This is a genomic window from Bradyrhizobium sp. 76, assembly GCF_023073025.1.
Lineage (GTDB): Bacteria > Pseudomonadota > Alphaproteobacteria > Rhizobiales > Xanthobacteraceae > Bradyrhizobium.
On sequence record NZ_JADPIS010000059.1, the window covers coordinates 112,310 to 334,693 of the forward strand.

Genomic DNA, 222,384 nt, shown 5'->3' on the forward strand with positions numbered 1-222,384 from the left:
GCCTAACGAGGAAGCAAAGAAGGGTGACACATGGCCGACGGCATATCGCTTGCCGACAAACTCGCGACTTTTGGGGATTTCTGGTCTCCGCGCACGATCACGACCTTCAACGACTGCGACGTGATGGTGGTGAAGGTGAAGGGAGAGTTCACCTGGCACAAGCACGACGACACCGACGATTTCTTTCTCGTCCTGAAAGGCAGCCTGGACATCGAATTGCGGGATCGCACGGTGACGCTCGGTCCGGGCGAACTCTATGTCGTGCCCAAAGGTGTTGAGCATCGCCCGGTCGCGCGCGAGGAAGTTCATCTCCTGCTGATCGAGCCAACCGGCACGCCGAACACGGGCGACAAGGCCACCGCCGCGGCCCGCAAGCTCGCATAGAGAGCGACGCGCGGGCCCTAATCCCTGGTGGTCACCAGCCTGCCGAATCCGCCGGCCAGCCTGGCTCTGGCCCGCGCAACAGTGTCCCTCGCCGCGCGGCCCAAGGCGCGGACCGCGCGCCAGGCTTCGGTCGCCTGCAGCCATGCCCTTACCTCGGTGACCTTCCCATAGGCCCAGGCGAAGGCTGGAATCCTCATCAGCTTGTCACGGGTGAGATGGAACAGGCGCTCGACCAGCACCAGCTTGAGCAGCTCGCCGATGATGAACGTCACCGCCCCACTCACGACCTGGCCGGTCGCCGCGAGATAGGCCGCCACGGGCTTGACCGGCTCCAGGATAATGACGGGCACGGAAAACAGGGCGAGCGAGCAGTAAGGCGACAGCGATCTGATCCAGCCGCGCAATCGCTTCAACTGGAGGTGCCGCCCGATCCAGCGCGAGATTGGCCTCGCCACAGCCATGAAGACCGCATCCACCAGGAAGTAGATGGCGGCCAGGATGTAAGTGACGGGTTTCAGGATTCGCTTCACGATGAACTCTCCCGTGAACTGAAAGCCGAAACCCGGGCCTAAGTTTCACCCCGGCGTGAATAACTCGGGGATTTTCGATGGAACTTTTCGTGCACGGCCGCCCGCTCCCGGGGTTCAGATCTCCGCATAGACCTCCAAAAGATTGCCGTCGGGATCACGGAAGAACAGCGTCCGATGCCCGAACGACTGGTTCGTCGGCGGCGACAGCAGCGCCACGCCGTGGCGTGCAAGTTCGTCGGCACACGCATCGACTCCGGCCGCGCAGACCTTAAAAGCCAGTTGCAGCGAGGCACTGCCCGCCGGCGTCGGTGTGTCAGTCGCGGTCCGGCCCGGTGTAGCGAGAGCCAGCGTGTTGGGGCCCAACCCGTACTCGATCCAGTTCGCCGACAGCTCCCGCAGCAGCGGAAACGCGAGGACGTCTTCATAGAAGCGGCGCATCGCCGCCATGTCGCGCACGAAGACGACGGTGTAGTCGATCGCACGGATGGCGCGGAAGGGCGAGCGGGTGCGTTGGATCGGTTCGGTTGTCATCTCGTCCTTCATTCCAAACGCCGGCTCGTAGCCCGGATAGAGCGTAGCAGAATAGGAGGAGCCACAGGCGAGAATCCCGGATTACGCTGCGCTCCATCCGGGCTACAGGGCTCGCGAGACTTTATCGCAACAAACCGCCACTGTAACGGACCGCATAGAGCGGCACGCCATCCTGCCGCGCGATCGTCTCGACACCGTGGAAACGATCGAGCGCGCCCTCGACCTCGTTCCGATAAATCATGCCTGCCTGCTCGAACAGATGCGGGCCCCGAAACGGATACTCGACGCTGACGTCCAGCAACGCCTGGCGCAGGAATTTGTAGACCGCGAGGAAGGTGTCTCGATCCGTGATCTCCGCGCGGACGCCACCGCTGTAGCTCATCGACCAAATGACGCGCTCATCCCGAGACACGCTCTCCTGCCGACAAAGAACCCTATTCCGAAATAGATATCGCGATAGGCATAGGGTGCCGCGCGATGCTCGAGCTGCTTTGAGCCTCTGAGCGGCGGAGCGGCCACGGTGGCGTCGTCGTCGAGGCCCGCATAGGTCCGCCGCTTGGCTTCGACCAGAAACGCCGCGAGCTCGTGCGGAATCGATACCATCGCCTACTCCACCAGTTCCGGCCACGGCACGATCGTCGATTTCACCGTCTTCATCGCCATCGCGTCCCTCACCGCCTGCGCGACGCCGTCTTCCGTGAACGGATAGATCGTCTGCATCTTCAGCCAGGGATATTTGTCACGGGTGCGGTAGAGCATGTCGACGCCGAGCGGCAGATCGTTGCCGGTAAAACCCCAGGAGCCCAACACATTGAGATCCTTGGTGCAGATGCGGTGCCACGAGGTCTCGATCGAGCCGGCGTCGGTGAACTGGCCCATCTCGACATAGGTGCCGCCGTCGCGCAGCATCTCGATGCCTTCGGGGCCGGCTGAGGGGTGGCCCGAGCAATCCATCACCACATCGGCGCCGAAACCGCCGACGATCTCACGCACGCGCGCGATGCGTGCCTCGGGCGATTTGATCTCCTCGATGTTCACCGTCGCCTCCGCGCCGAACTCGCGCGCGAGCTTGAGCCGCGGCTCCTCCGGCGCACCGACGCAGATGACACGCCCTGCTCCCATCTCCTGCGCGGCGGCGACCGCGAGAATGCCGATCGGGCCCGAGCCCTGGATCACCACCGTGTCGCCCCAGCAAAAACCGCCGGCGCGGCTCGCGCGATTGAAGGCACGGATGCAGGAGGTCAGCGGCTCCGACAGCGCACCCAGACGCAGCGACATGTCGTCCGGCAATTTGTAGATCTTCGTGCCTGGCAGCATGTCGAGATCGACATAGACATATTCGGCCCAGCCGCCCCACATGTGAGGCGCCTTGTCGAAGCCGAGATAGCGGCCGTAATAGACCGGCGTCAGGCACTTGTTGGCGGTCAGGGGATAATGGATGCAGTAATAACAGCGGCCGCAGGGCATCAGCGGCGGGATCATCACTTTTGATCCGACCTTGAGCGGCTTGCCCATGAAGTCCTCGGTGAATTCGTCGCCGCATTCGACGATGATTCCGCCGAGCTCATGGCCGAGCGTGAAGGGCCATGGCAGCGGCCTCGGCCAATGTCCCTTCAGAATGTGCAGGTCGGTGCCGCAGACGCCGCACGCGCCGACCTTGATCAGGGCGGCCTTTTTGCCGACCTTCGGCCACGGCACGCTGCGGATGACGGGCTCGCTGCCCGGCCCTGCGTGGGTGCAGACGCGGATCTGGTCCATGGCTGTTTCCTCGCTGCCCATTTTTATGATGGCTGATTGGTGTGGGCTGACGAGCAGCGTATGTGAGGTGAGCGGCCGTGCCAAGCCGTGGGGGCGTAGCCCGTATGGAGCGTAGCGGAATACGGGGAGCCACAGGCGAGAATCCCGGATTACGCTTCGCTCCATCCAGCTACGGGACCGCTGTTCTCACACACCCAAGTGTCTTGAGCGCTCGACGGCGAACGTGTAGGCACGGCGCGAAAGTCCCACCCAGGTGCTCCCCCTTGAACCCCCTCCCCCAGAATCCCGTCGCGTCCGGATCGTTCGCGGCGATGAAGTCGGTGCCGTACCGGCTCCAGTTCATGGCTTACGTGCTGGCGATGATGGCCGACAATATCGAGCACGTGATCAGCTATTGGGTGGTGTTCCAGAAATTCCATTCGCCGGCGCTGGCAGGCTTTGCGGTGCTGTCGCACTGGCTGCCGTTCCTGCTGTTCTCGGTCGCGGTTGGAGGGCTGGCCGACCGGGTCGATCCGCGCCGCATCATTCAATGCGGCATGCTGCTGTTCATTGTTGCCTCGGCTGGATGGGGTTTCTTCTTCATCACCGACGCCATCGAGATGTGGCACGCCATGCTGCTGCTGGTGATCCATGGCTGCGCCGGCGTGTTGTGGCAGACGCCCAACCAGCTGCTGCTCTATGATCTCGTCGGTCCGGCCGATCTTCCGAGCGCAGTGCGGCTGAATGCGATGGCGCGCTATCTCGGCATTCTGGTCGGACCCGCCGTCGGCGGAATCATCATGCTCACGCTCGGCACCTCGCACGGCATCATCTTCAACACGCTATTCTATCTGCCGATGCTGCTGTGGCTGTTCTGGGCGCCGGTGCGGGACAAGAGTGTCGCGGTGCGGCGCTTCGCCGTGCGCGGCTTCGCCGACATCATACTGACCATCCGCGCCATCGGCACCCAGCCGGTGCTGACGGCGATGACTTGGCTTGCCGGCCTCACCTCGTTCATGATCGGCAACGCCTATCACGCCCAGATGCCGGGCTTTGCCGGCGATCTCGGCCATGGCGATCCCGGAATCTCCTACGGCGTGCTGCTCGCGGCTGATGCGGCCGGCGCGCTGCTCGCCGGCGTTGCGCTGGAATCCTGGGGACGGCTCAAGGGCACGCCGCGCACCGCGATCATGCTCGCGATGCTGTGGAGCGTGGCGCTGCTCGGCTTCGCCTCGGTGCGGATCTATCCGGTCGCGATCGTGCTGCTGTTCTTTGCAGGCTTCTTCGAGCTGTCGTTCAACACCATGGCGCAGGCGCTGGTGCAGTTGAACGCGCCGTCCGACATTCGCGGCCGCGTCGTCGGCCTCTACAACATGGCCGGGCTCGGGATGCGAGCCTTCAGCGGCATCACGGTCGGACTGTTCGGCGCGGCGATCGGCATTCACTGGTCGCTCGGGCTCTCGGCCGCGGTGCTGCTGGCGCTGCTATGTCTCCTCTATGGGCGCGCGACGAGGAAGACGGCCGGTTGACTCCGGCGTCTCCCCACCGCACGCTCGATGTAGGGTTTGGGGAGATGAAGCGTTGCGCAATCGCTGGGGCATACTTGCGATCCTGTTCGTCGTTCGCCTCACCATCGCGTTCCAGTTCCAGAGCGTGGCCGCGGTCGCGCCGCTGCTGCAGCAGAGCTTCGGCGTCGGACTCGCCGATATTGGCATCCTGATCGGACTCTATTTCACACCGGGCATCGTGCTGGCGCTGCCGGGCGGCGCGATCGGCCGCACCCTTGGTGACAAGCCCACCACGATCGTAGCGCTGCTGCTGATGACGGCGGGCAGTCTCGTCATGGCCACCACCGACGTCTGGGGCTGGCAGATGGCGGGCCGGCTCGCCTCGGGCGCCGGCGGCGTGCTGCTGACCGTGCAGCTCACCAAGATGGGCACCGACTGGTTTGCGGGGAAGGAGATCGCCACCGCGATGGCGATCTTCGTCAACTCCTGGCCGGCCGGCGTTGCAATCTCGCTGCTGGTGCTGCCGGCGATCGGCACGGCTTACGGCGCGGGCGCCGTGTTTCTCGTGGCCGGCGCGCTGACCGCGATCGGCATTGTGCTGATCATTTTCTACCAATCGCCGCCGGGAGCAACCGCCAGCGCGGCCGGCTCAGGGCGGCTTGATCCGCTCGCGCTTCTAGCGGTGATCGTCGCGGGCGCGATCTGGGGCCTCTATAATGTCGGCTTCGCCATGATCTTCTCGTTCGGCCCCTCGCTGCTCGCCGAGCGCGGCTGGAGCATTGCCGCGGCGGGATCGGCGATCAGCCTCGTGATGTGGCTGTCGGTGATCTCAGTGCCGGCAGGCGGCTATCTCGCTGATCGCTTCAAGCGGCCGTTCGTGCTGGCGATCGCGGCCAGCCTGGTGGTGGCCGCCCTGCTGGCCTGGCTGACCCGATCCGACGCCGTGATCACGATCCTCGTCCTGATCGGCCTGTTCGGGGGCCTTCCGGCCGGCCCGATCATGAGCCTCACCGCCCGCGTGCTTGCCCTTGAAACCAGGGCGATCGGGATGGGCGTGTTCTACACTCTCTTCTATGCCGCGATGATGCTGGGGCCGGCGGTGGCGGGCCGGCTCGCCAAATCGGCCGGCACTGCCGCGGTCGCGCTCGACCTCGGCGCGCTGACCGTGCTGGCCTGTCCGCCCCTGATGTGGCTTTTCGAACGCATTGTGTCTGTTCGTCATCGCCGCGCCCGATCCTAACGCGGCATTAACCCTGTGCACCTTAGGGTCGTCCTGGACTCCGCCAGGCGGGGGGTCGGGTTGTGAAAATGGCGTTGGCGCACAAAAAATTTCTTCCGGCCGCCGAGGAACGTCGGCGTTTCCAGCGGGTGAAGGTTCACCTGCTCGGCCGCTACATGCTGCCGGACCGCCGTGAATTCCCTTGCCAGGTGATCAACATGTCGCCGGGCGGGCTGGCACTGCTGGCCCCCGGCATCGGCAATGTCGGCGACCGCGTGGTCGCCTATCTCGACCATATCGGCCGCGTCGAGGGCAAGATCACCCGCATCATCGACAATGGCTTCGCCATGACGGTCGGTGCGACACCGCGAAAGCGCGACAAGCTCGCGGCACAGCTGACCTGGCTTGCCAACCGCGACATCCTCAATTTGCCGGAAGACCGCCGCCACGATCGTATCGTACCGCGCAACCCGATCGCGGTGCTGACGCTCGAGGACGGCACCAAGATGACCTGCCGCATCATCGACCTTTCGCTGTCGGGCGCCGCCATCGCCGCCGAGAACCGGCCGCCCCTGAAATCGACGGTTCTGCTCGGCCGGGTGCAGGGCCGCGTGGTCCGAAACCTCGAAGACGGCTTCGCGCTCGAGTTCATGCATTCGCAGCCAATTGAAACTCTCGAAGAGAGCGTTACCGCGCGGTAAAGCGCGAAGGCACCAAAACCCCTGCATTTCCAGTACTGAAGGCGGCCTCCGCGATGCGGACGCCGCCTTTTTCATGGGTCGTGACGGGCCTCGCGCGGGTTAACGCGGAGGCTGCGGGTGCGCGCAAACAACGGTTCCGCCAGCGTTTCCGCGTTAATCGATAAAATTTGAATCAATTGAAGTCATATCGAATTTTATTCAAGTTTGACTCAAGTATAGATCGAATTCGCCGCGTGTTTTACTTGTATTCGTCTCGACTTGACTTGACTGGCTTAGCGGCAACTCAAAAGCTGCCTGCGCAATGTGGTCCCAACAAGAAACGGGGGCCGCAATGTTTGATTTCAGGGGACAGGGGAAGGGAATGGCGCTGGCCGCCATGCTCTTCGGAATGAGCGCGGCAGCGCAGGCCGGCGAAGGCCGTCTGCTCTACGCAAGCCTCGGCGACACCACGCGTGCGCCGATCGGCTGGGTCGAGTTCTGTGCGGATAATGCCGCCCAGTGCCAGGGCGCACCGACGCAACCGCGCGACATCGTGATGTCGCAGGCTGCATGGCGCGACCTCGTCAAGGTCAATCGCTGGGTCAACGAGACCGTCAAGCCTTTGACCGACCAGGAGCACTGGGGCGTGATCGAAAAATGGTCGCTGCCGTCGGACGGTTACGGCGACTGTGAAGACTACGTGCTGTTGAAGCGCAAGATGCTGATCGATGCCGGATGGCCCCGCGAGGCCCTGCTCATCACCGTCGTGCGCGACAAGAAGGGCGAAGGACACGCGGTGCTGACGGTGAAAACCGACAAGGGCGAGTTCGTTCTCGACAATCAGAACGAGAACGTCGTTGCCTGGACGGAGACCGGCTACCGCTTCGTCAAGCGCCAGTCGCAGAGCGATCCAAACGTCTGGGTCTCGCTCGGCGACACCAAGCCGGCGGTCTCCACCGCCAGCGCGAGAGATCAGTAGAGACAAGCGAAAGAGATACGCGACCCGGTCACATCCCCACCCCTCCCCGTCCCAGACCGGTTCGCGCGCGGCCAGCCATCCCCCAATGGCTGGCCGCAACTTTTTTGGGGGATGTGCTTCGCTTAGTCCTGCGGCGTCTGCCGCGACCAGGGCACGCGCGCGGCGGTGAAATCGCGCCATGTGCTTTGCAGGGCGGGCTGCACCCCGACCGACGCGCGCGCCTGCCAGCCGGCGATCGCCGCCGCGGCGATGGCGCAGTCGGGCTCGGCATCAAGCCCGTCGAGCAATGATGCCGTGACCGCCATATCGTTGAAGGCGCCAAGCTGCTCCTGCAGGCCGGCCAGCCTGCGCGAGAATTTTCGCGCGGATTTGCGATCTGCGAACAGCGGCAGCAGAAACTCGCTGAGATAGCGCAGCCGCTTGGTCGCGAGCCGCAGGCGGTGCAGACCTTCGGCGGAAAGCGACTTGAAGCGGCGGCCGCGCCTGAGCACCTTCGCATATTGCTCCGACAGAATGCGCTGCGCGAAGGTGACGGCGGGCTCGGCAAGCTGGCCGAGATCCTGCGCGGCGACGTCGTTGCGCCAGCCCCTCGTCTCGATCCAGCCGCCGAGGCCGAGCAGGAACACGGCGCAGCCGCGATCTTCGAGCGCATCATGCGCCTTGCGATAGGCGTCCGACTGACGCCCGGCCGCAGCCCGGCCCAGCGCATCGAAGCCCGCTACCGACGGACAGGCTGTTGCGATCGTCGGCAAGGTGTCGAGCCGGAACACATCCCAGTCGCGCGCGGCGGAGAGGTCTTGCGCCAGCCATCTGGCTTCCGACCGCAGCGCATCGAGATTGCTGAGCGCGCCGACCGACCGCATCAGACCCAGCGCAGATCGAAGCCGGCGCAGCGAGACGCGCAGCTGATGGACGCCTTCCGGATTACGGCCGTCCTCGGCCGCCGGCAGCGACTGAAGCAAATGGAGGAAGCAGGAGCGCAGGATTGTCGCGAACGCCTCGTCCAATGTCACCGACGGATCGAGACGAAGTTTTCGCGGACGCCGCGCCGAGGGCGGCTTGTCGGCGGCAAGATCGAAGCCGCGCGCCGATTTGGTGCGGATCGACGGCATTACGTCGCCGTGCTCCGCGAGCCGCAGCGCGATCTCGTAGATCGCGCTCGCGCTGCCGCTCTTGAGCTCCAGCTCGATCTCGCTCACGGGCAGTGAACGATTGCCGGCCGTCAACTCGCCCCGGTCGAAGGCGATCTCGACCGTGCCCGACGGCAGGTCGATCATCCGCGCATGACGACGGACATCGGCGGTGACGACCGCTTCGAGCGGCTGCGCTTCCACTTGGCCACGAAGCTTCTCCGGAATGAAGGGCATCGCGAGAGCCAGATCGGGCGCAAGCGATGGTACCCCCGCCTCCCACTCGCCGCGGCGGAGCGGATCGTCCGCCGCATCGGTCTTCACGGTTTGGACGAAGCGCGCGCCGCTCTGACGAACGCGCAAGCTCAAGCCGTTGCGCCGCAACGTCCGCTCCGGCGTGTCGTAATAGACGGACTTGAGATGTTTGCGCGTGCCCTTGTTGCGCGCGTTCGCCGCGATGACGGGCGCAGCGTTGAAATACGCCATGCGATCGGCATCGACCAGAAGCTTGAGCTCGATCTCACCGGCATGCGCGGCAGCGCTCGACCGGAGTGGTTCCGCTGCCGGTTCCGCATCTTGCGATGGCGTCTGATCGATCACGGGCTCCGCGACGAGCTCGGCGGGTTCACGCTGCCTGAAGAAGCCGGCGACGACTTGCGTTCTCTTGTTGTCCTTCGCAACAGGATTCCCATCCCGCGCGCTCGGGTACTTGCGAACCGGCGTTGCGTCTGACTTGAGCATTTACAGGTACATGACAGTTCGATGACAGAGCGTCATCCTATAGCCGGTGCGCCTCGCGAGGACTAGTCACGTGACGTCGCAGCGCCCGACCATCCACACGCGTTGCGAGCGCACAATCCAGCTCGACCACAGGAACTAAATTGCCGCCGGGCGCAGCAAGCGATCGAATTGACTGCGAATTCCGCTCTACTCGAAACCGAAATGAACGCGTCAGCGGACTTGACTCATCATGGCCTTCCCGCAATCGGTGACGATGGCATCGAGCGCGCTGCCCTGTCCCCCGGCGGTTGCTTCATCGGCTAGCGGCACAGGCAATCACAAGGAGCTGCCATGACGTCGTTCCGTCCTGTCATCGCGTTGTCCAGGGGCCTCGAAGTCCTGCGGGTGATCAATCAGGAACGGCAGTCGACCGTCGGCTCGCTGCACAAGGCGACGGGGCTCAACAAGGCAACAATCGTCCGCATGCTCGAGACGCTGGAGCACGAAGGCTATGTGGTGCGCCGTACCGAGCCCACCAGCTACGCGCCGACGGGACGCGCGCTGCTGCTCAGCGCAGGCTATGACGAGCCGACCTGGATTGGCGGCATCGCCGAACCCATCCTCAACAAATTCCGCAAGCAGATCCACTGGCCGTCAGACATCGCGGTGCTCGATCAGGAGTCCATGGTCATCGCCCACACGACGCGCGTGGATGGCTCGCTGCTGTTCAGCCGCCCGCCGGGTTTTCGCTTTCCCGTCCTCGGCACCTCGATGGGACGCGCCTATCTCGCCTTCTGCGAGCCCGCCGAGCAGGAGCGCATTGCCGCGCGGCTTGCCCTCGGTCCCGAGCCCTGGAACGATCTGGCGCGCAATCCCGACAAGCTCACGAAGGCGCTGCGCACGATCCGCAAAGCCGGTTTCGCGGTGATGGACGACAGTTACAGCCGCAGTATCTTCGGCGGCGCGGTCTGGGCGCTTGGCGTTCCCGTCGCGCTTCAGAACCGGCTGTTCGGCAGCATGAACGTGATGATGCTCCGCGAAGCGGTCAGTCCGGAGGAAGGCATACGCCGCTTCGTACCTTCGATGAAGAAAGTCGCTTCCGCACTTGCGGAGGCGCTCGGGGCCAAGCTTGCCGCGCCGGGTTCTCATGCAGGTCGGCGATGATCATTTCACACAGTGAAACGATATTTTGATTTCTTGACCCTCCTCTTTGCCCGTGTGACACCTCGTTGCGGTGGCTGCCGGCTGCCCAATGACACAGGGAAAAGGGGGAGGCCGAAGTGCGGACATCCGCGAGAATTTGGGCTGCCGCGATTGCATGCCTGACGATAGCCGCTTCTGAAACGGCTTGGGCCGAAGCGTGGCCGACCCGGGCAATCAAGATCGTCGTCTCCACGCCGGCAGGCGGCATCACCGATGCCTTCGCCCGCGCGTATGGCGACTATATCTCGCAGAAGCTTGGCCAGCCGGTCATTGTCGAAAACAAGACCGGAGCCAGCGGCGCGCTGGCGGCACAGTCGGTGAAGGATTCCCCGGCCGACGGCTACACGCTGATGTACACGATCTCGTCCACCCTGCTCGGTAACCGGCTGCTGCTGAAATCGCTGGCCTATGATCCGGACAAGGATTTCACGATCGTCGCGGTGACGCCTTCGGGGCATCTACCGCTGGTGGTCCATTCCGCCACCAATGCAAAGACGATCGAAGAGTTCGTCGCGTACGCACGTGGCAACAAGGTCACGGCCGGCTCGTACGGGATCGGCTCGTTCGCGCATATTGCGATCGCCGAGCTCAACCGCCAATTCGGTCTCGACATTTCCATCGTGCATTACCGCGGCGAAGCGCCGATGTGGCAGGATTTGGCCGCCGGGGTGATCCAGGCGGCGGTCGGCAGCTATCAGGCTGCGCTTCCGGTGCTCGATACCGGCATCGGCCGCCCGATTGCTGTGCCGACACCGGTGCGCATGAAGAAGCTGCCCGAGACCAAGACATTTGCCGAGCAAGGGGTCACCGGCAATGTCTTCCAGCTCATCAGCTTTACCGCGCTGGTGGCGCCCGCTGCGATGCCGGCAGACCGGATCGACATGCTCGCCAAGTTGATGGCCGAAGGCGGCAAGACCGAGCGCGTGCAGAAGCTGCTCGATGCCTTCGGCGTCGATTCGCCGGCCATGGATCGCGCATCCTCGATTGCGCTCTACGAAAAGGAAGGACCGGTCTGGCTCGAGTCGATCAAGACTCTCGGATTGGAGCCGCAATAGCCGTCGCCGTGCCCACCCGGGTGCGGACGCGCCTCGTTGAGCTCAGAGCCCGAGCACGTCCGCGAGCCGCAACTCGTCGGCGGCGGGATCCTTCAGGAACAGCTCGGCCTCGATCTCGTTCAGATGCGACAACATCTGCGCGCGCGCGGCCTCCCTGTCGCATTTGCGGATCGCGGCGACGATCCCGGCGTGATGATCGGTGCCGCAGGCCGGCGTGTCGTGCCGGCGGTAGAGCAGGATGATCAGCGAGGAGCGCGCAATCAGCTCCTTGAGAAAACCGAGATAGATGCTGTGGCCACTCATCTCGGCGACGAGTCGATGGAAGTCACCGGAGAGGCGGACCGAAGCACGAGCATCGCCACGCAGCTCCGCCTCGCGTTCTTCGGCAAGATGCCGCTGGAGACGCCCGATCCAGGCCGGCGACACCGCGTCAACGGCGTGATCGACGATCGTCGGCTCGATCAGGCGGCGCGCCTCGAACACTTCGCGCGCGTCCGCAGGCGTCGGCCGCGCGACGAAGGCGCCGCGGTTCTTCTCGATGTTGACGATGCCGTCATGCGCGAGCTGTTGAAGCGCGGTGCGAACCAACGTTCGGCTTGCGCCGTAGATCTCGCCGATCTCGTCCTCGCCGAGTTTCGTGCCGGGCAGCAGGCGATGCTCGAGGATCGCCGCCGTCACGCCTTCCCGGATGCGGCTGACGCGATCGCTCGCATCTGGCGCGTCGGATTTCGGTCGGGACTTGGCGGCCATGGGGGTGAGGACTCGATCGTCGAAGATGGCGTCGAATCCTAATCGACCAGCTGTATCCAATCACAGGCGAAACTTTATACAATCTGCGCCTGTTTTGTGTGCACGCAACAGCGAAAGCGGCGAGCCGCCCACGCCCGTGGGATTCGATCTAACGATCTGACTCCGCTGCACTGTTTTGGAATTCGGCCGGCCGAGAACGATTCAAGGGCGATTGGCATGGACCTTGCGGAGAGAGGCGCAGCATCGCCCTCGCCCCGGACACGCCATGGCCACTCCTGCCGCCCTCGAACTGGTCGCCGTCACCAAGCGCTACGACACGACGCTGGCGGTCGACACCGTCAATTTGAAGATCCCGGCCGGCACCTATTGCTGCCTGCTCGGCCCCTCCGGCTGCGGCAAAACCTCGACCTTGCGCATGATCGCCGGCCACGAGGCGGTCAGTGAAGGCGACATCATCCTGGGTCCGCAGAACGTCACCGATCTCGAACCCGCCAAGCGCGGCACGGCGATGATGTTCCAGTCCTACGCGCTGTTTCCGCACCTCACCGTGATCGACAACGTGGCGTTTGCCCTGAAAATGCGCGGCATCGACCGGGCGACGCGGCACAAGCGCGCCGGCGAGTTGCTCGAACTGGTCGCGATGACGCCCTACGCGGCCCGCCTCCCCGCACAGCTCTCCGGCGGCCAGCAGCAGCGCGTCGCGCTCGCCCGCGCGCTGATCACCGAGCCGCAGATCCTGTTGCTCGACGAGCCGCTCTCTGCGCTCGATCCGTTCCTGCGGGTCAAGATGCGGGGCGAACTGAAGCGGCTGCAGCGCGAGCTTGGCATCAGCTTCGTTCAGGTCACGCACGGCCAGGAAGAGGCGATGGCGCTCGCCGACCACATCGTGGTGATGAACCAGGGCAGGATCGAACAGCAGGGAAGCGCCCGCGACATCTTCCATCATCCCCGCACCGAATTCGTGGCGCGCTTCATCGGCGGCCACAACGTTCTCAGCGACGCAGGCAAACTCATCGCCGTGCGCGCCGATCAGCTCGGCATCGCGCCGTTCACTGACGGTGCCTTCGGCGCGCCGGCGCTGCTGACCCAGACCGAGTACCAGGGCTCTTACATCGCCGTCTCGCTCACGCTGGAAGACGGGACCGCCCTGTTCTCGCACCTTCCCGAGGCCGCCTTCGACGTCCACCAGTTCCGGCCGGGCGATCGCGTGGTGGCCATTTGGGATCCCGCCAAGGCGCAACGTCTGCAATAGCGCCGATCAATCACCGGAATGCGCAACAGAGGAGTGAGTGATATGACCGAAACGACCAGGAACAAGGGCCTTAGCCGCCGCACGCTACTGAAGAGCACCGCGGGGCTCGCCGGCCTCGCCGCCGGCTCCGGCGCGATCACCGGCTTCCCCTACGTGATGTCCGCCGAGCCGAAGGTGCTGCGCTATCTCGGCACCGCCGTGAACGAGGGCGACGAGATCTCCAAGCAGTGCCTGAAGGACACCGGCATCAAGATCGAATACATCACCGCGACCACCGACGACGTCACCAAGCGCGTGATGACCCAGCCGAATTCCTTCGACGTGCTGGACACCGAATATTTCGCGCTGAAGAAGATCGTGCCCTCGGGCAACATCCTTGCCCTCGACGCCAGGAAGATCAAGGAATTCGACAACATCACGCCCGTCTTCACCAAGGGCCAGACGCCCGGCGGCAAGAAGATCGGCGGCCAGGGTACCGCGCCTTGGAAGGTGCTCTATCTCGAAGGCAAAGACTCCAAGAAGTTCGCGACGTCCGCGACCGAATTCGTCACCCTGATCCCGACCGTCTACAATGCCGACACGCTCGGCATCCGTCCTGATATCATCAAGCGTCCGATCAGCTCGTGGGCCGAGCTGCTCAATCCCGAATTCAAGGGCAAGGCCTCGATCCTCAACATCCCCTCGATCGGCATCATGGATGCCGCGATGGTCGTGGAAGCCACCGGCAAGTACAAATATGCCGACAAGGGCAACATGACCAAGGAAGAGATCGATCTCACCATGAAGGTGATGACCGAGGCCAAGAAGGCCGGTCAGTTCCGCGCCTTCTGGAAAGACTTCAACGAGAGCGTCAACCTGATGGCCTCTGGCGAGACCGTCATCCAGTCGATGTGGTCGCCGGCGGTGACGAAGGTCCGCTCGATGGGGATTGCCTGCACCTTCCAGCCGCTCAAGGAAGGCTATCGCTCCTGGGCCTCGGGCTTCTGCGTTTCCAAGGGCGTCTCGGGTGCGAAGCTCGAATGGGCCTATGAGTTCGTCAACTGGTTCCTGTCCGGCTACGCCGGCGCCTATCTCAACCGCCAGGGCTACTACTCCGCCGTGCTCTCCACCGCGAAGGCTCATATGGAGCCCTACGAGTGGGCCTATTGGATGGAAGGCAAGGCGGCCGAAAAGGACATCAAGGCGCCCGACGGCTCGCTGCTCGAAAAGGCCGGCGCCGTGCGCGACGGCGGCTCCTACGAGGACCGCATGGGTGGCGTCGCATGCTGGAACGCTGTGATGGACGAAAACGACTACATGGTCCGCAAGTGGAACGAGTTCATCGCGGCGTAATCTGATGGACACGTCGGAGGACATTTTGCAACAGGCATCCCCGGACCTGGTCCGGGGATCGGAGACGGCGCGCCGCAGCAAAGCGGTGCGGCTGTCGCCCTCCTTCATCTCCTGGCTTCAGGCCGGGCCGATGATGCTGGTGTTCCTCGCCTTCTTCCTGATCCCGCTCGTCTTCGTCGTCATCGTCTCGTTCTGGGACTACAACGAATATCAGTTGCTGCCGGCTTTCTCGGGCCGCGGCTACACCGACACGTTCGAGGGCTGCATTGCGCAGCTCCCCGATCTCTGCACGATCGCCAAGACTTATCTGAAGACGCTGAAGCTCTGTTTCCTCGTGTGGGTCATCACCCTCTTCATCGGCTTCTGGGTCGCCTACTTCCTCGCCTTCCACGTCAAGTCAAAGACCTGGCAGATGGGACTGTCGCTACTCTGTACGATCCCGTTCTGGACCTCCAACGTGATCCGCATGATCGCCTGGATCCCGCTGCTCGGGCGCAATGGCCTTGTCAACTCAGGCTTGGTGAAGACGGGGCTGATCAACCATCCCGTTGAATGGCTGCTGTTCTCCGAATTTTCCGTGGTGCTGGCGCTGGTTCACCTCTTCACCTTCTTCATGGTGGTGCCGATCTTCAACTCGATGGTGCGCATCGACAAATCGCTGATCGAGGCCGCCTATGACGCCGGCGCGACCGGCTTCCAGACGCTCGTCAACGTCATCATCCCGCTCGCCAAGCCCGGCATCGTGATCGGCTCGATCTTCGTCATCACCATCGTGATGGGCGACTTCATCACCATCGGCGTGATGGGCGGCCAGCAGATCGCGGCCGCCGGCAAGATCATCGAGACGCGGGTGAACGCGCTGCAATTCCCGGCCGCCGCCGCGAACGCCGTGATCCTGCTCGTCATCACGTTCCTGATCATCACCATGATGTCGCGCATCGTCGACATCAAGAAGGAGCTCTAGAGCATGAAGGAAGGACGCCCGCGCTCTTTCTACGTGCTTGCGATCTTCTTCGCAGCCTACACGCTGTTTCTCTACGGCCCGATGATCGCGATCTACGTGCTGTCGTTCCAGGGGCCGCAGGGTGGCCTCACCTTCCCGATGAACGGTGTGTCGACTTTCTGGATCGCAAAACTGTTCCAGGGCACCGGCATCGTCGATCTCGGCGCGGCGTTTCGCCGTTCGCTGCTGCTCGGCATTATCGTGATGATCGTCACCGTCGTGCTGTCGGTCGCGGCGGGCATGGCGTTTCGCCGCAAGTTCAAGGCGCAGAGCATTTTATTTTATTCGGCGATCGCGAGCCTGATCGTGCCCTCGATCATCACCTCGCTCGGCATCTCGCTCGAATTCCGCATCATCGACGACCTGATCAAGGCGCATTGGAACGAGAATTTCGAGACCTCGATGGGCCTGCTCACCTCGGGCCTCGGTGCACATTTGACCTGGACGCTGCCGTTCGGCCTGCTCATCATGTTCGCGATCTTCAACCGCTTCGATCCCAGGCTCGAGGAAGCCGCGCGCGATCTCGGTGCGACGCCGTGGCAGGCGTTCCGTCATGTCGTGCTGCCGATCATCCTGCCTTCGGTGATCGGTATCGGCCTGTTCGGCTTCACCCTCTCCTGGGACGAGCTCGCACGCTCCAGCCAGGCGATCGGTGCGGTGAACACGCTGCCTCTCGATCTCCAGGGCCTCACCACCACCGTGACCAACCCCGACATCTATGCGCTCGGCACCGTGATCTCCGCCGTCTCGTTCACGGTGATCAGCCTTGCACTCGGCACCATCCACGTGTTGAACAGGCGGCAGGCGGCCAAAGGCTCGGACGCCGGCAAAGGGCTTGTCTGATCTGATGCGACTCCACGTCGTCAACCCCAACACCACGGCGTCGATGACGGCGAAGATTGCCGCCGCGGCGCGCAGCATCGCCCTGCCCGACACATTGATCGACGCGCGCCAGCCGGCGATGGGTCCGGTTTCGATCGAAGGATTTTACGACGAGGCCTTCGCCGTCCCCGGCATGCTCGGCTGCATCCGCGAGGCCGATCGCGACGGCGCGGACGCGCATATCATCGCCTGCTTCGACGACACCGGTCTCGACGCCGCGCGCGCCGCGGCAAAGGCACCCGTGATCGGCATTGGCGAGGCGGGCTTTCACATGGCGAGCCTGATCGCCGCGCGCTTCGCCGTGGTGACGACGCTCGGTGTCTCCGTCGTGCCGATCGAGCATAATTTGCGAAAATACGGCCTTGCCGAACGCTGCGCCCGCGTCCGCGCCGCCGAGGTGCCGGTGCTCGCGTTGGAGGAGCGCAACACCGACGCGCTCGCAAAAATCTCCATGGAAATCACAGCCACAATCCGCGACGACCGCGCGGAGGCCATCGTGCTCGGTTGCGCCGGCATGGCCGATCTCGCCAATGAACTCGCCGCCACGCACGGCCTGCCCGTGATCGACGGCGTCGCCGCCGCGGTGACCTTGGCAGAATCACTGGTCCGACTGGGACTGAAGACCTCCCGGTTCGGGCCCTATGCGGCGCCGCGCCCGAAGACCTATTCAGGTCCGTTTTCGCCGTTTCAGCCCTGATCTCTGCCCTGACGGGCGTTCGGAGGTCTCAAGGCCTCATGATTGTTGGTTTTTTTGCTCTTAGCCTCTTTTTGGTCCCACTCCTTGCCGAAACGTAACGCTTTCGGGACACCCGGCGGCCTCAGGGTTGCCGGTCTTCGCCACTCACCAAGTTTCAATTTGGGTTTTGTCAGCGATGATCGATCTCGCAGAGGACGCACCGTCCAACCCGCTTCTTCGCCTCGGCGCCCAGCCCATCGCGCTGACCGCCGCCGCCCTCCTCCTGCTGATCGCCGGTGTGACCTCGATCGCGATCTGGCGCGCCTATACCGGCTCAGCCCCCGAGACCGACCGGGTGGTGGCATCGCGGCAGCTTCAGGCACGTACCGCACAGGCGTCCGAGCAGCTGGTCGAGAAGACAAAGGGGCTGGAAGCAACCCAGCAGGAATCGATTGACCAGCTTCAGGTCGTGCAGGACCAGCTTCAGAGTGTGAAGCGCTTGCTCGCATTCCAGCAGGCCGACACCAAGCGTCTGTCCGAGCAGGTCACGACACTGAACGAATCCATCGACGGCCTGCGGCAATCCTTTGCCAGCGCCCGGGCGAGTGAGGCGGAGACTCCCTCGGTTACCCGCAGGAAACCTGCACGGCATCGTGTCCATGCCAGTGCACGCAAGCGCTCGCGCGGCTGAGCAGCCGGCGCCGCATAAATTTTTGGACTTGTGAACTGGATCACATTCGCCCGTGTGATTCCAAGCGATGCTCGCCATTACCGGATGGCGTGAGCCGATTTCAATGTCCGGGGCTGGCAAGGTCGTTGACGGTATATTGCGTCAGCGACCTTGTTTTTTGACGGGTACCGCCGCCTATTCGCAGACATCTACGGGGCGGATGCGCCAGCCCGACGGCGTCATGACGCGCTTGCGCACGACGTAGCAGCTGCCATAGCCACCATCGTCGTAGCCGGTACCATAGTAATAGGGATCGCCGTAATACGGCTGGCCATAGCCGTAATAGCTGCCGTAATAACCCGCGCCAGCGATACCCGCCCCGATGGCGACTCCCGGCCAGAAGCCGCCGCCGCGCCAGCCGCCTCCGTGGCCCCAGCCTCCGCCATGGCCCCAACCGCCGCCACCGTGGCCGAAACCGCCCCGCGCCTGGGCCGCCTGTGGGGCCGACAGCGCGACTGCCGCGACGGCGAGCGCCGCCATCATCATCTTGCGTAACATCACTCGATCCTCCGCGTGGAGACGCTCCACGCTTCAAAGCAGGACCAAGCTAATCGGCTTGAGGCGTTCCTGACAGCTTCACTGTCTCACTTCCGCGCGAGCATCAGCAGCCGCGGCAGATGCTCTTCAGCTTCTTGTCGAGCAGCCGGTTCTCCGCGTTGACGGCGGCGTCGGTGGATCCGCCTGCACCGGTGGTGGTTCCGGAGGAGGCATTCGCTCCCGATGACTGCGCCGTACCCAGACTGTTGGTGCCAGGCGCGGGAGCCGGAGAATTGGCGACACCTCCGGCCGATCCTGCGGAGCCGCCGGTGGCTTGCGCAAACGATACGGCCGGCATCGCGGCGAGGGCGAAGATCACGATCACGGTCTTGATTGAACGGGCTGTAGGCAAGCTGGCCATCGAAATTCTCCTTCGCCCGTCAACCGCCGCAGCCAACACCGGTTCCGGAACAAATGCCGTCGCATCAGCTTGAAACCGGGAAGGCGGGCACGATCACGCTCAAGCCGATCTTCTGCTCCAGAAACAGAAAGGCGCAGTCACGATGAACGATCGCGATGCTTTTGCAGAAGGCGAACGCGCGGCGCGTCAAAACATTCCGGCGGAAGCCAATCCGTACCAGGACGGCAGCGACGAGCATGCTCTATGGTCCGCGGGGCACGAGAAGGTCGCAAGCGCACTAGAAGCGCGCGAGTCCGAAGGAAGCTGAGCTCACCCGATCCGCTTGAGGCCCTTCGTGAAGCGCGGGCCGTTGGCGACGTAGAACTTCGCCGCGCTGCCCATCTTTTGCACCTGGGCGTCGTCGAGCGTGCGGATGACCCGCGCCGGCGAGCCGATGATCAGGGACCGTTCGGGGAATTCCTTGCCCTCGGTGATGACGGAGCCGGCGCCAACGATGCTGTTGCGGCCGATCCTGGCGCCGTTCATCACGATGGAGCCCATGCCGACGAGTGCGCCCTCCTCGATGGTGCAGCCGTGCAGGATGACGTTATGGCCGACCGTACAGTTCCTGCCGATGTGAAGCGGAAAACCGAGATCGGTGTGGCAGGTCGAGCCGTCCTGCACGTTGGCGCCCTCGCCAACCTCGATCCACTCATTGTCGCCGCGCAGCACTGCGCCGAACCAAACACTCGCGCCCGGCTTCAGGCGCACGCGGCCGATGACGGTGGCGGTCTCCGCGATGAAGTAGTTGCCGTCGGCGGGAAGGTCGGGCGCCTGCCCGTCGAGCTCGTAGATCGCCATGAGGGTCTCCTGTCGGGTCAACCCCAGCCATAGCGAAACGGCAGCCTTGACGCAAAGGGCCGCCGCGCGGGCAGCCCTACAGCGCGCGCATCAGACCAGAACGCCGGCCGCGCGGAGCGTCATCAGGAAGAAGGTGCCGCTCATCATGCTCCAGAAGCCGGCGATGACGGTGGCCATCATCACGAATTCCACGCGACGGCTCTCCAGCTGCCTGCCGCGCAGGGTGTTGCGCATGATGATGAAAGGCGCCGCGAACACCAGAAACGGAACCGCCGCGAAGGTCTTCGGCGCCACGCCGTCCTGCAACAGACCGAAGCCGGCGGGCCGCTGTGCGACCGTCTGGTATCCGCTCACGAGCGCGCCTGCGAGCGCGAATCCGATGCCGATCGAGAAGAATGTATTGAGAGCTTCAGGTGTCATCGGAACGGTCCGCCCTTACGCAACGCCAGAGCCTTCCTGTGACAAAGAGTGCCGGTTAACGCTACATTATCCTTAAGGGAAGGTTAACGCCGCCAGCCGTCCCACGCAGGCCTCTCTCCCTTCCCTGCAGCCGGTGAACGCTCCGCGAAATCGCCACCACGTGGCATATTCGCCGCTGATTCGTCGGCCATCGGCCGACTTCCGGCTCATTCGCGCGGCTCATGACGGTGTTTTCGGCAACCTCCCCTCAGTCTCCCCGGGCGCGCACCCGGGGCCACGCGATCCCGATCGTGCTCGGCGGCATTGCCGCGGTGTGCGCAGTCGCGCTCGTCGCCTATTTGTTGTGGCCGACCTGGGGCTCGAGCGGCGCGAGCGCCCCGGACAAGCTGCCAGTGAGCGTCGGCGGCACGCTGTTCAACCTGCCGACCAACGCGATCCGCATGAAGATCCAGCGCCACTCCGGGCCGCAGGAGCGGATCGATCTCGACTTCCTGTACCCTTCGCTGGAGCCGCCGGGCGCGCCGAAGCACGTCACCGCCGACAGCGTGGATGCGGCGATGCAGCCGATCGACCGCATCTTCCTGTCGATCGCCGCGCATCGCGATGCGCTCTCGCCCGAGCAGCGCACCGCCACGATCTATCCGCGCTATCTCGACCAGGCCGCGGCAATGCCCCAGGACGGGCTGACGATGCGGATGTTCCGCGCCGATACGCCGTACGGCAGCGAGGATCTCTATTCTGCCGCAAGTCCGGCGCTGACCGCGCGCTGCACGCGCGATGGGGCGACGCCCGGCATGTGCCTCGCCGAACGCCGCGTCGGCGGCGCCGACCTCACCTTCCGCTTTCCGCGCAGCTGGCTATCGCAGTGGCGCGATGCGGCGGAAGCGATGGAAAAGCTGACGGCGCAGCTGCGGGGACCGAAGGGGTAAGCGGCCGCGCGGCCCCAAGCCTCCCAAACAAAAACTGCGAAAACAACCCCATGCACAGTAGCCAAGTGCCTGGCGTGACTTCGTATTTTCGAAGCCAGCCTGCGAAAATTCGCCCCCTCCGACAATTCGTCTTTTCGAAAAAATTCAAAGCCCCGGCCCATTCAAACGCCGATCACCTTGCGATCGCTCCAGCGATAAGTCGGCAGATCCAGCTTGTCGGCAAGGTCTCCGCCGATGGCGAATTTCGCCGCGCCCGGCAACGAGAACGCCTTCACGACCTGATTGCGAAACCACAATCCCCATGACGTCCGCGGCGCAAATGCCGCGGCGAAGCGCTCCGCTCCGCGCTGCTTGGCGCCGATATAGCTGCGAAGGCGGGTCTCATAGGCGCTGAATGCTTCCTCGTGGCGCCCGTCGGCGCGTACGAGCTCTCCCGCAAGCACATAGGCAGAGATCATGGCCAGAGCCGAGCCCTGCCCGGCGACGAGCGAGACGCAGAACGCAGCGTCTCCAATCAGCACGACCCGGCCCCGCGACCAGCCGTCCATCCTGATCTGGCTGACCCGGTCGCAATACAAATCATCGGTGCGCTCGAGTTCGTTCAGAATGTCTGGGCATTCCCAGCGGGCGTCGCGATAGAGATCACGCAGCTGTGCCTTCTGTGCGGCAGGCTCGCCTGCATCACCGCGAAACACGAAGAGGAACAAGGTGCGATCATCGCGCAGCGCGAAACGGCCAACCATACGCCCCGGCCGGTTGTGCATCAGGTACACATTCTCGTCGCGATGGCGATAGCCGCGGGTCTCGAATGCCGCGACGCCATAGCCGAGATTTCTTTCGAACGTCCCGATCGAGCCGAACGCAAGGCGGCGCACCTGCGAATGCAGGCCGTCAGCCCCGACGACGAGATCGAAACGTCGGCTCCCGCCCCGCCGCAACTGGACGTCGACCCCTTCAGGCTGCTGCTCCAGGCCAACGATCTCCTCATCGAAGATCGTTTCAACACCATCGCGGACCGTACCGTACAGCAGGCGCGACAGATCGCTTCGTGCCAGAGTGACGTAACGCCCGCCTGTGAGATCGTCGAGGACGTTCGTACCAAATCCGGCGACTCGCCGGCCGCGACCGTCGACGATCCGCATTTCCCTGACGCGGTAGCCGGCGCTTTCGATCGCCGGCAACAGCCCCATCCGTTCGGCGATGTCGTAGCCCAGTCCCCAGAAATCGATCACGTAGCCGCCATGACGAAGCGCGGGCGCGCGTTCAACCAGCGTCGGCTCGTAGCCTCCGGCACGCAGCCAATACGCGAGCGTAGGCCCGGCAATCCCCGCCCCGGAGATCAGCACTGTTCGCATGGACGGAATGTGGGAAAAGCGTCGGCCGATCGCACCGCCGCGTCAGACACTAAATGGTGAGGGCGAGAAGTTCCGTCTCACCAATCGGGTCGCATCACTCCTGATCGACGAGATCGTCCTCGAGGATCGCCATCTGGAACTGGAACGAGCGATCGTCGTCCTCATCATCGACGAAGAGCACACCGATGAATTCCTCGCCGATATAGACCTCGGCGGAATCATCCTTCTTCGGCCGCGGCACGACGCGGATCTTGGAATTGCCGAATACGCGCTTCAGGTACGCGTCGAGCTTCCTAACTTCCTTCACGTCCACGGCAAGTCTCCAATCGAAATCTGGGTTGGCGCGGGTTTTAGGACGAGACGCGACCAACCGCCAGCATGAATTGCCAAAGAATTTTGGGGCGAAGGGGGCGGAAAATCCGCCCCTTCCGACAAGCTCGACGTCCCCTCTCAAAGTCCCATCTCAAAGTCCCATGGCGTTGATCATCTGATCCATGGTGCGCGACGGCTCGGCGCAGCCGGCTTCGCCGACGACCTTGGCGGGCACGCCTGCGACCGTGACGTTGTGCGGCACGGGTTTGACCACGACCGAGCCCGCCGCGATGCGCGCGCAATGGCCGATCTCGATATTGCCGAGGATCTTCGCGCCGGCCCCGATCAGGACGCCGTGGCGGATCTTCGGATGGCGGTCCTCGTTCTCCTTGCCGGTGCCGCCGAGCGTGACGCCATGCAGGATCGAGACGTCGTCCTCGATAAGTGCCGTCTCACCGCAGACGAAACCGGTGGCGTGATCGAGGAAGATGCCGCGGCCGATGCGCGCGGCGGGGTTGATGTCGGTCTGGAATACCGCAGACGCCCGGCTCTGCAGATAATACGCAAAATCCTTGCGGCCCTTCAGATAGAGCCAATGCGCGAGGCGGTGGGTCTGAATGGCGTGGAAGCCCTTGAAATAGAGCAACGGGTCGATGAAGCGCGAGGTCGCGGGGTCACGGTCGTAGACGGCGACGAGATCGGCGCGGAACGCGTTGCCGAGATCGGGATCGTCGCGCAGCGCCTCGTCATAGGTCTGGCGCACGAGATCGCCCGACAGCGCGGAGTGATCGAGCCGATCGGCGACGCGATGGATCACCGCATCTTCCAGGCGACTGTGATGCAGCACCGTCGAATAGATGAAGGTCGCAAGCTCCGGCTCGCGATGGACGATGTCCTCCGCTTCGCCGCGGATCCGATCCCAGATCGGATCGAGCGTTGCGAGCTTTCCTCCCGGATTGACCTGATGCACTGCCATGAGATCTGCTCTTTCGAATTGGCTCGTTTCACTGGTTCTATAACACAGTCTAGGCGACAAAGTCCTGACGGGCTTGCCTGAGAGTGAACAGTGCGTTGCCCAGCGAGGCCATGCCAACGCGTTGAATCACAACAGTTTCTTCCGACGCCCCCGGCGGCAAGGTCGGCTCAAAATGGTCAGGGTTTCGCCAAATTCAAGCCGGGCGGCGTCAAACTATTGGTGAATTCCGCCTCAACCGTGATTGCGGGCATGGTCCGAGTGAGGACGGAGCGGATTTGACCATCACCACCGATCATGCGCGCGCGGGCGCCGCGGGCTCACTCTGGCTGCGGCTGGCTGCGATCGCCCTGCCGCTGCTGATGATCGCGCCGGCGTTCTGGAACGGCTATCCGCTGTTGCAATGGGATACCGGAGGCTATCTGGCGCGCTGGTACGAGGGCTATCTCGTCCCGAGCCGCTCCACCGTGTTCGGCATCTATCTGCACTACGGCGAGAGTTCTGGTTTCTGGATCAACCTCGCGGTCCAGTCGCTGGCGACGCTGTGGCTGTTGCAGCTCACCTTGCGCGTGCTCTCGATGATGCAAACGTTCCGCTTCGCCGCGATCAGCCTGCTCCTGATCCTGTCGACCGCGCTGCCCTGGCTTGCGAGCATGTTGCTCACCGATATTTTTGCAGGCCTGTCGGTGCTGTCGCTATTCCTGCTGGTCATCGGTGGGCCGCGGACCTCGGCGCTCGAAAAAATCTCGCTGTTCGTCTTCACCGCCTTTGCCGCCGCGACCCACAGCGCCACGCTCGGCGTGCTGCTCGGGCTCTGCGTCGCGGGCTGGATGACGCGGCCGTTGCTGGGGCCCCGGCTTCCGATCGCGGGATTGGCTCAGGCGAGCCTCACCATCATCACCGGCGGCCTGATGCTGGTGTCGGCGAACCACGCGCTGTCGGGCAAATGGACATGGACGCCCGGCGGCACCGGCGTCGCCTTCGGCCGCATGATGCAGGACGGCATTGTCGCGCGCTATCTCAATGACCATTGCCCTCGCGAAAAACTCAAACTCTGCCCCTATCGCGACCAATTGCCGGCGACCGCCGACGAATTCCTGTGGGGCAAGAGCATGTTCAACACGCTCGGCCGCTTCGAAGGCATGAACGACGAGATGGGCACCATCGTCGTGGGTTCGCTCGCCGACTATCCGGCGTGGCAGGCCGGCGCGGCCTTGCGCGCCATGGGCCAGCAATTGCTGCATGTAGCGACCGGCGAAGGTACCAATGGCTGGATCCCGCACACCCGCGGCATCATCGAACGCTATATCCCCTCACAGGCCGCGCCGATGCGCGCGGCGCGCCAGCAGAATTGGGCTCTCGACTTCGACTACGTCAACTGGCTGCATGTGCCCGTCGCGCTCGCCTCGATGCTGGGGCTGGTCGCGCTGCTCGGCCACGCGCTCAGGAGGCGCCGGCTCGACGATCTGAGGCTGCTGGCCGCAACCGTCGTGCTGGCGCTGCTCGGCAACGCCTTCATCTGCGGCGTGATTTCCGGACCACACGACCGCTATGGCGCGCGAATCGTGTGGGTTGCCACCTTCGTGGTGTTGATGGCGCTGTTTCGCTCGTTCGGCGACGAGGCCGCGGACGAAACCTCAGCCGCGGCGTGACAGGAAATCGAGCACGCCGGTCTTGTAGACCTTGTCGCCGACCGCCCGCATGTGATCGCGGTTCGGAATGTCGAGCACTTCCGAACCCGGGATGATGGCGCCGAGTGCGCTGGCCGAACCCGCGACGTCGTCGGTCGAGCCGACCGCAATCAGCACGGGCACGTCGATGCGCGCGGCTTCGTCCTTCGTCATGAGATCGCGCGTGCCGCGCAGGCAGGCGGCCAGCGCCTTGCGGTCGGAACGGGTCTGGTCTGCAAAAGCACGAAACGTGCGGCCGACGGGATCGGAGACGTCGTCGAGCGAGGGCGCTTCCAGCGCCTTCGCAACGTTCTCGCCGGGGCCGGTGCCCTCGATCAGGCCTCCTATGCCGATGCCGCCGAGGATTGCCGAACGCAGGCGCTGCGGCTCGTTGAGGGAGAGCCAGGCCGTCATCCGGCCGCCCATCGAATAGCCCATGAGATCGGCCTGCGGGATGGCGAGATGATCCATCAGTGCCAGCACGTCGCCGGCCATGGTCGGGATCGAGTACTGCGCGGGCTCGTAGAGCTTGGCGCTTTCGCCATGGCCGCGATTGTCGAGCGCAATGACGCGGCGGCCGTTCTTGCGCAGCTCCGAGACCCAGGTCGGATAGACCCAGTTCACGTTCTTGCTGGAGGCAAAGCCGTGCACCAGGATGATCGGATCGCCCTCGCCTTCGTCGAGATAGGCAATTTCAACGGCGCCGTTGTGAAAGCTCGGCATCATCAGTTCCGCAATCTTGAGGGGAAGAGGTATCTTAGGCCGTGACGGCAGCGCTTGCCAGAACGGCTTCGGCGGCGATCCGGGCCTGGCGAAGTCGCCGCGCCCGTCTGCGATCGCACCAGGCCTGGGTCAGGCGCTCCGTCGTCGCCTTGATCGAGGACAACAGGCCGAACAGCGTCAAGGCCGCACCGAACAGCCAGAGTGCGAGATTGAACGCCCCGCCGATCAGCAGCAGCGCGCCGCGGCCGAGCAGCTTCAGGATCGCGCGCGTCTTGCCGCCCTGCGCTTCCGCGAGCCGCGCCGCGCGTGCGACGTCCTTGGGGCCTTCGGCGATGCGCAAGCTATCCATCGCGCCGCGCGTGCCGGTCTTCTCGACGACGCGCGTGACATCCTTGCCGAGCCGAACCAGCGCGCCGGCCTTTTCCGCGCGGAACGCGGCCTTGATCGCGCTCAAGGTCTGGCCCGGCCGCAGCACCGAGCCGGAGGCAACCGCGTTCTGGAGCATCGGCGTATCGACGACCTCGCGCGCGGACCGGCCGGCCCATGCCGCCAGTCCCTCGCCGAGCCGGCCCACCTTACGCGCGTCCTTCACCAGCGTCAGCCCCGCGCGAACCGGCGCGGCACCGCCGACGGAGACGTAGGTCACGGCCGTAACCGCGAGACCCGCGGCCGCGAGGCCCAGCACCAGGCGATCGGTCTCCTCGCCCATCGCGAGGTGCTTGCCCTCCCGGACGACGTCCCGGATGTCGCCGATGACAAAGAGATCGCCGGCCACGGTCCCCGACAGGCTCGCAACATCGTCCGCGTTGCCGGTGACGAGACCGGTGGCAAACCGTTTTGCGAAATGCGAGGTGGAATTTTCGGCTTTGACCGCATCGCCGACACGGCTCAGGAGGTCGTCAGGCAGCGCGATGTTGCGGTCGCGCGCCAACGCGACAAAACTGTCGGCAAGATCGGCATCGCCCGATGCGAGCGCGATCTCGATGTTGTCCTGAATCAGGCGGTCGTTGTGCCGCAGCAGCGCGTCGAGCTTGATCTCGGAGAGCGCGGCGGGATCGTCCTGGGCGGCCAGAATCGCGCCGGCCTCGCGGGCATGGGGTGCTACCTGCGCGAGCATGAAGCCGCACGCCACGATACCGGTCAACGCTGTGCTGATTCGCAACCATTTCATGCGGAGAGCCTGGACGGTCCTGAGATCGTTGACGCCTGACGGTTCGTCTTTCGTCGCAATTACGCTCGTCCACAGACATAGTATGCCAAAATTGCGACACAACGTCCCCGACGAAAGAAGGGCTTCTCTCAGGCCGCAAGATTGTGTCGAATTTGCATGAGCAAATGAGCATGGGGCATTGCGGGGCTTTCGGTTCCGCTGGGCTAGCAATCATCCACACCCACCAGTATGGTCCGCGGCGCCTTAATAATGCCGCGTCAGTCGTGATTGTGTCTGCCGCCATTGCCACTCCAGGATGAGTACGATGTCCGACCATGTCGTCCCGCACTTCCACAACGATGCCGGTGTCCCCGTCATCGAAATCGGCTCGCAAGAGTTCATGTGCGTGGGCGCCAACCCTCCGTTCGATCATCCGCACGTCTTCCTCGACCTCGGCAACGACAACGAGATCATCTGCCCCTACTGCTCGACGCTGTACCGTTTCGCCGCCGACCTGAAGGCGGGCGAAGCCCGTCCGCCGGAATGCGTCCTGAAGGACAAGGTCGCCTGATCGCTTCCATCGGTCAGGGGTGGCGCTCTCCCGAACAATTGTCATCGCCGGTGCCGGCATAGGTGGACTGACGGCTGCGCTTGCGCTCGCGGCCCGCGGCTTCCGCATCGTCGTACTGGAAAAGGCCGAGCGGCTCGAGGAAGTCGGCGCCGGTCTGCAACTCTCTCCCAATGCCAGCCGCGTGCTGGTCGAGCTCGGCCTCACCGAGCGCCTCAAGCTGCGTGCCGTGATCCCGGAGGCGGTCTCGATCATGAGTGCGCGGGCCGGCGGCGAACTCTTGCGCATGCCGCTGGGAGAAGCCGCCGCCGCGCGCGCCGGCGCCCCGTATTGGGTGGTGCACCGCGCCGACCTGCAATCCGCACTCGCCGGCGCAGTCTCCGACCATCCCGATATCGATCTGAAACTCGGCGCGACCTTCGAAGACGTCGCGCCTCACGCCAAGGGGCTGACGGTCGTCCATCGCAGCGGCACGATCCGGCGCAGCGATCTCGCGAGTGCGCTGATCGGCGCGGACGGCATCTGGTCGACGGTGCGCCAGCATCTGTTTCCCGAGGTGCAGCCGCGCTTCTCCGGGCTGATTGCCTGGCGCGGCACGCTCGATGCCACGCAGCTGCCGAAGGACTACACCGCGCGCCGGGTCCAGCTCTGGATGGGCCCGAATGCCCATCTCGTCGCCTACCCGATCGCGGGCGGACGCCAGATCAACGTGGTCGCGGTGCTGCCGGGCACCTGGAACAGACCGGGCTGGAGCACGCCCGGCGATCCCCTCGAGGTGATGGACGCCTTCGCCGCGCCACGCTGGCCGCCCGCGGCGCGCATGATGCTCGCCACGGTCGATAGCTGGCGGAAATGGGCGCTGTTCGACGTGCCCGACGACTGCCCCTGGAGCAAAGGCCCGGTCGCGCTGCTCGGCGACGCCGTGCATGCGATGCTGCCGTTTGCGGCGCAGGGCGCCGGCATGGCGATCGAGGACGCCGCGGTGCTCGCGCAGCATTTGAGCCTTGAGATCGCCGAGAGCACCGCGGGCATCACAGCTGCGCTGAGACAATACGGGCGTACGCGCCAGACGCGCGTGCGGCGGGTGCAGCGGACCGCGCGGCAGCAAGGCCGCATCTACCATTTCGGTGGGCCGCTCGCATACGCGCGCGATCTTGCGGTCCGCGCCCTCGGCCCGGAACGCATGCTGGCACGGCAGGACTGGATTTACGGCTGGCGCCCCTGATGCGAGGCGCTGGTTTCAGCGCACTGCTCTTGTCGATTTCGGGCCAGGCTTGATCGGGCCAGGATTGGCCGCGGGCGCCGGCGCAGCGGCCGGCTTCTCTTCGGGCGGCGTTTCCCGGCACTTGTTGCGGCGCCAAGCGTCCTCGGCCATCTGCGCCCGCCCGCGGACCGCGACGTAGTCGTTGCGATAGGCAAGCTCCGACACGACGGCGCCGCCCGCGCCGGTCTGTGCCTTGTCCATCAGCCTCTGCAACTCCATGGTGCGGCTAGCGAGCGACTTGCGCTCGCCTTCGAGCTGCTTGCAATCGTACAATTCGTACTTGCCGGGATCGGCAAACGCCGGAGCGACCGTCTCGCTCATGCCGGCGCAGCCGGACTGCGCGAAGCCGGCCGCGAGCAGCGCGGCGGCCACGCAGCACGTGCGCAGGCGATATTGGGTCAAAGCAGACATCGAATCAAAGCTGACATGTCGGATGAATAGTCCCCGTCGATTGAGAATGCCTAAAGCAACAACAGATGTCCGGATTGAGGCTTTGCCTTGTGCCGCCGGCTCGCCTAAGGAAGAACCGCCCCTCCGGCCTGCAAACGCCAATTCCAGACCGCCGGCAAGGGACTTAAGTGATTGATCTCGTTGGATCAAGCGGGCATGGCGGAATTGGTAGACGCAAGGGACTTAAAATCCCTCGGCGCGCAAGCGCTGTGCCGGTTCGACCCCGGCTGCCCGCACCACGAAAGCTGCGCGGAGGATCCCGCCGCGCGCCGCGACCGCGAGCACTGATACCTCGTCAATTCCTGTCTGCTCCTGCACCGCCTGCCAGCCATCTCGAATCATCGCTTGTGCAACGCAGCATCGGGGTTAGACAAGGGCCTCAAATCAGAGGTGAGCTACTTGTCCGACGTCAATGCCGACGATTGGGTGTCCTCGGGACACCGCCCCATGGGTTTTCCCGAATTCGTCATCGTGATCGCGTCGATCATGGCGCTGAATCCGCTTGCCATGGACATGATGCTCCCGGCGCTGCCCAATATCGGGGCGGCCTTCAATATCCCCGTCGCCAATCATCTTCAGCTGGTGCTGTCGATCTTCCTGATCGGCTTTGGCGCGGGCCAGTTCGTCATGGGACCGCTGTCGGATCGCTTCGGCCGCCGCCCGGTGCTGCTCGGCGGGATGGCGGTCTATGCGATGGCGAGCGTGCTGGCGATTGCCGCGCCGTCGTTCGAGACACTGCTGCTGGCGCGCGCACTGCAGGGCTTCGGCACCTCGGCGACGCGCGTGATCGCAACCTCGATCGTGCGCGACTGTTACGTCGGCCGCCGCATGGCGAGCGTGATGTCGCTTGCGATGATGATCTTCATCGCCGTCCCCGTAATCGCCCCCTCGTTCGGACAGGCGGTGCTGCTGGTGACGCAATGGCGCGGCATCTTCGTCGTGCTGATGCTCTATGGCCTGCTCGCGCTCGCATGGTCGGTGCTGCGGCTTCCGGAGACCCTGCCTGAGAGCGAACGCAGGTCGCTCGCGCCGGTCGACGTGCTCACGGCCTACTGGCAGACCGTGACCCATCGCCAAACTCTCGGCTACGCGCTCGCCGCCGGCAGCGTCATGGGTGCGCTGTTCGCTTACGTATTTTCGGCCCAGCAAGTGTTTGTCGGCATCTATCACCTCGGCCATTATTTTCCGCTCGCCTTCGCCGCGATCGCGGCCGGTACCGCCATTGCCGGCTTCCTCAACGCAAGATTCGTCGGAACCCTCGGCATGCGCGTGATCTCGCACGGCGCGCTGACGCTCTACACCGCCGTGGCGGGTGTGATGCTGCTGACGGAAAGCCTCGGCGCGTTGCCGCTTCCCCTGTTCATGGTGCTCTCGGCGCTGATGATGTTCTCGTTCGGCATGATGGTCGCCAATTTCACCGCACTTGCCATGGAGCCGCAGGGCCACATCGCCGGCACGGCGTCCTCGCTCTACGGCTCGATCACCACGCTGATCGGCATCGCCGTCGGCATGGCGATCGGACAAAGCTTCGACGGCACGCTGCTGCCGTTCTCGGTCGGCTTCTTCGTGTCGTCACTCGCCGCGCTCGCGATCGTGCTGGTGGTGGAGAGGGGACGGCTGTTCAAGCCGCATCAGCGCGCCATCGGGTGAGGAACTTCGCGGCGCTCACGATGTTGTACTGCAACAATTTGAAAAGGCGCTTCAATGGAACCGAAACACCGTAAAGACCACGACGCCGCGGAGCGGGCGAAAACGGAACGCACGCCGTCGAACGCCGAAACGACCGCCTTCACCGTGCCATTCGCGAGTGAAGGGCTCGAGCGGGTCCGCGACAGCCACTGTTGAGCAAGACGTCTATTCCGTTGCGCGCCTGCTGGCGCTGAAATCGTCCGCGACGCCCTCGGGTGCCGCGCCGCTTCCACGGGGCGGCACCATCAGCACAACCACTTCCCGCGTGAGACCGGGCCGGCCCCATAGCCGCGCCTGGACCATAAATTCCCGTTTGACGAAGTGCCCGGCACGCCCGGCCACCCCGTCCATCCACCGGCTGCAATCATCCTGATCGCGGAAGCAGAGCGCGGCCCAGCCGCGGTCCAGCGTCGTCTTGCCCGGCAAACCGCCGGGATATTGATCCACGAACGGCTGCACGTAGTGCGGGTGGTCCGGGCTGTAGAAGGCCAACGCGAAGGCCAGCGCATCGTCGCCGCTGACGGCGGCGAGCGGCTCGCCTGTCAGTTCGCGCCACTCGCGTGTCAATTCGCTGGCCGCCTCCGCATAGAAATTGCGCCCCTCCTCGTAACCGTGATCGTTGCGGTAGACGGCATGGATCGGCGCGGCGACGAGGACGGCCGTGAGCGCAACGCCGGCCACGATCAAGGTGAGGTTGACGGTGTAAAAGCGCTCGATCGGATGATTTGTGCCGCAGACCACGAGAATGGCGAACAGAAACAATCCCTGCAAAGCCCAGAGCGACGGCAGATCGGTGCCTATCGCGAGCGAGACCAGGACCGGCAGCGCGATCGTGCCGACGGCAACGTAAAAGAGGAGCCGCAGGCCCGGATTCATCGCCGCGAAATCGTCCGGAAACTGCTTCAGCCGCGTGCCAGCGATCAACATCCAGCTGACGGCTGACACACTGATGGCCGCCAACAGCCCCAGAAGGAAGTTCCTGGCCTCACCGAGCGAGCTCACCGCAGTGCCGTTGGCATGGTTCAGCGCGTAGGTAAAGGTCGGTGCCCCCGTCGTGGCGAGCCAATGAACATGCGGTGACAGCGCCGCAAGCCCGACGACGACCGAGATCCAGGGCGAGGCGGACGTGAAATAGGCGCGTCGCGCCGGATGCGCCAGCGCGGCAAACGTGAAGCTCGCGACAAGGAAGATCGAATAATATTTGCCGGCCATGGCCAGCGCCGTCGTGACTCCCACGGCGATCGCCCACGACGCCGAGCGGGTCTCGAATGCGCGCAGGAAGCACCACGTCGCCAGCGGCCAAACGGCTAGCAGCACCGCATTGGCATTGAAGCGCTGGGCATGGAATTGATAGGCCGGCGTCAGTATCAGGAGCAACAGCACCAGGACGCGCTTGTGCCCCGTCACGAATTGCCGCGCGATCCGGTCGACAAAGACCAGCGCAAGCCCGGCATTGGTCATCGCCATCAATTGCAGCGACCACTCGCTGAGCGGAAAGATGGCGCTCCAGCTCGCGGCAACCCAGCCGGTCAATGGCGGATGCTTGGGGTAGCCCCACGCGAAATGCCGCCCCAGCGTCCAGGCCTCCAGCGTATCGGGGTGCAGACCGCCGCCGGCATAGGCGACCGCCAGATAGAGTGTCCAGATCGCGACGAAGCAGGCGATGAGAAGCGGCACGGCCCAGCCCGTCTCGACGCCATCGAGCCAACGCAGGAATGGCCGGCGCCATCGCGCCGGCGCGCGATCGGACCGTTCGGCCATCGCCTGGAATGCAAAATCGATCGGCACTAGAATCAAATGGAGGAAGGAAGGTGATGCGCAAGAACGGCACATCTAGTTCAGTACGGAAACAAATAGCAATGATTGGAAACTGGAAAAGATTGAAAACGTCCGCCTTCTCAGCCGGCGCAAGGTCGACAAAAGACTAAGATCGACAAACGACAACGGCGCCGCTGATGACAGCGGCGCCGCATGATGATTCGGACGAAAGAAAGAGCCTTCGCCCTACTCCGACTTGTCGACGTTCCAGAACAGCGGGGTCGCGGGACCGTCGAGCACGCCGGTCAGCGATTTACGCCAGCCGCTCGGCAGGAGATACTGCCCCAGCGGGATGTAAATCACCTGCTCATAGGCTTCCTTCTGGATGTCAGCGGCGATCTTCTTCTGATCGTCGAGCGAGGCGGCGCGAACGAAGTCGTCCTTGAGCTTTTCGATCTTGGCGTTCTCGGCCCAGCCGAACCAGCCCTTCTTGCCCTGGCCGCCGATCGAGAGATTGGCGATCGGGTTGGAGACGTCGGCCGCGACCCAGTTGGTGAAGAACATGTTCCAGCCGCCCTCCTTCGGAGGCTTCTGGCTGGCGCGGCGGCTCACCACCGTCTGCCAATCGGTCGCTTGCAGGTCGACCTTGAAGCCCGCCTCGCGCAGCAACTGAGCCGCAACGATCGGCTGCGCCTTCAGCGTCGTGACATCGCCCGGCGCCATGATCACAACCGGGGTGCCGTCATAGCCGGACTCGGCGAGCGCCTTCTTGGCTTCTGCCATGCCGTTGCCCTTCACCAGGGTCTCGCCACCGACCTCGGTCGCGAATGGCGTATCGCACACGAAGAAGGCGCCGCAGATCTTCTGATATTTGGCGTTGCCGACCAGCGCGTCGAGAACGTCCTTCTGGTTTATCGCCAGAAAGGCCGCACGGCGCACTTTGACATTATCGAACGGCGGATAAAGGAAGTTCATCCGGCCGAGCGTCTGGAAGCCGAACGTGTTCGAGACCTCGATCGTGATCTCCTTGTTCGCCTCCAGCAGCGGCAGCATGTCGTAAGGCAGATTTTCCACGAAGTCGATGTCGCCCGACTGCAACGCGTTCACCGCGGTCTGCGAGTCCGGCATGGTGATCCACTCGACTCGGTCGACCTTCACCACCTTGCCGCCGGAGGTCCAGCTCGAAGGCTCCTTGCGCGGCACGTAATCGGTGTTCTTGACGTAGACCGCCTTCACGCCCGGCTGGAATTCCGATTGCACGAACTTAAAAGGACCCGAGCCGATCTGCTCGGGGATCTGCTTGTCCGGCGGCGTCTCGGCGAGGCGCTTCGGCATCATGAAGGCAACGCGGGAGGACGGCTTGCCGATCGAGTCGAGCACGAGGCCGTAGGGCTCCTTCAGCTTCAGCGTGATGGTCTTGGCATCGGTCGCCTCGATGCTCGCGGTGAAGTCGAGCAGTTTCTGGCCCATGCCGTCGACCGCGGCCCAGCGCTTGAGCGAGGCAACGCAGTCCTCCGCCGTCACCGGCGCACCGTCATGCCACTTCAGGCCGTCGCGCAGCGTGAACGTGTAGGTGAGCTTGTCGTCGGAGATCTTCCAGTCCGCCATCTGCGGCTGGATCTTGAAGTTCGAATCGGGCGCCAAGAGCGTGTCGTAGATCATGTAGCCATGATCGCGCGTGATGTAGGCGGTGGTGAAGATCGGATCGATGATGCGCAGATCCGAGTGCATCACCGCCGTGATGGTCTTGCCGGCCGCAAGCACCGGCGAGGCCAGTGCCGTCGAAAGCGCGACGACCGACAGCGCAAGTTTGGTGGCGAACGCGCGAGGCCCCCGGCGCATCAACTTAAACATAAAAGTTCTCCTGACGTGAAACTGTTCAAAGGCAGGTTATTGATTGAGCATCCGGTTCGTTCTTTAGGCGAACTAACCTCATGCAATGCCTTTATCTTTTCGAGAGTTGCAGACAGTGCCGAGCGCGTCAATCCGGTTTCGCTGCAAGCCCAAGCGGCGCGCGCACGGGCTCCACAACGATCGGTTTGGCTCTACAACGCTCTCCGCCTGTCCTGCCCCGCGCCGATGCAATGCGCGTTCCATGTTCCGAAGCCCAAGAGACATTCGAGAGACATTGAGATGAATCCAGCCAATCTTCCCTTCGATTCCGAAGCGATGCTCCAGGGCCTGCGCGGCTGGGTGGAATGCGAAAGCCCGACCTGGGACGCGAGCGCCGTGAACCGCATGCTCGATATCGCAGCGCGGGAGATGGCGATCATGGGTGCGACGATCGAGCGCATCGCCGGTCGCCAGGGTTTTGGCGGCGTGATCCGCGCACGCTTTCCGCATCCGAAGCAAGGCGAGCCGGGCATCCTGATTGCCGGACATATGGATACGGTCCACCCCACGGGCACCATCGAGAAGCTGAAATGGCGGCGCGAGGGCAGCAAGTGCTACGGACCCGGCATCTATGACATGAAGGGCGGCAATTATCTTTCGCTGGAAGCGATCCGCCAACTGGCCCGCGCCTCGTTCACGACGCCGCTGCCGATCACCGTGCTGTTCACGCCCGACGAGGAAGTCGGCACACCCTCCACGCGCGATATCATCGAGGCGGAAGCCGCGCGCAACAAATACGTGCTGGTGCCCGAGCCCGGCCGCGCTGACAATGGCGTCACTACCGGACGTTATGCCATCGCGCGTTTCAATCTCGAGGCGACCGGCCGGCCCAGCCACGCCGGCGCGACCTTGTCGGCGGGCCGCTCTGCTATCCGCGAGATGGCGCGGCAAATCCTCGCCATCGACGCGATGACGGGCGAGGACTGCACGTTCTCCGTCGGAGTCGTGCACGGGGGTCAATGGGTCAATTGCGTTGCCACGACCGCCACCGGCGAAGCGCTCTCGATGGCCAAGCGCCAGGCCGACCTCGATCGCGGCGTCGAGAGGATGCTGGCGCTCTCCGGTACAACCAATGACGTCACCTTCAAGGTGACGCGCGGCGTGACACGTCCGGTCTGGGAGCCCGATGCCGGCACCATGACCCTGTATGAAAAGGCGCGCGGGATCGCCAAGTCGCTCGGCGCAGAACTGCCGCATGCGAGCGCCGGCGGCGGCTCCGACGGCAATTTCACTGGCGCATTGGGCATCCCGACTCTCGACGGCCTGGGCGTGCGTGGCGGCAACGGCCACACGCTCGAAGAGTATATCGAGGTTGAAAGTCTGGTCGAACGCGGCCGGCTGATGGCGGGGCTGCTCGCGACTCTGGAGTAACGGCGCGAGCCACATCGCCAAAACCGGGCCAGATCACCGAAACAAGTTGACCGCACTGCAAAAACGGTGGCCCGGATGGCATGGGAATTGCTGAAATGTTAGGCTGGTGGCAGAACCCCAGGCTCCAGCCGCTGTCTCTGATTTGACTCTAATCTGACGGGATCCAACTTGCTCGGATATCTCCTTCGCCGAATTCTCGCCGCCGTGCCCGTGATGGGCGTGGTGGCGCTGTTCGTCTTCCTCCTGCTCCGCCTCACCCCGGGCGATCCCGCCGCGATTCTTGCCGGCGACAACGCCACGCCGGAGCGGCTCGAGCGGATCCGCGCCTCGCTCGGCCTCAACGAGCCGCTGATCGTGCAGTTTATCACCTGGCTGAACAAGCTGCTGCATGGCGATCTCGGAACTTCACTCATCTCCAACCTTCCGGTGATGAAGATGATCGGCCAGCGGGTCGAGCCGTCGATCTCGATTGCGCTGTCGACCATCATCCTTGCCGTCATCGTCGCTGTTCCCCTGGGCGTGATCGCGGCCTGGAAGCACGGCACCTGGATCGACCGCTTCGTGATGGGCCTGTCCGTGCTCGGCTTCTCGGTGCCGGTGTTCGTGGTCGGTTACATCCTGATCGAGGTCTTCGCGATCGACCTGCGCTGGGTGCCGGTGCAGGGCTTCCGCAGCATCTCGAACGGTTTTGGGCCGTTCTTCGAGCGCATCATCCTGCCCACCTGCGCACTGTCCTTTATCTACATCGCGTTGATCGCGCGCATGACGCGCGCGGCGATGCTCGACGTGCTCGGCGAGGACTACGTCCGCACCGCGCGCGCAAAAGGCATCAACGAAGTCGCCGTGATGATGCGCCATGCGCTGCGCAACGCCGCCGTGCCCGTGATCACCGTGATCGGGACCGGCTTTGCGCTTTTGATCTCCGGGGTCGTCGTCACCGAAAGCGTGTTCAACATCCCCGGCATCGGCCGCCTCACGGTGGATGCGGTGCTGGCGCGCGACTATCCGGTGATCCAGGCGATGATCTTGCTGACGTCGTTGATCTATGTCGTCGTCAATCTCCTGATCGACGTCGCCTACACGGTGCTCGATCCCCGGATCCGGTACTAGGGCTAAGGATAACAATAAGAATGTCTGTCGATACCCTTCCCCAGTCCTCCATCCCGATCACGTCGCCGCTGCGGCCGCGCTTCGGATTCCTGACCTCGACGCCGATCATCGCGGCAGCGACCATCTGCCTCGCGTTGGTTGTGCTGATCTCAATCCTGGCGCCGTTGATCGCGCCGTATGATCCGATCCAGCTTGCGCCCTCACAGCGGCTGAAGCCCTCTTCGGCGCAATTCCTGCTCGGCACCGACGCCTATGGCCGCGACCTGCTGTCGCGCGTCATGTATGGCGGACGCATTTCGCTTCTGATCGGCATCGGCTCGGCGATCATGTCGATCGTCATTGGGTTGGCGATCGGCCTCGTCTCCGGCTTCTTCAAGCTGGTCGATTCCGTCATGATGCGGATCATGGACGGCCTGATGGCAATGCCGAGCATCCTGCTGGCAATCGCCGTGGTGTCGCTGTCCGGCGCCAGCCTCTGGACCGTGCTGATCGCGATCACGATCCCCGAAGTTCCGCGCGTGGCACGCCTGGTGCGCTCGGTCGTGCTATCGGCGCGCGAAGAGCCCTATGTTGAAGCGGCGATCTCGGTCGGCACATCCCTGCCAAAGATCATGTGGCGGCATTTGATGCCGAACACGATCGCACCGCTGATCGTGCAGGGCAGTTACGTCTGCGCCTCCGCGATTCTCACCGAGGCCATCCTCTCCTTCCTCGGCGCCGGCATCTCGCCGGAAACGCCGACCTGGGGCAACATCATGGCCGAGGGCCGTCAGTACTTCCAGCTCAAGCCGACGCTGATCTTCTGGCCGGGCCTGCTGCTCTCGATCGCCATCCTCAGCATCAATTTGATCGGCGACGCCGCCCGCGACGCACTCGATCCGCGCATGAAGCAGCGGGAAGGCAAATGATGACCGATCAAGTGATGACCAGCCCGATCCTCGACATCAACAACCTCGTCGTCTCCGTCGGCAAGAAGCCGAATGCTGCAAACATCATCGAGGGCATCTCGATCCAGGTGCATGAGCGCGAGACGCTGTGCCTCGTCGGCGAAAGCGGCTCGGGCAAGTCCGTGACCTCGCTGACCACGATGGGTCTGCTGCCGAAGGGCACGCTGATTCCGACCGGCGGCAGCGTCAAGCTGGTCGGCGAGGAGATTCTCACCGCGACCGACCGCCGCCTGCGACAGCTCCGCGCGACGCGGATGGCGATGATCTTCCAGGAGCCGATGACGGCACTCAATCCGGTGATGCCGGTCGGTCGCCAGATCGACGAGGTTCTCCGCGCGCACACCAAACTCGATGCGAAGGCGCGCAAGAAGCGCATCCTCGACATGATGGAGCAGGTGCGCCTGCCCCAGGTCGAGCGTATCTTTGCCTCCTACCCTCACCGACTCTCCGGCGGTCAACGCCAGCGCATCATGATCGCGATGGCGCTCGTGCTCGAACCGAAGCTTCTCATCGCCGACGAGCCGACCACCGCGCTCGACGTCACAACGCAGAAGCAGATTTTGACACTGATCCGCGACCTCCAGCGCGATCACGGCACCGCCGTGCTCTTCATTACCCACGACATGGGCGTGGTCGCCGAAATCGCCGACCGCGTCGCGGTGATGCGGCAGGGCCGACTGGTCGAGACCGGAACGCTGGATTCCATCCTGCGCAATCCGACCATGGAGTACACCCGCAACCTGCTCTCGGCAGTGCCGAGCCTGGTGCCGCGCGCAGCGCGGCCCGAGACCAAGGAACCGGTGGTGCTGGAGGCCAACGAGCTCGGCAAGGTCTATCGCGAGCGCGCGTTCTTCGGTAAAGGCCGCGAAGTCGTCGCCGCCGACAAGGTCACGCTGACGCTGCGCAAGGGCCGCACGCTCGGCATCGTCGGCGAGAGCGGCTCAGGCAAATCGACCGTGGCGCGCTGCATCGTCCGCCTGATCGACCCGACCTCCGGCGGCGTCCGCCTCTCCGGCCGCGAGATCTCGGACATCTCGCGGCGGCTGTTGCAGCCGCATCGCAAGAAGATCCAGATCGTATTCCAGGACCCCTACCGCTCGCTCAATCCGCGCGTCACCATCGGCGAAAGCATTGCGGAAGGCCCGGTCAATTACGGCGTGTCGCATACCGACGCAATGAAGCGTGCCCGCGAATTGCTCGAGCTGGTCGGCCTGCCCGCCGATGCGGTGGCGCGCTATCCGCACCAGTTCTCCGGCGGCCAGCGTCAGCGCATTGCGATCGCCCGCGCGCTCGCGCTCGATCCCGACGTGCTGGTCGCGGACGAGGCGGTCTCCGCCCTCGACGTCTCCGTGCAGGCGCAGGTGCTGGAACTGTTCGACGAGATCCAGCAGCGGCTCGGCATCGCCATCCTGTTCATCACTCACGATCTGCGCGTCGCCGCGCAGATCTGCGACGAGGTCGTGGTGATGCAGCACGGCCGCGTCGTCGAGCAGGGCCCGGCCGCTGAAGTGCTGACGCATCCGAAGGAGGCGTACACCAGAGCTCTGCTCGAGGCAGCGCCGGGCCGCGGCTGGGATTTTGCGAACTTCCGGCCGGTGTCGGAGGGTGTGGCGGCAGGCGCCTAGTCTCTCTCCTCGTCATTGCGAGCGCAGCGAAGCAATCCAGAATCCCTCCGCGGGGACAACCTGGATTGCTTCGCCGCGTTCGCAATAACGGCGGTTGCGACAAGCATTCCCAAAACGGCTTGACGCCATGCATGGCGCGATTGCTTCCCGGCTTGCTCTCGCCGCAAGCACAGGGCTAACGTCGCGCACTTTCAATTGCTGGACTTGAGTTGATGACACGTATCGCCGTCGGCGGCTTCCTGCACGAGACCAACACCTTCGCTCCGACGAAGGCGACGTTCGCGGACTTCCAGCACGGCGGCGGCTGGCCGGCGATGACGCAAGGACCTGACGTGCTGAAGGTGATGCGCCGCATCAATGTCGGCCTCGCCGGTTTCGTCGACAGCGCCGAGGCCCTCGGCTGGGAACTCATCCCGACCATCGCTTGCGGCGCCAGCCCCTCGGCGCATGTCACCAGGGACGCCTTCGAGCGTATCGTCAAGACGATGGTCGACGGCATCGCAGCCGCCGGCCCGATCGACGCCGTCTATCTCGATCTGCACGGCGCGATGGTCACGGAACATCTCGACGACGGCGAAGGCGAGATTCTGGCCCGCGTGCGCCGCGTCATCGGCAAGGACATTCCGCTGGTCGCGAGCCTCGACCTGCACGCCAACGTCACGCCCGAGATGATGGAGCATGCGGACGCGCTGATCGCCTACCGCACCTATCCCCATGTCGACATGGCCGAGACCGGCCGTGCCTCCGCGCGACACCTCGCATTGCTTCTGAAGACAAAGCAGCGTTTCGCAAAGGCCTTCCGGCAATTGCCGTTCCTGATTCCGATCAGCTGGCAGTGCACCAACGACCAGCCGACCAAGGGCATCTACGAAAAGCTTGCCACGCTGGAGAGCGACGCGGTTCCGACGCTGTCCTTCGCGCCCGGCTTCCCCGCCGCCGATTTCCGTGATTGCGGGCCGAGCGTGTTCGCCTATGGCAAGACCCAAGCCGATGCCGACCGCGCGGCGGATGCGATCGTGAAGCTGATCGAAAGCCACGAGGACGATTTCGACGGCAAGATCTGGTCGCCCGACGACGGCGTCCGCCACGCCATGGAGCTTTCCAAGAGCGCGAGCAAGCCGATCATCATCGCCGACACCCAGGACAATCCCGGCGCCGGCGGCGATTCCGACACCACCGGCATGCTACGCGCGCTGGTACGCAACAAGGCGAGTGCTGCGACGGGCGCGATCTACGATCCGGCATCGGCGAAAGCCGCGCATGAAGCCGGCGTCGGCGCCACCGTGACGCTGTCGCTCGGCGGCAAGTCGGGCATTCCCGGCGACGAGCCCTATCGTGAGACCTTCGTCGTCGAAAAACTTTCCGACGGCCGCTTCATCGCGCCCGGGCCCTACTATGGCGGCCGCGAGATGGAGATGGGCCCGTCCGCCTGCCTTCGCATCGGCGACGTCCGAATCGTCGTGAGCTCACACAAGGCGCAGCTCGCCGACCAGGCCATGTACCGCTATGTCGGCATCGAGCCAACCGAACAGAAGATTTTGGTCAACAAGAGCTCGGTGCACTTCCGCGCCGACTTCGAGCCGATCGCGGAAAAGCTGATGATCTGCGCTGCCCCCGGCGCGATGCCCGCGGATACGGCTACGCTGCCGTGGACGCGCCTGCGGCCGGGCATCCGCATCAAGCCGAACGGCCCGATTTTCACTCCCTCCTCACGCTAACTGGACAGAACACATGCCCACGATCGACCGCATCGACGGCTATGCCGACGAACTCACAGCCATCAGGCGCGACCTCCACGCCCATCCGGAAATCGGCTTCGAGGAAGTGCGCACCTCCGGCATCGTTGCCGACAAGCTGAAGAGCTGGGGCATCGAGGTGCATCGCGGTCTCGGCGGCACCGGCGTGATCGGCGTCATCAAGGGCAAGGGTTCGAGCGGCAAGCGGATCGGGCTTCGCGCCGACATGGACGCGCTGCCGATGGAGGAGAACACCAATCTGAAATGGAGTTCGAAAATCCCGGGCCGCTTCCACGGCTGTGGCCATGACGGCCACACCACCATGCTGCTCGGCACCGCGCGCTACCTCGCCGAAACCAAGAACTTCGACGGCACAGTGCACCTGATCTTCCAGCCGGCAGAGGAAGGCCTCGGCGGCGCCCGCGCGATGATCAAGGACGGGCTGTTCGAGAAGTTTCCCTGCGACGAGCTCTACGGCCTGCACAACGCGCCCGACCTGAACCATGGCGAGATCGCGATCCTGCCCGGCCCCGCGATGGCCAGCGCCGACTTCTTCGATCTCCGCATCACTGGCTACGGCGCGCATGGCGCGATGCCCGAACGCTCCAAGGACGCTGTGATCATCGCGACCACGCTGGCGCAGGCGATCCAGACCATCGTCAGCCGCAACGTCGAGCCGCTGCAGGCCGCAGTCGTTTCGATCACGCAGATTCACGCCGGTTCCGCGTACAACGTCATCCCCGGCGAGGCGCATCTTTGCGGCACCATCCGCACTTTCTCGAAAGAAGTCCGCACCCTGATCAGCGAACGCATTCGCACGATCTGCGCTGGCATCGCGAGCGCCTATCAGTGCGTGATCGACGTCGACATCCGCGACACGTTCGATGTGCTGGTCAACCAGGTCGAGCAGTCCAAGGTGGTCGAAGACGTCGCGCGCACCATCGTCGACCCCGCCAACGTGATCACCCGTGCCCAGCCGAAGATGGGTAGCGAGGATTTCGCCGACATGCTGCAAACCATTCCGGGCGCCTATTTCTGGGTCGGCCACGACGGCTCGGTGCCCGTGCACAATCCCGGCTTCGTGCTCGACGACAAGATCCTGCCGATCGGTGCCAGCATGTTCGCCCGGATCATCGAGACCCGGATGCCGGTGGGTGCCCATGCATAAAAAGGGTGTCGAAGAAGAAGTCACCTCGCTGCACGATCTCTCCGCGGTCGATCTGATCGCGGGCTATCGCGCCAAGCAGTTCTCGCCGAGCGAGGTGCTGGAAGACGTGCTCGCGCACGTCGCCGCGTGGGAGCCGCACCTCAAGGCGCTCTATGCATGCGATCCCGACGGAGCGCGCGAGGCCGCGAAGGCCTCGACCGCACGCTGGTCCGGGGGCGAGCCGTCCGGAGCGCTCGACGGCCTGCCGGTGACTGTGAAGGACAACATCGCGACCAAAGGCGTGCCGGTGCCGCTGGGCGCGGCCAGCGTCAAGCTCGTGCCGGCCGAGAAGGACGCACCACCCGCGGCGCGCCTGCGCGAAGCCGGTGCGATCATCTTCGCCAAGACCACCATGCCCGACTACGGCATGCTGTCCTCGGGGCTGTCCTCTTTCCACGCGCTGGCGCGTAATCCCTGGGACCTCTCCAAAAATCCAGGCGGCTCCAGCGCCGGCGCGGGCGCCGCGGCCGCGGCCGGCTATGGCCCGCTGCATCTCGGGACTGATATCGGCGGCTCGGTCCGCCTGCCTGCGGGCTGGTGCGGCCTCGTCGGACTGAAGCCGAGCTTTGGACGCGTGCCGATCGATCCCGCCTATGTCGGCCGCGTCGCCGGTCCCATGACCCGCACCGTCGACGATTGCGCGCTGATGATGAGCGCGATCGCGAAACCCGACCGGCGCGACGGCACGAGCCTGCCCGCGGAGCCCCTCAACTGGAAGGGGCTGGAGAAATCCCCGCGCAAACTCCGCATCGGATTGATGCTCGATCCCGGCGTTGGCCTGGCGCTGGAGAAACCGGTGCGCGAGGTCGCTGTGAAGGCGGCGAAAGCGTTCGAATCCGCAGGGGCCGTCGTCACCGAAGTCGACGGCATCCTCACGCGCGAGATGCTCGACGGCCTCGACAACTTTTGGCGCGCACGGATGTGGGATGATCTGTCGAAGCTGACGCCCGCCGAACAGGCAAAGGTGCTGCCCTACATTTTCAAATGGGGCGAGTCCGGCGCGAAGCTCTCGGGCGTCGACGTCATCCGTGGTTTCAACCAGACCATGGCAATCCGCGCGGCGGCATCAAAGCTGTTCTGCGAGCTCGACTATGTGATCTCGCCGACCGCGCCGAACGTGAACTATCCGGCGGAGTGGGCCTCGCCGACCAACGATCCCATGAAGCCGTTCGAGCACATCGCCTATACCGTCCCGTGGAATATGTCGGAGAACCCGGCGATCTCCATCAACGGCGGCTTCGACGCCAAGGGTTTTCCCATCGGCGTGCAGATCGTCGGCCGCCGCTTCGACGATATCGGCGTGCTCGGCATGGCCAAGGCTTTTGAGAGCCTGCGCGGGCCACAGAAGCCCTGGCCTAGCCCGCCGGCGAAGTAGAGCCTGGCCACCAAACGCCCAGTCCGCACAAGACGGACGCTGGCGTTCATGCATGACGTCTCTTAGAGACAGAATTCAGGACAGGGAAGGAAACCACCATGGCGTATGAGATGATCAAATACGATGTCGCCGAGCAGATCCTCACCATCACGCTGAACCGGCCCGACAAGCTCAACGCCTTCAACGCGCAGATGCAAGGAGAGCTGATCGACGCGTTCGACGCAGCCGACAAGGACGACGACGTCCGCGCCATCATCGTCACAGGCGCCGGTCGCGGCTTTTGCGCGGGCGCAGACCTTTCGTCGGGCGCGGATACGTTCGATCGCGACGCCCGGCGCGGGCCAGTGAAGCGCTTTGCCGATGGCAAGGTCGACTACAGCGATTCCCAGGTGCGCGACGGTGGCGGCCAGGTGACATTGCGCATCTTCAAATGCCTCAAGCCTGTGATTGCCGCGGTAAACGGACCCGCGGTCGGCATCGGCGTCACCATGCAGCTCGCGATGGACATCCGCATCGCCTCCGACGCCGCGCGCTTCGGCTTCGTGTTCTCCCAGCGCGGCATCGTGCCGGAGGCCGCCTCGAGCTGGTTCCTGCCGCGCATCGTCGGCATCTCGCAGGCGCTGGAATGGTGCTATTCGGGCCGCGTCTTCCCGGCGCAGGAAGCCCTCGCCGGACGCCTCGTCAGCAAGGTCGTAGCTCCCGATGATCTGCTGCCGACCGCCCGCGCGCTCGCCAAGGAATTCGCGGCGAAGACGGCACCGGTGTCGGTGGCACTGATCCGCCAGATGATGTGGCGCATGATGGGCGCCGACGATCCGATGGAGGCCCACAAGGTTGACAGCCGTGGCATCTACGCCCGCGGCCGCTCGGACGATGTGAAGGAAGGCGTGGTGTCGTTCCTGGAGAAGCGCCCGGCTCAGTTCAAGAACAAGGTGTCGAGCGACATGCCGGATTATTTCCCGTGGTGGACGGAGCGAGAGTACAAGTAAGGCATCGTAGGGTGCGCAAAGCGAAGCGTGCCTACCATTCTTGTCACGGCTGCCGATAAATGGTGGGCACGGCGCTCACGCGCCTTTGCCCACCCTACGACACCGTCACTCCATCAACAACGCCACGCGCCCGATCGCCTTGCGGTCGAGCAACAGCCGCATCGCCTTCGCAACCTCCTGCAGCGGCAGGCGGTGCGAGACGTTAGGCCGGAGCTTGCCCTCTTCGGCCCATTGGAGCAACGCCTTCAGCCTGCTCTCGCCGAGCGCGGGATTTTTCCGTACCGCTTCGCCCGCTCGCACGCCGAGCACGCTGGCACCCTTGATCAGCAGGAGATTGGTTTTCGCCGAGCCGATGCCGCCGGTGAAGCCGATCACCAGCAGCCGTGCGCCCCAGGCGATGCAACGCATCGAATTCTCGAACACTTCGCCGCCGACGGGATCGAACACGACGTCGGCACCGCGACCGTCGGTGATCCGTTTGACGGCATCACGAAACGGCTCGCGGTCGTAGCGCACGAGATGATCGGCGCCCCGCATCTTGGCGATCGCGAGCTTTTCGTCGCTGGACGCCGTCGCGATCACGGTCGCACCCAGCATCTTGCCGATCTCGACGGCAGCAAGACCCACGCCCCCGCCGGCGCCATGCACCAGCAGCACCTCGCCCGGCTCGAGCCGGCCGCGGTCGATCAGCGCGTGATAGGCGGTGCCGTGCCCGGCGAGATAGGTCGCGGCTTCCGCATAGTCGAACGTCGATGGCATCGGCGTGAGCTGCGACGGGATCACCACGGCTTCATCCGTGAAAGCGCCGTGCCGCATCTTGACGATGACCTTGTCGCCGACGGCGACGCCGCTCGCGCCCGCGCCGACCTCGGTCACGTCGCCGGCTGCCTCCACGCCCGGCGTGAACGGCAGCTCCGGCTTGAGCTGGTATTCGCCGGCCGCCATCAGCACGTCGGGAAAATTCAGGCCGGCGGCACGGATCGCGACGCGGACTTCGTCCGGCTTCAGGTCGCGCGACGGAAACTCTTCAAGCTGCAATTTTTCGGGCGCGCCGAGCGCGCGGCAGACGACAGCCCGCACCATCAGGCCGCGCTCGCCTTGCCGCGCAGCAGCGCCTCGCGGATCAACGGCAGGCGGTCATTGCCGAAATACATGTCGGTCTTGCCGACGAAGATCGTCGGCGAGCCAAAGCCGCCGCGAGCGACGACTTCTTCGGTGTTGGCCTTGAGCTGATCCTTGATCCCCTGCCCCGAAATGCCCGCGAAGAATTTCTGCTCGTCGACGCCCACCTTCCTGCAGATCTCGGCGAGCACCGCGTCCTGCGAAATGTCCTTGTCCTCGCCCCAATAGGTCTCGAACACCGCCGTGGCGAAAGGCACCGAGTCCTGTCCGAGCCAGATGCAGCCGCGCATCGCTTTCACGCTGTTCACCGGAAATACCGTCGGCGGCATCTTGATCGCGAGACCGGCCGAGCGCGACCAGTCGGCAAGGTCCTTTTTCATGTAGCGCGCCTTCAACGGCACCGGTGTCTCACGCTGCGCATAGACACTTGGGTTGACCGTATTGAAGATGCCGCCCACCAGGATCGGCCGCCAGACGATCTCCGCGCCAACCTCCCTGGCCAGCGGCTGGATGTTGTGGAAGGCGAGATAGGTCCAGGGGCTGGAACAGTCGAAGAAGAATTCGATCATGGCGTTTCCGGTCCGGCGCCGCCGGTTTCAAGGCGACTTTTGTTGTTCTGTACCTCGACGTTAAGACATGGCAGGAAGGGGCGCAATCATAACCCGCCGTGAGGGCCGCCATGCTGTTTCCAACCACGATCGCCGGCTCCTTGCCGAAGCCGGAATGGCTCGCCGAGCCCAACATGCTCTGGGCGCCCTGGAAGTCGCAGGGCGAGGAGCTTGTCCGCGCCAAGCGCGATGCGACGATGCTTGCCGTCAAAGTCCAGGAGGATGCCGGCATCGACATCGTCACCGAGGGCGAGCAGGCCCGGCAGCATTTCGTCCACGGTTTCCTGGAGAAGATCGAGGGCATCGACTTCGCCCACAAGGTCGAAATGGGCATCCGCAAGGATCGCTACAAGGCGATGGTGCCGCAGGTCGTCGCCCCGCTCCGGCTGAAGAGCCGCGTCCACGCCGACGAGGCGCGCGTCGCCCGCGCGCACACGAGGAAGAAGCTCAAGTTCACCCTGCCCGGCCCGATGACCATCATCGACACCATTGCCGATCGCTACTATGGCGACCGCGTCAAGATGGCATTTGCGTTCGCCGAACTCCTGAACGAGGAAGCCAAGGCGCTGCAGGCCGACGGCGTCGATCTCGTGCAGTTCGACGAGCCCGCGTTCAACGTCTACATGGACGAGGTCAACGACTGGGGCATCAAGGCGCTGGAGCGCGCCGCGCAGGGCCTGACCTGCGCCACCGCCGTGCACATCTGCTACGGCTACGGCATCAAGGCCAACACCGACTGGAAGGAAACGCTCGGCGCGCAATGGCGGCAGTACGAGCAGATCTTTCCCGCGATCGACGCCAGCCCGATCCAGCAGGTCGCGATCGAGTGCCGCAACTCGAAGGTACCGCTCGGCCTGCTCGCGCTGCTCAAGTCCAAGATCGTGCAGGCCGGCGTGATCGACGTCGCCAGCGACACGGTCGAGACCGCCGAGGATGTCGTGCAGGTGATCGACGCAGTGTCGAAATTCGTGCCCAAGAGCAACATCATCGCCACCACCAACTGCGGCATGGCGCCGATGCGGCGCGAGATCGCCGAAGCCAAGCTGATGGCGCTCGGGGCCGGTGCCGCGCTGGCACGCGAGAAGCTGGGTTAAGGCTGTGACCGATCCGCTTTCGTTATTGCGACGCTTGCGGCGATCGCGCTGCCGGCGCGCGGTGAGGATCGCTCGGTGCTCCTCACCTGCGAGGCGATGGTGGAGCGGCCATCGAGGGATGCGAATGCCGCCAGCGAAGCCGAGCTGACACGCTGCCGCCAAGTGATCCACGAATGGGCGTTGCGCGATGCGCGGACAAGTGCGGATGAAGACGGCAAGCCGCTGCGCTAGCTGCGTGCGGTCGGATGCAGCACAGGCTGATATCCAGCGATGATCGCGCGCAAGGTGGAAGGCGGCGTCAGCAACAGCGGGTGATCGAGGGCGCTGCTATGCGGGGCGTAGCCCGCGGGTGACCACAGCAGCGTCCTGCCCTGCGCGACGAGGAAGCAATCATCGCCCTGTTGGACCATCGCGCCGTCCGGCAATTCCACGAGCGGCCTCGGCAGCGCATGCAGCCGTTTCTTGCCGCGATCGAGCCGTTCCCGATGCAGTACGGCATCCATCGCCTTGGCGCTGATGCCGCTTGCACTGTTGCCCGTCTCCCATGCAACGCGAAAGCGCTTGGCATCATCGCGGCGGCAGAAGAAGCAGGGACGGTGGCCTGCGGCAAAGGCCGTGGCTTCGTCAAGAAAGAACAGCTCGGTCCAGCTCCGTCGCGCCATAACCGGCCGCCGCCAGCCGCGGAATTCACACAGGCAAACGATCCAAGCCGGCGACGACCAGCGCTTTTTCAATAGCGTCTTGGTCGCGGGATCATGGATGATGCCGCGGTTACCGGTGAACAGGCCGCGGTGCGGCATCGCGATGATCTCGCCGGTCGGCGTGACGCGGTTTTGCAGGGGCATGGTCGCCTCCGCCCGTCATTGCGAGGAGCGAAGCGACGAAGCAATCCAGACTGTTTCCGCGGACACATTTCTGGATTGCTTCGCTGCGCTCGCAATGACGGCGATAATCACGCCGCTCCGTCGCGAAGCGGCGGGTGATAGGACAGCGCGGTGTCCCAGGGGAAGAAGATCCAGGTGTCCTGCGAGACTTCCGTGATGAAGGTATCGACCAGGGGACGTCCCTTCGGCTTGGCGTAGACGGTGGCGAAATGCGCGTCGGGGAGCATCGCGCGCACCAGCTTGCCGGTCTTGCCGGTATCCACGAGGTCGTCGACGATCAAAAGCCCCTTGCCGGTGCCGCCGCCGAGCTTCATCACGTCTTCGGAAATGCCCTTCAGCACTTTGAGGTCGCCCTGCTTGTCGTGGTCGTAGCTGGCGATGCAGACCGTATCGATCACGCGCACGCCAAGCTCGCGGGCCACGATAGCGGCCGGCACAAGGCCGCCGCGGGTGATCGCGATCACCGCATGAAACGGACCAACCTCATTGAGCCGCCAGGTCAGTGCCCGGCAATCCCGGTGGAACTGGTCCCACGAGACCGGAAAGGGGCGGCCCGCCCGTTCCTCCGCACTTAATTCCGGTGCTTCACCAGCCATCGTCGTCTCCTGCTTCGTCTGCCGGCAGCTAGGTTGCTAGCGGGTGATGTTCAATCCCGCCAGCATTTCCTTCACCGCCGCCATTGCGGCTGCGAGCTTGTTCGCATCGCGCGAGCGCACCACCAGATTGGTGTTCGGCTTCTGCTCTTCATCCATGAAGGGATAGCTGCCGATGATGGTGTCGGGATGTTGGGCGGCAATCGCCCGCAGCGGGCTGCCGATGTCGCCTTCCCGCGCATTGGCGCGGACCGATTCGGAGAGCATGCGCACGCCCGATTTCAGCTTGGGCGAGACGATGTCCATCATCGCCTGCATGATCGAGGGCACGCCCGCCATCACGATGACATTGCCGATCTTGAACCCGGGGGCGAGGATGGTGGCGCTCTGGATCAGCTCGGCACCATCGGGAATGCGGGCCATGCGCAGGCGGGCCTCGTTGAGGTCCTGCTCGCTCCAGCGCTCGCGGAAACGGGCGACCACCTCCGGGTGATGGTCGATCCCGACGCCGAACGCCTTGGCGACACTATCAGCGGTGATGTCGTCATGGGTCGGCCCGATGCCGCCGGTGGTGAAGACATAGGTGTAGCGATGCCGCAGTGCATCCAACGCGGCAATGATGTCGGGCTCGTCGTCGGAGACAACCCGGACCTCCTTCAGGTCGATGCCGATATTGGTCAGGTATTCGGCGATGAAGCCGATGTTCTTGTCCTTGGTCCGGCCGGACAGGATTTCGTCCCCAATAACCAGAATACCCGCCGTGACGATCTCGCTCATACCTCAAGTCCCTCACCTGTCGGCCCGACTTTGCCGAGGTAACGCGTTGAAGTCACGCGCTTTTGCTGCCGAAATAAGCAGTCCTCAGCCATTTTTTCAGGCAAGCCGCCGGCCATCCCCGGCAAATGTCCTCTCCCCATGCTTATCGCGCTGGCCCGGCCCTTGCTACCGCATGAAAGTCATGCACTCTTGCCGCATGGCCAGGACGTTGCGGTCTTCACCAAGGCCTCGCGGCCTGTCGAATGGCGCAACGCCTTGCGGAGACAAGTCGGGATCTATGGCAGTCGCGTTTGATGAAATGAACATTCCCAGTGGGGACCTTCGCCCCGCCTATCAGGAGCTGGCGCGCTGGCTCAAGGAGACGCCTCCCGAGGCGCTCGAATATCGCCGCCAGGAGGCCGAGCTCCTGTTCCGCCGCATCGGCATTACCTTCGCGGTCTATGGGGACTCCGAGTCGACGGAGCGCCTGATCCCCTTCGACGTGATCCCGCGGATCATGTCCGGCAAGGAATGGTCGCTGCTGGAGAAGGGCCTGAAGCAGCGCGTGCGCGCGCTCAACATGTTCCTGCGCGACATCTATCACGGCCGCGACATCCTCCGCGCCGAGATCGTGCCCGACGACCTCATCTTTCAGAACCCGGTCTTCCGCCCGGAGATGAACGGTCAGCAGGTGCCGCACGACGTCTACGTGCACATCGCCGGCATCGACATCGTCCGGGTCGATGCCGAGGACTTCATCGTGCTGGAGGACAATGCACGCACGCCCTCCGGGGTGTCCTACATGCTGGAAAACCGCGAGATCATGATGCGGCTGTTTCCGGACCTGTTCGCCCGCCACAGGGTGGCGCCGGTCGAACGCTATCCGGACGAGCTGCTATCCGCCTTGCGCTCGGTGGCGCCGCAAAGCGCCTCCGGCGAACCGACCGTCGCATTGCTCACGCCGGGCGTCTACAACTCGGCCTATTACGAGCACTCCTTCCTCGCCGACAAGCTAGGTATCGAGCTGGTCGAGGGCCGCGACCTCATCGTCAAGAACAACGAAGTGTTCATGCGGACGACCGAGGGCGTGAAACGGGTCGACGTGATCTACCGCCGCGTCGACGACGACTACCTCGATCCCCTCACCTTCCGGCCCGACTCCGCGCTCGGGGTGCCCGGGCTGATGTCGGCCTATGCGGCCGGCAACATCACGCTTGCCAACGCCGTCGGCACCGGCATCGCCGACGACAAGGCGATCTACTCCTACATGCCGGACATCGTAAAATTCTATCTCGGCGAGGAGCCGATTCTGAAAAACGTGCAGACCTGGCGCTGCCGCGAGCCGAAGGATCTCGCCTATGTGCTGGACCATCTGAGCGAACTCGTCGTGAAGGAGGTGCACGGCTCCGGCGGCTACGGCATGCTGATTGGTCCTGCCGCGACCAAGGCGACGATCGAGGCTTTCCGCGAAAAGCTCAAGCGCGAGCCCGAGGGCTTCATTGCGCAGCCGACGCTGGCGCTCTCGACCTGCCCGACCTGCACGGCATCCGGCCTGGCGCCGCGCCACGTCGACCTGCGGCCGTTCGTGCTCACCGGCAGCAAGAGCACCACGATCGTGCCCGGCGGGTTGACACGCGTTGCCCTGAAGGAAGGCTCCCTGGTGGTGAATTCGAGCCAGGGCGGCGGTACCAAAGATACCTGGATCCTGGACGAGTAGAGAGATGCTGTCGCGTACCGCCGAAAACCTCTATTGGCTCGCCCGCTACGTCGAACGGGCCGAGTATCTCGCGCGCACCATCGATGCGACGCTGCGCGTCACCGCGCTTCCCGCCGCCTATATCGGCAAGACCAACGAATGGGACTCGGCGCTCTTGACCGCCGGCGTCGCCGCAAGCTTCTATCAGCAGTACGAAGAAGCCAACGAGCACAACGTCGTCGATTATCTCTCGTTCTCGGCGGACAATCCGTCGTCGATCAGGAATTGCATCGAGGCGGCGCGGCTGAATTCGCGCTCGGTGCGCACAGCGCTGACGAGCGAGATGTGGGACACCATCAACTCGGCCTGGATCGAATTGCAGGAGGTCTGGAGCAGAGGGACCTCAACGCGCGAGGATCTCGCAAAGTTCCTGCGCTTCGTGCAGGAAACCTCGCTGCGCTTCGACGGCTCGGCCTACCGGACCATGTTGCGCAACGACGCGTACTGGTTCTCGCGGATGGGCCTGCATCTCGAACGCGCCGACAACACCGCGCGCATTCTCGACGTGAAATACCATGTGCTGCTGCCCGAGGAGGAGCATGTCGGCGGCCCGCTCGATTTCTACCAGTGGACCTCGATCCTGCGCTCGGTTTCGGCACTGACGGCCTATCACTGGGTCTATCGCGAAACACTGAAACCCTGGCTGATCGCGGATTTGCTCATCCTCAACGATTCGCTGCCGCGTTCGCTCGCAAGCTGCTACGGCAATCTGGTGCGCAATCTCGATCAGATCGGGGTCGCCTATGGCCGCCAGGGCCCGGCCCAACGCCATGCCCGCGGCATCCGCAACCGGCTGGAACACAGCAATATGAACGACATTTTCCAGCATGGCGTGCATGAATTCATTCAGGAATTCATCTCGGACAATTCCAGACTGGGCGAAATCATCACGAAGCAGTATTTGATCTGATACTGCTGTCATTCCGGGGACGCCCGCAGGGCTAGCCCGGATCGATGACGCGACAACAACGGTCCACCATGCGCCTGCGAATCCTGCACACCACCACCTATCGCTACGAGCCGCAGGCCACGAGCGTGATCCAGATCCTGCGCATGACGCCCGGCAGCCATGACGGGCAATATGTTGCGGAGTGGCAGATCGACGTGTCGACCGACACCAAGCTCGACACCCACGAGGACGCGTTCGGCAACGTCACCCATGTCCTGTCCTGCGGACCGGTCGGCGACATCAAGATCACCGCCGAGGGCCTGATCGAGACCCACGACACCGGCGGCGTTCTCCGCGGCGCCGATGAGCGCTTTCCGGCCGGCATGTTCTTGCGCGCCACCGACCTCACCACAGTCAATCCGGCGATGCATGCGGTCGCGCGCCAGCTGCGCAGCGAGGCCGAGAGCGACACGCTCGGCTTCCTGCACACGCTGATGACGCAAATCAGCGATCACATGACGTTCGACGAGGACCCGACCAACAGCGGCACGTCGGCGGCGGAAGCGTTCACGCTCAAGCGCGGCGTCTGCCAGGACTACGCGCACATCTTCATCGCCTGCGCCCGCAGCGGCGGCGTGCCGGCGCGCTTCGTCTCCGGCCATTTTCTGCGCTCCGACGGCACGGTGCATCAGGACGCGGGCCATGCCTGGGCAGAGGCCTATGTCGACGGTCTCGGCTGGGTCGGCTTCGATCCCGCCAACAGCATCTGCGCCACCGACGCCCATGTCCGCGTCGCGATCGGGCTCGATTATCTCGGCGCAGCCCCCGTGCGCGGCACCCGCTATGGCGGCGGCGCGGAGACGCTGTCGGTGACGGTCAAGGTCGAGCAGGCCGGCCGCGGCGGCCAGTCGCAATCGCAGTCCCAGCGGCAGAGCTGAACCGCGCCAAGCAAGCCCCTCGCCCGCGCACAGCTCCACCCTGCCGCCCCTCGGCAATCGGGGGTTGGAGCGGCCCTTGAAATTGGCTAGTAATTCCGCGCAAACGCGTTCGGGGACTGGAAATGACCTATTGTTGCGGAATTCTGGTTCGGGACGGTCTGGTGATGATCGCCGACACCCGCACCAATGCCGGCCTCGACAACGTCTCGACCTTCCGCAAGCTCCACATCTTCTCCAAGCCCGGCGACCGCATCATGGCGATCGCCAGCGCCGGCAACCTCGCGATCAGCCAATCGGTGCTCTCGACGCTGACCGAGGGCCTCGAAGACCCCAACACGGGTGAGATCGAGACGCTGATGAACGCGCCGACCATGTTCCAGGCCGCCCAGCGCATCGGCCGGGCGATCCGGGCCGTGCACGCGACCGAAGGCCCGGCGCTCAAATCAGAGGACGTGTCGTTCGATGTGTCCTTCCTGTTCGGCGGCCAGATCAACGGCGCGCGCATGCGACTGTTCATGGTCTACACCGCCGGCAATTTCATCGAATGCACCACCGACACGCCCTATTTGCAGATCGGCGAGCACAAATACGGCAAGCCGGTGCTCGACCGCGCCATGCATTACGACGTCGAACTCTACGAGGCGCTGAAGACCGGGCTGATCTCGATGGATTCGACCATGCGATCGAATCTCGGCGTCGGCCTGCCGATCGACGTGCTGGTGGTGCGCGCCGACGCCTGCGAGGCCGATCTCAATCACCGCATCGAGGCGGGCGAACCCTATTTCCACGATTTGCGCTCGCGCTGGTCGGCGGCCTTGCGCGCCGCGCATCAGAACATTCCGCGGCCGCCCTACAAGAACGAAAAAGAATCCAAAACCTGACAGCTCAAGAGAAAAGGCAGGAAACGATGAGTGAAGCGAAAAAGATCGCAGTGGTGACGGGCGCCGGCACCGGAGTCGGGCGCGCGGCGTCGCTGGCCCTGATGAACACAGGCTTCACCGTGGTGCTGGTCGGGCGCCGGCCCGACATGCTCGAGGAGACGGCCAAGCTCGGCCCCGCGGGGAAAAGCCTCTGCGTCACCGCCGACATGACCAAGCCGGACTCGATTGCCGCGCTGTTTGACAAGGTCAAGGCCACCTACGGCCGGCTCGACGTGCTCTTCAACAATGCCGGCATGGGCGCGCCGCCGGTGAACTTCGAGGATCTCAGCCTCGAGCAGTGGCAGGCGGTGGTGAACACCAACCTCACCGGCCCGTTCCTGTGCACCCAGCACGCCTTCCGCATCATGAAGGACCAGACCCCCCGCGGCGGCCGCATCATCAACAACGGCTCGATCTCGGCGCATGCGCCGCGGCCGTTCTCGGCCGCCTACACCTCGACCAAGCACGCCATCACCGGCCTGACCAAGGCCTCCAACCTCGATGGCCGCATGTACGACATCGCGGTCGGCCAGGTTGACATCGGCAATGCCGCAACGCCCATGACCGACCGCATGGTCAACGGTCCCGGCGTGCTGCAGCCCGACGGCACGTCGAAGCAGGAGCCGCGCATGGACGCGAAAGCGGTGGGCGACGCCGTCGCCTACATGGCCGGCCTGCCGCTCGATGCCAACGTGCTGACCATGACCGTCATGGCAACCAAGATGCCGTTCGTGGGACGGGGCTGAATAAAAAACGCGAAAACAACCCCATGCACAGTAGGCGGCATGGGGTTGCGGCCTCGCTCCGCAAGCGGACGTGAAGTCGGCTAAATCTCCGCACTGCTTCAACAATCGTCATTGCGAGCGCAGCGAAGCAATCCAGACTACCACTGTGGCAAGATTCTGGATTGCTTCGTCGCACCAGCGCAAAATTGCTTCGCAATTTTGTCGCGGGCTCCTCGCAATGACGGGGAGAGAACGAGCGAGCTCCTACTCCAAGCTTTCCACCTGCCGCAGGCTCGGGAACAGCTTCATCCACAACAGCGCCACCGCGACCGTGCAGACGCCGCCCAGCACGGCTGCCGGCATGGCGCCAAACAATGCGGCGGCGACCCCGCTCTCGAACTGGCCGAGCTGGTTCGAGGCGTTGATGAAGAGGAAGTTCACCGCACCGACCCGACCGCGCATCTCGTCGGGGGTCGCGAGCTGCACCAGCGAGAAGCGGATCACGACGCTGATCGTATCGGCCGCGCCGAGAACGGCGAGCGCGAGCACCGACAGCCACATCCAGGACGACAAAGCGAACACGATTGTTGCGACGCCGAACACGATCACGGCCTGAAACATGCGCAGGCCCACGTGCCGCGAAATGGCGTGACGGGCCAGCACCATGGTCATCAGCAACGCGCCGACCGCAGGCGCGGCGCGCAGGATCCCGAGCCCCATCGGACCGGTCTGGAGGATGTCGCGGGCATAGATCGGCAGAAGCGCGGTGACGCCGCCGAACAGCACCGCGAACAGATCGAGCGAGATGGTGCCGAGGATCGCCGGATTGCTGCGGATGAAGCGGACGCCGGCGAAGATATTGTCGGCGCCCGCGATATCCTTGGCGATCGCCTGCGGGCGCGGCCGGATGAAGCCGGTCAGAATCATCCCGAAGATCCAGAACAGAACCATCACCGCGTAGGCGAGATGCGGCGCAACCGCGTAGGCAAAACCGCCGAGCGCCGGCCCCGTAATAGTCGCGACCTGCGCCGCTCCGCTGGAGACGGCGGTGGCGCGCTGGAGCGAGCCCTGCGGCGCGATCGCCGGCAGCAGCGCAGCAGTGGTCGGACTTTCGAAGGCCCCGGCAATGCCCAGCACGAAGGTCGCCACGAAAATCTGAACTTCGCTGACCAGGCCGAGATAGGTGATGACGCCGAGATAGAGCGCGGTCGCGGCTTCCACGAGCTGGCAGAGCTGGACCACGCGCTTGCGCTCGTAGCGGTCGGCGGCATGGCCGGCGACGAACACCAACAGCGCCGTGGGCAGGAATTGCACGAGGCCGACCATGCCGAGGTCGAAGGCCGAGCCGGTGAGATCGTAGATCTGCCAGCCGATCGCGACCGCCGCAATCTGGCTGGAGAAACGCGACAGGCTGCGCGAGAGCAGAAAGAACAGGAAGGCGCGATGGGAGAGGAGCGCGCGGGCACTGACCGGCGGGTTTCCCGATATTGGCTGGTCTGGCATCGCCTGTTCGGTCACCCTCGGACTATCCGGCTCCTGATGTCGACGTGCTCCGCGTGGCTGACGCGGACCTGCTTGTCAACAGCGGGACGCTCCGACAATCTCCCGGCATTGCGTTTGCAACGCAGGGGTGGCCATAATCATCGGGGTTTGGGGACATCATGCTGCGGCTGCAATCGGCACTCGGCGTTTTCGCATTGCTGTTGATCGCCTTGGTCCTGAGCGAGAACCGCCGCGCGGCCTCGCTGCGCCAGGCGGCGATCGGCCTCGTCGCCACCTTCGTCACCGCGATCGTTCTCCTGAAGGTGCCTGTCGTCGCGCGCGCCTTCGGTGCTATCAACGACGCCGTGGGCGCGATCTCGGCGGCCTCGCGCGCCGGCTCCTCTTTCGTGTTCGGCTATGTCGGCGGCGGTCCCCTGCCCTTCGATCTGAAAGCACCGGGTGCCGATTTCGTCCTAGCATTCCAGGCGCTGCCGATCGTGCTGGTCATGAGCGTGCTGACGACGCTCTTGTTCTATTGGCGCATGCTGCCGCCGGTCGTGCGCGGCATGGCCTGGCTGCTGGAGCGGACGCTCGGCGTCGGCGGCGCGGTCGGGCTCTCGACCGCCGCCAACATCTTTCTCGGCATGGTCGAGGCGCCGCTGTTCGTGCGGCCTTATCTCGCGCAGATGACCCGCAGCGAGTTGTTCCTGGTGATGACCGGCGGCATGGCCGGCATCGCCGGCACGGTGCTGGTGCTGTATGCGACGCTGCTTGCTCCCCTCATTCCCGACGCAGCCGCGCATTTCGTCATCGCGTCGGTGCTGGGCGCGCCGGCCGCGATCCTGGTTAGCCTCATCATGGTGCCCGAGACATCGGACAAGCACACCGGCGGCGCGCTGGAGGCTCCCGAGATGGAGGTCTCAGGCACGATGGATGCGATCGTGAAAGGGACCGGCGCCGGGATCGAGCTGCTGATCAACATCGTCGCCATGCTGCTGGTGCTGGTGGCGCTGGTCTATCTCGTCAATGCGATCCTCGGCCTGCTGCCGGATATCGGCGGCGCCGCGATCTCGTTGCAGCGCCTGCTCGGCCTCGTGATGGCGCCGGTATGCTGGCTGATGGGATTGCCGTGGGACCAGGCGATCACCGCCGGCAGCCTGATGGGCACGAAAACCGTCCTGAACGAGCTGATCGCCTATGTCGACTTCTCGAAGCTGCCGCCCGGCACGCTCGATCCGCGCTCGCGCCTGATCATGCTCTATGCGATGTGCGGCTTCGCCAATTTCGCCAGCCTCGGCATCATGATCGGCGGGCTCGGCGTGATGGCGCCGGAACGGCGCGAAGAAATCAACGCGCTCGGGCTGAAGTCGATCGTGTCGGGGACGCTGACAACGTGTCTGATGGGAGCGGTGGTGGGTGTGCTGGCCTAGGCTCTCTCCGCTCGTCATTGCTAGCGCAGCGAAGCAATCCAGAAATGCATCTTTGGAAACAGTCTGGATTGCTTCGTCGCAAGGGCTCCTCGCAATGACGGCGGAGAGAGTCGAGCGCCTAAGCCTTGGAATCTATAAACACGAAACATGAGCCTGGCTTCGCACGGTTGAGAAACCGCGTTCGGTTCGTTCACGCTGACGGATGCTCTAAGCCAAAGCTGCGGCCACGGTGCGAAATGCCATGACCGCGCGATCAATATCCGCATCATCGATATGGCGATGGGTCACGCAGCGCAATCGACGCCTGCCCCAGGGCCTCGCCCTCAGGCCCTCCCTCTCCAGAGCCCCCGACCACACGGCGCTGTCGCGCCCGGAGAGAGAGACATCAATCTGCACGATATTCGTCTGCGGGATTGTCGCGCTGATCTTTGGATGCATCCCGTTCAACGCATCACTCAGGACCCGCGCACGCCGGTGATCGTCCGCCAGACGCGTCCCCATGACCTGAACCGCCTCCAGGCCGGCCGCGGCCAGGACGCCGATCTGACGCTGCGTGCCTCCCAGCATGCGGCGAAACCTGCGGCTGCTGTCGATCACTGCGCGTGGCCCGGCGAGCACGGCACCGGCGGGTGCGCTCAGGCCCTTCGACAAACACAGAGAAACCGTGTCGCAATGTCTCGCAATTTCGGCCGGCGCCGTTTCAAGGGCGACGGCGGCGTTGAACAGCCGCGCACCGTCGAGATGCACCGGGACACCGCGGGCCGAGGCCATAGCGTGCACGGCCTGCATATGATCCAGCGGCAATACGGCGCCGCTCGCGTTGTTGTGCGAGGTTTCCATTGCGACAAGAGCGGTCCCGAGCTTGAGCCCCTCGCCCTGCAGGGCGTCCTCCAGCAAATTTAGATCCATTGCGCCGGCGGTGCCGGCAATGGCGAGGTAGAACTGCCCCGTAAACGTCGCCGCCCCTCGTTCCGAGGTGTACATATGGGCATTCGATTCCAGCACGATCTGTTCGCTGCGCTGCGACTGCGCCAGCGTCGCCAGCAGATTGGCCATTGTGCAGCTCGGCACAAACAGGCCGGCATCCTTGCCCAACGCCGCAGCCGCGACGGCCTCCAGCTCCTGCACCGTGGGGTCACCGTCCAGCCCGTCATCGCCGAGCGGCGCAGAGGCCATGCGGGCATACATCGCCTCGGTCGGCTTGGTGACGGTATCGCTGCGCAGGTCGATGGGTGGCAACCCGGCGCCCGCCGGACTCGTGTCGTGTTGATGTGCCATTGCGAGACCTCTAGAGCGCTTGTCGCGTCATTCGTAGACTGCCGGGTCGCCGGAATCGGTCGGGTTGGCCAGCGCCCGCTTGAGGGCGGCGCTCATCGGGAATTTCAGGTTGAGGCCATGCGGTGGAATCGGTGAATTGAAATATTTGTCGTAGAGCGCCGCAATCTGCCCGCTCTTCATCAGGTCGATCACGGCATCGTCGACCATCTTCTTGAAAGCAGGATCATCCTTGGGTTGGACGATACCATAGGGCGCCGTCTCGAGGCTCTTGCTACCGATCAGGAAGTCATCCGGCGTTCTGGACGAGGCAACCGTGGCATAGGCGAGACCGTCATCGTTGGCGGTGCCGGCCACCCGGCCCGTCGATACCAACAAGAAGGTCTCGGCGGTGTCCTTGGCCGGCACCACCGTGATGCTGAGATTGTTCTTGGCGTTGATCAGCGTAATCACCTTGAAAGTCTGGCCGCCGGCTTGGGCGGCGATGGCCTTGCCGCGAAACGAAGCCGGGTCGTTGACATCGACCCCGCCATCCTTGCGCGCGACGAGGACGACCTGCGCAACGAAGGTGGTGGGAGCAAAGGCAACGAGTTTATGCCGCTCGACATTATTGGTCGTGTTGCCGCATTCGAGATCGATCGTGCCGTTGGCGAGCAGCTGAATACGTGTCGCCGAGGTTATGGGGTTGTAGCGAACCTCGAGCTTGGGAAGCTTGAGGGCCGTCTTGATCGCCTGCACCACCTGTTCACAGATTTCCACGGTGTAACCGATCGGCTTCTGGTTGCCGTCGAGATAGGCGAAGGGCACCGAGGTCTCGGGGTACCCCAATGTGATCGAGCCGCTCTCACGGATCTTGTCCAGCCTGCCCGCACCCTGGGCCATGGCCTCGCTGGAAAGAAGAACACCAGCGACGGTCGCCGCGGCCAGTGCCTTGATCATCGTCGCTTTCATATGTCCCTCTCTTGTTGCGAATGCCGGTGACGCCGTCCACGGTGGGTGAGCAAACCCAGGACAGCTCCGTGCAAACAGCTCCGTGCTCTGGACTATCGTCCAAAAGCCCGATCTGATGAAATTCCAGTTTCATACTCTCCTATACGGATTTGATATGGCCAGCAGACGGATGGGCCTGAAGCATGTGGAGGCTTTTCGGGCGGTCTTCGTGACGGGATCGATGACGCAGGCGGCTCAGCGCATGCATACCTCGCAACCCCAGATCAGCCGCCTGATCGGACAGCTGGAGGCGATCACGCAGTTCCCGCTGTTCGACCGCAGCGGCGGCCGCCTCCGTCCCACCGTGGACGGATCGCGCTTTTTCCAGGAGGTCGAGAAGACTTTCATCGGCCTGGCGGGACTGGAGGCCAGCGCAGCCAGCATCCGCTCGTTCGGTATGGGTCGGTTAAGTGTTGCGGCGATGCCGCGCCTGGCCGGCGGCCTGCTGACACGCATCGCGGCACGCTTCAAGGTGGACTATCCGCATGTGATGATCTCGATCCGATCCGGCACGGCGAGCGCCGTGCACGACTGGGTCAGTTCCGGGCTTTGCGACACCGGATTGGCAATGCTCTACGGCGAGGTTGCGGGGGTGCATGTCGAGCCGGTGCTCAAGACGCGTTGCGTCGCGATCATGCCGAAGACGCATCGTCTTGCACAGAAGAAGACGCTGCGCCCTGCCGATTTCGCCGACGAGGCCTTCATTTCCTTCGCCACGGGGAGTCCACTCTACGATCGCATCGATACGATCTTCGCGCAGGCCGGCGTCACGCGCCGCATTGTTGCGGAGACCGATCTGGGCGCATCGGTCTGCGCCCTGGTCGCGGCGGGCCTTGGCATCAGCATTATCAACCCGATTGCCGCGCATGACGAAAGCTCTGGCGCGGCTCTGACCACGCGCCCCTTCAACCCGGCGGTCCCCGTTACGATCGCACTGCTCTATCCACCTTATGCCGCTCGCGCCCGGTTGATCGATGCCTTCAGCGAATATGCTCGCAAGGTCATGAGCACGGAATTGGGCTATCTCGAGCGGTAGCGGGTCAATCCGCGGCGAGGCTTGTGCGAGGCTGGCGCCCTCGTAGCTCCGATGGAGCGCAGCGCAATCGCGACAATCCTTCCATGTTAATCTCTTCAGGAGATTCGGGTGGAATTGATTCATGAGCGACAGCGTCGGCCAGCGTGCATTTCAAAATTCCCGGCTTCAGAAACGGCAAAAAGCCGACGTAGGGCCGTTGCTCGCGCGCGCCCTCCAGCTGCACAAAGCGGGACTTCTTCGCGAGGCAAAGAGGGCCTATCGCGAACTCCTGGAGCTCGCACCCAACCAATTCATCGCGCTGCATTTGCTGGGCGCTTTGGAGGCTGAAGCCAAAAACTATCAGCAAGCGCAAGTTCTGCTGAGCCGAGCGGTGGCCGTGGATCCGCGATCTGCCGAAGCTCATATGAGCCTGGGTGTCGCATTCAACGGGCTAAAACGTCACAATGAGGCCCGCGAGAGCTATCGAAAGGCCCTCGCCCTCCGCCCCAACTACGCCTTGGCCCTGTCCAATCTCGGTAACGCGAGCGCGGCCCTTGAACTTTACCAGGAAGCGCTCGAGAGCTACGACAAGGCGCTCGCAATCGACGGAAAACTTTCCGAAGCCCATAACGGCCGGGGTTGGGCGCTCTGCCGTCTGCGCGCCTATGACCAGGCTGTCGCAAGCTTAAACCGCGCGTTGTCGATCAAGCCTGACTATGCCTCGGCGCTGTCGAGCCGCGCCGTTGCCTTGCGGGAGCTTCAGCGATTCGACGAAGCCATGGCGGATTGCAATCGCGCAATCGCCCTGGCACCTGACGACGCGAATGGATGGCTCTGGCGGGCCAGCATCTTGCTCCTGACCCGGCAAGTTGCCGAAGCATTGTCCGATTGCGAGAAGGCTCTCGCGGCCGATCCCGGCTTCTCTCAGGCCCACAGCCTGCTCGGCCAATGTCTCGCGGCACTTGGCCGGGTCGACGAAGCCCTCGCCAGTTTCGACAGAGCTCTCGACATCGAGCCCGATCAGAGCACGATCTCCAGCAAGATATTCACCCTCGACTTTATGGCCGACGCCAGCGTTGCGCAGCATCAGCAAGCGCGACGTGTATGGTGGGAGCAGATCGGTGCGAAGATCGCCTCAGCAGCGGCGGGACCACATGACAACAGCCGCGATCCGGATCGCCGTCTGGTGCTGGGTTATGTCTCGTCGGATTTTCACGCACATTCGGCGGCGTTCATTTTCAAGCCGGTCCTGCAGCACCATGATCGGGCACAGTTCGAGATCGTGTGCTACGCTTGTTCACCGAAAACGGATGCGACGACCCGCGAATTTCAGGGGATCGCCGATCGCTGGCGCGATGCCTCGCAATGGTCCGACGATCGCCTCGCCGCCCAGATCCGCGCCGATGGTGTCGATATCCTGATCGATCTGTCCGGCCATACCAGCGGAAACCGCCTCGGTGTGTTTGCGCGCAAGCCGGCACCAGTTCAAGTGCATGGCTGGGGCCACGGCACCGGCACCGGGCTGCCAACGATCGATTATCTATTCTCGGACCCGGTCGCGATTCCTGCCGCGGTTCGGCATCTGTTTGCGGAGACCGTCGTCGACCTGCCGTGCTTTGTGACGCTGGCGCCGCTGCCAGCGGGCATTGCGCGGACGCCGACGCCGGCGATCGCGAACGGCTTCATCACATTCGGTGTCTTCAACCGCATCAGCAAGATTTCGAACGAGGCGGTGGACGTCTGGTCCAGGATTCTCGAGCGGGTGCCGGGTTCGCGACTGCTGATCAAGGATACTGCGCTGGACGCTCAGCTGGTCCGCGACAATCTGCTGGCGCGGTTTGCAGCTGGCCGGTTGCCTGCCGAACGCGTCGATCTGCTCGGAGCCACGTCGCGAGACGAACATCTGGCAGCGTTCAATCGCGTCGATATTGGCCTCGACCCATTCCCGCAGAATGGCGGCGTCAGCACGTGGGAAGCCTTGCAGATGGGCGTGCCGGTAGTGGCGAAGCTCGGTCACAGTCTGCCGAGCCGTGCTGCCGGCTCCATCCTCGCCGCGTTGGGCCTGCCGGACTGGGTCGCGGAAAGCGATGAGGTCTATGTCGAGATCGCAGCGAGCCGTGGGGCACAGATCGGCGACCTCGATAAGTTGCGCCGCGAACTGCCCGGACAGATCAGGGCTGCCGCCGCCGGCAACCCCGTCTCATACGCGCAAGCGGTGGACGATGCCTATCGCGCGATGTGGAAACGCTATTGCAACGACGGCGGCTGATCTCCGCCACGCCTACGCCTTCAACTCCACCGTCCTGAACTCGGCCGGCAGGATCACCTCCAGCAGTTCGACGTCGTCCGAATAGTCCAGGATCATGTGCTTGATCTTCGGCGGCTGGGTCCAGGCGCTGCCTTCTTTCATCAGCGTCTCGCCCTCTCCGTCCATATAGGTCTTTACCCAGCCCTTGAGCACGTACACCATCTGGAATTCGACGTCGTGGAAGTGCAGCTTCGACACCTCGTCCGGATTGCAGGGGCCTTGCAGCCGGATCACGTGCGCTTGCGCCAGCCCGTGGCTCGCAGCGGCGATGCCGAGATCGCGATACTTCGCGTAGGTGCGCAAACCGTCGGCCTTGAAGTCTTCCTCGCGATGATGGCTGATCGCGATGCGCTGCTTGGGCCGCGCCGGTTTCTTGACGGATGACTTGGCCGGAGTCGCGCGAGCTTTCGCCTTCACCGCCTTGCGCGCCGTCGATCGTGCGGCGGGTTTGGCCCCGCTTCGCTTCTTCACCGCCGCCTGCGATGCGCTACGCGATTTTGCTTTCTTGGCCATGGCGGTCTCCCCTGTTGTTATAGGGGAGAGGTTAGCACGGAATGCGAAATCGTAGGATGGGTTAGCGTCAGCGTAACCCACCCTACAGCACCACGCTCGCCTTCAATGCAGCCGGAATACGCCGTCGACCGCGCGCAGCTCGGCCGGCTTGATCAGCTTGGAATGCGCGACCGTGACCGAGAACAGCGGACCGTCAAGCTTCTTCTGCCAGAACGCCAGGAAATCCGTCAGCGCCGGAAATTTCGGAAACATGTCGTAGTTCTGCCAGACATAGGTCTGGAGCAACGAGCGATGATCCGGCATCCGGTAGAGAATTTCGGCTGTCGTCAACCCGTAACCCAGCACCTGTTTCCGGAAGTCGTCGGAAACAACCCCAACTCGCGAGACCATGCCAACCTCCTTTGCAGGAGCGCATATTCAAGGGGTGGCTTTCCGGTACGCCCTACGAGCCACCCGGTGGAGATGCGCTCACATGAGTGAAATGTGACGCAAACTGACAATCCATCTCAAGCCCAAAAGTTTAACAAGCTGTTGAAATTCAATGCGTTAGCAGCAGATGCGGCTCCGTGCTAATACGGGCGCGGAGCGCGATTAACGATGGAAAGAGATTTTGGCAGGCGGCGCTTCCGAGTGCTATTTTTCTGCTACAAGCCCTTGCTCCCGCCAAAATCCTGCCTTATCTCAGCTGTGCCTGTGCTAGCACTCGCGGGCGCAGACTGCTAACAACCCAAAATTCCCAACTTGTGCAAAAGCTTAGGAGAACTGCATGAAATTCCGTCCGCTTCACGACCGCGTCGTGGTCAAGCGCATCGACGCAGAAGAGAAGACCGCTGGCGGCATCATCATTCCCGACACGGCCAAGGAAAAGCCCTCGCAGGGCGAGATCGTCGCCGTGGGCCCGGGTGGCCGCGACGAAGCAGGCAAGCTGATCCCGATCGACCTGAAGGTCGGCGACCGCGTGCTGTTCGGCAAGTGGTCCGGCACTGAGGTCAAGATCGACAACGTCGATCTGCTGATCATGAAGGAAAGCGACATCATGGGCGTCCTCGACGTCCCCGCTTCCAAGAAGAAGGCGGCCTAAGAGCCCCTCTCTCCCCCAGCTAAACCTCTCAAGGAAAAATTCAGATGGCAGCTAAAGAAGTCAAATTCGGCGTCGATGCACGCGACAAGATGCTTCGCGGCGTCGACATCCTCGCCAACGCGGTGAAGGTCACGCTCGGTCCGAAGGGCCGCAACGTCGTCCTCGACAAGTCGTTCGGCGCTCCCCGCATCACCAAGGACGGCGTCACCGTCGCCAAGGAGATCGAGCTCGACGACAAGTTCGAGAACATGGGCGCGCAGATGGTGCGCGAAGTCGCCTCGAAGTCCGCTGACGCGGCCGGCGACGGCACCACCACCGCCACCGTGCTGGCCCAGGCGATCGTGCGCGAAGGCGCCAAGTCGGTTGCCGCCGGCATGAACCCGATGGACCTCAAGCGCGGTATCGACATGGCGGTGGAAGCCGTGGTCGCCGACCTCGTCAAGAACTCCAAGAAGGTCACCTCGAACGAGGAAATCGCCCAGGTCGGCACCATCTCCGCCAACGGCGACGCCGAAATCGGCAAGTTCCTCTCCGACGCCATGAAGAAGGTCGGCAACGAGGGCGTCATCACGGTCGAAGAAGCCAAGTCGCTCGAGACCGAACTCGACGTCGTCGAAGGCATGCAGTTCGACCGTGGCTACATCTCGCCCTACTTCGTCACCAACGCCGACAAGATGCGCGTTGAATTCGACGACGCCTACATCCTGATCAACGAGAAGAAGCTCTCCAACCTGAACGAACTGCTGCCGCTGCTCGAAGCCGTGGTGCAGACCGGCAAGCCGCTGGTCATCGTCGCCGAAGACGTCGAAGGCGAGGCTTTGGCCACGCTTGTCGTGAACCGTTTGCGCGGTGGTCTGAAGGTCGCGGCCGTCAAGGCTCCGGGCTTCGGCGATCGCCGCAAGGCCATGCTGCAGGACATCGCGGTTCTGACCGGTGGTCAGGCGATCTCTGAAGATCTCGGCATCAAGATGGAGAACGTCACGCTCGCCATGCTCGGTCGCGCCAAGAAGGTGATGATCGACAAGGAGAACACCACGATCGTCAATGGCGCCGGCAAGAAGGCCGACATCGAGGCGCGCGTGTCCCAGATCAAGGCCCAGATCGAGGAAACCACCTCGGACTACGACCGTGAGAAGCTCCAGGAGCGTCTTGCCAAGCTCGCGGGCGGCGTCGCGGTGATCCGCGTCGGCGGCGCGACCGAGGTCGAGGTGAAGGAGCGCAAGGATCGCGTCGATGACGCGATGCATGCGACCCGCGCCGCGGTCGAGGAAGGCATCGTCCCGGGCGGCGGCGTCGCCCTGCTCCGTGCCTCCGAGCAGCTCAAGGGCCTGCGCACCAAGAACGACGACCAGAAGACCGGCGTCGAGATCGTGCGCAAGGCGCTCTCCGCGCCGGCTCGGCAGATCGCGATCAACGCCGGTGAAGACGGCTCCGTGATCGTCGGCAAGATCCTCGAGAACAAGTCGTACGCTTACGGCTTCGACTCGCAGACCGGCGAATACGGCGATCTCGTCAAGAAGGGCATCATCGACCCGACCAAGGTGGTTCGCGCGGCGATCCAGAACGCGGCTTCGGTTGCGGCTCTCCTGATCACCACGGAAGCCATGGTCGCCGAGCTGCCCAAGAAGGGCGGCTCCGGTCCCGCGATGCCCCCGGGCGGCGGCATGGGCGGCATGGATTTCTGATCCAGCCACTCAGGCACAATACGAAATGCGAAACCCCGGCAGCGATGCCGGGGTTTTTGTTTTCTCCGCTCCTCATTCCGCAGCGGCGCGCAGCGCCGGGCCCGGAATGACGGGACGGCCTCACCACACCTTCCCCAGCCGCTCCATGTGTGGTTCGCCGTGCTGGTCGAGCGACCAGAATATCCGCGTCACCTTGCCGACCAGATTGTCCATCGGCACGAATCCGATCGACGACATCACGCGGCTGTCGCTCGAGTTGTCGCGATTGTCGCCGAGCACGAAGAAATGGCCCGGCGGCACGGTGTAGACGTCGGTGTTGTCGTAGTAGCCGTTGTCGACGCAGTCCTGCGTGACGTAGGAGGAGCCGTTCGGCAGCGTCTCGCGCCAGCGCTTGGCCTTTGCACTGTCATCCACGCCGCAGGTGGAGCCGGCAACCACCGCCTTCAGCGCAACGCGCGTCACCGGGCGATCGTTGAGGACGAGTTGGCCCTGCCGCATCTGGATGCGATCACCGGGCAGCCCGACGACGCGCTTGACATAGTCGACCGAGGTGTCCTTTGGCGTCCGGAACACGACGACGTCGCCATGCTCGGGCACGGCGGCCCGGACACGTCCAGAGATCCATGACGGCGCGAACGGAAAGGAATAGCGGCCATAGCCATAGGCATATTTTGCGGCAAAGACGTAGTCGCCGACGACCAGCGTCGGCGTCATCGAGCCGGACGGGATGTTGAACGGCTGGAACAGGAAGATGCGAAACAGGAACGGCGGCGACCACAGCACCGGGATCAGGAGGATCAGGATGACGATCGCCTTCCATTCCCGCACCTTGGCCTGCGGGTGGATGGTTTCCTGAAGAGTGGTCATGCGCCTGCCCTGATCAAGCCCGTGATCGTCGCGAGATTACGCAACCTTCGCGCGCGCGCAATCCCATTGCTTGGTCGCGCCGCGCGCGGATCGCGTTCACGGGTCGCAATCAGCCGCGCGCGAGATCGCTGAAGCAGCGGCGGATCCATTCGATGGTGAGCCGCGTCGCCGGATCTCGCTTGAGATGGTTCTGCACCAGCAACCAGACGTCGCGGCGCCCAGGCAGCAGTGTGGCGCGCAGGCGGCGATCGCCGAGCAAGTCCGCGCAGACATGCTCCGGCAACACGCCGGCGGCCTGATGCGCGCGGATCAGGTTACGGATGACGCGAACGTTGTCGGTGACGCAGCGCGCGTGGGCTTGCTTCATACGCAGGAATTGCATCTCGGGAATGGCACCGAGTTCGTCCGGATAGGCGCACAGCACCGGCTCGCCCTCGGTCGTAACAGGCTCGAAATAATAGAGCTTGACGTCACCGAGCCTGGAGATCGCGAAGTCGCCCTTGTCGGGCTTGCGCAGACGGATAGCGAGATCGGCTTCCCAGCGCGAGAACTTGACGTTCTCGCTCGAGGTGAGGAATTGCAGCGTCAGGCCGGGATTGGCGCGCAGGAAGTCGCTCGCGCGCGGCGACAGAACCTCCTCGGCGACCGTGTTGGTGGAGGCGATACGCAGGCGTCCCACCGGGCCCGCCAGACTCTCGCCGACGCGACCGATCTCGGCGGCATGTGCGGCCATCGCCTCGACATGCGCCAGCACCGCCTCGCAACTCCGCGTCGGCCGACGCTGGCCGTCCACCGCATCGAACAGCGGCACGCCGAGATCGCGCTGGATGCGTGCAAGCCTGCGGCCGACGGTGGTCTCGTCGATGCGCAGCCGTGCGCTGGCGCCAGCATAGGTGCCCTCGTCCCTGACCGCGGCGATGATGCGCAGATCGTCCCAGTTCATGCGATGAATCTATCAGGCACGACCGGCTCCTGCAAATTTGCAGCCATATGCTGCAGTAGTCCTGCACATTGGCAGGCCGCCGCCGCGCTACTGTCGCGCCATCCGATACCGCCAGGAAAGCCCAACCCGCATGACCGCCCCAAAAACCCTGCTTGAATTGTCCGGCGCAGATCTCAATCCGCCCAGGCTCGCCGATTCCTGCCTCGTGCTGATCGACATCCAGAATGAATATTGCGCCGGCCCGCTTTCCTTGCCGGATGCGGAGCCCGCGATCGCCGCCGCCGCGCGCCTGCTCGCCCGCGCGAGGGCGAGCGGCGCTGCAATCTTCCATATCGCGCACAAGGGACGTGCCGGCAGCCTGTTCGACCGCGAGGCCGCGCGCGGCGCGATCGTCAGGAACGTGGCGCCGCTCGCCAGCGAAGCCGTGATCGAAAAGGCGCTGCCGAATGCCTTTGCCGGCACCGACCTTCAGGTCCGGCTGGCCGCAACCGGACGCACGAACATCGTGTTGGCCGGTTTCATGACCCATATGTGCATCAGTTCGACCGCCCGCGCCGCGCTCGACCTCGGCCTGCGCACGACGATCGCAGCCGATGCCTGTGCAACACGCGATCTTCCCGACGGCCGCGGCGGAGCGCTCCCCGCAAGGACCATCCACGAAGTCGCCTTGGCCGAATTGTCGGACCGGTTTGCGATCATCGCGCAAACCGAGGCGCTGACCTGAAGGAGCGTGGGCGATGCTGCAACTCTATTTCTCTCCGATGGCCTGCTCGCTTGCGAGCCGCATTGCGCTGATGGAAGCGGGCCTCGAGGCCCGCTATCATCCGGTCCATCTCCAGACCAAGCAGGTCGTGGACGACGGCAGCGATTTCTTCGGCGTTTCGCCGAAGGGCGCGGTGCCGGTCCTGGTGCTGGAGAATGGCGAACGGCTGACCGAAAGCGCGGCGGTGCTGCAATACATCGCCGATTTGAAGCCCGAGACAGGCCTTGCACCCGCGTTCGGAGATCCCGACCGCTATCGGCTCCAGGAATGGCTCAGCTTCGTCGGGGCGGAGATCCACAAGGCGTTCCTGTTTCCAACCTTCTGGTACAAGGACGACGCCTCGCTCGCCAAGCCGCGTGCAAGGATCGCGCAGACATTGTCGATGCCTGCCACGCATCTGGCGGGCCGCGAATTCCTCGTCGGCAACAGCTTCACCGTCGCGGATGCCCACCTCACCTGGGCTTTGCTGCTGCTTCGTCCGGCAGGCGTCGACATCGCGCAATGGCCATCGTTGTCGGCCTATCTCGCGCGCATGCAGGCCCGACCGGCCGTGCGGGACGCGATTGCGACCGAAATGGCCGTGCGCAAGACGATGGCGGCGAGCCCGGCGTGACAGGATGTCACGGCCGGGAAATCCGCGCGTTTTCTCTGGCAGGGCATTGATGTCGGTGCGGCATGCGCTAATCTGGAGGGATATTTTTCGACATTTCATTGGAAGGCATTCATGCGTGCTCTTTCCAGGTTTTGCCCGGCCGGACTTTGCCTCGCCCTCCTCGCCTGCTGGCTTTCCGTCGCGCCGGCATCGGCGGAAACGCGGGTCGCGCTGGTGATCGGCAACGGCGCCTATGCCAGTACGGCGAAGCTTCCCAATCCGTCTCACGATGCCGAAGACGTCGCCGCCTCGCTCAAGCGCAGCGGCTTCGAAGTGCTCCAGGGCATCGACCTGCGCCAGGCCGACATGCAGGACCTGACCATCCGCTTCGCGCGCGCCGCGAGCAAAGCCGACGTCGCCATGTTCTACTACAGCGGCCATGCGATGCAGTACAACGGCGTGAACTATCTGATGCCTGTCGACGCCGTGCTGAGCGACGAAGCGGATCTGAAGCGCTTCGTGCGAGTCGACGATATCGTGAACGATCTGCAGCAGGCCAAGAACCTGCGCATCCTCATCCTCGATTCCTGCCGCGACAATCCGCTGGCCGAAACCTTGAAACGCTCCGCCGGCATGACGCGCGCTGCCTCGATCGGGCGGGGCTTGTCGAAAGTCGAAGCACCACGCGGCACGATCGTATCGTTCTCAACCCAGTCCGGGCAGACCGCGGCCGACGGCAGCGGCCGCAACAGCCCCTATACGACGGCGTTCCTGAAGCACATCGAGGAGCCCCAGGAGATCGGCGAGGTCTTTCGCGACATCAGCAGCGACGTCTACGATTCCAGCGGCAAGACCCAGCTCCCGGAGCTGTCGCTGTCGATCATTGGCAAGTTCTACCTGAACGGGCCGGTGTCGGTCACGATAGCGCCGGCGGCGCCGCAAGCCGCACCCCGGGCTGATCCCTGCGCGGCAGCAGAAGCGCACTGGAAGGCCGCGGACGGCATCGGCACGCTTGGCGCCTACGAGGACCATCTCACGAGATTCCCGAATTGCATCTTCGCCACGCTTGCCAAGGCCCGAATTGAAGGTCTGAAGCAGAAGGTGGCGCTCGCGCCGGCAAGCGGCAACGCCCGTACCGCGAAGGACTTCGACGGCAATTGGGACGTGACGTTGAACTGCCCGCCTACCGGCAAGGCGCAGGGCTTCACCCGGGCCCTGTCTGCCACGGTTGCGAACGGCGTCTTTCATGCCGACGCCCAGAGCCAGGGCGCCGTCAACCGCCTGGAGATCGATGGCCAGATCCCCGCGGACGGCAAGACGACTTTGAGCGCGCGCGGCACGACGGGGGCGAGCACCTACACTCTCAACAACCTCGCGCCCGGCTCGCCCTACGCCTTTACGGTGGATGCGCAGTTCGATCGCACCCGCGGCACCGGCAAGCGCAATGAGGCACGCGCCTGCGGCCTGGTCTTCGTCAAACGCTGATCGTGCATCTCCAGCGTTCACACGCCGGTCTGACTGATAAACTTGGTGTTGAAATAGCCCTCCATCGCCTCGGTGCCGCCTTCCGAGCCGTAGCCGGAATCCTTGATGCCGCCGAACGGCACTTCGGGCAGCGCGAGACCAAAACTGTTGATCGACATCATGCCGGCTTCGATCGCCGAACCGATCGCGGCCGCCGTCTTGGCCGAGCTGGTGAAGGCGTAGGACGCTAGCCCAAAAGGCAGCCGGTTGGCCTCCTCGACCACCTCGTCGAAGGATGAGAAGCGCGAAATCAGCGCGAGCGGGCCGAACGGCTCCTCGTTCATGGCGCGCGCATCCTTCGGCACGTCGCTCACCACGGTCGGCTCGAAGAAATGACCCTTGTTGCCGACGCGTTTGCCGCCGGTCTCGAGTTTTGCACCCTTGCCGACGGCATCCTGCACCATACCTTCGATGGCGGTGACGCGGCGGGGGTTGGCGAGCGAACCCATTTTGGAGTCGGGATCGAGGCCGTTGCCGACCTTGAATGTCTTGGCGCTGTCGACAAAGGTGTCGACGAATTCACGGAACACGTCATCCTGCACCAGCATCCGCGTCGGCGAGATGCAAACCTGACCGGCATTGCGATATTTTGCTGCCGCCAGAATCTTGGCCGCCGATGCGACGTCGGTGTCCTTGAAAACGATCGCCGGCGCATGACCGCCGAGCTCCATGGTGGCGCGCTTCATGTGCAAGCCGGCGAGCGCATTGAGCTGCTTGCCGACATGGGTCGAGCCCGTGAACGAGATCTTGCGGATCACCGGATGCGGAATGAGATATTCGGAGATCTCGGCAGGAACGCCGTAGACCAGGTTGATGACGCCATCGGGCACGCCGGCATCCGCAAATGCACGGATCAGTTGTGCGGGCGAGGCCGGCGTCTCCTCCGGGGCCTTGACGATGATCGAGCAGCCGGCGCCGAGTGCGGCGGAGAGCTTGCGCACGACCTGATTGATCGGAAAATTCCAGGGCGTGAACGCCGCGACCGGGCCGACCGGCTCCTTGATCGCGAGCTGGTAGATGCCCGGCCCCCGCGCGGGGATCAGCCGGCCATAGGCGCGTTTGGCTTCTTCCGCAAACCACTCGATCACGTCGGCGGCGGCCATCGCCTCCATTTTGGCTTCGCCGAGAGTCTTGCCTTGCTCCATCGTAAGCAACGGTGCGATCTCGTCATTGCGCTCGCGCATGATCGCGGCGGCCTTGCGCATGATCCGGCAGCGCTCGAAGGGAGCAACGTTTCGCCAGATCCTGAAGCCTGCGCTGGCTGCGGCGAGTGCCTCGTCGAGGTCGGACCGTCCGGCATGGGCGACGGTGCCGATCACCTCTTCGGTCGCGGGATTGCGCACCTCGATCACCTTGCCCGAATGGGCCGGTCGCCATTTGCCGCCAATGAAAAGCTGGGTGTTCGAATAGGCCAATGGATTCTCCTTTTAGGTCGTGCTGTGAATGGCACCGTGACAAATCGCGTCCGCCGCCCTTGTCATTTCCGGCCCGAGATAAGCGCGACAGCGCGGATCTGCGACGAGCGTGCCGAAATTCGCCATGGGTGTTACGCCGCCGCCGGCCACGAACAGGAATCGTCCGGCGATCTCGGCGAGGATCTCGAGGTGCCAGGCGGCCGTCGGGTGCATGCAGAGCACGACCAGCCGGCCCTCGTCGCGCAGCTTGCGGAAGAAATCGAGCATAAAGCCGATATAACCGTCCTGCAGGTTGAACTGCGGTTCGTCGAACAGGTGCACCAGCGGCGTCGGGGTCGGCGACGGCCCCAGGAAGGCGGACGGAATGCGCTTGCGAAAGCGCCTGACCTGATACGATTGGTGATAGTGGATCGCGAGCCGATCGCGCTCACGATATTTGACGCCATGGATATCGGTGCCCGCGACCAGCACGCGCCCCGAGGTCGGTGCGTTCGAGCCCGTCATCATCTCGAACAAGGTCGTCTTGCCGGCCCCATTCGGGCCGACGACACCGACGATGTCAGGTTCGTCCAGCGACAGGTTCGCCTGCAGCGCGAATGACGGTCGGCGGATCACGCGGCCCCGCGTATAGACCTTCCGAACGTCGTCGAGAACGAGCAGCGGTGCGGCCACTATTGTACTCCCAGCAAGCGCTGACGAAGCCCGCGATCATCCCGTAAGGCCGCGGCCTCCCCGGTCCAGACGATCCGGCCGCGGTCGATCACCGCGGCATGGTCTGCGACCGACAGCGCGATCTCGGCGTTCTGCTCCACGACCAGCGAGGCAATGCCCTCGTCCTTCATGCGCAGGATCGTCGCAAGCACGTCGCCGACGATTTTTGGCGCTAGTCCCTGGCTCGGCTCGTCGAACAGCACCAGTCCCGGCGAGCCGACCAGCGCGCGGGCGATCGCCACCATCTGCATTTCGCCGCCCGACAGGTTTTCGCAGTCGCGCTCCATGAGATATTCGAGGGGTGAGAAGATCGCAGCGGCCTCCTTGAGGCTCCAGTGGCGAAAGCGCGTGCGCTTTTGCGCGATCGACAGGTTGCGTGCGACCGTCAATGTCGGGCACAGCCGGCGGTCGTCGGGCACCCAGGCGACGCCGGCGCGCGCAATCTCGTGGGTTGGATCGCGCGTGACATCGTGACCGTCGAAACAAACGGAGCCGCGGCGTGGGCGCGTCAGCCCGAGAATCGAGCGGAGCATTGTCGTCTTGCCGGCGCCGTTGGGGCCGAGCAGCGCAAACACCTTGGCGTGCTCGATCGCGAGCGAGGCGCCGAACAGCGCCTGGGTCTCGCCGTAGAAGGTATCGACCGCGTCCACTTCGAGGATCATGCGAACTTCCCGAGATTGGAGCGCCGCACCCATTCGTTCTGCTGCAGTTCGTGTGGCGTTCCGCGCGCCACCACCTGGCCCCAATGGATGACCGAGATGCGGTCAGCCAACGAGAACAGGAACTCCATATCGTGCTCGATGGCGACGATGGTCAGCCGCCCCTTCAGGCGAGCAATCAGGGTTGCGAGCCGTTGCACCCCATCGGAGCCGAGACCGGAGGTCGGCTCGTCCAGGCACAGCACGCGGGGCGCCTGCGCCAGGGCGACCGCGATCTCCAGCGCGCGCCGCTCGCCATAGGACAGGTCCTTCGCTCGGATGCCGCCCTTGTCGGCAAGCCCGACCGCTGCGAGCGCTTCGGTAGACTTCGCCGCAAACCGGCTGTCGCCTGCCGCTGCGCGCGCGACATCGTGGCCACGGGCGCGAAACTCGGGCAATCCCATCATGACGTTGTCACGCGCTGAGAATTCGTCGAACAGCGTCATGATCTGGAACGAGCGGGCGATGCCCTTGGCGGCGATGCGGTGCGGGCTGAGGCCCGTGACATCCTCGCCGCCGAGCAGGACTCGGCCCCGGTTCGGCTTCACTCGGCCGGTGAGGACATTGAAGAATGTGGTCTTGCCGGCGCCGTTTGGACCCATCACACCGTGAAACTCGCCCTCCGCGACCGCGAGATCGACGCTCTCCAGCACGACGCGATCGCCGAAGCGGACATGAACGGCCGCGGCTTCGATCATGTTCATCGCCCGCTCCCGAACAGCAGCCGCATCGCCAAGGTACCGCGCTGCCGTAAGGCGCCGAGAGAGTGCTGCTGCACGGCAGCGGAGATCGCGCCGGCAATGCCTTCGGGGCGGAACAGCACGATCGCGATGAAAAGCAGACCAAAATAGAGCATCCAGGCATTGGTCAGCGCGCCGATCACGTCGCGGGCGGTGAGGAAGAGAAACACGCCGATCACCGGGCCCCAGAAGCTGACAAGCCCACCGCCGACGAGCGTCATCATCACGACGTAGCCGGATTGATGCAGGCTCATGACGTCAGGGAATGCGGCGAGCTGAGCCATAGCGAACAATCCGCCGGCAAAGCCCGATACGGCGGCCGACAGCGCAAAGACCGCGACCTTGTAGAGCCAGACATTATAGCCGAGATGGCTTGCACGAACTTCGCTCTGCCTGATCGCAGCGACCACGCGGCCATAGGGAGAGTGCACCAGCCGCCACAATGCAGCGGTGCCGACCGCAAAGACGGCGAGCACGAAATAGTAGAACGCGACATTGTCGGTGAGATCGAAAGACACCAGCCCGAAATCGGCCGGCAACCGTTTGATCTTGAGTAGGCCGTCTTCGCCGCCGGTGACCCGGTGCGATTTGATCGCCAGTGTCCAGAAGATCTGGCCAAAGGCAATCGTCATGAAGGCATAATAGATGCCGCGCCTGTGCGAGATGAACAGCGCCACCAGCACGCCGGCGAGGCCCGCGACCGCGGCCGCGGCCATCAGACATATCCAGAGATTTGCAACGATTTCGAGCTGGCAGAGACCGAACGCATAAGCGCCGATGCCGAAATAGGCGCCATGACCGAACGACGGAAGTCCGGCGGTGCCCAGCACCAGGTTGAACGCGAGCGCATAGAGCGACCAGATCAGGATTTCGATGCCGAGATAAGGATAGAGCCCGATCCGCGTGATCCAGAGCGGCACTGTTGCAAGCACGAGCCAGAGCACCAGCATCGTCGGCGTCACGAGGCGCGCGGCGTCCGGTGAAGATTTTGATTCCACAATCATTCCCTTTAGGCTTCGAGCACGCTCTTCTTGCCCCAGAGGCCACGCGCGCGGAACGTCACGACGGCAACGAGCAAGATGTACATCGACAACAGCGACCATTCGGACGCGTACGCACCGGCGAGGCCGACACACAGTCCGACCAAAAGACCCGCCACGACCGCACCCCAAAAACTACCGACGCCCCCGAGCACGATCACCAGGAATGCAGGAATGACGGCATCGACGCCCATATGCGGGCGAATGCCCCAGATCGGCGCGACGATGATGCCCGCGATCGCTGCCAGCATCGTGCCAAACACGAACACCAGCAGCCGCAATCGTGACAGGTTGATGCCGAGGGCGCGCACGATCTCACTGTCATGCGCGCCGGCCTTGACCGTCGCGCCGAAGGAGGTCTTTTCGATCAACAGCCAGACCAGGCCGATGACCCCGGCGGCGATACCCGCTGCGTAGAAGCGATAGGTCGACCAGATCAGGTCGCCGAACAGGAAGCCGCCATTGATGGCAGACGGCACCTGCAGCACGTAGTCGCGCGTGCCCCAGACCAGGCGGATCATCTCTTCGATCACCATCGCGGCGCCGAAGGTCAGGAGCAGCCCGTACAACGGATCCTTGCCGTAAGTGCGCCGCATGCAGAGCTCGATCAGCATGCCGACCAGACTCACGATCACGGGCGCGATGATCAACGTGGCGGCATAGCGCCAGCCAAGCGGCAGCGCGAGCCACGCTTTCGCAAGTTCCGTCGGCAATGGCGGACGCGGCCCCGTAAGCTGCATGGCGACATAAGCCCCGAGCGCGAACAGGGATCCGTGCGCGAGGTTGATCTGCTCCATCAGCCCGACGATGAGCATGAAGCCGAGCGCGATCAGCGCGAACAACAGCCCGAGCGTCAGGCCGTTGAGGAGATGCGGAAGAAGGTCGAACAAGGTTTTTGGCTCTCGCAACTGGCATGTGTCACCCGGGACGCTGATGGTCCCGGTGCGCGGCGCGCGAGATGCGCGCCGCTCGTTCTGCGACGTGACGCGCCGTCTTCAGGAGTCGACGGTCGGCACCTGCTCGTAGGGCGTGAGCTTGCACTTGCCGGCCGCCGCATCGTCAGCGGCGGATTTCGGCTCCGTCCAGCTGATGATCTCGAACAGATCGGTATTGTCGGCCGGCTTGGCATTGCGTCGCGCCAGGTAGATCGTCTGCTGCATCTGGTGCGTCATCGGATCCATATAGGCGTCGAAATGCTGCATGCGGTCGGTCGCCGAGACCTTCAGGTTCTCAAGCTCCTTGATGATCTTGACGTTGTTGGTCGACCCTGCCCGCTCGATCGCACGAAGCAGTTCGCGCGTGGACATATAGCCGTTGTAGGAGACATTGCCCGGCACCGGGATCGGGCCGTCCTTGTTGGCGGCCTGCCACTTCTTGACGAATTCGGCGACGCCGGGCAGCGGCAGCTTGTGATACCAGGTCGTGCCGAACACGCCGAACAGGCTGTCGGGCGCACCCCACACGTCGGGCCAATCCTGCTGGTTGTTGATCCAGGCCGGCTTGCCGTCGAGCTTGAGCTGCGCCACCTGCTCGCGCAATGCCTTGATGTCGTCGCCGCCAACCGCGGTCGCCACAACGTCGGGCTTGGCCTGCTGGATCTTCAGCAGATAGGCGGTGAAGTCGCGCGTGTTCTGCGGCACCAGCAGATTGTCGAGGATCTTGCCACCAGCGCTCTCGACCTGCGTTCTTGTCGCGGCAGACGTCGTGTGACCCCAGACATAGTCGTTGGTCAGCAGCATCCAGTTCTTGCCGATGGAGTCCACCGCATTCTTGACCGACGCCTTGGAAAAATTGGTGCCGTTGCCGTCCCAGACGAATTTCACGCGTGAGCAATTCTCCCCGGCTTCGCTCGGCGCCGAGGAATTGGTGTTCATGTAGATCACACCGTATTTGCTGGCGACCTGTGTGATGGCGTTGGCGACACCCGAATGCAGCGCGCCGATCAGGATGGTGCAGTCCTCGCGGGTGATGAAGCGTTCGGCGACGCGGCTGCCGGTGGCTGGCGTGGTCTCGGTGTCCGCGGTGATGAACGTGACCTGGCGCCCGAGTACGCCACCTTTGGCGTTGATCTCGTCAATCGCCATCTTGATGCCGCGGAAATCATCCTGGCCGCTGTTGCCGTATTGACCGCTGGCATCGCAGGTCAGGCCAAGCTTGATCGGTTTCGCGCCTTGCGCCCAGGCATGGTTCTCCCGCCACGGCCCAAAGAAGCTGCCGGTGCCGCCGATGACACTCGCCATCAAGCTGCCCTTCAGAACGCTTCGCCGTGAGATCTGACGCCCTCTCATCGTGTCCTCCCGTTTTCGAAGTCTTTTGCTTTTTTGTGAGATTAGAATATTCATTCCATCTATTATGTAAAGTAGAATATTTGATCCAAACGATGAAATGCCGTTAAACAGGCGACCGATCCGGAGATCCGACTCGATGAACAAGGCGGCTGGCGCCATGAGTTATGACGAACTGCGCGGCGCGATTGCGCAGCGGCACCGGGCGCTGTCCGGCCGGCTGCAGCAGATCGCGGAGTTCGTGCTCGATCACCCGACCGATGTCGCGCTCGGCACCGTGGCGGAGGTGGCGCAGCGCTCAGGGGTGCCGCCGTCGGCGATCGTTCGCTTCGCGCATGCGCTCGGGTTCGGCGGCTTCACCGAGATGCAGCAGGTGTTCCGCTCACGCCTCGTTGCCGGCGTCGCGCCAAGCTACAAGGCGCGCCTCGCCCGCATGAAGAGCCAGGAGAAGTCAGTGCTCGGCCGCCAGCCGGCCGCGGTATTGTCGCGTTTCGTGTCCGAAGCGCAATCATCGCTGGTCGCGCTCAGCCAATCCGTTCATGCGCGCGAACTCGACGCCGCAACCGCGATCCTTGCCAAGGCACGTGACATCTATCTGCTCGGCCTGGGCGGCTCGTTCCCGGTTGCGATCCACCTCGCCTACGTGCTGCGCAAGCTCGGACGGCGCGTCGTCCTGCTCGACGGCCTTGGCGGCAGCATCCACGAGCAGTCGCACGCGGCGACATCAGACGACGCGCTGGTCGCGATCAGCTTCCGAAATTACTATCCGGATACGGCGCGGTTGTTTCCTGAACTCGTCGCGCGGGGCGTGCCCACGATTTCCATCACCGACAGCCTTTTGAGCCCGATCGTCGAGGGCGCGAGCGTCGTGTTCGAGATCCAGGATATGCCTGAGCCCGCGCTGCGTACGCTTGTCGCACCGATGTGCCTCGTGCAGGCGTTGGCGATCGGCCTCGATCTCGCAGCAGACTGACGTTCACAACAGGAACAAGATCATGACATCGCATGACACCAACAAGCTTCTGGCAGGCAAAGTTGCGCTGGTGACCGGCGCGGGACGCGGGCTCGGCCGCGCTTTTGCAGAGAAGCTTGCCGCGCTCGGCGCCGACGTCGCCATCCACGGCATGCGCGAGAACGGGCCGGCCGAGTATGGCGAGGGCACCACCCTCACCGCGGTCGCCGCCGAGATCGGCCGCGAATTCGGCGTTCGCAGCCAGCGCGTGCTCGGCGATCTCACCAAGGGCGAGGACATCGCACGCGTCATCGCGGAGACCGAAGCGGCACTCGGCCCGATCGACATTCTCGTGCACAATGCCGGCGGCGATATCGCGGCCGGCGGCGGCAAGCCCGATCCGAACGATGCGGTGAATATCAAGGAGGCCGATGTGCGCGCGGTGCTGGAGCGCAATCTGCTCTCCACCATCCTGACATGCCAGGCGGTCGCGCGCGGCATGATTGAGCGCCGGCGCGGCCGCATCGTCACGCTTGGCTCCGTCGCCGCTTTCAAGGGACGTACCCAGGGCTCGATCTATGCGGTCTCGAAGGCCGGCGTGACCCACTACACGCGATGCCTGGCCGACCAGCTCCGCCCCTACGATGTCGCCGTCAACTGCATCGCGCCCGGCGATACCCGCACCGGCCGCTTCCTCGGAACGCGCGCAGTCGACCCCGACAGAATGGTCGAGACCGGCACGCTCGACCGGATCGCTACCGTCGACGAGGTCGCGCGCGTTGTCGAATTCTTCGCAGGGCCCATGGGCGCCTTCGTTTCCGGTCAGGTGCTGCGGATCGACGGCGGCGGGCAGTGCTGGCCGGGCTAAAACGCACGCGCGAAGCGAAACACAAAAGGGCCGCTGCAAGCGGCCCTTTTGCGTGATCTCGAATTGACCGAAGTTAGTCCACCCGCGCCAGCACCGCGAGCTTGCGGATGCCTTTATTGCGGTAGGCGTCGAGGAACGCGTAATAATCCTTGAACGACACGCAGCCGTTGGAATCGCCGTTGGGCCCGAGCATGAAGGTGTGCGCGAGCAGGCCGTCGCGGCCGTAGATCGCGCTCTCACCGCCAATCGGGGTCAGGCGCAGCGCAGGCACGCCGTGAAACAGTGCCTCGCGCGGCTTCAGCGTGTAGATGTGCGGCGGCGTCACGCCGCGCATGCGGACGCGCGAGGAGCGCGGGTCGTCGAGGTTGGAGCCGAGGCCGGAATGCGCCTCGAGCTTGGTGCCGTCGGGCAAGTAAACCGTTTTAGCGGAGATGTCGTAGACTGCGGTGTCACGCTCATAGGGCGCCGAACCGCCGAGCATGGGGTTCTGCTCCCTCGGCGCGATGGACGCGGTCACGCTGGCGTCGGCCGAGGCATAGGCGAGCAGCCCACCGGACGGCTCGCGCTTGCCCCAGAGCTTTTCCACCATCGACTGGCGCGGTCCGGTGATCGACATCACCGCAGCCTTTGCGCGATCGGCAATCGATTTTGGCTTCGCCTCAGGCGCCGGCACGATCTCGGCCGGATCTGCCGAGGCAAGCTGCACCGGCGCGTCAGCGCCGCGCTTGGACTTCGCAGGGTCAGCGATCTTGGCCGGACCCGGCTTCAGGACTTCCGCGACCCTCGCGATCACGCTCGGCTTCGGCGCGTCCTTGGCTTCGGCGACCTTGGTTGCGGGCGCGGCGCTGGCCGCATTCGATGTCACGCCTTGGGTCGCAGCCGCGGCAAAGCGATCGTTGAACATTTCGCGCGAGATCGGCGCTGCCACCTGCAATCGGTCGGGCAAGAGCGCAAAGGCGTCCTTGACGGCCTCCCCGGCCTCGCGCAGCGCGACCCTGGGCGCCCGCTTGATCACGGGCTCGTCGTAGCCGTTGCTGCCGACGGTCGGATAGACGCTGGCGGCAAAGATGTTGCTGTAGATGGTCCAGCCGGCGCCAAGCACGACGCAGCCGATCACGGCGGCGCCAAGCACGTTTTGGATGGTCATTTTCCGGGAAGGCTTCCGATAAGAAGTGCTCGAGAATCCTTTGGACTTTCGTGCCGCGATGCCTTGCGCAGCGATACTCGTACTCATTCGCCTTGCGTCCAGAACGGTGTCACTCAGTCCCCCTTTGAAGCGCCGCTGGTCACGATCCGGGAACAGCATCTCGCAGAGGGTCGGAGCGTCATTAAGGCCACTTTTAGTTAAATGCGGATTAAGTTCGGGCGGATGTGGGGCAACCCGTTCGGGTGTCCCATTTCGAGAAAAAAGCCCGCAGAATTACGGACTTAAGCGCGTCTGTTAACTATGATTCGGCGGGATTTAGCGCTGCCGGCGACCGTCTCCGGCCGCATCTCTAAGGCCATCCAACCAAGTCGTTTTCGTGGTCTTCAATACCCGGAAGATAACGGGGAAACGTTGCGCGAGGCTGGTGCGCACGGCCCCCTCTCGTCCGCAGCCGCGGCGCGGTTATCAGCAGCCACATCACAGACCGCGGGCGCGAGCCGGTGCCCTGACCGAAAGTTGATCGCACCGCACTGGAAAAGGCCGCGGCGAGAAAATAGCTACGGCAACCGGCACTTTTCAGCAGCCTCTGCGTGTGATACGGTACCGTATCAAGATCGCCTTGAACTGTGCCGAGCACGCAAACGGAGGCTGGCATGAGAGAGTTCGTGCGCGCAGGGTTTTTCGCTCTGGCGGGGTCGTTTCTGTTGATCGGACATGCGATTGCCCAGCCTGCCGCCAATGTGGGCTGCACGACGGCGCCGTCTGCTGCCGGTACGCAGACCTGGCGCTGCGACAACGGCATCACGATCGTTGCCGAAAGCGGTGCCAGATTTGAACTTAAGGACGCTAACCGCGACGGACATATAGACTCCGTGGAGTTGAGCAGCAAAGCGCTGCTGGTCGAGGTGCCCAAGAAGCCCGGCGGCAATCCCTTCAAGGTCCTGACGCCGCAGGCGATCGCCGCGGTGCGCGGCACGAAATGGGCGGTCGATGTCGCGGAGGCCAAGACGTCCGTCTTCGTGGCTGACGGCCGTGTCGGCGTAAGCCGCAGGAGCGGCGGGCGCGGCGTGGTATTGGGCCGCGGCCAAGGCGTCGACGTGGAAGCGACAGGCCCGTTGACGGTCAAGACATGGGGCCAGCCGCGCGTCGACGCATTGATGGCAAGACTTGGTCAATAGGGCCAGGCCAATAAGTTCGAGTCAGCTGGGCTCGGCAAACAGCATTTGGACGATAGAGAAATTGCAACACGACCACATGAGTAGCCGACGCGTTCAGATCCTGGTGGCACTCGTCCTCACCGCGCTGTGGGGCGCGGGCATCTATGCCGGCCATGCCAACGGTCATCTGCGCTTTCTCGACCGCCTCGAGGCGACGCTGACGGACTGGCGGACGCAGGTCCGTGGCGTGCGGGTTCCGCCCGATCTCATCACCATCGTCGCGATCGACGACACCGTCGTGAAGCGCGGCGGCAGCTACCCGCTGCCGCGCGCCGATCTCGCCCGCGTCGTCGACACCATCGTGCAGTTCAAGCCGAAGGTCGTCGCGATCGACCTGCTGCTGGTCGACCGCAGCGCTGCGATCGGCGACGCCACGCTGGCAAATACGCTGGCTACGGGTCCCATCGTTCTTGCCGCCGCGGCGATCTTCCCGTCCGCCAGCGAGACCGTGGAGACCAGCGGCCAAGGCCCCCTCGCCGCCCTGCCGCAGGCCGAGCGCTTCCTGCTGCCCTTGCCGGCGTTCGCCGATCATGCCGAGGTCGGCGTCGTCAATGTTGCGACCGGCCAGTCTGGCTCACCGCTCTCGGTCCCGATGCTGTTTCGGACCAGCGACAAGGTCGAGCTGTCCTTTCCGTTGCGGGTCGCGGCGCGTGCGCTCGACAAGTCGCTGACGATCGCGCCGGACCATCTGATGCTCGGCGACCGCGCGGTGCCCACCGATACCGACTTCGCGCTACCGATCACCTATTACGGCCCGCGCCGGACCATCCGCACCGTCAGCGCACAGAGCATCTTCGACGGCACGTTAAGTCGCGCGGCGATCGAGAACCGGATCGTCGTGATCGGGGCCTCGGTCGCCGGCGGCGGTGATTTTTACCCAACACCGTTCGATTCCCTGATGCCCGGCGTCGAAGTGGTCTCCACCGCGATCACCCATCTCGTCGCCGGCGACAGCATCGTGCGCGACCGCAAGGTCCACATCGCCGACGCGCTCATCGCGATCCTGTTGCCGATGCTGCTGGTAGGTCTGCTCGCCTGGCGGCGCAGCGCGCTTGGCATCGTCGCCGCGGCCGCGGTGATGATCGCCTGGGCCAGCTTCAATTTGTTCGCGTTCACACATGGCGTCTGGCTGAACGCCGCGACCACGCTCGCCGCAGCAGTGCCGCCGGTTGCGATCTTTGCCGGCGTGCAATTGTGGGCGGGAGGCCGCCGCACGCAATATTTCGCCGCCAAGAGCCGGTCGCTCGCGCAATTCCAGGCGCCGGCCGTGCAGGAGTGGCTGGCGCGCGATCCGAATTTCCTGTCAACACCCGTCCGGCAGGACGCAGCAATGGTCTTCATCGATCTCTCCGGCTTCACGGCGCTGAGCGAGCGGATCGATCCGGGCGAACTCCAGGACATTCTGAAGGCGTTTCACGCGCTGATCGAGAAGACCGCGGTCGATTGCGGTGGCATGATCAGCGGCTTTCTCGGCGACGGCGCCATGATCCTGTTCGGCCTGCCCGGCGCAATGCCCGACGACGCCGCACGCGCACTGAAATGCGCGATCGACTTGCATCGCGGCGTCGAACGCTGGATCGCGTCACTGCCGTCTGCGATCGGGCACCAGCTCGGCTTCAAGATCGGCGCGCATTTCGGCCCGATCGTCGCCTCGCGCCTCGGCGAGAGCCATCAGCACATCACGGCGACGGGCGACACCGTCAACGTCGCGAGCCGGTTGATGGAGGTTGCCGCCCAGAACGGCGCGCGGCTCGCGCTCAGCGATACGCTGCTGGATGCAGCCGACTTCCAGGGCGCTCCCGACGGCGTTCTGTCGGGCCCCCTGCTCACGCAGGTCCGCGGCCGCTCCGGCGTCGTGACCGTCTGGTTCTGGCGCGACCAGGACAGGCCGAACCAGGCCGCGACCAAGGCCGAGATGATCGACTGAACCTTCGCCATCATCTCGACGAAGAGCTACCGCGCTTCCGGCGGCGGCGAGCGATCCAGCACGTCGCCCTTGGCGCCTTCGAGCAGATCGATGCTGTAAGTCTCGATCACGAGCGGGCCGCGCTTGCGCTGCAATTGCGCGACCTGCGTCACCTTGGCAAAGAGGTCGTGGACCGCCGGATGGCCGTCAGCTCGCAGCTCGTCGACATATATCAGCTTGCCCGCAAGCAGCTTTGGATCCGGCTCAGGCATGTTGGCCCAGCGGATGCGCTGGTTCTGCTGCGCCACGCAGCTGCCGCGCGGCAGATAGAAGGCGAGCCAGCCCGTCGTGCCGTAGTCCGGGGCAAGTACGCAGGTCGCACCATTGCGGGCGCGCACCGCTTCGATTTCGGCAGCGAGCTCGCGCCAGCCGACGCCGACGCTGCGCACGGTCGCATCGCGGCGATAGCCGGACAGCCAGCCGGTATTGGCCTGCACGATCAACGCGGCAAACATCACGATGCCGGTGGGTGCGGCCCAGCGCAGGCAAAAATCCACCAAGCGGCGCTGGCGGGGCTTCCACTGCACGAGATTGGCGGCGGCGGCCGCCGCGATGACGAAAGGCGGATAGACCGGCGCGAACCAGTTGGCCTCGACGCGGGCATGCAGCGAATGCCAGACGAAATAGGCAACGATGGTCCAGAACATCGTCTCGATCAGCACGCGCGAGGCCAGCGCGCCGGCCCGACGCCAGGTCAGCGCGTGCAGCCCCATCGCGCCGAGGATGAACACCAGCGGGGTTGCGAACGCGATCTGGGTCGGGATCAGCTCGGCAATGAAGACCGGACGAAAATCCTCGATCCTGGCGCGCCCGAGCTGCTTTGCGAACGAGACCCATTGATGATCGGCATTCCAGAGGATCACCGGCGAGAACAGCGCGAGCGCAACGAAACCGCCGAGATACGGCCAGGGCGAGAGAAACCAGTGCCGCAGTTTCGGCACGGCCGCGATCCAGATCAGGATCGCCAGCCCAAAGAACATCGCGGTGTATTTCGACAGGAGCGCCGCGCCGACGGCTGCGCCGACCGCGAGCCACCAGACGCCGCGGCCGCTCTCCAGCACTTTGGCGAGAAAGAACAGCACGAAGCTGGAGGCAACCAGAAGTGGCGCATCGGGCGTGACGATCAGCGTGCCGACCGAGGCCAGCAGCGTCACGTTGAGCAGGATGGCGCTGGTCGCCGCCACCCGCGCGCCGCCGAACAGGATCGCGGCGGAGCGATAGATCGCGTAGCTCATCGGCAGCGCGAGCAGGATCGAGACCAGGCGGACGCCGAGTTCGGTGTCGCCGGCGATCAGGGTGCCGGCGCGGATGACGTAGGCAACCATCGGCGGGTGGTCGTAGTACCCCCCGGCGAGGTTCTGCGACCACATCCAGTAATAGGCTTCGTCGAAGGTGATCGGCGTGAAGGCGGCTGCGACGAGCCGCAAGCCGACCAGCGCAAGGATCACCAGCGCCGTATTGCGGACGATCCGCGCGTCAGCCCCGCCCATCGTGAGCTATTTCTTGCGCCAGACGAACAGTCCGGACATCGCGTAGTTCCACACCACGCCCATCAGCGCCCCGGCCGCACCCGCAAGCCACCAGATCGGCTCCTGGTCGTAGACCGAGAAGGCGACGCCGACATTGGCGAGCAGGCCGACGCTACACACGATGTAGAACGCGATCAGGCCGCGCAGCAGCGCAAAGCCCTTCAGCCGCTGGTCGCGATAGGTGAGGAAGTTGTTGAGGACGAAATTGCTGGTCATCGCGACGATGGCGCCGGAGGCCTGCGCTTCCGCGAACGGCTCCTTGAACAGCTCGAGCGATATGAACAGGGTGGTGAGATGCACCACGAGGCCGATCCCGCCGACCATCGCGAACAGCAGGAAGCGCAACGAGACGGCGTCGTTGGTGAACTTTGCCAGCACCAGGCCGAGAAAATCCAGCGCGACCATAGAATCGAGCTTGCTTTCGCCGTGCTGGCGCTCACCGAACGTGTAGGGAATTTCGATGGCGCGCAAGCTGCCGTTCGCGCTCGCGACGAGGTCGAGCAGGATCTTGAAGCCGTGCACGGAAAGTTTCGGCGCCAGCTGCTCGAAACGGTCGCGGCGAACCATGAAGAAGCCGCTCATGGGATCGGCGATCTCGACCCGCAGCGCTTTCCTGGCGAGTTCCGTTGCCAGCGCGCTGGCGCCGGCGCGCTGCTTGTTGAAGCCTTCGCTCTTGTAGCCCTCGATGTAGCGGCTGCCGACCACGAGCTCGGCCTGCCCGCTCGCGAGCAGCGACAGCATCTTCGGCAGTTGCGTCTCGTCGTGCTGAAGATCGGCGTCGATCACGGCCGCATAGGGCGCGCTGCAGGCCAGGATGCCCTCGATGCAGGCCCCCGACAGGCCGCGGCGGCCGATGCGGCGGACACAGCGCACGCGGCTGTCGCGCTGGGCCAGCGCGCGCACGACGTCCCAAGTGCCATCAGGCGAATTGTCGTCGACGAACACGACTTCCCAGGCGATGCCGGCCAGCGCGGCCTCCAGCCGCCGGTAAAGCACCGCGACATTGTCGCGTTCGTTGAAGGTCGGGACGACGACCGACAATTCCGGCGCCGGCGAAGCCGCCTTTTGAGTGTCGGAGCCCGGTCTGATCGCTTCATTCATGACGGCAGCGTATATCCGCCGCATCCCGTGCTGCCAAGAACTTGTGCTGCCAAGAACTTGTGCTGCCAAGAACTTGTGCTGCCAAGAACTTGCGCTCGCAAGCCGGGGTTTCTCTGGGGAGCGGCCCAAAAGGGGCCCAAAAATGCCAACGACCCCGGAACGGCGGGCCGCGCGTACATCCGGCGCAGCCTGTGCTATTCCAAGGTCGTTCCAGCGCCGGAGTTTTTCGCTCAACGTCGCCGTTATAAGCTAAATGGGAACGGCAACGCCGCTTTACAAGGGGCGAAAGAGGCCCTTTTCACGCCCTTATTGGTTCGGGACTTCCTTGATCACCGGCCCTCGCGGCACGGGCGCGGCAGGGGCCGCCGGCGCCGTAACGGCGGCCGGGTCGACTTTCGCGGGCCTGGGCGGCTTGCCGTATTGGCCGATCGGCCCGAAGACGACGGCCACCGCAAGCACGATCGCCGCGACGATCGCGCCCAAAATGCCCCCCACCGACTCAGACGACATGGAAACTCATCCCTGTTCCAGATGCGCTCAATAATACCATGGATGAGAGCGCCGCCGGAAGGGCTTGCCGGAGGCACCGGTCCATGGGCTATTTCTGCGGCGGCTTGTGCTTGACGAAGGCCGTCACGATGTCCTTTTGCGCCGCCTCCACCGCCCTGTTCGCGGTCGCGAGATGCGCGCCGACATCAATATCGGGATATTGCGTGGTGAGATAATCGAGCAGTGCCACCCGGTAGTATTGTCGCTCCGACGGACAGGCTCCGGCGACGGAGCGGCCAAAATCCTGTTCCGACAGGCCCTGATTGCCGTCGCGCAAATATTCCCGCGCCAGGCAATGCCAATAATCGTCGCGGCCCTGCATGGCGAGCTTCTGCGCACCCTTGGCATCGTCATCGTCGGCCATAACTGAAGATATCATGGCAGCAGATGTCATCATAACGAGCGCCGCTCCCACCATCAGCATCCGCATCTTGTTCTCCTTTTTTCGCAGATCCCGTCGCGAGCTTAGACGGGACGTCGCAACTGGCCAATCACAACTCGTTTGATTAGGATGGAGGCCCCTCCTCCCGTCATCCGAGATCCTCCCGTGGCCAAAGCAAAAACCGCGTCTAAAAAATCAGGCAACATCTTTATCGGCATCGGCGGCTGGACCTTCGAGCCTTGGCGCGGCGTGTTCTATCCGGAGAAGCTGACGCAAGCCAAGGAGCTATCCTACGCCGCCTCGAAACTGACCTCGATCGAGATCAACGGCACCTATTACGGCTCGCAGAAACCGGAGAGCTTTCGCAAATGGGCGAGCGAGGTGCCTGATGGTTTCGTGTTCTCGGTCAAGGGGCCGCGCTTCGCCACCAACCGGCGCGTGCTGGCCGAGGCTGGGGATTCCATCAAACGTTTCTATGATTCCGGCGTGCTGGAACTCGGCGATCATCTTGGGCCGGTGCTGTGGCAGTTCGCGCCGACCAAAAAATTCGACGGCGCCGATTTCGGCAAATTCCTCGAGCTGTTGCCGCGCAAGCTCGACGGACGCGCCCTGCGCCACGTCGTCGAGGTCCGTCACGACAGTTTCTGCGCGCCGGACTTCGTCGCGCTGATCCGCGAATTCGAGACGCCCGTCGTCTTCGCCGAGCACGGCAAATATCCCGCGATCGCCGACGTCGCCGGCGATTTCGTCTATGCCCGGCTGCAGAAGGGCAATGACGAGATCAAGACATGCTATCCGCCGAAGCAGCTCGATGCCTGGGCAAAGCGCTTTCAGCACTGGGCCGAGGGAAGTGAACCCGACGACCTGCCGAAGGTCGACAAGGCCAAGCCGAAGAAGGAGCCGCGCGACGTGTTCGCCTATGTCATCCACGAGGGCAAGGTGCGCGCGCCGGCCGGCGCCATGGAGCTGATCGCGCGGGTGAGCTGACGTGTTTCGCTAAAGGTGTCTCATGGCAAAGGCAAAAAAGCTCTTCACCATCGGCTATGAGCAGACGCCGCCCAAGGCAGTGCTCGACGAGCTGGAGCAATCCGGCGTCAAGCTCGTCGTCGACGTGCGCGCGGTGACGTCATCGCGCCGGCCCGGCTTTTCCAAGAGGCAGCTCGCCGCAGGCCTCGATGAACGCGGCATCGCCTATGTCCATCTGGCAGCGCTCGGCACGCCCAAGGAAGGCCGCCTCGCCGCCCGCAGTGGGCAATACGATGTGCTGGAGAAGGTTTTCTCAAAGCACCTGAAGACGCCGGAGGCCAGGGAGCAGATGGACGAGCTCTCGGCGCTGGTGAAGAAAGCAGGTCCCGTCTGTCTGCTTTGCTACGAGCGCGATCACACCCACTGCCACCGCCAGATGATCGCTGAAATCATCGAAGAGCGCGATGGAGTGGCAGTGAAGAATCTGGCGGGACGGCAGGCCTGAACGACTCTCTCCGTCATGGCCGGGAATAGAGAGCTACCCCTCCCCCGCGAGCCGGAACGTGCCTTCCATCATCTGCACACAGCTGCCGCCGACATGAGCGGAGACGATGTTGCCGTCCTGCTTGCGCACGCGCGTCAGCAAGAGGCTCGGCCGCCCCATGTCAAAACCCTGGCCGACCGTGAGCTTCAACTCGCCGTCGCGGATAGGATCGAGATCGGCGAACAGCGCGGCGGCCGCGACCGTTGCGCTGCCAGTGGCGGGATCCTCAGTGAGGCCGCTGGCGCCGCGCATGAACATCCGCGCCTGCCGCTCGCAAGGCGCCTCCGCCGCGGGCACATCGCGCGTATAGAACCATGCCGCGAACGCGCCGTCGCACGGAAATACCTTGCCGAAGGCCGCCGCGTCGGACCTCGCCCGTTTGAGCGCATCGCGCGAGTGCACCTCAATCACCAGAAACGGCGTTCCAACGCTGACGACCTGTGGAGCGTGACGGTCGACCCTAATGTCGTCTGCACTGAGTGAGATGCAGCTCGCGGCATCAGCGGCAGACAACTGCGACAGGCGGGTCAGAGGCTGCGGCGCGGTGAGCTCGGTGCTGATTACCCGCCCCTGCTCTCGCGAAATATCGACCGGCACCAGCCCCGCCTTCTCCTCGAACCGCAGACGCGGTTTCGGCTCCTTCGCGATCGAGGCCAGCACGAAGGCGGTGCCGACATTGGGATGGCCAGCGAAAGGAAGCTCCCTGACAGGCGTGAAGATGCGCACCTCGGCATCATTCGCCTTGTCACGCGGCGGCAACACGAAGGTCGTCTCGGAATAGTTGAACTCGGTCGCGATCGCCTGCATTTGCGTGGTCGACAACCCGCCGGCATCGAGCACCACGGCGAGCTGGTTGCCGCCGAAGGCGCGGTCGGTGAACACGTCGACGGTGATGTAGCGGCGCTGCATCTTCATTTCCCTTACGCAATCGCAGCCGCAATCGGCCGCGTCGCCGGCACTCTACAAGCCGGCGACATCGTCCGTCATTCCCCAAAATTGAGTGCAATCGGAGCAATCGCGGTGACGCGTTGGAGGCCGAGAAGCGGCTTCCACAATGCAAGATCCAAAAGCTAGCAGAGATACTTCATCACGCGCCTTCAACGAACCCGACCCGCTTCAGCGAAGCGCGACTCACATTTGAAAGCGCAGGAAGCGGCCCTCACCCCAGTTGAAACACCGCCACCTTCTGTTCGTAACCGCGCACCTCGACCTCCCCAAGCGAGACCGCATCGTCGCAGTCCTTGCCAAGCGCCTCGCGAACGGCCGCCGAGATCAAGAGCTGCGAGCCGAACTCCTTGTTCAGCGCCTCCAGCCGTGAGGCGAAGTTCACGGTGTCTCCGATGACGGTGTATTCCTTGCGCCGGGGCGAGCCGATATTGCCGGCGACGACCTCGCCGAAATGGATACCGATGCCGATCTTGAGCGGCCAGCTCGTCTGCGCGTTGATGCGCTCCATCGCGGTTAGCATCTCGCGGCCCGCGGCGACCGCGCGGTGCGCGGCGTCGGAAGTCTCCAGCGGCGCACCGAACAGGGCGAGAAAGCCGTCGCCCAAGAACTTGTTCACGATGCCACCCTCGCGGTCGAGAATGTCGACCAGGACGGCGAAGGCACCGTCGAGCCGGTCGACCACCTCCTGCGGGGTTCGCGACTGCGCGCCCGCGGTGAAGCCGCGAAAATCGACGAACATCACGGCAACGCGGCGGAGGTCGCCGGCGGCGCTCGTCCCCGCCGCCATCAGCCGCTCCACCACCTGCGGCGAAACGTGCTGGCCGAACAGGTTGGTCACCCGGTCGCGCGCGGTCGCTGCGGCAATGCTCGCGGCGAACTGGCGGCGGAGCTGCGCACCGACCGCGCCTGCAAGCACGCCGCAGATCAGGATGATGGTGCTTCGTACCGCGTGGAAATAGATCTGCGGCTCGCCGCTCCCGCTGGCGGGATCGAAGATCAGCGCCACAGTGAGCAACTCACCCGCAGCGACGAAGCCGGTGAAGGTGGACAGCCAGAAGTCCAGCCGCAGGGTCGAAAGGATGACGAAAATGAAATAGATCAGCGGCACGACGAAGCCGAGCGCCTGGCTCGCGCCCATGCTGCGAATCTGCAGGATCAGGATGACGGTCGGCAGCGAGGTCTCGATCAGCGCACCGATATGGCGCCGGAACACCGGCAGATCGCGGTCGAGCTTGAGGTTTCGCCTGATCTGGCTGTGGACCCAGACCTCGAACAGGATGAACCCGGTCAGGAGACCATAGACCTCGGCAAGCCCTTCGGTGCCCCGCCAGACCCGCTGCACCACGGAGGAATCGACAAGATAGATCGCGGTGAGGAACACGACGATGACGCAGCCCGTCGTGATCAGCGCCCTCACCCGCACGAGCTCGGTGCGCAGCACTTCGCGCGTCAGCTCGCGCTCGAAGTCTTCGGAGACCACGGCATGCTGCCGGGCCTTTCTGCTCGCAAAACTGACCATTCCGCCCCCTTGATTCCGGGGCATCTTGCCTCAATCCAGCGTGCGGCGGAAGCGCGTCACGGCGATGGTCATGGCGAGCAGCATCAGGACCGCCAGCGCCAGCGCGTCGAAATGCAAATTTTGCATGCTCGCGCCCTTCAGCATGATGGCGCGGACGATGCGCAAATAATGCGTCAGCGGCAAGCACTCGCCGACATATTGCGCCCAGGCCGGCATCCCGGCAAACGGGAACATGAAGCCGGACAGCAAGATGCTCGGCAGGAAGAACATCATCGACATCTGCATCGCCTGGAGCTGGTTCTGCACCAGCGTCGAGATCGTATACCCGATCGCCAGGTTGGTCGTGATGAACAGCGTCGAGAGCAGCGCCAGCAGGAACAGATTGCCGAGCACCGGCACGCCGAACAGGCCGACCCCGATGCCGATGATGAGGAACGCCTGCACGAACCCGACCAGCACGTAAGGGATGATCTTGCCGAACATCACCTCGACCGGCCTGATCGGCATCGACAGCAGGCTCTCCATCGTGCCGCGCTCGACCTCGCGCGTGACCGAGAGCGCGGTGAAGATCAGCATGGTCATGGTGAGGATGGTGCCGACGAGGCCCGGCACGATGTTGAGGCTCGACGCGGCGGCGGGGTTGTAGCGGGCATGCGCGCGGATCTCGAACGGCATCTCCGGGGGATCTCCGATGTAGAGATCGTGCTTGAGTGCGGTCTGCACGACCATGCCGAGCGAGCCGATCGCCGCGCTCGCCGCCACTGGATCGGTGGCGTCGGCCGCGACCAGCAGCGCCGGCTTATCGCCGCGCCGCACTGCCCGCTCGAAGCCGCGCGGGATCTCGACGCCGAATAGAACCTTGCCGGATTTCAGGAGATTGTCGAAATCCTCGACGTCGTGCACTTCGTAGAGAAAGCGGAAATAGGCGGTGTTCTCCAGTGCCTTCAGGATCGAGCGGGCGAGATCGGAGTCCTCCTGGAGCAGCACCGCGCTCGGCAGATTGTGCGGCGTAGTGTTGATGGCATAGCCGAACAGGAGCAGCTGCATCACCGGCAGCATCACGATCATTGCAAAGGACACCCGGTCGCGCCTGAGCTGGATGAACTCCTTGATCAGCATCGCATAGGAGCGCCTCCAGAAGCCGAAGCGCTCCCTGATCGCGTGCTGGGGTTCGGAACGATCGACCGCGCTCATTGGAAATTGTCCTTGGAACGACTCATCAATTCGATGAACACGTCTTCCAGTGACGGCGAGGATTTGTGCCAATGCAGTCCGCTTTTTTCGCGCCACGGCGCGATGCTGGCCTCGAGCGCGGCGACGTCGCGGCCGGAGACGTGCAGCGACGTGCCGAACGGCGCCACCATGTCGATCCCGGGCTTGCCGGTGAGCGCAGCCGTAAGCTCGTTCAGGTCCTCGCCCGTCACGGTGTAGGTCGTCAGCGCGGATTTCGCGATTACCTCGTCCACGGTGCCGTGCACGAGCAGATGGCCATAGGCGATATAAGCGATCTCGTGACAGCGCTCGGCCTCGTCCATGTAGTGTGTCGAGACCAGCACGGTGAGACCGTCGGCCGCCAGTGCATGAATCTCGTTCCAGAAATCGCGCCGCGCCTTCGGGTCGACGCCGGCGGTCGGCTCGTCCAGCAGCAGCAGTTTAGGACTGGGCAATGTGCAGGCGCCCAACGCCAGCCGCTGCTTCCAGCCGCCGGAGAGCTCGCCCGCGAGCTGCTCCTCGCGGCCCGAGAGGCCCAGCCGCCTGATCATGTCGCGCGCGGCGCCGCGTGCATCGCGAAGGCCGTATAGGCGCGCGACGAATTCGAGGTTTTCGCGGACTGACAGATCCTGATAGAGGCTGAAGCGCTGGGTCATGTAACCGACCTGACGCTTGATCTTTTCGGCATCGCGCCTGATGTCGTAGCCGAGGCAGGTGCCCTCGCCGCTGTCGGGCGTGAGCAGGCCGCAGAGGATGCGGATCGTCGTCGTCTTGCCCGAGCCGTTCGGGCCGAGGAAGCCGTAGATCGAACCCCGCTTCACCTGCATCGACAAATCGTGCACGACCTCGCGGCCGCCGAACGACTTGCTCAGGCCCTTGACGTCGATCGCAATGCCATTGCCGCCGTTCATCGCTTGTCCGCCACGGGGGTTTTTGGATTGAGATGGACGTCGATAGGTTGTCCGACACGCAGCGCATCGGGGCGCGACGGCCGCGCCTGGATCAGGTAGACGAGCTTGTTGCGCTCCTCGAGGCTGTAGATGACTGGCGGGGTGTATTCGGCCGAAGTCGCGATGAAGTAGATCTTTGCCGTGAGATCGGCGGCGCAATTGTCGCACGCGATCCGCACGGTGTCGCCGATCGCAAGCTTCGGCAGCTCGGTCTCCGGCACGAAGAAACGCAGCTTCATGTTGCCGGGAGGCATGATCGAGAGCACGGGCCGCTGCGCTGCCACCATCTCGCCCTCGCGAAAATAGATCTGCTGGATGGTACCGGCCACGGGCGCAAAGCCCTTGCGCCGCGCCATCCGCGTCTCCGAGGTCGCCACCCGCGCCTCGGCGACGCGCAAGGCAGAGACGGCCGAGTCGAGATTGGCCTGCGTGCCCGAGCCGGTCTTGCTCAGCGAGGCCGCGCGGTCATAGGTCTGCTGCGCGTTGGCAAGCGTCGCCTTGTTCTGGTTGAGATCGGCAAGCTGGAGATCGTCGTCGACTGAATAGAGGTGATCTCCGACCTTGACCTCGTCGCCCTCGCGGATGTTCAGCTTCGTCACGCGGCCCGCCTCGTCCGGGCTGACGAAGATCATGTCGGCCTCGACCCAGCCCTGGAAGCCGGGCTCACGCTTGTCCTTGCAGCCAGCAAGCCCGGTTGCGAGGACCGCGACTAATGCGAATATAAAAATTGCTCGCAACGACCTCATGTCGAGCTCCGTTCGCCAAAAATCAAATCGAGATGGACGCGCAGCATGTCCTGCGCGTTGAGCGGCGCGTGCCGCGCAAACAGGCTCTGCCAGATCACCGCGATCATCGCGGGTGCGACCAGGATCTGCGGGTAATGCGCCAGGTTCTGCTGGCGGATCTCGCCGCGGGCAATGCCGAGTTCGATCAGGGCGCGCATGGCGGCCATCCCGCGCGAGACGACCTCGCGGTAGTAGAAATCGGCCACGGACGGAAAGCGCGGTCCCTCGGCCACGATCAGGCGCACGAGATCACCGCGTCTGGTGCCGATCACCTCCTTGAGGAAGTTGCTGGCAAACGTCTCGACGAGATCACGCACCGAGCCCGCCGGCGGCGGCAATGCTGTCAACCGCGTCACCACAGGGACGATCACGGTCCGCACCAGTTCCTCGAACATGGATTCCTTGTCCTTGAAGTGCAGGTAGATGGTGCCCTTGGCGACACCCGCGCGCTTCGCGATGTCGTCGAGCCGCGTCGCGGCAAAGCCGCGCGCGATGAATTCCTCCATCGCGGCCTCCACGATCGCGGCACGCCGTTCCGCCGCGCGCGTGGCGCGGCTCGACGCGGGTGCCGCGTCGCTGGCGCGATCTGTGGACGGAGCGGCGGGTTTGGTCGGCTTCTTGGTCATCCCGATTACATGACTGACCGGTCAGTCATGGTCAAGGCAGGATTACAGACCCAACCAGGCCAATAAATTAGCCTTTACTAATTCATTAGTGGATGCTAATCTAGTTCCCATGATCGAAGCCGCCCCAAATCCCGTCACCACCGTGATGCGCGCCCTCGCCGATCCGACCCGGCGCGCGGTGTTCGAGCGCGTCTTCGAGAGCAAGGAGATCAGCGTCGCCGAGCTCACGCGCGGAAGCGGCGTGACGCAAGGCGCGATCTCGCAACACTTGAAGTCCCTCAAGCAGGCCGGCCTCGTCGCCGAGCGTGCCGAGGGCCGCAACGTCTATTACCGTGCCGCGCCGCAAGGCCTCGAACCGTTGGTCTCCTGGATGGACCATTACGGCGTGTTCTGGCGCGAGCGCTTCCAGAACCTGCGTGACCTCTTGAAGGAGATCGATCCGTGAGTGCTCTTGAATTGAAAGCCGAGACAAAAGACATCGTCCTCGACGAGGTGCTCCCTCACGCGCCGGAGACGATCTGGAAGGCGCTGACCAGCGCCCAGCTCATCGCGCGCTGGCTGATGCCGCCGACCGGTTTCGAGGCCGTCGAAGGCAACACTTTCACCTACCAGACCACGCCGGGCGGCGCCTGGGATGGCGTCATCCATTGTCGCGTCCTTGAAGTCATGCCGAACCGGCGCCTCGTCTACGCCTGGAAGGGCGGCGATGAGCGCAACACCGGCTACGGCGCGCCGCTCGACACTGTCGTGACGTGGTCCCTCACCCCGGTCGAGGCCGGCACGCGGATCCGTCTGGTTCATGCGGGCTTCGTCATACCCAGGAACCAGTCGGCCTACACGGGCATGAGCGGCGGCTGGAAGAAGGTCGTCCGCCAGCTCGACGAGATCAGCGGCGAAGACAAGTAAGGAGTTATCGCATGACCAAGCCCTTTACCGGCGGCTGCGCCTGCGGCGCGATCCGCTATTCGATCGCCAGTGAGCCCCTGTTCGCCAATCACTGCCAATGCCGGGACTGCCAGCGCGAAAGCGGCAGCGGGCACGGCTCCTACATAACCTTCGCGCGCGCCGGCGTCACGCTTACCGGCGAGGCGAAGCATTGGGACATGGTCGCCAACAGCGGCAACGTGAAGACGCGCGGTTTCTGCACGCAGTGCGGCGTGCCTGTTTACATGACCTTCGCGGCACAGCCCGACGTCTTTACGATCCGCGCCACAAGTCTCGACGAGCCCGCCCGCTACAAGCCGCAGGCGGTCACTTTCGCCGCGCGCGGACATGACTGGGATCGTCTTGACCCGGACCTGCCGAAATTCGCTGGCATGCCGCCGGGGTAAGGCATCGCAAGTGGAAGCGCGCGCAAGACCGCGCGCATTCACGTCAACTATGAAACTTCAGCCCATCAACGATCTTGTCGATCACCTTGCGCTCGGCGCGCATCGCAAGTCCAACGAGGTTGAGGTCAGGGCGCGCCACTGCCCTCACCGCCTCGCGATTGGCGGCATCATGCGTGGTCTTGAACATGTCCTCGGTGTAGACCGCCGGCTTGACGCTGCGCGTCAGGGCCCGATCGAGCGCGCGCGTCAATGCGGGACCGTCGGCGCCATAGATCAGGATCGGCTGTCCGATTAGCGCGTGATATTTCGTGCCCGACGCGTCCTCATAGGGCTCGCCGATGCAGTCGGGAAACGCAGCCGCGATGCCGCTGGTCAGGAACGAGGCAACGTTGAGCTTCTGCCAGGGCTGAAGATCAGTGCGGATCACAACGGCGATTTTAGTGTCGAATTGCATTGAATTCCCCAACTGTCATTCCGGACTCGATGCTACGCAACATCGGAATGACGGCAACAGGAATCAACCCTTTGCGTCGCAGGCCCAGGCGCGGATCACGCATTCCTTGCCGCCGTATTTGTAACATTCGCGCGTCGCGGCATTGAGCGTGGCCGAGATCTTCGGCTTGACGGCATAGCCATAGGCGCCGCAGGGATTGGACAGATCGACCGACATCGCGGCGCAAGCGCGCTTCATCGTCACGGTCGTGCAATCGCCCTTGCACTGCTTCTGCGCCGCCGCACGCGCTTCGTGCTCGGCGCCATAATCAAAGGCCTGACCATAGGCGCCGCACTTGCCGACCGCAAATGCACCGGCGGCGTGCGCATCCGTGATATGGCGAGCGCCCGCGACGCAAACGGACAGCGCAAAGAAAAACATCGCGCAACGGCGCGCGACGACGTTCGAAGCCATGGAAAAACCCCTCCCCCCAAGGCAGGTGGAGAGGACTGTAAGCGCCGGTCGTTTCCAGATGGTGAACGGGGCGTTGAAATTGAGGTGTGCCACCAATTTCAGATCCCAGTCTGGGGAAGGGTGGGCATGGCGCTACGCGCCTTTGCCCACCCTACCGCAGCGTCACCCGCGTCTTGCCGCTTCCAACGCCTGCGGCGTGTCGATGTCGAGGAAGGCGCTCTCGCCGTCGACCGGCACTTCGGCGACCGCCTCGGTGTGCTTGGCGATCAGATGGCGCGCGCCGACATCGCCGTCGAGCGTCATCAACTCCGTGAAGAAGCGGCGCGACCACAGCACGGGGTTGCCGCGCCGGCCTTCGCTGACGGGCACGACGATGAGATTGCCGCGGTCCGGTGCGAACGCGTCGATGAGACGGTCGATCAGGCCGGCATCGATCAGCGGCATGTCGCCGAGGCAGACCACAGCGCCGTCGCAAGCTTCTGGAACGGCCGCGATGCCGGCCTTGACCGAGCTTGCGATGCCGCCGGCAAAATCCGGATTTTTGACGAAACGCACCTTCAGGCCTTGCAAGGCTTGCTCGATCAGCTCGGTCTGATGGCCGGTGACGACGATGACCTCCGATGCTTTCGAGGCCAGCGCCTGCTCGGTCGCAATCCGCACCAGCTTCTTGCCGTCGAGCTCGGCCAGTAGCTTGTTCGGCCCACCCATCCGGGTCGAACGGCCCGCCGCGAGTACGATGACCGCGACGCGGTTGTTGCCCTCGATCTCCGGTTTTGCACGCGGCTGCGGACGCGTGACGATCTCCATCAGGAGGCCGCCGACGCCCATGCCCATCAGCTCGGACCGCGTCACCTTGATGCCGGCCAGCAGCCGCATCAGCACCCAGTCGAAGCCGTTCTCGACCGGGGAGCGCGCGCAGCCGGGCGCACCCAGCACAGGAACGGCGCCGGCCCGGGCAATCAGCAAAAGATTGCCGGGATCGACCGGCATGCCGAAATGCTCGATCTCGCCGCCGATGGCGGTCACGGCCGCAGGGATCACGTCGCGGCGATCGGCGATCGCGGATGCCCCGAACACGATCACGAGCTCGGCGCCAAGTTCCAGCAGTTCGTTGATCGCAGCCGACAGCGCCTGCTCCTCATGGGGGACCCGCCGCTCGGCGATGATGCCAGCGCCGGCTGGCGCAAGCCGCTCGGCGGTGACGCGCAACGTCTTGTCGATCACCTTGGAGGACAGGCCGGGCAACAGCGTCGAGACCACGCCGACACGCTTGATGACGTAAGGCGCGATCTTCAGAACGTCGCGACCCGCGGCCTTCACCGCGGCATCACGCAAGTTTCCTTCGACGCCGAACGGAATGATCTTGACGGTGCCGACCATCTCGCCCTCGACCACCGGCTTGAAGGCGGAGAGCGTGGCAAAGGTAATGGCCTCGTCGATATTGTTGATGCGGTCCACTGCGGCGCGATCGATCACCAGCACGCCCGGGCGCGCGGCGAACAGATTGGCGCGACCGGTAAAGGCACGCTCGACATGAATGCCATCGCCACCGACGGCAAGAGCGATGCTGGCGGCAGCGATATCCTCGGAGACATCGCCCGCCTCCATCCGCACCACCACAATGTCCTTGATGCCGGCGCGCTCCAGCGCCTCGACCTCGGCAGGGCCGATCGTCGTGCCCTTCTTCAGCACCAGCGGTCCCTGGCGCAGGGTGTGGACGGTCACCCCGCCGATCGCATCCCTGGGACTCGCCGGGCCGAACTTCATGCGGCTTCTTCTTTTTCTTTGGGCGGCAGGCGAAGCACCGCCGTGATCTCGGCCATGATCGACACCGCGATCTCGGACGGCGAGACCGCGCCGATCGCAAGCCCGATGGGCGCATGGATGCGCGCGATGTCGCTGTCCTTGGCGCCCTCCGCCCGCAGCCGGTCGCCGCGCTTGGCGTGCGTCTTCCGCGAGCCGAGTGCGCCGATATAGAAGCAGTTGCGCTCGAAGGCGTGCAGCAGCGCGGGATCGTCGATCTTTGGATCGTGCGTCACCGCGACGAAAGCGGTGTAGGCATCGACGTTGAGTGGCGGCAGCGCCGTGTCAGGCCATTCCGCGACCAAGGGAACGTCGGGGAAGCGCTCGGGGCTCGCAAAGGCCGTGCGCGGATCAACCACGGTGACGTCGTAGCCGAGCGAGCGCGCCAGCGGCGCCAGCGCCTGACTGATATGGACAGCGCCGACGATGACGAGCTTTGCGGTCGGCGCATAGACGTTGAGGAAGAGCTTCTTGCCGCCGGCCTCCACACTGGCGCTCTTGCCCATGCGGAGCTGCTTGTCCAGCTCGGCGCGGAAAGGATCCTTACTGAAGTCCTCGGCCTTCACCAGGCGCTGCTCACCACTCTCGGTGTCCGTCACCAGAATCACCGGGCGGCGCGCGGCGCGCTCGGCATTGAGTTCGTGCAGGATTGCGAGCTTCACGGCTAGCCGACCTTCTCGACGAAGACGCGGATGGTGCCGCCGCAGGACAGCCCGACATTCCAGGCAGTCTCGTCGGCAACGCCAAACTCCAGCATCCTGGGCTTGCCGCTCTGGATCACATCCATGGCCTCGGTGACCACGGCGCCCTCGACGCAACCGCCGGAAACGGACCCCAGGAACGTGCCCTCGTCATTGATGACGAGGCTCGAGCCCGCCGGGCGCGGTGCCGAGCCCCAGGTCTCCACCACGGTGGCGAGCGCGACGCCACGGCCGGCCTTCTGCCAGTCCTCCGCCGCCTTCAGAATATCCTCGTCGCGATCGAGCATGGCTTCCTCTCAGGCTGCGGAGCGGATCAAGCTGCGGTGATGCGGCGGCAGCGGCCGGGAGAGCGTGGTGATCAGCTCCTGGATCGAGCTCAAATTATGTACCGGACGGAATTCGTCAACGTGCGGCAGCATCATTTTGATGCCCTGGGCCTTGGCCTCGAAGCCGCCAAACCGCAGCAGCGGGTTGAGCCAGATCAGCCGCCGGCAGGAACGGTGCAGCCGGTCCATCTCGAAGGCGAGCTTGGAATCGGCCTCCCGCTCCAGGCCGTCGGAGATCAGCAGCACGATGGCGCCCTGGCTCAGCACGCGCCGCGCCCACAATTTGTTGAAATTGTGCAGGGAGGCCGAGATTCGCGTGCCGCCGGCCCAGTCCTCGACCGAGGCCGAGCAGCTCGCCAGCGCCTCGTCGGGGTCGCGCTGGCGCAGCGCCCGGGTCACGTTGGTGAGGCGAGTGCCGAACAGGAACACCGAGACACGTTTTCGCGCGTCCCCTATGGCATGCAGGAAATGCAGGAACAGGCGGGTGTACTCGCTCATCGAACCCGAGATGTCGAGCAGCGCAACGATCGGCGCCGGTTTCTCGATCCGCCCGAGGCGATGGATGTCGATGATGTCGCCGCCCGTGCGTAACGAGGCGCGCAGCGTTCGGCGGAGATCGAGGCGCAGGCCCCGGGGATCGGGCCGGTGCCGGCGCGTCAGAAGCTCGGCCTGCGGCAACCGCATCCGCTCGACGGCGCGGAGCGCTTCGGTGATCTCGGCCGCGCTCATCTGCGCAAAATCCTTTTTCTGAAGGATTTCCTTGTCCGAGACCGACAGGCGCAAATCCTGCTCCTGGTGCTGCGGCGTCTCCGTCATGCGCGGCTGCGACATCGCCTCCTGCACACGGCGCGAGCCGGCCTGCGGCTTCTTCTTGGCCTGCTCCGGCAACGGCACCGAATCCAGCATGTGCTTCCACTCTTCCGACGCGCGGAAGAACAGGTTGAAGGCCTGTTTGAAGATCAGCGCATGCTCGTGGCGCTTGACGAAGATCGCCTCCAACGTGGTGAAGACGTCGGCGCGGTTGCCGATGTCGATCACCTGGAGCGCGCTCATGGCATCGATGACCGCACCCGGCCCGACCGGCATGCCCGCCAAACGCAGCGCGCGGGCAAAGCCGACGATGTTGTCGGCGAACTGCTCGGTCTGCTCAGGCGCAAGGTGGTTGATGGCCATGGTTCATCACTCTCAGCCGTCATTCCGGGGCGCGCCCTCATGGGCGCGAGCCGGGAATCCATTCAATCTACTCACTCTGCGGCCCAATGGATTTCGGGTTCGCGCTTCGCGCGCCCCGGAATGACAAGCTAGTCGCTCGTCGCGTCCTTCAGTACCTTCTGCAAGGTGTCGCCCTGCATCCGCGTGATGTCGTCCTGGTATTTGAGCAGCGCGCCCAGCGTGTCGCCGACCACTTGCGGGGTCAGCGAGCGGGCGTCGAGCTCCGACAGCGCGGTGGCCCAATCGATGGTCTCGGCGACGCCCGGCGACTTGTAGAAATCCTGATTGCGCAGTGCCTGGACGAAGCGCACGACCTGCTGCGACAATTTTGCGGAGATGCCGGGCACGCGCGACTTGACGATCGCGAGCTCGCGGTCGGCGTCGGGATAATCGACCCAGTGGTAGAGACAACGCCGCTTCAGCGCGTCGTGGATCTCGCGGGTGCGGTTGGAGGTGATGATGACGATCGGCGGGCTCGGCGCCTTCACGGTGCCGAATTCGGGGATCGTCACCTGGAAGTCGCTGAGGATTTCGAGCAGATACGCCTCGAACGCCTCGTCGGCGCGGTCGAGCTCGTCGATCAGCAGCACCGGCGGCCCGGCGACGTCAGGCTCCAGCGCCTGGAGCAGCGGTCGCTTGATCATGTAGCGATCGGCGAAAATGTCGGACGACAATTGATCGCGATCGGTATCTCCGGCGGCCTCGGCCATCCGGATCGCGATCATCTGCGCGGCGCTATTCCACTCGTAGACCGCCGAGGAGACGTCGAGGCCTTCGTAACACTGCAGGCGGATCAGCTTCCGCCCCAGTGCCGCCGACAGCACTTTTGCGATCTCGGTCTTGCCGACGCCGGCCTCACCTTCGAGAAACAGCGGCCGGCCCATGCGCAGCGACAGATAGGTCACCGTCGCCAGCGATCGCTCGGCGAGATAGCCGCGCGACGTCAGGAGTTCGAGCATCGAATCGACCGATGCCGGCAATACAACTGAAGTATTGGCACCGGACGTATTGGCCGCTGAGGTCATGAAAAAGCCAGTCTCGCTACGCCCTCACCGGGGACAAGTTTGGGCCGAGGCGTGAGGATCACTCACTCCTTGGCGTTGGCGGCGTCGAGGGCACGCCGCGTCAGCACACCGATGAGGTGCGCGCGGTATTCGGCACTGCCATGGATGTCGCTGTTGAGGCCGTCCGCCGGCACCTCGATGCCGTCAAGCGCTTTCGCGGCGAAGCGCTTCTTCAGGGCTTCCTCGAACGCGGTGACACGGAATACGCCTTCGGAGCCGGCGCCGGTGACCGCGACCCGCACGTCGGAGGGACGCCGCGCCACGAACACGCCGACCAGCGCGTAACGCGAGGCCTGGTTGCGGAATTTGATATAGGCCGCCTTCTTCGGCAGCGGGAACATCACCTTGGTGATGATCTCGTCGGCTTCGAGCGCCGTCGTGAACAGGCCCTGGAAAAACTCTTCCGCCTTAAGGCGGCGCTTGTTCGTGACGATGGTGGCGCCGAGCGCGAGCACTGCAGCCGGATAGTCCGCCGTCGGGTCGTTGTTGGCGAGTGAGCCGCCGATCGTGCCCTTGTGGCGCACGGCGGGATCGCCGATCTGGCTGGCAAGATTCGCGAGCGCCGGGATCGCCTCGCCGACGATGGCCGAGCTTGCGACCTCGGCATGCCTGGCGGTGGCGCCGATCACAAGCGCGCGGCCCTTCATCTCGATCGTGTTGAGCCCATCGATATGGGAGAGGTCGACCAGATGCGGCGGGCTGGCGAGGCGCTGCTTCATGACGGGAATCAGCGTATGGCCGCCGGCGATCACCTTGGCGTCTTCGTTCTTGACCAGGATGTTGGCGGCCTGCCGAACGGTCCCGGGGCGATGATATTTGAAGTCGTACATCTGAATGTCCTGATCGCAGAGTGCGCGCGAGGTTTACGCGAGATCGGATTTCGCCATCGCCTTGGCGCCGGCGGAGATCGAGGTGACGATGTTCTGGTAGCCGGTGCACCGGCAGAGATTGCCTTCCAGCTCCTCGCGGATGGTGTGGTCGTCGAGCTCGTTGCCCTTCCGATGGACGATGTCGATCGCGGTCATGATCATGCCGGGCGTGCAGAAGCCGCACTGCAGGCCATGGTGTTCGCGGAAGGCCTCCTGCATCGGATGCAGCGGCGCGCCGTCGGCGGCCAACCCCTCGATCGTCTTGACCTCGTGGCCGTCGGCCATCACGGCGAGCGTGGTGCAGGACTTCACGGCCTTGCCGTCCAGATGCACGACGCAGGCGCCGCACTGCGAGGTGTCGCAGCCGACATGGGTGCCGGTGAGCCGCAGATTCTCGCGCAGGAACTGCACCAGCAGGGTGCGGGGATCGACATTGGCCGTAACAGGATTGCCGTTCACGATGAGGGAGATTTTTGCCATAAGCACTCTCTATCAGCGCCCCGACGGGTCCCGTCGAAGCGGTTCTTATAATTATTCCAACCCATCATATGGGCCATTATGCCCCGGGGCAACATCACCGGGAATGCAAGGCGCCATGCCGAAAGACGATAGCGTTCAGCCCTGTACCGCCTTGGCGAAGTTCGCGAAAAATTCGTCGGCCAGTTTCTTGGCGGCGCCGTTGATCAGGCGCTGCCCGAGCTGCGCCAACTTGCCGCCGATCTGTGCCTCGACCTCGTAAGACAAAAGGGTGCCGCCGTCCTTCTCCGCAAGCTTGACCACGGCGCCACCCTTGGCGAAGCCGGCCACCCCGCCCTCGCCTTCGCCGGAGATCTTGTAGCCGTTCGGCGGGTCGAGATCGGACAGCGTGACCTTGCCCTTGAAGCGCGCCGACACCGGACCGACCTTCATTTTCGCCGTCGCACGAAAGCCGCCATCGTCGGTCTTCTCCAGCTCCTCGCAGCCGGGGATGCAGGCCTTCAGCACCTCGGCATCGTTAAGCTTGGCCCACACGGCCTCGCGCGGCGCCGCAAGCTGGACTTCGCCGTTCATCGTCATGGCCATTGGGTGCCTCCCGGGATACCGAACTTGGATCGTGCAACTTTACTGCTCAAGTACCGCACGGAGGCGGCAAAAGAAAGGGTGGCCTCCGGTCACGGGCAATGCATATTCGCAACTGCAAAAAGCTTGCGCCGCCGGTTTGGGATTGGCACAGGCGGGCCATGGTGGTTAGGTCCCGCGTAATATGAGCACATCCCTCTCCCCCCTGCTCGCGCCGATGCTGTCGAGCGTGGCCATGCGCGCGGTCTGCGACGACCGGTCGACCCTCCAGAACATGCTCGATTTCGAGGCAGCCCTGGCCCGAGCCGAGGCCGCCACCGGTGTGATTCCCGCGTCCGCGGTGGGCCCGATCGAAGCCGCATGCAAGGCCGATACCTTTGACATGGCTGCGCTGGCCGAGGCCGCGACGCGATCCGGCAATCTCGCGATCCCCCTGGTCAAGACGCTGACCGCCAATGTCGGCAGGGCCGACGCAGAGGCCGCCCGCTACGTGCATTGGGGCGCGACCAGCCAGGACGTCATCGACACCGCGACCATGCTCACGCTTCGCGCCGGCATCGATGCGTTGGACGCCGATCTCAGCCGCGCCATCAAGGGCTTTGCCGCACTGGCGCGCAATCATCGCAACACGGCGATGGTGGCGCGGACCTGGCTCCAGCACGCGCTGCCGATGCCGTTCGGCCTGAAGGCTGCCGAATACGCCGCAAGCCTCGCCCGCGCCCGCTGCCGCTTGAGGCGGCTCTCCCGCGAGGGCCTCGCACTGCAATTCGGCGGCGCGGCCGGCACGCTTGCAGCACTCGGCGACAAGGGGCTTGTGGTCTCCGAACGGCTGGCGCGGGAGCTGAACCTGCTGCTGCCCGAAGCGCCCTGGCACACCCATCGCGACCGCATCGCGGAAGCCGCATCGAGCTTTGCGATTCTCGCCGGCAGCTGCGGCAAGATCGCGCGCGACGTCTCGCTGCTGATGCAGACCGATGTCGGCGAAGCGTTCGAGCCTGCCGGCGAAGGCCGCGGCGGCTCCTCGACCATGCCGCACAAGCGCAACCCGGTCGCGGCCGCAAGTGCGCTGGGCTGCGCGACCATGGCGCCTCAGCTCGCAGCGACGATTTTTGCCGCACAGGTGCAGGACCACGAACGCAGCGCCGGTCCCTGGCACGCGGAATGGCCGACGCTGCCGCAATTAATGCTGGTCACCTCCGGCGCGCTTGCCGCCATCGTCGACATCGCCGAGGGTCTCGATGTCGATGCCGCGCGCATGCGCAGCAATCTCGATGCGACGCACGGGCTGATCATGGCGGAAGCGGTCACCTTTGCGCTGGCCGACAAGATCGGCAAGAGCGATGCGCATCATCTGATCGAGGCCGCGAGCAAGCGCACGGTCGCCGAGAAGAAGCATCTGCGCGAGGTGCTCGCAGCCGATTCGCAGGTCACTGCGTATCTTTCGCAGGAAAAAATTGCGGCGTTGTTCGAGCCGATGGCCTATCAAGGCGCTTCCCAAGCCCTGATCGACCGTCTGCTCGACAGCCTCGAACGCGAATAGAGCAGCCTTGAGCGGACATAAAACGGAGACGCCAGCATGCCCATGATCGATGCCGACGGTTGCCTGATCAACGTCTCCGTCGAGGGCCGCGACGGCGGGCCGACGCTGATGCTGTCGAACTCGCTCGGCTGCACGCTGCAGATGTGGGAGCCGCAGATGAAGGCGCTGACGCAGATATTCCGCGTCATCCGCTACGACCGCCGCGGCCACGGCAAGTCCAACGTTCCGCCCGGCCCCTACACGATGGAGCGCTTCGGCCGCGACGTGCTCGCGATCCTCGACGACCTCAATATCGAGAAAGTGCACTGGTGCGGCCTGTCGATGGGCGGCATGGTCGGGCAATGGCTGGGCGCGAACGCGCCGGAGCGCTTCGGCAAGCTCATCCTCGCCAACACCTCCTGCTACTATGCCGAGCCGACCAAATGGCTCGAGCGCATCGATGCCGTGAAGAAGGGCGGCATCGCCGCCGTCGCCGATGCCGTTATTGCCGGCTGGCTCACCCAGGATTTTCGCGAGCGCGCACCCGACATCAGCGCCAGGATGAAGACGATGCTGCTGGCCTCGCCGGTCGAAGGCTATCTCGCCTGCTGCGAAGCGCTGTCGACGCTCGACCAGCGCGCGCTGCTGCCGAAGATCAAAAGCCCGACGCTGGTGATCGCCGGCCGCCACGACATGGCGACGCCGGTTTCGGCGGGTGAATTGATCCGCTCAAACATTCCCGGCGCAAGCATGACCATCATCGACGCCGCCCATATTTCCAATGTCGAGCAGCCGCACGCGTTCACCGACGCGGTGGTGGGCTTTTTGACGCAACGTTAGTCGCAACCGTCATTGCGAGCGCAGCGAAGCAATCCAGAAATCCCTCCGCGGTGACAGACTGGCAATGACGAAGGAGGAGAACAGCATGGACGACCAGAAACGCCGCGATGCCGGCATGAACGTGCGCCGAAAAGTGCTGGGCAATGCCTGGGTCGACAAGTCGATCGCGGGTCGCAATGCATTCAACACCGATTTCCAGGACATGATCACGCGCTACGCCTGGGGCGAGATCTGGACGCGGCCGCATTTCGACGAGCGCACGCGGCGGGTGCTGGTGATCGGCACCATGGTTGCGCTCGGCCAATGGGACGAATTCCGCCTGCATGTGCGCGCAGCCCTCGCCGAGGGCGGATTCACGCCCGACGACATCAAGGAAATCCTGCTGCAGCAGGCGATTTATTGCGGCGTGCCGGCGGCGAACCACGCCGTCAAGGAAGCCTCAGCGATTGTGCAGGAGCTCGGCCTGCTCAAGACCTAGCGGCGGGGTGGCCTCGACGGTCCTCTGAACGATCTTGGGCGCCGCCGCGGGCCGTTCGATCACCACCACGATGGCGGCACCGAGCAAGAGTAGGAGCTCGGTGGCATGCAGCCGCAGCGCGGCCATCTCGCCGACCTTCGAGGCCATGATCATGCTCGCAAACGAGATCAGGCTGCCGATCGCAAGCGCAATGCCGAGCGCTTCGTCGCTGCCGCCGTTCTTGCGGATGCGGGGGATGCAGAGCAGCGCAAGGTAGATCGCAAAGAACGCCACCACCGTCAGTCGCCCCAGTGCCAGCAGCCAGGCGGCGCGCACCGTGTCCATCCCCGCCATCTGGAGATGATCGCTGAGGAAAAGCGCCACTGCGACGCTCGGCCGCTCATAGAGGCCGTGCACCGGCGCCACCATGATGTTGAAGGCAACGAGGGTCCAGGCCGGGATGAAATAGGCCGCCAGAAGTGCGCCGTTGACCGAACCGATCCGCCAGTTTCCGAACATGCCGCTTCCCGCTTCGTTTGGCCCGCGCCTTCGATGGAAGGCTTTGCCGGGAGCTAACTCGCATCAGACTGTGGCGGCAATTTAAACCCTTTGTTTACCTTAACTGCCTCCCGCCAGGCATCCAATTAGGTGCCGGCGGCGCCGGTTCCGGCCATTGCGGGGAACCGGAGCGCCCAAATGATCTCTGTAAAAGCCTTGATGCGGAGGCAGGGCCGGTTGCAGCCGCCAGTTCCCTCCTGTTACAAAACGAGAATGCTTAAGGGCTGCCGGGGCCCGAGAAGAAACCAGCACTCTCTCTCGAAGAGCTCCCTTTGAGCCGCGTCAGATTTGGGTACGGCAGCCTATGGATTATTTCGCCCAGCAGCTCATCAACGGCCTCGTGCTCGGCTCGATCTACGGGCTGATCGCGATCGGCTACACGATGGTCTACGGCATCGTCGGCATGATCAACTTCGCCCATGGCGATGTCTTCATGATCGGCGGCTTCATCGCGCTGATCACCTTCCTTCTCCTGGTCTCGACCGGCCTGACTGCGGTCCCGGTGATCCTTTTGATCGTGATCCTGGTCTCGATGGCGGTCACCGCCCTGTATGGCTGGACCATCGAGCGCATCGCCTACCGTCCGCTGCGCCACTCCTTCCGCCTGGCGCCGATGCTGTCGGCGATCGGCATGTCGTTCGTGCTGACCAACTATTCGCAGGTGGCGCAAGGCGCACGGGTGAAGCCAGTGCCGCCAGTGATCACCGGCGGATATACGCTGCACGAGAGCGCCGATGGCTTCGTCATCCAGCTCTCCAACATCCAGATCGTGGTGGTCATCACCACCATCGTGCTGCTGGCGATCTTCACCTGGCTGGTGTCGCGCACACGGCTCGGGCGCGACATGCGCGCCTGCGAGCAGGACCAGACCATGGCGGCGCTGCTGGGCGTCAACGTCGACCGCACCATCTCCATGACCTTCGTGATCGGCGCTGCGCTCGCCGCGGTGGCCGGCCTGATGTACCTGCTCTATTACGGCCTGGTCGATTTCTTCATGGGCTTCGTCGCCGGCATCAAGGCGTTCACCGCGGCCGTACTCGGCGGCATCGGCTCGCTGCCCGGCGCCATGCTCGGGGGGCTCGCGATCGGGCTGATCGAGACGTTCTGGTCGGCCTATTTCTCGGTCGAGTACAAGGACGTCGCCGCGTTCTCGATCCTGATCGTCGTGCTGATCTTCATGCCGACCGGCCTGCTCGGCCGCCCCGAAGTCGAAAAAGTCTGACGGTCGCGCGCGTGAAAACTCCCTCGAGCAATACGGCCAAAGCTGCATCGGGCATCCCCGCTCTCCTGAAGACCGCCTGCGTCAACGCACTGATCGCGCTGGTGCTGTTCTCGCTGATGGTCGGCGTCCGCACCGAAGCCGGTTCCGACGGCCAGCTCACCTATTGGACGCGCTTCGGCGAGGTCGCCTCCCTCGTCGCCGCGGTATTCGGCGGCTCGATCGTGCTCGAGCTGCTCAAGCAATGGATCGGTCCGACCGGCGCCGAGAAGCTGGTGCCGCCCGCGGTGCAGAGCGGAATGTCGTTCCTCGGCCGCTATCTCGCACCGGCGCTCCTGATCTTCACGCTGCTGGTGCCCGTGATCTTCTATGACCAGCGGTACATCCTCGACCTCGCAATCCTCGTGCTCACCTATGTCATGCTGGGCTGGGGATTGAACGTCGTGGTTGGCCTCGCCGGCCTGCTCGATCTCGGCTACGTCGCCTTCTATGCGGTGGGCGCCTATTCCTACGCGCTGCTTGCGACCAATTTCGGCTGGTCATTCTGGATCTGCCTGCCGCTAGCGGGCGTCCTCGCCGCATTCTGGGGCGTGCTGCTCGGCTTTCCCGTGCTGCGCCTGCGCGGCGACTACCTCGCGATCGTGACGCTCGCCTTCGGCGAGATCATCCGCCTCGTCATCATCAATTGGCAGGATCTGACTGGCGGTCCCAACGGCGTCTCCAGCATTCCCCGCCCCTCCTTCTTCGGCATCCCGCTCGACAACAGCGACAACGGGCTCGCCGCCAGGCTCGGCATCGAATATTCGCCGACCCACCGCATCGTCTTCCTGTTCTACCTGATCCTGGCGCTCGCGCTGCTCACCAACTGGGTGACGATCCGGCTGCGCCGCCTGCCGATCGGCCGCGCCTGGGAAGCTTTGCGCGAGGATGAAGTCGCCTGCCGCGCGCTCGGCATCAACACCACGACGACCAAGCTCACGGCATTCGCGACCGGTGCGATGTTCGGCGGCTTTGCCGGCGCGTTCTTCGCGACCCGCCAAGGCTTCATCAGCCCGGAATCCTTCACCTTCCAGGAATCGGCGCTGGTGCTCGCCATCGTCGTGCTCGGCGGCATGGGCTCGCAGCTTGGGGTTGCGCTCTCCGCGCTCGCCATGATCGGCGGTTTCGAGCTGTTCCGCAGCCTCGAGAGCTATCGCATGCTGGTGTTCGGCATGGCCATGGTGCTGATCATGATCTGGCGGCCGCGCGGCCTGATCGGCCATCGCGCGCCGACCGTGTATCTGACCAAGGCCCACGCGATCTCATCCGACCTCGTCAAGGAGGGACACGGATGAGCCGCGACCAAATTCTCGAGGTCGACCGGCTCACCATGCGCTTCGGCGGCATCGTCGCGGTGCAGGACTTGTCGTTTGCTGCCGAGCGGAACAAGATCACCGCGCTGATCGGACCCAACGGCGCCGGTAAGACGACGGTGTTCAACTGCATCACCGGGTTCTACAAGCCGAGCGGCGGCGCCATCCGCCTCAGCCATGACGACGGCAAGGTGATCGCGCTGGAGCGGCTGAACGATTTCCGCATCGCCAAGCAGGCCAAGGTCGCCCGCACCTTCCAGAACATCCGCCTGTTTCCCGGCATGACCGCGCTGGAAAACCTGATGGTGGCGCAGCACAACGCGCTGATGCGTGCCTCCGGCTTCACCTTGCTCGGGCTCATTGGCGCGCCTGTCTACCGCGAGGCCGAGAAGCGCGCGATCGATCTCGCCACCGATTGGCTCAAGCGGGTCAATTTGCTCGATCGCGCCGACGATGCCGCCGGTAATTTTGCCTATGGCGACCAGCGACGGCTCGAGATCGCACGTGCGATGTGCACCGAGCCCGCGCTCTTGTGCCTGGACGAACCCGCAGCCGGCCTCAACGCGCGCGAGAGTGCCGCCCTGAGCGAGCTGCTGCTGTCGATCCGCAACGAGCTCGGCACCTCGATCCTGCTGATCGAGCACGACATGTCTGTGGTGATGGAGATCTCCGACCACATCGTTGTGATGGACCACGGTGTGAAGATCTCTGAAGGCTCCCCGCGCGAGGTTCGCGACGACCCAAAGGTGATCGCCGCCTATCTCGGCACCGATGAGGAAGAGGCGGCGGCCGTGATGGAGGGCGGGTCGTGACGTCGCCCACTGCCTTGCTCGCGATCCACGGCCTTCGCGCCGCCTACGGCAAGATCGAGGCGCTGAAGGGCGTCGACCTCGAAATCACTGCCGGCGAGATCGTGGCGCTGATCGGCGCCAACGGTGCCGGCAAGTCGACGCTGATGATGACGATCTTCGGCCAGCCGCGCGCCCGCGCCGGCCAGATCCTGTACGAAGGCCGTGACATCACCGAAGTGCCCACCCACGAGATCGCGCATTTGCGCATCGCGCAATCGCCGGAAGGCCGCCGCATCTTCCCGCGCATGAGCGTGGCGGAAAATCTCCAGATGGGGGCGGACGCCACCGAGTGCACTGACGCCGAACGCGAGGCGACGCTACAACGCGTGTTCACGCTGTTCCCGCGGCTGAAGGAACGCTACGCCCAGCGTGGCGGAACCCTGTCCGGCGGCGAGCAGCAGATGCTGGCCATCGGCCGCGCCTTGATGAGCCGTCCTCGCCTGCTCCTGCTCGACGAGCCCTCGCTCGGTCTGGCGCCGCTGATCGCGCGCCAGATTTTCGATGCGATCCGCACTCTGAACCGGCAAGACGGCCTCACCGTGCTGATCGTCGAGCAAAACGCCAACCATGCGCTCAAGCTCGCCCATCGCGGCTATGTCATGGTCAATGGCCTGATCACGCTGGCCGGGACCGGCGCCGAGTTGTTGCAGCGCCCCGAGATTCGCGCCGCCTACCTGGAAGGCGGCCGGCACGGTTGAGGCCGCCCAGGGCGAACCCGCGCTGCCGAATGTGGCGAGATATCTCTGCCCATGCCCGTATTTTGCCGGTGACTTCTCCTCGAATTCATTCAAGAATAGCGCCGGTTTGAACCGGGCATGCCCGGTAACTCCCACAGGCGACCACCCTCGAGGTATCTCATGAAATCACTGAAGCTCATCGGTCTGGCATTCGGCGCGTCGATCGCGCTGTCGAGCGCTGCATTCGCGCAGGATGTCACCGTCGCAGTCGCAGGTCCTATGACCGGCGGCGAGTCCGCTTTCGGCCGCCAGATGAAGAACGGCGCCGAGATGGCCGTAGCCGACATCAACGCCGCCGGCGGCCTCAACGGCAAGAAGCTGGCGCTGTCCGTCGAGGACGACGCCTGCGACCCGAAGCAGGCGCGCTCGATCGCCGAGAAGATCGCCGGCGCGAAGATCCCCTTCGTGGCCGGGCATTATTGCTCGTCGTCGTCGATCCCGGCTTCGGAAGCCTATGCCGACGGCAACGTGCTCCAGATTACTCCCGCCTCCACCAATCCGAAGTTCACCGATAGCGGACTGTGGAACGTGGCGCGCGTCTGCGGCCGTGACGACCAGCAGGGCCTGGTCGCCGCCCAGTACATCGCCAAGAACTACAAGGGCAAGAATATCGCCATCCTCAACGACAAGACCACCTACGGCAAGGGTCTTGCGGACGAGACCAAGAAGGCGCTCAACAAGGCCGGCGTCACCGAGAAGATGTACGAGTCCTACAACAAGGGCGACAAGGACTTCAACGCGATCGTCTCGCGGCTGAAGCGCGACAACATCGATCTCGTCTATGTCGGGGGCTACCATCAGGAGAGCGGCCTGATCCTGCGCCAGATGCGCGACCAGGGCCTCAAGACCGTGCTGATGGCCGGCGACGCGCTCGCCGATAAGGAATATGCCTCCATCACCGGCCCTGCCGGCGAAGGCACGCTGTTCACCTTCGGCCCCGATCCGCGCAATAAGCCGACCGCGAAGAAGATCGTCGAGGCCTTCAAGGCCAAGAACATCGACCCCGAGGGCTACACGCTCTACACCTACGCGGCGATGCAGGTCTGGTCGCAGGCGGCCAAGAAGGCCGGCACCACCGATGCCAAGAAGGTCATGGCGGCCATCAAGGCCGGCAAGTGGGACACCGTGATCGGGCCGATCGAGTATGACGCCAAGGGCGACATCAAGCAGCTCGACTACGTCGTCTACAAATGGGACGCCAAGGGCGGCTACGCCGCGATCAGCGGCAACGGCACCTAAGCACGCTTGCCGGGGGCCTGAACGCCTCATTCAATCATCATAGCGCCCCGGCTTGCCCCGGGGCGTTTCTTCCTGCGTCAGGATCAGACGGCTGCAGGCAGCGCGCCGTCCGCCGCGGCTTGGGCGTTCCTTAGTGCTTGAAGAAGATCGTTCGGCCGAAACGGCTTTTGCAGGCAGACCACGTTGGCGAGGTGGGGCGATTGTTCCATGAAGTCCAGTGCCGTCATCCCCGACACCGCAACGACCGGGAGACTCGGTGCAAGCTCGCGCAGCGTCGTGATGACCTCGACGCCGCTGGTATCGCCAAGGAAAATGTCCACGATTGCCGCGTCGAAGCAGGTCTCGGTGAAGGCTTTCACCCCGGCTGCGCCGCTATCGGCCTCAACGACGTCGTAACGGTTGACGCGCAGCACGATCGCGACCATCGCACGGACGTCCTTCTGGTCGTCGATGATGAGAACGCGGGGCATAGGGAACAACTCCCGGATCCTGAATTCAAAATGCCTGATTCAAACCTGGAACCCGTAGCAGCGGGAGAGCATTATGGCACCGTCCAGTAAAGCGCGTCTTACCCGATCCCCCGTGCGCGTTCCCCATAAAATTAAGTAAGCTGTAACCTTCGGTTGAGTCGCGGTGGGTTTTGTCATGATGCGTGCCCAGAACCCGCTACCATGGACGGAAATTCGTTGGGCCAAATGAGATTGGCAAAGATGCTCAAGACCGATCTGCGAGAGCTGCACGTGTCCGCGCCGACCGATCGGAGCACATTCCTTTCGACGCTGCCGGCCACCCCGAAAGATCGCACCGCAGCATTGGCGATCGTGGGCATCTCATCGATCCTGTTCTCAGTGGCCGTGCCCTTCGCAGGTATCCCGCTGCTGCCCGTGCCAGCCTTCGTCGCGAGCTATCAATCCGCCCTTGTGGTCGCGGACATCGTCACCGCGGTCCTGCTGTTGTCGCAGTTTGCGGTGCTCAGGACCCGCGCGCTGCTCGTGCTGGCGACGGGCTATCTGTTCACCGCTGCCGCGGCCGTGGTCCATGCTCTTACCTTCCCCGGACTTTTTTCGCCGACCGGGCTGCTGGGAGCCAACCAGCAGACCACGGTCTGGCTCTACATGATCTGGCACGGTGGCTTCCCGCTCTGCGTGCTGGCCTATGCCTGGCTGAAGGAGGCCGACGGCGGCGCCCGGATCGCGGGCTCGGCAAGCAAGGCGATCTACGCCAGCGTGGTCGGCGTCGCCGCGGTCATGGTCGTCTTGACCTGGATCGTCACTGCCCAGCACGACCTGCTTCCGGTCCTGCTGCGCGACGGCCGTTACACGCAGATCATGATCGGCGTGGTGGCCTTTGTCTGGTCCTTGAGCTTTGCCGCGCTGGTCTCGCTGTGGTTCCGCCGTCCGCATTCGGTCATCGACGTCTGGCTCATGGTGGTGATGTGCGCGTGGCTGTTCGACATCGCGCTGTCGGCGATCGTCAACGTCGCGCGCTTCGATCTCGGCTTCTACGCCGGCCGCGTCTACGGCCTCTGCGCGGCGACCTTCGTGCTCGCAGTGCTTTTGATCGAAAATGTCCGCCTCCAGGCGCACACGCTGGGGCTCGTCGGCAGGTTGCGCCAGCAGTCAGCATTGGATCGCGACTACTATGGCAAGCGCCTTGCGCTGTACGGGGCCGTCGTCGAATCCGCCAATGATGCCATCATTACGAAGACCCTCGACGGTGTCATCACGGGATGGAACAAGGCCGCCGAACATCTGTTCGGCTATGCCGCCGCGGAGGCCATCGGCCAACCGATCGACATCATCGTGCCGGAGGACCGCAAGGCCGAGGTCAGGGGTATCCTGAACAGGGTCGGCGGCAATGAAACGATCGCCCAGCATGAAACGGTCCGGATCCGAAAGGACGGTCGGCCGCTCGACGTCGTTCTCAATGTTTCTCCGCTCAAATCAGCCAACGGACAGATCATCGGCGCTTCCAAGATCGCCCACGACATCACGGAAGAGAAGCAGGCAAGAGAAAAACTGCGCCGCGAGGTCGAGGAGCGGCAACGGATCTTCGAGACTTCGCAGGACCTGATCCTGGTCACCGACGGTTTTGGCAATTTCATCCAGGTCAGCCCCAGCGTGAAGACCATTCTGGGCTTGAGTCCGGACGACATGATCGGGCACAGCGCCACCGAATTCATTCATCCCGATGACCTCCAGAAGACGCGCGACGAGATGCGCGCGGCGCGGCGTGGCGCGGTCAAGCGCAGCTTCGAGGCGCGCTACTACCACTACGATGGTCACGAGGTCACGCTGAACTGGATGGGCACCTGGTCCGATCCGGTCAAGCGCCATTTCTTCATCGGTCGCGACCTCACCGAGAAGCAGGCCGCCGAGGCGCAGTTCAGGCACGTCCAGAAGATGGATTCCATCGGTCAATTGACCGGCGGTGTCGCACACGACTTCAACAATGTGCTGACCGTCATCACCGGCACGATCGGCATTCTGGCGGACGCGGTCGCTGACCGTCCCGAGCTCGCTGCCATCACCAAGCTGATCGATGACGCCGCCGAACGTGGCGCGCAACTGACCAAGCATCTGCTCGCCTTCGCCCGCAAGCAGCCACTCCAACCGCGCGAAATCGACGTCAACGCATTGACGCTTGAGGCCGCAAAGCTGCTGCATCCCACGCTCGGCGAGCAGATCACCATCATGCCGCAACTCACCGAGGATGCGTGGCCGGCACTGATCGACCCGGGCCAGCTTTCCACCGCGATCCTCAATCTCGCGCTGAACGCGCGAGATGCCATGCCCAACGGCGGCACGCTGGTGCTGGAGACCCGCAACATCTTTCTTGACGACGGCTATGCCAGCATGAACCCCGACGTGGTGGCTGGCAATTACGTCATGATCGCCGTCAGCGACACCGGCTCCGGAATCCCGCCGGAGTTGATGGACCGGGTGTTCGATCCCTTCTTCACCACCAAGGAGGTCGGCAAGGGCACCGGCCTCGGGCTCAGCATGGTGTTCGGCTTCGTCAAGCAGTCCGGCGGACACATCAAGATCTACAGCGAGGAAGGCCACGGCACGAGCGTGAAGATCTACCTGCCGCGCTCGAGCGGCGTGCAGGAGACCGAGTTCGAGGCGCTCCAGAACGCGCCCGTCACCGGCGGCCACGAAAAGATCCTGATCGTCGAGGACGACGCGCTGGTGCGCCAATATGTCGTGACCCAGATCAAGAGCCTCGGCTATGTCGCCCTCGAAGCCGGCAATGCGGCCGAGGCCCTCGTCATTATCGACGCCGACAAGGACATCGACCTGCTGTTCACGGACGTCATCATGCCCGGCAACATGAACGGCCGCCAGCTCGCCGACGAGGCGGCTCGCCGCCGCCCCGACCTGAAGACGCTGTTCACCTCGGGCTACACCGAGAACGCCATCGTCCATCACGGACGGCTCGATTCCGGCGTGCTGCTGCTGGCAAAGCCCTACCGCAAGTCCGAGCTCGCCAAGATGCTGAGGACCGCGCTCGCGGGTTGAGCCTGCGGCATCCCTGCGATATCGCTGAAGCGGACGCCTTTCAGCCTGCGGAGCCGCCTTGAAAAACCTTCTCACCGATATCGCCGGCGTCCGCGTCGGCCATGCCGAGGATGCGAAAATTGCCACTGGCACGACCGCGATCATCTTCGACGCCCCCGCAGTTACGGCCATCGATGTTCGCGGCGGCGGCCCCGGCACGCGCGAAGACGCGTTGCTCGACCTCGCCAGCACCGTCGATCGCGTTGACGCCATTGCGCTGTCCGGCGGCTCAGCCTTTGGAATCGACGCCGGCGGCGGCATCCAGGCCTGGCTCGCCGAACAAGGCCGCGGCTTGCGGATTCGCGACGCGGTGATTCCGATCGTCCCGGGCGCGATCGTTTTCGACCTGCTCAACGGTGGCGACAAGGCCTGGGGACGCTTCGCGCCCTATCGCGATCTCGGCTACGCCGCAGCGTTGGCCGCCAGCGACGATTTCGCGCTGGGCAGCGTCGGCGCCGGCCTCGGTGCCACCACCGCAACCTTCAAGGGCGGACTGGGGTCGGCCTCCGCGGTCCTGGCCAATGGCATCAAGGTCGCTGCGATCATCGTCGTCAACGCGGTCGGCAGCACAACCGTTGGCGAGGGGCCTTGGTTCTGGGCTGCACCGTTCGAGGAGAACGGCGAGTTCGGCGGGCGCGGCCTGCCGTCCGCGTTCACGCCGGACATGCTGGCGATGCGCATCAAGGGCGGACCCGCCGCGAGCGCACGTGAGAACACCACGATCGGCCTCGTCGTTACCGATGCCATGCTGACCAAGGCCCAGGCCAAGCGGCTTGCGATGATCGCGCATACCGGGTTCGCCCGTGCGATTTATCCTGTGCATGCCCCAACCGATGGCGACGTGCTGTTCGCCGCCGCAACGGGCGAGAAGCCGATCGAGCCGCTGGTCGGCCTCACCGAACTGGGAACCGTCGCCGCCAACGTGGTCGCACGCGCGATCGCTCGCGGCGTCTACAATGCGACGGCCCTGCCGTTTGCCGGCGCGCTGCCGGCGTGGAAGGATCGGTTCGGCTAGAAACGAAACGGCTGACACGGCGTTACCCTGACGGGCCAAGGTGCACCGCCATGCCGTCTTCCGTGATCCGGTTTTTCCGTTATGCGCCCGAGACTCGCGAGCTGAAAGTGACTTTCGTCAGCGGACGCCTTTATGTCTACGAGGACGTTTCGCCCGAGGTCGCCGCGGCGTTCAGGAATGCGCGCTCAAAGGGTACATTCTTCAACCGCGAAATCCGCGACCGTTATCTCTACCGTGACATCACTCACGAATATGCAGGCTAGCCGTGAGCAAGGTTACACGCTCATCGACATCGATGAACCGACAGCCGCTGAGGCACCTTGTCCCTGCCCGCCCTGCCGCTGCATCAACTGCGCGAACAGATCGTACGCCGAATTACGGGGGCTGGAGGCGCCCGGGACCGTCGTCGACATCTTGAAGCCGTCGGCGTAGGTGACGGTGGTGGTGGTCGAGCCGTCGGCGCCGGTCGTCGAGGTCGAGGTCGAACCGCCGCTGGACCGCGAGGAGGAATCCGAACCGCCGCCGGACGCATCGCCCGCACCTTGCGCGTGATGGTGGCCGCGATGGCCGCTCTTCAGCACCTTCGACATCTCATCGAGGCTGACGCTGCCGTCGGTATTCGTATCCAGCTTAGAGAACACGTCGTCGGCCAGCGCGAGGTTGGTGCCGCCGGCGCCGAGCGCATTCTCGAATTCCGACTTGGTGATCTTGCCGTCGCCGTCGCCATCGATCTGCGAGAACAGATCCTTCAGGGCGGCGTCGCGGCGCGTGGAGGACGAGGATATTGAACTGGACGAGGTCGAGCTCGCTGCGCTGCTCGTACTGTCCGAGGATTGGCTCTGTGCGGCGAACAGCGCGTTCATCGTCTCCGGCGAGATCTGCGGGGTTTTGCCCGCATTGACCGACGAGGTCGCGCCGGTCGTGCTGTTGCTGCCACTGTCGATCGCGAACGGATTGGTCGCAGGCTTTTGCGAGGACCCCGTCTTCTGCGTCGACGAGGACGATTTCGAATTCGTCAGCGACTGGATCGCGTCGAGCGCGCTCGATACGGCCCCAAGAGCGAACAACATTGCACAACTCCAACCGATGCGGCATGCCGCGGCCAATGTTCTGTTCAGGTGAAGTCAGCAAGCGCCGTGCCAGCGCAAAAAGCTCAATGAAATCCGCTTTCACCGCGCTTTGCACGGCCCGGGAACACCGGCAATTCATGCCGGTCGCGGCAGAAATTTCCGCCCACAGGAAGCACGCCGCCCCTGCATTGCCCGGCTGAGAGGCCCATGTTAGGCGAGTCCATCTTTCACGGCCGCCACGGGAAACCGCCATGACCCAAGCCTTCGCTCCCCGCCCCCTGGCAATCGCGCCCTCGATCCTGGCCTCGGACTTCTCCAAGCTCGGCGAAGAGGTGCGCGCCGTGGACGCCGCCGGAGCCGACTGGATCCATCTCGACGTCATGGACGGGCACTTCGTTCCCAACATCTCGTATGGCCCCGACGTCATCAAGGCGATGCGCCCGCACACCAAGAAGATCTTCGACGCGCATCTGATGATCTCGCCCTGCGACCCCTACCTGGAGGCCTTTGCGAAAGCCGGCTGCGACCACATCACCGTGCATGCCGAGGCCGGTCCCCATCTGCACCGCTCGCTTCAGGCGATCCGCGCTCTCGGCAAGAAGGCCGGCGTTTCGCTCAATCCGGGCACGCCGATCAGCGCGCTCGAATACGTTCTGGACCTGGTCGACCTCGTGCTGGTGATGTCGGTCAATCCCGGCTTCGGCGGCCAAGCCTTCATCCCCTCCGCGATCGGCAAGATCCGCGACATCCGCGCGATGACGGCGGGCCGTCCGATCGACATCGAAGTCGACGGCGGCGTCGGCCCCGAAGTCGCAGGTCCCCTGGCCGCAGCCGGGGCCAACGCCTTCGTCGCCGGCACGTCCGTGTTCAGGGGCGGCACGCAGGACGCCTACAAGACCAACATCGCGGCGATCCGCAACGCCGCCGCGGGCGCGCGTGGCGAGGCGATCTGAGGGCCCGCTCGGCTCCAGCAGACGTGCGGCTTCTACGGGTGTTGCGGCGCGCAATGCCTAAATTTGCAACCTTGATCCGTACTCCTCCGGGCTTCCCTGATTCGCGCAAATCACCGCTAGTGATTCTTGCCTGTTTCGCGGGAGCACATCATGACGACGACCCTGGTTTGGACTGGCGTGGCGTTGTGGCTTGGTTTTTGTGCGTTTGTTGTGTTTGGTCCATCAGCCGGACCGGTGAAGGTCTCGGTACGCTCGGCCCGCATCGCCCGTCGCGGCTGGTATCGGGCCTGACCCCATGCAGATCGCGCTCGTAAAGCGTCAGCCGAAGCGCCGGTGCCGCATCCCGCGGCGCCCGCATCCTGACCTCGATTTTTTCTTCGGTCGGCTCGAACGCACCGAAGGCGAGATGCGCGACGACACCGGGCCCGACATGGACCTGGATCATCCGCTCCGGTCACCGCGCCGGCATTGAATTCTTTTCTGGACCAAGCTCATGAAGCCGCATTGCCCGAACTGCCTGAAAGAAATGACCAAGGCGTCCGCGTCGCGTAACCTGTTCAACTGCGAGCCCTGCCGCGAGATCATCCAGTTCTTCGGCGGTAGCGCGGATCACGGCGAGCCCGGCCCGCAATTCTCCTGGCCGATCCGCCGCAAGCGCTCCGTCCACACCGCTCACGCGGCCTGAACCTCCAGGATCCAGAGCGCCGCCCTATCCGGCCTCTTCGCCCGCATCCGCAGCCATTCGCGGCGGCCGTACCACGGTAACGGTGCAGGCCGCTTCCGAGGCCACCTTGGCCGAGACGCTGCCGAGCAGCGTGCGCCTGAACGAGCCCTGCCGCGCGCCGATGATGACGTGGTCGACGTGGTTGACCTCGCAAAACTCCAGGATGGCCGCCGCGGGATCGACGGCTTCCAGCACGTGAGCCGACAGCCGGCTCTCATCGAGCTTGAGCGGAGTGGCCCAGTGCCTGAGCGCCACCAACCGGTCGATATGCTTGTTGGAGCCCTGCTCATCCAGCGTCCTGTCAATCGCGATGCGGTTGAGCTTCAGCACGTTGAGACATGCGAGCCGCGCCGACGGCAGCGTGGCGAGAATGCGTTCCGTCGTCATGCGCAGAGCCTCGTTCAACTCCGGCTCGCCTTCCGCCGTATCGAGCGCGACCGCAACGATCGGGCTTGATGCGAGCTGGGCTGCGACATCCGATTTCGCGCGGGGCGCCATGACACCCTGGTTGAACCGGCGGCGCCAGGCGACGCTGAGCGGATCGCGCTTCATTCGCTCCGAGCGCATCGTGAGCCTGATCTGGTCCGGATGGGTCAGATCGAAGGCGAGCTGCGACGCCGTCGGATAGCGCCGCACCGGCTCGATCTCGAGGCACCGCAGCACCACCTCCTGGAGCCAGCGCGGATAGTCGGCGCGCAAGCCGCGCGGCGGGTGCGGATCGCGCCACAACCGGCGCCGCATCGCACGCAGCGTCTCGCCCTCGCCGAACGGCCGCTCGCCGGTCGTGAAGAAATAGAGCAGCACGCCAAGCGAGAACAAATCGCTGCGCGGATCGTCGCGCACCCCTGACAGCCGTTCAGGCGCCATGTAGGGCGCGGTGCCGTAAGGCAGGCGGAATTCCTCCTGCAACAGGTCCGGCAGGTGGTTGTGATGCGACAGGCCATAGTCGATCAGCACCGCCTCGCCGCTCTCGCGGAACATGATGCTGCTCGGCTTGATGTCGTGATGGATCACGTTCTGCCGGTGCAAATCCGCCAGCCCCGTCGCGATCCTGGCGACGAGTTGCCGCGCCTCGTCATACGGCAGCGGCAGGTCGGGCAGCCGCTTGTAGAGCGTTGTCCCGGTGATGCGCTCGATTACGACATAGGCTTGGCGGGCGAAATCGCCGGTGCCGAAGCTTGAGGGCACGTGCGGCCCGGCCAGCCGCGGCAGGATCATCATTTCCATTTCGAAGGAGACGATCGCCGCGGGATCCTCGCCCTCCGACACCCGCGGAATCTTCATCAGCAGCGGCACCTCGATGCCGGGATGGGTGACCGTCCACAGCGTCGCCATGCCGCCGGCATGGACGCATTCGCCAATGGTGTAGCCGTCGATCTCTGCGCCTGATTTGACGAGGGGTTTCGGCATCGCCTCTAGCGCCCCTGCGACAATCGGTCGGCGAGCCAGTGCGGCAGGCCGTTCTCACGGATCCGGTTCGCGGCCGTCTCGACATCGTAGGGCGCGCGGCAATAGGTGATCAGGCAGGTGACCGTATCGAACAGCACGAAAGCCGCGGATGGATCGCCATCGCGGGGCTGGCCGACCGAGCCGAGCACCGCTAGCCATTGCCGCCCGCGCAGCAGCGGTACGGAGACGTCGGTCTTGGGCACGAGTCCCGACATCTTCGCCGTCACCGACATCGAATAGATCGCCGGGCGGTGGATGTGGCCGCAGAACGTGACATGAGCGGGCGTCGCGATCAGGCTTTTGGCGGCGTCCGCCGTCGATCGGACATAGTGCCAGCTCAGGGGGCTGGAGGCTTCCGAATGCACGAACAGACGATCGCTGTCCTCCACCAGCATCGGCAATTCCGCCAGGAACCGCCGCTGCGCGGTGTCGAGCCGGCCGCGGGTCCATTCGATCGCGATTTGCGCCTCGGCATTCATGGTCTCGGCGGAGGAATTCACCGCCTGGTCATGATTGCCGCGCACAGCGACGGCGCCCTGGGCGACCAGCTCCATCGCGGTATCCACTACCCATTCCGGGTCGGCGCCATAGCCCACGAAGTCGCCAAGCAGGATGAACCGCTCGGCGCCACGCGCCCGCGCGACTTTCAGGCACGCCTCGAACGCCTGCCGGTTGCCGTGGATATCCGAGAAGACAGCGAGAAGCACGCACCCTCCACCCTCGAACCTTATTGGGAGCCGATAAGGCCAAATTGAGGGAGGTCAAAAACATGCGCCAGCGGCGCGCGGTTTGCCAGCGCTGCCCTGTCGCGATGGTGAAGAGCCTATTGCTCGTCCTTCGGCGGCATCCGGGGCGGCGGAATCGGGGCGAACACGGCGCCCTGCGCGCCGGCCGGTGGCGCCAGGAATTCGCCGGTCGAGGAATCGCCTCCGCTCGTCTCCATGATCGTCTTGGGCGTCACATATTCCCTGACCATGTCGATGAGGCTGCCATCGCCGCCGCCGAAATCGGCAGCCCGGCCGCCTTGCGGATGTCCCAGCGCGATCTCGTTCTCCGCCGCATGGGTCTTGTCGGCCAGCCTGTCATTGTAGGGCACACGAAAGGCGCGCGGTATGCCGCTTGGGCGATTGTCCTCGTCGAGCTGCTCGACCCAGAGATAGATCGAGCCGGGATCGCCTTCCAGCGAATGCGGCTCGACGATGCGGGCCTTCAGCAGCTTGAAGGAGGCCGGCAGCCGGTCGGCGCTGGCCCAGCCGAGCAGCCCGCGCATTTCCGTGAAGCTGACGACATAGAAGGCGCTGGTCACGACCACCGCAACGGCCTTGATCGACCAGTGCAGCCGCGCATAGACCAACACGACCAGCAGCAGCGCGCCGATGACGGCGTAAGCTATCGATAGCGTGAGGATGACCGTCTGCAGGCTAGTCACGGCGCACCCTTACAGCGTTCTTGCTCACGCCAGTGCTCGGGTCGAGATCGGCGCCGTTGCGCCAGCCGCTGCGAAACGTCTCCAGCAGCGATTTCGGCCGCTGATCCACATTGACGACCTTGCCCTCGGCATCGAGCCGGAACCGCACCGCGGTCTTCTCGTCGCCGGTGTGATCGACCGTGAACTTGTTGTCGAAGACCACTTGCGCCGTGGGATTGAGCTTCTGCACCTTCACATTGGCTGTGACGGGTTCGCCTGTCGTCGCTACGAAATGTGAGACATTGACGGTGTATTCGCCGGGAACGATGCCCCGTACCGTGACGATCTCCTCGCGGATCGGCGAGGCAATCTTCTTGCCGTTGACCACGATGAAGTCGTTGGCTCCGCCGCGGTCGTCGCGGTCGAGCGTGAGGAAACCGGCCTCGCGGTGGCGATACCAGGCGATGTTGCCCACGGGATCCTGCACGAACAGGTCGAGATCATCGGGATGGCTGTCGGGCCAGTCCAGCGTGATCATGAACTCTGCCTTGGAGTCGATCTTGCCGTCCTTGGCGTCCGGCGAGACCGCGAGCAGCGCGAGGAAGAACAGGAAAGCGATCACCTGGAGCGCCTTGAACAGCATCACGCCCAAGGGATCGAACGGCTCCTCGCGCGGATAGAGACCGAAATCATCCATCATGTCGCGATTCCAGCGCCCTTGAGTCCAGAACTCTTGATTCCAGAACCCTTGCGCTCCAGCACCGGCGTCACATAGGTCTCGGTCAGCACCACCGCATCCGAGAACACCTTCTGGGTCGCGGCGTCCAGCATGTAGTACTGGATGCGGACCAGGATCGAACCGACGAGGCCCGCCAGCGTCGTGTACATCGCGACCGCCATGCCGTCGCTCATCAGCCCCATCGAGGACCGCATCGCGACCTTGTCGGCAGCATCCAGCCCCGCGATTGGCGCCAGCATGATGATGAAACCGACGATGGTGCCGAGCAGGCCGAGCTTCATCAGCGTATCCGAGACGAAGGCCCCGAAGCCGTTGGAGCCGCGCAACCGGTCGGCAAGCGTCCGCAGCAATAGGGTCTGGTCGACCGGGCGGTAGTCCTGCGCCGCGGCCTTGGTTACGAGGCTCTCGATGTGATCACGCACCAGCCCGCGCGGCAGCGCAGCCGCGCCGGCGTCGAGCGCCCTCCCGCCCTCGGGCGCCGCGAGCACCGCGCGGCAGCGCCGGGCCGCCGCGCCCTCACGGGCGATGGCCCGCGTGCGCAGGAAGCAGTGACCGCAGGTGAGCACATAGAGCAGTGCGATCACGCTGGAAATGTAGGTCCGGTCCGAGGTCAGCATCAGGCGGATCAGGCCGAACCGCCACAGCAGCACGACGGCGAAGATCGAAAGCCCGGTGAAGATCATCCAGAACAGGAGCGCGCTGCGCTCGGATGGGTCGGCAGCAGGCCCCGCGATCGGCCCAATCGTCATCGAACTCATGCTGCACTGCTCCTGGCCGTGAATTCCGCCCATTAGATCAAAGCCGCCGCGCCCGGTCCAAAGAGCCATGCCCAATCCGGCTTGGGAAATTTGCCCGAGCTGCCATCTTGCCGTGCCTCGCAATTGGCAAGGCGCGGCGGCGTTGTTAGGCTGACCTTACCAAATTTTGGGGTGATCGCATGCGCCTTGTGCTTCAGCTTGTCGCCCGTCTGCTTCTCATCGTCGCGCTTTGCCTCGGGGCGGCGACCATCTGGGCCACGTTCGACGCCTATCGCAGCGTCGACCGGGCGACTGCGGCCTCGGCGCAGCGGGTCGCCCAGGCGCTGCAAGCCCTGTACTGGCGCGAATTCTTGTTGCGTAGCAGCAGAACACGCGAGCAGCTTCTGCCAGTTCCGGAGTGGCGCACGCTGGAGACGATGAAGCTGATCTCACCCGGCGTCTGCGTCGAATTCCAACCGGCCATCGCATTCGAAAAGCCGCTCTGCGGCCAGAGCGAGGGGCTCGGCAAGGCGCCGCCGCGCTGGTTTGCATCGATTGTGCCGACCTTCCTCGGTAGCCATGCCGAAGCGATACGGCCCGTCAGTCCCCGCGCGGCGACCGCCGGAACGGTGGTCGCGACGCCGGATGAAACGGCCGCCATCTCGCTCGCCTGGGAATACATCCTCAACGTGATCGACGTCGCGCTCTTGATGGCGGCGGCGATCGCGCTCCTGGCTTCGCTCGCGATCGCGCATGCGCTGGCGCCGGCGCGCACGATCGTGATCGCCTTGCAGCGCATGGCCCGCGGTCAGTATCGCACTAAACTGCCGCGCTTCCGCTCGATGGAGCTGGCGATGATCGGCAGCGCCGTCGGCGAGCTCGGCGGCCGGCTGGAGGAAGCGACCGAGCAACGCGCGGCGCTGACGCGGCGCCTGATCGAGATCCGTGACGACGAACGCCGCGCGCTCGCCCGCGAGCTGCACGACGAGTTCGGACAAAATCTCTCGGCCATCCTCGCCTTCGCCAACACCATCGAGACGGCGAGCACGAAGGCAGACAAGCACAACGATATCGTGCAGGACGCGCGGATGATCTCGCAGGCCACGCATCATCTGATGGCCTCGCTGCGCGACGCGCTGAAGCGCCTGCGCAATCCCCTGCCCGCCGAGCTTGGGCTGGAGGCGAGCCTCGTGAATTTGGTGGATAGCTGGCGCTCGCAGAGCGCGGCGCGGCCCACGATCCAGCTCGATCTCAAGGGCGACTTCACCGACATCAGCGGCCTGGCTGCCACCACCGCCTATCGCGTCGCGCAGGAATGCCTGACCAACGCGCTGCGCCACGGCGCGGCACGCGAGATTTCGCTCAGCGTGGAACGGCGCGCGGGCGACGACGATGCATTGCTGATCCGTGTCGAGGACGATGGCGGCGGCGACGCAGCACGCGTAAAGCAGTCGGCCGGCTTTGGCCTCACGGGTATCCGCGAGCGCGTCGCAGCGGCCGGCGGCTCATTCTCGATCCTGCCCGCCCGAGGCGGACTCAGCGTCGCCGCCACCATCCCGCTCGCCGCGTGAGGCCGGCATGAACGAGATTACGGCAACAGGCATCTCCGTGCTGCTGGTCGACGACCATCCGATCGTGCGGCAAGGCTATCGGCGCGTGCTGGAAAGCCAGGGCGATCTGCATGTCGTGGCGGAAGCCGACAACGCCGCGGATGCCTACAGCGCCTTCAAGGCGCGCGATCCCGACGTGGTCTTGCTGGATATCTCGATGCCCGGCGCGAGCGGGCTGGAAGCCATCCGCAACATCCGCGCGCGCAGCCCGCGGGCCCGGATCCTCGTCTTCACCATGCACAACGAGGCCGTGCTGGTGAAGGCAGCCTTCAGTGCCGGCGCCAGCGGCTTCGTCACCAAGAGCAGCGAGCCGTCCGCGGTCGTGTCCGCGATCCGCAGCGTGGCGCGCGGCGAACGCGCCATGAGCGACGACATCGCGCACATCCTGGCCGAGGATAGCCTGTCGGCGGGCTCGGCGCTGGATCAACTGGGCGAACGCGAGATCGAGATCCTGCGCCAGTTCGCCGGCGGCGCCACGACCGAACAGATCGCCGCGCATCTCAATCTCAGCGTCAAGACGGTGCAGAACTATCACTATCTGATCAAGACCAAGACCGGAGCGCGTACGGATGCGCAGCTCGTGCGGTTGGCGGCCAATTGTGGGCTGACCAGAATCTAAAGCCTGACGCGAGCGCTTGCTGCGACCAGAATCTGGCTCCCAACTGGCCATTCCAACGAAGGTCTCCAAATCTCTCTTAGATTGTGCTAGGTTTCACCACAGGCACGGCATCCAGCACCAAGCCGCCAGCGGATGTGCGTCCGGCTCCGATCTTTCGTCGAGAGCCAGTTTGGACGGCTCTCGAAGCCGCCCTCGTTCCCGTTGTATGTCTTGCGCGACAACAGGAGACGCTTTCATGAACATCAGGGACAGTCTTCTCGCAGCACTGATCGCCTTCAGCGCTTTCGCGGCCGGGCTCACCGAAAGCGCGGCAGCTGACGCGAAAAACCAGATCACGATTCTCTATGACGCCTTCGGCACAGATGAGGCGATGACGAAGGACTGGGGCTTCTCCGCCCTTGTCGAAATCGCGGGAAAACGCATCCTGTTCGATACCGGTAACGATCCCGAAATCTTCGCGGCGAACGTGAAGGCCAAGGGAGTTGATCTCTCGGACCTGGACTTTGTCGTTCTTTCGCACCGCCACTCCGATCATATGGCCGGCTTGTCCTACCTCCTGAGCATCAATCCGACGGTCAAGATCTACGCGCCAAAGGAAGGATTTGGCATCTACGGCTCGTCTCTGCCGTCCGGCTTCTACCGCAAGGACGAGGCTTTGCCGCCGGAGATGCGGTACTATGCAGGCAAGCCGCCCGCGGTGATGAAGTTCGGCACGGCATGGGCCCACGCGAACTTCGAACTGATCGATCAGACCACCGAGATCGCTCCCGGTATCACACTTATCTCGCTGATTTCCGATGCACCGGGCACGAGAGAACTCAAGGAGCTGTCCTTGGCCGTCAACACGGCCGACGGCATGGTCCTTCTGGTCGGTTGCTCGCATCCCGGGATCGAGCGCATCGTCGAAGCGGCGACGGGTATCAATCCCAGGATTCATCTCATCGCGGGGGGATTTCATCTGGTCGTCGCACCTGACGAAGCTATCGCGAAAGTCGTTACCGCCCTCAAGGACAGGTTCAAGGTCGACAGCGTAGCCCCGGGACATTGCACCGGCGAGCCGACTTTTGCCGCGCTCAAGAAGGCGTTCGGCGACAACTATCTCTACGCAGGCCTCGGCACGTCGATTCCGGTTGCAACGGTTGCGGGCGTGAATGTCAGGCGCGGGGAAGGTCCGACGCTCGACGACCTTGCGACCTATCGCAAACTCGCTGGGCGCGAAGACCTGTTCGGCATATTGCGCTTGCGCAGCTCGCATTTGGCGCCCGCGCTTTAGGGCGCTGGCCCGGGGCTCGCACTTTAAATCATGCTGTGACCGGTAGGATTGGAACTGACACCGTCGCGCCGTGGTTAGTAGCGGAGTGAGGGAGTTGCGCCATGAGTAAGGCTATTCGCGAAGCCATCCATCATCCCCCGATCATCACTGTCGGCGAGCTCATCGATGAACTCTGCCGTCTGCCAGACACAGCGACGATCCAATTCCACTGCCCCATTCTCGAACAGGAACTTGCGTTCTACCGCCTTCGAAAGCGGTCAAAGGACGTGGTCGAAATCGAAGTCAATACCTATCCGGAAAGCCCGTCGGTCGTGCCATCGGCCAACGCCGCCTTACGTGCGCGAAAAAAGACCCATCATCCGCGCTCGCTCGGCAATGGCAGCGTTGCCCATAAGGTCTGAGATAGAAACCGACAGGTCCCGTCAGGTGTCGCGGCTTCGGACCGCGCGAAGGAAGTCCGGCCGACGCCTTCAGCCCGCGCAATACCAGCGCGAGCGTCAAGACGCTGCAGAACTATCATTATCTGATCAAGACCAAGACCGGCGCGCGTACGGATGCGCGGCTCGCAGCGGCCTGCAGGCTGACGAATTTCTAACGTCGTGCGAGCTCCGTTACCCGCGCGCCGAAGTTCCTCCGGCCGCAATGAAATCCAACCCAAAGCAAATCTCCGCCATCAACTCCGAGCAAATTCAACGTTAAGCGCGGCCACAGCGCGTCTCGCAAAGAGCTCCGCTGCTTTCAGGCCACGCGACTGAAATGAAATCGGAGTGAAGCGACATGCACCAACTGCCAAACGACACTATCGCAGTCACCCTGCCGGACTTCGGTCAATCCATGACCGTGCTCGGAGATCCCGGGTTGGCAACCGATGACTGGGGCGGAAACGATGCGTTGACGGCAGCCATATCGAGTCTCAACTCGCATGTGACGCTCGTTGGGGAAGACCTGGTGGCCATGCATGGCAATTCTCACGGAGGAAACGACAGTCTCGTGGTGAGCGTAGATGGCGGCTGGGATAGTGCCGTCACCGTTGGTGATGCCCAATCCATGGCGGACAATACCCAGGGCGGGAACGACACCCTCAATGTCGATGCCCACAACTCGCTCTACACCAATGTTTATCTCTATGGCGACGTCCAGGGCGACATGTCGGGCAACGCGGGAGGCGGAAATGACACGCTGACGGCGTCGACCGGATGGAGATCGTTCGGGTCGCTCAGCGGAGACGCTGGGGGTGCCATGAGCGGCAATGCGCATGGCGGGAACGATACGCTGAGCGCCACGGACTACGGGATAAATGGCGGCGGCGACGCACTCAGCGGCGATGCCACGGGCGCCATGACCGACAACGCGGTCGGCGGAAACGACATCCTGACCTTTGCGGCGAGCAGCGACGCCCAGCTGGGAGGAGGAAGCCTGTCGGGCGATTCCGGAACGTCCATGTCCGACAATACCCAGGGCGGGAACGATATCCTCACTGCCGTCGTCGATGGCGAGCGAGCTGCTTTCAGCACGACGTTGTATGGCGAGGCTCCCACGATGTCGGGCAATGCTCACGGCGGGAACGACATCCTCACCGGCGGATCGAGCCCCGATCGCCTGGCGGGCGATGCGATGAGCTACGCTCCTTCCTCACCCGGCTCGATCACCGGAGGCAGGGATACCCTCAACGGTGGTGGCGGCAATGATCTCTTGTGGGGCGGGCCGAACAACGACACGTTCGTGTTCAACACGGGCTCCGGCCAGGACATCATCAACGACTTCAATCAAGGCAACCAGGCTGTCGGCAGCACCACCAGCGAACATGACCTGATCAACCTGCATGACTACGGCTTCGCAGACTGGGCAGCCCTCTCCAACCTCATTGGCGACAATAGCGCCGGCGATGCCGTGATCCACCTCACCGCCAACGATACGATCACGTTGGACGGCGTGCACACGGCGGCCCTGCATCCAACGGACTTCGTCATCTGACGGCTCACACCTACGCAGGATGACGGAATGGTGGTCACGTCGAGGCCAAGCCCGTCATCCTGCCAAAGGCACAAGCAGGAGCGGATCAAGCCCCAAGCTGCGATGTACGCAGGCTCCGCAACCTCACGCCGCCTTCAGCCCGCGCAATACCAGCGCCAGCGTCGCATCGACGCGCGCCGAGAGATCGGCGTCCTTCCATTCGTCGGCATGAGCCGGATGGTGGAAGCGGACGGTGGCATCGAAGATCGCACGCGCGGTGGCCTTGACGTCGTCCACGGCGAACACGCCCTGCGTCACGCCATCGGACAGGATCGCCGCGATCTGGTCGATCATCGTGTCCTTGTGACATTTGACGGCTGCACAGGCCTCGCGCGCCAGGGTCAGATAGGTGTCGAACATCTCGGGGTCGTCGAGCACGCGCGAACGCTTGGCGGCGAACAGGGTGCGCAGCCAGCGGTCGAGCCGCGCCGGGGCCGGGCCCTGCTCTTCGGCGAGCTGGCGTAAGGGCGCGTCGATGCGGTCCAGCCAGCGTTTTGCGACGGCCTCGCGCAGCGAGGCCTTGCTCGGGAAATGGCGGTAGACGCTGCCGTGGCTCACATCGAGCGCACGGGCCACGTCGACCACGGTGGCCTTGGCGAGTCCGTAACGCCGCAGCACGTCCTCGGTGACTTCGAGGATCCGCTCCGGCGTCAAGATAACGGCTTCGTTCATGCCAGCACCATGTTCCCGTTGAGGGCTCAGTTACCCGGCGATGGGGCTGCTTCCGAAGCGCCCGTGCCGGTCGTTTCGGAAAGCTCTCGCCTTAATGAGGCAGTTTTGCAGCCTGCGCCGCGATCTGGCGCGCCACCAGTAAATTGAGCCAGTGCCCAATCGTCCCGGTCAAATTGATGATTTCGGTCGTCATTGTCGTAAGTCTCCAATCAATTGGCGGTCCCCGTTGTTCAATTGCGACCCTCAATCCCCCATTTGCTTGGGACGTCGGGCTCCCGGATGCCGCCAGACGCCCAATCGGAGCGTCCGAGAATGGATATACACGTCTCGCTGACAGATTTCAATATCTGTCAGTCAATGATCCGTGATTGACAGTTAATATCTGCGAGCTTCCCCCCTGAGGCCGGCTGCCCATCGCCCCGCCGCCGCCGGGCCGATGATCCTGTCCAGCCCAATCATCCCCCGCTACGTTGCCGGCGCCGTTTGTTTCGCCCTCCCCGCTCTGCTAGATCACGGCGTAAAAAGCATTTTGGCAGGTCGCCCCCTTCCGGGTCGCCCGCCCACCTTCCTGGAGCAGTCCAATGATCCCCCGCTATACCCGCCCGGAAATGGCCTCGATCTGGGAGCCGCAGACCCGGTTCAAGATCTGGTTCGAGATCGAGGCGCATGCGGCGGACGCCCTTGCCGAGCTCGGCACGATCCCCAAGGAGGCCGCCAAAACGGTCTGGGCCAAGGCCAAGGACGCCAGTTTCGACGTCGCCCGCATCGACGAGATCGAGCGCGAGACCAAGCACGACGTCATCGCCTTTCTCACCCACCTCGCCGAGATCGTCGGCCCCGAGGCGCGCTTCGTGCATCAGGGCATGACCTCCTCCGACGTGCTCGACACTTGCCTCAACGTCCAGCTCACCCGCGCCGCCGACCTGCTGCTCGCCGACCTCGACAAGGTGCTGGCGGCGCTGAAGAAGCGCGCCCTCGAGCACAAGATGACGCCGACCATCGGCCGCAGCCACGGCATCCACGCCGAACCCGTGACCTTCGGTCTCAAGCTCGCCTATGCCTATGCGGAATTCTCGCGCGCCAGGGAGCGCCTGATCGCGGCGCGGAAGGAAGTCGCGACCTGCGCCATCTCCGGTGCGGTCGGCACTTTTGCCCAGATCGATCCGCGCGTCGAACAGCATGTTGCCAAGGCCATGGGCCTCGTCCCCGAGCCGATCTCGACGCAGGTCATCCCCCGCGACCGCCACGCGATGTATTTCTCGACGCTCGGCGTGATCGCGTCCTCGGTCGAGCGTTTCGCGGTGGAGATTCGCCACATGCAGCGCACCGAGGTGCTCGAAGCCGAGGAGTTCTTCTCCGAAGGGCAGAAGGGTTCGTCGGCGATGCCGCACAAGCGCAACCCGGTGCTGTCGGAAAACCTCACCGGCCTGTCGCGCATGGTGCGCGCCTATGTGACGCCGGCGCTCGAGAACGTCGTGCTCTGGCACGAGCGCGACATTTCGCACTCCTCCGCCGAGCGCATGATGGGCCCCGACGCGACGGTGACTCTCGACTTCGCGCTGGTCCGCCTCGCCGGCCTGATCGACAAGCTGCTGGTGTACCCCGCCAACATGCAGAAGAACCTCGACCGCCTCGGCGGCCTCGTGCATTCGCAGCGCGTTCTGCTGGCGCTGACCCAGAAGGGCGCAAGCCGCGAGGACGCCTACAAGCTCGTGCAGCGCAACGCCATGCCGGTCTGGCGCGGCGAAGGCGACTTCCTCCAGCTTCTGAAGAAGGACGCTGACGTGAAGAAGTATCTCACCGACGCCGAGATCGAGGAGCAGTTCGACCTCGGCTATCACTTCAAGCACGTCGACACGATCTTCAAGCGCGTGTTCGGCGAGAGCTGAACGTCCTTCGTAGCCCGGGTGAGCGCAGCGATACCCGGGACTTCCCTCACAAAGATCCCGGATGTCGCTTCGCTCATCCGGGCTACAAATCAAGGCGGACCTTCTCATGCCCATCGTCAACCGCGTTGCCGCCCTCTCCGACGAAATGGCCGCCTGGCGCCATGACTTCCACGAGAACCCGGAGCTGCAATACGACGTCCACCGCACCGCCGGCATCGTCGCCGACCGCTTGCGCGAGTTCGGCTGCGACGAGGTGGTGACGGGGATCGGCCGCACCGGCGTCGTCGGTGTGATCCGCGGCCGCAAATCCGCCTCGGGCAAGACCATTGGCCTGCGCGCCGACATGGACGCGCTGCCGATCATGGAGACGTCGGGCGTCGCCTACGCCTCCAAGGTCCCCGGCAAGATGCACGCCTGCGGCCATGACGGTCACACCGCCATGTTGCTCGGCGCCGCCAAATATCTCGCCGAGACCCGCAACTTCGACGGCAGCGCGGTCGTGATCTTCCAGCCCGCGGAAGAAGGCGGCGGCGGCGGCAAGGCGATGGTCGAGGACGGACTGATGACGCGCTGGAACATCCAGGAGGTCTACGGCATGCACAACATGCCGGGCCTGCCCGAAGGACATTTCGCGACCACGCCGGGTGCGATGCTCGCCTCCTCAGACAACATCCAGATCACCGTCCACGGCAAGGGCGGCCATGCCGGCGCGGGTCCGCACAAATCGATCGACAGCGTGCTGATCGGCGCGCAGATCGTCAACGCGCTGCAATCGATCGTCGCGCGCAACGTCGATCCGCTGAAGTCCGCCGTCATCTCGATCACGCAATTCCACTCCGGTACGGCCTTCAACATCATCCCAGAGATCGCCGAGCTCGGCGGCACCGTGCGCACGCTCGACCCTGAAGTGCGCGATCTCGTCGAGCGCCGCATCGGCGAAGTCGCCGACAGCGTCGCGCGCGCCTATGGCGGTTCGGCGGAAACCAAATACACGCGCATGTATCCGGTGACGATGAACCATGCGCGCGAGGCTGGCCTTGCCGCCGACGTCGCCCGCGACATCGTCGGCGCCGAGCGCGTCAACGACAAGTTCATTCCGATGATGGGCGCCGAAGATTTTTCCTTCATGCTTGAAGCGCGCCCCGGCGCGATGATCCTGGTCGGCATGGGCGACGGCAACGAGTGCCACCACCCGGCCTACGTCTTCAACGACAACATCCTGGGCCACGGCGCGTCCTATTGGGCGCGACTCGTCGAAACGCGGATGCCGGCGGGTTAGCGCAGGTCTCGTAGGGTGGGCAAAGCGAAAGCGTGCCCACCAGAGCCTTCTCCGCTGCGAATGGTGGGCACGGCGCTTTGCGCCTTTGCCTATCCTACAACACCACTCATCCCTGATATTGCAGCACGTGCATGCCGGCGTTCCAGTCGGAGACGAACATCAGCCCGTCCGGCCGGACATAGGCGTCGCAGGTCTTGGCCGCGAGCGCGACGTTCGGGCGGGGGTCGATGAGCTTTTTCGGTGTCGGCGGCACCCAATACGCGATCTCCTTCGGTGCGAAGGCATCCCTGATGTCGAACACCCTGACGCCGGCATTGTTGTAGGTCGCGAAGATCGTCTCCTCGCTCTGGAACGAGCCCGGGCGGTTCTCGTGCAGATTATGCGGTCCGAAGGTGCCGTTGGTGCAGAAGTCGCGGTCGCGCGGGGTCGGCAGGGTCGCGATCGGCACCGGGTTTCCAGGCGCCCGCACGTCGAGGACGAACGTATGGAACAGGCCCTTGGCGCATTGATCCGCATTGGCTTCGTCCGCGACGATTGCGAGCTGTCGCTTGGGCAGCGGCAGCGGCGTATGCGTGCCGCCGGCGAAGGGCGGTGACCAATTGATGTGGGACAGCAGCTTTGGATTCGTGGGATCGCTGATGTCATGAATGGTGAAGCCGCCATCGCGCCAGGCGGCATAGCCGCGATCGCCCGCCGTGATCATGTGATGCAGCGCAAAACGCTTGCCCTTTGGCGTCGCCGGCTCGCCGGCCGCGCGGTTCATGCCCGGCAGCCACCATTTCGCGACGATCTCAGGCTTCGTGATGGTCTTGAGATCGACCACGCAAAGGATGTGGTCGGTGAACCCGTCGAGATGCGCCGACACATAGGCATAGCGCCCGCCCGGCCACCACAGCCGGTTGATGCCGAAGCCGGGCATTTCGAGGAACGCGATCTCGCGCATCTCGTTCGGCTTCGATATGTCGTGGATCGAGAGGCCGCAGCGGAATTTCTTGGCCTTGGTGATGCTGTCGACCAGCGTGTTCTCGAAATAGCCGCGCATGTTGTCGTAGGACTGCATCGCGACGATGTTGGCGCCGTTCGCAAGCAGCAGCAGGTCTTCCGCCACCTGTAAATGATGGGTGCGGGTGTATTGTCCTGCGGTGAAGAAATTGACCGGCTTCAGCGCACGCGGATCGGATGCGTCCAGGATCGTCACACCGTCGCTGAACATGTGCCCGACATAGACGTGCTGCCGGTTGAACATCACTTGCACGCTGTCGGGCCGCCCGCCGATGTCGCTATAGGAGATGTGCTTGATGCCCTTGCCGATGCCTTCCGGCGGAATGTCTGCCTCCGAAGCCCCTGCGGACCTCGACCACCCAGGCAGCGCGGCGGATCCGAGCACGGCCGACAATTGCTGAAGGTGACTGCGGCGCGAGAGTTGTGGCATCTGTTTCCCCCTGTTTTTTGGAGGATGATGCTCGCTAGCGGCGAGGCATGCAAGTCTCGTGTCGTCCGCCCTCACCTACAGCGCACCACCTCATGCAGCATTGCGAACGGATGCCGGCGGCGTAGGATCGCGTTCGTTGACGCCGGATTGCGCACTCCACCGCATCAACTTCGCGCGGCTCTCAATTGCACACCTCGTAGGACCCACCGGCGGCCGCGTTTGAGGCGGCCCTCCCGGGGATAAGCCCGTTGACGAGCCGACATCCTTTCTGCACCGGGCGGCAGCCCGCCGAACTGCAGAATATCTGTCCGCTTGCCTCGGGCTTGGACGGCGAAGATTCGGTTGCCTTCCGATCCGTGTCCCGCCGCTTCGAATCCTCGCGCGTCGCCACCGGCCTCTTCTCCGCCACCTTCTCGCACTCGTTGTCGTCACCGACATGATAGCCGGCGCGACATGTAATCTTCACGCATTGATCGCCGTCGGCCTTGAAGCCGAAATTGCAGACGAGCGGGCAGACCCGTCCCGGCTTCGCCTTCAGCGCATCGAGCGCGTCGACACTCGCAAGCTTCGCGTCGAACTGGGTGCCCGCATATTTGTTGAACAGTGACAGTGAGCGCTGCGTTGCGGCGTTCCAGTCACCGTCAGCGGCGGCCGAAAGGCAGCCGACGCGGCGTAGCTCGCTCTGAACGGATTTCGCGAGATCGCCGGGCGGCGGGGAGCTTGGCGGCGGCGACAGCGCGGCCACCTTCCTGCTTTCGGCATCAGCTGCCTGCTTCGCTGCCGCCTCAGCCGCCGCCTTCTCGGCCGCCCGCTTCTCCGCGAGCGACTTGGCCGCGGCGGCTTCCGCCGCCTTTCGGTCTCGTTCAGCCGCCTCCGCCTTGGCCTGCTCGATCTGCTTGGCCTTCTCGGCCGCGATCCTCGCCTCTTCCGCCGCTTTCGCAGCGGCGGCCGCTTTCTCCTGCTCGGCCTTCTGGGCTCGCTCGCTTGCGAGCCTCGCCTTTTCCTGTTCGGCTAGACGGGCCTTCTCCGTCGCCACCGTGCGATCCTCCTCGGCGGCAATCTTCTTCAACTGCACGCGGGCGAGATTGGCGTAAAAGCCGTCCGGATAGGTCTGGAGGAATGCTTCCCAGGCCTCGCGCAGGCCGGCCTGGAGGGCAAGCTCGTAGTCCTTGCGCACACTGTCCTGCGGATTTGCCTGCGGACCGGCTGCGGCGGGCCTTGCCGGCACCAGCGGCACGTCGCTGCCGCCCAGGGAGCCATAGACATACGGCTCCTGCTTGTTGCCGGTCTTCTTCAGGACGTCGTCACGGACAAACCCGAACGCCTTGCGCAGGTCGAGCCCGGGCTTCGGCAGATGATCGGTCAACGCGACCGCGAACGGGCTGTTCCGGGAGTCGCCATCCGACGCCGTCGATCCCGCCTTGGCCGCAAAGGCGATCATCGTGTTCGGACTGGTCGGCTCGACCTTGGCAAGCCCGCCACCAATCGCGCGCGAGGCCAGGGTGCGCTTCATCGTCTTGGCGAATGGGTTGTCGCGGCACGCATCGAGGATGACAAGACGAAGTTGTTTGGCCGGTTCGACCGCATACAGCGCCCGATCGAGTGCGATCGTCTCGTCGAGGACGTCGCCGTCGGTTTCCAGCATGGCATCGGTCGGAACGAGATAGTTGCTGCCGTCCAGCTCGATGCCGTGGCCCGCATAGTAGATCACGGCCATGTCGGCATCGCGCGTCCTGGCCGCGAACTCGCGTAGGGATCGCCGCATTTCGCTGGCGTTGAGGTCCAGCCTGATCTCGACCGTATCGAAGCCTGCGTTCCTGAACATGCCGCCGACCAGCCCGGCGTCGTTCACCGGGTTGGCGAGCCGCGGCGCGTTCTTATAGGCGGAATTGCCGATGACGAGCGCAACGCGCTTGTCGGCGAGAGCGGGGCTACAACTCGCAAGAACAAAAAAAGCAAGAGCCCGAAGCCCAAGGGCGCAACTTCGAAAGACAGGCATCGCCATCAGTTGCACACCTCGCCGGTGACCTTGACGCTGGCGTTGCTGGGATTAGGAACCAAGCCGAGCCGGCATCCCTTAGCAACCGGCCTGCATCCGGCGTTGTTGCAGATCATTTGCCCGGAGGCTTGCGGCGTCGACGGCGCAGCCTCCGTCTGCTTCCGGTCCGTATCCCGCCTCCGCGAATCCTCGCGCGTTGCGACCGGCTTCTTCTCCTGGATCTTTTCGCACTCGTTGTCGTCACCGACGCGATAGCCGGCGCGGCAGGTGATCTTCACGCATTGATCGCCGTCCGCCTTGGAGCCGAAATTGCAAATGAGCGGGCAAACGCGTCCGGGCTTTGCCTTCAGTGCATCCAGCGCGTCGACGCTTGCGAGCTTGGCGTCGAATTGGGTGCCGGCATATTTGTTGAACAGGGCCAGCGAACGCTGCGATGCTGCGCTCCAATCGCCGTCGGCGGTGGCGGACAGGCAGCCGACGCGGCGCAATTCACTCTGCACGGATTTTGTCAGATCAGCCGCCGACAATGTGGATGCCGGCGCCGGTGAAAGGGCTGCAACTTTTTGCTCGACCTCAGGCATCTGCCGATCGGCCACAGGCTTTGCCGCCTGTTCCGCCTTCTCGGCGGCCTGCCTGGCAGCAAGCTCGGCCTTGGCCTTCTCCGCCGCCTGCTTCTCGGCCTGTGCTTTCGCTGCGGCGGCTTCGGCCAGCTTGCGCTGCTGCTCCGCCGCGTCGGCCCTTGCCTGCTCGATCTGCTTTTGCTTCTCCGCTGCGACACGTGCCTCTTCGGCCGCCTTGGCCGCCGCGGCCGCCTTGTCCTGCTCGGCCTTCTGGGCGCGTTCAGCAATGAGCCTTGCCTTCTGCTGCTCGGCCGCGTTCGCTTTTTGCTCGGCCGAGGCACGCGTCTCCTCGGCGGCGATCTTGTTCATCTGGCCCTTGGCCAGATTGGCATAGAAGCCTTCGGGATATTGCGCCAGGAAGGCTTCCCAACCGTCGCGCGTGGCAAGCTGCAGCGCGAGCTCGTAATCCCTGCGAATGGCGTCCTGCGGGTTGGCCTGCGCCCCGGACGCGGCCGGCTTGACCGCGACCAATGGCACGTCGTCGCCGCCCAGCGAGCCGTAGACGTAGGGCTCCTGCTTGTAGCCGGTGCTCTTGAGCACGTCGTCGCGCACGAAGCCGAAAGCCTTGCGCAAATCGAGGCCCGGCTTGGGCAAGTGCTCGACCAAAGCGACGGCGAACGGGCTGTTCCTGGAGTCACCGTCGGACGCGGTCGAACCGGCCTTCGCGGCGAAAGCGATCATGGTGTTGGGGCTGGTCGGCTCGACCTTGGCAAGCCCGCGTCCGATCGCGCGCGAGGCCAGCGTCCGCTTCATGGTCTTGGAAAACGGATTGTCGCGGCAGGCATCCAGGATGATCAGGCGCAGCTGCTTGGCCGGCTCCACCGCGAACAGCGCGCGCTCGACCGGGATGGTTTCGTCGAGCACGTCGCCATCCGTCTCCAGCGTCGCGTCGATCGGAATGAGATAGTTTGTGCCTTCCAGCTCGATGCCGTGGCCGGCGTAATAGATCACCGCCATGTCGGCATCGCGGGTCCTGCCGGCGAACTCACGCAACATGCGCCGCATCTCGCTCGCGCTGAGATCCAACCTGACGTCGACGGAATCAAAGCCGGCCTTCTTGAACATGCCGCCGACCAGAGTGGCATCGTTGACGGGATTGCCGAGCTTGGGCGCGCTCTTGTAGGCGGAATTGCCAATGACAAGCGCAACCCGCCGGTCCGCATGGGCCGGTCCGCAGGCGAGGCCAATGGCCAAAATCAACAAAGCAAATATCCGAAACGGAATCACTTGCGTCCCCCCGGATGCAATTCCATGAGACTATTCGGTAGCATCGCCGATTGCCAATTCTTCCTATGTGATACTTGTCACATAGGGGGCTCTATCGGGGGTATGGCTAATGCGGCGAAGCGTCGCCCTGCTTTCGAGCTGACGCCGAAGCCGTCCGTTGGGTCCGTTACATCTGCACCACCTCGTGGCGCATCACGAACGGTGCAAGCAGTGCGTGCACCTCGCGCGCAACCGCTTCGCGCTGATCCGCCGGCAGGCCCGCCAGCGTCACGGTAACGATCGAGCCGTGGCTGCCGTGAGCACCGACCCTGACCTTGCAGTCGATGCCGCGCTCAGTGAGGGGTGTCAGCACCTTCGTGAACACGCGCTGGGCTGCGTCCCAGCGCAGCTGCGGCTTGAACACTTTGCCGACGCCGGTCACCGGCATCGGATCGATCGGGATGACCTGCACCGGGACAGCCGCGCGCTCCGGAGTACGCTCGCGCACCCACGTCTCCAGCTCCCCCGGCTCGACGGTCGCCCCCGGCTTCAGCTGCACATATCCCACCGGCAGTTCGCCGGCATAGGCGTCGGGTTGGCCGACCACCGCGGCAAAGCCGACGGCGGGATGACGGAACATGATCTCCTCGATCGGTGCCGGATCGATGTTGTGGCCGCCGCGGATCACGAGATCCTTGGCGCGGCCGGTGATCCAGAGATAACCGTCAGCATCGAGCCGGCCAAGATCGCCGGAATTGACCCAGACCTCGTCGACGAAAGCACCCTTGTTGTGCTCGTCGTTGAGATAGCCGCCGAACACGCCGGGCCCCGCCATGATGACGACGCCGATCTCGTCCGGCGCGCAGTCGCGGATCAGCTTGCCGTCAGCATCGAGCTGGACGATGCGGACCCGCGCGTAAGGCATGGGAAGGCCGACCGAACCGAGTCGGATCGGCCGTGACGGATAGGCCAGCGTGTGAACGCTCGAGGTCTCGGTCATGCCGTAGACCTCGACGACAGGCAGCTTGAGCTTGTCCTGGATCGCAGACCCCACCGCGACCGGGATCGCGGAGCCGCCACCGGCTGCATATTTCAGGCTGGAGATGTCGGCATTGCCAGGCGGCACCGCGAGCGTTGCGGCGAGCACCGTCGGCACGCTCGACAGCGCTTCGGGCTTGAAGCGCTCGACCAGTTGCCAGATGTTCTTCACCGCATTCGGATTGCGCCATCCGCTCGGCGACAGCACGACCAGCGAACCGCCGGCCGACAGCGTCGTCAGCACCTGCGTCAACGAGCCCCCGACGTGAAACAGCGGCATGCCGAACAGCATGTTGGCGCCCGGCTTCGACTCCAGCAGCAGATTGAGCGCCCAGGCTTGATACACTTGGTTGGCATGCGTGTGCCGCACCAGCTTTGGCGTGCCGGTGGTGCCGCCGGTGTGGAAATAGGCGGCGATGTCGCTGCCCAGAATCTTGCGCCCACTGATAAGGCGGTCTGAAGGCTGCTGCCTGATCAGGTCGTTGAACGTAAGGATTCCCCTCGCCGGATCGCCAGCACCGAACACCTGCACGATCGCCTTGAGGTGCTTGAGTTGCGGCCTGATCTGCTCGACTTTCTGCCAGATGTCGGTGCCCGGCATCGGCCCGAGCGCCACCAGGACTTTTGTGTTCGCGGCCTCAAGGATCTCCGCGATCTGGTGCGGCTCCAGCAGGGGATTGACGGGATTGGCGATGCCGGCGGCCTCCGCGCCGAACAGCGTCACGAAGGCGTCCGGCACCAGCGGCAGCATGAAGCTGACGACGTCGCCCTTCTCGACGCCGAGCGCGTGAAACATGTTGGCGGCCTGTGTGACGCGCGCGATGAAATCACGGTACGTCACCACGACCGGCGTGTCGGCGGGATCGGCGTTTTGCAGGAACTGGAGCGCCGGCCCGTCGGGGTTACGGGCCGCACCCAGCCTGATGGCCTCGTAAGTGCTCTCGGCCGCGACGCGATCGGCGTAAGGGACCTGCTCGAACGCCCGAACCTCTGCGTCCGTCGCCAGGTCTGGATAGTCGCTGCCGATGAGCCGATCGAGCGCGTGGATGCCCGCCATGGAATTCCGTCCTCCCTCAGATGCATATCCCCGCGCCCTGTCTTTTGACTTTTTGGGTTGGCGAGACCTCGACCGATGGCCGGCCGAGCACGGGCAGAATGATGGATGATTTGGCCTTCGTCCATGACCTAACGGCCGCCGTAATCGGGGCTCTGGTGAGAGGCTTTTGAACCTGCGCGCCAGATCCGGGGACCAAGAACTGGCATTGGACTCACATGCCGGTGTCCTTGCCAGCGCCCTGGCGCAAGACTTGAGGTGATCATGACTACGCTCCCGCGGGATTGCGCTACCCGGCTGTTCATCGCGCTCGCCGTGACAGCAGGGATCATGACATCGGTGCTCGCCCTGCCCCGCGCGGCACACGCCGAGGACGGCCAGATCGACAAGATGCGCGCCAAGATCTCGGCCTTCATCAGCGACAAGATGGAGAAGCTCGGCGGGTCACGCATCGTCTACAAGGTGGACACCGATGGCCTGCGCGAGAGCGTCGTCACGGATTTGCGCGACGACGTCTACAAGAACCTGCGCGACGGCAAGATCGCCTTCTCCGGCCTTGCCATCCGTGACGGCGGCGTCGAGTTGAAGATCGCGGACGCCAAAGGCCGCGAACAACTCGCGCGCAAGCTCGCGTCGGCCGCGGAGGGATTGCCGTCGCATGCACTCGCCGTGACCGACGGCGGCGACGGAATGGTCAGGCTTGCCCCGACCAATGCGGCATCCGCCGCGCGGCTGCACGAGCTCGTCGAAGATGCCATCGCCATGATCGAGCAGCGTCTGAAGGAGGCCGGCGTCCAGCTCGCCAGCGTCCAGCCCGATGGGACCGAGCGCATCCGTATCTTCCTGCCCGGTGTGATGGAGCCCGAGCGCGTCACCGCGGTGTTCGCCCGAAGGGTCAAGGTCGGCTTCCGCCTGATCGACCTCTCGATGCCGCCGGACCAAGCGCAATCCGGCACGCCGCCGGCTGGCACGGAAGTCCTGCCCGGCTTCAAGGACAAGAGCCTTTATCTGGTCGCCAAGGACAGCGTGCTCGACGGCGACGACATCAGCTATGCGGGCCCGGGGTTTGCAAGCGCCACGAAAGAGCCGATTGCCTCGTTCCGCTTCAACGGCCGCGGCACGCGGCGCTTTGCCCACATCACCGAAGAGAATATTGCAAAGCCCTTTGCCATCGTGCTCGACGGCAAGGTGATCTCCGCCCCCGTGATCCGCGAGCCCATCACCGGCGGCTCGGGCCAGATCTCCGGCAATTTCACCCTGGAGGAAGCAAATGGCGTCGCCATGCTGCTGCGCGCCGGTTCGCTGCCCGGGCACCTCAGCCTGGTCGAGCAGCAGGTCGTGCAGCCCGCCGCCAAACCCTAAGAGCGGGGATCGCCCCACGCCCACGCCTGGTCCTGCCCCGCCCTATCCGGCGTCGAGGTCCACCACGCCGAGGCTCGTACCCGGTGGGCCCCGAATCGCGGGCGCGCCACGGCCATACGCACCGCCAAACAGGCAATTGCCGAAACGCCCGATCAGGCTAAAATTTGCCTCTTGCGGCACGGCGGCCGAAAGCTTCATTCAAGCGGTCGTCGTTCGATTTCGGCTATAGGTGTCGAGAAGACCGACCGTGACTGAAGGCCTTACGCGGGGATAGTACCATGCCGTCCGGCAGCGCAGACATTTCGTCGATCCTCGACCGCATTCTCGAGGCGGCGACGGATAACCTCAGGATCGCGAAGATCCTGGTCCAGATGGGCCTCGATCCGAACAACGTCACCTATGACTCGATCTTCAATCGGATGCTGGAGATCTTCGTCCAGAACATCACGCTGGCCAATATGTTTGCCGCGGTCGGCGCCGGCTTCTTCGTCGCCACCCTCCTGATGCGGACGATGGTTCCGCTGCGCGTTGCCAACATGGTCGGCTGCGCGTTCTTCGCCGTCTTCGGTGCGCTCTCTGCCAACGTCTCGACCTTCCTGCTCTATCTCCTGCTGCTCCCGATCAACGCCTTGCGCCTGCGGCAGATGCTCAAGCTCGTCAAGAAGGCGCGCCATGCGGCCGAAGGCGACATGTCGATCGAATGGCTCAAGCCGTTCATGACCGAACGCAAATATCGCCGCGGCGACACGCTGTTCAAACTGGGCGACCCAGCCAAGGAGATGCTCCTCACGGTCACCGGCAAGTTCCTGGTCAAGGAGATCAATATCGAGATCATGCCGGGCGCGCTGATGGGCGAGCTCGGCTTCCTCACGCCGGGCAACCGGCGCACCGGAACGATCGAATGCATCGAAGACGGGCAGGTGTTGACGATTACCTATGACCGATTGCTCGAGATCTACTTCCAGGATCCGCAGTTCGGCTACTACTTCCTGGTGCTGACCAGCCAGCGCCTGCTGCAGAACATCGAGCGCCTCCAGAAGCAGCTGGCGTCGGAGCGCGCGGCCACCACGAACAGGATCGCGTGATCGATTGCCCCTCGCCGCTCAGTTCAACAGCAGCGCCATGCCCGGGTCGCCCTTCTCCATCGCACGCCGATAGCCCGCCCGCGCGCCGATGCGGCCGAGATATTTGACCACATTGGGACAGCGCGACACGTCATAGGGCTGGAAGTAGCGCATGGTGGTGAGTGAGAACACCGTCATGATGTCGGCGGTCGTGAAGGCGCTGCCGGCAAGGTATTCGGCCTCGCGAAGCCTTGCGTCGAGAAGATCGAAGGCCCGATCGAGACGCCCCTTCATCGCGAGCAGGGTCGGATTCTCCTTGGCGAGATCGAGCCGGCTCAGGATCATCATCCGCCCCATGCCGGGTTGCAGGGTGCCATTGGCGAAATGAAGCCAATACAGAAACTGCGCGAAGGCGGGATGAGTGGGCCCGAGCACGAGTCGGCCGTTGCCATATTTTGCAACGACGTAGTCGACGACCGCGCCGGATTCCGCGAGCACCAGTGCGCCGTCGGTGATCACAGGCGCCGCCCCGATCGGATGCAACGCCTTGTACTCGGCCGGAGCCAGCATGGTGACGGGATCGCGCGTATAGCGCTTCAGCTCGTAGGGAATCGCCAGCTCCTCGCACAGCCAGACTATACGCTCCGACTGCGACTTGCCGAGATGATGGACGGTGAGCATGAGGCCTCCTGCGATCGCAATCGGATAGTTCGTGACCCACATCTTATCCGTCATTGCGAGCGCAGCGAAGCAATCCAGACTGCCACAAAGGAAAGATTCTGGATTGCTTCGCTGCGCTCGCAATGACGATGCGGAGGCAGCAGGCCCGATGCTTCCTCCCATGTCCGCCCTACCCCGCCTCGTCTGTCACCATCCGCGCCACGACGCGGTCGCGGCGGATGAAGTGGTGCCAGAGGGCGGCGATCACGTGAACCGCGATCAAGGCGAGCAGCACATAGGCAAAAAGGATGTGGCGGTCTTCATAGGCGCCCGCGCCGCGCGGTCGGGAGCGGTGAATTGCGGCACGTGAAACAGGCCGAAGAAGTCCGAATAATCAGGTGCGTGCGCACCGGAATGCGCCCAGCCGAGCATGGTGACGACGATGACGGCGAGGTAGAGCGCGCCGTGGCTGACATGGGCGGCGACCTTCTGCCACCGCGAGGTCTCGGCCGGCATGGCGGGCGTCGGGTTAACGAGGCGCCAGACCAGGCGCAGCACCGTGAGCAGCAGGATCACATAGCCGATATCGGCGTGGATCGAGCGGTAGAAGAAGCGGTCGGGACGCGCCGGGATGTGGTTCATCCACCACCCGAAGCCGATCATGCCGATGATGGTCAGCGCCAGAACCCAGTGCAGCCATCGGGAAATGCTGCCCCAGCCGTGACTGGTATTTCTGATCATGTCGGCTCTCCGGAGTTTTGCGGGCCTGTCCCTATCCGCGCCGCAGTCCGGCAGCTGATATCGGGTCCATGCGGCAATCGCGAAATCGAATCGGTCCAAATTAGCCCTAAGCGCCCCTGCCGCAAAACCGCCCCAAAAACCGAATGGTAACCATGTCCGGCTAGAGTGATCACGTGACCAATTCCCCGACGATTCTGGTGTTCGATTCCGGCCTTGGCGGGCTCACGGTCCTGCGTGAGGTCGTGGCCGCGCGCTCCGACGCGCATTACGTCTACGTCGCGGACGACGCCTTCTTTCCCTACGGCCACCACAGCGAGGACGAGATCATCGCCCGCGTGGTGCCGCTGATGGGGGAATTGGTCGGCACGCATGATCCTGACCTCGTCGTCATCGCCTGCAACACGGCGTCCACCTTGGTCCTATCGCATCTGCGCGCCGCTTATTCCCTGCCCTTCGTCGGCACTGTGCCCGCGATCAAGCCGGCCTGCGCGCAGTCGAGGAGCCGGCGGGTGTCGGTGCTCGGCACCAAGGGCACGGTGAAGCGCGAATACACCAAGGCGCTGATCCGGGATTTCGCGCAAGGCTGCGAGGTGACACTGGTCGGTTCGCCCGAGCTGGCTGCGCTGGCTGAAGCAGAGCTCAGCGGCTCTCCCGTCAGCGACGACGCCATCCTCGCCGAGCTCGCCCCGTGTTTCGTCGGCGATGCCGGGGACGCAGGCGCACGCACCGACACCGTGGTGCTCGCCTGCACGCATTATCCACTGCTGCTCGACCGGCTGAAAAGGCTCGCGCCCTGGCCGGTCGACTGGATCGATCCGGCGCCCGCGATCGCCCGCCGCGTCTCGGATCTGCTCGGCGCGCAGACCAGTGGCATCGCGCAGTCCGGCGCCGAGATGATCTTCACCTCGCACCGCGTCCATGGCCTTTCGGCCAAGCTGACGCCGTTCTTCGGCGGCCGCATTCCAGCCTGACCTTGCGCCTCGACGGCGCGCTGCTAGGCTCCGCCCTCGTCGTTTCCTGCAGGTTCTTCCCATGTCCGTCCCGACCACGCCGCTCAACCGTCTCCGCCAGCTCTGGCGCGAGGGTCGTCCCGCCTTCGGCGCGATCGCGACGATCCCGAGCGTGCAGACCGTGCAGATCATGGCGCGCTCACTCGACTGGATCATCGTCGATCTCGAGCATGGGCCGATTGGACTGACCGAAGCACATGCGATGATCGCGGCCACGACCGGCACACCGTGCACGCCGCTGGTGCGGATCGCGGCGAACGAACCGTGGCTTGCGAAGGCACCGATGGACATCGGCGCCTTCGGCATCAATTTCCCGATGATCACCAATCGCGCGGAGGCCGAGAAAGCGGTGCGCAGCGTGCGCTATCCACCACGCGGCGATCGGCTCTGGGGTCCGTTCCATGCGCCATTTCGCTGGGGCCAGTCGATGCCGGACTACATGGCCAGCTCCGACGACGAGATGATCTGCATGATCACCATCGAGCACATCGAGGCCGTCAACCGAATCGACGAGATCATGGCCACGCCCGGCATCGACGTCGCCGTAATCGGCCCCGGCGATCTCGCTACCTCCATCAACAAGCGCGGCCAGATGGACGATCCGGAATTGCTGGAGCTGGTGGCGCGGGCCGAGGCTGGCATCCTCAGAAGCGGCGTGCCGATCGGCGGTGTGGCGCGTACCGCGGACCAGGCCAATGCCCTGGTCGATCGCGGCTACCGCGCGATCGCGCTCGGCTTTGACTGGTCCCTATTCCAGCGCGGCATCATGGCAGCGTTCGAGGGGATCAAGCGCTAGCCTTGAGCCTTTGCCGGGAGTTTTGCCGAGAGTCTTGCCGGGAACCACGGCGCTGCTAGGGTCGGTCGTTCCAGGGAGGAAAAACCATGCTCAAAAAGACTTTGCTCGCTCTCGCCTTCACCGGCCTCGCTGTTGCGGCCTTCGCCCAACAGCCCGGCATCAAGCGCACCCCGCTCCAGAAGGTCGAATTTCCCGATGGCTACAACACCATCACCGCCATCGCGGAGGTCCCGGCGGGCGGCGCGGCCGGTCGCCATACCCATCCGGGCATCGAGACCGGCTACGTGCTGGAAGGCGAGCTCAATCTCCTCATCGACGGGCAGCCGGAAAAGACGCTGAAAGCCGGCGATTCCTACCAGATCCCCGCGGGCGTCGTGCATGACGCCAAGGCCCACGGCGACAAGGCTATGAAAGTGCTTGGAGTTTACGTCGTCGACAAGACTAAGCCGCTGGCCTCGCCGGCGCCCTGATGCGGCGAACCGACCGGCCCCATGCCGGTTGGTTCGTGCTAGAGCAGGCGGCGAGCGGGAACCCGCTCGCTGCACAAACTTTAATCAGGGGAAACCAAAGAGCGATGCGCGGGACGCCCAAGACCATTTCGCTGCCGCGTCGCCTGATTATCGACCTCATGCACGCATCGATGGGCGTGCCCTTCGTGTCCCTGTCCCGTTCGCTCGATATCGGCCCCCTGCAGGAGGCCCGCGCGGGCGCGATGGCACCAGCCGGCTGGGCGGCCATGTTCGTCAAGGCTTTTGCCCTGGTCGCCAGGAACGAGCCGGTCCTGCGTACCGTCTATGCCGAATGGCCCTGGCCGTCGCTTTACGAGCTCCCGAAGAGCGTGGCGTCGGTGGCCATTGCCCGGGTCGAGGGCGGCGAGGAATGCGTGATCCCGCAGCGAATCGTGGCTCCCGAGGCCATGACCCTGGCTGAGGTCGACGCCGAGATCCGGCGCGCCAAGACCGCCCCGATCGACGAAATTCCCATGTTTCGCAAGATCATGCGGGTGACCCGTCTGCCGCTGCCGCTGCGGCGGCTGTCCTGGGCGATAGGACTGAATTTCGGCCGGCAGCGCGGCAACTGGTTCGGCAGCTTCGCGGTGAGCTCGGTGGCCGCCTATGGTGGCGGCGAGCTTCACCCGATCACGCCCGGCCCCTTCATCGTCAGCTATGGGATGGTCGGGCCTGGCCAGACCATCCATGTCGTGATCCGCTGGGATCACCGGGTCACCGATGCCGCCCCGATCGCCCGGGTCCTGACCCGGCTGGAACAGGTCCTGAACACTGAAATCGCTGCCGAATTGCGGGCGGCCGGGTCGAAGCCGATCCGGGCGGTCGGGACGTGAGTCCGGGCCATTCGCATTGACAGCGAGCCCCAAATCCCCCTAAAAGCCGCTTGCTCGCGGGCCGATTTCGGCCCGCGAAGCGTTTCGCGACCCGTGGTCCTGTCCCTTAAGCTTTGGGGATCGGACCTGTCAGTGCCGGGCTAGCCCGTCACACAGGAGGGCGCGTTTCCTCAAACCAAGTACCTGAAGAGGACGCGATGACTAAGCGCAGTGAGGCGAAGTACAAACTCGATCGCCGTATGGGCCAGAACATCTGGGGCCGCCCGAAGAGCCCCGTGAACCGCCGCGAATACGGCCCCGGCCAGCACGGCCAGCGCCGCAAGGGCAAGCTCTCCGACTTCGGCGTGCAGCTGCGCGCCAAGCAGAAGCTGAAGGGCTATTACGCCAACATCTCCGAGCGTCAGTTCCACAGCATCTATGTCGAGGCCAGCCGTCTCAAGGGTGATACCGGCGAGAACCTGATCGGCCTGCTCGAGCGCCGTCTCGACGCGGTCGTGTACCGCGCCAAGTTCGTCTCGACGATCTTCGCCGCGCGCCAGTTCATCAACCACGGCCACGTCAAGGTGAACGGCCGCAAGGTCAACATCTCGAGCTATCTGGTCAAGCTCGGCGATGTGATCGAGGTCAAGGAATCCTCCAAGCAGCTCGCTCACGTCCTCGAAGCCAGCCAGCTCTCCGAGCGTGACACCCCCGACTATCTCGAAGTCGACCACGGCAAGATGACCGCGAAATACATTCGCATCCCGCACCTCTCCGACGTGCCGTTCCCGGTGCAGATGGAGCCGCATCTGGTCGTCGAATTCTATTCGCGCTGATAATTGCAGCATCGACAAAGGCCCCGGTTTTCCGGGGCCTTTTTGTTTGTTAGCATGCCATTGATGTCTCGCACGGCCGACCAGCTCGCCAACACTCATCCTTCGGCAACGCCGACTGAAGCGGCGCTCGGAGCGTGGGAGGCCCTCTCCCGCGACGAGCAGATCTGCCGATATCAGGGGCTGTTCGCTCAGCCCGATTGCAATATCTTCGCTGCCGACACGCCAGACGACATCCTGCTCGCCGCGCGACAGCGCGTCGCTCAACGTTCTCGTGGCTAGTTCAGGTCATTGGGACACGCACGCAACACGTTGCCATTGTTCGACTAGAGAATGAGACCAGCCATGCTCTACACCCCTCCCCCGATCGATCCCAAAGCGCCGCCAGTGCGCATCAATCTGCTCTCTGACACGCAGACAAAGCCGACACCCGCAATGCGCGAGGCGATGGCGCGGGCGGAGGTCGGCGACGAGCAGGTCGGCGACGACCCGACCGTGAATGCGCTGTGCGAGCGCGTCGCCGAGCTGCTCGGCAAGGAAGCCGCCGTGTACATGCCGTCAGGCACGATGTGCAACGTCACCGCAACGCTGGTGCATTGCCGCCCCGGCGACGAGATCCTCGCCCATGAGAGCGCCCATATCATCGCGCGCGAAGGCGGCGCGCATGCCGCGATCGGCGGCTTCCAGGTCACGCAGCTGAAGGGACCCGACGGCCAGTTCACGCCGGAGACCTTTCGCAGAGCGCTGCATCCGCGCACGCGCTACCAACCGCCACAGACGGTGGTCAGCGTCGAGCAGACCGCCAATATCGGCGGCGGTACGGTCTGGAAGAAGGCCGCGCTCGACGAGATCGTCGCGATCGCGAAACAACATGGCCTCGTCACCCACATGGACGGCGCGCGCCTGCTCAACGCCACTGTCGCGAGCGGCATCTCCCCGCGCGACATGACCGCGGGCTGGGATTCGGCCTGGATCGACTTCTCGAAGGGCTTGGGCGCGCCGATCGGCGGCGTGCTGGCGGGCTCGCGCGCCTTCATCGATGCGGTCTGGCAGTGGAAGCAGCGGCTCGGCGGCTCGATGCGACAGGCCGGAATTTGCGCGGCGGCTTGCATCTACGCGCTCGACCATCATGTCGAGCGGCTCGCCGACGATCACGCCAATGCGCGCGCGCTCGCCCGCGGACTGTCGCAGATCGCAGGCGTCGAGGTGCAGGAGCCCGAAACCAATCTGGTGTTCTTCAAGCCCGATGGTGCCGGCATTCCCGGCGACAAGATGGTTGCGGCGCTGCGACAGCGCGGCGTGACGCTTGCGATGATGGACGGCCGCATCCGCGCCTGCACCCATCTCGACGTCAATGCGAGCCAGGTCGAGGAGACGATCGGATATATCCGCGAGATCGTGCGCGGAGCGTAATCACCGCCCCATCGCCTGGTAGATCAGCGTCTTCAGCGCCAGTTGAATCCGGCCGCGCTGCGTCGGAGTCTGCACCATGAAGATCCCGAACAGATCGTCCTCGGGATCGATAAAGAAGAACGTGCCGCCGACGCCGTCCCAGCGATATTCGCCGAGCGGCCACGTTGTTCCAGGGGGCACCGAGGTGCGCACGGCGAAGCCGAGACCGAAGCCGGAAGACCCGCCCGGATAATAGTTCTGGTCGCGCGCGATCTTCGTCTCCGGCCCGATATGATCCGAGGCCATCAGCGCGATGGTCTCCGGTTTGAGATAGCGCCGGCCGTCATAAGTGCCGCCGTTGAGCAGCATCTGGGCGAAGCGGGCGTAGTCGCCGACCGTGCCGACCATACCGCCGCCGCCCGATTCCCATGTCGCGGGCCGCCTGATGTCGCGGACCTGCGTCGTCGGATTGATATTGCGATCCTCCGGCATCGGCTCGGCGATGCGCGGGAATCTGGCGGGATCGGCAACGAAGAATGCCGTCTCGGTCATGCCGAGCGGATCGAGCAGCCGCTCCTTCTCGAACTGCAGCAGCGTCTTTCCCGCGATGATTTCGACGACGCGGCCGAGCACGTCGGTGGAATAGCCATAGTCCCACACCGTGCCGGGCTGCTCGACCAGCGGCAGCGTGGCGATCTTGGCCGCGAATTCGGCGTTAGTCAGATTGCTGTTGAAGAGATTGGCGTCCGCGTAGATCTCGCGCACCATACCGCCGCCGTAATAGCCGTAAGGCAGCCCGGAGGTGTGGCGCAGCAGATCCTTGACCGTGACTGGTCGCTCCAGCGGCTCCAGCGCCAGGGCGACTTTGCCGTCCTCGGCCTTCTTCTCGATGCCGACCTTCATGCCGGCGAAGGCCGGAATGTATTTCGAGACGGGATCGTCGAGCGACAGCTTGCCCTCCTCAACCAGCATCATCGCCATGACTGAGGTGACCGGCTTCGACATCGAGTAGAGGCGGAAGATCGTGTCTGCGCTCATCGAGAGTTCAGTCGCGACGTCGCGGACGCCGAAATTCTGATAGTAGACCGCCTTGCCGTGCTGCTGAAGCAGCAGGATGGCTCCGGGGATCTTGCCGGTGGCGACCTCATTGCGGATGTAATCGGAAACCTTCGCCAGCCCCGCAGGCGAGAGCGTGCGGGCCGCAGGTCTCTCCGAGCCTGCCTTCGTAACGATGCCGCCGGCGAGAAGGACGAGCGCCGCGATCAATGCGCGGCGCCCGAACATGTCAGTTCTCCATCGCTTCATAAACCAGCTGCTTCAATGTTCGCTGCACGCGCTGGCGCTCGGTCGGAGTCTGCTCCAGCAGCACGAAGAACATGTCCTGCTTGGGATCGATCACGAAATAACAGCCGGAGGCGCCGTCCCATTTTAATTCGCCGAGATCGCCGGGCGGCGGCGGTTTTGCGTTGCCGGGGTCGGTGCGCACCGCAAGTCCAAGACCGAAGCCGAAACCATCGCCGGGGAAATAGAAATAATCGCGATCGACGCCCGACTTGGGGCCGATCTGGTCGGTCACCATCAGCTTGAACGTCTCGGGCTTGAGAATCGTCTTGCCGTTGAGACTGCCGCCCTTGAGCAGCATCTGCGTAAAGCGCTCATAATCGGCCATGGTCGTCACCATACCGCCGCTGGCGAACTGGATCTTCTTGATCACCGTCGGATCGTTGATCCGCCCGACCCGGAAATCGCTGTCGTTCGGCACCGGCTGCGCCAGCAGCTTCTGCTTCTCGGGATCGGTGACGAAGAAGCCGGTATCGACCATGCCGAGCGGGTCGAGCAGCTTCTCCCGCTCGATCTCGATGAGCGGCTTGCCGGCCGCGACTTCCATGACCCGCGCCAGGATGTCGGTGGAATGGCCGTATTGCCACAGCGCGCCCGGCTGGTTGTGCAGCGGAAGTTTTGCGATTCGCTCGGCGAACTCCGCGAGGTCGAAATCGCCGGCATAAATGTTGGCATCGCGATAGGCCTTGCGGACCAGGCTGTCGCCATAGAAGCCGTAGGTGACGCCCGAAGTGTGCGTCATCAAATCGTGCACCGTCATCGGCCGGTTCGGCGGCACGAGATCGAGCGACTTGGTGCCGTCCTCGGCCTTCTTCTCGACGCCGACTTTCACGTTGGCGAAGGACGGAATGTATTTCGAGACGGGATCGTCGAGCTTGATCGTACCTTCCTCGATCAACTTCACTGCGACGACGGAAGTGATCGCCTTGCTCATCGAGAACAGGCGGAAGATCGTCTTGTCCGTGATCGGCGCCTTGCTGACCGCGTCCTGCACGCCGAAGACTTCGTGGTAGACCGGTTTGCCATGTTGCTTGATGAGGACGTTTGCCCCTGCGATCTTGCCGGTCGCGACCTCGTTCTTGAAGAACTCGGTGATCCTTGCGAGCTTGTCCGGATTGAAATGCGCGCCGGCCGGAATCTCGTAGGCGCCCTCCGCCCGCGCAAGCGACATCGTACCCAACGACACAAGCGCGGCGCAGACCAGCGCGCGCAGTCCAGACTGTAAAATCATATCCCCTCCCCGGAACATGGCCCGGGGAGTGTACCGACCGCGTCATCAGGCACAAGGGCCGCTGTACCGCGCCAAAACGTCCGCGTGCAGAGTCGCGCTCTTTTCCGAGAAACAACAAAATATGACGTCGACGACCAGCGGCGCGGCGGGAAGGGCTTCAATGGTCGCATGGACCGCAATCTTCGCCGCCTGGTCGGCCGGAAAGCCGTAAACCCCGGTCGAAATCGCGGAGAACGCCACGGAGGTCAGCCGATTGGCCCCGCAGAGCTCAAGCGTACGGCGATAGCATGAGCCCAGCGCCTGCGCCTCACCGCGAGTGCCGCCGTCCCAGACCGGGCCGACCGCATGGATCACATGGGGTGCAGGGAGAAGGTAACCCTTCGTGATCTTGGCATCGCCGGTCGGGCATCCTCCGAGCTTCCGACACTCGGCCAGAAGCTCGGGTCCGGCCGCCCGATGGATCGCCCCATCGACGCCGCCCCCACCCAGCAGCGACGTGTTGGCCGCGTTGACGATGGCGTCAACGCTCAGCGTGGTGATGTCAGCGACGATGACCTTGAGCTCCGCGCCGCCGATCCGGCGCGTCAGCTGGGTCACGTATCAGGCCGCGACAGCGACGCCCTTTTCGGAGAACAGCTGCTGCAATTCACCGGCCTGGAACATCTCTCGGACAATGTCGCAGCCGCCGACGAACTCGCCCTTCACATAAAGCTGCGGGATGGTCGGCCAGTTCGAAAAGTCCTTGATGCCGTTGCGCAGTTCGGCGGATTCGAGAACGTTGAGGCCCTTATAGCCGACGCCGATGTGGTCGAGAATCTGGACGACCTGGCCGGAGAAGCCGCACTGCGGAAATTGCGGTGTGCCCTTCATGAACAGAACCACGTCGTTCGACTTCACTTCGTTGGCGATGAATTCCTCGATGCTCATATCCGTGTCCTTCTGGGGCGGAGCCCACTCCAATCGCTTCGGGCTGGCTCAGCCGATTTAACCCGATCCCTGCCTATATATGTAGCCCAAACCGTTGTGCATCCAAAGTAAAATGGCGGCGAGCGGCCCCTGGATGGACCGCTCTCGGCAGCAGCGGCCCATTGCATGATGGCACGAATATCATAGCCGGGGAGGACTTTCATACCGTCACGGAGCCCCTATCTAGGACGAACCCGGCGTTTTGGAACCCGACAACGCCAACAACGTTCTCTTGTCCTGTCTGGAGAAAAACGTGACGAAACAAGCCTCCGCTACGGCCCCCGCCCCGTCACCGTCGGCCGAATTGGGCGGCCTTGCCCAGAGGCTGGAAGACGCGTTTCTCAACGTCCGCGACGAGACCGAGCGCCGGGCCGCACCGCTGTCGCCGGAGGATCAGCAGATCCAGTCCATGCCGGACGCGAGCCCGACGAAATGGCACCGGGCGCACACCACCTGGTTCTGGGAGCAATTCGTGCTCGGCGAGCACTGTGCGGGCTACCGGCCCTTTCACCCTGACTTCGCCTTCCTGTTCAATTCCTATTACGTCAGCGCCGGCCCACGCCATTCCCGCAATCACCGCGGCGATATCACCCGTCCGAGCGCCGATCAGGTCGGCGCCTATCGAAAACATGTCGACGCTGCCGTCGTGACATTCTTCCGCGACGCCGGCGAGGACAAGCTTCGCGAGATCGCGCCGCTGGTCGAGGTCGGCCTCAACCATGAGCAGCAGCATCAGGAATTGATGTTCACCGACATCCTGCACGCCTTCGCGCAGAACCCGATCCCGCCGGCCTATGATCCGGACTGGCGCTTCCCGGCCGCAACGCCGGCCAGCGAGGATTGGCTGACGCTGAACGAAGGCATCCACACCGTCGGTCATGTCGACGAGAGTTTTCATTTCGACAACGAGAAGCCGGCGCATCGCGCCCTCGTCGGCCCGGTCAAGCTCGCACGCAATCTCGTCACCAATGGCGAATGGCTCGCCTTCATGCGCGACGGTGGCTACCGGACCGCAACGCTGTGGCTGATGGACGGTTTTGCGGCCGTGAACAACGAGGGCTGGGACGCCCCCGGCCATTGGCGCGAGATCGACGGCCAGTGGCATGTCATGACGCTGGCCGGCCTCAAGCCGGTCGATCCCGACGCGCCCGTCTGCCACGTCAGCTATTACGAGGCTGATGCCTTTGCGCGCTGGGCCGGAAAACATCTGCCCACCGAGATGGAATGGGAGGTCGCGGCCCGCGCGGGCCAGCTCAACGATGCGTTCGGCATCGTCTGGCAGTGGACGCGGTCGTCCTACTCGCCGTACCCCGGCTATCGCGCCATCGAAGGCGCGCTCGGCGAATACAACGGCAAGTTCATGGTCAACCAGCTGGTGCTGCGCGGCTCCTCGCTTGCAACCCCGGAGGGGCACAGCCGTATCACCTATCGTAACTTCTTTTATCCGCACCACCGCTGGCAATTCACGGGAGTGCGGCTCGCCGACTACGAGTAAAATTCTCATCCGACGACAAATGCGCGCCGGACAGCGCGTTCAGGAGAGTATCATGAATGTGCACGCCAGCGCTTTGGCCGAAGCCCATCTTCCCGACGAACAGACCACCGCCTTTGCCCGCGAGGCCATCGAGGACCTCTCGCAGCAGCCCAAAAAGCTGTCGCCGAAATATTTCTACGATGCGGCCGGATCGGAATTGTTCGAAGCGATCACACGGCTGCCGGAATATTACCCGACGCGCACGGAGCTGGCGATCCTGAAGGAGCGCGGCGGCGAAATCGCGAGGATCATTCCGGAGCACGCGGCCCTGGTCGAATTCGGCGCAGGCGCGACCACAAAGGTTCGCCTGCTGCTCAACCACTGCAAGTTTGCGGCCTATGTGCCCGTCGACATCTCCGGCGACTTCCTGACGGCGCAGGCGAACGGCCTGAAGCGGGATTTTCCGTCACTCGGCATCTACCCGGTGGCGGCCGACTTCACCACGCCGTTCGAGCTGCCAGAGGCAGTGGCGACCATGCCCAAGGTCGGGTTCTTCCCGGGCTCGACCATCGGCAATTTCGAGCCGCATGAAGCGCAGGCCTTCCTGAAGAGCGCACGCGCTATTCTGGGCCGCGGCGCGCAGATGATCATCGGCGCCGACCTCGAGAAGGAGGAGCGCCTGCTCCACGACGCCTATAACGATGCCGCCGGTGTCACCGCGCGCTTCAACCTCAATGTGTTGGTGCGGATCAATCGCGAACTCGGCGGAAATTTCGATCTCTCCGCCTTCACCCATCGCGCGATCTACAATCGCGAGCGGCACCGCATCGAGATGCACCTGATCAGCAAGAAGAGCCAGACCGTGCGCCTGCTCGGCACCAGCTTTTCGTTCCGCGCGGGCGAGAGCATCCACACCGAGAACAGCTACAAATACAGCATCGAGCGCTTCGGCGCGCTGGCGCAGGGCGCAGGCTGGCGGGTGCGCGAGAGCTGGACGGATGCCGCGAAGATGTTCTCGGTGCACGCGCTGGAGGCGGCGGAGTAAGCGCTTCGGCGCCAATGGCGCCGGCTCAATGCTCCTCGGCTTCTTCCGGCGTCGATCCCAGCGAGACCGACTCCCACACCGCAACGACGATCATGATCACCGTCGCGGCGACCGACAGCCATAGTGGCGAGAGTTCTGCGGCGAACCACCACAGCACCAGAAGCAGGATGATGCCGATGCCGTGCGAGAGCTGGAGGAAGCCGCGGATCGCATGCTTGAACAGGATGGTGCCGACCAGGAACAGCAAGGGACCGCCGATCGTGCTCACGATGATCCTGATATCGGAATGGCCGACCGGATGCTTCAGCACCAGCTCGTCGGAGACCGCGGTCAGGATGATGCCGGCGACGATCGGCATGTGCAGATAGGTGTAGGCGAGCCGCGCTAACCGGCCGGATTCCGCGGATTTCGAGATGCGCTCGGCGCCGGCCTCGGCGCCCTTGTGAAAATAGACCCACCACATCGCGATGCTGCCGACCAGCGCGGAGACGAAGGCCAAAATGTTGTCCGCGGTCCAGTCCAGCTCGGCAAAGGTGGCGCCGTTGACGACGACGGCCTCGCCAAGCGCGATGATGACGAAGAGCGAGCAGCGCTCGGCCATGTGGCCGCCTTCGACGGCCCAGGCCTCGACCGACGAGAAGCCCAGCTTGGGGACCCAGAAGCGCACTGCCGGCGAGATGTATTCGATCGTCAGCGCCACGATCCAGAACCATAGCCGCACCTCGTCATGGGCGAGGCCGCCGAGGATCCAGAAGATCGCGGAAACCGAGAGCCATGTCAGGATGCGGATCGCATTGTGCCGGACCGCCGTTCGGTGGCGCGGAGTCGCAAACATCCAGAAGGCGGTGCGCCCGACCTGCATCGTTGCGTAGGCGATCGCAAACCACAGGCCCCGCCCCTCGAACGCGGTCGGAATCGTCGTGGACAGCACGAGGCCACCCAGCATCATCAGGAAGATCAGGATGCGGACCGGCGCCAGTTCGGGATCGAGCCAGTTGGTGACCCAGGCGGTGTAGACCCACACCCACCATACCGCGAGAAACAGCACCGCGACGTGCACCGCACCGAGCGGCGTGAAATGGTGCAGCAGTGTGTGCGAGACCTGCGTGATCGCGAAAACGAAGACCAGGTCGAAGAACAGCTCGGCATTGGTGACGCGGCTGTGCTGGTTCGGCAGGATGACGCGAAACATCGCGCCGCGAGGATTGTCCGCAGCCATCGTCATGCCCCCGTCACGATCGGATCAGGCGCCCGGCACCCCGGTTTGCAGGGCCAGCGCATGCAGCACGCCGCCCATCTGGCCGCGCAGGGACTGATAGACGATCTGGTGCTGCTGGACGCGGGACTTGCCGCGGAAGGTCTCCGAGATCACGGTCGCGGCATAGTGATCGCCGTCCCCGGCGAGGTCACGGATGGTCACCTCGGCATCGGGGATCGCCGCCTTGATCATCGCCTCGATATCGTGGGCGTCCATTGGCATTCGGGTCGTGCTCCTGTCTCGGCTGCAATCAGCCTTGTCGTCGAATCGCTGCCGGGGTCCGGGATCTGCAAAGCCAAACTTGCCGGCGGGGCCAAACTTAGCGTGAACGGCCTTCTACGTCACGCCTTCCGGCACTATATCGGTGATCCGATCTGGATAAAGCCACGACAAAGTGCCGCGCGCGGCAGAGTGATCGAAAAAGGCGTGAAATCATGAAGCTTCCAGGGCCCGACCACCCCATCACCATCACCCCAAATCCCCGGCGCGTCCGGGTCACGGCCGGCGATATCGTGATCGCCGAGACCACCAAGGCGCTGACGCTGAAAGAGGCGAAATATCCGGCGGTGCAATATGTGCCGCGACAGGACGCCAACATGGCGCTGCTGGAGCGCACCGACCGCGTCACCCACTGCCCCTACAAGGGAGATGCGAGCTACTACAGCGTCAAGGCCGACGGCAAGACGCTGGACAACGCGATCTGGACTTATGAGGCGCCCTTCCCCGCGATGACCGAGATTTCCGGTCATCTCGCCTTCTACCCGGACAAGGTGAAGGTCGAGGAAGTGGGGTAAGCCCACATAGGGCCTGCCGTCATGGCCGGGCTCGTCCTGGCCATCCACGCCCTTGGCTGCCGCGGATACAAAAAACGTGGATGCCCGGGACCCGGCTCCGCCAAGGCGTCGCCGGGCTACGGGTGTTGGGCCGGCGAAGCTTCAGCGAAGACGGCAAGCCCGGGCACGACGACTGGGAATGCCGACGCGAACCCCGCTACGCCCTGAAGATCGTGAGCCCCAGGATCAGCAGCACCAGGAAAATCGCGACGAACACATAGAACAGGAAGCGGGCGATGTCGGCGGAGGCGGCCGAGATGCCGGTGAAGCCGAGCACGCCGGCCACGATCGAGACAAGTAAGAAGATCAGCGCCCATTTCAGGATCGTCATCGCCAGCTCCGAAATTGGACCGCCTGTCGCGGCCCTCAAGCCCTTTTGGCGAACGCTAACTGCGTTGCAGGGAACTGGTTCCTAGCGGCAACGGGCCCTGCGGGCGTCCCAAACGACCCTTGCTGAATCCGGTTCCCGGCGGCAAAGTCCCGCAGGGACGGAAAGCGCGACCGGGGCGGCCACGATGACGATGTCACATTCAGCGACGATCGGAGCAGAGGCGCATGCGGCGCCGAAGGCCAAGGCGCGCAATCTGTCGCTCGATCGCGCCCGCACCTTCCTCACGCTGGTGGTGCTGCTGCACCACGCCGTCATTCCCTACACCTATTTCGGGCACACCGATCCGGCGTCCTGGGCCGGTTTCGACGTGGTCGTGCTGGCCACCGACAGCTTCTTCATGGCGATGTTCTTCTTTCTATCGGGACTGTTCACCTGGCCCGGCATCGCGCGCAAGGCGCCGTCGGTCTTTCTCCGCGACCGCCTGTTGCGGCTCGGACTGCCGTTCGCGATCGCGGCGTTCACCGTCATCCCGCTCGCCTATTACGCGATCGCGCTGCGGCACGATCCCGGGCTGAGCTTCACGGCATTCTGGTGGAAGACGATCACGGTTGGCCCGTGGCCGAGCGGCCCGATCTGGTTCGTGTGGGTGCTGCTGGCATTCGACCTGACCGCAAGCCTGCTCTACCGGGTCTCCGCGCATCTGGTCGATCCGGGCAACCGCGTGTCGCTGCGCGGATTCGACCAGCCGGCCGTATTCTGGCTGCTGCTCGTCGTCGTCACGACAATCGCCTACGTGCCGGCGCTGCTCTATTTCGGCGGCAGCAAATGGTTCGAGCTCGGGCCGTTCTCGGTGCAGGCCAGCCGCATCCTGCTCTACTTCGCGTATTTCTTCATCGGCGTCAGCGTTGGAGCCGCGAATTTCGAGCGCGGCATCCTCAGCGCCGGCGGCCAGTTGCCGAAACAGCGCTGGCTGTGGGTGATCGCCACGCTGATCCCCTACTGCCTGATGTGGGGCATGATCTACATCAAGCGCGAAGTTCTCGGTAATCCCGACCCACAGCCGCACTGGTACCAGGCGATCTACGGCACGTTCTTCGTGCTGTTCTCAGGCTCGATCCTGCTCGCGATCCTCGCCTTCTTCCTGCACCAGAAGTCGCGGGGACCGAACCTGCTCGACCGCATGCAGGCGGATGCCTACGGCATCTTCCTGGTGCACTATCCGATCGCGTTGTGGATCCAGTACGCGCTGTTCGATTACAGCTGGCCTGCGATCGTGAAAGCCGCGATCGGCTTCGTGCTCACGGTGATCCTGAGCTGGGCACTGACAGCGGCGTTGCGCAAGATTCCGGGGGCCTCGCACGTGTTGTGAGGCCGAGCTCCTTCCATTCCTCATTGCGAGGAGCTCTTGCGACGAAGCAATCCAGAGTGCCTCGGCGGTGAGGCTCTGGATTGCTTCGCTGCGCTCGCAATGACGGAGTTTGCGGAAGCGCGTCCTACGCCGCCTTGCCGCCCATATACTCCGGCAGCCAGCGCTCGAACGAGGTCCGCAGTGCCTCGATCGTCACAGGCGCCTCGCCCGCGATCGCGATCGCGTCGCCGCCGGTGGTGCCGATCCGCACGCAGGGCACCTCGCAGCCGCGCATCTTGGCGAGCACGCGGCCGGCCTCGGTTTCAGGCACGATGACGAGATAGCGCGCCTGGTCCTCGCCGAACCAATAGGCCTGAGGCACCAACGAGGTTGGCGCCGCGAGCAGTTTGGCGCCGATACCGCTCGCCATCGCCATCTCGGCAAGAGCGATCAGCAGGCCGCCGTCGGAGAGATCGTGCACGGCGGTCGCGGTGCCCGCATGGATCATGCCGCGCACGCAGTCGCCGTTGCGCTTCTCGGCGGCGAGATCGACCGGCGGCGGCGCGCCCTCCTCGCGACCGCAGATGTCGCGCAGGTAAACCGACTGGCCGAGCCAGCCGTGAGTTTCGCCGATCAGGAGGATCGCCTCGCCTTCGGCCTTGAACGCGAGCGAGGCTGATTTGGTGAAGTCATCGAGCAAACCGACGCCGCCGATCGAAGGCGTCGGCAGGATCGCGCGGCCGTTGGTCTCGTTGTAGAGCGAGACATTGCCTGAGACGACCGGGAAGTCGAGCGTGCGGCAGGCTTCCGAGATGCCCTTCAGGCAGCCGACGAACTGGCCCATGATCTCGGGCCGCTCAGGATTGCCGAAATTGAGATTGTCGGTGATCGCGAGCGGCTTGCCGCCGACCGCAGTGATGTTGCGCCAGGCTTCCGCCACGGCCTGCATGCCGCCCTGATAGGGATCGGCCTCGCAATAACGCGGCGTCACGTCGACGGTCAGCGCCAAGCCCTTCGGGCCGTCCTGCACGCGGACCACGGCGGCATCGCCGCCGGGACGCTGCATGGTGTTGCCGAGAATGACGTGGTCGTACTGCTCCCAGACCCAGCGCTTGCTGCACATATCGGGCGTGCCGATCAGCTTTTCGAGCGCGGCACCGAGCCCCATCGGGGCCGCCACTTCGCGCGCATGCACGACCGGCAAAGCGGCGGAAGGGACATGCGGGCGGTCATAGAGCGGCGCCTCGTCGCCGAGCTCCTTGATCGGCAAATCGGCCATGACGTCGCCGCCATGCTTGACCACGAAGCGCTTGCTCGGCGTGGTGTAGCCGACCACGGCGAAATCAAGGCCCCACTTCTTGAAGATCGCCTCGGCCTCTTTCTCCTTCTCGGGCTTGAGCACCATGAGCATGCGCTCCTGGCTCTCCGAGAGCATCATCTCGTAGGCGCTCATGCCGATCTCGCGCGTCGGCACCGCATCGAGATCGAGATCGACGCCGAGATCGCCCTTGGCGCCCATCTCGACCGCCGAACACGTCAGACCCGCCGCGCCCATGTCCTGGATCGCGATGACGCAGCCCTGCTCCATGATCTCGAGACAAGCCTCTAACAGCAGCTTCTCGGCGAAGGGATCGCCGACCTGCACGGTCGGACGCTTCTCTTCGGACTTGTCGTCGAACTCGGCCGAAGCCATCGAGGCGCCGTGGATGCCGTCGCGGCCGGTCTTGGAGCCGAGATAGACGATCGGCATATTCACGCCGGAGGCGGCCGCATAGAAGATCTTGTCGGTATCGGCGAGGCCGACCGCCATCGCATTGACGAGAATGTTGCCGTCATAGCGGGTGTGGAAACGGACCTGGCCACCGACCGTCGGAACGCCGAAGGAATTGCCGTAGCCGCCGACCCCGGCGACGACGCCGGAGACGAGATGGCGCGTCCTGGCATGCTCAGGCGCGCCGAAGCTCAGCGCATTGAGGCAGGCGATCGGACGCGCGCCCATGGTGAAGACGTCGCGCAAGATGCCGCCGACACCGGTGGTGGCGCCCTGGTACGGCTCGATGTAGCTCGGGTGGTTGTGGCTCTCCATCTTGAAGACCACGGCCTGGCCGTCGCCAATGTCGATCACGCCGGCGTTCTCGCCAGGACCCTGGATCACCCAGGGCGCCTTGGTCGGCAGACCCTTCAAATGGAGGCGCGAGGATTTGTACGAGCAGTGCTCGTTCCACATCGCCGAGAAGATGCCGAGCTCGGTGAAGGTCGGCTCCCGCCCGATCAGCTTCAGAATGCGCTCATACTCGTCGGGCTTGAGCCCGTGGGCGGCAATCAGCTCGGGGGTGATCTTGGGTTCATTCTTCATGGATTCGAGGCTTTCGACGGCGGTGGGCCGTTCTTAGGAACATCGGACGGCTTGGAAAAGCCCTTTATGGCGCATTTTCCCGCTGTCCCACGTTTTGCGGCCGGGGGCTGCGGGAACAGGAATTGCACAGCGCGGACAGATCGGATTTAAGGGCAAACGACCCGCAATTGAAGGCCCATTCCCTTGCACGAATTGACCAAAGCGCCCCCGCCTCGCCGCCCCGACCTCCACGTCGCCACCGACGGGGAATTCCAGGGCTGGCGAACCTGGATTCGCGACAGTTTTGAGAGCCATATCGGCCCGTTCTGGCACAAGATCGAGGACGACGGCAGCGTCCGCTCGGCGTTCCGGGTCGAGAAAAAGCACCTCAACGGCTCGGGAAACGTCCATGGCGGCTGCTTCATGGCGTTTTCCGACTACTGCCTGTTCGCGATCGCCACCCACGAGCTGGATGGGCCGGCGGTGACCACCAATTTCGCCTGCGACTTCCTCGACGCGGCGCGCGAAGGCGAGCTGATCGAATGCATCGGCGAGGTCTCCCGCGCCGGCGGCTCGCTGATCTTCCTGCGCGGCAAGCTGACATCGGGCGGGCGGCCGCTGTTCACCTTCTCCGGCACGATCAAGCGGGTGAAGCGGAAGCCGGCACCGCAGCCAAACGCATAGCTCGCCGCCTTCCCTTTTGGCGCCCCCTCGCCCAGACTTGTGTCGAGCGCTGTCGCGCCGGGGAGCAATATCAAGGTGCCGCAGAGCACACCGCCGACGGCTCGCGCCACGGCCTCGCAATTGCCGTCCATGACGGCCACAGGCGCGCGGAGCTGGCGCGACTATGCGCTGCTGGTCGCGCTCGCCTGCTGCTGGAGCTCAACCTATCCGCTGGCCAAGCTCGCGCTGGATACGATCCCGCCCGTGACCTTCATCTCGGCTCGCTCGCTGATCGCGGCCGCCTTCCTGTTCGCGATCCTGTGGATGCGCGGCGTCAGGATCCCGACCGATGCGAAGGCCTGGAAGCTGTTCGCGGTCCAGCAATTGATCAACTCGACCTTTCCGTTCCTGATCATCACGTGGTCGCAGCTCTATGTGCCGGCCTCGAACACGGTGGTGCTGGCCTCGACCACGCCGATCTTCGCCTTCCTGATCACCTCGTTGATCACGCGCCACGAGCCGGCAACGCTGCTGAAGCTCTTGGGCGCGCTCCTCGGCCTTGCCGGCACCATCGTCATCGTCGGCCTCGATGCGCTGCGCGGCTTCGGTAGCGAGATCGTGGCGGAGATCGCCATCCTGCTCGCCACCATCTCCTTTGCCTGTGCCACGATCTTCGGCCTGCGGCTGTCCGAATACGACCCGATGGTGGTGGCGGCCGGTTCGCTGCTGTTCGGCGGTCTCGTGCTGCTGCCGCCTTCGCTGATCATCGACCAGCCCTGGACGCTGCACCCGACGCCGACGGCGATCATAGCCACCATCATCATGGGGATCGTCTCCAGCGCCTTGGGGCTGATGCTGTTCTACATGTGCCTGGGACGGCTCGGCACGCTGACGACGAACGCGCAAGGCTATCTGCGCATCCCGATCGGCGTCGGCCTCTCCGTGCTGCTGCTCGGCGAGAGCGTGCCGTCGAACCTGGCGCTGGGCCTGGTGCTGGTCATGGCGGGCGTCGCCGCGATGACGGTGCCGACGGAACGGCTGAAACGACGCTAGCTATTACTTGACATCGTCAGCCAGCATCTTGCGGTACTTCTCGACGTCGCGCGTCACGAGCTTTTGCAGCACCTCGGGCGTGTGCTCGTCGGCATCGGGTGCCACGGTCGAGAGGTCGGCGAACCGCTTCTTCACCGCGTCGGTTTCGACCGCCGTGCGTGCAGCTGCATTCAGCCTGGCGATGACCGCCGGCGGGGTCCCCTTGGGCGCGAACAGGCCGTTCCAGCCCTGCGCCTCGAATTCGGGCAGGCCGGCTTCGGCCGACGTCGGCAGGTCGGGCACTGTGGCGAGCCGGACGGTCGAGCCGACCACGAGCCCGCGCGCCAGCTTCTCGTTGATCGACTGCGAGACGGAGGCTGCCGCATCGCAGACGCCGTCGATCTGGCCGCCGATGGCATCGGTGAGCGCGGGCGCGGCGCCGCGATAGCCGACCAGCGTCGCGTCGATCCCGGCGGCCGTGACGAAGCTCTTGCAGATCAGGTAGTTCGAAGAGCCGACGCCGGCATGGCCGAGATTGATCTTGCCGGGATTAGCCTTGGCGTAGGCGATGAACTCTTTCAGGTCCTTTGCCGGAAAATCCTTGCGCACGGCGATGATGCCGAACGTTTTCGCCACCATGGCGATCGGTACGAAGGAGTCCGGCGTGAACGGCAGCTTTGGATAAATCGTATAGGTCGCGGCGTTGGTGCCGGCATTGCCGATCGCAATGGTGTAGCCGTCGGGCTCGGCGCGGGAGGCGCGCGCCAGTGCGGTCGAGCCGCCGGCGCCGGCGACGTTCTCGATCACGATGGTCTGGCCGAGCGCGATGCCCATCTGCTCGGCAACGGTGCGCGCGATCACGTCGGACGTGCCGCCGGCCGCGAACGGCACGATCATGGTGACGGGACGCTTGGGGAAGTCCTGCGCGAACGCGGCCGTCGCGAATGCAACGACGGCGACAGCGGCCGCCAGCCGCTTCAGCACGAACGCAATCACGCGGCCTTTTCCAGATGCGCGGTGAGGCCGGCGAACAGTCCGCGGCCGTCGGTGCAGCCCATGATGTCTTCGACGTGGTTTTCCGGATGCGGCATCATGCCGAGCACGTTGCCCTTGTCGTTGACGATGCCGGCGATGGATTGCGCGGCGCCATTGATGTTGCTGATGTCGTCGATCGCGCCGTCGGCCGAGCAATAGCGGTACAGCACGCGACCGTCGCCTTCGAGCCGCTTGATGGTCTCCGCGTCCGCCGCATAATTGCCCTCGCCATGCGCGATGGGCACGCGGATCACCTGCCCCGCATTGTAGCCGCGCGTGAACGGCGTGTCGGAGCGCTCGACGCGGAGATGCACGTCGTGGCAGATGAATTTCAGCCGCGCATTGCGCATCAGGACGCCGGGCAAGAGGCCGGATTCGCAGAGGATCTGAAAGCCGTTGCAGACGCCGAGCACGAGGCCGCCCTTGGCCGCATAGTCGCGCACCGCGTCCATCACCGGCGCCCGCGCCGCAATCGCGCCGCAGCGCAGATAATCGCCGTAGGAGAACCCGCCGGGCACGACCACGAGGTCGGTGCCATCAGGTAGCGACGTCTCGGCATGCCAGACCATCGCGGGCTCGCTGCCCGAGATCAGCCTCAAGGCACGCGCCATGTCGCGCTCGCGGTTGATTCCGGGAAAGACGAGGATGGCGGCTTTCATGGCAGAGGTTCCGAACGAGGATTAAAATGGGGCTGGCACGGCTGCCAAATCGGCAGCAGACATAACCATTTGACGGGGATTTTACCAGTGCTAGCCTTGCCCGCGAGCGTTGTGCACAGGCCATAGCCCGCCATTCGGCCGATCGATTCGCCCGGGATTAAAGCCATGAATGTCCCCTCGCTGCCCGCATCCCTCTCCGAGCCGGTGTCCACCGAGGGCGTCATCGCCGCCGGTGCCTATGTCGACGGCCGGCGCGTCGCCAATATCGCCATCAGCGAGGCTTCGAGCTGGCGGGCGAAGCCCGGCCACGTGGTCTGGATCGGGCTGCACGAGCCCGACATGGCGCTGCTCAGCGCGGTGCAGAAGCAGTTCGACCTGCACGAGCTCGCCATCGAGGACGCCAACCACGCCCATCAGCGACCGAAGATCGAGCAATATGGCGAGGCCCTGTTCATCGTGGCGCGCACGGCGCAACTGATCGAGGGCCGGATCGCCTTCGGCGAGACGCACATCTTCGTCGGCGAAGGCTATCTGGTCTCGGTGCGCCACGGCGCGTCGACGTCCTACACGCCGGTGCGCGAACGCTGCGAAAGCTGCCCGCGCGCGCTCGCGCGCGGCGAGGATTACATCCTCTACGCCATCCTCGATTTCATCGTCGACAACTACTCGCCCGTGCTCGAGAGCATTCACGAAGAGGTCGAGAGCATCGAGGACGACGTGCTCTCCAAGGCGATCAGCAAGGCGCAGATCGAGCGGCTCTACATGCTGCGCCGCGACCTGCTGCGGCTCAGGACTGCCATCGGACCGCTGGTGGAGGTCTGCCGCCGGCTCGAGCATGACGAACTGGCGATGGTGCGCGCTACGATGCAGCCGCTGTTCCGCGACGTCACCGACCACGTCAGGAACATCCAGGAGCGGATCGATTCAATGCGCGAGGTGCTGGCCTTCGCCTTCGAAGCAAGCCTGCTGGTCGGCCAGGCCCAGGAGACGGCGGTCTCCAAGAAACTTGCCTCCTGGCTCGCGATCATCGCGATCCCGACCGCGCTTGCCGGCATCTACGGCATGAACTTCAAGCACATGCCGGAGCTGGACTGGGAGTACGGCTATTACACGCTGCTCGGCGTGATGCTGACGGCCTGCGGCGCGCTGTACTGGCGTTTTCGTCGGGTCGGATGGTTGTGAGCCATCCCGTTCACCCGATCAGCTCAACCCGATAATTCTCGATCACGGTGTTCGCCAGCAGCTTGTCGGCGGCGTCCTTCAACGCCGCCTCTGCCTTGGCCTTGTCCGCGCCGGCGAGCTCGATGTCGAACACCTTGCCTTGGCGAACGCTGGCGACGCCGTCGACGCCGAGCGACTTCAACGCACCCTCGATCGCCTTACCCTGCGGATCGAGGATGCCCGTTTTCAACGTAACGGTGACACGTGCCTTCACGTCAGATCCCTCTTAGCTCTTCACCAGCACCGGGCCGGAACCGGCCGGACGCTCGTTCTCCATGAGAATACCGAGACGCTTTGCGACTTCGGTATAGGCCTCGAGCAGCCCACCGAGATCCCTGCGGAAACGGTCCTTGTCGAGCTTCTCGTTCGACTTGATGTCCCACAGACGGCAGCTATCCGGCGAGATCTCGTCGGCGACGATGATCCGCATCATGTCGTTCTCGAACAGTCGGCCGCACTCCATCTTGAAGTCGACGAGGCGGATGCCGATGCCGAGGAAGAGACCGGTGAGGAAGTCGTTGACACGGATGGCAAGCGCCATGATGTCGTCGATCTCCTGCGGTGTCGCCCACCCGAAAGCGGTGATGTGCTCTTCCGACACCATGGGGTCGTTGAGCTGGTCGTTCTTGTAATAGAACTCGATGATCGAGCGGGGCAGCTGCGTACCCTCCTCGATGCCGAGGCGCTGCGACAACGAGCCGGCGGCAACGTTCCGCACTACCACTTCCAGTGGCACGATCTCAACTTCGCGAATCAACTGCTCGCGCATGTTGAGGCGGCGGATGAAATGGGTCGGCACCCCGATGTCATTGAGGTGCTGAAACAGGTACTCCGAGATCCGGTTGTTGAGGACACCCTTGCCCTCGATCACCTGATGCTTTTTCGCATTGAACGCGGTGGCGTCATCCTTGAAGTGCTGGATCAGGGTACCGGGCTCCGGGCCTTCGTAAAGAACCTTTGCCTTGCCTTCATAAATGCGACGCCGACGGCTCATGGGGATGTACCGTGTTTTGTTGAAATCCATGTATCTGGTGTGCTCCGGTTGACGAGACTACGACCCACAGCGGAGCTGCCGTGAACGGCCCGGAACCCCTGGAAACAGAACGGGAACCCAGCCTTAGGCAACCTATCCGATTGGCCGTCCCAGCACAATCGATCCGGCCGTCCGGCATCAAACTTATACCGTCTTGCCTGCGGCTTAACGGCTCGTTGTTTTGCCGATTCGTGCCCCCTATCTAGGCATGCACCGGGGCTCTCGCAACGAGGGCCAGCCGGGTCCATTCAGCAGGGAATTGGAAAAGGCATGAGCACGTTGGACAAGCGCGAGGAAGGCTTCGAGAAGAAGTTTGCCCTCGACGAGGAGCAGAAATTCAAGGCGGAAGCCCGCCGCAACCGGCTGCTCGGTCTGTGGGCGGCCGAAAAGCTCGGCATCACCGGCGATGCCGCCACGGCCTATGCCAAGGAGGTGGTCGCGGCCGATTTCGAGGAAGCCGGCGACGCCGACGTCCTGCGCAAGGTCATGGCCGATTTCGCCGCCAAGAACGTCGCCGTCACCGAACAGGTGATTCGCGCCAAGATGAACGAGCTGATCGCGGTGGCGGCGGCCGAGGTGAAAGCCGGGAAGTAAGGCGAAGCGTCATTCCGGGGCACGTCTGCGACGCACCCCGGAATGCCAACCAGCTATCCCTCCTTGAACCCATACTCCGGCACATTGCCGCTGGCGCCGTAATATTTGTACGGCAGGAATTTGCCGCTCATGGTGATCTTGACGCGGTCGCCCTTCGGGTTGGGCAGGCGCTCCATCACCATGTCGAAATCGATCGCCGACATGATGCCGTCGCCGTACTCCTCCTCGATCAGCGCCTTCCACGCCGGACCGTTGACCATGACCAGCTCGTAGAAACGATAGATCAAGGGATCGGTCGGCGGCATCGGCATGCCGCGCATCGGCGTCTCGTTCAGCATCGCGGTCTCGGCCTTCGTCAGGCCGAAAAGTTCAGCGGCGTTTGCGGCCTGCGGCTTGGTCAGTTTCATTTGACCGAGGATCGCGCCTGTTATCAGCACCTCGGAATAGCCGCCGATCTTTTCGCAGATGTGTTTCCAGCTCCAGCCCTTCTCGCGCTTGATGTCGAGCAGCTTCTCGGTGAGGTCTTCGCGTTTCATGTCAAGGTCTCCTTGGTTGTCGTCATGCCCGGGCCTTGTCCCGGGCATCCACGTTCTGGCTGCACTAGAAGGACGTGGATGGCCGGGCCAAGCCCGACCATGACGTCTCGTTGAGTGGCTCCGACTTGGCATCAGAGGCGACCGTCAGTCCGGGCTTGCCGATATGCACCACCGGCACATTCCGCGGATCGTGACCGGGCGTCTCGGCCGTGAAAGTCTTGCTGCGCGTTACCAGGAAATCAACGATGTGGTTGCGCAGCGCGTAGTACAGCGGGTGGCGGTGCAAATCGGTGCGGCCGCGGTCCCGCGGCAGCGGGTTCTCGACCACTTCCGCCAGCACCGCGCCGGGACCGTTGGTCATCAGGAAGATCTTGTCGGCGAGATAGATCGCCTCGTCGACGTCATGGGTGATCATGAACGCGGTCTGCCCGGTCTCCAGACAGATGCGCCGCACCTCGTCCTGCAGCGTGCCGCGCGTCAGCGCGTCGAGTGCCGAGAACGGCTCGTCCATCAGCATCATCTTTGGCGTGATCGACAGCGCACGCGCGATGCCCACGCGCTGCTTCATGCCGCCGGAAAGCTCGGAAGGTCGCTTGTGTTCCGACCCCGTCAGGCCGACGAGATCGATAAATTTCTGCGCATGCGCCTTCACCCTGCCGCGATCCCAGCTCCGCCATTTCGAGCTGACGGCGTAGGCAACGTTACCGAGCACGGTGCGCCAGGGCAGCAGCGCATGGCTCTGGAAGATCACGGCGCGATCGAGGCTCGTCCCTGAAATGGCCTGCCCGTCGACGATCACCGCGCCCTCGCTCGGCGCATCGAGGCCGGCGAGGATGTTGAGCACCGTGGTCTTCCCGCAGCCGGAATGGCCGATCACGCAGCAGAACTCGCCGCGCGCCATAGACAGCCAGAGATTCTCGAAGACCGCCGTTGTCGCGCCGCCTGCGCCCGGATAGCGCTTTGCGATGGCTTCGATCGAGATGAATTTTTCGGTCACGGCCCTACTCCGGAAACGTGACCATGCGCGTGAAGCGCGCGAGGATCTGGTCGAGCAGCATGCCGACAACCCCGATCAGCAGGATCGCGATGATCACGTTGGTGATCGAGAGATTGTTCCACTCATTCCAGACGAAATAGCCGATGCCGGTGCCGCCGACGAGCATTTCGGCCGCGACGATCACGAGCCAGGCGATGCCGATCGAGATGCGCATGCCGGTCAGGATCGTCGGAGCCGCCGCCGGCAGGATCACGGTGAAGGCGCGCCTGATCGTTCCGACCTCGAGCGTTCGCGCGACGTTGATCCATTCCTTGCGTACGCTCGCGACCCCGAACACGGTATTGAGCAGCATCGGCCAGATCGAGCAGATGAAGATGACGAAGATCGCGGAGATCGAGGAATCCTTGATGGTGTAGAGCGCGAGCGGCATCCACGCCAGCGGCGAGATCGGCTTCAGCACCTGGATGAACGGATCGAGCGCCTGGCTGAGCAGCGGCGACATGCCGATCAGGAAGCCGAGCGGGATGGCGACCAGCACGGCGAGCAGATAGCCGGTGCCGACGCGCGCGATCGAGTAGCCGAGCTGGATGCCGAGCCCCTTGTCGTTCGGCCCGTTGTCGTAGAACGGCCTCCTCACATGCTCCCAGAGTTTTGCGGCGACATCGACCGGCCCCGGCATGGCGGATTTGCCCTGCGTCGCAGTCAGGCCCATCAGCTTGGCGTATTCCGGGCTCATCGTGGCCACCGGTGCCGTCGAGCGCACGGCGAGATGCCAGACGCCGAGGAACGCGACGAGCAGCACGATCGAGACGAGGCCGGCGCGGAGACGGAGGGAGCTGGTGGTCATCTCCCTCTCCCCCAGTCGTCCCGGCGAAGGCCGGGACCCATAACCCCAGGGAGAAGTTTGGCGGAGATTAGTTGTTCGGTACTGCTACCTTCCGCGATCGACAAATCACGCGGTATGGGTCCCGGCCCCCGTGCGCAGCGCGCACTAGGCCGGGACGACAGCGGAGGCACAGCGCGGCCCATCACGACGCCTTCCTGATCTTGAAGCCCGCCAAATAATCCTCGGGCTTGGCCGGATCGAAAGTCTTGCCCATCACCGCGAACGATTTGTAGCTGCTGGCCGGCGGCGCCAGGCCCATCTCCGTCATCAGCTTCCGGGTGTCGGTGGCGAGATACACCTGCTCGGCGACCGCCTTGTAGTCGACATCGCCCTTGATCTGACCCCAGCGCTTCATCTGTGTCAGCATCCACACCGCAAATGACTGCCAGGGGAACGGGTCGAAATCGACGCGCTTTTCATCCGTCTTCACGCCGCCGAGGCCGTCGGCATAGGTGCCGGTCAAGACCTGTTCCAGTACCGTGACCGGCGCGTTGATGTAGTTCGCCGGCGCGATCGCCTCGGCGATCTGCTTGCGATTCTCCGCCTTCGACGCATAGGCCGTGGCATCGACGATCGCGCGCGTCAGCGCGGCAAAGCTGTTCGGCGCCGTGGTGATGAACTCGCGGCTGGCGGCGAAGCTGCAGCAGGGATGGCCGTCCCAGATTTCCTTGGACAACAGATGCATGAAGCCGACGCCGTCATAGATCGCGCGCTGGCAGATGTTGTCGGGCGCGAGGAAACCGTCGATGTTGTCGGCGCGCAGGTTTGCCACCATTTCCGGCGGCGGCACCGAACGCAGCTGCACGTCGGTGTCGGGGTCGATCCCGTGTTCGGCGAGATAGTAGCGCAGCAGATAATTGTGCATGGAATAGTCGAAGGGGATGGCGAACTTCATGCCCTTCCAGTCCTTCGGGTCGCGCTTGTCCTTGTGCTTGCTCGCCAGCACGATGCCCTGCCCGTTGATGTTCTCGATCGCGGGCACGGCGAATGGAATGGCGTTGGCACCTAAGCCAAGCGAAATCGCCAGCGGCATCGGCGCCAGCATGTGCGCGGCGTCGTATTCCTTGTTGATGGTCTTGTCGCGGATCACGGCCCAGCCGGCAGTCTTGACCACGTCGACGTTGAGGCCGTGCTTGGCATAGAAGCCGAGGGGAGCGGCCATGATGATCGGCGTGGCACAGGTGATCGGGATGAAGCCGACCTTGAGGTCCTTCTTTTCCGGCGCGCCGGCCTGCGCAAAGACTTCGGTAGCGGTCTGAAGCGGGAAGAACTGCGACAGCGCGGCCAGCGCGGTGGAAGCACCGACCGACTTCAAGAATGCGCGCCGCGCAACGTCCTGCGGAAACATCGCGCGCATCACGGCAGAGGCGACGACGCCCTCGTAGCGCTTCTCTTCGCTCTCGACGGGATCACAGCGCAACGCGGTGGCCTGCTCATGCTCCGCGGCGGATTGATGCTGACCGCAGGCACAGCCGGCTCGCAGGTTGCGATCGGGATCAAACGGATTGTCGAAAGTGGACATCGGAGCTCCTGCGCGTCGTTGCGAGGAGAATTACGCAAGGAGCATGCCATCACCTTCAGGCTGGCCAGTGCCTTGATGACGCGGCACTTTCGCTTGCACTTGGTCATTACGAAAATTCGTGATAAACGATATTTCGTAGTTGAATAACGAGATTTCGTAATGGCAACGACGCCACTACTCGCCCACGATGATGTGGCCCCGACCATCGATCCGCGCGTCGCGGCCTTCGAATCCTCGGTGGAGGCGACGCTGCTGGTCGACCCCTTCAGCGACCAGATCGTCGATGCCAATCCCGCCGCCTGCGCCCTGCTCGGCTACGACCGCGCGCTGCTGCGCCAGACCAGGGCGAGCACGCTGCATGCCGGCGAGCTTCCGGCGCTGACCGTGTTCACCCAGGCCGTGCTGCACAAGGGCGCCTACTGGACTACGGCGCTCAACCCACGCCATGCCACCGGGCAAAATCTCCGGCTCGAATATGCCGGCTGCGTCCTGCCCCATGACGGGCGCACGCTGGTCCAGCTCACCCTGACCGATCTCGACGCGCGCCGTCGCCGCAATGTCGACGCCGCCGCCGAAGACCACATGCGCAGCGGCATCTCGACCTGGCAGCGGGTCGAGCGCGTGTTCCAGGACATCGAGCGCGAGAACCAGCTGATCCTGCGGGCCGCCGGCGAAGGCATTTACGGCGTCAACGCGGAAGGAAAGACCACCTTCGTGAACCCCGCCGCCGAGCGGATGCTGGGCTGGACGGCCGAGGAGCTGGTCGGCAAGGAAATCCATCCCATCATGCACCACACCCACCATGACGGGCGGCACTATCACGACCATGACTGCCCGATCTACGCGGCGTTCCGCGACGGCGCGGTGCACCAGGTCGACGGCGAAGTGTTCTGGCGCAAGGACGGCTCGCCGGCCTGGGTCGAATACACCTCCACGCCGATCCGCGACCGCGGCGTGGTGGTCGGTGCCGTCGTGGTGTTTCGCGACGTCAGCCAGCGCCGCGAAGCCGACGAGAAGCTGCACGCCGCGCTCGCCGAGGTCGATCGCCTGCGCGAACGGCTCGAGCTCGAAAACGCCTACCTCCAGGAAGAAATCCGCATCGAGACCAATCCGCGCGGCATCATCGGTGGTAGCGAGGCGATCCAGACGACGCTGCGCCAGGTCAAGCTGGTGGCGCCGACCAGCGCCGCGGTGATGATCACCGGGGAATCTGGCACCGGCAAGGAGCTGATCGCGCGCGCCATCCACGAGGATTCCACCCGCAGCGACCGGCCGCTGATCCGCGTCAACTGCGCCGCGATCCCGCGCGAATTGTTCGAGAGCGAATTCTTCGGCCATGTCCGCGGCGCCTTCACCGGCGCGACGCGCGACCGCATCGGCCGGTTCGAACTCGCCGATGGCGGCACGCTGTTCCTCGACGAGGTCGGCGAGATCCCGCTCGAATTGCAAGGCAAGCTGCTGCGCGTCTTGCAGGAGGGCAATTTCGAGCGCGTCGGCCAGGAGCGCACGCGCGCGGTCGACGTCCGCGTCATCGCCGCGACCAATCGCGACCTCAAGCAGGAGGTGCAGCGCGGCCGGTTTCGCGAGGACCTCTATTTCCGCCTCAACGTCTTCCCGATCGAGACCGTGCCGCTGCGCGAGCGTCGCGAGGACATTCCCCTGCTCGCCCAGCATTTCCTCACGCGCGAGAGCAAGGCGCTGAAATCGAATCTGCGCTTGTCGGAAGGCGATGCGCGTCGGCTGACGCGCTATGACTGGCCGGGCAATGTCCGCGAACTCCAGAACGTAATCGAGCGCGCCGCGATCCTGTCGCAGAACGGCCGTTTGCGGATCGATCTGCCCGACCCCTCCGGCACGCAGGCCCCAGCCGGCGCAGCGCGGCAGAAGGCTGACGCACGGCCCGCTGTGATGACGTCATCCGAAATGCGCGACCACGAGCGCGCCAACATCCTGGCCGCGCTCGAGGGCTGCGCCGGAAAAGTGTTCGGCCCCGGTGGGGCGGCCGAGATGCTGGATATCAAGCCGACCACGCTGGCCTCGCGGATCAAGGCGCTGGGGATTACACCCCGTCCGCGAGCCCTCGGTTAGTGGCGATCACGCCGCCTTGGTCGTGACCTCCGATGCGATCGGCAGTCCCTGCTCGATCGGCAGCGACGGATCGCGCGACCATTCGTTCCAGGAGCCGAAATACATCCGCACGTCCTTCACGCCGGCGTTCTTGAGCGCCAGGAACGTGTTCGAGGCGCGCGCGCCCTTGAAGCAGTAGAGATAGACCGGCGTCGACGGCGAGATGCCGACAGTGGCGCATTCCGCCAGGATCTCGTCCTTGGACTTGAAGCGCGGTCCCTCGGCGGTCGGTTTCATCATGCGATACCATTCCAACCACACCGCACCGGGAATGCGGCCCTTGCGCGGGCAGAAATCCTTCCCGTAGGGCGACGAGCTGTCGCCGATCCATTCGTCGACGTCGCGTACGTCGAGAATGGCGACGCCCGGCTTGCCGACGGCCGCCAGCATGGTCTTGGCGTCGATCAGAATCTCGCCCGCTTCAGGCACGATTCCGAACGACGCCTTCATCGGCGCCGGCACGTCTTTCGTCACCGGAAGACCTGCGGCAGCCCAGGCATCGAAGCCGCCATGCAGCACCTTGATCTTGGGATAGCCGAGCATGGTGAGCAGGTAGTAGCCGCGGCAGGACTGGCCGAAGCCGGAGTTCATCGACTGCTCGTAGATCACGGCCGTCTCCTTGCCGGACAGACCCGCGCCGCCGAAGGCATCGGCGAACTTGGTCTTCAGCTCGCTCATGCCTTCCGGCGTCGAGGTCGCAAGAAACGTGAATATCTCATGCACGTTCACGGCGTTGGGAAGGTGCCCGGCACCATAGGCGTCGGGGTTGCGGGTGTCGATCACGACACAGGGCTCGGTTTTCAAGAGATCGGCAAGTTCGCTGGCAGAGATCAGAACGTCCGTCATTGGCAGCCTCTCCGTTGAGGTTAGATGGTGGGTGGGCTCGTAAAACTCAGGAATCGGCAAGCATCTTGCGCAGCTGCTTGGTGGCAGGCGTGACGATCGCGACGAAATAGGCCTCGCGCAGGCGACGCTGCGCGCGGTGGCTCTTGAGGTAGCCGCGAGCGCCACAATGCAGCATCGCCGCGTGCGCCGCCGCGACGCTGGCTTCACCGGCGCGCAGCCTGAGCGCGATCACCTTGCGCCAGTAGGTCTCCTCCTCGTTGTAGGGATCACGCGCCAGCGCCATGGTCTCGGCCTCGAGCTCGGCGGCGAGATCGCGGAAGTGAACCGGCTGTTGCGGCAGATAGCGGTTGATGTGGCCGAGGGGATTGTCGACCTCGTCCATGATGTTGATGCAGTCCTTGATGAGCCCGAGCGCCATGCCGGCCTGCAGCAGGATGAAGCCGGCGCGGATCTTCTTCACGAAAGGCGCGGCGGGATCGGCCAGGATCAGCTCGTCAGGCACGAAGGCGTCCCGGAACTGCACGCCATAGGTGCCGGTGCCGTCCATGGCGAGGAACGGCTTGCATGGCGTCAGTGTGATCGCGGGATCGGAGCAGTCCGCCAAAAACATCACTTGGCCGGGCTCGCCACTTGCGATGCCCGGCTCGTCCTCGCGTTCGAAGATGGTGCCGAAATAATGATCCGGTCCGAGATTGGACACCCAGGGCAGCGCGCCGCGCACGATGTAGCCGCCTTCGACCTTGCGCCCCTTCAGCTTGAGCTTTTCGATGCCGAAAAAGCTCTTCATCGGATTGGAGAGTCCGGTGCCGCCGAGCACGCGACCGGTCGAGAACGCATCGCCGAAGCGCTTTGCCAGCTTCATGTTGGTCGAGTTGGCCGCGTACCAGACCAGCGTGTTCTGGCACCACGCCATGAAGGCAGTGCTGCCGCAGACCTCACCGATTGCCGCCATCGCCTGAATGGCACAGCGCAGATCGGCAGGCCCTTCGTGCGGCACGTGACTGCCCCAGGCACCGACCTCGCCGAGCTTGTGCAGCACATCGGCCGGATAAATGGTGCCGGCATCGATGCCGGCGGCGAGCGGCGCGAGCTGCTCCCGCGCGATCCGCGCCACCTCGCCTGCAATGGACGGTGCGGGCTGATCCAAAACTTCGGCCCGTGATAAAGCCAGTGAACCCATGATCGTCTCCCGCACCTTGTCCTGTTGCCGTCAGCTCAGATGCCGACCTCGAGATTGACCGGGCGGGTGAAGGTGTTGGCGACCGGCGACCATTGCTTCACATGGGCGACCAGCGCATTGATTTCGTCCGACGAGATCCCCTCACATTCCATGTCGACCTTGACGCGCACGTCCGTAAATCCAACGGGCTTGTCCGAGACGTCGCCGGTGCCCCAGACGGCGGTAATGTTGAGATCGCCCTCGAGCTCGAGCTCAAGCTTGTTGACGATCCAGCCGCGATGCACGGCGTTGGCGTGCAGGCCGACGGCGAGGCAGGAGCCCAGCGCGGCGAGCGAAGCTTCGGACGGATTGGGCGCAGTGTCGTCGCCGAGCAGACCGGGCGGCTCGTCGACGATGTAGGGCGGCAAATTGCGGATGTAGTTGGCGTGGCGGAATTTTCCTTCCGCGACCGTCTTGCACTTCAAGGTCTTGATGACCTTCGGATTGGCCTTGCCGTTGGCGATCAGTTGCTCGAGGCCATTCTTGTCGATGGGCGCGAGGCAACCCGTCAGCACTGTCTTTTGAACGACGGCAGTCATCATCTTCTCCCTGGCAGAAGTGGAAATCGGTAGGATACCGAACGGTCTGTTTCCTTGCATGGAGCGTGCCAGAGCCGACCAAAATCAAAAGGCGAAGTATTGGAGCCGCTTAGCGAACGCTGCCTGCGAATTGATCAGCCGCCGTTTGCTCAAAGGCGATGCAGACGGGCTTTCCCGTGCGAATCTTTTCAGCGCGGACAGATGCGGCTTGCTGATGCGGCGCGGCTGCGGGTAAGTTTGGACTCATGGCCAAGCCCTCACTGAACAAGACGTCAAAGAAGAAGTCTCATTCGCCGCATGGCGGCGCCAGTGACAACGAGTCCGCGCGCGGACGCCTGCTCAGCGCCGCGACGCATCTGTTCTGCAAGAACGGCATTAACGCCACCGGCATCGACGCGATCATCGCGGAAGCCGGCACCGCGAAGACCACGCTCTATAAATTATTCGGCTCCAAGACCAATCTCGTCAACGCGGTGCTGGAGAGCGAAGGCAAGCAGTGGCGCGAATGGTTCATCGGCGCCATGGAAGAAGGCGGCGGCGACGCGCAGGCCAAGCTCACGCGCATCTTCCCGGCCCTGAAGAGCTGGTTCGCGGAGGAGCGCTTCTACGGCTGCCCCTTCATCAATGCGGTCGGCGAGCACGACAAGGACGCCAAGCAGTTCCGCAACATCGCGATGAAGCACAAGAAGATCGTGCTCGGCCACATCGAGAAGCTCGCTGGCGAGCTCGGTTCGAACGAGCCCCTCGTGCTCGCACATCAGCTCGGGCTGTTGATCGACGGCGCCATCGTCGCGGCGATGGTGTCGCGCGATCCGGGCGTGGCCGATACGGCGGCGCTGACGGCGGGCCCCCTGCTCAGCCAGTCCAAGGCAAAGAAGAAGCGCGCGGTGGATCAGCTCGAGGCAGTGTGATCGCTCCCATCCCGTAGCCCGCATGAGCGCAGCGACATGCGGGACGACCGTCCCCGGATGTCGCTTCGCTCATCCGGGCTACGGCACTCGCAGCCGCTCCCTCGGTAACGCAGCGATGAACCGCCCGATCGCACCGAGTACCGGTCCCTGATCACCCGCAAAGAACCAGTGATCGTTGCCGTCGAGCTCGACGAATTGCGCACCTTTGATCCGGCTCGCCACATCGCGGCCGGCCGCGATCCGTACGGCCTTGTCGTCACGACGATGCAGCACCAGTGTCGGCATGGCAATCTGCGGCAAAAGCTGCCGCACGTCGGCGTCGCGAAACGCCTCGAGCACCGCCGAGATGCCGCCGGGACTGGAGGCCGCGCGCAATAGCCCCGCCCACCAGGCGCGTGCCTGGGGATCGCTCGCAAGGCTGGGCGCGAACGTCTCAATCTCCACCGGACCTCCCCATTGCGCGATGAGGTGCTTGCTCCAGGCGTCGTACTGGCTGGCGCGCAGCGCGTGCGGATAATCCTGCGACCAGCAGCCCTTGGCCAATGCACCGAACAGGATGAGTCCGGCCACGAGACGCGGTTCATCGACCGCAAATTTGATGCAGGCTGGTCCACACTCGGATGCGCCGAACAGCACGACGCGGCGCGAGCCGGTCGCGCGGAGCACCGTGCCGATATCCTCCGCGGTGACGTCGATACCGGGGGCCGATCCAACCCGGTCGGACAACCCGATGCCGCGACGATCGAACACGATCAGGCGCCCAAGCTTCATCAGCGAGGCCAGAAACGCCCGGCTCGCGGGGTGCTCCCAGGCGCGCTCCACATGCGACACGAAGCCGGGCATGACCAGGATGTCGAGCGGGCCGCTGCCGTAGGTCTGATACGCCAGATGCACACCAGCGCCCTTGACGTAGCGCGTCGCTGGAACGTCGGCTGCCGCCGCAGGACTCATCAACGCCTCGGTCTCGGCTTCGGGCGTAACACCAAGCTCGTCACGCAGCCGCTGCCTCAGTGCCGCGTGGTGCCGCTCTGCCGCACTGCGGTCACCCGCCAGCAGCAGACTGCGGATCAGATGCCGGCCGTAGACCTCGCTCAAAGGATCGAGCTCGACCAGACGGGTCGCATGCGTGGCCGCGGAAAAGTAGTCGCCGGCGGCGGTCTTGTCCTGCACCAGGCGCTCCAGCGCGTGCATCAGCCGTCCCCGCAGCGCCTCGCGGCGGAAGAACGCCCAGTCGTCGAATTCCGGACAGTCCTCCGGGGAGAACCCTGCGAGGAAATCTCCCCGATAAATCTGGCAGGCCTCGTCAAAGTCAGGGCGATCGCAAGCGCCCTCGAACAGATGCGCATCGACCTTCAACGCGACCGCCGGAGACCATCGCACGCTGGTGCGGTCGGTCTCGAAAACCTGCTGACCGAGCGTCAGCTCGATGCGGTGAAGCAGCCGCCGCAATCGCGCTAGCCCGGTCTCGCGGTCAGTTTCAGGCCACAGCAGCGTCGCCACGATTTCGCGGGCCACGGCGCCCTTGGCCTCCGCGAGATAGACCAGCAGCGCGAGGCCCTTGCGCAAGGCCAACTTGATCGGGCGGCCGTCGGCGTAGACCTCAGGGAACCCGAATGTCCCCAGCGAGAAAACCGTCATGAAAGTCCTCCCTCCCCTCGCGGCGCCCCCGGGGACGCACAGGGGACGGTCCAGCAATAGCAGTCGGGGCAGATCGAGCCTGCTCGCCGGCGAGCAATTCAGGCTCCTGCATGCGGCACGGCTGCATCAGGCACAATAGGAAAAAACATGATCTCGCGCCTCCTGATCCTGCTCTACGCCATCGTGAGCTACGTGATCTTCACGGTCTCATTTCTCTATGCGCTTGGTTTCGTCGGCAATTATGTCGTGCCCAAGTCGATCGACATGTCGATCGATAGGTCGATCGACGTCGGCAACCCGATGGACCTGAGCGTGGCTATCGTCGTCAACCTGCTGCTGATGGGCCTGTTTGCGATCCAGCACAGCGTCATGGCGCGCCCGATCTTCAAGCGATGGTCGGCCAAATTCCTTCCCCCCGCCTGCCAGCGCAGCACCTATGTGCTGCTCTCCAGCCTGATCCTGCTGTTGCTGTTCTGGCAGTGGCGCCCGATTCCGACGCCGGTCTGGCAAGCGAGCGGAATAGCGGCCTGGTTGCTGATCGGCGTGCATTGGCTTGGCTGGCTTGTCGCGTTCGCCTCGACCCACATGATCGATCATTTCGATCTGTTCGGCCTGCGCCAGGCCTTCGTCGCGTTCCGCGGGAGCGAGATACCAGGTCAATCGTTCAGAACACCGCTGCTCTACAAGATCGTGCGCCATCCCATCATGCTCGGCTTTCTGCTCGCGTTCTGGGCCACGCCCGAGATGACCGTCGGCCACCTTCTGTTTGCGCTCGCAAACACCGCCTACATCCTGGCCGCGCTTCAGTTCGAGGAGCGCGACCTGATCGCCGAGTTCGGCGCGACGTACCAGGATTATCGCCGACGCGTTCCCATGCTGCTGCCGCGTCTTTTCGGTCGTCGGACGGAAGATCGCCAGCCGCCTCGGCCTGCTGGAGCGTCGCAATGAATGCAATATCAGCTATTCCCCGGATGTCGGCGGAGGCCGCCACGTTTGCAGATACGCTGGATGGGCTTGACGTCGGTCTTTGTCTCGTTGACGCGGAGGCGCGTCTCATTCACGCCAATACTGCCGGGCGGGACATGATCGAAGCGCGCGACATCCTGCACGAAATCCGCGGGCACCTCGCGGCTTGCGATCCGACGGTCAACCGGACCCTGCAGCATTTTTTCGCAGCCGCCGGGCAGGAAAACGCGTTCCTCGGCGCCGACGGGATCGCGGTGCCGATGATCGGGCGGGATGGGAAGCGCCACGTCGCCCATGCTCTGCCGTTGACTTCCGGCGCGCGCCGACTTGGGGGCGTCGCCTACAGCGCCGTCGCAGCGTTGTTCGTCCGCAGGGCGGCGCTCACGATACCGCCTCGTTCCGAAGTGATCGGCAAGGCATTCAAACTGACGCCGACCGAGTTGCGTGTGATGCTCGCGATCGTCGAGCTCGGCGGCGTTCCCGAAGTAGCGGCGGCGCTCGGCGTCGCCAATACGACGATCAAGACGCATGTCCGCCGCCTGTTTGAAAAAACGGGTGCGGCGCGACAGGCGGATTTCGTCAAGCTCGTCGCGGGATATGCGACGCCATTGAGAGAACCTGCCGAATATAGACAATCTGTTGGAGTGACGCGATGAGAGCGATTCTATGCAGCTCGTTCACCGGACCCGGCGATTTGCGTCTCGGCGAGATCGACGAGCCGAAGCCGGCCGGCGACGAGATTCTGATCGACGTCCATGCGGCCTCCGTCAGTTTCATGGACCAGTTGATGGTCTCGGGACTCTACCAGATGCGGCCGCCGACGCCCTTCGTGCCCGGCACGGAAGCATCCGGTGTCGTCATCGCGGTCGGCGGCGAGGTCACGGCATTCGCTCCCGGCGACCGCGTGGCATGCAGCGCCTGGACCGGCGGCTACGCCGAACGGATGATAGCGAAGGACTCAAAGTGCGTGCTTCTGCCGGAAGGCGTCGCGTTCGAGGCAGCGGCGACGGTCCTGCACAATTACGGCACGGCCTATTATGCGCTGGTCGAGCGGGCCAGGGCGCAGCGCGGCGAAACGCTGTTCGTCACGGGCGCTGCCGGCGGAGTTGGCCTTGCCGCCGTCGATCTCGGCCGCCATTTGGGCCTGCGCGTCATCGCCGGTATCGGCTCCGATGACAAGGCCGCCCTGGTTCGCAATTATGGAGCCCGCGACATCGTCAATTATCGTAGCGAGGATCTGCGCGACCGGATCAAGGCGATCACCGGCGGCGAAGGGATCGATATCGGCTTCGACAATGTCGGCGGCGCGATATTCCAGCAGATGGCCCGGTCGATGAAGTGGGGCGGAAGGCTGATGCCGATCGGCTTCACCAGCGGCGAAATTCCCCAGCTCCCAATGAACCTTCCGCTGCTGAAGAACTATTCCATCCTCGGGGTCTTCGTCGGCGCCTGGGCGGAGAAATTCTCGCTCGAAGCGGCGCGCATGAACGCCACGCTGATGCAACTGCTGGCCGGCGGAAAAATCCGCCCGCACATCGATCGCATCCTCCCTTTGGAGGAGGCCGGCGAAGCCATGCGTGCCGTGGCCAACCGAACGGTTCAGGGGCGAATTGTCCTCAAGATGAGGTAAAGTGCACGGGGAAGAGAGAACAAAACCGATGACACAGATCATCATCGACAAACGCTTTTGCGGTCCTCCGAACTCCGGCAACGGCGGCTATGTCTGCGGCCGGCTGGCCCGCCACATTCCCGGCGCCGCGGAGATCACGCTGCGCGTACCGCCGCCGCTGGACACGCCGCTCGATGCGGTCGCAACGGAGGACGGCGCATGGCAGCTTCGCGATGGCGACAAGATCGTCGCGACCGGGCGGCCGGCAAGCGTCGAGCTTGCGCGCGTGGAAACAGCCAGCTTCGAGGAGGCCTGCGCCGCCGAATTGTTGACGCCGGTGAAGCCGCACGAGCATCCGCTGCCGACATGTTTCGTGTGCGGCCCCGCAAGGGCCAAGGGAGACGGCCTGCGCATTTTTGCCGGCTCGCTCCGTGGTCACAACGCCGTTCTGGCAGCGAGCTGGACACCGGATAAGAATCTCGCCGCCGACGACGGCCTCGTCGCGCCGGAATTCCTCTGGTCGGCGCTCGACTGCCCCACCGGCTTTGCCTGCAATTGCGATCAGCAGACCGGCAGCTTCGACAAGGCACCGTTGCTGCTGGGGCGGATGTCGGCGCGGATCGAGGCCCGCCCGCACCCCGGCGAGCCCTGCATCATCACGGCGTGGCCGACGGGCCGCGATGGCCGCAAGCGCACGGCCGAGGCTGCGGTGCATGATGGAGCCGGGAAGTTGCTGGCGGTGGCGCGCACGACATGGATTGCGGTGGAGCGCGAGGTGCAGCTCGGGCGTCGTTCGTAGAGGGGACATGGGGCCCGGTACCGGGACGGCCAGCTTTCCAGCTAACCACGGGAGCACTCCACTTTGCCATCCGTGCGACGCTGCCAACCGTCGAGAAGCGTTGAACCCACGTTTAATCAAAGATACTCTTGCAGCTCTCGCCAAGCAAAAAAGATCCAAGAGGGTACGCGATGGTCCGCAAGTTAAAGGCATTTGCAATCCTTGCTACGGGCATGTTCGTCGCTGGCGTCGCAAATGCCGAGGCACAGCAGCCGGAGCTTAATGCGCCTGACCTCGTCCTCGTTAATGGCAAGGTTCTGACCTTAGACGACCGATCGACCGTCACGGAGGCAGTCGCCGTCGCGGATGGAAAGATCATCGCGACCGGAACCAGTGCTTCGATCAAGGCGCTTGCAGGCGCCCGGACCCGCGTGCTCGACGTGTCCGGCAAGACCGTCATCCCCGGATTGATCGATACACACGCTCACTTCAAGGCCGCTGGTCTGGGCGACTATGTCGTAAGCCTGGGCCGAGCCAAGACCGTCGCGGACGCGCTCGAGGCCATCAAATCATTCGCCACCAAGAAGAAGCCGGGTGAGTGGATTGTAGGTGGCGCGTGGCATCCGCCCTCACAATTGGCCGAGAAGCGCTATCTCACGAGGCAGGAGATCGATAGCGTTGCTCCGAACAACCCGGTCTATCTTCGCACCGTCGGGCATTTCTCGATGGCGAACACCATGGCTCTACAAGTGGTCGGTGTGGACAAGACCACCGCGGATCCGAGTGGTGGAAAGTTTGAACGCGACGCAGCCGGTGAATTGACTGGCGTGCTCGTGGAGACGGCGATCGATCGGGTCGAGAAGGCCGTACCACCTTGGACAGAAGACGACGAAATGCGGCAATTCACCATTGCCGAAGGCGTGCTGAACAGCTTCGGTATCACCAGTGTGATCGAAGGCGCAACAGAGCCACGCGATGTCCGAACGCTGCAGAAGCTTGTCGCAGCCGGGAAAGCCACTTTGCGCACCGGCGTGATGTTTCGACCGGAGCCCCCCGCCGATCTGACCGCATGGGAAGCGATCATGTCAGGCAATGGCGCCTCATCAGGGTTCGGTGACGATTGGCTCAAGTTCGCCGGCATCAAGATCTTTTACGACGGCGGCATGACGCTGAAGACGGCGCTCATGCGTGACGTGTACCCCGATTCACACGACAACTATCACGGTATCACGCAGCAGACACCTGAGCGTCTGAAGCAACTCATCTCCGTCTGCAACCGTTATGACTGGCGTGTCGGAGTCCACGTCGTGGGCGACCTGGGTGTTGACCAGGTGCTCGATGCCTTCGAGGCAGCGGATAAAGAAAAATCGATCCGCGACCGTCGCTTCGTCCTCATCCACGCCAGCCTGATCCGGCCAGAACAGATGGAGCGTGCGCAAAGACTAGGAGTCCGCATCGATTTCCAGAACGTTTTCATGTGGGATAAGGGAGCGACCGTCGAACGATTTCTCGGGAAAGCGACCGCTGACCGCGCCGTGCCGACCAGGACGTTAATCGAAAAAATGGGACTCAACAGCCTCGGCGCCGGGACGGATTTTCCGGTCAACCCGATCAACCCCTTCCTCAACATGTACATCATGGTGACCAGGAAGGATCCCAACGGAAACATCTACGGCTCGGCAGAAGCTATTACGCGCGAACAGGCCCTACGGCTCTACAGCAGCGCGGCTTCGCGCTACAACTTCGATGAAGCCCGCAAAGGGACCATTGAGCCCGGAAAGCTGGCGGACATCGTGGTGCTCTCCGCTGACTACGCGGCCGTGCCCGAGGAGCAGATCAAGGACATCAAGGCGGACCTGACGCTGGTCGGCGGCAAGGTTGTCTTTCAGCGCTGAACCGGCGCTGATCGGCCAAGGTGAGCGAGAGCGACAATTCGCTCTGCTTCCCGACGAAAATCTACACGCCCTCCGCGATCATCCCCTGCAACCGCACCAGCTCCGCCTCGATATCCCGCTCGACATCCGCCGCCCGCATCTCGATCATCCGATAGTCCCTTGCCTCGAGCCACGCCCGCCGCGACGCGCGATCCGCGACGATCGTCTCGTTCTCACCCGTGTTCACCAGCTCGATCGCGATCCGATGCGGGAACGAGACGAAGTCCGGGATGTGCCGCCCCACAGGGGTCTGGCGCTTGAACCCGCCTGCGAAGCGGCGGTCGCGGGTGAGGGCCTGCCAGAGCAGGCGTTCGGCATCGGTCGGGTTGCGGCGGAGCAGGCGGGCGAGGCCGCGCACGGTGGAGCCGCTGTCGGGAACGCCGCCGCCCTGACCGTGCTCGGCCAAAAGCGCACGCAGCCGCGTTGCCTGCTCGCCGTCGAGCACGCCGCCCTTGGCCGGGCCCTTGCGCCCTTCCGCGATCGCCATCACCACCCCATGCAGGGTGTGCATGTCCTGCTTGGTCGGCTCCATCCGGGTGAAGATGTTGCGCAGGTTCACCAGCATGGTGTCGCGCTTCTCGGCCGGGCGCAAAAATTCGACCCGGTCGAGTTCGCGGATGAGATTGTCGAAGAACGCCTGCATCTGATGCTGCGAGGCGCGCTCGGAGCGCTCCGGCATGGCGTGCGGCAACTCGCCGGAGGTCGCCCGCTTGAACCATTCGTAGCCGACCAGCAGCACCGCCTGGGCGAGGTTGAGCGAGGCAAAGCCCGGATTGACCGGAAAGGTAATGATGCGGTTGGCGAGCCCGACCTCCTCGTTAGTCAGCCCCCAGCGCTCCCGGCCGAACAGGATACCGGCCTTGCCGCCCGCCGCGACGTGCCCGGAAATCTCGCTAGCTGCGGCTTCCGGCCCCACCACCGGCTTGGCCTGGTCGTGGGGGCGCGCGGTGGTGGCGAACAGCAGGTCGAGATCGGCGACGGCCTCACCGACCGTGTCGAACAATTCGACCTTGTCCAGAATATAGTCGGCCCCGGCCGCGGCGCGCTGGGCGGCGATGTTGGGCCAGCCGTCGCGAGGATTGACGATGCGCAATCGGCTCAGCGCGAAGTTGCCCATGGCGCGCGCGGCCATGCCGATGTTTTCGCCAAGCTGCGGCTCGACCAGGATGACGATGGGACCGTCGAGGGAAAGGCCCGCCTTGCTCTTGTCAGTCCCCGACATCTCGCTTCGCTTTCACACTGGTTCTCAAGGCCTTGGAGAGGCGCTCTTCATGAATTAATCAAGGCCGGTCCTGACCTGGTCTCGACCCGGATTTGACCCAGTCTTGGGCCGGCTGCCCGTCCGCCTGTCGTTTGCCTGTCCTGACGAAATTCTCAAGGGAAATAATGGGTTGGATTCGACTTTTGAATCTCGCCTGAAACCTCAGCCCGGTCCCCGCGGCAGGGCTGCTCCCGCCCCCCATCTGCGGAGGCTGGATGAGCTAAAAGTGCATAATCCCTTGGCTTTCGCCCGCTGCTATCAGGTGCTAAGAGGCGGCGGATATTCCCGTGGCGCGCCACAAGCGCCGTTCCGAAGAGGCTTCCCCGATCATGGCAAAAATCAAGGTGTCCAACCCCGTCGTCGAACTCGATGGCGACGAGATGACCCGGATCATCTGGCAGTACATCAAGGACAAGCTGATCAACCCGTTCCTCGATGTCGAGCTGCTCTATTTCGACCTGGGCATGGAGTACCGTGACGAGACCAACGATCAGGTGACGATCGACGCTGCCGAGGCGATCAAGAAGGTCGGCGTGGGCGTCAAGTGCGCCACCATCACTCCGGACGAGGCACGGGTGAAGGAGTTCAACCTCAAGCAGATGTGGAAGTCGCCGAACGGCACCATCCGCAACATCCTCGGCGGCGTGATCTTCCGCGAGCCGATCATCTGCAAGAACGTGCCGCGCCTGGTTCCCGGCTGGACCAAGCCGATCATCATCGGCCGCCACGCCTATGGCGACCAGTATCGCGCCACCGACATCAAGTTCCCCGGCAAGGGCACGCTGACGATGAAGTTCGTCGGCGAGGACGGCACGGTCATCGAGAAGGAAGTGTTCAAGACCCCGGGCGCCGGCGTCGCGATGCAGATGTACAATCTCGACGATTCCATCATCGACTTCGCCCGCGCGTCGTTGAATTACGGCCTGCTGCGCAACTACCCGGTCTATCTCTCGACCAAGAATACGATCATGAAGATCTATGACGGTCGGTTCAAGGACATCTTCCAGGACATCTACGAGCGCGAGTTCAAGAAGGAATTCGACGCCAAGGGCCTGACCTACGAGCACCGCCTGATCGACGACATGGTCGCCTCCGCGCTGAAATGGTCCGGCGGTTATGTCTGGGCCTGCAAGAACTACGACGGCGACGTGCAGTCGGACACCGTGGCGCAGGGCTACGGCTCGCTCGGCCTGATGACCTCGGTCCTCCTCACCCCCGACGGCAAGACGGTGGAAGCCGAAGCCGCCCACGGCACGGTGACTCGCCACTATCGCGAGCACCAGAAGGGCAAGGAGACCTCGACCAACTCGATCGCGTCGATCTTCGCCTGGACCCGCGGCCTGTCGCACCGCGCCAAGCTCGACAACAATGCCGAGCTCGCCAAGTTCGCCAACACCCTGGAGAAGGTCTGCGTCGACACCGTCGAGGAAGGCTACATGACCAAGGACCTCGCGCTCCTGGTCGGCGCCGACCAGCGCTGGCTCTCGACCACCGGCTTCCTCGACAAGGTCGCCGAGAACCTCGGGAAGGCGCTGGCGGCGTAAGCCGTCCGCAATTTCGCCCGACTGGGCCGGACATCATCACGGGCCGCGTCGCAAGCGCGGCCCGTTCGCTTATTTGGACCTTTGCGTGGAGATGCGACCATGTCGATCAAGCTTGCCGTCCCCTGCCTGTTGCTGCTCGCTGGACCGGCTCTGGCCGCCGACCCACTCCCCGACGCCATCGCGGCGCCCGGCGAGAGCGTCGTGCTCAGCGTCCACGCCGAGGGCGCGCAGGTCTATGAGTGCAAGGCCGGCACCGACGGCAAGCTCGCCTGGGGTTTTCGCGAACCGATCGCCACCCTGCTGTCTGAGGGCAAGACGATCGGCCGTCACTTTGCCGGACCGAACTGGGAGCATGCCGACGGCAGCGCCGTGGCCGCCAAGGCCGCCGGCAATGCCCCGGGTACCACCGCGGCCGACATTCCCTGGCTGAAGCTGGAAGTGACGACCCACCGGGGCAGCGGCATCCTCACGCCGGTCACGACGGTTCAGCGCATCAATACCCATGGCGGCAAGCTCGAGGGTTCTTGCGACAAGGCCGGCGATTTCAAGAGCGCGCCCTATTCGGCCGACTACGTCTTCCTGAAGAAAGGCTGAGCGCTCAGCGGTCGGTGCCTTCGCGCTCCGCCTGCGCCAGCTCCGCCACCGCAAGATCGCCGCTCCCCTCCAGCCGCGCCTTTGCCGTCTTGTGGACATGCGCGGCGAGCGTCGGCATGCGTTCGATCAGGGCGTGAAAGTCCTGGGCGTCGAGCACCAGCAGTCGGGTCTTGCGCGTCGCCGTCACCGTGCCGCTGCGCTTGGTTTTGTGCAGCAGCGCGATCTCCCCGAAGAAGGTGCCATCCGCGAGCCGCACCTGCTGGTTCGGCAGCGCGATCTCGACCTCGCCGGCGGTGATGAAATACATCGACGAGGCCACATCGCCCCGCCGCACCAATATCTCGCCCTGCTCGATCGTGCGCGCCCGCAGCAGCCGCATGATGTCGGCGATCTCGGATGCGCTGAGATGCGAGAACAGCGGCACCCGCGCCAGCATGCCCCAGGTGACCACGAAGTCGCGCCGCTTCACCTCTTCCGCAAAGGCCGTCGAGATGATCGCGACCGGCAGCGCGATCATGGCAAATCCGCTGATGATGGTGAAGACGGAGATGAACTTTCCGAGCGCCGTCACCGGCACGACGTCGCCGTAACCGACGGTGCCGAGCGTCACGATCGCCCACCACATCGCCTGCGGAATGGTGCCGAGCTTGTCCGGCTGCACGTCGCGCTCGATGGCGTAGAGCAGCGAGGCAAACGTCAGAACCGCGCCGATCAGGATGACGATGCAGCCGATCAGCGCCCGTCGCTCCGCGTGCACGGCCGCGAGCAGCGAACGCATCGCCGGCGAGTAGCGCACCAGCTTGAAGAACGGCAGCACGCCGAGGGCTGCCAGCGTCGCATGCCGGCCCGTGGCGAGCACGATCGCGGCCGGCAGGAACGCGAGCAGATCGATGATGCCGAGTGCGGAGAAGACATAACTGAGCCGATCCGACAACGCGGACGCCGCGCGCTGGGTATGGCCCGCCACCGTCCACAGCCGCGCCGCATATTCCAGCGCAAACACGATCACGGACAGGATGGTGATCGCCGAAAACAGCGCGCCGAATTGCGCGTCCAGCTCCGGCACCGAGGCAAGGATCATCGCGACCACGTCGAGCACGATGACGCCGATGATCAGCTGGATGAAGCGCGATCCGACCGAGTAGGCCAGCGGATCGTGCTCCAGCAATTCGTAGAGGCGATCCCTCAGATCGGGATCGGTTGAGCCACGTCCTCGCGGAACGGGGCGCACCTGCCTACGCGCCGGCCGATTTTTGTTCGATCATGGCTTTTTCGATCGCCGTGAGCGCCGCGGCCGCGTTCGCGCCATCGGGGCCGCCGGCCTGGGCCATGTCGGGACGGCCGCCGCCGCCCTTGCCGCCGAGCGCCTCGGAGGCGACCTTCACCAGATTGACCGCATTGAAGCGCGAGGTGAGGTCAGCGGTGACGCCGACAACCACGCCGGCCTTGCCGTCCTCGGTGACGCCGACGATGGCGACGACGCCGGAGCCGATCTGCTTCTTGCCGTCGTCGGCAAGGCTCTTCAGATCCTTCATCTCGATGCCCTCGACCGCGCGCGCCATCAGCTTGACGTCGCCGACTTCGCGCACGCCGGAGGCCGCGCCGTTGCTCGAAGCTGCACCGCCGCCCATCGCCAGCTTCTTGCGGGCGTCGGAGAGCTCGCGCTCGAGCTTCTTGCGCTCCTCCATCAGCGCGGCAATGCGCGCCGGGACGTCGTCGATCGAGGTGCGCAGCTCGTGGGCCGCGGTCTTCGCCAGCGCCATGGTGTCGTTGGCGTGTTTTCGCGCGTAGTTGCCGGTCAGCGCCTCGATGCGGCGCACGCCGGAGGCGACCGCGCTCTCGCCCGTCAGCGTGATCAGCCCGATGTCGCCGGTGCGCTTCACATGCGTGCCGCCGCACAGTTCGACCGACCAGCCGAGTGCGTTGGCGCCGCGCTCGCGCGCGGTCCGGCCCATCGAGACGACGCGAACCTCGTCGCCATATTTCTCGCCGAACAGCGCGCGTGCGCCGGCCTCGCGGGCCTCGTCCACGCCCATGACGCGGGTCGAGACCTCGTCATTCTCCAGCACCACGTCGTTCGCAATGTCCTCGACGCGCGCGAGCTCTTCCGCCGTGATCGGCTTCGGATGCACGAAGTCGAAACGCAGCCGATCCGGCGCGACCATCGAGCCGCGCTGGGCGATGTGGTCGCCGAGCACCTGGCGCAGCGCCTCGTGGATGAGATGCGTGGCCGAGTGATGCGCGCGGATCGAAAAGCGCCTGCCGTGATCGACTTCGAGCTGCAGCGCGGTGCCGAGCTTCAGCTCGCCGCTCTCGACCGTGCCGACGTGAACGAAGAAATCGCCGAGCTTCTTCTGCGTGTCGGTGACGCGGAATTTGATGCCGCCCTCGCCGGTCAATACGCCGGTGTCGCCGACCTGGCCGCCGGACTCCGCGTAGAACGGCGTCTGGTTCAGCACGATCGCGCCGGTGTCGCCGGCCTTGAGGCTCGTGGCTTCCTTGCCGTCCTTGACCAGCGCGGTCACCACGCCTTCAGCGCTCTCGGTCTCGTAACCCAGGAATTCGGTTGCGCCCAGCTTCTCACGCAGCGGGAACCAGATCGCCTCGGAAGCAGCTTCGCCAGACCCCTTCCAGGATTCGCGCGCCTTGGCCTTCTGACGCTCCATCGCATCGGTGAAGGACGCCTGGTCGACGCTGATGCCGCGCGACTTCAGCGCGTCCTGCGTCAAATCGAGCGGGAAGCCATAGGTGTCGTACAGCGTGAAGGCGACGTCGCCGTCGAACATGTCGCCCTTCTTCAAGGACGCGCTCTTCTCGTCGAGAATGGCGAGGCCGCGCGTCAGCGTCTTGCGGAAGCGGGTCTCTTCCAGCCGCAGCGTTTCCTCGATCAAATTTTCCGCGCGCATCAGATCGGGATAGGCCTGGCCCATCTCGCGCACCAGCGCCCAGACCAGGCGATGCATCAGCGGCTCTTGCGCACCGAGCAGCTGCGCATGGCGCATCGCGCGGCGCATGATCCGGCGCAGCACATAGCCGCGGCCCTCGTTCGAGGGCAGCACGCCGTCGGCGACGAGGAAGGCCGACGAACGCAGATGGTCGGCGATGACGCGGAACGAGGCCACGGTCTTCTCGTCCGGCCCGCTTCCCAAGGCAGACGCCGTCGCGTCGATCAAATGACGGAACAGGTCGGTCTCGAAGACGCTGTCAACGCCCTGCATGATGCAGGCCATGCGCTCCAGCCCCATGCCGGTGTCGATCGAGGGACGCGGCAGCGCCACGCGCTCCTCCTTCGTCACCTGCTCGTACTGCATGAACACCAGGTTCCAGAATTCGAGGAAGCGATCGCCGTCCTCCTCCGGGGAGCCCGGAGGCCCGCCCCAGATGTGCTCGCCGCGATCGATGAAGATTTCCGAGCACGGGCCGCACGGGCCGGTGTCGCCCATCGCCCAGAAATTGTCCGAGGTCGGGATGCGGATGATGCGGTCCTCGGAGAAGCCAGCGATCTTCTTCCACAGTCCGGCCGCCTCGTCGTCGGTGTGGTAGACCGTGACGAGCAGCTTGTCCTTCTTGAGCCCGTATTCCTTCGTGATCAGCTTCCACGCCAGCTCGATCGCGCGCTCCTTGAAATAGTCGCCGAACGAGAAGTTGCCGAGCATCTCGAAGAAGGTGAGATGGCGCGCGGTGTAGCCGACATTGTCGAGGTCATTGTGCTTGCCGCCGGCGCGCACGCATTTTTGCGAGGTGGTGGCGCGCTGGTAGGGCCGCTTCTCGACGCCGGTGAAGACGTTCTTGAACTGCACCATGCCGGCATTGGTGAACATCAATGTCGGGTCGTTGCGCGGCACCAATGGCGAGGACGACACGATCTCGTGGCCGTTCTCGGCAAAGAAGTTCAGAAAGGTCGACCTGATCTCGTTGACGCCGCTCATGTTCATCCAATCGGGTGTGCTTGCACCCGCCTTCCAGCCATCCAAACCGCCAGTTTGGGCTGATATCTGCGGGTCAAAGCGCTTTTAGACAAGGCCAGCTTCGCTGTCCAGAAACTGTGCAGCCAGATCAAGGCGTTGCCGCAGTCGCGTAATCCGTTGGAAAGCCGCCGATGCCGCGTTGACAGGCTTGGCCGGCCTGTGGTCTTTACCCGTCTGTATCGTACGGCCACGTCGGGAGAGACCGGCACTGGTGCCGGCGCCGAAGGAGCAACCGCCCCGGAAACTCTCAGGCAAAAGGACCGCGTGGCTTTGACAGCATCTGGAAAGAGGCGCCGACGGGTTTAGGTCCGGACAGCGTCCGCCGACGGGATAATACTCTCAGGCACAGCGACAGATGGGGCTTCGACTGGTGTCCACGGGAAATCGTTCCCGGGGAACCGCCGAGGGCCCCCCGATGCTTGCGCGTGACGACAAAGACTCCCTGAAACGTACCCCCCTTTACGATCTTCATGTCTCGCTCGGCGGCAAGATGGTGCCGTTCGCGGGCTATGACATGCCGGTGCAATATCCGGCCGGAGTCCTGAAGGAGCACCTTCACACCCGCAACGCAGCCGGCCTGTTCGACGTCTCCCACATGGGCCAGATCGCGCTCCGGCCGAAATCGGGCAAGGTCGAGGACGCCGCCCGCGCGCTGGAACGGCTGGTGCCGCAGGATATCATGGCGATCGCGCCTGGCCGGCAGCGCTACGCCCAGTTCACCAATGCCGAGGGCGGAATTCTGGACGATCTGATGGTTGCCAATTTCGGCGATCACCTCTTCCTGGTCGTCAACGCCGCCTGCAAGGCCGAGGACGAGGCGCATCTGCGCGCGAATCTCTCGGACGACTGCGTCATCGAGCAGCTGGCTGACCGCGCGCTGATCGCGCTGCAGGGGCCGAAGGGGGAATCGGCGCTGGCGAAATTATGTGCAGAGGCGCCCGCCATGAAATTCATGGATTCCGGCCCGCACAAGGTCGCCGGCCTCGACTGCTTCGTCTCGCGCTCCGGCTATACCGGCGAGGACGGCTTCGAGATTTCGGTTCCTGCCGGCGATGCCGAACGGCTCGCCAAGGCCCTGCTGGACAATCCGGACGTCATGCCGATCGGGCTCGGCGCCCGTGACAGCCTGCGGCTCGAAGGCGGGCTTTGTCTTTACGGCCACGACATCGACACCGCGACCACGCCGGTCGAGGCCGCACTGGAATGGTCGGTGCAGAAGAGCCGCCGCACCGGCGGCGCGCGTGCCGGTGGCTTCCCCGGCGCGGAAAAGATTCTCGCTCATTTCGATCACGGCGCATCCCGCCGCCGCGTCGGCCTGCGCACCGAGGGCCGCGCGCCGGTGCGCGAGGGCGCGCTGCTGTTTGCGGATGCGACCTCCGCCGAGCCGATCGGAAAGGTCACCTCGGGCGGTTTCGGCCCGAGCCTGAATGCGCCGGTCGCGATGGGCTATGTGCCCACGGCATCGAGCGCGATCGACACAAAACTCTTCGCCGAAGTGCGCGGCCAACGCCTGGCCGTGCAAATCGCCGCCATGCCCTTCGTGAAAAACACCTACAAACGCTGAGGACCGAGAAAATGACCACGACGCTGTACACCTCCGACCACGAATGGCTCGCGATCGACGGCGACGTCGCCACCGTCGGCATCACCGACTACGCGCAATCGCAGCTCGGCGACGTCGTGTTCGTCGAATTGCCCAAGCTCGGCCGCACGCTGAAGAAGGCCGAACCCGCCGCCGTCGTGGAATCCGTGAAGGCCGCATCGGACGTCTACGCGCCTGTAACCGGCGAAGTGCTCGAGACCAACACTGCGCTCGCCGCCGAGCCCGCGCTGGTGAACTCGGATGCGCAAGGCGCGGCCTGGTTCTTCAAGATCAAGATTGCCGACAAAAGCGAGCTCGGCGGTCTGATGGACGAAGCGGCGTACAAGGCCCACACGGCGTGAGATGATGCGAACTCCGACCTCATATTCGGTGTCATCGTCCGCCTTGTGCGCACTGCGCACTGGGGCGGACGATCCAGTACGCCGCGGCCCATCGGCCCCAGCCGAAGCGGCTGCGTTTACTGGATGCCCCGCCTTCGCGGGGCATGACGGCGACAGCGATATCTAAAGCGAGGACCCATGATGACCGCGCACCGCAAATCCAATGGCGATACCACCAGCTTCGTTCGCCGCCACATCGGCCCCTCCGCGCGCGACGTCACCGCGATGCTCGAGGCCGTCGGCGCGAACAGCGTCGATACGCTGATGGCGCAGACGCTGCCGGCCTCGATCCGGCAGACCGCCCCACTCGATCTCGGCAAGCCCTTGAGCGAGACCGAAGCGATCGCGCATGTGGCCGAACTCGCCGCCCAGAACCAGGTCTTCACCTCGCTGATCGGCCAAGGCTATTCCGGCACGATCCTGCCCGCGGTGATCCAGCGCAACATTATGGAGAACCCGGCCTGGTACACGGCGTACACGCCCTACCAGCCCGAAATCAGCCAGGGCCGGCTCGAGGCGCTGCTCAACTTCCAGACCATGATCTGCGACCTCACCGGGCTCGACGTCGCCAACGCCTCGCTGCTCGACGAGGCCACCGCTGCCGCCGAAGCGATGGCGCTCGCGGAGCGGCACTCACGGGTCGAAGCAAAGGCCTTCTTCGTCGACAAGGACGTGCATCCGCAGACGCTCGCGGTGATGCGCACCCGCGCGGAGCCCCTGGGCTGGACCCTGGTCGTCGGCGATCCCCTCACCGATCTCGACAAGACGGACGTGCTTGGCGCGCTGCTGCAATATCCGGGCAGTTCAGGCGCTGTGCGCGACCTCAGGCCCGCGATCGCCAGCCTGAAGGCCAAGGGCGCGCTCGCGATCATCGCCGCCGATCTGCTGGCGCTGACACTGCTCGCCTCGCCCGGCGAGCTCGGCGCGGACATCGCCATCGGCTCGGCGCAACGTTTTGGCGTGCCGATGGGCTATGGCGGACCGCACGCGGCCTATATGGCGGTGCGCGATGCGCTCAAGCGCTCGCTGCCCGGCCGCATCGTCGGCCTCTCCGTGGATTCGCGCGGAATGCCGGCCTATCGCCTCGCGCTGCAGACCCGCGAGCAGCACATCCGTCGCGAGAAGGCGACCTCCAACATCTGCACCGCGCAGGTGCTGCTCGCCGTGATCGCCTCGATGTATGCGGTCTATCACGGCCCCGAAGGCCTTTCGCAGATCGCGCGCAACGTGCATCGCCGCGCCGCCGTGCTGGCGGCCGGCCTGCGCAAGCTCGGCTTTACGCTTCAGTCCGACAATTTCTTCGACACGCTCAGCGTGGATGCAGGTGGCAAACGCGCCGAGATCGTCGCGCGCGCCGCTGCCGACAAGATCAACCTTGGCGTCGGCGAAACCGCATTGCGGATCGCGCTCGACGAGACCACCACGCCCGCGACGGTCGAAGCGGTCTGGCGCGCCTTCGGCGGCCAGCTTGCCTATGCCGAGATTGACGCCACCACGCGCGAGGCGCTGCCGGAGACGCTCAAGCGCGCGACCTCTTTCCTCACCCACCCCGTCTTCCACGCGCATCGCTCGGAAACCGAGATGCTGCGCTACATGCGCAAGCTCAGCGATCGCGACCTCGCGCTCGACCGCGCGATGATCCCGCTCGGCTCGTGCACCATGAAGCTGAACGCGACCACCGAGATGATGCCGCTGACCTGGCCCGAGTTCGGCTCGCTGCATCCGTTCGCCCCGCGCGAGCAGGCACGCGGCTATCACGCGCTGTTCGCGCGCCTGGAGAAGTGGCTGTGCGACATCACCGGCTATGACGCGATCTCGCTGCAGCCGAACTCGGGCGCGCAAGGCGAATATGCCGGGCTTCTGGCCATCCGCGGCTATCACGCGGCGCGTGGCGAGACGCATCGCAAGATCTGCCTGATCCCCTCCTCCGCCCACGGCACCAACCCGGCTTCGGCCGCGATGGTTGGCATGGACGTGGTGGTGGTCGCCTGCGAAAAGAACGGCGATGTCGACGTCAACGATCTCCGCGCCAAGGCGGAAAAGCATTCAAACGACCTCGCCGCTGTCATGATCACCTATCCCTCGACCCATGGCGTGTTCGAGGAGCACATTCGCGAGATCTGCGACATCGTGCATGGCCATGGCGGCCAGGTTTATCTCGACGGCGCCAACCTCAACGCGCAGGTCGGCTTGTCCCGGCCCGGCGACTACGGCGCCGATGTCAGCCATCTCAATCTGCACAAGACCTTCTGCATTCCGCATGGCGGCGGCGGCCCGGGCATGGGCCCGATCGGCGTCAAGGCGCACCTTAAGCCGTTCCTGCCCGGTCATCCCGCGACGGATGGGAAAGCGCCCGTGGGGCCGGTCTCGGCCGCGCCGTTCGGCTCGGCTTCGATCCTCACCATCTCCTACATCTACATCCTGATGATGGGCGGCGAAGGCCTCAAGCGCGCCACCGAGATCGCGATCCTCAACGCCAACTACGTCGCAGCAAGGCTCGATGCGCACTTCCCGGTTCTCTACAAGAACGAAAAGGGCCGCGTCGCGCACGAGTGTATCGTCGATCCCCGCGCGCTGAAGACGACCTCAGGCGTCACCGTCGACGACATCGCCAAGCGCCTGATCGACTACGGCTTCCATGCGCCGACCATGAGCTTTCCGGTGCCGGGCACGCTGATGATCGAGCCGACCGAGTCGGAATCCAAGGCGGAGCTGGATCGCTTCTGCGATGCCATGATCGCGATCCGGAAGGAAATCGCCGAGGTCGAAGCCGGCCGCTTCAAGATCGAGGCGTCGCCGCTGCGTCATGCCCCACACACCGTGCATGACATCGCGGACGACGATTGGAAGCGCGCCTACACCCGCGCCGAGGGCTGCTTCCCCGCAGGCACCTCGCGCACCGACAAATACTGGAGCCCGGTGGGGCGCGTCGACAACGTCTATGGCGACCGCAATCTGGTGTGCTCGTGCCCGCCGGTGAGCGATTACGCGGAGGCGGCGGAGTAAGACGCGACGGAGGTTTCGTAGGGTGGGTTAGCTGGCGGCGGCGCGAAGGCGCAGACCGCCGGCGTAACCCACCGCTTTAGCTTCCGCGGCGACGAACAGTGGTGGGTTACGCCGTGCGAACTGCGCTGCGCGCAGTCGCAGGGCTAACCCACCCCCTACGGCACTGAACGCGCATCTAGGGCGCAACCAACGATCGGCTTTCGCGATCCCACCGCCACAGCCGTTCATTGGTCAGCTCAGTCCCACCCCACCATCGGTGGATCGGGTTATGACGGAGGAAATCGTCTTCTCCTGCCAGCACCGCCTTCCCAAAATCGGTGAGCGACAAACGGGACTGCTTGTATCGCGCGTGACGGAGAGGATCGTTGTGCATGTCGAGCGTAAACGGCCCCTCGTCGAGCCCCGATATCGCCGGCTCCGGACATCGCACGAGGCCATCGAGCAGCGCTCCGACTTCCCAGTAGTCGAAAACGCGCCGCTCATTGCGTTTCTGCTCACCCGGGAAAACGTCAAAGGGATGCACGTCGCCCGGTGCGATCAACTCCAGCATTCGCGTTTCAGTCGCTCCAAGACCGATGGCGACACTCGGAAGCTCGTCGAGGAGGTCCGCCACACACTGACCGAGTTGCGGCAGCAGGCCTAAATCCGCCTTGAGGAGATCAAACCAGTCCTGCGGCGTCGGCGCGCGATAGGCGCGCCACGCACGGCCGGTCAGATCAAGGTGATCTTTCGTGGGCTTGACGGTCGGCGGGTTGAGCGCTGCAAGTCGCTCGGCATCGGCGCCGCCAACGGAGATGTCCAGCTGACGCATGACGAGCTTGGGAACCGCCGATTTCTCGCGCCAGCAGTAGTCGAGCAACCGGAGCAGAATCAATTGCGCATTCGGCTCTGACTCCATCCACAATTCGACGGAGTCGCATTCAGCGAACAATTCGATCAATCCGCGATCCTTCGCACCCGATCCTTCGAGACGCCAGCGCGGCGTATCATCCAGCCAATGAAGGCCATGTGGCTGCTTGGTGCGTGGCGCAAAAAACGCATCGAGCTCGACATCGGACGGCAACGGTCCCCAGACCAGCCGGCGCTCGATCGCAATCACGAGATCAGCAAGGCCGGCGCGTTGGATCGCGCCGGCGGTGGACGAGTCCGTTGTCACAATGAGCCGCATCATGCCGGTGGCCTCAAGGCTTCGTCAAAGAAGGGCCGTAGCGCCACAGCCGATCGTTGGTCAGCCGCGTGCCGCCCCACCAGCGATCGATTGGATTGTGGCGGCTGAAATCTTCCCTGCCCGCCAGCACCGACCTCCCAAACTCCGTTATCGACAATCTGCTCCGCAGATAAGCCTCATCACGGTCCCTCAGATTCTCTCGGCGGATATTCCGCAGTTCATCGTCGAGTCCGGCAATCGCGGGTCTCGGACCTAGCGCAAGTCCGTGCAGCAACCACCCCAGCTCAAACTCGCTAAAAACACGCGTACGGCGAAGACTACGCAGATGGAACAATGCATTCGTCCGTTCGTAACCCCGTGCAATGAGTTCGAGGAATCGCATTTCCGTCGCGCCGAGCCCCGTTGACGGAAGCTCCGCCAGCAAGTCGATCAAGGCCGGCTTCAGCATCGGCAGGGCACTCAGATCGTTGTCAACGAGGCCGACACAGGCCTCGGGCGTCGGCGCGGCGTAGGCCAGCCAAGCCTTCCTTGCCGTTGCGAGTTCATCCGAGGTGATGTCGACAGCCGGAATGTAGGACAGCGACTTACTAATGTTCGCCGCCTCCTGTGAGATGAGATCGAAGGCAATCAGTCGGAGCTTTGACTTGGCCACGGTCTCTGGGTGGGAGCGGAGATATTCGAGCAGCCAGATCAGCTGGAGCTGATCATTTGGGGTCCGATCGAACCACAATTCGACCAGGTCGTAGGATTGGCAGAACTCGACCAGCGAAAGATGTCTGCGGTCTTCGGCAGCCGACGGCCGGCGTCCAACGAAGTCCGACCAGTGCGTCCCCGGACCCGCTCCCCCCGAGCGGGCGGGGACATAGACTGCAAGTTCGTCAAGAGGCGGAGGCCCATCGACAAAGCGGAACGTGAAGGGGATGACGATTTCGGCAAGGCCCGAGCGCATGAGGTCGAAGCCGGACGAACTCGTCAGAAACGCACGCTTCATCGCCTAAATACTCCAGGCAAAACGAAACGGGCACTGACGACGTCGGCAACTCAACGTCCTCAGCGCCCGCTCCTCGCGAAAAACTTTACTGTTGAAGCTTACTCGTCCGCCGGCTCCTCGCCGTCGGCGTCACGCTCGGGGCTCCCGGCGAGAATCTGCTCGGCGATCAGGCCGGAGTTCTGGCGGATCGAGGTTTCGATCTTGGCGGTGATGTCGGGGTTGGCCTTCAGGAATGCTTTCGAATTCTCGCGGCCCTGGCCAAGACGCTGGCTGTCATAGGAGAACCAGGCGCCGGACTTTTCGACGATGCCGGCCTTGACGCCGAGATCGAGGATCTCGCCCATCTTGGAGACGCCCTCGCCGTACATGATGTCGAACTCGACCTGCTTGAAGGGCGGGGCCAGCTTGTTCTTCACGACCTTGACGCGGGTGGTGTTGCCGACAACCTCGTCGCGCTCCTTGATCGCGCCGATGCGGCGGATGTCGAGACGGATGGAGGCGTAGAATTTCAGCGCGTTGCCGCCGGTGGTGGTCTCCGGCGAGCCGTACATCACACCGATCTTCATGCGGATCTGGTTGATGAAGATCACCATGGTATTGGACTTGTTGATGGACGCCGTCAGCTTGCGCAGCGCCTGGCTCATCAGACGGGCCTGCAGGCCCGGCAGCGCGTCGCCCATCTCGCCCTCGAGCTCGGCTTTCGGCACCAGGGCCGCGACCGAATCGATCACCAGCACGTCGACCGCGCCGGAGCGCACCAGCGTGTCGCAGATTTCCAGCGCCTGCTCGCCGGTGTCCGGCTGGGAGATCAGGAGCTCGTCGATGTTGACGCCCAGCTTGCGCGCATAGACCGGGTCGAGCGCGTGCTCGGCGTCGATGAAGGCGCAGATGCCGCCCTTCTTCTGCCCTTCCGCAACCGTGTGCAGCGCCAGCGTGGTCTTGCCCGAGGATTCCGGCCCGTAGATCTCCACGACGCGCCCCTTCGGCAGGCCGCCGATCCCGAGCGCGATATCGAGCCCCAACGAGCCCGACGAGATCGCCTCGACATCCATCGAACGGTCGTTCTTGCCCAGCTTCATCACCGAGCCCTTGCCGAACTGCCGCTCGATCTGGGAGAGCGCGGCGGCGAGAGCTTTACTCTTGTCCATGGAGGATCCTTCGACGATACGCAGGGCAGTGGTGGACATCGGGTCGTGCTCCTTATGACGAGGATTCGCGTGAGGGACAAACGATTGGCGAGGCGGCGCGGCGATAAAAGCAATGTGCCCTATTTGTTCTAGGTTCGCAATATGTTCTTTTGGGAATTTGCACGCTCTGGCTGACGCGCATCAAAAACGGATGACCCGCACGCCGCCAGAATTCGGTAATCCTGCGGCACCGAACCTTTCGCGGTCTGCGGCCTTCTCTTGGATGAGACTGCAACTCTGGGACTTCCAATCATGACGGAAAATACGCATCACGATACGAGCCGGCGCACTCCACTGCTGGAGGCGGCGCGAGAGGAGCTGAGCAAGTTCGAGCGCAAGGAAAACGAGTTCGGCAAGAAGGATCGCGAAGAGCGTGCCGCCGAACTCCATCTGCCGCTGGACGCGATCGAGGTTCACTAAGGCCGCGGGGACGAGGGCTTAGGAGCTGACAGGCCGGCTGGCTGGGCAGGCGGCGGCGGTGTTCGCCAGCGGCAACGCGCCAGCGACGAGGCCGGAGCGGCGCCATTGATCTCAAAAAGATCGGCACGGGAATCGGGATTCGGATGGTCGTGGAGGCGCGTCCGAGTCGATATGGTATCCAATTACTACCAGCAAGCCATTGATTTAGTGGCGGAATTTTCCGGCGGGCTACTGTGCATGGGGTTGTTTTCGTGTTTTTGAAAGGCGCGCATGGGCCTTTCCACCCCCAGAGCCGTCTCCCGGCACCCAACACCGCCTATAGCAGAACCAGCAACCCGATGCCGATCACCAGCACGACGAAGCCAGCCGCCGTCGCGGCGGCGAATGACCGCTCTACGTTGTCCATGATGCCACCCCGTTGCCGGTGCGCCACGTTTCCCCCATGGCAGCACCGTCGCTGCGAAATCTCGCCTGCGGTTGTGTCCTGAGTTGTGCGAACGGATGTCGAAATTGGGACCGGTGCGGGGCCAGTCTGCGGCCCGCCGCGCTCAGGCTTTCGCTGCCACCGCAGCCTTGTCAGGCTGTCGTAAGCTGAGCCGGCTAGGTTCGCCTGGCTATGGTGTTGCAGCCCAGCACCTCAGCCTCCAATAACCTTTCCCCGCTTGGTTCTTCCAAGCGGGGTTTTTCATTCCGATTTCATTCCGATTTTGATGCCGATTTCCATGCCGGCCGGCCGGTTTGCGAACCGCCCTCCTCCTGCGTCAGCCGCAGCGAGAAGGCGCGGATCGCCGGCGCCGCGAGCAGCACGATCGGCAGCATCGCCGCCCATGCGATCAGCCACGACACCATCCAGTGCGCGAGGAAGTCCAGTGCGTTCCCTGCCGGAAAGCTGGCGATGCCCGCGGCGATCAGCGAGGTCAGTCCGGACTGGATGATTCCGAACACGAAATGAGAATAGCGGCGGGGAATGCCCGGCATGACGCGCCCATGTTGTTGACCGTCATCGGGCCAAGCAAGGCATATGCCGCCGCGTTCCGGAAGGTGCCCTTACCCATCCCAGGAACTCTGTTCTTGGTCGGAGAACCACGGGCATGAGGTCTCGCGCCGCCGCGCGTGGCCGGCGTCTTTCGACATCCGATTTCGAATGTTTCGGCGCGCCTGCGTTTGCAAGATAGCCGTGAGCTATCCGGGGCTTACCGACAGATTTGGCTTTCCCTGGAATATTATGCCGCCCAGCATGTTCTCAGTGATGGAAGTGAATCGTGGGAGAAGGCCATGAATCACAGGGGCGTCGAGTTCACCGTCGCCAAGACGGCACTTCCCGGCATCTGGCAGTGGCAGTTCCGGATCGGCGAGCAGATCAAGACCGGCCGAACCGAGACCAAGATCGATCTGTTGGCGATCCGGCGGGTGCAGCTGCGCATCGATCGGGAGCTGAAGGCGATCGGGCGCAAAACCGCCTGAGCGGCAGGCCTAAACGGCAGGACCGAGATCGGCGGCGGGCTGGCGCGCCCCGGCGCGCCGCAGCCGTCATGGCCTATAGGACACAGCGGCGCCCATGGGGCTATTCCGTAGCCGACCGGAATTGATCTGCCGACGGTTTGGGATTGGACTGCTCGCGATTATGGCCGTGGGGACGGAGCCATCAGGCGCGATCGGTGCGAACCATGCCGCTCTACTTCTTTCGAATCCGGAACGGCAGCTATTCCGGCTGTGCCGACCAGGCGTCGGAATTTGCCGATCGCGATCTGGCCTGGAAGGAGATGACCAGCGTCTGCGCCGACATGGCTGCCGGCATCGCCCGCAAGCTCCAGGAAAATTCCGAATGGAATATGGAGCTGCTGGACGAGGCCAAGGAGCCCGTGTTCCGGATCCGCATCACATCGGAAACCTTCAAATAGGGGCCAAGCCTAATCCGCGCTGGGCAGCCGCCGCATCGTGAATTCGATGTCGCCGCCGGGCAGCTCGCGCCAAGTCTCGACCGCGCTCATATAGCCGGCCTTGGGGTAGCGGGTGAAGAAAGCCTGCGCCCTCTCCCGTGCCGCCGCGCGTGGCAGCGTGAAGGTTTCGCGCAGATAGCCGTCGCCGGCCCTCGCGCCGGGCTTGCCGCCCATCTTGCGCCGGCGCGCCATCCGCTCGGCGAGATCTCGCGGACGATCGGCCATATCCCGCCTCCTTTACGATACGCTCTCGCGCAATGTAGGAAGCGGGCCGGCCGAAATGGAGTCCCGGCCGGAGGCATCAGCCGCCTCCGATCGGACAGAAGCTCAATTGGCAGTCGTGCCGGACTTCTTCTTCGGCGCACCGGTCGCGGCCGACGCCTTTGGCGCCGCCGCCTGCTTCGGCGGATCGGAGCGCATGCCGCCCCAGGGATCGTTGGAGGCCTTGGAATCCGGAATCTTCTTCAGCGTTTCCTTGTAGGCCTTGTCACGCTCGGCTTCCGCGGCCTTCTCCTCAGGGGTCTTGCCCGGACCGTCCTGCAGCAAATTGAGATTGGGCATTTGCGCAGAGGCCGGTCCCGCCAGCACGGTCGGTCCCGCCAGAACAGCCAGCACCGCGGCCATACGGAAAAGCTTCATCATCGACTCCTTGATCATCCATGGCGGCGCGGGTCGCCCGCGCCTTGTCACCCCTGGCACAACCGCAGGGGCTGCTCGGCCCGCTAGAGCCGGTCCGATTTGCACGATTTCGGCGCGTGGAGCCAGTCGTCCCAGATCGGGCCGCACTTGGTGCACCCGTTCAGCAACAGTCCGAGCCCGGCCAGACAAAACACGAGGACATACCGACGCAACATCACCCACCCATACCCACTCCGTGGCATCATACCGGGCGAAGTCAGGCATTTTCAAGCCGACGGGACCCGCGGCAGTCCGGGTGACTTTGCCGCGCCGGTCCGCTCGGAATGCCGAACATCCGGCAACACGGAGGAAACGACAGCAATGCCATCGCAGCCAGAAGCCGAGTTCGGCATCACTGAAGCCAGACGCATCCTCGGCGAGGTCTTTGCGCCCTGGGTCCAGGATCTCAACCTGTCGGTCGAGCGCATCGAGCACCTGCCGCTGCCGGACGTGCCGGACTGGCAGCCGGCAGCGCTCCTGCGCATGCCTTTCTCGGAGCGCCTGTGCCGCAACGGCGGCGTGGTCTGCGGCCAGGCGCTGATGGCACTCGCCGATACCGCCATGGTGATTGCGAACCTCGCCGCCAACCGCGGTTATCGTCCGATGACGACGGTCGACCAGACCACGCATTTCATGCGCGCAGTCTCCTCGTCGGACGTGCTGGCCGACGCCCGCGTGGTGCGACTCGGCCGCACCATGAGCTTTGGCCGGGTCACGCTGCTCTCGGCCACTGACAACAAGCCGGTGGCGATGGTGTCGAGCGCGTTCGCGATGCTGCCGGGGTGAGCATCAAAGAAGAAAGCCGCGTGAGCGCACAGCGCACCGCGGCTCTCGATAGCGTCATGTCGAGGCAGGAAACGCGATCGCGCGTCATGCCGTCACGCGGGAGAAGTCACTTGCCGAGCACTTCGTCAGCCGCCGTGACGATGCTGACGTTCGGATTCTTTCCGCAATAGCTGCCGAACTGCTTGGCGTTCTCGACGAACACGTCGGTGTCGATGATCGCGTTCTCTTCATCTCCCTTGTACCAGCCGTCCATCCAGGTCAGCACCATCTTGATGGTGTCGTCGCCGCTCTCCAGGAACTGTTTGCAGCTCATGGTCGCGAGATCGAGCTTGGCGGCGTGGGCGGGCATGGACGACAGCGAGAGCGCTGCGGCGAACAGAAGCGAAAGCGTGGTCTTCATCAATATCTCCATCGGCGCGTAGCGCCACAAAGAAACGGCTTGGGGGAAAATCCGCGGAGTGACTTCCGCTTCGACGTCGTAAACGAAATCTGAAGCGCTGCGCAAGTAGCGCCAGTATTGAGTTTAGTTCAACGTAATTTCTATGCACTACTTCACAAATAACATTATGGATTAACGCGGATGATCGAGAAGCGTGCAGCGCAGCGTTACCGTGTTTTCAAGGGTGGAACGATCGCCTTTGAAAATTGCGGCATCACGTGCACGGTGCGAAACATGTCGGCGAACGGCGCCGCAATCGACCTCGATACCCTCGTCGCAGTGCCGCAATCGTTCACGCTCGCGATCGCGCGCGACAATTTCGTGCGCAAATGCCGCCCCGTCTGGCGCAGCGAGAGGCGCATCGGCCTCGCTTTCGTACAGTAGTGCATACCGTGTGAATGATCATTCGCATCACATCCACAACACGATGATCATTGCTTGATGCGACGGCGACGGCTCGCGCAGATTCACATGGGTTGCCGGTGTCGCGGGCGAGCACGACGACGAAACCTCGCCTGGCCAGCAGGCTCGCTATGGGCCAGCCGTTTGCCGCCCGATGCTTGGCTGCGGTGACGATGCGAGGAGCGTGATGGGAGCGGCCAAATAGCAGGAGCGGGTCGCCAGCGCCCGCCTCACCTATTTCGGCTTCTTGGCAGGTTCAGGCGGGCGCGCCCCGCTCCACGGATCGTACTTCTCCTTGGACTCGGGAATGCGCTCGAGTGCGGCCTTGTAGGCCTTCTCGTCGACCTTAGGCTTGTTGTCCGCCTTCTGGCCGCCCTCGTTAGGCTGACGCCTGCCGCCGCCCATCTGCGCCTGCGCGGAGGCAACCGCCAGCGCCAGCACCGCGGCCGCTATGATCAAAATCCTCATGGACGCAATCCCCCTCGTCTGGGGCACAAACTAGCCGGCAATTATGGAATAGCCAATGCTGCGGGCTCCAAGGGCCTGAGGAAATCTTGGCTTCGGGAAATGCTGGCTTCAGCAAATCTTGATCGGCCGGGTCTTCGTCGGATCGCATTCGTGCCTATTTTGGCCCGCAGGGGACCTTCACGGATGTTGCGGATCATTATTCATGCCGCGCTGCTGGCCAGCGCGCTCGCGCTCGGGGCCTGCGGCTTTGCGGACAGCCGCGCACCGGTGCCCGAGTTCATGCGCATGAAGGAGGCCGAGCAGCTTCCGCCCGAAGCGCCCCCTGACGTCAAGCGCGTCGTGCGCGAGCAGATCGAATTCGTCTTCCTCAGCACGTCCTATCCGCGTGAGGTGCATGTCGCCACGCCTCATCGTGAGGTGCGGGGACCGGGCTGGACAGCTTGCGTCCGCGCCCAGCTCACCTCGGCGACCGGCTCGCCGCTCGGCCCACAGACCTACATCGTGACCATATCGGGCGGAAAGGTAATCGATCGCCGCCGCGCCGAAGCGGACGACATCTGCGGATCGGAAAGCTACGAACCGACCTAGGAACAAATCACGCCGACAAGCGATCCGGTTCCGGGAAAAACCTGTAGTTCTGCCGGAACGATCGCCGCCTCCCCTTCTTGTTACCGCCGAGGGCAGTTTCGAGGAGGACATGATGAGGACATTCACGATTGCGTTGCTCGCTGGCGTCGGAGCCTTGGCAGCGGTGAGCGGCGCGAAGGCCGCCGACGTCTACACGACCAGCGAATACACCAGCCCCGATCTCGTCCAGGAAGTGCGGCTGGTCTGCGACGATTCGGGCAATTGCTATCGCACCCGCGGCGGCTCGCGCGTGATCGTGCGCGACTCCTACGCGACCATGCCGCGCGACCGTTACTACGAGCGCCGCACCTATCGTGACTGGGACGATGGTCCGCGCGGAGGCGTCGGCATCCGCGCGCCCGGCGTCAGTGTTGGCGTCGGTGTCGGCGATCGCTGGTAGTCGATGAAGCCATGACAGGCAGGACCGGACGAGACAACTCGCCCGGTCCTGCCCATGTCAGGTTTCGAGCGGATCTGCCGGCGTGACGACACGCGTTGCCGACGGAAGCTGCGCGATGAAGCGGGCGAGCACCATGCCAGCACACATCGCGGCGACGAAAATGAATGCGGACGCCGAGCCAAATCCGAGCGCGGTCAACGCCGGGCCTGGACAAAAGCCTACAAGGCCCCAGCCGATACCGAAGATGGCGGGACCGGCGATAATTCTCGGATCGATATCTTTTCGCGTTGGGACATAGAAGCGATCGGCGAAGGCAGGCCGCGCCAGTTTCAAGACGCGGCCGAAGCCGATGAAGGTCACCGCGATCGCACCGGCCATCACGAAAGCGAGGCTTGCATCCCACGTTCCTGCCGGGATGCCGCCAACGTCCAGGAAATTCAGGACCTTTGCCGGGTTCGACATACCTGAGACGATGAGGCCAAGGCCAAAGACCACACCGATCCCGAATTGAATGAGGATTGTCATCGCGGTCAGCTCCAGTGCCGCATCACGAAGACGGTCGCCATGCCGGCCGCCATGAAGGTCATGGTCGCGACCAGCGATCGCACCGACAACCGCGACAAGCCACAGACGCCGTGGCCGGAGGTGCAACCGCTACCCCACACCGCGCCAAAACCGGTGAGCAGTCCCGCGACAATCAGAAGCGGCGTTCCGGCGGCGATCGTTTGCGCCGGCAGGCTTCCGGTGACAAGGCGCACCAGGACGGGCGCGATGACGAGGCCCGCGACGAAGGCGAGCCGGCCGGCGAATTGCCGATCCTCGTAAGGCGGAAACAGCCGCGCCGCGATTCCGCTGACTCCCGCGATTCGCCCCGTCGTCCACATCAGCAGCACGGCGGACAGGCCGATCAACGCGCCGCCAAAGAGCGACGCAATCGGCGTAAAAGGTGTGACGACCATGATGATCCTCCGGGTCGAGAGCAATTCTGTCGTATCCATCGGAACATCCGGCGGATGCTCAACGAGACGTTAATATTACCACTCGAATTGAAGCGGCGTCCCAACGGTATTTTCCAATCTTTGCGCTAAGCATGGCCTCCTGAACGGGGACGACGGGACGTGGTCGACATCGCGCACCAGGCTGCGATCAATCCGGCATCGGCAAAGCCTGCCGCGGCGGCGCGCGCGCGCGTCCCGCTTGCGGCGATCGAAGCCGGCCAGTGGCGCGCACTCGCGCAGCGCGCGATCGAGCCTAACGGATATTACCTGCCGGGCTGGGAGCTCGCTGTCAGTGCAACCGCGCGCGGCCGCACCGATGCCTCGGCGCTTCCCGCATACGATGGATCGCGGTTGGTCGGGCTTATGCCGGTGATCTCGCTCTGGCGGGCATGGAAGATCCCCCTGCCCGCGCTGGTGAGCGCCCATCCCTACGGCACGCTGTGCAGCCCGCTGATCGACCGCGATGCCCCGACCGAGGCAGCGACGCGCCTGTTGCAGCAGGCCCGCGCGACCGGAGCGCATGCGCTCGTGCTGAACGATGTCGCGCTCGATGGGGCGGCAATGACCGCCCTCAATCAGGTTCTGAATCGCGACGGCCTGAAGCCGCGCCTCCTGAGCTCCTACATCCGCGCCAGCCTGGACGCGACGCTGGACGGTGAGACGCTGCTACGCGACGCGCTCGGCACCAAAAAGCTCAAGGAGCTGCGCCGCCAGCGGCATCGTCTCGAAGACCACGGCGCCGTCGTGTTCGATGTCGCGCACAGCCCCGACGAGATCGGACCGGCGCTCGAAACATTCCTGCAGCTCGAAGCCAGCGGCTGGAAGGGCAAGCGCGGAACCGCGCTGGTCCAGCATGCCGGCGATGCAACCTTCATTCGCCGCGCCGTTCCCGCGCTGGCAGAAACCGCGCAATGCGAGATCATCACCCTTCGCGCCGGCGCCACGCCGGTGGCCGCCGGCATCGTGCTGCGCCATCAGGATCGCGCCTTCTTCTTCAAGCTCGGTATCGACGAGCGCTTTGCCAGATATTCGCCGGGCGTGCAGCTCACGCTCGAGCTCACCCGCCGCCTTTGCGCCGATCCGGCCATCGCCAGCGCGGATTCCACGGCGAGCGCCGATCACCCCATGATCAACCCGATCTGGCGCGGGCGCTTCGCCGTCGGCGACGTGCTGATACCGTTGCGGCGGAACGATCCGATCGTGGCGCTCGTTCACGGAGCGCTCGCGGCGCACGGCATCGCCTACGCGGTGGCGCGCCGCGCAGTTCGCCTGCTTCGTAAATAGGATAACTCCTACTCCGCCGCCTGGGCGTTGATCTCCGCCGAGACCTCGCGGATGGCGCGCGCGAGCATGTTGGGATCCTGCGCGCCGGAGACGGCGTATTTTTGCGCGAACACGTAGGTCGGCACGCCGGAGATGCCCTTCTCGGCGGCTTCCTGCGCGTCCGCCGATACGCGCGCGACGTCCTCGTCGGTCACAAGGCGCTTGCGCACGTCGTCGGCATCGAGGCCGACATCGGCAGCCGCCTTTACAAGCACGTTCAAATCGGTGAGGTCGCCGCCGTCGCGGAAATACAGCTCCATCAGGCGCTGCTTCATCTCGGGCGCCTTGCCGATCGCCTCGGCCCAGAGGATCAGGCGGTGGCAGTCGGTGGTGTTGGGCTGACGCGCGACAAGCTCCGGCCGGTAGACGAGCCCCTCTTCGCCCGCTGCCGCAACGACGCGTCCCGCAATGCCCTTATAGGCCTCGACCGAGCCGAACTTCTTGGTGAGATACTCGTCCCGGCTGATGCCCTCGGACGGCACCCAGGGATTGAGGAAGAAGGGACGGAAATTGAGCTTGACCGGAACGTCGGGCACCAGCGCCAACGCGCTCTCGATCCGGTGCTTGCCGATATAGCACCAGGGGCACACCACGTCGGAAACGACGTCGATCTGGAGCGGCTTTAGGGTGCTCATGAGCGCCTCCTTCGGGCGTTGCGGGTTGTGCCCAAAGATAAGCCGAACCCGTTCCGAGGCAAGGCCGCTAGCTCATGGCTGCTGCCATTTGTCGGAGCCGCTCGGCGGTGCGCTCGTCGGCCGGGAAGAAGGTTTCCAAAGCCAGCTCCGACAGCGTGATGTCGACGGGCGTACCGAACACCATGGTGGTGGAGAAGAAGCTTAGTATCTCCCCGTCGTGGCGCAGCTTGAAGGGGATCGCGACATTGTCGCTCGACAGCGGCGCCGCGCGCGCCGGGATCCGATAACTCTTCAGGTCGTTGTACAGCTTGATCAGCTCGGGATCGGCCGTCGCCTCGCATTGCCGGTGCAACCGCTCCAGGAGATGCCCGCACCATTCCGCGAGATTGACCGTGCGCGGCGCCAGCGCCTCCGGATGGAAGGCGAGCCGCAGCACGTTGAACGGCTGGCCGAGCAGTCGCTGCGGAATGCCGGCGAGCAGCGGCGCCAGCATGCGGTTGGCGGAGACCAGATTCCAGTGCCGGTCATAAGCCAGCGCCGGATTGGGCTCGTGCGCCCTGAGGACGAGGTCGATCGCCTGGCGGGCTGATTTCAAGGCGGGATCCTCCAGCGGGCGCTGCGGAAAGGCCGGGGCGTAGCCGGCGGCGACCAGCAGCACGTTGCGTTCGCGCAATGGCACGTCGAGACGTTCGGCGAGTCTGAGCACCATGTCGCGCGAGGGTGCGGCGCGGCCGGTCTCGACGAAGCTCAAATGCCGCGCCGAGATTTCGGCCTCGCCGGCGAGATCGAGCTGGCTCATGCGGCGGCGCTGCCGCCATTCGCGCAAATGGTCGCCGATATGGATTGGTTGGCTGCGTTCGGCCTGCGCCGTGGATGCATGTGCGTTCATGGTCGAAAACCTAGCACGCAGATTTCGGCCCTTCCATTACGTCGGAGGTAATCGAATTGGTCCGCGGGCCGGCGCATCTTGGGTCGCAACAGGAGACGACCATGATCGCACTGCTGCTCTACCGGACCGTCACAGACCAGCTAGTTCCCTGGGCCATGGCGCTCGCAACCCGGATGCTGGCGCGCAGCCTCAACATGCCCGAGCCGCTGGTGCATTCGACTGGCGACTACGTCGTCGCGCAGGTCACGGCCTTCGAGCACAGCGTCGGCAGGAGCCTCTGCCCGTTCCGCCTCGCCCGCCTGCTTCGGGCCTGGTGGCGCGGATTGCACTGAGTTTCACCTCGAGCCCACCCCAACCATGGAGACCCACGATGATCGACGCATCCACCTTCCTTCGCCGCGCGCTCCTTGCCGACGCGATCTTCAGCGGCGTCGCCGCTCTCAGCTTCACGTTCGGCGCCAGCGCGTTCGCGTCGCTGTTCAACCTGCCTGAAGCGCTGCTGCGCGAGACCGGCCTGTTCCTGATCGCCTACACGGCACTCGTCGGCTGGCTCGCCTCACGCGCCTCCGTGGCAAAGCCGCTCGTGCTGCTGGTCGTCGTCGGCAACGCGGCCTGGACGGTCGGCAGCATTGCGCTGCTGCTCTCGGGCGCGGTGTCGCCGAACCTTGCCGGCGAGCTCATGGTCGTGGCACAGGCGATCGCGACCGGCGTGTTTGCCGAACTGCAATATGTGGGATTGCGCAGGAGCGGGAGTGTGCTGGCTGCCTGAGGCCACATCACTCGCTGTCGTCGCCCGGCTTGATCGGGCGACCCAGTATTCCAGAGGCAGTCGTCGCATACGGAAAGGCCGCGGCGTACTGGATGCCTCGCTTTCGCGGGGCAGGACAGTTGTGCGAGAAGCTCGAACTCAGGCTACGCCCGCGCGCGGCCGTTCGCCTTGCCAACAGCGACGCCGTTGAGCTTCTTCTTTTTGGCGGCCTTCGCACCCGCCTTCTGCGCTTTGCGCTCCGTGCGCGCCTTCACCTTGGCGCGCTCGGCCCGGGCCTCGGCGCGCAGCTTCTTGCGCTTCTTCTCGCAAGATTCGCACTTGCAGCCGATCGGCTTCAGGTAGGCTTTGAAATAATCGGTGCCGTAGTCGTAATTGATCTCGTCGCCCGGCTCGATGTTCTTGATGGCGCGGATGAAGACCTTGCGCTCGCGCGGCCGAACGTCGGATTCGGCGTTAGGCCGGCACGAATGGTTGATGTAGCGCGCGAGGTTCTTGCGCACCGAGCCGTCGATGGTCCAGCGGCCGTTGAGCTCGAACAGGTATTTGTTCTCGATGTCGTCGTGCTCGGGAATCCGGGAGTCCAGGATCGGTCCGTAATAACGGATGATCCGGGTGCCCTTCTTGATCGGCTTGGTGGCGAAGAGGCCGAGCCCGGTTTTCGAGCGGCCGACGCGATAAGGTTTGTTGGACGAGGTGGCTGGCATGATCACGAAAAACGAGGACGCGAACGAGGCTGAAGGAGCCCAAGCGAAGCCGCTCTTCTAGAACGATTCCGCGCCGCTGTCAGGTGTCTGTCGACCCTGTTTGAACCTTGCCCACAATCAAGACGTCTGATGGTACGGAGTTCCCGCTCGACCAAAGGCATCGTCATGTTCCGCATCACCACCGCAGCTCTGGCCATATTGCTCCTGGCCATGTTGCTGATGTGCAGCGGTCTCGGCCGCGCCGACGCCGAATCCGTGGGCAGCCAATATACCTCGACGGCCCCGAAGGATTGCCGCCAGATCGGCAAGCCCAGCGAGCTCGACGGCAGCACCACGCGGGTCTGCAAGGGCAAGGATGGCCTCGTGGTCCTGATCGCCGAGGATGATCTTCGCGAGGTCGTCTCCGTCGGCCGCAATCGCAAGGCCGCGGCCGAGGAACCGGCGGCAAAAGTCTGGTTCGCTCCGTTCAACTCGTCCGAAACCACCGTCGAATGGCTCACCGCGGGGGCCAAGCCGTTTGCGATGATCCAGCGCTGGCACATCGCCGATGACACCGATCCCGACAAGCAGGGGCGGCCGAGCACCAAGGCCATGCTCATCGTGACCCGGCTGCCACCCGGCCCCGTCTGCCACGTCGCCTATGTCGACGCGATCGCCAACCGGAACGCCAATGAGCTGGCGCGCAAGGCGGCAGACGAGTTCGCCCGCAGCTTCATCTGCGGCAAGGACGAGGTGAAGATCATCGGCGCGCGCGGCCGCGCGGTCGAACTCGCGACGATGCGCTAGGCTTTCGTCTTGGTCCGCATCTTGGCGCGGTGGTAGCGCGCCAGCAGGCGCTCACCTTTCGCGGCGATGCGCCGCGCCGCCGCCACCGTCTTCGGAACCGGCTCGCCCCAGGCATGCGCCGACAAGGCGTGCCGGGTCGACCGACCGTTGACGTCGACGAGGGGCGGCAGCTTGGCGCGACCATAGAAACGGACGGCCCAGCTTCCCTTTCGCCGCATGTCCTGCGGTGTCATCTCGGACGCCGTCTTGGTGACGCCCGGCCGCAGATGTGCGCCTTGCTGGCGCGCGAAAGCCTTGCGGCCCGCTGCGGTCAAGCCGCCCCGCGGATCCTTTTCGGGTCCGGATGCGCGGCGCTTGCGCGACGTCGTTGCAGCTTTCTTCTTTGCAGACTTTTTCCTCGCGGCCTTCTTTGTAACCTTGCGCTTGGGCGTCTTCTTGGCGGATTTTTTCTTCGAAGCTTTTGCCTTGGACGGTTTCTTCCCTGCCATGCGCATGTTGTCTACGAGGTTGGGATAGCTGCGCCCGGCGCGGCGAGCACGCGCCTTGGCCGCCGATTTCTGCGCAGGCGTGAGATGCTTGGACGCCTTGCCGGCGCGCTTGCGCGGGTTTGATCGTTTCCAGGGGGCACGGGATGATTTTGCCATGCGGCGTCAACGCCTCATCACGGCTGGGGTTGCGTCCCGAGCGAATCAGGGACCCGGCAACTTCCCCGTCACCGGCGACATCAGCATCGCCTCGAGCAGGCGCTCGGGCGTCGTGCCCTCGGGCAGGCGCCCCAGAATATCCTCAAGCCGCCCATCGAGCAGCAGCATGGTAAAACCGTGCACCATCGACCAGGCGCGCGCGATCGCGGCGCCCTGATTGAGCGTCAGCGCGTCGCCGCGGATCTGTTCCTGCCGCATCATGCCGACGGCATTGGCAAGCCCCGCGAAGGACGCCTCGGCGGCCTCGTGCAGCGACGGCCTGGAATAGTCGAGGCGCTCGGTGCGGAACATGATGCCGTACATGCCAGGATGAGCCTGGGCATAGGCGACGTAGGCTTTCGGCCGCGCCAGCGCGCGCTCGAGCGGGGTGGTGGCGCTGTCAGAGGACGAGGCCATCGCCACATTGAACTGGCGGAAGCCGACTGCCGCGAGCTCACTGAGAAGCCCGGTGAGGTCGCCGAAATGATGGGTGGGCGCCGCATGCGAGACCCCCGCTTCGCGCGCCACCGCGCGCAATGTCAGGCCGGCGAGCCCGTCCCGCTCCAGCACCCGTTCGGCGGCCTGAAGCAGCGCCTCGCGCAGCGCGCCGTGATGATAGGGCGCCTCGGACTTGACGCTCGCCGGTTGTCGCGCGGGACGCGCCGGCGCGCTCGCCTTTTTTGAGGTGCGCACACCGCGCGCGGTTTCTGTCCTGATTTCGCTCTTGCCCATCGGCCAGCTATAGGACGCCATATTGACAGTGTAAAGATTTCGCTTGACCAAGCCCCCTCACATGGCTATTTCATCTTTACGATGTAAAGATAGGGAGGGATACGCCGTGCAGCAGGACGCCGTTGCCGAACGCCGCCACAACCTCGGTCCAATCCCGTTCGAGGCCGACGCGCCCTTCCTGAAAATCATCGGTGAATTGCCGCGCGACCTGAACGGCACGCTCTATCGCAACGGCCCCAACCCGCAGTTCGACTCGCCTGGCGCGCACTGGTTCGTCGGCGACGGCATGCTGCACGCCTTTCATCTCGATAATGGCCGCGCCAGTTATCGCAACCGCTGGATCCGCACGCCGAAATGGCTGGCCGAGCACGATGCCGGCCGCACGCTGTTCGGCGGCTTCGGCCGCAAGCTGCCGGATGCGCCGGCGAACCTGACCGATAGCGGTGTCGCCAACACCAACATCATCTTCCATGCCGGCAAGCTGCTTGCGCTGGAAGAAGCCCATCTGCCCACCGAGATCGAACCGGGCACGCTCGCAACGCGCGGCTATCACAATTATCATGGCCGCGTCGCCGGCAGCTTCACGGCGCATCCCAAGATCGATCCCGTCACGGGCGAGTTGGTGTTCTTCGGCTACAACGCCGCGGGACCGCTGACGCCTGCCCTCTCCTACGGATCGATCGATGCGTCCGGCAAGGCGACGCGCTTCGAACGGTTCGAGGTGCCTTATGCCAGCATGGTGCACGACTTCATCGTCACCGAGAACCACGTGCTGTTTCCGATCCTGCCCCTCACCGGCAGCATGGAGCGCGCGATGAGCGGACGGCCTCCCTACGCCTGGGAGCCGGACAAGGGCACCTATGTCGGCGTGATCAAGCGCAAGGGAAGCGCGAAGGACATTGTCTGGTTCCGCGCTGAAGCCTGCTACGTCTTTCACGTCATGAATGCGTGGGAGGACGGCAATCAGATCGTCGCCGACGTCATGCAATTCGAGGAAGCGCCGCTGTTTCCGCATCCCGACGGCCGGCCAACCGATCCGGAGAAATCGCGCGCCCGGCATTGCCGCTGGACGTTCGATCTCTCAGGCGACACCGACCGCTTCCAGCAGACCTATCTCGACGATCTCACCGGCGAGTTCCCGCGCATCGACGACCGCCGCGCCGGATTGAAGAGCCGTCACGGCTGGTACGCCTGCGCCAATCCGAAGCTGCCGATGTTCGGCGCGCTATCCGGCGTCGTCCATGTCGACGGCAATGGAACGCGCCTCGGCCATTATCTGCTGCCGGCCGGCGACACCATTTCCGAACCGGTGTTCGTCGAGCGGTCGAAGGATGCGGCGGAAGGCGATGGCTGGCTGCTGGCGGTGGTCTGGCGCGCGCGGGAGAACCGCAGCGACCTCGCCGTGTTCAACGCCGGAGATGTCGAGGCCGGCCCCGTCGCGCTGGTGCAGCTCGGCCATCGCGTGCCCGACGGTTTTCACGGCAATTGGGTCGGCGCGACCTAGTTCTCCTCTCGACATCGCTGATGTCACCAAAAGGCCTCTTCATGCACATGCCCTCGATCGCCGCGGACCGCCTCGCCGTCCTGATCTTGTTCCTGATCTGCGCCGGGATCACGCTCCAGATGATCCGGCCGCGGCGGAGCGGCCAAATCGTCTTCAACGGCGGTATCCTGCTCGCCTTCGTCCTCTCGACCGCCTGTGCGTTACCTGTGCTGTCGCACCTGCCCTGGGCCGGCTTCGTCGACGAAATGGCCGACCAAGCCGTTGCAGGATTTCAATTTTTGGAAGTCGCTTACGTCATTTTGACACTGTAAAGATTTTGCTTGACCCCGGCTCGCTCCTGACTTATTTATCTTTACATCGTAAAGATAAGGACTGACCGAGGCGAACCATGGCGATCTTCCTGATCCTCGCGCCCTACGGCGCCTTCACTTTCCTGATGCTGATGACCTCGGCCACGATCAGCGTCTTCGTAGCCTCGGCAATCTGTCTCGCGACCGTCGCGATCGATGTCGTGCGCGGCCGCTCGGTGAAGATCCTGGCTATGGGCTCGGCGCTGCTGTTCGCCGCAATCGGCCTCCACCTCGCGCTGTTCGACCCGGCGCTCGGCACACTCGGTGTCAAGCTGTCGGTCGACATCGGCATCTTCGTCATCTCGCTCGGCTCGATGCTGGTCCGCCGTCCCTTCACGCTGCAATACGCGCTCGAATCCGTGCCGGCCGAGATCGCGGCAATGCCAGGCTTCCACTATGCCAACTACGTCATCACCGGCGCATGGACCGCGGCTGCACTGCTGATGGCGGCCGCCAATCTCGTGCTGCTCTACGTCCCTGGCCTGCCGCTCTGGTCGAGCCTTGCGGTCGCCTTCGCCGCCCGCAACAGCGCGATCTATTTCACAAAATCGTATCCCGAATATCGGCAGATCAAGTACGGTGCGCCGACCAGCGCACTGCCCCACACTCGCTGAACAGGATCGACGATGAAGGACGTATTCGCCCGCCTCGCCTCCGACCTCTTCTCCGCCATCGTCTTCCTGGTCATCTACCTCGTGACCGACAACGTCGTCCTGGCAACGTCGGTCGCGATTGCCGGAGCGATCGCGCAGGTGATCTACGCGCGCGTCAAGGGCCAGCAGCTCAATTACATGACCTATGCGAGCGTCGCGCTCGTCGTCGTGCTGGGCACGGTCACGCTGCTGACCAACGACCCTCGCTTCATGCTCGCAAAGCCCTCGATCGCACATTTCGCGATCGGTGCCATCATGCTCAAGCGCGGCTGGATGCTGCGCTACATGCCATCGATCGTCGTCGAGACCGTTCCGGAGTACGTGACGGCAGCGGGTTATGCCTGGGCCGCGCTGATGTTCGTGATCGGTGCCGGCATGATCGCCGTCGCCTCCACAGGCGATCTGAAGCTGTGGGCGTTCTACATCACCGTGGTCGCGGGCGGCGCCAAGATCGTCGCCTTCGCCGTGCAATATGTCGTGCTCCGTCTCATCGTCACAAGCCGACGGCGCGCCGCCGCCCGCGCCTAAATGCCTCCAACGGAGCGTTAGGCGCGGGCGGCGAGTTGCGCTATACGCTCGGCCGGGACTGGTCCGCGGATCGTCGCGGTCCGCCGGGATCTTGGGAGACGCGAATGGCCGTCGACGGCAACTGGACTCTGACCCTGACGACCCCCATGGGCGAGCGCAAAGCGACGCTGAGCCTGACGGCTGCCGGCGGCACGCTCACGGGGACGCAGGGTGCGGAAGGCGATACAGCCGAGATTTTCGACGGCACCGTCAGCGGCGATGCCGTCAACTGGAAGGTCTCGATCACCAATCCGATGCCGTTGACGCTCGAATTCATCGGAACCGTCTCCGGCGACAACATGAGCGGTGAGATGGGCATCGGCCCGATGGGCAGCTTCCCGTTCACCGGCACGCGCGCGTAAGCCGCGCGGCAACCGTGCGCGCGCTCGGTTTCATCGCGGCGACGATCCTGTGTGTCGCGACCCAAGCGGCGCGCGCGGACGATGCCGAACCGGCGTGGCGGGCTAGCGCGCTCGCCATGCTACCGGCAGGCTATGTCGCCGGCACGGCCTATCGAACCGAAGGTTCGGCGGGCTACCTCGCCGTCTATCCGACCTCGTCGAACGATCCGAAGTCACCTGCAAGCGTGTTCGTCGCGCGCCAGGCTCTCGTGGTCGCGCTGACGCCGGATGCGACGCGCGCAGTCTCGGCCGAATTGAAGCCGCGTAGCGGGCCGGATCCTGACAACGACGACACTGAGTTCGCAAAGCTGCACGCCGATCTCGCCGCCAGGCGCTCAACGCTTCCCGACGGCACCGAGCCCTGTGATTTCGGCGCATGGTCCGTCGACAAGGATCCTGACGGCCTCAACGTGCGCGCCGAGCCATCGATCAAGGCGCGTGTGCTCGGCACGCTTCCGCCGCCTTACCGGCTCAAGCTCGGCGGAAGCGAGAACACGCCCGATGGCGGCTGGCTCACTGAATTCCGCATCATCGGCTTCAAGAACGGCTGGTTTCTGATCGAAGGCGCCAAGCCGCCGGGCAAGGACTACGAGGACGACAAGAAATATCCGCGCAGCGCGCCAAAGCCCTATGCCGGACGCGGCTGGGTCGCCTCCAACAAGGTCGGCGCGTCCTACGCCAATGGCGCGACACGCATGGGCGGTCTGTTCCAGGCGCCCTTCGTCGATGCGAAATGGATGCCGGCCCAGCGCGAGCTCGGCGGCCCGATCGACACCGACGGCGGACCGAAGCACATCTTTGCTTGCAGCGGTCTCTGGGGCCTTGTCGAGAGCCAGGACGGCGTCCGCGGCTGGTGGCGCGGGCTGTGCTCCAACCAAGTCACGAATTGTAGCTAGCACGCTGAGGCATCCGCATCGTCATGGCCGGGCTTGTCCCGGCCATCCACGTCTTCCTCGCCGCACCAAGAACGTGGATGCCCGGGACAAGCCCGGGCATGACGATCGTGATGGGGGGCATGCACAATTACTCGCACGCAGGTGCGAGTGAGGCAGCTAACCCAGATTCAACTCCTTGAAGAAGTCGTTGCCCTTGTCGTCGATGATGATGAACGCCGGGAAGTCGACGACCTCGATGCGCCAGATCGCTTCCATGCCGAGCTCGGGATATTCGAGCACCTCGACCTTCTTGATGCAGTGCTCGGCAAGGTTCGCCGCGGCACCGCCGATCGAGCCGAGATAGAAGCCGCCATATTTCTTGCAAGCCTCACGCACGGCCGCCGCCCGGTTGCCCTTAGCCACCATCACCATCGAGCCGCCGGCGGCCTGGAACTGATCGACGAAGGAATCCATACGGCCCGCAGTGGTGGGGCCGAACGCACCGGAGGCGTAGCCCTCGGGCGTCTTGGCCGGGCCCGCGTAATAGACCGGATGGTTCTTGAAATAGTCCGGCAGCGGCTCGCCCTGGTCGAGCCGCTCGCGCAGCTTGGCATGCGCGGAATCGCGCGCGACGATCATGGTGCCGGTCATCGAGACCCGCGTCTTGGTCGGGTACTTCGAGAACGTGGCAAGGATATCCTTCATCGGCTGATTAAGGTCGATCTTGACGACCTCGCCGCCGAGCGACTGCTCGACCTCAGGCAGATACTGCGCCGGGTTGTGCTCGAGCTCTTCGAGATAGACGCCGTCCTTGGTGATCTTGCCGAGCACCTGGCGATCGGCCGAGCAGGACACGCCCAGCCCGATCGGCAGCGAGGCACCGTGACGCGGCATGCGGATCACGCGCACGTCGTGGCAGAAATATTTTCCGCCGAACTGCGCGCCGACGCCGAGCGACTGCGTCATCTTCAGGATTTCCTGCTCCATCTCGAGATCGCGAAACGCGTTGCCGTCGGGCGAGCCGTGGGTCGGCAGCGCGTCCAGATAGCGAGCCGACGCCAGCTTCACCGTCTTCATGCAGAGCTCGGCCGAGGTGCCGCCGATCACGATCGCGAGGTGATAAGGCGGGCACGCCGCAGTGCCCAGCGTCAACACTTTCTCCTTGAGGAAGGCGAGCAGCCGGTTCTTGGTCAGCACCGAAGGCGTCGCCTGGAACAGAAAACTCTTGTTGGCGCTGCCGCCGCCCTTCGCCATGAACATGAACTTGTAGGCGTCATCACCTTCGGCGTAGATCTCGCACTGCGCCGGCATGTTGTTGGCGGTGTTCTTCTCCTCGTACATCGACAAGGGCGCGACCTGCGAGTAGCGCAGATTGCGGCGCAGGTAAGCATCGCGCGCGCCTTCCGACAGCGCCGCCTCGTCGTCACCGTCGGTGATGACGTTGCAGCCCTTCTTGCCCATGATGATCGCGGTGCCGGTGTCCTGGCACATCGGCAGCACGCCGCCGGCGGCGATGTTGGCGTTCTTGAGAAAGTCCAGCGCGACGAACTTGTCGTTCGGGCTCGCCTCGCCGTCCTCGAGGATCGCGCGGAGCTGCTTCAGATGACCCGGCCGCAGATAGTGGTTGATGTCGCCAAAGGCGGCTTCCGACAGGTCCCGCAGCGCCTCGCGCGACACCACCAGCATGTCTTTCCCCAGGATATTCTCG

The 222,384-nt window shown here is 64.2% G+C and carries 231 protein-coding genes, 1 tRNA gene, 2 pseudogenes and 1 riboswitch (1 of these 235 running past the window's edge); of the genes and pseudogenes, 120 read left to right on the forward strand and 114 right to left on the reverse strand.

Annotated elements, in window-relative coordinates; translation table 11 throughout:
- The first annotated feature begins 30 nt into the window (after window positions 1-30).
- Window positions 31-384 carry a cupin domain-containing protein gene (locus IVB48_RS12875; RefSeq protein ID WP_219683835.1) on the forward strand — a complete coding sequence of 118 codons (354 nt, stop codon included), beginning with the start codon at window positions 31-33 and terminating at the stop codon, window positions 382-384.
- A gap of 17 nt (window positions 385-401) precedes the next feature.
- Here IVB48_RS12875 and IVB48_RS12880 read toward each other — a convergent pair whose 3' ends face one another.
- The 5 genes from IVB48_RS12880 to IVB48_RS12900 form a co-directional block, all read right to left on the reverse strand.
- The gene (locus IVB48_RS12880; RefSeq protein WP_247400272.1) at window positions 402-914 is read right to left on the reverse strand and encodes a hypothetical protein; all 513 of its coding nucleotides are present in this window, start codon (window positions 912-914) and stop codon (window positions 402-404) included.
- Between the two features lie 114 nt (window positions 915-1,028).
- Complete coding sequence (locus IVB48_RS12885) at window positions 1,029-1,457, reverse strand: VOC family protein (RefSeq protein WP_247400273.1); 429 nt, start codon at window positions 1,455-1,457, stop codon at window positions 1,029-1,031.
- Window positions 1,458-1,566: 109 nt separating this feature from the next.
- A complete protein-coding gene (locus IVB48_RS12890) occupies window positions 1,567-1,827 on the reverse strand; it encodes a DUF5680 domain-containing protein (protein WP_247362210.1) in 261 nt (86 codons plus the stop codon).
- On the reverse strand, window positions 1,824-2,048 hold the full coding sequence (locus IVB48_RS12895) for a hypothetical protein (protein WP_247400274.1): 225 nt from the start codon (window positions 2,046-2,048) through the stop codon (window positions 1,824-1,826). The genes IVB48_RS12890 and IVB48_RS12895 overlap by 4 nt, the downstream gene beginning before the upstream one ends.
- A gap of 3 nt (window positions 2,049-2,051) precedes the next feature.
- Entirely contained in the window at window positions 2,052-3,203 is a 1,152-nt protein-coding gene (locus IVB48_RS12900; protein WP_247400276.1) for a zinc-binding dehydrogenase, read from the reverse strand.
- Between the two features lie 263 nt (window positions 3,204-3,466).
- Here IVB48_RS12900 and IVB48_RS12905 point away from each other — a divergent pair, with 263 nt between their 5' ends.
- The 4 genes from IVB48_RS12905 (at window position 3,467) to IVB48_RS12920 (ending at window position 7,568) form a co-directional block, all read left to right on the forward strand.
- Window positions 3,467-4,711 carry an MFS transporter gene (locus IVB48_RS12905; protein WP_256468893.1) on the forward strand — a complete coding sequence of 415 codons (1,245 nt, stop codon included), beginning with the start codon at window positions 3,467-3,469 and terminating at the stop codon, window positions 4,709-4,711.
- A gap of 52 nt (window positions 4,712-4,763) precedes the next feature.
- Window positions 4,764-5,930 carry an MFS transporter gene (locus tag IVB48_RS12910; RefSeq protein WP_247400277.1) on the forward strand — a complete coding sequence of 389 codons (1,167 nt, stop codon included), beginning with the start codon at window positions 4,764-4,766 and terminating at the stop codon, window positions 5,928-5,930.
- 68 nt (window positions 5,931-5,998) lie between these two features.
- Window positions 5,999-6,610, forward strand: coding sequence for a PilZ domain-containing protein (locus IVB48_RS12915; protein ID WP_007602573.1), 612 nt, complete (start codon window positions 5,999-6,001; stop codon window positions 6,608-6,610).
- A gap of 331 nt (window positions 6,611-6,941) precedes the next feature.
- Entirely contained in the window at window positions 6,942-7,568 is a 627-nt protein-coding gene (locus tag IVB48_RS12920; protein ID WP_247287143.1) for a transglutaminase-like cysteine peptidase, read from the forward strand.
- A gap of 122 nt (window positions 7,569-7,690) precedes the next feature.
- Here IVB48_RS12920 and IVB48_RS12925 read toward each other — a convergent pair whose 3' ends face one another.
- The gene (locus IVB48_RS12925) at window positions 7,691-9,439 is read right to left on the reverse strand and encodes a CYTH and CHAD domain-containing protein (protein WP_247400279.1); all 1,749 of its coding nucleotides are present in this window, start codon (window positions 9,437-9,439) and stop codon (window positions 7,691-7,693) included.
- A gap of 330 nt (window positions 9,440-9,769) precedes the next feature.
- Between IVB48_RS12925 and IVB48_RS12930 the strand changes: the two genes are divergently transcribed.
- Together IVB48_RS12930 and IVB48_RS12935 are read left to right on the forward strand one after the other, a co-directional pair.
- Window positions 9,770-10,582, forward strand: a complete 813-nt coding sequence (locus tag IVB48_RS12930; protein WP_247400281.1) for a helix-turn-helix domain-containing protein — start codon at window positions 9,770-9,772, stop codon at window positions 10,580-10,582.
- 116 nt (window positions 10,583-10,698) lie between these two features.
- Window positions 10,699-11,676, forward strand: coding sequence for a tripartite tricarboxylate transporter substrate binding protein (locus IVB48_RS12935; protein WP_247400283.1), 978 nt, complete (start codon window positions 10,699-10,701; stop codon window positions 11,674-11,676).
- A gap of 42 nt (window positions 11,677-11,718) precedes the next feature.
- Here IVB48_RS12935 and IVB48_RS12940 read toward each other — a convergent pair whose 3' ends face one another.
- Window positions 11,719-12,426 carry a GntR family transcriptional regulator gene (locus IVB48_RS12940; RefSeq protein ID WP_247400285.1) on the reverse strand — a complete coding sequence of 236 codons (708 nt, stop codon included), beginning with the start codon at window positions 12,424-12,426 and terminating at the stop codon, window positions 11,719-11,721.
- Window positions 12,427-12,691: 265 nt separating this feature from the next.
- Here IVB48_RS12940 and IVB48_RS12945 point away from each other — a divergent pair, with 265 nt between their 5' ends.
- The 6 genes from IVB48_RS12945 to IVB48_RS12970 all read left to right on the forward strand — a co-directional run bounded on the left by IVB48_RS12945 (window position 12,692) and on the right by IVB48_RS12970 (window position 18,262).
- Entirely contained in the window at window positions 12,692-13,678 is a 987-nt protein-coding gene (locus tag IVB48_RS12945) for an ABC transporter ATP-binding protein (protein WP_247362227.1), read from the forward strand.
- A gap of 42 nt (window positions 13,679-13,720) precedes the next feature.
- Complete coding sequence (locus IVB48_RS12950) at window positions 13,721-15,010, forward strand: PotD/PotF family extracellular solute-binding protein (RefSeq protein WP_247400286.1); 1,290 nt, start codon at window positions 13,721-13,723, stop codon at window positions 15,008-15,010.
- A gap of 4 nt (window positions 15,011-15,014) precedes the next feature.
- On the forward strand, window positions 15,015-15,974 hold the full coding sequence (locus IVB48_RS12955) for an ABC transporter permease (RefSeq protein WP_247287152.1): 960 nt from the start codon (window positions 15,015-15,017) through the stop codon (window positions 15,972-15,974).
- A gap of 3 nt (window positions 15,975-15,977) precedes the next feature.
- Window positions 15,978-16,856: an ABC transporter permease gene (locus IVB48_RS12960; RefSeq protein WP_027567789.1), complete on the forward strand. Its 879-nt coding sequence runs from the start codon at window positions 15,978-15,980 to the stop codon at window positions 16,854-16,856.
- Between the two features lie 4 nt (window positions 16,857-16,860).
- Window positions 16,861-17,592: an aspartate/glutamate racemase family protein gene (locus IVB48_RS12965; protein WP_247400530.1), complete on the forward strand. Its 732-nt coding sequence runs from the start codon at window positions 16,861-16,863 to the stop codon at window positions 17,590-17,592.
- Window positions 17,593-17,767: 175 nt separating this feature from the next.
- Window positions 17,768-18,262, forward strand: coding sequence for a hypothetical protein (locus IVB48_RS12970; protein ID WP_247362229.1), 495 nt, complete (start codon window positions 17,768-17,770; stop codon window positions 18,260-18,262).
- A gap of 174 nt (window positions 18,263-18,436) precedes the next feature.
- On the opposite strand, the gene IVB48_RS12975 is transcribed toward IVB48_RS12970, so the two are convergent.
- The 5 genes from IVB48_RS12975 to IVB48_RS12995 all read right to left on the reverse strand — a co-directional run bounded on the left by IVB48_RS12975 (window position 18,437) and on the right by IVB48_RS12995 (window position 20,459).
- Window positions 18,437-18,799, reverse strand: a complete 363-nt coding sequence (locus IVB48_RS12975) for a hypothetical protein (RefSeq protein WP_247362231.1) — start codon at window positions 18,797-18,799, stop codon at window positions 18,437-18,439.
- 103 nt (window positions 18,800-18,902) lie between these two features.
- On the reverse strand, window positions 18,903-19,199 hold the full coding sequence (locus IVB48_RS12980; RefSeq protein ID WP_247400287.1) for a hypothetical protein: 297 nt from the start codon (window positions 19,197-19,199) through the stop codon (window positions 18,903-18,905).
- A 64-nt stretch (window positions 19,200-19,263) separates the two neighbouring features.
- Window positions 19,264-19,437: a hypothetical protein gene (locus IVB48_RS12985; protein WP_247400551.1), complete on the reverse strand. Its 174-nt coding sequence runs from the start codon at window positions 19,435-19,437 to the stop codon at window positions 19,264-19,266.
- Between the two features lie 71 nt (window positions 19,438-19,508).
- The gene (locus tag IVB48_RS12990; RefSeq protein ID WP_247400288.1) at window positions 19,509-20,039 is read right to left on the reverse strand and encodes a gamma carbonic anhydrase family protein; all 531 of its coding nucleotides are present in this window, start codon (window positions 20,037-20,039) and stop codon (window positions 19,509-19,511) included.
- 90 nt (window positions 20,040-20,129) lie between these two features.
- Window positions 20,130-20,459, reverse strand: a complete 330-nt coding sequence (locus IVB48_RS12995; RefSeq protein WP_007611845.1) for a hypothetical protein — start codon at window positions 20,457-20,459, stop codon at window positions 20,130-20,132.
- 221 nt (window positions 20,460-20,680) lie between these two features.
- Here IVB48_RS12995 and IVB48_RS13000 point away from each other — a divergent pair, with 221 nt between their 5' ends.
- Window positions 20,681-21,388, forward strand: coding sequence for a hypothetical protein (locus tag IVB48_RS13000; RefSeq protein WP_247400289.1), 708 nt, complete (start codon window positions 20,681-20,683; stop codon window positions 21,386-21,388).
- Between the two features lie 161 nt (window positions 21,389-21,549).
- Here the strand turns inward: IVB48_RS13000 and IVB48_RS13005 are convergent, their stop codons facing one another.
- From IVB48_RS13005 to cysE, 3 genes are all read right to left on the reverse strand, one after another.
- Window positions 21,550-22,743, reverse strand: coding sequence for an FAD-binding domain (locus tag IVB48_RS13005; protein ID WP_247400290.1), 1,194 nt, complete (start codon window positions 22,741-22,743; stop codon window positions 21,550-21,552).
- Window positions 22,744-22,837: 94 nt separating this feature from the next.
- A complete protein-coding gene (locus IVB48_RS13010) occupies window positions 22,838-23,056 on the reverse strand; it encodes a DUF3126 family protein (protein WP_027567779.1) in 219 nt (72 codons plus the stop codon).
- A gap of 150 nt (window positions 23,057-23,206) precedes the next feature.
- Window positions 23,207-24,031, reverse strand: a complete 825-nt coding sequence (cysE, locus tag IVB48_RS13015; protein ID WP_007602549.1) for a serine O-acetyltransferase — start codon at window positions 24,029-24,031, stop codon at window positions 23,207-23,209.
- 275 nt (window positions 24,032-24,306) lie between these two features.
- On the opposite strand from cysE, the gene IVB48_RS13020 reads away from it, so the two are divergent.
- A complete protein-coding gene (locus IVB48_RS13020) occupies window positions 24,307-25,680 on the forward strand; it encodes a hypothetical protein (protein ID WP_247400291.1) in 1,374 nt (457 codons plus the stop codon).
- Here the strand turns inward: IVB48_RS13020 and IVB48_RS13025 are convergent.
- Together IVB48_RS13025 and IVB48_RS13030 are read right to left on the reverse strand one after the other, a co-directional pair.
- Entirely contained in the window at window positions 25,666-26,421 is a 756-nt protein-coding gene (locus tag IVB48_RS13025; protein ID WP_007611849.1) for an alpha/beta hydrolase, read from the reverse strand. The two genes, IVB48_RS13020 and IVB48_RS13025, sit on opposite strands and share 15 nt — an antisense overlap.
- 34 nt (window positions 26,422-26,455) lie before the next feature.
- Window positions 26,456-27,592, reverse strand: coding sequence for a hypothetical protein (locus IVB48_RS13030; RefSeq protein ID WP_247287164.1), 1,137 nt, complete (start codon window positions 27,590-27,592; stop codon window positions 26,456-26,458).
- Between the two features lie 304 nt (window positions 27,593-27,896).
- On the opposite strand from IVB48_RS13030, the gene IVB48_RS13035 reads away from it, so the two are divergent.
- Together IVB48_RS13035 and IVB48_RS13040 are read left to right on the forward strand one after the other, a co-directional pair.
- Window positions 27,897-28,142, forward strand: coding sequence for a zinc-finger domain-containing protein (locus IVB48_RS13035; RefSeq protein ID WP_007602543.1), 246 nt, complete (start codon window positions 27,897-27,899; stop codon window positions 28,140-28,142).
- A 19-nt stretch (window positions 28,143-28,161) separates the two neighbouring features.
- Window positions 28,162-29,364, forward strand: a complete 1,203-nt coding sequence (locus IVB48_RS13040; protein WP_247362255.1) for an FAD-dependent monooxygenase — start codon at window positions 28,162-28,164, stop codon at window positions 29,362-29,364.
- Window positions 29,365-29,379: 15 nt separating this feature from the next.
- Here the strand turns inward: IVB48_RS13040 and IVB48_RS13045 are convergent, their stop codons facing one another.
- Window positions 29,380-29,814 (reverse strand): hypothetical protein, encoded by a 435-nt coding sequence (locus IVB48_RS13045; RefSeq protein ID WP_027567772.1) that lies wholly within the window; start codon window positions 29,812-29,814, stop codon window positions 29,380-29,382.
- 189 nt (window positions 29,815-30,003) lie between these two features.
- On the opposite strand from IVB48_RS13045, the gene IVB48_RS13050 reads away from it, so the two are divergent.
- Together IVB48_RS13050 and IVB48_RS13055 are read left to right on the forward strand one after the other, a co-directional pair.
- Window positions 30,004-30,092, forward strand: a tRNA-Leu gene (locus IVB48_RS13050).
- A gap of 160 nt (window positions 30,093-30,252) precedes the next feature.
- Window positions 30,253-31,503 (forward strand): multidrug effflux MFS transporter, encoded by a 1,251-nt coding sequence (locus IVB48_RS13055; protein ID WP_247400292.1) that lies wholly within the window; start codon window positions 30,253-30,255, stop codon window positions 31,501-31,503.
- A gap of 204 nt (window positions 31,504-31,707) precedes the next feature.
- Here IVB48_RS13055 and IVB48_RS13060 read toward each other — a convergent pair whose 3' ends face one another.
- Window positions 31,708-33,303, reverse strand: coding sequence for a glycosyltransferase family 39 protein (locus IVB48_RS13060; protein WP_346658987.1), 1,596 nt, complete (start codon window positions 33,301-33,303; stop codon window positions 31,708-31,710).
- Between the two features lie 243 nt (window positions 33,304-33,546).
- A complete protein-coding gene (locus IVB48_RS13065; protein WP_247400294.1) occupies window positions 33,547-35,154 on the reverse strand; it encodes an ABC transporter substrate-binding protein in 1,608 nt (535 codons plus the stop codon).
- Between the two features lie 279 nt (window positions 35,155-35,433).
- On the opposite strand from IVB48_RS13065, the gene IVB48_RS13070 reads away from it, so the two are divergent.
- From IVB48_RS13070 to IVB48_RS13105, 8 genes are all read left to right on the forward strand, one after another.
- Window positions 35,434-36,564, forward strand: coding sequence for a M20/M25/M40 family metallo-hydrolase (locus tag IVB48_RS13070; protein WP_247400295.1), 1,131 nt, complete (start codon window positions 35,434-35,436; stop codon window positions 36,562-36,564).
- Window positions 36,565-36,732: 168 nt separating this feature from the next.
- On the forward strand, window positions 36,733-37,674 hold the full coding sequence (locus tag IVB48_RS13075) for an ABC transporter permease (RefSeq protein ID WP_247400296.1): 942 nt from the start codon (window positions 36,733-36,735) through the stop codon (window positions 37,672-37,674).
- A gap of 20 nt (window positions 37,675-37,694) precedes the next feature.
- Window positions 37,695-38,582, forward strand: coding sequence for an ABC transporter permease (locus IVB48_RS13080; protein ID WP_007611875.1), 888 nt, complete (start codon window positions 37,695-37,697; stop codon window positions 38,580-38,582).
- 14 nt (window positions 38,583-38,596) lie between these two features.
- Window positions 38,597-40,246, forward strand: a complete 1,650-nt coding sequence (locus IVB48_RS13085; RefSeq protein WP_247400532.1) for an ABC transporter ATP-binding protein — start codon at window positions 38,597-38,599, stop codon at window positions 40,244-40,246.
- A gap of 212 nt (window positions 40,247-40,458) precedes the next feature.
- Complete coding sequence (locus IVB48_RS13090; RefSeq protein WP_247400297.1) at window positions 40,459-41,964, forward strand: M81 family metallopeptidase; 1,506 nt, start codon at window positions 40,459-40,461, stop codon at window positions 41,962-41,964.
- Window positions 41,965-41,977: 13 nt separating this feature from the next.
- Entirely contained in the window at window positions 41,978-43,150 is a 1,173-nt protein-coding gene (locus tag IVB48_RS13095; RefSeq protein WP_027567765.1) for a M20 aminoacylase family protein, read from the forward strand.
- Window positions 43,143-44,564, forward strand: coding sequence for an amidase (locus IVB48_RS13100; protein ID WP_247400298.1), 1,422 nt, complete (start codon window positions 43,143-43,145; stop codon window positions 44,562-44,564). Before IVB48_RS13095 ends, IVB48_RS13100 begins: the two co-directional genes overlap by 8 nt.
- Before the next feature lie 98 nt (window positions 44,565-44,662).
- A complete protein-coding gene (locus IVB48_RS13105) occupies window positions 44,663-45,553 on the forward strand; it encodes a crotonase/enoyl-CoA hydratase family protein (protein WP_247400299.1) in 891 nt (296 codons plus the stop codon).
- A gap of 105 nt (window positions 45,554-45,658) precedes the next feature.
- On the opposite strand, the gene IVB48_RS13110 is transcribed toward IVB48_RS13105, so the two are convergent.
- On the reverse strand, window positions 45,659-46,636 hold the full coding sequence (locus IVB48_RS13110; RefSeq protein ID WP_247400300.1) for an NADPH:quinone oxidoreductase family protein: 978 nt from the start codon (window positions 46,634-46,636) through the stop codon (window positions 45,659-45,661).
- Entirely contained in the window at window positions 46,636-47,244 is a 609-nt protein-coding gene (locus IVB48_RS13115) for a 2-hydroxychromene-2-carboxylate isomerase (RefSeq protein WP_247362275.1), read from the reverse strand. Before IVB48_RS13115 ends, IVB48_RS13110 begins: the two co-directional genes overlap by 1 nt.
- A gap of 110 nt (window positions 47,245-47,354) precedes the next feature.
- Here IVB48_RS13115 and IVB48_RS13120 point away from each other — a divergent pair, with 110 nt between their 5' ends.
- Together IVB48_RS13120 and IVB48_RS13125 are read left to right on the forward strand one after the other, a co-directional pair.
- Window positions 47,355-48,377 carry a methionine synthase gene (locus tag IVB48_RS13120; RefSeq protein ID WP_247400301.1) on the forward strand — a complete coding sequence of 341 codons (1,023 nt, stop codon included), beginning with the start codon at window positions 47,355-47,357 and terminating at the stop codon, window positions 48,375-48,377.
- A gap of 75 nt (window positions 48,378-48,452) precedes the next feature.
- Window positions 48,453-48,608, forward strand: coding sequence for a hypothetical protein (locus IVB48_RS13125; RefSeq protein WP_247400303.1), 156 nt, complete (start codon window positions 48,453-48,455; stop codon window positions 48,606-48,608).
- On the opposite strand, the gene IVB48_RS13130 is transcribed toward IVB48_RS13125, so the two are convergent.
- From IVB48_RS13130 to IVB48_RS13140, 3 genes are all read right to left on the reverse strand, one after another.
- Window positions 48,605-49,222 (reverse strand): hypothetical protein, encoded by a 618-nt coding sequence (locus IVB48_RS13130; protein ID WP_247400305.1) that lies wholly within the window; start codon window positions 49,220-49,222, stop codon window positions 48,605-48,607. The genes IVB48_RS13125 and IVB48_RS13130 overlap by 4 nt on opposite strands.
- A gap of 107 nt (window positions 49,223-49,329) precedes the next feature.
- Complete coding sequence (gene gpt, locus IVB48_RS13135; RefSeq protein ID WP_007602504.1) at window positions 49,330-49,857, reverse strand: xanthine phosphoribosyltransferase; 528 nt, start codon at window positions 49,855-49,857, stop codon at window positions 49,330-49,332.
- 36 nt (window positions 49,858-49,893) lie between these two features.
- Window positions 49,894-50,631, reverse strand: coding sequence for a molybdopterin-binding protein (locus IVB48_RS13140; RefSeq protein WP_247400306.1), 738 nt, complete (start codon window positions 50,629-50,631; stop codon window positions 49,894-49,896).
- Between the two features lie 277 nt (window positions 50,632-50,908).
- On the opposite strand from IVB48_RS13140, the gene IVB48_RS13145 reads away from it, so the two are divergent.
- The 5 genes from IVB48_RS13145 to IVB48_RS13165 all read left to right on the forward strand — a co-directional run bounded on the left by IVB48_RS13145 (window position 50,909) and on the right by IVB48_RS13165 (window position 55,859).
- The gene (locus tag IVB48_RS13145) at window positions 50,909-52,327 is read left to right on the forward strand and encodes a circularly permuted type 2 ATP-grasp protein (protein ID WP_247400307.1); all 1,419 of its coding nucleotides are present in this window, start codon (window positions 50,909-50,911) and stop codon (window positions 52,325-52,327) included.
- Window positions 52,328-52,331: 4 nt separating this feature from the next.
- Window positions 52,332-53,276: an alpha-E domain-containing protein gene (locus tag IVB48_RS13150; RefSeq protein WP_027567757.1), complete on the forward strand. Its 945-nt coding sequence runs from the start codon at window positions 52,332-52,334 to the stop codon at window positions 53,274-53,276.
- 68 nt (window positions 53,277-53,344) lie between these two features.
- Complete coding sequence (locus tag IVB48_RS13155; RefSeq protein ID WP_247362284.1) at window positions 53,345-54,193, forward strand: transglutaminase family protein; 849 nt, start codon at window positions 53,345-53,347, stop codon at window positions 54,191-54,193.
- Between the two features lie 122 nt (window positions 54,194-54,315).
- Window positions 54,316-55,074, forward strand: a complete 759-nt coding sequence (locus IVB48_RS13160; RefSeq protein ID WP_027567755.1) for a proteasome-type protease — start codon at window positions 54,316-54,318, stop codon at window positions 55,072-55,074.
- 26 nt (window positions 55,075-55,100) lie between these two features.
- Complete coding sequence (locus IVB48_RS13165) at window positions 55,101-55,859, forward strand: SDR family oxidoreductase (protein WP_027567754.1); 759 nt, start codon at window positions 55,101-55,103, stop codon at window positions 55,857-55,859.
- A 243-nt stretch (window positions 55,860-56,102) separates the two neighbouring features.
- Here the strand turns inward: IVB48_RS13165 and IVB48_RS13170 are convergent, their stop codons facing one another.
- On the reverse strand, window positions 56,103-57,341 hold the full coding sequence (locus tag IVB48_RS13170; RefSeq protein ID WP_035961439.1) for an MFS transporter: 1,239 nt from the start codon (window positions 57,339-57,341) through the stop codon (window positions 56,103-56,105).
- 158 nt (window positions 57,342-57,499) lie between these two features.
- Between IVB48_RS13170 and IVB48_RS13175 the strand changes: the two genes are divergently transcribed.
- Window positions 57,500-58,750, forward strand: coding sequence for a nucleoside transporter C-terminal domain-containing protein (locus IVB48_RS13175; RefSeq protein WP_247287185.1), 1,251 nt, complete (start codon window positions 57,500-57,502; stop codon window positions 58,748-58,750).
- Between the two features lie 207 nt (window positions 58,751-58,957).
- On the opposite strand, the gene IVB48_RS13180 is transcribed toward IVB48_RS13175, so the two are convergent.
- Entirely contained in the window at window positions 58,958-60,028 is a 1,071-nt protein-coding gene (locus IVB48_RS13180; protein WP_247287186.1) for a GntG family PLP-dependent aldolase, read from the reverse strand.
- A 27-nt stretch (window positions 60,029-60,055) separates the two neighbouring features.
- On the reverse strand, window positions 60,056-60,976 hold the full coding sequence (locus IVB48_RS13185; protein ID WP_247287187.1) for an amino acid ABC transporter substrate-binding protein: 921 nt from the start codon (window positions 60,974-60,976) through the stop codon (window positions 60,056-60,058).
- Between the two features lie 154 nt (window positions 60,977-61,130).
- On the opposite strand from IVB48_RS13185, the gene IVB48_RS13190 reads away from it, so the two are divergent.
- Both IVB48_RS13190 and IVB48_RS13195 read left to right on the forward strand, forming a co-directional pair.
- Window positions 61,131-62,051 carry a LysR substrate-binding domain-containing protein gene (locus IVB48_RS13190; protein WP_247400308.1) on the forward strand — a complete coding sequence of 307 codons (921 nt, stop codon included), beginning with the start codon at window positions 61,131-61,133 and terminating at the stop codon, window positions 62,049-62,051.
- 121 nt (window positions 62,052-62,172) lie between these two features.
- Window positions 62,173-64,299 (forward strand): tetratricopeptide repeat protein, encoded by a 2,127-nt coding sequence (locus IVB48_RS13195; protein WP_247400309.1) that lies wholly within the window; start codon window positions 62,173-62,175, stop codon window positions 64,297-64,299.
- A gap of 12 nt (window positions 64,300-64,311) precedes the next feature.
- Here the strand turns inward: IVB48_RS13195 and IVB48_RS13200 are convergent, their stop codons facing one another.
- Together IVB48_RS13200 and IVB48_RS13205 are read right to left on the reverse strand one after the other, a co-directional pair.
- On the reverse strand, window positions 64,312-64,851 hold the full coding sequence (locus IVB48_RS13200; RefSeq protein ID WP_247400310.1) for a cupin domain-containing protein: 540 nt from the start codon (window positions 64,849-64,851) through the stop codon (window positions 64,312-64,314).
- A gap of 102 nt (window positions 64,852-64,953) precedes the next feature.
- Entirely contained in the window at window positions 64,954-65,241 is a 288-nt protein-coding gene (locus IVB48_RS13205; protein WP_007602477.1) for an usg protein, read from the reverse strand.
- 376 nt (window positions 65,242-65,617) lie between these two features.
- On the opposite strand from IVB48_RS13205, the gene IVB48_RS13210 reads away from it, so the two are divergent.
- Both IVB48_RS13210 and groL read left to right on the forward strand, forming a co-directional pair.
- The gene (locus tag IVB48_RS13210; protein WP_027518760.1) at window positions 65,618-65,932 is read left to right on the forward strand and encodes a co-chaperone GroES; all 315 of its coding nucleotides are present in this window, start codon (window positions 65,618-65,620) and stop codon (window positions 65,930-65,932) included.
- Window positions 65,933-65,976: 44 nt separating this feature from the next.
- Window positions 65,977-67,617 carry a chaperonin GroEL gene (groL, locus tag IVB48_RS13215; RefSeq protein WP_027567746.1) on the forward strand — a complete coding sequence of 547 codons (1,641 nt, stop codon included), beginning with the start codon at window positions 65,977-65,979 and terminating at the stop codon, window positions 67,615-67,617.
- Window positions 67,618-67,737: 120 nt separating this feature from the next.
- Here the strand turns inward: groL and lepB are convergent, their stop codons facing one another.
- Window positions 67,738-68,484 (reverse strand): signal peptidase I, encoded by a 747-nt coding sequence (gene lepB, locus IVB48_RS13220; protein ID WP_247400311.1) that lies wholly within the window; start codon window positions 68,482-68,484, stop codon window positions 67,738-67,740.
- A 109-nt stretch (window positions 68,485-68,593) separates the two neighbouring features.
- Window positions 68,594-69,427, reverse strand: a complete 834-nt coding sequence (locus tag IVB48_RS13225; protein ID WP_247400312.1) for a LysR family transcriptional regulator — start codon at window positions 69,425-69,427, stop codon at window positions 68,594-68,596.
- A gap of 130 nt (window positions 69,428-69,557) precedes the next feature.
- Between IVB48_RS13225 and IVB48_RS13230 the strand changes: the two genes are divergently transcribed.
- The 3 genes from IVB48_RS13230 (at window position 69,558) to IVB48_RS13240 (ending at window position 72,267) form a co-directional block, all read left to right on the forward strand.
- Window positions 69,558-70,151, forward strand: coding sequence for a cysteine hydrolase family protein (locus IVB48_RS13230; protein WP_247400314.1), 594 nt, complete (start codon window positions 69,558-69,560; stop codon window positions 70,149-70,151).
- Window positions 70,152-70,164: 13 nt separating this feature from the next.
- Window positions 70,165-70,803: a glutathione binding-like protein gene (locus tag IVB48_RS13235; protein WP_027567743.1), complete on the forward strand. Its 639-nt coding sequence runs from the start codon at window positions 70,165-70,167 to the stop codon at window positions 70,801-70,803.
- Window positions 70,804-70,914: 111 nt separating this feature from the next.
- The gene (locus IVB48_RS13240) at window positions 70,915-72,267 is read left to right on the forward strand and encodes a caspase family protein (protein WP_247400315.1); all 1,353 of its coding nucleotides are present in this window, start codon (window positions 70,915-70,917) and stop codon (window positions 72,265-72,267) included.
- A 17-nt stretch (window positions 72,268-72,284) separates the two neighbouring features.
- Here the strand turns inward: IVB48_RS13240 and IVB48_RS13245 are convergent, their stop codons facing one another.
- From IVB48_RS13245 to IVB48_RS13275, 7 genes are all read right to left on the reverse strand, one after another.
- Window positions 72,285-73,721: an NAD-dependent succinate-semialdehyde dehydrogenase gene (locus IVB48_RS13245; RefSeq protein WP_247400316.1), complete on the reverse strand. Its 1,437-nt coding sequence runs from the start codon at window positions 73,719-73,721 to the stop codon at window positions 72,285-72,287.
- Window positions 73,722-73,733: 12 nt separating this feature from the next.
- A complete protein-coding gene (locus IVB48_RS13250; RefSeq protein ID WP_247400317.1) occupies window positions 73,734-74,393 on the reverse strand; it encodes an ATP-binding cassette domain-containing protein in 660 nt (219 codons plus the stop codon).
- Window positions 74,393-75,094, reverse strand: a complete 702-nt coding sequence (locus tag IVB48_RS13255) for an ABC transporter ATP-binding protein (protein ID WP_247400318.1) — start codon at window positions 75,092-75,094, stop codon at window positions 74,393-74,395. The genes IVB48_RS13250 and IVB48_RS13255 overlap by 1 nt, the downstream gene beginning before the upstream one ends.
- Window positions 75,091-75,834, reverse strand: a complete 744-nt coding sequence (locus IVB48_RS13260) for an ABC transporter ATP-binding protein (protein ID WP_247400319.1) — start codon at window positions 75,832-75,834, stop codon at window positions 75,091-75,093. The genes IVB48_RS13255 and IVB48_RS13260 overlap by 4 nt, the downstream gene beginning before the upstream one ends.
- Window positions 75,831-76,874, reverse strand: coding sequence for a branched-chain amino acid ABC transporter permease (locus IVB48_RS13265; RefSeq protein ID WP_247400320.1), 1,044 nt, complete (start codon window positions 76,872-76,874; stop codon window positions 75,831-75,833). Before IVB48_RS13265 ends, IVB48_RS13260 begins: the two co-directional genes overlap by 4 nt.
- Before the next feature lie 5 nt (window positions 76,875-76,879).
- Window positions 76,880-77,800 (reverse strand): branched-chain amino acid ABC transporter permease, encoded by a 921-nt coding sequence (locus IVB48_RS13270; protein ID WP_247400321.1) that lies wholly within the window; start codon window positions 77,798-77,800, stop codon window positions 76,880-76,882.
- Window positions 77,801-77,905: 105 nt separating this feature from the next.
- Window positions 77,906-79,198 (reverse strand): ABC transporter substrate-binding protein, encoded by a 1,293-nt coding sequence (locus IVB48_RS13275; protein ID WP_247400322.1) that lies wholly within the window; start codon window positions 79,196-79,198, stop codon window positions 77,906-77,908.
- A gap of 136 nt (window positions 79,199-79,334) precedes the next feature.
- Here IVB48_RS13275 and IVB48_RS13280 point away from each other — a divergent pair, with 136 nt between their 5' ends.
- Together IVB48_RS13280 and IVB48_RS13285 are read left to right on the forward strand one after the other, a co-directional pair.
- Window positions 79,335-80,168: a MurR/RpiR family transcriptional regulator gene (locus IVB48_RS13280; RefSeq protein ID WP_247287203.1), complete on the forward strand. Its 834-nt coding sequence runs from the start codon at window positions 79,335-79,337 to the stop codon at window positions 80,166-80,168.
- 22 nt (window positions 80,169-80,190) lie between these two features.
- Window positions 80,191-81,015, forward strand: a complete 825-nt coding sequence (locus IVB48_RS13285) for an SDR family NAD(P)-dependent oxidoreductase (protein WP_247400323.1) — start codon at window positions 80,191-80,193, stop codon at window positions 81,013-81,015.
- Window positions 81,016-81,088: 73 nt separating this feature from the next.
- On the opposite strand, the gene IVB48_RS13290 is transcribed toward IVB48_RS13285, so the two are convergent.
- Window positions 81,089-82,162: a DUF2778 domain-containing protein gene (locus IVB48_RS13290; protein ID WP_247400324.1), complete on the reverse strand. Its 1,074-nt coding sequence runs from the start codon at window positions 82,160-82,162 to the stop codon at window positions 81,089-81,091.
- Between the two features lie 653 nt (window positions 82,163-82,815).
- On the opposite strand from IVB48_RS13290, the gene IVB48_RS13295 reads away from it, so the two are divergent.
- Window positions 82,816-83,340 carry a FecR domain-containing protein gene (locus IVB48_RS13295; RefSeq protein ID WP_247400325.1) on the forward strand — a complete coding sequence of 175 codons (525 nt, stop codon included), beginning with the start codon at window positions 82,816-82,818 and terminating at the stop codon, window positions 83,338-83,340.
- A 76-nt stretch (window positions 83,341-83,416) separates the two neighbouring features.
- Window positions 83,417-85,306, forward strand: a complete 1,890-nt coding sequence (locus IVB48_RS13300; RefSeq protein ID WP_247400326.1) for an adenylate/guanylate cyclase domain-containing protein — start codon at window positions 83,417-83,419, stop codon at window positions 85,304-85,306.
- Window positions 85,307-85,332: 26 nt separating this feature from the next.
- Here IVB48_RS13300 and IVB48_RS13305 read toward each other — a convergent pair whose 3' ends face one another.
- From IVB48_RS13305 to IVB48_RS13320, 4 genes are all read right to left on the reverse strand, one after another.
- On the reverse strand, window positions 85,333-86,835 hold the full coding sequence (locus IVB48_RS13305; protein WP_247400327.1) for a glycosyltransferase family 39 protein: 1,503 nt from the start codon (window positions 86,833-86,835) through the stop codon (window positions 85,333-85,335).
- 6 nt (window positions 86,836-86,841) lie between these two features.
- Window positions 86,842-87,975, reverse strand: coding sequence for a glycosyltransferase family 2 protein (locus tag IVB48_RS13310; RefSeq protein WP_027567728.1), 1,134 nt, complete (start codon window positions 87,973-87,975; stop codon window positions 86,842-86,844).
- Between the two features lie 306 nt (window positions 87,976-88,281).
- On the reverse strand, window positions 88,282-88,485 hold the full coding sequence (locus tag IVB48_RS13315) for a hypothetical protein (protein WP_027518781.1): 204 nt from the start codon (window positions 88,483-88,485) through the stop codon (window positions 88,282-88,284).
- Window positions 88,486-88,573: 88 nt separating this feature from the next.
- Window positions 88,574-88,954 carry a hypothetical protein gene (locus IVB48_RS13320; RefSeq protein WP_247400328.1) on the reverse strand — a complete coding sequence of 127 codons (381 nt, stop codon included), beginning with the start codon at window positions 88,952-88,954 and terminating at the stop codon, window positions 88,574-88,576.
- A 117-nt stretch (window positions 88,955-89,071) separates the two neighbouring features.
- On the opposite strand from IVB48_RS13320, the gene IVB48_RS13325 reads away from it, so the two are divergent.
- Entirely contained in the window at window positions 89,072-89,893 is an 822-nt protein-coding gene (locus IVB48_RS13325) for a DUF72 domain-containing protein (protein WP_247287208.1), read from the forward strand.
- A gap of 22 nt (window positions 89,894-89,915) precedes the next feature.
- Window positions 89,916-90,377, forward strand: a complete 462-nt coding sequence (locus tag IVB48_RS13330) for a DUF488 domain-containing protein (RefSeq protein WP_247362341.1) — start codon at window positions 89,916-89,918, stop codon at window positions 90,375-90,377.
- A gap of 33 nt (window positions 90,378-90,410) precedes the next feature.
- On the opposite strand, the gene IVB48_RS13335 is transcribed toward IVB48_RS13330, so the two are convergent.
- From IVB48_RS13335 to IVB48_RS13360, 6 genes are all read right to left on the reverse strand, one after another.
- Window positions 90,411-91,325, reverse strand: a complete 915-nt coding sequence (locus tag IVB48_RS13335) for a PhzF family phenazine biosynthesis protein (protein WP_247400329.1) — start codon at window positions 91,323-91,325, stop codon at window positions 90,411-90,413.
- 250 nt (window positions 91,326-91,575) lie between these two features.
- Complete coding sequence (locus IVB48_RS13340) at window positions 91,576-92,883, reverse strand: adenylate/guanylate cyclase domain-containing protein (RefSeq protein WP_247400330.1); 1,308 nt, start codon at window positions 92,881-92,883, stop codon at window positions 91,576-91,578.
- A gap of 30 nt (window positions 92,884-92,913) precedes the next feature.
- Entirely contained in the window at window positions 92,914-94,077 is a 1,164-nt protein-coding gene (locus IVB48_RS13345) for an ABC transporter permease (RefSeq protein ID WP_027567722.1), read from the reverse strand.
- Window positions 94,074-95,006 (reverse strand): ABC transporter ATP-binding protein, encoded by a 933-nt coding sequence (locus IVB48_RS13350; RefSeq protein WP_247400331.1) that lies wholly within the window; start codon window positions 95,004-95,006, stop codon window positions 94,074-94,076. The genes IVB48_RS13345 and IVB48_RS13350 overlap by 4 nt, the downstream gene beginning before the upstream one ends.
- A complete protein-coding gene (locus tag IVB48_RS13355; RefSeq protein WP_247287215.1) occupies window positions 95,003-95,791 on the reverse strand; it encodes an efflux RND transporter periplasmic adaptor subunit in 789 nt (262 codons plus the stop codon). The genes IVB48_RS13350 and IVB48_RS13355 overlap by 4 nt, the downstream gene beginning before the upstream one ends.
- Window positions 95,788-96,456, reverse strand: coding sequence for a TetR/AcrR family transcriptional regulator (locus IVB48_RS13360; protein ID WP_247400332.1), 669 nt, complete (start codon window positions 96,454-96,456; stop codon window positions 95,788-95,790). The genes IVB48_RS13355 and IVB48_RS13360 overlap by 4 nt, the downstream gene beginning before the upstream one ends.
- Window positions 96,457-96,565: 109 nt before the next feature.
- Between IVB48_RS13360 and IVB48_RS13365 the strand changes: the two genes are divergently transcribed.
- Genes IVB48_RS13365 through IVB48_RS13375 form a run of 3 tightly spaced genes read left to right on the forward strand, consistent with a single transcriptional unit; the run spans window position 96,566 to window position 97,787 of the window.
- Window positions 96,566-96,901, forward strand: a complete 336-nt coding sequence (locus IVB48_RS13365) for a metalloregulator ArsR/SmtB family transcription factor (protein WP_007611986.1) — start codon at window positions 96,566-96,568, stop codon at window positions 96,899-96,901.
- Entirely contained in the window at window positions 96,898-97,362 is a 465-nt protein-coding gene (locus IVB48_RS13370; RefSeq protein ID WP_027567718.1) for an SRPBCC domain-containing protein, read from the forward strand. The genes IVB48_RS13365 and IVB48_RS13370 overlap by 4 nt, the downstream gene beginning before the upstream one ends.
- An 11-nt stretch (window positions 97,363-97,373) precedes the next feature.
- Window positions 97,374-97,787, forward strand: coding sequence for a GFA family protein (locus IVB48_RS13375; RefSeq protein ID WP_247362357.1), 414 nt, complete (start codon window positions 97,374-97,376; stop codon window positions 97,785-97,787).
- Window positions 97,788-97,830: 43 nt separating this feature from the next.
- Here IVB48_RS13375 and IVB48_RS13380 read toward each other — a convergent pair whose 3' ends face one another.
- From IVB48_RS13380 to IVB48_RS13425, 10 genes are all read right to left on the reverse strand, one after another.
- A complete protein-coding gene (locus IVB48_RS13380; RefSeq protein ID WP_247362359.1) occupies window positions 97,831-98,241 on the reverse strand; it encodes a DUF2000 family protein in 411 nt (136 codons plus the stop codon).
- A gap of 63 nt (window positions 98,242-98,304) precedes the next feature.
- Window positions 98,305-98,694, reverse strand: coding sequence for a DUF4189 domain-containing protein (locus IVB48_RS13385; protein WP_007611990.1), 390 nt, complete (start codon window positions 98,692-98,694; stop codon window positions 98,305-98,307).
- A 162-nt stretch (window positions 98,695-98,856) separates the two neighbouring features.
- Entirely contained in the window at window positions 98,857-100,461 is a 1,605-nt protein-coding gene (locus tag IVB48_RS13390; RefSeq protein WP_247400333.1) for a molybdopterin-binding/glycosyltransferase family 2 protein, read from the reverse strand.
- Entirely contained in the window at window positions 100,458-101,159 is a 702-nt protein-coding gene (locus IVB48_RS13395; protein WP_247400334.1) for an XdhC family protein, read from the reverse strand. The genes IVB48_RS13390 and IVB48_RS13395 overlap by 4 nt, the downstream gene beginning before the upstream one ends.
- 2 nt (window positions 101,160-101,161) lie before the next feature.
- The gene (locus IVB48_RS13400; RefSeq protein ID WP_007602422.1) at window positions 101,162-101,485 is read right to left on the reverse strand and encodes an XdhC family protein; all 324 of its coding nucleotides are present in this window, start codon (window positions 101,483-101,485) and stop codon (window positions 101,162-101,164) included.
- Between the two features lie 9 nt (window positions 101,486-101,494).
- Window positions 101,495-102,697, reverse strand: a complete 1,203-nt coding sequence (locus tag IVB48_RS13405) for a VWA domain-containing protein (protein WP_247400335.1) — start codon at window positions 102,695-102,697, stop codon at window positions 101,495-101,497.
- A 128-nt stretch (window positions 102,698-102,825) separates the two neighbouring features.
- Window positions 102,826-103,761, reverse strand: coding sequence for a MoxR family ATPase (locus IVB48_RS13410; RefSeq protein WP_247287225.1), 936 nt, complete (start codon window positions 103,759-103,761; stop codon window positions 102,826-102,828).
- A 62-nt stretch (window positions 103,762-103,823) separates the two neighbouring features.
- On the reverse strand, window positions 103,824-104,630 hold the full coding sequence (locus tag IVB48_RS13415) for a xanthine dehydrogenase family protein subunit M (RefSeq protein WP_027567711.1): 807 nt from the start codon (window positions 104,628-104,630) through the stop codon (window positions 103,824-103,826).
- Between the two features lie 33 nt (window positions 104,631-104,663).
- Window positions 104,664-105,149 carry a (2Fe-2S)-binding protein gene (locus IVB48_RS13420; RefSeq protein ID WP_007602418.1) on the reverse strand — a complete coding sequence of 162 codons (486 nt, stop codon included), beginning with the start codon at window positions 105,147-105,149 and terminating at the stop codon, window positions 104,664-104,666.
- Between the two features lie 135 nt (window positions 105,150-105,284).
- Window positions 105,285-105,731: a carbon monoxide dehydrogenase subunit G gene (locus tag IVB48_RS13425; RefSeq protein WP_018455582.1), complete on the reverse strand. Its 447-nt coding sequence runs from the start codon at window positions 105,729-105,731 to the stop codon at window positions 105,285-105,287.
- A 181-nt stretch (window positions 105,732-105,912) separates the two neighbouring features.
- Between IVB48_RS13425 and IVB48_RS13430 the strand changes: the two genes are divergently transcribed.
- The 3 genes from IVB48_RS13430 to IVB48_RS13440 all read left to right on the forward strand — a co-directional run bounded on the left by IVB48_RS13430 (window position 105,913) and on the right by IVB48_RS13440 (window position 108,565).
- On the forward strand, window positions 105,913-107,268 hold the full coding sequence (locus tag IVB48_RS13430; protein WP_247400336.1) for a 3-carboxy-cis,cis-muconate cycloisomerase: 1,356 nt from the start codon (window positions 105,913-105,915) through the stop codon (window positions 107,266-107,268).
- A gap of 36 nt (window positions 107,269-107,304) precedes the next feature.
- Complete coding sequence (gene pcaD / locus IVB48_RS13435; protein ID WP_247400337.1) at window positions 107,305-108,087, forward strand: 3-oxoadipate enol-lactonase; 783 nt, start codon at window positions 107,305-107,307, stop codon at window positions 108,085-108,087.
- Between the two features lie 85 nt (window positions 108,088-108,172).
- Window positions 108,173-108,565: a carboxymuconolactone decarboxylase family protein gene (locus IVB48_RS13440; RefSeq protein ID WP_027567707.1), complete on the forward strand. Its 393-nt coding sequence runs from the start codon at window positions 108,173-108,175 to the stop codon at window positions 108,563-108,565.
- Here the strand turns inward: IVB48_RS13440 and IVB48_RS13445 are convergent.
- Entirely contained in the window at window positions 108,527-109,063 is a 537-nt protein-coding gene (locus tag IVB48_RS13445; RefSeq protein WP_027567706.1) for a hypothetical protein, read from the reverse strand. The genes IVB48_RS13440 and IVB48_RS13445 overlap by 39 nt on opposite strands.
- 343 nt (window positions 109,064-109,406) lie before the next feature.
- On the opposite strand from IVB48_RS13445, the gene IVB48_RS13450 reads away from it, so the two are divergent.
- From IVB48_RS13450 to IVB48_RS13470, 5 genes are all read left to right on the forward strand, one after another.
- Window positions 109,407-110,324: a branched-chain amino acid ABC transporter permease gene (locus IVB48_RS13450; protein WP_007602412.1), complete on the forward strand. Its 918-nt coding sequence runs from the start codon at window positions 109,407-109,409 to the stop codon at window positions 110,322-110,324.
- Window positions 110,325-110,335: 11 nt separating this feature from the next.
- Window positions 110,336-111,655: a high-affinity branched-chain amino acid ABC transporter permease LivM gene (livM, locus tag IVB48_RS13455; protein ID WP_027567705.1), complete on the forward strand. Its 1,320-nt coding sequence runs from the start codon at window positions 110,336-110,338 to the stop codon at window positions 111,653-111,655.
- Window positions 111,652-112,485, forward strand: coding sequence for an ATP-binding cassette domain-containing protein (locus tag IVB48_RS13460; protein WP_247400338.1), 834 nt, complete (start codon window positions 111,652-111,654; stop codon window positions 112,483-112,485). The genes livM and IVB48_RS13460 overlap by 4 nt, the downstream gene beginning before the upstream one ends.
- Window positions 112,482-113,222 carry an ABC transporter ATP-binding protein gene (locus IVB48_RS13465; RefSeq protein WP_247400339.1) on the forward strand — a complete coding sequence of 247 codons (741 nt, stop codon included), beginning with the start codon at window positions 112,482-112,484 and terminating at the stop codon, window positions 113,220-113,222. The genes IVB48_RS13460 and IVB48_RS13465 overlap by 4 nt, the downstream gene beginning before the upstream one ends.
- Before the next feature lie 159 nt (window positions 113,223-113,381).
- Entirely contained in the window at window positions 113,382-114,500 is a 1,119-nt protein-coding gene (locus tag IVB48_RS13470; RefSeq protein ID WP_007602405.1) for a branched-chain amino acid ABC transporter substrate-binding protein, read from the forward strand.
- An 83-nt stretch (window positions 114,501-114,583) separates the two neighbouring features.
- On the opposite strand, the gene IVB48_RS13475 is transcribed toward IVB48_RS13470, so the two are convergent.
- Entirely contained in the window at window positions 114,584-114,970 is a 387-nt protein-coding gene (locus IVB48_RS13475) for a response regulator (RefSeq protein ID WP_247287234.1), read from the reverse strand.
- 240 nt (window positions 114,971-115,210) lie between these two features.
- Here IVB48_RS13475 and IVB48_RS13480 point away from each other — a divergent pair, with 240 nt between their 5' ends.
- From IVB48_RS13480 to IVB48_RS13490, 3 genes are read left to right on the forward strand one after another with little or no spacing between them, the layout of a single operon-like run.
- On the forward strand, window positions 115,211-118,021 hold the full coding sequence (locus IVB48_RS13480) for a PAS domain S-box protein (RefSeq protein ID WP_247400340.1): 2,811 nt from the start codon (window positions 115,211-115,213) through the stop codon (window positions 118,019-118,021).
- Window positions 118,022-118,079: 58 nt separating this feature from the next.
- Window positions 118,080-119,075, forward strand: coding sequence for a P1 family peptidase (locus IVB48_RS13485; protein WP_247400341.1), 996 nt, complete (start codon window positions 118,080-118,082; stop codon window positions 119,073-119,075).
- 50 nt (window positions 119,076-119,125) lie between these two features.
- Window positions 119,126-119,338: a KTSC domain-containing protein gene (locus IVB48_RS13490; protein ID WP_247400342.1), complete on the forward strand. Its 213-nt coding sequence runs from the start codon at window positions 119,126-119,128 to the stop codon at window positions 119,336-119,338.
- A 12-nt stretch (window positions 119,339-119,350) separates the two neighbouring features.
- On the opposite strand, the gene IVB48_RS13495 is transcribed toward IVB48_RS13490, so the two are convergent.
- Window positions 119,351-120,145 carry an EF-hand domain-containing protein gene (locus IVB48_RS13495; RefSeq protein ID WP_247400343.1) on the reverse strand — a complete coding sequence of 265 codons (795 nt, stop codon included), beginning with the start codon at window positions 120,143-120,145 and terminating at the stop codon, window positions 119,351-119,353.
- Between the two features lie 251 nt (window positions 120,146-120,396).
- On the opposite strand from IVB48_RS13495, the gene rpe reads away from it, so the two are divergent.
- The 4 genes from rpe to IVB48_RS13515 all read left to right on the forward strand — a co-directional run bounded on the left by rpe (window position 120,397) and on the right by IVB48_RS13515 (window position 121,783).
- Complete coding sequence (rpe, locus tag IVB48_RS13500) at window positions 120,397-121,098, forward strand: ribulose-phosphate 3-epimerase (protein WP_247400344.1); 702 nt, start codon at window positions 120,397-120,399, stop codon at window positions 121,096-121,098.
- 150 nt (window positions 121,099-121,248) lie between these two features.
- Complete coding sequence (locus tag IVB48_RS13505) at window positions 121,249-121,389, forward strand: hypothetical protein (RefSeq protein WP_247400345.1); 141 nt, start codon at window positions 121,249-121,251, stop codon at window positions 121,387-121,389.
- A 4-nt stretch (window positions 121,390-121,393) separates the two neighbouring features.
- Window positions 121,394-121,570: a hypothetical protein gene (locus IVB48_RS13510; protein WP_197031140.1), complete on the forward strand. Its 177-nt coding sequence runs from the start codon at window positions 121,394-121,396 to the stop codon at window positions 121,568-121,570.
- A gap of 21 nt (window positions 121,571-121,591) precedes the next feature.
- Entirely contained in the window at window positions 121,592-121,783 is a 192-nt protein-coding gene (locus IVB48_RS13515; RefSeq protein WP_007602380.1) for a hypothetical protein, read from the forward strand.
- A gap of 24 nt (window positions 121,784-121,807) precedes the next feature.
- On the opposite strand, the gene IVB48_RS13520 is transcribed toward IVB48_RS13515, so the two are convergent.
- The 5 genes from IVB48_RS13520 to IVB48_RS13540 form a co-directional block, all read right to left on the reverse strand.
- On the reverse strand, window positions 121,808-123,232 hold the full coding sequence (locus IVB48_RS13520) for a bifunctional serine/threonine-protein kinase/universal stress protein (protein WP_247400346.1): 1,425 nt from the start codon (window positions 123,230-123,232) through the stop codon (window positions 121,808-121,810).
- Between the two features lie 5 nt (window positions 123,233-123,237).
- Entirely contained in the window at window positions 123,238-123,978 is a 741-nt protein-coding gene (locus tag IVB48_RS13525) for a metallophosphoesterase family protein (protein WP_247400348.1), read from the reverse strand.
- 116 nt (window positions 123,979-124,094) lie between these two features.
- On the reverse strand, window positions 124,095-124,700 hold the full coding sequence (locus tag IVB48_RS13530) for a hypothetical protein (RefSeq protein ID WP_247400349.1): 606 nt from the start codon (window positions 124,698-124,700) through the stop codon (window positions 124,095-124,097).
- Complete coding sequence (locus IVB48_RS13535; RefSeq protein WP_027567694.1) at window positions 124,693-125,379, reverse strand: hypothetical protein; 687 nt, start codon at window positions 125,377-125,379, stop codon at window positions 124,693-124,695. The genes IVB48_RS13530 and IVB48_RS13535 overlap by 8 nt, the downstream gene beginning before the upstream one ends.
- Window positions 125,376-126,176 (reverse strand): MotA/TolQ/ExbB proton channel family protein, encoded by an 801-nt coding sequence (locus tag IVB48_RS13540; RefSeq protein WP_247400350.1) that lies wholly within the window; start codon window positions 126,174-126,176, stop codon window positions 125,376-125,378. Before IVB48_RS13540 ends, IVB48_RS13535 begins: the two co-directional genes overlap by 4 nt.
- Window positions 126,177-126,355: 179 nt before the next feature.
- On the opposite strand from IVB48_RS13540, the gene IVB48_RS13545 reads away from it, so the two are divergent.
- The 6 genes and pseudogenes from IVB48_RS13545 (at window position 126,356) to IVB48_RS13570 (ending at window position 131,631) form a co-directional block, all read left to right on the forward strand.
- A complete protein-coding gene (locus tag IVB48_RS13545; RefSeq protein WP_247400351.1) occupies window positions 126,356-127,726 on the forward strand; it encodes a histidine kinase in 1,371 nt (456 codons plus the stop codon).
- A 7-nt stretch (window positions 127,727-127,733) separates the two neighbouring features.
- Entirely contained in the window at window positions 127,734-128,384 is a 651-nt protein-coding gene (locus IVB48_RS13550) for a response regulator transcription factor (protein WP_247362395.1), read from the forward strand.
- A 235-nt stretch (window positions 128,385-128,619) separates the two neighbouring features.
- Window positions 128,620-129,657: an MBL fold metallo-hydrolase gene (locus tag IVB48_RS13555; protein WP_247400534.1), complete on the forward strand. Its 1,038-nt coding sequence runs from the start codon at window positions 128,620-128,622 to the stop codon at window positions 129,655-129,657.
- Window positions 129,658-129,758: 101 nt separating this feature from the next.
- Window positions 129,759-130,058 (forward strand): hypothetical protein, encoded by a 300-nt coding sequence (locus IVB48_RS13560; protein ID WP_007612080.1) that lies wholly within the window; start codon window positions 129,759-129,761, stop codon window positions 130,056-130,058.
- 80 nt (window positions 130,059-130,138) lie between these two features.
- Window positions 130,139-130,252, forward strand: a pseudogene (locus tag IVB48_RS13565) (DNA-binding response regulator); the annotation flags it as partial.
- Window positions 130,253-130,434: 182 nt separating this feature from the next.
- Complete coding sequence (locus IVB48_RS13570) at window positions 130,435-131,631, forward strand: hypothetical protein (protein ID WP_247400352.1); 1,197 nt, start codon at window positions 130,435-130,437, stop codon at window positions 131,629-131,631.
- A gap of 123 nt (window positions 131,632-131,754) precedes the next feature.
- Here the strand turns inward: IVB48_RS13570 and IVB48_RS13575 are convergent, their stop codons facing one another.
- Window positions 131,755-132,342: a TetR family transcriptional regulator gene (locus tag IVB48_RS13575; RefSeq protein ID WP_247400353.1), complete on the reverse strand. Its 588-nt coding sequence runs from the start codon at window positions 132,340-132,342 to the stop codon at window positions 131,755-131,757.
- A gap of 581 nt (window positions 132,343-132,923) precedes the next feature.
- Here IVB48_RS13575 and purB point away from each other — a divergent pair.
- Together purB and IVB48_RS13585 are read left to right on the forward strand one after the other, a co-directional pair.
- The gene (gene purB / locus IVB48_RS13580) at window positions 132,924-134,231 is read left to right on the forward strand and encodes an adenylosuccinate lyase (protein ID WP_027567687.1); all 1,308 of its coding nucleotides are present in this window, start codon (window positions 132,924-132,926) and stop codon (window positions 134,229-134,231) included.
- Between the two features lie 106 nt (window positions 134,232-134,337).
- The gene (locus IVB48_RS13585; RefSeq protein WP_247400354.1) at window positions 134,338-135,510 is read left to right on the forward strand and encodes a M20 aminoacylase family protein; all 1,173 of its coding nucleotides are present in this window, start codon (window positions 134,338-134,340) and stop codon (window positions 135,508-135,510) included.
- Between the two features lie 106 nt (window positions 135,511-135,616).
- Here the strand turns inward: IVB48_RS13585 and IVB48_RS13590 are convergent, their stop codons facing one another.
- The 4 genes from IVB48_RS13590 to IVB48_RS13605 form a co-directional block, all read right to left on the reverse strand.
- Window positions 135,617-136,942 carry a hypothetical protein gene (locus IVB48_RS13590; RefSeq protein ID WP_247400355.1) on the reverse strand — a complete coding sequence of 442 codons (1,326 nt, stop codon included), beginning with the start codon at window positions 136,940-136,942 and terminating at the stop codon, window positions 135,617-135,619.
- A 181-nt stretch (window positions 136,943-137,123) separates the two neighbouring features.
- Window positions 137,124-138,941 (reverse strand): caspase family protein, encoded by a 1,818-nt coding sequence (locus IVB48_RS13595; RefSeq protein WP_247400537.1) that lies wholly within the window; start codon window positions 138,939-138,941, stop codon window positions 137,124-137,126.
- Between the two features lie 5 nt (window positions 138,942-138,946).
- Window positions 138,947-140,764: a caspase family protein gene (locus IVB48_RS13600; RefSeq protein ID WP_247400356.1), complete on the reverse strand. Its 1,818-nt coding sequence runs from the start codon at window positions 140,762-140,764 to the stop codon at window positions 138,947-138,949.
- Between the two features lie 190 nt (window positions 140,765-140,954).
- Window positions 140,955-142,862: an acyl-CoA synthetase gene (locus IVB48_RS13605; RefSeq protein ID WP_247400358.1), complete on the reverse strand. Its 1,908-nt coding sequence runs from the start codon at window positions 142,860-142,862 to the stop codon at window positions 140,955-140,957.
- Window positions 142,863-143,123: 261 nt separating this feature from the next.
- On the opposite strand from IVB48_RS13605, the gene IVB48_RS13610 reads away from it, so the two are divergent.
- Window positions 143,124-144,221, forward strand: a complete 1,098-nt coding sequence (locus IVB48_RS13610) for a preprotein translocase subunit SecD (RefSeq protein WP_247362415.1) — start codon at window positions 143,124-143,126, stop codon at window positions 144,219-144,221.
- 278 nt (window positions 144,222-144,499) lie between these two features.
- Entirely contained in the window at window positions 144,500-145,306 is an 807-nt protein-coding gene (locus IVB48_RS13615) for a cyclic nucleotide-binding domain-containing protein (protein WP_027567682.1), read from the forward strand.
- 18 nt (window positions 145,307-145,324) lie between these two features.
- Here IVB48_RS13615 and IVB48_RS13620 read toward each other — a convergent pair whose 3' ends face one another.
- Window positions 145,325-145,966 (reverse strand): glutathione S-transferase family protein, encoded by a 642-nt coding sequence (locus IVB48_RS13620; RefSeq protein WP_247400359.1) that lies wholly within the window; start codon window positions 145,964-145,966, stop codon window positions 145,325-145,327.
- A gap of 169 nt (window positions 145,967-146,135) precedes the next feature.
- Window positions 146,136-146,686, reverse strand: a pseudogene (locus IVB48_RS13625) (cytochrome b).
- A 173-nt stretch (window positions 146,687-146,859) separates the two neighbouring features.
- Here IVB48_RS13625 and murI point away from each other — a divergent pair.
- The 7 genes from murI (at window position 146,860) to IVB48_RS13660 (ending at window position 152,059) form a co-directional block, all read left to right on the forward strand.
- Entirely contained in the window at window positions 146,860-147,657 is a 798-nt protein-coding gene (gene murI, locus IVB48_RS13630) for a glutamate racemase (protein ID WP_247400362.1), read from the forward strand.
- 61 nt (window positions 147,658-147,718) lie between these two features.
- The gene (locus IVB48_RS13635) at window positions 147,719-148,492 is read left to right on the forward strand and encodes an aldolase/citrate lyase family protein (RefSeq protein WP_247400364.1); all 774 of its coding nucleotides are present in this window, start codon (window positions 147,719-147,721) and stop codon (window positions 148,490-148,492) included.
- 86 nt (window positions 148,493-148,578) lie between these two features.
- Window positions 148,579-148,962, forward strand: a complete 384-nt coding sequence (locus IVB48_RS13640) for a cupin domain-containing protein (protein ID WP_027518835.1) — start codon at window positions 148,579-148,581, stop codon at window positions 148,960-148,962.
- Window positions 148,963-149,066: 104 nt separating this feature from the next.
- Complete coding sequence (locus IVB48_RS13645) at window positions 149,067-149,834, forward strand: acyltransferase (RefSeq protein ID WP_247400366.1); 768 nt, start codon at window positions 149,067-149,069, stop codon at window positions 149,832-149,834.
- A 197-nt stretch (window positions 149,835-150,031) separates the two neighbouring features.
- On the forward strand, window positions 150,032-150,649 hold the full coding sequence (gene rpsD / locus IVB48_RS13650) for a 30S ribosomal protein S4 (RefSeq protein ID WP_007602315.1): 618 nt from the start codon (window positions 150,032-150,034) through the stop codon (window positions 150,647-150,649).
- Window positions 150,650-150,712: 63 nt separating this feature from the next.
- On the forward strand, window positions 150,713-150,928 hold the full coding sequence (locus IVB48_RS13655) for a hypothetical protein (RefSeq protein WP_245287780.1): 216 nt from the start codon (window positions 150,713-150,715) through the stop codon (window positions 150,926-150,928).
- 63 nt (window positions 150,929-150,991) lie between these two features.
- Window positions 150,992-152,059, forward strand: a complete 1,068-nt coding sequence (locus IVB48_RS13660) for a threonine aldolase family protein (RefSeq protein ID WP_247400368.1) — start codon at window positions 150,992-150,994, stop codon at window positions 152,057-152,059.
- Here IVB48_RS13660 and IVB48_RS13665 read toward each other — a convergent pair whose 3' ends face one another.
- Genes IVB48_RS13665 through grxD form a run of 4 tightly spaced genes read right to left on the reverse strand, consistent with a single transcriptional unit; the run spans window position 152,060 to window position 155,537 of the window.
- The gene (locus IVB48_RS13665; RefSeq protein WP_247400370.1) at window positions 152,060-153,322 is read right to left on the reverse strand and encodes a serine hydrolase domain-containing protein; all 1,263 of its coding nucleotides are present in this window, start codon (window positions 153,320-153,322) and stop codon (window positions 152,060-152,062) included.
- A gap of 1 nt (window position 153,323) precedes the next feature.
- A complete protein-coding gene (locus IVB48_RS13670) occupies window positions 153,324-154,610 on the reverse strand; it encodes a serine hydrolase domain-containing protein (RefSeq protein ID WP_247400372.1) in 1,287 nt (428 codons plus the stop codon).
- Window positions 154,611-154,655: 45 nt separating this feature from the next.
- The gene (locus tag IVB48_RS13675) at window positions 154,656-155,207 is read right to left on the reverse strand and encodes an O-acetyl-ADP-ribose deacetylase (RefSeq protein ID WP_247400374.1); all 552 of its coding nucleotides are present in this window, start codon (window positions 155,205-155,207) and stop codon (window positions 154,656-154,658) included.
- Window positions 155,208-155,210: 3 nt separating this feature from the next.
- A complete protein-coding gene (gene grxD / locus IVB48_RS13680; protein WP_063995769.1) occupies window positions 155,211-155,537 on the reverse strand; it encodes a Grx4 family monothiol glutaredoxin in 327 nt (108 codons plus the stop codon).
- A gap of 241 nt (window positions 155,538-155,778) precedes the next feature.
- Here grxD and egtB point away from each other — a divergent pair, with 241 nt between their 5' ends.
- Complete coding sequence (egtB, locus tag IVB48_RS13685; protein WP_247400376.1) at window positions 155,779-157,071, forward strand: ergothioneine biosynthesis protein EgtB; 1,293 nt, start codon at window positions 155,779-155,781, stop codon at window positions 157,069-157,071.
- Window positions 157,072-157,123: 52 nt separating this feature from the next.
- The gene (egtD, locus tag IVB48_RS13690) at window positions 157,124-158,095 is read left to right on the forward strand and encodes an L-histidine N(alpha)-methyltransferase (RefSeq protein WP_247400378.1); all 972 of its coding nucleotides are present in this window, start codon (window positions 157,124-157,126) and stop codon (window positions 158,093-158,095) included.
- 25 nt (window positions 158,096-158,120) lie between these two features.
- Here egtD and IVB48_RS13695 read toward each other — a convergent pair whose 3' ends face one another.
- Entirely contained in the window at window positions 158,121-159,314 is a 1,194-nt protein-coding gene (locus IVB48_RS13695) for a low temperature requirement protein A (protein ID WP_247400539.1), read from the reverse strand.
- Window positions 159,315-159,338: 24 nt separating this feature from the next.
- Window positions 159,339-159,575, reverse strand: coding sequence for a BolA family transcriptional regulator (locus tag IVB48_RS13700; RefSeq protein ID WP_007602284.1), 237 nt, complete (start codon window positions 159,573-159,575; stop codon window positions 159,339-159,341).
- Window positions 159,576-159,787: 212 nt separating this feature from the next.
- Here IVB48_RS13700 and IVB48_RS13705 point away from each other — a divergent pair, with 212 nt between their 5' ends.
- Window positions 159,788-160,147, forward strand: coding sequence for a DUF427 domain-containing protein (locus IVB48_RS13705; protein WP_247400380.1), 360 nt, complete (start codon window positions 159,788-159,790; stop codon window positions 160,145-160,147).
- A gap of 196 nt (window positions 160,148-160,343) precedes the next feature.
- On the opposite strand, the gene IVB48_RS13710 is transcribed toward IVB48_RS13705, so the two are convergent.
- A complete protein-coding gene (locus tag IVB48_RS13710; protein ID WP_007602280.1) occupies window positions 160,344-160,517 on the reverse strand; it encodes a DUF1328 domain-containing protein in 174 nt (57 codons plus the stop codon).
- A gap of 190 nt (window positions 160,518-160,707) precedes the next feature.
- Here IVB48_RS13710 and IVB48_RS13715 point away from each other — a divergent pair, with 190 nt between their 5' ends.
- Window positions 160,708-161,886, forward strand: coding sequence for an acyltransferase (locus IVB48_RS13715; protein WP_247400541.1), 1,179 nt, complete (start codon window positions 160,708-160,710; stop codon window positions 161,884-161,886).
- 124 nt (window positions 161,887-162,010) lie between these two features.
- Here the strand turns inward: IVB48_RS13715 and purL are convergent, their stop codons facing one another.
- Window positions 162,011-164,221 carry a phosphoribosylformylglycinamidine synthase subunit PurL gene (gene purL / locus IVB48_RS13720; RefSeq protein ID WP_247400382.1) on the reverse strand — a complete coding sequence of 737 codons (2,211 nt, stop codon included), beginning with the start codon at window positions 164,219-164,221 and terminating at the stop codon, window positions 162,011-162,013.
- A gap of 183 nt (window positions 164,222-164,404) precedes the next feature.
- Here purL and IVB48_RS13725 point away from each other — a divergent pair, with 183 nt between their 5' ends.
- Window positions 164,405-164,884, forward strand: coding sequence for a PaaI family thioesterase (locus IVB48_RS13725; RefSeq protein WP_247400384.1), 480 nt, complete (start codon window positions 164,405-164,407; stop codon window positions 164,882-164,884).
- Between the two features lie 75 nt (window positions 164,885-164,959).
- A complete protein-coding gene (locus tag IVB48_RS13730) occupies window positions 164,960-165,916 on the forward strand; it encodes a DMT family transporter (protein ID WP_247400386.1) in 957 nt (318 codons plus the stop codon).
- Window positions 165,917-165,919: 3 nt separating this feature from the next.
- On the opposite strand, the gene IVB48_RS13735 is transcribed toward IVB48_RS13730, so the two are convergent.
- Together IVB48_RS13735 and purQ are read right to left on the reverse strand one after the other, a co-directional pair.
- Window positions 165,920-166,891 (reverse strand): tripartite tricarboxylate transporter substrate binding protein BugD, encoded by a 972-nt coding sequence (locus IVB48_RS13735; RefSeq protein ID WP_247400388.1) that lies wholly within the window; start codon window positions 166,889-166,891, stop codon window positions 165,920-165,922.
- Window positions 166,888-167,589: a phosphoribosylformylglycinamidine synthase subunit PurQ gene (gene purQ, locus IVB48_RS13740; RefSeq protein ID WP_247362452.1), complete on the reverse strand. Its 702-nt coding sequence runs from the start codon at window positions 167,587-167,589 to the stop codon at window positions 166,888-166,890. Before purQ ends, IVB48_RS13735 begins: the two co-directional genes overlap by 4 nt.
- Window positions 167,590-167,754: 165 nt before the next feature.
- On the opposite strand from purQ, the gene IVB48_RS13745 reads away from it, so the two are divergent.
- Window positions 167,755-168,771 (forward strand): magnesium and cobalt transport protein CorA, encoded by a 1,017-nt coding sequence (locus IVB48_RS13745; protein WP_018455523.1) that lies wholly within the window; start codon window positions 167,755-167,757, stop codon window positions 168,769-168,771.
- A gap of 10 nt (window positions 168,772-168,781) precedes the next feature.
- Here the strand turns inward: IVB48_RS13745 and purS are convergent, their stop codons facing one another.
- Window positions 168,782-169,024 carry a phosphoribosylformylglycinamidine synthase subunit PurS gene (gene purS / locus IVB48_RS13750; protein WP_007602264.1) on the reverse strand — a complete coding sequence of 81 codons (243 nt, stop codon included), beginning with the start codon at window positions 169,022-169,024 and terminating at the stop codon, window positions 168,782-168,784.
- 12 nt (window positions 169,025-169,036) lie between these two features.
- On the reverse strand, window positions 169,037-169,804 hold the full coding sequence (gene purC / locus IVB48_RS13755) for a phosphoribosylaminoimidazolesuccinocarboxamide synthase (RefSeq protein WP_171944915.1): 768 nt from the start codon (window positions 169,802-169,804) through the stop codon (window positions 169,037-169,039).
- Between the two features lie 309 nt (window positions 169,805-170,113).
- Here purC and IVB48_RS13760 point away from each other — a divergent pair, with 309 nt between their 5' ends.
- Window positions 170,114-170,437, forward strand: a complete 324-nt coding sequence (locus IVB48_RS13760; protein ID WP_247362456.1) for a DUF1476 domain-containing protein — start codon at window positions 170,114-170,116, stop codon at window positions 170,435-170,437.
- Window positions 170,438-170,490: 53 nt separating this feature from the next.
- Here IVB48_RS13760 and cynS read toward each other — a convergent pair whose 3' ends face one another.
- The 4 genes from cynS to IVB48_RS13780 all read right to left on the reverse strand — a co-directional run bounded on the left by cynS (window position 170,491) and on the right by IVB48_RS13780 (window position 174,378).
- The gene (cynS, locus tag IVB48_RS13765) at window positions 170,491-170,973 is read right to left on the reverse strand and encodes a cyanase (RefSeq protein WP_051462744.1); all 483 of its coding nucleotides are present in this window, start codon (window positions 170,971-170,973) and stop codon (window positions 170,491-170,493) included.
- Between the two features lie 64 nt (window positions 170,974-171,037).
- Window positions 171,038-171,970: an ABC transporter ATP-binding protein gene (locus IVB48_RS13770; RefSeq protein WP_247400390.1), complete on the reverse strand. Its 933-nt coding sequence runs from the start codon at window positions 171,968-171,970 to the stop codon at window positions 171,038-171,040.
- Window positions 171,971-171,974: 4 nt separating this feature from the next.
- The gene (gene ntrB, locus IVB48_RS13775; protein WP_247400391.1) at window positions 171,975-172,817 is read right to left on the reverse strand and encodes a nitrate ABC transporter permease; all 843 of its coding nucleotides are present in this window, start codon (window positions 172,815-172,817) and stop codon (window positions 171,975-171,977) included.
- 181 nt (window positions 172,818-172,998) lie between these two features.
- Complete coding sequence (locus tag IVB48_RS13780; RefSeq protein WP_247400392.1) at window positions 172,999-174,378, reverse strand: CmpA/NrtA family ABC transporter substrate-binding protein; 1,380 nt, start codon at window positions 174,376-174,378, stop codon at window positions 172,999-173,001.
- A 159-nt stretch (window positions 174,379-174,537) separates the two neighbouring features.
- Between IVB48_RS13780 and IVB48_RS13785 the strand changes: the two genes are divergently transcribed.
- The gene (locus tag IVB48_RS13785) at window positions 174,538-176,466 is read left to right on the forward strand and encodes a sigma 54-interacting transcriptional regulator (protein ID WP_247400393.1); all 1,929 of its coding nucleotides are present in this window, start codon (window positions 174,538-174,540) and stop codon (window positions 176,464-176,466) included.
- Window positions 176,467-176,472: 6 nt separating this feature from the next.
- Here IVB48_RS13785 and IVB48_RS13790 read toward each other — a convergent pair whose 3' ends face one another.
- From IVB48_RS13790 to IVB48_RS13800, 3 genes are read right to left on the reverse strand one after another with little or no spacing between them, the layout of a single operon-like run.
- Window positions 176,473-177,351, reverse strand: a complete 879-nt coding sequence (locus IVB48_RS13790) for a sulfurtransferase (protein WP_027567657.1) — start codon at window positions 177,349-177,351, stop codon at window positions 176,473-176,475.
- Between the two features lie 46 nt (window positions 177,352-177,397).
- On the reverse strand, window positions 177,398-178,531 hold the full coding sequence (locus tag IVB48_RS13795; RefSeq protein WP_247400394.1) for an acyl-CoA dehydrogenase family protein: 1,134 nt from the start codon (window positions 178,529-178,531) through the stop codon (window positions 177,398-177,400).
- 35 nt (window positions 178,532-178,566) lie between these two features.
- Window positions 178,567-179,109, reverse strand: a complete 543-nt coding sequence (locus tag IVB48_RS13800; protein WP_247400395.1) for an OsmC family protein — start codon at window positions 179,107-179,109, stop codon at window positions 178,567-178,569.
- 245 nt (window positions 179,110-179,354) lie between these two features.
- On the opposite strand from IVB48_RS13800, the gene IVB48_RS13805 reads away from it, so the two are divergent.
- Window positions 179,355-180,020, forward strand: coding sequence for a TetR/AcrR family transcriptional regulator (locus tag IVB48_RS13805; RefSeq protein WP_247400396.1), 666 nt, complete (start codon window positions 179,355-179,357; stop codon window positions 180,018-180,020).
- Between the two features lie 78 nt (window positions 180,021-180,098).
- On the opposite strand, the gene IVB48_RS13810 is transcribed toward IVB48_RS13805, so the two are convergent.
- Entirely contained in the window at window positions 180,099-181,658 is a 1,560-nt protein-coding gene (locus tag IVB48_RS13810) for an alpha/beta fold hydrolase (protein ID WP_247400397.1), read from the reverse strand.
- A gap of 147 nt (window positions 181,659-181,805) precedes the next feature.
- Between IVB48_RS13810 and mddA the strand changes: the two genes are divergently transcribed.
- From mddA to IVB48_RS13835, 5 genes are all read left to right on the forward strand, one after another.
- On the forward strand, window positions 181,806-182,606 hold the full coding sequence (mddA, locus tag IVB48_RS13815) for a methanethiol S-methyltransferase (protein WP_247400398.1): 801 nt from the start codon (window positions 181,806-181,808) through the stop codon (window positions 182,604-182,606).
- A 23-nt stretch (window positions 182,607-182,629) separates the two neighbouring features.
- Window positions 182,630-183,280, forward strand: a complete 651-nt coding sequence (locus tag IVB48_RS13820; RefSeq protein WP_247400399.1) for a helix-turn-helix transcriptional regulator — start codon at window positions 182,630-182,632, stop codon at window positions 183,278-183,280.
- Window positions 183,277-184,254 carry an NADPH:quinone oxidoreductase family protein gene (locus IVB48_RS13825; RefSeq protein ID WP_247400400.1) on the forward strand — a complete coding sequence of 326 codons (978 nt, stop codon included), beginning with the start codon at window positions 183,277-183,279 and terminating at the stop codon, window positions 184,252-184,254. Before IVB48_RS13820 ends, IVB48_RS13825 begins: the two co-directional genes overlap by 4 nt.
- 28 nt (window positions 184,255-184,282) lie before the next feature.
- Window positions 184,283-185,032: a hypothetical protein gene (locus IVB48_RS13830; protein ID WP_247400401.1), complete on the forward strand. Its 750-nt coding sequence runs from the start codon at window positions 184,283-184,285 to the stop codon at window positions 185,030-185,032.
- 170 nt (window positions 185,033-185,202) lie between these two features.
- Window positions 185,203-186,906: an amidohydrolase gene (locus IVB48_RS13835; protein ID WP_247400402.1), complete on the forward strand. Its 1,704-nt coding sequence runs from the start codon at window positions 185,203-185,205 to the stop codon at window positions 186,904-186,906.
- Between the two features lie 61 nt (window positions 186,907-186,967).
- On the opposite strand, the gene IVB48_RS13840 is transcribed toward IVB48_RS13835, so the two are convergent.
- The gene (locus IVB48_RS13840) at window positions 186,968-188,167 is read right to left on the reverse strand and encodes a TrmJ/YjtD family RNA methyltransferase (RefSeq protein ID WP_247400403.1); all 1,200 of its coding nucleotides are present in this window, start codon (window positions 188,165-188,167) and stop codon (window positions 186,968-186,970) included.
- A 368-nt stretch (window positions 188,168-188,535) separates the two neighbouring features.
- Between IVB48_RS13840 and IVB48_RS13845 the strand changes: the two genes are divergently transcribed.
- Together IVB48_RS13845 and IVB48_RS13850 are read left to right on the forward strand one after the other, a co-directional pair.
- Window positions 188,536-189,750 (forward strand): NADP-dependent isocitrate dehydrogenase, encoded by a 1,215-nt coding sequence (locus IVB48_RS13845; RefSeq protein ID WP_027518867.1) that lies wholly within the window; start codon window positions 188,536-188,538, stop codon window positions 189,748-189,750.
- Between the two features lie 99 nt (window positions 189,751-189,849).
- Complete coding sequence (locus IVB48_RS13850) at window positions 189,850-190,344, forward strand: DUF3455 domain-containing protein (RefSeq protein ID WP_247400404.1); 495 nt, start codon at window positions 189,850-189,852, stop codon at window positions 190,342-190,344.
- A gap of 4 nt (window positions 190,345-190,348) precedes the next feature.
- Here IVB48_RS13850 and IVB48_RS13855 read toward each other — a convergent pair whose 3' ends face one another.
- Window positions 190,349-191,575: a cyclic nucleotide-gated ion channel gene (locus IVB48_RS13855; RefSeq protein WP_247400405.1), complete on the reverse strand. Its 1,227-nt coding sequence runs from the start codon at window positions 191,573-191,575 to the stop codon at window positions 190,349-190,351.
- A gap of 4 nt (window positions 191,576-191,579) precedes the next feature.
- The gene (alaS, locus tag IVB48_RS13860) at window positions 191,580-194,273 is read right to left on the reverse strand and encodes an alanine--tRNA ligase (RefSeq protein WP_247400406.1); all 2,694 of its coding nucleotides are present in this window, start codon (window positions 194,271-194,273) and stop codon (window positions 191,580-191,582) included.
- 222 nt (window positions 194,274-194,495) lie between these two features.
- Window positions 194,496-194,584, forward strand: a riboswitch (glycine riboswitch).
- Window positions 194,585-194,727: 143 nt separating this feature from the next.
- Here alaS and gcvT point away from each other — a divergent pair.
- From gcvT to gcvP, 3 genes are all read left to right on the forward strand, one after another.
- On the forward strand, window positions 194,728-195,876 hold the full coding sequence (gcvT, locus tag IVB48_RS13865; RefSeq protein ID WP_247400407.1) for a glycine cleavage system aminomethyltransferase GcvT: 1,149 nt from the start codon (window positions 194,728-194,730) through the stop codon (window positions 195,874-195,876).
- 11 nt (window positions 195,877-195,887) lie between these two features.
- Entirely contained in the window at window positions 195,888-196,256 is a 369-nt protein-coding gene (gene gcvH / locus IVB48_RS13870; RefSeq protein WP_247400409.1) for a glycine cleavage system protein GcvH, read from the forward strand.
- 180 nt (window positions 196,257-196,436) lie between these two features.
- Complete coding sequence (gene gcvP, locus IVB48_RS13875) at window positions 196,437-199,301, forward strand: aminomethyl-transferring glycine dehydrogenase (protein ID WP_247400543.1); 2,865 nt, start codon at window positions 196,437-196,439, stop codon at window positions 199,299-199,301.
- 175 nt (window positions 199,302-199,476) lie between these two features.
- On the opposite strand, the gene IVB48_RS13880 is transcribed toward gcvP, so the two are convergent.
- From IVB48_RS13880 to recA, 3 genes are all read right to left on the reverse strand, one after another.
- Window positions 199,477-200,472 carry a hypothetical protein gene (locus IVB48_RS13880; RefSeq protein ID WP_247400410.1) on the reverse strand — a complete coding sequence of 332 codons (996 nt, stop codon included), beginning with the start codon at window positions 200,470-200,472 and terminating at the stop codon, window positions 199,477-199,479.
- A gap of 10 nt (window positions 200,473-200,482) precedes the next feature.
- Window positions 200,483-201,460, reverse strand: a complete 978-nt coding sequence (locus IVB48_RS13885) for a hypothetical protein (RefSeq protein ID WP_247400411.1) — start codon at window positions 201,458-201,460, stop codon at window positions 200,483-200,485.
- Window positions 201,461-201,558: 98 nt separating this feature from the next.
- Window positions 201,559-202,647 (reverse strand): recombinase RecA, encoded by a 1,089-nt coding sequence (gene recA, locus IVB48_RS13890; protein ID WP_027567639.1) that lies wholly within the window; start codon window positions 202,645-202,647, stop codon window positions 201,559-201,561.
- A 252-nt stretch (window positions 202,648-202,899) separates the two neighbouring features.
- Between recA and IVB48_RS13895 the strand changes: the two genes are divergently transcribed.
- Window positions 202,900-203,067, forward strand: coding sequence for a hypothetical protein (locus tag IVB48_RS13895; RefSeq protein WP_247400412.1), 168 nt, complete (start codon window positions 202,900-202,902; stop codon window positions 203,065-203,067).
- A 696-nt stretch (window positions 203,068-203,763) separates the two neighbouring features.
- On the opposite strand, the gene IVB48_RS13900 is transcribed toward IVB48_RS13895, so the two are convergent.
- Entirely contained in the window at window positions 203,764-204,045 is a 282-nt protein-coding gene (locus IVB48_RS13900; RefSeq protein WP_027567638.1) for a DUF2798 domain-containing protein, read from the reverse strand.
- A 297-nt stretch (window positions 204,046-204,342) separates the two neighbouring features.
- On the opposite strand from IVB48_RS13900, the gene IVB48_RS13905 reads away from it, so the two are divergent.
- Both IVB48_RS13905 and IVB48_RS13910 read left to right on the forward strand, forming a co-directional pair.
- Window positions 204,343-204,531 (forward strand): hypothetical protein, encoded by a 189-nt coding sequence (locus IVB48_RS13905; protein WP_027567637.1) that lies wholly within the window; start codon window positions 204,343-204,345, stop codon window positions 204,529-204,531.
- A 203-nt stretch (window positions 204,532-204,734) separates the two neighbouring features.
- Window positions 204,735-204,968, forward strand: a complete 234-nt coding sequence (locus IVB48_RS13910; protein ID WP_247287309.1) for a hypothetical protein — start codon at window positions 204,735-204,737, stop codon at window positions 204,966-204,968.
- A 9-nt stretch (window positions 204,969-204,977) separates the two neighbouring features.
- Here IVB48_RS13910 and IVB48_RS13915 read toward each other — a convergent pair whose 3' ends face one another.
- Window positions 204,978-205,232, reverse strand: coding sequence for a hypothetical protein (locus tag IVB48_RS13915; RefSeq protein ID WP_027567636.1), 255 nt, complete (start codon window positions 205,230-205,232; stop codon window positions 204,978-204,980).
- A gap of 102 nt (window positions 205,233-205,334) precedes the next feature.
- Window positions 205,335-205,646 (reverse strand): hypothetical protein, encoded by a 312-nt coding sequence (locus tag IVB48_RS13920; protein ID WP_027567635.1) that lies wholly within the window; start codon window positions 205,644-205,646, stop codon window positions 205,335-205,337.
- A gap of 360 nt (window positions 205,647-206,006) precedes the next feature.
- Here IVB48_RS13920 and IVB48_RS13925 point away from each other — a divergent pair, with 360 nt between their 5' ends.
- Window positions 206,007-206,471 (forward strand): PaaI family thioesterase, encoded by a 465-nt coding sequence (locus tag IVB48_RS13925; protein ID WP_247400413.1) that lies wholly within the window; start codon window positions 206,007-206,009, stop codon window positions 206,469-206,471.
- 106 nt (window positions 206,472-206,577) lie between these two features.
- Here IVB48_RS13925 and IVB48_RS13930 read toward each other — a convergent pair whose 3' ends face one another.
- Window positions 206,578-206,871 carry an HdeA/HdeB family chaperone gene (locus tag IVB48_RS13930; protein ID WP_247400414.1) on the reverse strand — a complete coding sequence of 98 codons (294 nt, stop codon included), beginning with the start codon at window positions 206,869-206,871 and terminating at the stop codon, window positions 206,578-206,580.
- 180 nt (window positions 206,872-207,051) lie between these two features.
- On the opposite strand from IVB48_RS13930, the gene IVB48_RS13935 reads away from it, so the two are divergent.
- Window positions 207,052-207,294, forward strand: coding sequence for a PilZ domain-containing protein (locus IVB48_RS13935; RefSeq protein WP_247400415.1), 243 nt, complete (start codon window positions 207,052-207,054; stop codon window positions 207,292-207,294).
- Between the two features lie 252 nt (window positions 207,295-207,546).
- Here the strand turns inward: IVB48_RS13935 and IVB48_RS13940 are convergent, their stop codons facing one another.
- The gene (locus IVB48_RS13940; protein ID WP_247400416.1) at window positions 207,547-207,780 is read right to left on the reverse strand and encodes a hypothetical protein; all 234 of its coding nucleotides are present in this window, start codon (window positions 207,778-207,780) and stop codon (window positions 207,547-207,549) included.
- A gap of 183 nt (window positions 207,781-207,963) precedes the next feature.
- Here IVB48_RS13940 and IVB48_RS13945 point away from each other — a divergent pair, with 183 nt between their 5' ends.
- Together IVB48_RS13945 and IVB48_RS13950 are read left to right on the forward strand one after the other, a co-directional pair.
- Window positions 207,964-208,368 carry a hypothetical protein gene (locus IVB48_RS13945; protein WP_247400417.1) on the forward strand — a complete coding sequence of 135 codons (405 nt, stop codon included), beginning with the start codon at window positions 207,964-207,966 and terminating at the stop codon, window positions 208,366-208,368.
- A 109-nt stretch (window positions 208,369-208,477) separates the two neighbouring features.
- Window positions 208,478-208,807, forward strand: a complete 330-nt coding sequence (locus IVB48_RS13950) for a hypothetical protein (protein ID WP_035961409.1) — start codon at window positions 208,478-208,480, stop codon at window positions 208,805-208,807.
- A gap of 57 nt (window positions 208,808-208,864) precedes the next feature.
- On the opposite strand, the gene IVB48_RS13955 is transcribed toward IVB48_RS13950, so the two are convergent.
- Together IVB48_RS13955 and IVB48_RS13960 are read right to left on the reverse strand one after the other, a co-directional pair.
- Entirely contained in the window at window positions 208,865-209,332 is a 468-nt protein-coding gene (locus IVB48_RS13955; RefSeq protein WP_247400418.1) for a DUF6691 family protein, read from the reverse strand.
- A gap of 5 nt (window positions 209,333-209,337) precedes the next feature.
- Window positions 209,338-209,766, reverse strand: coding sequence for a YeeE/YedE family protein (locus IVB48_RS13960; protein WP_247400545.1), 429 nt, complete (start codon window positions 209,764-209,766; stop codon window positions 209,338-209,340).
- Window positions 209,767-209,925: 159 nt separating this feature from the next.
- Between IVB48_RS13960 and IVB48_RS13965 the strand changes: the two genes are divergently transcribed.
- Entirely contained in the window at window positions 209,926-211,089 is a 1,164-nt protein-coding gene (locus tag IVB48_RS13965; protein ID WP_247400419.1) for a GNAT family N-acetyltransferase, read from the forward strand.
- An 8-nt stretch (window positions 211,090-211,097) separates the two neighbouring features.
- Here IVB48_RS13965 and IVB48_RS13970 read toward each other — a convergent pair whose 3' ends face one another.
- The gene (locus IVB48_RS13970) at window positions 211,098-211,763 is read right to left on the reverse strand and encodes a DsbA family oxidoreductase (protein WP_247400420.1); all 666 of its coding nucleotides are present in this window, start codon (window positions 211,761-211,763) and stop codon (window positions 211,098-211,100) included.
- Window positions 211,764-211,830: 67 nt separating this feature from the next.
- Complete coding sequence (locus tag IVB48_RS13975) at window positions 211,831-212,652, reverse strand: helix-turn-helix transcriptional regulator (protein WP_027567624.1); 822 nt, start codon at window positions 212,650-212,652, stop codon at window positions 211,831-211,833.
- A gap of 101 nt (window positions 212,653-212,753) precedes the next feature.
- On the opposite strand from IVB48_RS13975, the gene IVB48_RS13980 reads away from it, so the two are divergent.
- A complete protein-coding gene (locus IVB48_RS13980; RefSeq protein WP_026233166.1) occupies window positions 212,754-212,984 on the forward strand; it encodes a hypothetical protein in 231 nt (76 codons plus the stop codon).
- A gap of 38 nt (window positions 212,985-213,022) precedes the next feature.
- Window positions 213,023-213,421, forward strand: a complete 399-nt coding sequence (locus IVB48_RS13985) for a hypothetical protein (protein ID WP_247287317.1) — start codon at window positions 213,023-213,025, stop codon at window positions 213,419-213,421.
- Window positions 213,422-213,564: 143 nt separating this feature from the next.
- Here the strand turns inward: IVB48_RS13985 and IVB48_RS13990 are convergent, their stop codons facing one another.
- Entirely contained in the window at window positions 213,565-214,125 is a 561-nt protein-coding gene (locus tag IVB48_RS13990) for an SET domain-containing protein (RefSeq protein WP_027567622.1), read from the reverse strand.
- A 165-nt stretch (window positions 214,126-214,290) separates the two neighbouring features.
- On the opposite strand from IVB48_RS13990, the gene IVB48_RS13995 reads away from it, so the two are divergent.
- Window positions 214,291-214,911, forward strand: coding sequence for a hypothetical protein (locus tag IVB48_RS13995; protein ID WP_247400547.1), 621 nt, complete (start codon window positions 214,291-214,293; stop codon window positions 214,909-214,911).
- Here IVB48_RS13995 and IVB48_RS14000 read toward each other — a convergent pair.
- Both IVB48_RS14000 and IVB48_RS14005 read right to left on the reverse strand, forming a co-directional pair.
- Complete coding sequence (locus tag IVB48_RS14000) at window positions 214,908-215,555, reverse strand: DUF6321 domain-containing protein (RefSeq protein WP_247400421.1); 648 nt, start codon at window positions 215,553-215,555, stop codon at window positions 214,908-214,910. The genes IVB48_RS13995 and IVB48_RS14000 overlap by 4 nt on opposite strands.
- A gap of 45 nt (window positions 215,556-215,600) precedes the next feature.
- Window positions 215,601-216,326 (reverse strand): WHG domain-containing protein, encoded by a 726-nt coding sequence (locus IVB48_RS14005; protein ID WP_247400548.1) that lies wholly within the window; start codon window positions 216,324-216,326, stop codon window positions 215,601-215,603.
- A 106-nt stretch (window positions 216,327-216,432) separates the two neighbouring features.
- Here IVB48_RS14005 and IVB48_RS14010 point away from each other — a divergent pair, with 106 nt between their 5' ends.
- From IVB48_RS14010 to IVB48_RS14035, 6 genes are all read left to right on the forward strand, one after another.
- A complete protein-coding gene (locus tag IVB48_RS14010; protein ID WP_247400422.1) occupies window positions 216,433-217,830 on the forward strand; it encodes a carotenoid oxygenase family protein in 1,398 nt (465 codons plus the stop codon).
- A 41-nt stretch (window positions 217,831-217,871) separates the two neighbouring features.
- Window positions 217,872-218,141, forward strand: coding sequence for a hypothetical protein (locus IVB48_RS14015; protein WP_247400549.1), 270 nt, complete (start codon window positions 217,872-217,874; stop codon window positions 218,139-218,141).
- A gap of 77 nt (window positions 218,142-218,218) precedes the next feature.
- A complete protein-coding gene (locus IVB48_RS14020; RefSeq protein WP_247400423.1) occupies window positions 218,219-218,794 on the forward strand; it encodes a hypothetical protein in 576 nt (191 codons plus the stop codon).
- Between the two features lie 12 nt (window positions 218,795-218,806).
- Window positions 218,807-219,361, forward strand: a complete 555-nt coding sequence (locus tag IVB48_RS14025; RefSeq protein WP_027567616.1) for a septation protein IspZ — start codon at window positions 218,807-218,809, stop codon at window positions 219,359-219,361.
- A gap of 104 nt (window positions 219,362-219,465) precedes the next feature.
- On the forward strand, window positions 219,466-219,762 hold the full coding sequence (locus IVB48_RS14030) for a hypothetical protein (RefSeq protein WP_247362543.1): 297 nt from the start codon (window positions 219,466-219,468) through the stop codon (window positions 219,760-219,762).
- Between the two features lie 14 nt (window positions 219,763-219,776).
- Window positions 219,777-220,697: an SH3 domain-containing protein gene (locus tag IVB48_RS14035; RefSeq protein ID WP_247400424.1), complete on the forward strand. Its 921-nt coding sequence runs from the start codon at window positions 219,777-219,779 to the stop codon at window positions 220,695-220,697.
- A 156-nt stretch (window positions 220,698-220,853) separates the two neighbouring features.
- Here the strand turns inward: IVB48_RS14035 and IVB48_RS14040 are convergent, their stop codons facing one another.
- Window positions 220,854-222,384: the 3' portion of a fumarate hydratase gene (locus IVB48_RS14040; protein WP_247400425.1), read on the reverse strand. The gene runs 125 nt beyond the window's last position; the window shows 1,531 of its 1,656 coding nt (coding positions 126-1,656); the start codon falls outside the window, past its right edge — the gene reads right to left on this strand; it ends in the stop codon at window positions 220,854-220,856.

Excerpts from the sequence above, each read along its gene's own strand:
- ntrB (WP_247400391.1), bottom strand. The coding sequence starts at position 172,817 with ATGACCACCAGCTCCCTCCGTCTCCGCGCCGGCCTCGTCTCGATCGTG.
- IVB48_RS13510 (WP_197031140.1), top strand. The coding sequence starts at position 121,394 with ATGCAGATCGCGCTCGTAAAGCGTCAGCCGAAGCGCCGGTGCCGCATC.
- IVB48_RS13190 (WP_247400308.1), top strand. The coding sequence starts at position 61,131 with ATGGCCAGCAGACGGATGGGCCTGAAGCATGTGGAGGCTTTTCGGGCG.
- IVB48_RS13590 (WP_247400355.1), bottom strand. The coding sequence starts at position 136,942 with ATGCCACAACTCTCGCGCCGCAGTCACCTTCAGCAATTGTCGGCCGTG.
- IVB48_RS13150 (WP_027567757.1), top strand. The coding sequence starts at position 52,332 with ATGCTGTCGCGTACCGCCGAAAACCTCTATTGGCTCGCCCGCTACGTC.
- purQ (WP_247362452.1), bottom strand. The coding sequence starts at position 167,589 with ATGAAAGCCGCCATCCTCGTCTTTCCCGGAATCAACCGCGAGCGCGAC.
- IVB48_RS13505 (WP_247400345.1), top strand. The coding sequence starts at position 121,249 with ATGACGACGACCCTGGTTTGGACTGGCGTGGCGTTGTGGCTTGGTTTT.
- IVB48_RS13450 (WP_007602412.1), top strand. The coding sequence starts at position 109,407 with ATGGATTATTTCGCCCAGCAGCTCATCAACGGCCTCGTGCTCGGCTCG.
- IVB48_RS13310 (WP_027567728.1), bottom strand. The coding sequence starts at position 87,975 with ATGAATGAAGCGATCAGACCGGGCTCCGACACTCAAAAGGCGGCTTCG.
- groL (WP_027567746.1), top strand. The coding sequence starts at position 65,977 with ATGGCAGCTAAAGAAGTCAAATTCGGCGTCGATGCACGCGACAAGATG.
- IVB48_RS14015 (WP_247400549.1), top strand. The coding sequence starts at position 217,872 with ATGCACATGCCCTCGATCGCCGCGGACCGCCTCGCCGTCCTGATCTTG.
- IVB48_RS13365 (WP_007611986.1), top strand. The coding sequence starts at position 96,566 with ATGATCGAAGCCGCCCCAAATCCCGTCACCACCGTGATGCGCGCCCTC.
- gcvT (WP_247400407.1), top strand. The coding sequence starts at position 194,728 with ATGCTTGCGCGTGACGACAAAGACTCCCTGAAACGTACCCCCCTTTAC.
- IVB48_RS13840 (WP_247400403.1), bottom strand. The coding sequence starts at position 188,167 with ATGTCGGGGACTGACAAGAGCAAGGCGGGCCTTTCCCTCGACGGTCCC.
- IVB48_RS13695 (WP_247400539.1), bottom strand. The coding sequence starts at position 159,314 with ATGGCTGCGGACAATCCTCGCGGCGCGATGTTTCGCGTCATCCTGCCG.
- IVB48_RS13715 (WP_247400541.1), top strand. The coding sequence starts at position 160,708 with ATGTCACATTCAGCGACGATCGGAGCAGAGGCGCATGCGGCGCCGAAG.
- IVB48_RS13380 (WP_247362359.1), bottom strand. The coding sequence starts at position 98,241 with ATGCAATTCGACACTAAAATCGCCGTTGTGATCCGCACTGATCTTCAG.
- IVB48_RS13210 (WP_027518760.1), top strand. The coding sequence starts at position 65,618 with ATGAAATTCCGTCCGCTTCACGACCGCGTCGTGGTCAAGCGCATCGAC.
- IVB48_RS13420 (WP_007602418.1), bottom strand. The coding sequence starts at position 105,149 with ATGGCAAAAATCTCCCTCATCGTGAACGGCAATCCTGTTACGGCCAAT.
- IVB48_RS13960 (WP_247400545.1), bottom strand. The coding sequence starts at position 209,766 with ATGGTCGTCACACCTTTTACGCCGATTGCGTCGCTCTTTGGCGGCGCG.
- IVB48_RS12950 (WP_247400286.1), top strand. The coding sequence starts at position 13,721 with ATGACCGAAACGACCAGGAACAAGGGCCTTAGCCGCCGCACGCTACTG.
- IVB48_RS14020 (WP_247400423.1), top strand. The coding sequence starts at position 218,219 with ATGGCGATCTTCCTGATCCTCGCGCCCTACGGCGCCTTCACTTTCCTG.
- IVB48_RS13295 (WP_247400325.1), top strand. The coding sequence starts at position 82,816 with ATGAGAGAGTTCGTGCGCGCAGGGTTTTTCGCTCTGGCGGGGTCGTTT.
- IVB48_RS13540 (WP_247400350.1), bottom strand. The coding sequence starts at position 126,176 with ATGAGTTCGATGACGATTGGGCCGATCGCGGGGCCTGCTGCCGACCCA.
- IVB48_RS13535 (WP_027567694.1), bottom strand. The coding sequence starts at position 125,379 with ATGATGGATGATTTCGGTCTCTATCCGCGCGAGGAGCCGTTCGATCCC.
- IVB48_RS13280 (WP_247287203.1), top strand. The coding sequence starts at position 79,335 with ATGAACAAGGCGGCTGGCGCCATGAGTTATGACGAACTGCGCGGCGCG.
- IVB48_RS13470 (WP_007602405.1), top strand. The coding sequence starts at position 113,382 with ATGAAATCACTGAAGCTCATCGGTCTGGCATTCGGCGCGTCGATCGCG.
- IVB48_RS13005 (WP_247400290.1), bottom strand. The coding sequence starts at position 22,743 with ATGCGAACAGTGCTGATCTCCGGGGCGGGGATTGCCGGGCCTACGCTC.
- IVB48_RS13095 (WP_027567765.1), top strand. The coding sequence starts at position 41,978 with ATGCCCACGATCGACCGCATCGACGGCTATGCCGACGAACTCACAGCC.
- IVB48_RS13000 (WP_247400289.1), top strand. The coding sequence starts at position 20,681 with ATGACGGTGTTTTCGGCAACCTCCCCTCAGTCTCCCCGGGCGCGCACC.
- rpe (WP_247400344.1), top strand. The coding sequence starts at position 120,397 with ATGACCCAAGCCTTCGCTCCCCGCCCCCTGGCAATCGCGCCCTCGATC.
- IVB48_RS13255 (WP_247400318.1), bottom strand. The coding sequence starts at position 75,094 with ATGATCCTCGAAGTGGACGCGGTCGATACCTTCTACGGCGAGACCCAG.
- IVB48_RS13340 (WP_247400330.1), bottom strand. The coding sequence starts at position 92,883 with ATGGTCAGTTTTGCGAGCAGAAAGGCCCGGCAGCATGCCGTGGTCTCC.
- IVB48_RS13155 (WP_247362284.1), top strand. The coding sequence starts at position 53,345 with ATGCGCCTGCGAATCCTGCACACCACCACCTATCGCTACGAGCCGCAG.
- gcvH (WP_247400409.1), top strand. The coding sequence starts at position 195,888 with ATGACCACGACGCTGTACACCTCCGACCACGAATGGCTCGCGATCGAC.
- rpsD (WP_007602315.1), top strand. The coding sequence starts at position 150,032 with ATGACTAAGCGCAGTGAGGCGAAGTACAAACTCGATCGCCGTATGGGC.
- IVB48_RS13105 (WP_247400299.1), top strand. The coding sequence starts at position 44,663 with ATGGCGTATGAGATGATCAAATACGATGTCGCCGAGCAGATCCTCACC.
- IVB48_RS13555 (WP_247400534.1), top strand. The coding sequence starts at position 128,620 with ATGAACATCAGGGACAGTCTTCTCGCAGCACTGATCGCCTTCAGCGCT.
- IVB48_RS12885 (WP_247400273.1), bottom strand. The coding sequence starts at position 1,457 with ATGAAGGACGAGATGACAACCGAACCGATCCAACGCACCCGCTCGCCC.
- IVB48_RS13060 (WP_346658987.1), bottom strand. The coding sequence starts at position 33,303 with ATGGCCGAACGGTCCGATCGCGCGCCGGCGCGATGGCGCCGGCCATTC.
- IVB48_RS13315 (WP_027518781.1), bottom strand. The coding sequence starts at position 88,485 with ATGTCGTCTGAGTCGGTGGGGGGCATTTTGGGCGCGATCGTCGCGGCG.
- IVB48_RS13930 (WP_247400414.1), bottom strand. The coding sequence starts at position 206,871 with ATGAAGACCACGCTTTCGCTTCTGTTCGCCGCAGCGCTCTCGCTGTCG.
- IVB48_RS13120 (WP_247400301.1), top strand. The coding sequence starts at position 47,355 with ATGCTGTTTCCAACCACGATCGCCGGCTCCTTGCCGAAGCCGGAATGG.
- IVB48_RS13330 (WP_247362341.1), top strand. The coding sequence starts at position 89,916 with ATGGCAAAGGCAAAAAAGCTCTTCACCATCGGCTATGAGCAGACGCCG.
- IVB48_RS13110 (WP_247400300.1), bottom strand. The coding sequence starts at position 46,636 with ATGGTGCGGGCTGTCGTCTGCCGCGCGCTCGGCGCGCCCGAAAAATTG.
- IVB48_RS13940 (WP_247400416.1), bottom strand. The coding sequence starts at position 207,780 with ATGAGGATTTTGATCATAGCGGCCGCGGTGCTGGCGCTGGCGGTTGCC.
- IVB48_RS13080 (WP_007611875.1), top strand. The coding sequence starts at position 37,695 with ATGTCTGTCGATACCCTTCCCCAGTCCTCCATCCCGATCACGTCGCCG.
- IVB48_RS13460 (WP_247400338.1), top strand. The coding sequence starts at position 111,652 with ATGAGCCGCGACCAAATTCTCGAGGTCGACCGGCTCACCATGCGCTTC.
- egtD (WP_247400378.1), top strand. The coding sequence starts at position 157,124 with ATGAATGTGCACGCCAGCGCTTTGGCCGAAGCCCATCTTCCCGACGAA.
- purL (WP_247400382.1), bottom strand. The coding sequence starts at position 164,221 with ATGAAGAATGAACCCAAGATCACCCCCGAGCTGATTGCCGCCCACGGG.
- IVB48_RS13575 (WP_247400353.1), bottom strand. The coding sequence starts at position 132,342 with ATGAACGAAGCCGTTATCTTGACGCCGGAGCGGATCCTCGAAGTCACC.
- IVB48_RS12875 (WP_219683835.1), top strand. The coding sequence starts at position 31 with ATGGCCGACGGCATATCGCTTGCCGACAAACTCGCGACTTTTGGGGAT.
- IVB48_RS13140 (WP_247400306.1), bottom strand. The coding sequence starts at position 50,631 with ATGAGCGAGATCGTCACGGCGGGTATTCTGGTTATTGGGGACGAAATC.
- IVB48_RS13845 (WP_027518867.1), top strand. The coding sequence starts at position 188,536 with ATGGCAAAAATCAAGGTGTCCAACCCCGTCGTCGAACTCGATGGCGAC.
- recA (WP_027567639.1), bottom strand. The coding sequence starts at position 202,647 with ATGTCCACCACTGCCCTGCGTATCGTCGAAGGATCCTCCATGGACAAG.
- IVB48_RS13065 (WP_247400294.1), bottom strand. The coding sequence starts at position 35,154 with ATGTTTAAGTTGATGCGCCGGGGGCCTCGCGCGTTCGCCACCAAACTT.
- IVB48_RS13640 (WP_027518835.1), top strand. The coding sequence starts at position 148,579 with ATGCTCAAAAAGACTTTGCTCGCTCTCGCCTTCACCGGCCTCGCTGTT.
- gpt (WP_007602504.1), bottom strand. The coding sequence starts at position 49,857 with ATGGCTGGTGAAGCACCGGAATTAAGTGCGGAGGAACGGGCGGGCCGC.
- IVB48_RS13290 (WP_247400324.1), bottom strand. The coding sequence starts at position 82,162 with ATGACCATCCAAAACGTGCTTGGCGCCGCCGTGATCGGCTGCGTCGTG.
- IVB48_RS13700 (WP_007602284.1), bottom strand. The coding sequence starts at position 159,575 with ATGCCAATGGACGCCCACGATATCGAGGCGATGATCAAGGCGGCGATC.
- IVB48_RS13905 (WP_027567637.1), top strand. The coding sequence starts at position 204,343 with ATGAATCACAGGGGCGTCGAGTTCACCGTCGCCAAGACGGCACTTCCC.
- IVB48_RS13115 (WP_247362275.1), bottom strand. The coding sequence starts at position 47,244 with ATGATCGAATTCTTCTTCGACTGTTCCAGCCCCTGGACCTATCTCGCC.
- IVB48_RS13160 (WP_027567755.1), top strand. The coding sequence starts at position 54,316 with ATGACCTATTGTTGCGGAATTCTGGTTCGGGACGGTCTGGTGATGATC.
- IVB48_RS13240 (WP_247400315.1), top strand. The coding sequence starts at position 70,915 with ATGCGTGCTCTTTCCAGGTTTTGCCCGGCCGGACTTTGCCTCGCCCTC.
- purB (WP_027567687.1), top strand. The coding sequence starts at position 132,924 with ATGATCCCCCGCTATACCCGCCCGGAAATGGCCTCGATCTGGGAGCCG.
- IVB48_RS13970 (WP_247400420.1), bottom strand. The coding sequence starts at position 211,763 with ATGAGCACCCTAAAGCCGCTCCAGATCGACGTCGTTTCCGACGTGGTG.
- IVB48_RS13175 (WP_247287185.1), top strand. The coding sequence starts at position 57,500 with ATGCTGCGGCTGCAATCGGCACTCGGCGTTTTCGCATTGCTGTTGATC.
- IVB48_RS13545 (WP_247400351.1), top strand. The coding sequence starts at position 126,356 with ATGCGCCTTGTGCTTCAGCTTGTCGCCCGTCTGCTTCTCATCGTCGCG.
- IVB48_RS13165 (WP_027567754.1), top strand. The coding sequence starts at position 55,101 with ATGAGTGAAGCGAAAAAGATCGCAGTGGTGACGGGCGCCGGCACCGGA.
- IVB48_RS13480 (WP_247400340.1), top strand. The coding sequence starts at position 115,211 with ATGCTCAAGACCGATCTGCGAGAGCTGCACGTGTCCGCGCCGACCGAT.
- IVB48_RS13350 (WP_247400331.1), bottom strand. The coding sequence starts at position 95,006 with ATGAACGGCGGCAATGGCATTGCGATCGACGTCAAGGGCCTGAGCAAG.
- IVB48_RS13085 (WP_247400532.1), top strand. The coding sequence starts at position 38,597 with ATGACCAGCCCGATCCTCGACATCAACAACCTCGTCGTCTCCGTCGGC.
- IVB48_RS13980 (WP_026233166.1), top strand. The coding sequence starts at position 212,754 with ATGATCGCACTGCTGCTCTACCGGACCGTCACAGACCAGCTAGTTCCC.
- IVB48_RS14005 (WP_247400548.1), bottom strand. The coding sequence starts at position 216,326 with ATGGGCAAGAGCGAAATCAGGACAGAAACCGCGCGCGGTGTGCGCACC.
- IVB48_RS13975 (WP_027567624.1), bottom strand. The coding sequence starts at position 212,652 with ATGAACGCACATGCATCCACGGCGCAGGCCGAACGCAGCCAACCAATC.
- IVB48_RS13990 (WP_027567622.1), bottom strand. The coding sequence starts at position 214,125 with ATGCCAGCCACCTCGTCCAACAAACCTTATCGCGTCGGCCGCTCGAAA.
- mddA (WP_247400398.1), top strand. The coding sequence starts at position 181,806 with ATGATCTCGCGCCTCCTGATCCTGCTCTACGCCATCGTGAGCTACGTG.
- IVB48_RS13710 (WP_007602280.1), bottom strand. The coding sequence starts at position 160,517 with ATGACGATCCTGAAATGGGCGCTGATCTTCTTACTTGTCTCGATCGTG.
- pcaD (WP_247400337.1), top strand. The coding sequence starts at position 107,305 with ATGCCCATGATCGATGCCGACGGTTGCCTGATCAACGTCTCCGTCGAG.
- IVB48_RS13560 (WP_007612080.1), top strand. The coding sequence starts at position 129,759 with ATGAGTAAGGCTATTCGCGAAGCCATCCATCATCCCCCGATCATCACT.
- gcvP (WP_247400543.1), top strand. The coding sequence starts at position 196,437 with ATGACCGCGCACCGCAAATCCAATGGCGATACCACCAGCTTCGTTCGC.
- IVB48_RS13320 (WP_247400328.1), bottom strand. The coding sequence starts at position 88,954 with ATGCGGATGCTGATGGTGGGAGCGGCGCTCGTTATGATGACATCTGCT.
- IVB48_RS13130 (WP_247400305.1), bottom strand. The coding sequence starts at position 49,222 with ATGCCCCTGCAAAACCGCGTCACGCCGACCGGCGAGATCATCGCGATG.
- IVB48_RS12940 (WP_247400285.1), bottom strand. The coding sequence starts at position 12,426 with ATGGCCGCCAAGTCCCGACCGAAATCCGACGCGCCAGATGCGAGCGAT.
- IVB48_RS13835 (WP_247400402.1), top strand. The coding sequence starts at position 185,203 with ATGGTCCGCAAGTTAAAGGCATTTGCAATCCTTGCTACGGGCATGTTC.
- IVB48_RS12920 (WP_247287143.1), top strand. The coding sequence starts at position 6,942 with ATGTTTGATTTCAGGGGACAGGGGAAGGGAATGGCGCTGGCCGCCATG.
- IVB48_RS13230 (WP_247400314.1), top strand. The coding sequence starts at position 69,558 with ATGACCGCCCCAAAAACCCTGCTTGAATTGTCCGGCGCAGATCTCAAT.
- purC (WP_171944915.1), bottom strand. The coding sequence starts at position 169,804 with ATGAGCCGTCGGCGTCGCATTTATGAAGGCAAGGCAAAGGTTCTTTAC.
- IVB48_RS13895 (WP_247400412.1), top strand. The coding sequence starts at position 202,900 with ATGACGGAAAATACGCATCACGATACGAGCCGGCGCACTCCACTGCTG.
- IVB48_RS13910 (WP_247287309.1), top strand. The coding sequence starts at position 204,735 with ATGCCGCTCTACTTCTTTCGAATCCGGAACGGCAGCTATTCCGGCTGT.
- IVB48_RS13830 (WP_247400401.1), top strand. The coding sequence starts at position 184,283 with ATGACACAGATCATCATCGACAAACGCTTTTGCGGTCCTCCGAACTCC.
- IVB48_RS13945 (WP_247400417.1), top strand. The coding sequence starts at position 207,964 with ATGTTGCGGATCATTATTCATGCCGCGCTGCTGGCCAGCGCGCTCGCG.
- IVB48_RS13430 (WP_247400336.1), top strand. The coding sequence starts at position 105,913 with ATGAGCACATCCCTCTCCCCCCTGCTCGCGCCGATGCTGTCGAGCGTG.
- IVB48_RS13620 (WP_247400359.1), bottom strand. The coding sequence starts at position 145,966 with ATGCTCACCGTCCATCATCTCGGCAAGTCGCAGTCGGAGCGTATAGTC.
- IVB48_RS12945 (WP_247362227.1), top strand. The coding sequence starts at position 12,692 with ATGGCCACTCCTGCCGCCCTCGAACTGGTCGCCGTCACCAAGCGCTAC.
- IVB48_RS13180 (WP_247287186.1), bottom strand. The coding sequence starts at position 60,028 with ATGGCACATCAACACGACACGAGTCCGGCGGGCGCCGGGTTGCCACCC.
- lepB (WP_247400311.1), bottom strand. The coding sequence starts at position 68,484 with ATGACCACTCTTCAGGAAACCATCCACCCGCAGGCCAAGGTGCGGGAA.
- IVB48_RS13100 (WP_247400298.1), top strand. The coding sequence starts at position 43,143 with ATGCATAAAAAGGGTGTCGAAGAAGAAGTCACCTCGCTGCACGATCTC.
- IVB48_RS13660 (WP_247400368.1), top strand. The coding sequence starts at position 150,992 with ATGCTCTACACCCCTCCCCCGATCGATCCCAAAGCGCCGCCAGTGCGC.
- IVB48_RS12995 (WP_007611845.1), bottom strand. The coding sequence starts at position 20,459 with ATGACACCTGAAGCTCTCAATACATTCTTCTCGATCGGCATCGGATTC.
- IVB48_RS13795 (WP_247400394.1), bottom strand. The coding sequence starts at position 178,531 with ATGGGTTCACTGGCTTTATCACGGGCCGAAGTTTTGGATCAGCCCGCA.
- IVB48_RS13550 (WP_247362395.1), top strand. The coding sequence starts at position 127,734 with ATGAACGAGATTACGGCAACAGGCATCTCCGTGCTGCTGGTCGACGAC.
- IVB48_RS13745 (WP_018455523.1), top strand. The coding sequence starts at position 167,755 with ATGAATGTCCCCTCGCTGCCCGCATCCCTCTCCGAGCCGGTGTCCACC.
- IVB48_RS13800 (WP_247400395.1), bottom strand. The coding sequence starts at position 179,109 with ATGACTGCCGTCGTTCAAAAGACAGTGCTGACGGGTTGCCTCGCGCCC.
- IVB48_RS13935 (WP_247400415.1), top strand. The coding sequence starts at position 207,052 with ATGATCGAGAAGCGTGCAGCGCAGCGTTACCGTGTTTTCAAGGGTGGA.
- IVB48_RS13665 (WP_247400370.1), bottom strand. The coding sequence starts at position 153,322 with ATGTTCGGGCGCCGCGCATTGATCGCGGCGCTCGTCCTTCTCGCCGGC.
- IVB48_RS13390 (WP_247400333.1), bottom strand. The coding sequence starts at position 100,461 with ATGAAGTTCGGCCCGGCGAGTCCCAGGGATGCGATCGGCGGGGTGACC.
- IVB48_RS14025 (WP_027567616.1), top strand. The coding sequence starts at position 218,807 with ATGAAGGACGTATTCGCCCGCCTCGCCTCCGACCTCTTCTCCGCCATC.
- IVB48_RS13385 (WP_007611990.1), bottom strand. The coding sequence starts at position 98,694 with ATGGCTTCGAACGTCGTCGCGCGCCGTTGCGCGATGTTTTTCTTTGCG.
- IVB48_RS13785 (WP_247400393.1), top strand. The coding sequence starts at position 174,538 with ATGGCAACGACGCCACTACTCGCCCACGATGATGTGGCCCCGACCATC.
- IVB48_RS13635 (WP_247400364.1), top strand. The coding sequence starts at position 147,719 with ATGTCCGTCCCGACCACGCCGCTCAACCGTCTCCGCCAGCTCTGGCGC.
- IVB48_RS13885 (WP_247400411.1), bottom strand. The coding sequence starts at position 201,460 with ATGAAGCGTGCGTTTCTGACGAGTTCGTCCGGCTTCGACCTCATGCGC.
- IVB48_RS13360 (WP_247400332.1), bottom strand. The coding sequence starts at position 96,456 with ATGACCAAGAAGCCGACCAAACCCGCCGCTCCGTCCACAGATCGCGCC.
- IVB48_RS12955 (WP_247287152.1), top strand. The coding sequence starts at position 15,015 with ATGGACACGTCGGAGGACATTTTGCAACAGGCATCCCCGGACCTGGTC.
- IVB48_RS13030 (WP_247287164.1), bottom strand. The coding sequence starts at position 27,592 with ATGAAATGGTTGCGAATCAGCACAGCGTTGACCGGTATCGTGGCGTGC.
- IVB48_RS13275 (WP_247400322.1), bottom strand. The coding sequence starts at position 79,198 with ATGAGAGGGCGTCAGATCTCACGGCGAAGCGTTCTGAAGGGCAGCTTG.
- IVB48_RS13495 (WP_247400343.1), bottom strand. The coding sequence starts at position 120,145 with ATGTTGTTCGCTCTTGGGGCCGTATCGAGCGCGCTCGACGCGATCCAG.
- alaS (WP_247400406.1), bottom strand. The coding sequence starts at position 194,273 with ATGAGCGGCGTCAACGAGATCAGGTCGACCTTTCTGAACTTCTTTGCC.
- IVB48_RS13205 (WP_007602477.1), bottom strand. The coding sequence starts at position 65,241 with ATGGTCTCGCGAGTTGGGGTTGTTTCCGACGACTTCCGGAAACAGGTG.
- IVB48_RS12900 (WP_247400276.1), bottom strand. The coding sequence starts at position 3,203 with ATGGACCAGATCCGCGTCTGCACCCACGCAGGGCCGGGCAGCGAGCCC.
- IVB48_RS13400 (WP_007602422.1), bottom strand. The coding sequence starts at position 101,485 with ATGCTCGATCGCGACGAGGATATTCTGAAGGCGGCGGAGGACTGGCAG.
- cynS (WP_051462744.1), bottom strand. The coding sequence starts at position 170,973 with ATGAAACGCGAAGACCTCACCGAGAAGCTGCTCGACATCAAGCGCGAG.
- IVB48_RS13195 (WP_247400309.1), top strand. The coding sequence starts at position 62,173 with ATGAGCGACAGCGTCGGCCAGCGTGCATTTCAAAATTCCCGGCTTCAG.
- IVB48_RS13185 (WP_247287187.1), bottom strand. The coding sequence starts at position 60,976 with ATGAAAGCGACGATGATCAAGGCACTGGCCGCGGCGACCGTCGCTGGT.
- IVB48_RS12895 (WP_247400274.1), bottom strand. The coding sequence starts at position 2,048 with ATGGTATCGATTCCGCACGAGCTCGCGGCGTTTCTGGTCGAAGCCAAG.
- IVB48_RS13805 (WP_247400396.1), top strand. The coding sequence starts at position 179,355 with ATGGCCAAGCCCTCACTGAACAAGACGTCAAAGAAGAAGTCTCATTCG.
- IVB48_RS13850 (WP_247400404.1), top strand. The coding sequence starts at position 189,850 with ATGTCGATCAAGCTTGCCGTCCCCTGCCTGTTGCTGCTCGCTGGACCG.
- IVB48_RS13705 (WP_247400380.1), top strand. The coding sequence starts at position 159,788 with ATGAAGCTTCCAGGGCCCGACCACCCCATCACCATCACCCCAAATCCC.
- IVB48_RS13670 (WP_247400372.1), bottom strand. The coding sequence starts at position 154,610 with ATGATTTTACAGTCTGGACTGCGCGCGCTGGTCTGCGCCGCGCTTGTG.
- IVB48_RS13265 (WP_247400320.1), bottom strand. The coding sequence starts at position 76,874 with ATGATTGTGGAATCAAAATCTTCACCGGACGCCGCGCGCCTCGTGACG.
- IVB48_RS13235 (WP_027567743.1), top strand. The coding sequence starts at position 70,165 with ATGCTGCAACTCTATTTCTCTCCGATGGCCTGCTCGCTTGCGAGCCGC.
- IVB48_RS13355 (WP_247287215.1), bottom strand. The coding sequence starts at position 95,791 with ATGAGGTCGTTGCGAGCAATTTTTATATTCGCATTAGTCGCGGTCCTC.
- IVB48_RS13520 (WP_247400346.1), bottom strand. The coding sequence starts at position 123,232 with ATGCCGAAACCCCTCGTCAAATCAGGCGCAGAGATCGACGGCTACACC.
- IVB48_RS13605 (WP_247400358.1), bottom strand. The coding sequence starts at position 142,862 with ATGGCGGGCATCCACGCGCTCGATCGGCTCATCGGCAGCGACTATCCA.
- IVB48_RS13950 (WP_035961409.1), top strand. The coding sequence starts at position 208,478 with ATGATGAGGACATTCACGATTGCGTTGCTCGCTGGCGTCGGAGCCTTG.
- IVB48_RS13440 (WP_027567707.1), top strand. The coding sequence starts at position 108,173 with ATGGACGACCAGAAACGCCGCGATGCCGGCATGAACGTGCGCCGAAAA.
- IVB48_RS13585 (WP_247400354.1), top strand. The coding sequence starts at position 134,338 with ATGCCCATCGTCAACCGCGTTGCCGCCCTCTCCGACGAAATGGCCGCC.
- IVB48_RS13225 (WP_247400312.1), bottom strand. The coding sequence starts at position 69,427 with ATGAACTGGGACGATCTGCGCATCATCGCCGCGGTCAGGGACGAGGGC.
- IVB48_RS13915 (WP_027567636.1), bottom strand. The coding sequence starts at position 205,232 with ATGGCCGATCGTCCGCGAGATCTCGCCGAGCGGATGGCGCGCCGGCGC.
- IVB48_RS12925 (WP_247400279.1), bottom strand. The coding sequence starts at position 9,439 with ATGCTCAAGTCAGACGCAACGCCGGTTCGCAAGTACCCGAGCGCGCGG.
- IVB48_RS13570 (WP_247400352.1), top strand. The coding sequence starts at position 130,435 with ATGCACCAACTGCCAAACGACACTATCGCAGTCACCCTGCCGGACTTC.
- IVB48_RS12990 (WP_247400288.1), bottom strand. The coding sequence starts at position 20,039 with ATGGCGATCTACGAGCTCGACGGGCAGGCGCCCGACCTTCCCGCCGAC.
- IVB48_RS12960 (WP_027567789.1), top strand. The coding sequence starts at position 15,978 with ATGAAGGAAGGACGCCCGCGCTCTTTCTACGTGCTTGCGATCTTCTTC.
- IVB48_RS13025 (WP_007611849.1), bottom strand. The coding sequence starts at position 26,421 with ATGCCGAGCTTTCACAACGGCGCCGTTGAAATTGCCTATCTCGACGAA.
- IVB48_RS12965 (WP_247400530.1), top strand. The coding sequence starts at position 16,861 with ATGCGACTCCACGTCGTCAACCCCAACACCACGGCGTCGATGACGGCG.
- IVB48_RS13515 (WP_007602380.1), top strand. The coding sequence starts at position 121,592 with ATGAAGCCGCATTGCCCGAACTGCCTGAAAGAAATGACCAAGGCGTCC.
- IVB48_RS13780 (WP_247400392.1), bottom strand. The coding sequence starts at position 174,378 with ATGTCCACTTTCGACAATCCGTTTGATCCCGATCGCAACCTGCGAGCC.
- IVB48_RS13490 (WP_247400342.1), top strand. The coding sequence starts at position 119,126 with ATGCCGTCTTCCGTGATCCGGTTTTTCCGTTATGCGCCCGAGACTCGC.
- IVB48_RS13645 (WP_247400366.1), top strand. The coding sequence starts at position 149,067 with ATGCGCGGGACGCCCAAGACCATTTCGCTGCCGCGTCGCCTGATTATC.
- IVB48_RS13145 (WP_247400307.1), top strand. The coding sequence starts at position 50,909 with ATGGCAGTCGCGTTTGATGAAATGAACATTCCCAGTGGGGACCTTCGC.
- IVB48_RS13070 (WP_247400295.1), top strand. The coding sequence starts at position 35,434 with ATGAATCCAGCCAATCTTCCCTTCGATTCCGAAGCGATGCTCCAGGGC.
- IVB48_RS12985 (WP_247400551.1), bottom strand. The coding sequence starts at position 19,437 with ATGCTCGTCGCTGCCGTCCTGGTACGGATTGGCTTCCGCCGGAATGTT.
- IVB48_RS13655 (WP_245287780.1), top strand. The coding sequence starts at position 150,713 with ATGTCTCGCACGGCCGACCAGCTCGCCAACACTCATCCTTCGGCAACG.
- IVB48_RS13790 (WP_027567657.1), bottom strand. The coding sequence starts at position 177,351 with ATGACGGACGTTCTGATCTCTGCCAGCGAACTTGCCGATCTCTTGAAA.
- IVB48_RS13825 (WP_247400400.1), top strand. The coding sequence starts at position 183,277 with ATGAGAGCGATTCTATGCAGCTCGTTCACCGGACCCGGCGATTTGCGT.
- IVB48_RS13035 (WP_007602543.1), top strand. The coding sequence starts at position 27,897 with ATGTCCGACCATGTCGTCCCGCACTTCCACAACGATGCCGGTGTCCCC.
- IVB48_RS13335 (WP_247400329.1), bottom strand. The coding sequence starts at position 91,325 with ATGCAGCGCCGCTACATCACCGTCGACGTGTTCACCGACCGCGCCTTC.
- IVB48_RS13820 (WP_247400399.1), top strand. The coding sequence starts at position 182,630 with ATGTCGGCGGAGGCCGCCACGTTTGCAGATACGCTGGATGGGCTTGAC.
- IVB48_RS13985 (WP_247287317.1), top strand. The coding sequence starts at position 213,023 with ATGATCGACGCATCCACCTTCCTTCGCCGCGCGCTCCTTGCCGACGCG.
- cysE (WP_007602549.1), bottom strand. The coding sequence starts at position 24,031 with ATGGCAGTGCATCAGGTCAATCCGGGAGGAAAGCTCGCAACGCTCGAT.
- IVB48_RS12890 (WP_247362210.1), bottom strand. The coding sequence starts at position 1,827 with ATGAGCTACAGCGGTGGCGTCCGCGCGGAGATCACGGATCGAGACACC.
- IVB48_RS13415 (WP_027567711.1), bottom strand. The coding sequence starts at position 104,630 with ATGTACGACTTCAAATATCATCGCCCCGGGACCGTTCGGCAGGCCGCC.
- IVB48_RS13955 (WP_247400418.1), bottom strand. The coding sequence starts at position 209,332 with ATGACAATCCTCATTCAATTCGGGATCGGTGTGGTCTTTGGCCTTGGC.
- IVB48_RS13170 (WP_035961439.1), bottom strand. The coding sequence starts at position 57,341 with ATGCCAGACCAGCCAATATCGGGAAACCCGCCGGTCAGTGCCCGCGCG.
- IVB48_RS13410 (WP_247287225.1), bottom strand. The coding sequence starts at position 103,761 with ATGACCTCAGCGGCCAATACGTCCGGTGCCAATACTTCAGTTGTATTG.
- IVB48_RS13995 (WP_247400547.1), top strand. The coding sequence starts at position 214,291 with ATGTTCCGCATCACCACCGCAGCTCTGGCCATATTGCTCCTGGCCATG.
- IVB48_RS13045 (WP_027567772.1), bottom strand. The coding sequence starts at position 29,814 with ATGTCTGCTTTGACCCAATATCGCCTGCGCACGTGCTGCGTGGCCGCC.
- IVB48_RS13260 (WP_247400319.1), bottom strand. The coding sequence starts at position 75,834 with ATGAACATGATCGAAGCCGCGGCCGTTCATGTCCGCTTCGGCGATCGC.
- IVB48_RS12915 (WP_007602573.1), top strand. The coding sequence starts at position 5,999 with ATGGCGTTGGCGCACAAAAAATTTCTTCCGGCCGCCGAGGAACGTCGG.
- IVB48_RS12975 (WP_247362231.1), bottom strand. The coding sequence starts at position 18,799 with ATGTTACGCAAGATGATGATGGCGGCGCTCGCCGTCGCGGCAGTCGCG.
- IVB48_RS13375 (WP_247362357.1), top strand. The coding sequence starts at position 97,374 with ATGACCAAGCCCTTTACCGGCGGCTGCGCCTGCGGCGCGATCCGCTAT.
- grxD (WP_063995769.1), bottom strand. The coding sequence starts at position 155,537 with ATGAGCATCGAGGAATTCATCGCCAACGAAGTGAAGTCGAACGACGTG.
- IVB48_RS13305 (WP_247400327.1), bottom strand. The coding sequence starts at position 86,835 with ATGGGCGGGGCTGACGCGCGGATCGTCCGCAATACGGCGCTGGTGATC.
- IVB48_RS13285 (WP_247400323.1), top strand. The coding sequence starts at position 80,191 with ATGACATCGCATGACACCAACAAGCTTCTGGCAGGCAAAGTTGCGCTG.
- IVB48_RS13475 (WP_247287234.1), bottom strand. The coding sequence starts at position 114,970 with ATGCCCCGCGTTCTCATCATCGACGACCAGAAGGACGTCCGTGCGATG.
- IVB48_RS14030 (WP_247362543.1), top strand. The coding sequence starts at position 219,466 with ATGGCCGTCGACGGCAACTGGACTCTGACCCTGACGACCCCCATGGGC.
- IVB48_RS13900 (WP_027567638.1), bottom strand. The coding sequence starts at position 204,045 with ATGCCGGGCATTCCCCGCCGCTATTCTCATTTCGTGTTCGGAATCATC.
- IVB48_RS13300 (WP_247400326.1), top strand. The coding sequence starts at position 83,417 with ATGAGTAGCCGACGCGTTCAGATCCTGGTGGCACTCGTCCTCACCGCG.
- IVB48_RS13760 (WP_247362456.1), top strand. The coding sequence starts at position 170,114 with ATGAGCACGTTGGACAAGCGCGAGGAAGGCTTCGAGAAGAAGTTTGCC.
- IVB48_RS13595 (WP_247400537.1), bottom strand. The coding sequence starts at position 138,941 with ATGCCTGTCTTTCGAAGTTGCGCCCTTGGGCTTCGGGCTCTTGCTTTT.
- IVB48_RS12970 (WP_247362229.1), top strand. The coding sequence starts at position 17,768 with ATGATCGATCTCGCAGAGGACGCACCGTCCAACCCGCTTCTTCGCCTC.
- IVB48_RS13925 (WP_247400413.1), top strand. The coding sequence starts at position 206,007 with ATGCCATCGCAGCCAGAAGCCGAGTTCGGCATCACTGAAGCCAGACGC.
- IVB48_RS13920 (WP_027567635.1), bottom strand. The coding sequence starts at position 205,646 with ATGAAGCTTTTCCGTATGGCCGCGGTGCTGGCTGTTCTGGCGGGACCG.
- IVB48_RS13610 (WP_247362415.1), top strand. The coding sequence starts at position 143,124 with ATGACTACGCTCCCGCGGGATTGCGCTACCCGGCTGTTCATCGCGCTC.
- IVB48_RS13090 (WP_247400297.1), top strand. The coding sequence starts at position 40,459 with ATGACACGTATCGCCGTCGGCGGCTTCCTGCACGAGACCAACACCTTC.
- IVB48_RS12980 (WP_247400287.1), bottom strand. The coding sequence starts at position 19,199 with ATGGCCAGCTTGCCTACAGCCCGTTCAATCAAGACCGTGATCGTGATC.
- IVB48_RS13345 (WP_027567722.1), bottom strand. The coding sequence starts at position 94,077 with ATGAGCGCGGTCGATCGTTCCGAACCCCAGCACGCGATCAGGGAGCGC.
- IVB48_RS13615 (WP_027567682.1), top strand. The coding sequence starts at position 144,500 with ATGCCGTCCGGCAGCGCAGACATTTCGTCGATCCTCGACCGCATTCTC.
- IVB48_RS13880 (WP_247400410.1), bottom strand. The coding sequence starts at position 200,472 with ATGATGCGGCTCATTGTGACAACGGACTCGTCCACCGCCGGCGCGATC.
- IVB48_RS14000 (WP_247400421.1), bottom strand. The coding sequence starts at position 215,555 with ATGGCAAAATCATCCCGTGCCCCCTGGAAACGATCAAACCCGCGCAAG.
- IVB48_RS13405 (WP_247400335.1), bottom strand. The coding sequence starts at position 102,697 with ATGGCCATCAACCACCTTGCGCCTGAGCAGACCGAGCAGTTCGCCGAC.
- IVB48_RS13445 (WP_027567706.1), bottom strand. The coding sequence starts at position 109,063 with ATGTTCGGAAACTGGCGGATCGGTTCGGTCAACGGCGCACTTCTGGCG.
- IVB48_RS13810 (WP_247400397.1), bottom strand. The coding sequence starts at position 181,658 with ATGACGGTTTTCTCGCTGGGGACATTCGGGTTCCCTGAGGTCTACGCC.
- IVB48_RS13425 (WP_018455582.1), bottom strand. The coding sequence starts at position 105,731 with ATGGCCATGACGATGAACGGCGAAGTCCAGCTTGCGGCGCCGCGCGAG.
- IVB48_RS12930 (WP_247400281.1), top strand. The coding sequence starts at position 9,770 with ATGACGTCGTTCCGTCCTGTCATCGCGTTGTCCAGGGGCCTCGAAGTC.
- IVB48_RS13200 (WP_247400310.1), bottom strand. The coding sequence starts at position 64,851 with ATGGCCAAGAAAGCAAAATCGCGTAGCGCATCGCAGGCGGCGGTGAAG.